Annotated in this window: 215 protein-coding genes, 1 other RNA gene and 1 riboswitch; of the genes, 93 read left to right on the top strand and 123 right to left on the bottom strand. The window is 57.8% G+C overall.

Going from position 1 to position 218,168, the window contains the following annotated elements:
* The 4 genes from tuf to rpsL form a co-directional block, all read right to left on the bottom strand.
* A partial coding sequence (gene tuf / locus ACR0BD_RS13980; RefSeq protein WP_480831285.1) for an elongation factor Tu occupies window positions 1–871 on the bottom strand: 871 nt, incomplete at its 3' end.
* Window positions 872–931: 60 nt separating this feature from the next.
* Entirely contained in the window at window positions 932–3,049 is a 2,118-nt protein-coding gene (gene fusA, locus ACR0BD_RS13975) for an elongation factor G (protein ID WP_171096025.1), read from the bottom strand.
* Window positions 3,050–3,067: 18 nt separating this feature from the next.
* The gene (gene rpsG, locus ACR0BD_RS13970; RefSeq protein ID WP_010441203.1) at window positions 3,068–3,538 is read right to left on the bottom strand and encodes a 30S ribosomal protein S7; all 471 of its coding nucleotides are present in this window, start codon (window positions 3,536–3,538) and stop codon (window positions 3,068–3,070) included.
* A 15-nt stretch (window positions 3,539–3,553) separates the two neighbouring features.
* Complete coding sequence (gene rpsL, locus ACR0BD_RS13965; RefSeq protein ID WP_005621086.1) at window positions 3,554–3,925, bottom strand: 30S ribosomal protein S12; 372 nt, start codon at window positions 3,923–3,925, stop codon at window positions 3,554–3,556.
* A 396-nt stretch (window positions 3,926–4,321) separates the two neighbouring features.
* Between rpsL and ACR0BD_RS13960 the strand changes: the two genes are divergently transcribed.
* The gene (locus tag ACR0BD_RS13960; RefSeq protein ID WP_480831283.1) at window positions 4,322–5,128 is read left to right on the top strand and encodes a putative rhamnosyl transferase; all 807 of its coding nucleotides are present in this window, start codon (window positions 4,322–4,324) and stop codon (window positions 5,126–5,128) included.
* On the opposite strand, the gene ACR0BD_RS13955 is transcribed toward ACR0BD_RS13960, so the two are convergent.
* Window positions 5,113–5,982, bottom strand: coding sequence for a DMT family transporter (locus tag ACR0BD_RS13955; protein ID WP_480831282.1), 870 nt, complete (start codon window positions 5,980–5,982; stop codon window positions 5,113–5,115). The two genes, ACR0BD_RS13960 and ACR0BD_RS13955, sit on opposite strands and share 16 nt — an antisense overlap.
* 324 nt (window positions 5,983–6,306) lie before the next feature.
* Between ACR0BD_RS13955 and ACR0BD_RS13950 the strand changes: the two genes are divergently transcribed.
* Window positions 6,307–6,708, top strand: coding sequence for a hypothetical protein (locus ACR0BD_RS13950; protein WP_480831280.1), 402 nt, complete (start codon window positions 6,307–6,309; stop codon window positions 6,706–6,708).
* 139 nt (window positions 6,709–6,847) lie between these two features.
* Here the strand turns inward: ACR0BD_RS13950 and rpoC are convergent, their stop codons facing one another.
* The 4 genes from rpoC to rplJ form a co-directional block, all read right to left on the bottom strand.
* A complete protein-coding gene (gene rpoC, locus ACR0BD_RS13945; protein ID WP_480831278.1) occupies window positions 6,848–11,089 on the bottom strand; it encodes a DNA-directed RNA polymerase subunit beta' in 4,242 nt (1,413 codons plus the stop codon).
* A gap of 50 nt (window positions 11,090–11,139) precedes the next feature.
* Complete coding sequence (gene rpoB, locus ACR0BD_RS13940) at window positions 11,140–15,276, bottom strand: DNA-directed RNA polymerase subunit beta (protein WP_480831276.1); 4,137 nt, start codon at window positions 15,274–15,276, stop codon at window positions 11,140–11,142.
* Between the two features lie 250 nt (window positions 15,277–15,526).
* Window positions 15,527–15,901 carry a 50S ribosomal protein L7/L12 gene (rplL, locus tag ACR0BD_RS13935; protein ID WP_480831275.1) on the bottom strand — a complete coding sequence of 125 codons (375 nt, stop codon included), beginning with the start codon at window positions 15,899–15,901 and terminating at the stop codon, window positions 15,527–15,529.
* A gap of 79 nt (window positions 15,902–15,980) precedes the next feature.
* Window positions 15,981–16,499: a 50S ribosomal protein L10 gene (gene rplJ, locus ACR0BD_RS13930; RefSeq protein ID WP_170385948.1), complete on the bottom strand. Its 519-nt coding sequence runs from the start codon at window positions 16,497–16,499 to the stop codon at window positions 15,981–15,983.
* Window positions 16,500–16,911: 412 nt separating this feature from the next.
* Here rplJ and ACR0BD_RS13925 point away from each other — a divergent pair, with 412 nt between their 5' ends.
* Both ACR0BD_RS13925 and ACR0BD_RS13920 read left to right on the top strand, forming a co-directional pair.
* A complete protein-coding gene (locus ACR0BD_RS13925; RefSeq protein WP_480831273.1) occupies window positions 16,912–17,886 on the top strand; it encodes an aminoglycoside phosphotransferase family protein in 975 nt (324 codons plus the stop codon).
* A gap of 158 nt (window positions 17,887–18,044) precedes the next feature.
* Window positions 18,045–19,070, top strand: a complete 1,026-nt coding sequence (locus tag ACR0BD_RS13920) for a Hint domain-containing protein (protein WP_480831271.1) — start codon at window positions 18,045–18,047, stop codon at window positions 19,068–19,070.
* Window positions 19,071–19,135: 65 nt separating this feature from the next.
* On the opposite strand, the gene rplA is transcribed toward ACR0BD_RS13920, so the two are convergent.
* Window positions 19,136–19,834 carry a 50S ribosomal protein L1 gene (rplA, locus tag ACR0BD_RS13915; RefSeq protein ID WP_170355304.1) on the bottom strand — a complete coding sequence of 233 codons (699 nt, stop codon included), beginning with the start codon at window positions 19,832–19,834 and terminating at the stop codon, window positions 19,136–19,138.
* A gap of 1 nt (window position 19,835) precedes the next feature.
* The gene (rplK, locus tag ACR0BD_RS13910; RefSeq protein ID WP_010440985.1) at window positions 19,836–20,285 is read right to left on the bottom strand and encodes a 50S ribosomal protein L11; all 450 of its coding nucleotides are present in this window, start codon (window positions 20,283–20,285) and stop codon (window positions 19,836–19,838) included.
* Between the two features lie 379 nt (window positions 20,286–20,664).
* Here rplK and ACR0BD_RS13905 point away from each other — a divergent pair, with 379 nt between their 5' ends.
* Window positions 20,665–21,903 carry a peptidoglycan-binding domain-containing protein gene (locus tag ACR0BD_RS13905; protein ID WP_480831268.1) on the top strand — a complete coding sequence of 413 codons (1,239 nt, stop codon included), beginning with the start codon at window positions 20,665–20,667 and terminating at the stop codon, window positions 21,901–21,903.
* Between the two features lie 98 nt (window positions 21,904–22,001).
* On the opposite strand, the gene nusG is transcribed toward ACR0BD_RS13905, so the two are convergent.
* From nusG to ACR0BD_RS13870, 7 genes are all read right to left on the bottom strand, one after another.
* On the bottom strand, window positions 22,002–22,535 hold the full coding sequence (gene nusG / locus ACR0BD_RS13900) for a transcription termination/antitermination protein NusG (protein ID WP_170355307.1): 534 nt from the start codon (window positions 22,533–22,535) through the stop codon (window positions 22,002–22,004).
* Window positions 22,536–22,726: 191 nt separating this feature from the next.
* Window positions 22,727–22,924 (bottom strand): preprotein translocase subunit SecE, encoded by a 198-nt coding sequence (gene secE / locus ACR0BD_RS13895; protein WP_171124314.1) that lies wholly within the window; start codon window positions 22,922–22,924, stop codon window positions 22,727–22,729.
* A 68-nt stretch (window positions 22,925–22,992) separates the two neighbouring features.
* Window positions 22,993–23,151: a cbb3-type cytochrome oxidase assembly protein CcoS gene (gene ccoS / locus ACR0BD_RS13890; protein ID WP_170355309.1), complete on the bottom strand. Its 159-nt coding sequence runs from the start codon at window positions 23,149–23,151 to the stop codon at window positions 22,993–22,995.
* Between the two features lie 4 nt (window positions 23,152–23,155).
* Window positions 23,156–25,333 carry a heavy metal translocating P-type ATPase gene (locus ACR0BD_RS13885; protein WP_480831265.1) on the bottom strand — a complete coding sequence of 726 codons (2,178 nt, stop codon included), beginning with the start codon at window positions 25,331–25,333 and terminating at the stop codon, window positions 23,156–23,158.
* A gap of 3 nt (window positions 25,334–25,336) precedes the next feature.
* Window positions 25,337–25,795 carry a FixH family protein gene (locus ACR0BD_RS13880; protein ID WP_480831262.1) on the bottom strand — a complete coding sequence of 153 codons (459 nt, stop codon included), beginning with the start codon at window positions 25,793–25,795 and terminating at the stop codon, window positions 25,337–25,339.
* Window position 25,796: 1 nt separating this feature from the next.
* Window positions 25,797–27,224 carry a cytochrome c oxidase accessory protein CcoG gene (ccoG, locus tag ACR0BD_RS13875; protein WP_480697912.1) on the bottom strand — a complete coding sequence of 476 codons (1,428 nt, stop codon included), beginning with the start codon at window positions 27,222–27,224 and terminating at the stop codon, window positions 25,797–25,799.
* Between the two features lie 101 nt (window positions 27,225–27,325).
* A complete protein-coding gene (locus ACR0BD_RS13870) occupies window positions 27,326–28,201 on the bottom strand; it encodes a LysR family transcriptional regulator (protein WP_480831260.1) in 876 nt (291 codons plus the stop codon).
* A gap of 100 nt (window positions 28,202–28,301) precedes the next feature.
* Here ACR0BD_RS13870 and ACR0BD_RS13865 point away from each other — a divergent pair, with 100 nt between their 5' ends.
* Entirely contained in the window at window positions 28,302–28,469 is a 168-nt protein-coding gene (locus tag ACR0BD_RS13865; RefSeq protein WP_480697914.1) for a hypothetical protein, read from the top strand.
* A gap of 103 nt (window positions 28,470–28,572) precedes the next feature.
* On the opposite strand, the gene ccoP is transcribed toward ACR0BD_RS13865, so the two are convergent.
* Genes ccoP through ccoN form a run of 4 tightly spaced genes read right to left on the bottom strand, consistent with a single transcriptional unit; the run spans window position 28,573 to window position 31,980 of the window.
* On the bottom strand, window positions 28,573–29,436 hold the full coding sequence (gene ccoP / locus ACR0BD_RS13860; protein WP_480831257.1) for a cytochrome-c oxidase, cbb3-type subunit III: 864 nt from the start codon (window positions 29,434–29,436) through the stop codon (window positions 28,573–28,575).
* Window positions 29,433–29,618 (bottom strand): cbb3-type cytochrome c oxidase subunit 3, encoded by a 186-nt coding sequence (locus ACR0BD_RS13855; RefSeq protein ID WP_480697916.1) that lies wholly within the window; start codon window positions 29,616–29,618, stop codon window positions 29,433–29,435. The genes ccoP and ACR0BD_RS13855 overlap by 4 nt, the downstream gene beginning before the upstream one ends.
* Window positions 29,619–29,629: 11 nt before the next feature.
* Window positions 29,630–30,358, bottom strand: a complete 729-nt coding sequence (gene ccoO, locus ACR0BD_RS13850) for a cytochrome-c oxidase, cbb3-type subunit II (RefSeq protein WP_480831256.1) — start codon at window positions 30,356–30,358, stop codon at window positions 29,630–29,632.
* A gap of 14 nt (window positions 30,359–30,372) precedes the next feature.
* A complete protein-coding gene (gene ccoN, locus ACR0BD_RS13845; RefSeq protein ID WP_480697918.1) occupies window positions 30,373–31,980 on the bottom strand; it encodes a cytochrome-c oxidase, cbb3-type subunit I in 1,608 nt (535 codons plus the stop codon).
* 195 nt (window positions 31,981–32,175) lie between these two features.
* Here ccoN and ACR0BD_RS13840 point away from each other — a divergent pair, with 195 nt between their 5' ends.
* Entirely contained in the window at window positions 32,176–33,015 is an 840-nt protein-coding gene (locus ACR0BD_RS13840) for a universal stress protein (RefSeq protein ID WP_480831253.1), read from the top strand.
* A 17-nt stretch (window positions 33,016–33,032) separates the two neighbouring features.
* Here the strand turns inward: ACR0BD_RS13840 and ACR0BD_RS13835 are convergent, their stop codons facing one another.
* Window positions 33,033–33,287, bottom strand: coding sequence for a GlsB/YeaQ/YmgE family stress response membrane protein (locus tag ACR0BD_RS13835; protein ID WP_480697920.1), 255 nt, complete (start codon window positions 33,285–33,287; stop codon window positions 33,033–33,035).
* Between the two features lie 73 nt (window positions 33,288–33,360).
* Entirely contained in the window at window positions 33,361–34,104 is a 744-nt protein-coding gene (gene fnrL / locus ACR0BD_RS13830) for a transcriptional regulator FnrL (protein ID WP_480697921.1), read from the bottom strand.
* Window positions 34,105–34,165: 61 nt separating this feature from the next.
* On the opposite strand from fnrL, the gene hemN reads away from it, so the two are divergent.
* Window positions 34,166–35,521, top strand: a complete 1,356-nt coding sequence (hemN, locus tag ACR0BD_RS13825) for an oxygen-independent coproporphyrinogen III oxidase (RefSeq protein ID WP_480831251.1) — start codon at window positions 34,166–34,168, stop codon at window positions 35,519–35,521.
* Between the two features lie 204 nt (window positions 35,522–35,725).
* Window positions 35,726–37,654 (top strand): elongation factor G, encoded by a 1,929-nt coding sequence (locus ACR0BD_RS13820; RefSeq protein WP_480831249.1) that lies wholly within the window; start codon window positions 35,726–35,728, stop codon window positions 37,652–37,654.
* A 20-nt stretch (window positions 37,655–37,674) separates the two neighbouring features.
* On the opposite strand, the gene ACR0BD_RS13815 is transcribed toward ACR0BD_RS13820, so the two are convergent.
* From ACR0BD_RS13815 to ACR0BD_RS13795, 5 genes are all read right to left on the bottom strand, one after another.
* Window positions 37,675–39,252, bottom strand: coding sequence for an ABC transporter ATP-binding protein (locus ACR0BD_RS13815; protein ID WP_480831247.1), 1,578 nt, complete (start codon window positions 39,250–39,252; stop codon window positions 37,675–37,677).
* Complete coding sequence (locus tag ACR0BD_RS13810) at window positions 39,249–40,355, bottom strand: ABC transporter permease (RefSeq protein WP_480831245.1); 1,107 nt, start codon at window positions 40,353–40,355, stop codon at window positions 39,249–39,251. The genes ACR0BD_RS13815 and ACR0BD_RS13810 overlap by 4 nt, the downstream gene beginning before the upstream one ends.
* Complete coding sequence (locus tag ACR0BD_RS13805; protein ID WP_480697926.1) at window positions 40,356–41,441, bottom strand: microcin C ABC transporter permease YejB; 1,086 nt, start codon at window positions 41,439–41,441, stop codon at window positions 40,356–40,358.
* A gap of 9 nt (window positions 41,442–41,450) precedes the next feature.
* Window positions 41,451–43,319 (bottom strand): extracellular solute-binding protein, encoded by a 1,869-nt coding sequence (locus ACR0BD_RS13800; protein WP_480831299.1) that lies wholly within the window; start codon window positions 43,317–43,319, stop codon window positions 41,451–41,453.
* Window positions 43,320–43,529: 210 nt separating this feature from the next.
* Window positions 43,530–44,039, bottom strand: coding sequence for a c-type cytochrome (locus ACR0BD_RS13795; protein WP_480831297.1), 510 nt, complete (start codon window positions 44,037–44,039; stop codon window positions 43,530–43,532).
* Window positions 44,040–44,157: 118 nt separating this feature from the next.
* Between ACR0BD_RS13795 and ACR0BD_RS13790 the strand changes: the two genes are divergently transcribed.
* Window positions 44,158–44,991: a prephenate dehydratase gene (locus ACR0BD_RS13790; RefSeq protein WP_480831243.1), complete on the top strand. Its 834-nt coding sequence runs from the start codon at window positions 44,158–44,160 to the stop codon at window positions 44,989–44,991.
* 54 nt (window positions 44,992–45,045) lie between these two features.
* On the opposite strand, the gene ACR0BD_RS13785 is transcribed toward ACR0BD_RS13790, so the two are convergent.
* Complete coding sequence (locus tag ACR0BD_RS13785; RefSeq protein ID WP_480831242.1) at window positions 45,046–45,513, bottom strand: SRPBCC family protein; 468 nt, start codon at window positions 45,511–45,513, stop codon at window positions 45,046–45,048.
* A gap of 40 nt (window positions 45,514–45,553) precedes the next feature.
* On the bottom strand, window positions 45,554–46,534 hold the full coding sequence (gene nudC / locus ACR0BD_RS13780; protein ID WP_480831240.1) for an NAD(+) diphosphatase: 981 nt from the start codon (window positions 46,532–46,534) through the stop codon (window positions 45,554–45,556).
* 177 nt (window positions 46,535–46,711) lie between these two features.
* Between nudC and ACR0BD_RS13775 the strand changes: the two genes are divergently transcribed.
* The gene (locus ACR0BD_RS13775; protein WP_480831238.1) at window positions 46,712–48,580 is read left to right on the top strand and encodes a bifunctional 2',3'-cyclic-nucleotide 2'-phosphodiesterase/3'-nucleotidase; all 1,869 of its coding nucleotides are present in this window, start codon (window positions 46,712–46,714) and stop codon (window positions 48,578–48,580) included.
* 39 nt (window positions 48,581–48,619) lie between these two features.
* An RNA gene (gene ffs, locus ACR0BD_RS13770) (signal recognition particle sRNA small type) lies at window positions 48,620–48,718 on the top strand.
* Between the two features lie 6 nt (window positions 48,719–48,724).
* Here ffs and ACR0BD_RS13765 read toward each other — a convergent pair.
* Entirely contained in the window at window positions 48,725–49,492 is a 768-nt protein-coding gene (locus tag ACR0BD_RS13765; RefSeq protein WP_480831295.1) for an alpha/beta hydrolase family protein, read from the bottom strand.
* 251 nt (window positions 49,493–49,743) lie between these two features.
* Window positions 49,744–49,962: riboswitch (cobalamin riboswitch) on the top strand.
* An 84-nt stretch (window positions 49,963–50,046) separates the two neighbouring features.
* Here ACR0BD_RS13765 and ACR0BD_RS13760 point away from each other — a divergent pair.
* Window positions 50,047–50,451, top strand: coding sequence for a hypothetical protein (locus tag ACR0BD_RS13760; protein WP_480831236.1), 405 nt, complete (start codon window positions 50,047–50,049; stop codon window positions 50,449–50,451).
* Between the two features lies 1 nt (window position 50,452).
* On the opposite strand, the gene ACR0BD_RS13755 is transcribed toward ACR0BD_RS13760, so the two are convergent.
* Entirely contained in the window at window positions 50,453–50,950 is a 498-nt protein-coding gene (locus ACR0BD_RS13755) for a protein-tyrosine phosphatase family protein (RefSeq protein ID WP_480831235.1), read from the bottom strand.
* 159 nt (window positions 50,951–51,109) lie between these two features.
* Here ACR0BD_RS13755 and ACR0BD_RS13750 point away from each other — a divergent pair, with 159 nt between their 5' ends.
* The 5 genes from ACR0BD_RS13750 (at window position 51,110) to ACR0BD_RS13730 (ending at window position 55,709) form a co-directional block, all read left to right on the top strand.
* Window positions 51,110–52,861, top strand: a complete 1,752-nt coding sequence (locus tag ACR0BD_RS13750) for a DNA polymerase III subunit gamma/tau (RefSeq protein ID WP_480831234.1) — start codon at window positions 51,110–51,112, stop codon at window positions 52,859–52,861.
* Between the two features lie 226 nt (window positions 52,862–53,087).
* Window positions 53,088–53,432: a YbaB/EbfC family nucleoid-associated protein gene (locus ACR0BD_RS13745; protein ID WP_170387688.1), complete on the top strand. Its 345-nt coding sequence runs from the start codon at window positions 53,088–53,090 to the stop codon at window positions 53,430–53,432.
* 61 nt (window positions 53,433–53,493) lie between these two features.
* Window positions 53,494–54,087, top strand: coding sequence for a recombination mediator RecR (recR, locus tag ACR0BD_RS13740; RefSeq protein ID WP_480831233.1), 594 nt, complete (start codon window positions 53,494–53,496; stop codon window positions 54,085–54,087).
* 91 nt (window positions 54,088–54,178) lie between these two features.
* Complete coding sequence (locus ACR0BD_RS13735; RefSeq protein WP_480831232.1) at window positions 54,179–55,030, top strand: hypothetical protein; 852 nt, start codon at window positions 54,179–54,181, stop codon at window positions 55,028–55,030.
* Window positions 55,031–55,220: 190 nt separating this feature from the next.
* Window positions 55,221–55,709: a hypothetical protein gene (locus tag ACR0BD_RS13730; RefSeq protein WP_480697938.1), complete on the top strand. Its 489-nt coding sequence runs from the start codon at window positions 55,221–55,223 to the stop codon at window positions 55,707–55,709.
* On the opposite strand, the gene ACR0BD_RS13725 is transcribed toward ACR0BD_RS13730, so the two are convergent.
* Entirely contained in the window at window positions 55,706–56,335 is a 630-nt protein-coding gene (locus ACR0BD_RS13725) for a ribonuclease T2 family protein (protein ID WP_480831231.1), read from the bottom strand. The two genes, ACR0BD_RS13730 and ACR0BD_RS13725, sit on opposite strands and share 4 nt — an antisense overlap.
* Window positions 56,336–56,466: 131 nt before the next feature.
* Here ACR0BD_RS13725 and ACR0BD_RS13720 point away from each other — a divergent pair, with 131 nt between their 5' ends.
* Window positions 56,467–57,228 (top strand): DUF1013 domain-containing protein, encoded by a 762-nt coding sequence (locus tag ACR0BD_RS13720; protein WP_480831230.1) that lies wholly within the window; start codon window positions 56,467–56,469, stop codon window positions 57,226–57,228.
* Between the two features lie 52 nt (window positions 57,229–57,280).
* A complete protein-coding gene (locus tag ACR0BD_RS13715) occupies window positions 57,281–57,670 on the top strand; it encodes a hypothetical protein (protein ID WP_480831229.1) in 390 nt (129 codons plus the stop codon).
* A gap of 42 nt (window positions 57,671–57,712) precedes the next feature.
* Here ACR0BD_RS13715 and ACR0BD_RS13710 read toward each other — a convergent pair whose 3' ends face one another.
* A complete protein-coding gene (locus ACR0BD_RS13710; RefSeq protein ID WP_480831228.1) occupies window positions 57,713–58,744 on the bottom strand; it encodes a permease in 1,032 nt (343 codons plus the stop codon).
* Window positions 58,737–59,045, bottom strand: a complete 309-nt coding sequence (locus ACR0BD_RS13705) for an ArsR/SmtB family transcription factor (protein ID WP_480697943.1) — start codon at window positions 59,043–59,045, stop codon at window positions 58,737–58,739. The genes ACR0BD_RS13710 and ACR0BD_RS13705 overlap by 8 nt, the downstream gene beginning before the upstream one ends.
* A gap of 135 nt (window positions 59,046–59,180) precedes the next feature.
* Here ACR0BD_RS13705 and pdxR point away from each other — a divergent pair, with 135 nt between their 5' ends.
* From pdxR to ACR0BD_RS13675, 6 genes are all read left to right on the top strand, one after another.
* Window positions 59,181–60,641, top strand: a complete 1,461-nt coding sequence (pdxR, locus tag ACR0BD_RS13700) for a MocR-like pyridoxine biosynthesis transcription factor PdxR (protein ID WP_480831227.1) — start codon at window positions 59,181–59,183, stop codon at window positions 60,639–60,641.
* Between the two features lie 126 nt (window positions 60,642–60,767).
* Window positions 60,768–62,546 carry a sulfoacetaldehyde acetyltransferase gene (xsc, locus tag ACR0BD_RS13695; RefSeq protein WP_480831225.1) on the top strand — a complete coding sequence of 593 codons (1,779 nt, stop codon included), beginning with the start codon at window positions 60,768–60,770 and terminating at the stop codon, window positions 62,544–62,546.
* A gap of 5 nt (window positions 62,547–62,551) precedes the next feature.
* Complete coding sequence (gene pta / locus ACR0BD_RS13690) at window positions 62,552–63,565, top strand: phosphate acetyltransferase (RefSeq protein WP_480831224.1); 1,014 nt, start codon at window positions 62,552–62,554, stop codon at window positions 63,563–63,565.
* 87 nt (window positions 63,566–63,652) lie between these two features.
* Complete coding sequence (locus ACR0BD_RS13685) at window positions 63,653–66,466, top strand: molybdopterin oxidoreductase family protein (RefSeq protein WP_480831222.1); 2,814 nt, start codon at window positions 63,653–63,655, stop codon at window positions 66,464–66,466.
* 108 nt (window positions 66,467–66,574) lie between these two features.
* Window positions 66,575–67,324, top strand: a complete 750-nt coding sequence (locus ACR0BD_RS13680) for a 4Fe-4S dicluster domain-containing protein (protein ID WP_480697948.1) — start codon at window positions 66,575–66,577, stop codon at window positions 67,322–67,324.
* Window positions 67,324–68,196 (top strand): dimethyl sulfoxide reductase anchor subunit family protein, encoded by an 873-nt coding sequence (locus tag ACR0BD_RS13675; protein WP_480831220.1) that lies wholly within the window; start codon window positions 67,324–67,326, stop codon window positions 68,194–68,196. Before ACR0BD_RS13680 ends, ACR0BD_RS13675 begins: the two co-directional genes overlap by 1 nt.
* Window positions 68,197–68,293: 97 nt before the next feature.
* On the opposite strand, the gene dapA is transcribed toward ACR0BD_RS13675, so the two are convergent.
* On the bottom strand, window positions 68,294–69,166 hold the full coding sequence (gene dapA / locus ACR0BD_RS13670) for a 4-hydroxy-tetrahydrodipicolinate synthase (protein ID WP_480831219.1): 873 nt from the start codon (window positions 69,164–69,166) through the stop codon (window positions 68,294–68,296).
* A 134-nt stretch (window positions 69,167–69,300) separates the two neighbouring features.
* Between dapA and ACR0BD_RS13665 the strand changes: the two genes are divergently transcribed.
* Window positions 69,301–71,265: a lytic transglycosylase domain-containing protein gene (locus ACR0BD_RS13665; RefSeq protein WP_480831293.1), complete on the top strand. Its 1,965-nt coding sequence runs from the start codon at window positions 69,301–69,303 to the stop codon at window positions 71,263–71,265.
* Here the strand turns inward: ACR0BD_RS13665 and ACR0BD_RS13660 are convergent.
* Both ACR0BD_RS13660 and mnmC2 read right to left on the bottom strand, forming a co-directional pair.
* Window positions 71,239–72,108, bottom strand: a complete 870-nt coding sequence (locus ACR0BD_RS13660; protein ID WP_480697951.1) for a DMT family transporter — start codon at window positions 72,106–72,108, stop codon at window positions 71,239–71,241. The genes ACR0BD_RS13665 and ACR0BD_RS13660 overlap by 27 nt on opposite strands.
* Window positions 72,105–72,770 carry a tRNA (5-methylaminomethyl-2-thiouridine)(34)-methyltransferase MnmC2 gene (gene mnmC2, locus ACR0BD_RS13655; RefSeq protein WP_480831216.1) on the bottom strand — a complete coding sequence of 222 codons (666 nt, stop codon included), beginning with the start codon at window positions 72,768–72,770 and terminating at the stop codon, window positions 72,105–72,107. The genes ACR0BD_RS13660 and mnmC2 overlap by 4 nt, the downstream gene beginning before the upstream one ends.
* A 55-nt stretch (window positions 72,771–72,825) precedes the next feature.
* Between mnmC2 and ACR0BD_RS13650 the strand changes: the two genes are divergently transcribed.
* Window positions 72,826–73,860, top strand: coding sequence for an NAD(P)/FAD-dependent oxidoreductase (locus ACR0BD_RS13650; protein WP_480831214.1), 1,035 nt, complete (start codon window positions 72,826–72,828; stop codon window positions 73,858–73,860).
* Here ACR0BD_RS13650 and ACR0BD_RS13645 read toward each other — a convergent pair.
* The 4 genes from ACR0BD_RS13645 to ACR0BD_RS13630 form a co-directional block, all read right to left on the bottom strand.
* Window positions 73,852–74,649, bottom strand: coding sequence for an HTD2 family dehydratase (locus ACR0BD_RS13645; RefSeq protein WP_480831212.1), 798 nt, complete (start codon window positions 74,647–74,649; stop codon window positions 73,852–73,854). The genes ACR0BD_RS13650 and ACR0BD_RS13645 overlap by 9 nt on opposite strands.
* A 49-nt stretch (window positions 74,650–74,698) precedes the next feature.
* The gene (locus ACR0BD_RS13640) at window positions 74,699–75,241 is read right to left on the bottom strand and encodes an NADPH-dependent FMN reductase (RefSeq protein ID WP_480697955.1); all 543 of its coding nucleotides are present in this window, start codon (window positions 75,239–75,241) and stop codon (window positions 74,699–74,701) included.
* 114 nt (window positions 75,242–75,355) lie between these two features.
* Window positions 75,356–76,027 carry a YiaD family glycine zipper/OmpA-like lipoprotein gene (locus ACR0BD_RS13635; protein ID WP_480831210.1) on the bottom strand — a complete coding sequence of 224 codons (672 nt, stop codon included), beginning with the start codon at window positions 76,025–76,027 and terminating at the stop codon, window positions 75,356–75,358.
* 117 nt (window positions 76,028–76,144) lie between these two features.
* Window positions 76,145–76,837 carry a helix-turn-helix transcriptional regulator gene (locus tag ACR0BD_RS13630; RefSeq protein WP_480831209.1) on the bottom strand — a complete coding sequence of 231 codons (693 nt, stop codon included), beginning with the start codon at window positions 76,835–76,837 and terminating at the stop codon, window positions 76,145–76,147.
* A gap of 101 nt (window positions 76,838–76,938) precedes the next feature.
* Here ACR0BD_RS13630 and ACR0BD_RS13625 point away from each other — a divergent pair, with 101 nt between their 5' ends.
* A complete protein-coding gene (locus ACR0BD_RS13625; RefSeq protein ID WP_480697958.1) occupies window positions 76,939–77,124 on the top strand; it encodes a hypothetical protein in 186 nt (61 codons plus the stop codon).
* A 2-nt stretch (window positions 77,125–77,126) separates the two neighbouring features.
* On the opposite strand, the gene ACR0BD_RS13620 is transcribed toward ACR0BD_RS13625, so the two are convergent.
* Complete coding sequence (locus ACR0BD_RS13620) at window positions 77,127–77,774, bottom strand: RluA family pseudouridine synthase (protein WP_480831207.1); 648 nt, start codon at window positions 77,772–77,774, stop codon at window positions 77,127–77,129.
* Between the two features lie 99 nt (window positions 77,775–77,873).
* On the opposite strand from ACR0BD_RS13620, the gene ACR0BD_RS13615 reads away from it, so the two are divergent.
* Together ACR0BD_RS13615 and ACR0BD_RS13610 are read left to right on the top strand one after the other, a co-directional pair.
* Window positions 77,874–78,284: a nuclear transport factor 2 family protein gene (locus ACR0BD_RS13615; protein ID WP_480831205.1), complete on the top strand. Its 411-nt coding sequence runs from the start codon at window positions 77,874–77,876 to the stop codon at window positions 78,282–78,284.
* A 2-nt stretch (window positions 78,285–78,286) separates the two neighbouring features.
* Complete coding sequence (locus ACR0BD_RS13610) at window positions 78,287–78,991, top strand: SGNH/GDSL hydrolase family protein (protein ID WP_480831203.1); 705 nt, start codon at window positions 78,287–78,289, stop codon at window positions 78,989–78,991.
* Here ACR0BD_RS13610 and rarD read toward each other — a convergent pair.
* The 9 genes from rarD to ACR0BD_RS13565 form a co-directional block, all read right to left on the bottom strand.
* Window positions 78,982–79,887 (bottom strand): EamA family transporter RarD, encoded by a 906-nt coding sequence (gene rarD, locus ACR0BD_RS13605; protein ID WP_480831202.1) that lies wholly within the window; start codon window positions 79,885–79,887, stop codon window positions 78,982–78,984. The genes ACR0BD_RS13610 and rarD overlap by 10 nt on opposite strands.
* Before the next feature lie 147 nt (window positions 79,888–80,034).
* A complete protein-coding gene (locus ACR0BD_RS13600; RefSeq protein WP_480831200.1) occupies window positions 80,035–82,488 on the bottom strand; it encodes a GcvT family protein in 2,454 nt (817 codons plus the stop codon).
* An 89-nt stretch (window positions 82,489–82,577) separates the two neighbouring features.
* Entirely contained in the window at window positions 82,578–83,525 is a 948-nt protein-coding gene (locus ACR0BD_RS13595) for a GlxA family transcriptional regulator (RefSeq protein WP_480831199.1), read from the bottom strand.
* Window positions 83,526–83,534: 9 nt separating this feature from the next.
* On the bottom strand, window positions 83,535–84,428 hold the full coding sequence (locus ACR0BD_RS13590; protein ID WP_480831197.1) for a homocysteine S-methyltransferase family protein: 894 nt from the start codon (window positions 84,426–84,428) through the stop codon (window positions 83,535–83,537).
* 12 nt (window positions 84,429–84,440) lie between these two features.
* Window positions 84,441–85,493, bottom strand: coding sequence for an alcohol dehydrogenase family protein (locus tag ACR0BD_RS13585; protein WP_480831194.1), 1,053 nt, complete (start codon window positions 85,491–85,493; stop codon window positions 84,441–84,443).
* 3 nt (window positions 85,494–85,496) lie between these two features.
* A complete protein-coding gene (locus ACR0BD_RS13580) occupies window positions 85,497–87,944 on the bottom strand; it encodes a GcvT family protein (protein WP_480831193.1) in 2,448 nt (815 codons plus the stop codon).
* A gap of 15 nt (window positions 87,945–87,959) precedes the next feature.
* On the bottom strand, window positions 87,960–88,340 hold the full coding sequence (locus ACR0BD_RS13575; RefSeq protein ID WP_480831191.1) for a GFA family protein: 381 nt from the start codon (window positions 88,338–88,340) through the stop codon (window positions 87,960–87,962).
* Window positions 88,341–88,344: 4 nt separating this feature from the next.
* Window positions 88,345–88,968: a LysE family translocator gene (locus tag ACR0BD_RS13570; protein ID WP_480831188.1), complete on the bottom strand. Its 624-nt coding sequence runs from the start codon at window positions 88,966–88,968 to the stop codon at window positions 88,345–88,347.
* Window positions 88,969–89,538, bottom strand: a complete 570-nt coding sequence (locus tag ACR0BD_RS13565; RefSeq protein WP_480831187.1) for a helix-turn-helix domain-containing protein — start codon at window positions 89,536–89,538, stop codon at window positions 88,969–88,971.
* 117 nt (window positions 89,539–89,655) lie between these two features.
* Here ACR0BD_RS13565 and ACR0BD_RS13560 point away from each other — a divergent pair, with 117 nt between their 5' ends.
* Window positions 89,656–89,937, top strand: a complete 282-nt coding sequence (locus ACR0BD_RS13560; RefSeq protein WP_480831185.1) for a DUF1294 domain-containing protein — start codon at window positions 89,656–89,658, stop codon at window positions 89,935–89,937.
* Window positions 89,938–90,047: 110 nt separating this feature from the next.
* Complete coding sequence (locus tag ACR0BD_RS13555; RefSeq protein ID WP_480831183.1) at window positions 90,048–90,437, top strand: SHOCT domain-containing protein; 390 nt, start codon at window positions 90,048–90,050, stop codon at window positions 90,435–90,437.
* 38 nt (window positions 90,438–90,475) lie between these two features.
* On the opposite strand, the gene ACR0BD_RS13550 is transcribed toward ACR0BD_RS13555, so the two are convergent.
* Together ACR0BD_RS13550 and ACR0BD_RS13545 are read right to left on the bottom strand one after the other, a co-directional pair.
* Complete coding sequence (locus ACR0BD_RS13550; protein WP_480831181.1) at window positions 90,476–90,931, bottom strand: GAF domain-containing protein; 456 nt, start codon at window positions 90,929–90,931, stop codon at window positions 90,476–90,478.
* A 60-nt stretch (window positions 90,932–90,991) separates the two neighbouring features.
* On the bottom strand, window positions 90,992–92,164 hold the full coding sequence (locus ACR0BD_RS13545; protein ID WP_480831179.1) for a thiolase family protein: 1,173 nt from the start codon (window positions 92,162–92,164) through the stop codon (window positions 90,992–90,994).
* A gap of 102 nt (window positions 92,165–92,266) precedes the next feature.
* Between ACR0BD_RS13545 and ACR0BD_RS13540 the strand changes: the two genes are divergently transcribed.
* Entirely contained in the window at window positions 92,267–92,605 is a 339-nt protein-coding gene (locus ACR0BD_RS13540) for an STAS domain-containing protein (protein ID WP_480831177.1), read from the top strand.
* A gap of 31 nt (window positions 92,606–92,636) precedes the next feature.
* Complete coding sequence (locus ACR0BD_RS13535; protein ID WP_480831175.1) at window positions 92,637–93,077, top strand: ATP-binding protein; 441 nt, start codon at window positions 92,637–92,639, stop codon at window positions 93,075–93,077.
* A 10-nt stretch (window positions 93,078–93,087) separates the two neighbouring features.
* Here the strand turns inward: ACR0BD_RS13535 and ACR0BD_RS13530 are convergent, their stop codons facing one another.
* A complete protein-coding gene (locus ACR0BD_RS13530) occupies window positions 93,088–93,270 on the bottom strand; it encodes a hypothetical protein (RefSeq protein WP_480697977.1) in 183 nt (60 codons plus the stop codon).
* A 16-nt stretch (window positions 93,271–93,286) separates the two neighbouring features.
* On the opposite strand from ACR0BD_RS13530, the gene ACR0BD_RS13525 reads away from it, so the two are divergent.
* Window positions 93,287–94,864 carry a gamma-glutamyltransferase family protein gene (locus ACR0BD_RS13525; RefSeq protein ID WP_480831173.1) on the top strand — a complete coding sequence of 526 codons (1,578 nt, stop codon included), beginning with the start codon at window positions 93,287–93,289 and terminating at the stop codon, window positions 94,862–94,864.
* Between the two features lie 11 nt (window positions 94,865–94,875).
* On the opposite strand, the gene hspQ is transcribed toward ACR0BD_RS13525, so the two are convergent.
* On the bottom strand, window positions 94,876–95,202 hold the full coding sequence (gene hspQ / locus ACR0BD_RS13520; RefSeq protein ID WP_480697979.1) for a heat shock protein HspQ: 327 nt from the start codon (window positions 95,200–95,202) through the stop codon (window positions 94,876–94,878).
* Window positions 95,203–95,282: 80 nt separating this feature from the next.
* Between hspQ and ACR0BD_RS13515 the strand changes: the two genes are divergently transcribed.
* Window positions 95,283–96,164 (top strand): AEC family transporter, encoded by an 882-nt coding sequence (locus ACR0BD_RS13515; protein ID WP_480831170.1) that lies wholly within the window; start codon window positions 95,283–95,285, stop codon window positions 96,162–96,164.
* Between the two features lie 60 nt (window positions 96,165–96,224).
* Window positions 96,225–96,806, top strand: a complete 582-nt coding sequence (locus tag ACR0BD_RS13510) for a transglycosylase SLT domain-containing protein (RefSeq protein ID WP_480697981.1) — start codon at window positions 96,225–96,227, stop codon at window positions 96,804–96,806.
* 12 nt (window positions 96,807–96,818) lie between these two features.
* Here ACR0BD_RS13510 and ACR0BD_RS13505 read toward each other — a convergent pair whose 3' ends face one another.
* The 4 genes from ACR0BD_RS13505 to ACR0BD_RS13490 form a co-directional block, all read right to left on the bottom strand.
* Window positions 96,819–97,415, bottom strand: coding sequence for a LolA family protein (locus ACR0BD_RS13505; RefSeq protein ID WP_480697982.1), 597 nt, complete (start codon window positions 97,413–97,415; stop codon window positions 96,819–96,821).
* 39 nt (window positions 97,416–97,454) lie between these two features.
* Complete coding sequence (locus ACR0BD_RS13500) at window positions 97,455–100,349, bottom strand: DNA translocase FtsK (protein WP_480831168.1); 2,895 nt, start codon at window positions 100,347–100,349, stop codon at window positions 97,455–97,457.
* A gap of 14 nt (window positions 100,350–100,363) precedes the next feature.
* Window positions 100,364–101,545 (bottom strand): aminotransferase class I/II-fold pyridoxal phosphate-dependent enzyme, encoded by a 1,182-nt coding sequence (locus ACR0BD_RS13495; RefSeq protein WP_480831166.1) that lies wholly within the window; start codon window positions 101,543–101,545, stop codon window positions 100,364–100,366.
* Between the two features lie 107 nt (window positions 101,546–101,652).
* A complete protein-coding gene (locus ACR0BD_RS13490) occupies window positions 101,653–102,981 on the bottom strand; it encodes an amidase (RefSeq protein ID WP_480831164.1) in 1,329 nt (442 codons plus the stop codon).
* Window positions 102,982–103,070: 89 nt separating this feature from the next.
* On the opposite strand from ACR0BD_RS13490, the gene ACR0BD_RS13485 reads away from it, so the two are divergent.
* On the top strand, window positions 103,071–104,297 hold the full coding sequence (locus tag ACR0BD_RS13485; protein WP_480831163.1) for an FAD-dependent monooxygenase: 1,227 nt from the start codon (window positions 103,071–103,073) through the stop codon (window positions 104,295–104,297).
* Here the strand turns inward: ACR0BD_RS13485 and ACR0BD_RS13480 are convergent.
* From ACR0BD_RS13480 to ACR0BD_RS13455, 6 genes are all read right to left on the bottom strand, one after another.
* Window positions 104,294–104,446, bottom strand: coding sequence for a Trm112 family protein (locus tag ACR0BD_RS13480; protein WP_480698134.1), 153 nt, complete (start codon window positions 104,444–104,446; stop codon window positions 104,294–104,296). The two genes, ACR0BD_RS13485 and ACR0BD_RS13480, sit on opposite strands and share 4 nt — an antisense overlap.
* 29 nt (window positions 104,447–104,475) lie before the next feature.
* Window positions 104,476–105,117, bottom strand: coding sequence for an LON peptidase substrate-binding domain-containing protein (locus ACR0BD_RS13475; protein WP_480831161.1), 642 nt, complete (start codon window positions 105,115–105,117; stop codon window positions 104,476–104,478).
* A gap of 27 nt (window positions 105,118–105,144) precedes the next feature.
* Window positions 105,145–106,062 (bottom strand): thioredoxin, encoded by a 918-nt coding sequence (trxA, locus tag ACR0BD_RS13470; protein ID WP_480831159.1) that lies wholly within the window; start codon window positions 106,060–106,062, stop codon window positions 105,145–105,147.
* 76 nt (window positions 106,063–106,138) lie between these two features.
* Window positions 106,139–106,927: an exodeoxyribonuclease III gene (locus tag ACR0BD_RS13465; protein ID WP_480831157.1), complete on the bottom strand. Its 789-nt coding sequence runs from the start codon at window positions 106,925–106,927 to the stop codon at window positions 106,139–106,141.
* A gap of 83 nt (window positions 106,928–107,010) precedes the next feature.
* On the bottom strand, window positions 107,011–108,000 hold the full coding sequence (locus tag ACR0BD_RS13460) for an NAD(P)H-dependent flavin oxidoreductase (RefSeq protein ID WP_480831155.1): 990 nt from the start codon (window positions 107,998–108,000) through the stop codon (window positions 107,011–107,013).
* 249 nt (window positions 108,001–108,249) lie between these two features.
* Window positions 108,250–108,936 (bottom strand): response regulator transcription factor, encoded by a 687-nt coding sequence (locus ACR0BD_RS13455; RefSeq protein WP_480697991.1) that lies wholly within the window; start codon window positions 108,934–108,936, stop codon window positions 108,250–108,252.
* Between the two features lie 161 nt (window positions 108,937–109,097).
* Between ACR0BD_RS13455 and ribA the strand changes: the two genes are divergently transcribed.
* A complete protein-coding gene (ribA, locus tag ACR0BD_RS13450) occupies window positions 109,098–110,192 on the top strand; it encodes a GTP cyclohydrolase II (protein WP_480831153.1) in 1,095 nt (364 codons plus the stop codon).
* Complete coding sequence (locus ACR0BD_RS13445) at window positions 110,189–110,689, top strand: L,D-transpeptidase family protein (RefSeq protein WP_480831151.1); 501 nt, start codon at window positions 110,189–110,191, stop codon at window positions 110,687–110,689. Before ribA ends, ACR0BD_RS13445 begins: the two co-directional genes overlap by 4 nt.
* On the opposite strand, the gene ACR0BD_RS13440 is transcribed toward ACR0BD_RS13445, so the two are convergent.
* Entirely contained in the window at window positions 110,673–111,332 is a 660-nt protein-coding gene (locus ACR0BD_RS13440; RefSeq protein WP_480831149.1) for a YggS family pyridoxal phosphate-dependent enzyme, read from the bottom strand. The two genes, ACR0BD_RS13445 and ACR0BD_RS13440, sit on opposite strands and share 17 nt — an antisense overlap.
* Window positions 111,333–111,434: 102 nt before the next feature.
* Window positions 111,435–112,433 (bottom strand): porin, encoded by a 999-nt coding sequence (locus tag ACR0BD_RS13435; RefSeq protein ID WP_480831147.1) that lies wholly within the window; start codon window positions 112,431–112,433, stop codon window positions 111,435–111,437.
* 281 nt (window positions 112,434–112,714) lie between these two features.
* On the opposite strand from ACR0BD_RS13435, the gene ACR0BD_RS13430 reads away from it, so the two are divergent.
* The 4 genes from ACR0BD_RS13430 (at window position 112,715) to holA (ending at window position 117,316) form a co-directional block, all read left to right on the top strand.
* Window positions 112,715–113,206 (top strand): DUF3576 domain-containing protein, encoded by a 492-nt coding sequence (locus ACR0BD_RS13430; RefSeq protein ID WP_480697996.1) that lies wholly within the window; start codon window positions 112,715–112,717, stop codon window positions 113,204–113,206.
* 72 nt (window positions 113,207–113,278) lie between these two features.
* On the top strand, window positions 113,279–115,813 hold the full coding sequence (leuS, locus tag ACR0BD_RS13425; protein ID WP_480831145.1) for a leucine--tRNA ligase: 2,535 nt from the start codon (window positions 113,279–113,281) through the stop codon (window positions 115,811–115,813).
* Window positions 115,800–116,291 (top strand): LPS assembly lipoprotein LptE, encoded by a 492-nt coding sequence (gene lptE / locus ACR0BD_RS13420; RefSeq protein WP_480831144.1) that lies wholly within the window; start codon window positions 115,800–115,802, stop codon window positions 116,289–116,291. Before leuS ends, lptE begins: the two co-directional genes overlap by 14 nt.
* Window positions 116,288–117,316 (top strand): DNA polymerase III subunit delta, encoded by a 1,029-nt coding sequence (gene holA, locus ACR0BD_RS13415; protein WP_480831142.1) that lies wholly within the window; start codon window positions 116,288–116,290, stop codon window positions 117,314–117,316. Before lptE ends, holA begins: the two co-directional genes overlap by 4 nt.
* Here holA and ACR0BD_RS13410 read toward each other — a convergent pair.
* Window positions 117,308–118,492 (bottom strand): TIGR03862 family flavoprotein, encoded by a 1,185-nt coding sequence (locus ACR0BD_RS13410; protein ID WP_480831140.1) that lies wholly within the window; start codon window positions 118,490–118,492, stop codon window positions 117,308–117,310. The two genes, holA and ACR0BD_RS13410, sit on opposite strands and share 9 nt — an antisense overlap.
* Before the next feature lie 48 nt (window positions 118,493–118,540).
* Between ACR0BD_RS13410 and ACR0BD_RS13405 the strand changes: the two genes are divergently transcribed.
* Window positions 118,541–118,837, top strand: coding sequence for an HNH endonuclease (locus tag ACR0BD_RS13405; protein WP_480831138.1), 297 nt, complete (start codon window positions 118,541–118,543; stop codon window positions 118,835–118,837).
* Here the strand turns inward: ACR0BD_RS13405 and ACR0BD_RS13400 are convergent, their stop codons facing one another.
* From ACR0BD_RS13400 to ACR0BD_RS13390, 3 genes are read right to left on the bottom strand one after another with little or no spacing between them, the layout of a single operon-like run.
* A complete protein-coding gene (locus ACR0BD_RS13400; protein WP_480831136.1) occupies window positions 118,838–119,575 on the bottom strand; it encodes a VOC family protein in 738 nt (245 codons plus the stop codon). It lies immediately after the preceding gene.
* Window positions 119,572–120,180, bottom strand: a complete 609-nt coding sequence (locus ACR0BD_RS13395; RefSeq protein ID WP_480831134.1) for an enoyl-CoA hydratase/isomerase family protein — start codon at window positions 120,178–120,180, stop codon at window positions 119,572–119,574. Before ACR0BD_RS13395 ends, ACR0BD_RS13400 begins: the two co-directional genes overlap by 4 nt.
* Window positions 120,177–120,920 (bottom strand): SDR family oxidoreductase, encoded by a 744-nt coding sequence (locus ACR0BD_RS13390; protein ID WP_480698004.1) that lies wholly within the window; start codon window positions 120,918–120,920, stop codon window positions 120,177–120,179. The genes ACR0BD_RS13395 and ACR0BD_RS13390 overlap by 4 nt, the downstream gene beginning before the upstream one ends.
* Window positions 120,921–121,059: 139 nt before the next feature.
* Between ACR0BD_RS13390 and ACR0BD_RS13385 the strand changes: the two genes are divergently transcribed.
* Window positions 121,060–122,583, top strand: coding sequence for a DUF2125 domain-containing protein (locus ACR0BD_RS13385; protein ID WP_480831132.1), 1,524 nt, complete (start codon window positions 121,060–121,062; stop codon window positions 122,581–122,583).
* Between the two features lie 37 nt (window positions 122,584–122,620).
* On the opposite strand, the gene ACR0BD_RS13380 is transcribed toward ACR0BD_RS13385, so the two are convergent.
* A complete protein-coding gene (locus ACR0BD_RS13380; RefSeq protein WP_480831130.1) occupies window positions 122,621–123,301 on the bottom strand; it encodes an FkbM family methyltransferase in 681 nt (226 codons plus the stop codon).
* Window positions 123,302–123,515: 214 nt separating this feature from the next.
* Between ACR0BD_RS13380 and ACR0BD_RS13375 the strand changes: the two genes are divergently transcribed.
* Genes ACR0BD_RS13375 through lpxK form a run of 4 tightly spaced genes read left to right on the top strand, consistent with a single transcriptional unit; the run spans window position 123,516 to window position 127,866 of the window.
* Window positions 123,516–124,862 carry a TldD/PmbA family protein gene (locus ACR0BD_RS13375; RefSeq protein WP_480831128.1) on the top strand — a complete coding sequence of 449 codons (1,347 nt, stop codon included), beginning with the start codon at window positions 123,516–123,518 and terminating at the stop codon, window positions 124,860–124,862.
* Window positions 124,849–125,649, top strand: coding sequence for a 3'(2'),5'-bisphosphate nucleotidase CysQ (locus tag ACR0BD_RS13370; protein ID WP_480831126.1), 801 nt, complete (start codon window positions 124,849–124,851; stop codon window positions 125,647–125,649). The genes ACR0BD_RS13375 and ACR0BD_RS13370 overlap by 14 nt, the downstream gene beginning before the upstream one ends.
* Window positions 125,646–126,881 (top strand): 3-deoxy-D-manno-octulosonic acid transferase, encoded by a 1,236-nt coding sequence (locus ACR0BD_RS13365; protein WP_480831124.1) that lies wholly within the window; start codon window positions 125,646–125,648, stop codon window positions 126,879–126,881. Before ACR0BD_RS13370 ends, ACR0BD_RS13365 begins: the two co-directional genes overlap by 4 nt.
* On the top strand, window positions 126,868–127,866 hold the full coding sequence (gene lpxK, locus ACR0BD_RS13360) for a tetraacyldisaccharide 4'-kinase (RefSeq protein ID WP_480698009.1): 999 nt from the start codon (window positions 126,868–126,870) through the stop codon (window positions 127,864–127,866). The genes ACR0BD_RS13365 and lpxK overlap by 14 nt, the downstream gene beginning before the upstream one ends.
* 35 nt (window positions 127,867–127,901) lie before the next feature.
* On the opposite strand, the gene ACR0BD_RS13355 is transcribed toward lpxK, so the two are convergent.
* Together ACR0BD_RS13355 and ACR0BD_RS13350 are read right to left on the bottom strand one after the other, a co-directional pair.
* The gene (locus tag ACR0BD_RS13355) at window positions 127,902–128,567 is read right to left on the bottom strand and encodes a DsbA family protein (RefSeq protein ID WP_480831122.1); all 666 of its coding nucleotides are present in this window, start codon (window positions 128,565–128,567) and stop codon (window positions 127,902–127,904) included.
* Window positions 128,568–128,581: 14 nt separating this feature from the next.
* Window positions 128,582–129,088, bottom strand: coding sequence for a DUF721 domain-containing protein (locus ACR0BD_RS13350; protein WP_480831120.1), 507 nt, complete (start codon window positions 129,086–129,088; stop codon window positions 128,582–128,584).
* Between the two features lie 81 nt (window positions 129,089–129,169).
* On the opposite strand from ACR0BD_RS13350, the gene mutY reads away from it, so the two are divergent.
* Both mutY and ACR0BD_RS13340 read left to right on the top strand, forming a co-directional pair.
* On the top strand, window positions 129,170–130,225 hold the full coding sequence (mutY, locus tag ACR0BD_RS13345) for an A/G-specific adenine glycosylase (protein ID WP_480831118.1): 1,056 nt from the start codon (window positions 129,170–129,172) through the stop codon (window positions 130,223–130,225).
* A gap of 58 nt (window positions 130,226–130,283) precedes the next feature.
* Window positions 130,284–131,420, top strand: a complete 1,137-nt coding sequence (locus ACR0BD_RS13340) for an alkane 1-monooxygenase (protein ID WP_480831116.1) — start codon at window positions 130,284–130,286, stop codon at window positions 131,418–131,420.
* 77 nt (window positions 131,421–131,497) lie between these two features.
* On the opposite strand, the gene ACR0BD_RS13335 is transcribed toward ACR0BD_RS13340, so the two are convergent.
* The 4 genes from ACR0BD_RS13335 to ACR0BD_RS13320 all read right to left on the bottom strand — a co-directional run bounded on the left by ACR0BD_RS13335 (window position 131,498) and on the right by ACR0BD_RS13320 (window position 135,427).
* On the bottom strand, window positions 131,498–132,886 hold the full coding sequence (locus tag ACR0BD_RS13335; protein ID WP_480831114.1) for an adenylate/guanylate cyclase domain-containing protein: 1,389 nt from the start codon (window positions 132,884–132,886) through the stop codon (window positions 131,498–131,500).
* Between the two features lie 135 nt (window positions 132,887–133,021).
* Window positions 133,022–134,125: a DNA methyltransferase gene (locus ACR0BD_RS13330; protein WP_480831112.1), complete on the bottom strand. Its 1,104-nt coding sequence runs from the start codon at window positions 134,123–134,125 to the stop codon at window positions 133,022–133,024.
* Window positions 134,126–134,217: 92 nt separating this feature from the next.
* Window positions 134,218–134,850: a ribonuclease HII gene (locus ACR0BD_RS13325; protein WP_480698016.1), complete on the bottom strand. Its 633-nt coding sequence runs from the start codon at window positions 134,848–134,850 to the stop codon at window positions 134,218–134,220.
* 109 nt (window positions 134,851–134,959) lie between these two features.
* Window positions 134,960–135,427 (bottom strand): hypothetical protein, encoded by a 468-nt coding sequence (locus tag ACR0BD_RS13320; RefSeq protein WP_480698017.1) that lies wholly within the window; start codon window positions 135,425–135,427, stop codon window positions 134,960–134,962.
* Between the two features lie 175 nt (window positions 135,428–135,602).
* Here ACR0BD_RS13320 and ACR0BD_RS13315 point away from each other — a divergent pair, with 175 nt between their 5' ends.
* From ACR0BD_RS13315 to ACR0BD_RS13305, 3 genes are all read left to right on the top strand, one after another.
* The gene (locus tag ACR0BD_RS13315) at window positions 135,603–135,890 is read left to right on the top strand and encodes a hypothetical protein (RefSeq protein WP_480698018.1); all 288 of its coding nucleotides are present in this window, start codon (window positions 135,603–135,605) and stop codon (window positions 135,888–135,890) included.
* Window positions 135,862–136,563 (top strand): winged helix-turn-helix domain-containing protein, encoded by a 702-nt coding sequence (locus ACR0BD_RS13310; protein ID WP_480831110.1) that lies wholly within the window; start codon window positions 135,862–135,864, stop codon window positions 136,561–136,563. Before ACR0BD_RS13315 ends, ACR0BD_RS13310 begins: the two co-directional genes overlap by 29 nt.
* A 103-nt stretch (window positions 136,564–136,666) precedes the next feature.
* Window positions 136,667–138,238 (top strand): DUF427 domain-containing protein, encoded by a 1,572-nt coding sequence (locus ACR0BD_RS13305; RefSeq protein ID WP_480831108.1) that lies wholly within the window; start codon window positions 136,667–136,669, stop codon window positions 138,236–138,238.
* Window positions 138,239–138,318: 80 nt separating this feature from the next.
* Here ACR0BD_RS13305 and ACR0BD_RS13300 read toward each other — a convergent pair whose 3' ends face one another.
* The 6 genes from ACR0BD_RS13300 to ACR0BD_RS13275 form a co-directional block, all read right to left on the bottom strand.
* On the bottom strand, window positions 138,319–139,110 hold the full coding sequence (locus tag ACR0BD_RS13300) for a DUF1217 domain-containing protein (RefSeq protein WP_480831107.1): 792 nt from the start codon (window positions 139,108–139,110) through the stop codon (window positions 138,319–138,321).
* On the bottom strand, window positions 139,107–139,508 hold the full coding sequence (gene flbT, locus ACR0BD_RS13295; RefSeq protein ID WP_480698022.1) for a flagellar biosynthesis repressor FlbT: 402 nt from the start codon (window positions 139,506–139,508) through the stop codon (window positions 139,107–139,109). The genes ACR0BD_RS13300 and flbT overlap by 4 nt, the downstream gene beginning before the upstream one ends.
* Window positions 139,508–139,882, bottom strand: a complete 375-nt coding sequence (flaF, locus tag ACR0BD_RS13290; RefSeq protein WP_480831105.1) for a flagellar biosynthesis regulator FlaF — start codon at window positions 139,880–139,882, stop codon at window positions 139,508–139,510. The genes flbT and flaF overlap by 1 nt, the downstream gene beginning before the upstream one ends.
* A gap of 77 nt (window positions 139,883–139,959) precedes the next feature.
* Window positions 139,960–141,204, bottom strand: a complete 1,245-nt coding sequence (locus ACR0BD_RS13285; protein ID WP_480831103.1) for a flagellin N-terminal helical domain-containing protein — start codon at window positions 141,202–141,204, stop codon at window positions 139,960–139,962.
* Window positions 141,205–141,415: 211 nt separating this feature from the next.
* Window positions 141,416–141,775, bottom strand: coding sequence for a flagellar biosynthesis protein FlgN (locus tag ACR0BD_RS13280; protein WP_480831101.1), 360 nt, complete (start codon window positions 141,773–141,775; stop codon window positions 141,416–141,418).
* Window positions 141,759–142,040, bottom strand: coding sequence for a rod-binding protein (locus ACR0BD_RS13275; protein ID WP_480831100.1), 282 nt, complete (start codon window positions 142,038–142,040; stop codon window positions 141,759–141,761). The genes ACR0BD_RS13280 and ACR0BD_RS13275 overlap by 17 nt, the downstream gene beginning before the upstream one ends.
* A 111-nt stretch (window positions 142,041–142,151) precedes the next feature.
* Between ACR0BD_RS13275 and ACR0BD_RS13270 the strand changes: the two genes are divergently transcribed.
* The 3 genes from ACR0BD_RS13270 to ACR0BD_RS13260 are packed head-to-tail and all read left to right on the top strand — an operon-like array spanning window position 142,152 to window position 144,914.
* The gene (locus ACR0BD_RS13270) at window positions 142,152–143,324 is read left to right on the top strand and encodes a flagellar hook-length control protein FliK (protein ID WP_480831098.1); all 1,173 of its coding nucleotides are present in this window, start codon (window positions 142,152–142,154) and stop codon (window positions 143,322–143,324) included.
* 2 nt (window positions 143,325–143,326) lie between these two features.
* Window positions 143,327–143,992: a flagellar hook capping FlgD N-terminal domain-containing protein gene (locus ACR0BD_RS13265; protein WP_480831096.1), complete on the top strand. Its 666-nt coding sequence runs from the start codon at window positions 143,327–143,329 to the stop codon at window positions 143,990–143,992.
* A 55-nt stretch (window positions 143,993–144,047) separates the two neighbouring features.
* Entirely contained in the window at window positions 144,048–144,914 is an 867-nt protein-coding gene (locus ACR0BD_RS13260) for a phosphotransferase (protein ID WP_480831095.1), read from the top strand.
* Window positions 144,915–144,919: 5 nt separating this feature from the next.
* Here the strand turns inward: ACR0BD_RS13260 and ACR0BD_RS13255 are convergent, their stop codons facing one another.
* From ACR0BD_RS13255 to ACR0BD_RS13235, 5 genes are all read right to left on the bottom strand, one after another.
* Window positions 144,920–146,221 (bottom strand): NAD(P)/FAD-dependent oxidoreductase, encoded by a 1,302-nt coding sequence (locus ACR0BD_RS13255; protein ID WP_480831094.1) that lies wholly within the window; start codon window positions 146,219–146,221, stop codon window positions 144,920–144,922.
* Window positions 146,218–147,036, bottom strand: coding sequence for an ABC transporter permease (locus ACR0BD_RS13250; RefSeq protein ID WP_480698031.1), 819 nt, complete (start codon window positions 147,034–147,036; stop codon window positions 146,218–146,220). The genes ACR0BD_RS13255 and ACR0BD_RS13250 overlap by 4 nt, the downstream gene beginning before the upstream one ends.
* Entirely contained in the window at window positions 147,033–147,923 is an 891-nt protein-coding gene (locus tag ACR0BD_RS13245; RefSeq protein ID WP_480831091.1) for an ABC transporter permease subunit, read from the bottom strand. Before ACR0BD_RS13245 ends, ACR0BD_RS13250 begins: the two co-directional genes overlap by 4 nt.
* Complete coding sequence (locus ACR0BD_RS13240; RefSeq protein WP_480831090.1) at window positions 147,923–149,050, bottom strand: ABC transporter ATP-binding protein; 1,128 nt, start codon at window positions 149,048–149,050, stop codon at window positions 147,923–147,925. The genes ACR0BD_RS13245 and ACR0BD_RS13240 overlap by 1 nt, the downstream gene beginning before the upstream one ends.
* 69 nt (window positions 149,051–149,119) lie before the next feature.
* Entirely contained in the window at window positions 149,120–150,205 is a 1,086-nt protein-coding gene (locus ACR0BD_RS13235; RefSeq protein WP_480698033.1) for a polyamine ABC transporter substrate-binding protein, read from the bottom strand.
* A 140-nt stretch (window positions 150,206–150,345) separates the two neighbouring features.
* Here ACR0BD_RS13235 and ACR0BD_RS13230 point away from each other — a divergent pair, with 140 nt between their 5' ends.
* Together ACR0BD_RS13230 and ACR0BD_RS13225 are read left to right on the top strand one after the other, a co-directional pair.
* Window positions 150,346–151,029, top strand: a complete 684-nt coding sequence (locus tag ACR0BD_RS13230) for a GntR family transcriptional regulator (RefSeq protein ID WP_480831088.1) — start codon at window positions 150,346–150,348, stop codon at window positions 151,027–151,029.
* A 75-nt stretch (window positions 151,030–151,104) separates the two neighbouring features.
* Window positions 151,105–152,502: an aspartate aminotransferase family protein gene (locus ACR0BD_RS13225; protein WP_480831086.1), complete on the top strand. Its 1,398-nt coding sequence runs from the start codon at window positions 151,105–151,107 to the stop codon at window positions 152,500–152,502.
* Between the two features lie 74 nt (window positions 152,503–152,576).
* Here the strand turns inward: ACR0BD_RS13225 and ACR0BD_RS13220 are convergent, their stop codons facing one another.
* A complete protein-coding gene (locus ACR0BD_RS13220) occupies window positions 152,577–153,851 on the bottom strand; it encodes a lytic murein transglycosylase (RefSeq protein WP_480831291.1) in 1,275 nt (424 codons plus the stop codon).
* Window positions 153,852–153,912: 61 nt separating this feature from the next.
* The gene (locus ACR0BD_RS13215) at window positions 153,913–154,251 is read right to left on the bottom strand and encodes a hypothetical protein (protein WP_480831084.1); all 339 of its coding nucleotides are present in this window, start codon (window positions 154,249–154,251) and stop codon (window positions 153,913–153,915) included.
* Between the two features lie 20 nt (window positions 154,252–154,271).
* Between ACR0BD_RS13215 and ACR0BD_RS13210 the strand changes: the two genes are divergently transcribed.
* Window positions 154,272–154,625, top strand: coding sequence for a DUF1801 domain-containing protein (locus tag ACR0BD_RS13210; RefSeq protein WP_480831082.1), 354 nt, complete (start codon window positions 154,272–154,274; stop codon window positions 154,623–154,625).
* Between the two features lie 55 nt (window positions 154,626–154,680).
* Here ACR0BD_RS13210 and rnr read toward each other — a convergent pair whose 3' ends face one another.
* The 3 genes from rnr to dapE are packed head-to-tail and all read right to left on the bottom strand — an operon-like array spanning window position 154,681 to window position 158,704.
* Entirely contained in the window at window positions 154,681–156,939 is a 2,259-nt protein-coding gene (gene rnr / locus ACR0BD_RS13205) for a ribonuclease R (RefSeq protein WP_480831081.1), read from the bottom strand.
* A gap of 48 nt (window positions 156,940–156,987) precedes the next feature.
* A complete protein-coding gene (locus ACR0BD_RS13200; protein WP_480831079.1) occupies window positions 156,988–157,563 on the bottom strand; it encodes a TIGR04282 family arsenosugar biosynthesis glycosyltransferase in 576 nt (191 codons plus the stop codon).
* A gap of 1 nt (window position 157,564) precedes the next feature.
* Entirely contained in the window at window positions 157,565–158,704 is a 1,140-nt protein-coding gene (dapE, locus tag ACR0BD_RS13195) for a succinyl-diaminopimelate desuccinylase (RefSeq protein ID WP_480831078.1), read from the bottom strand.
* Between the two features lie 206 nt (window positions 158,705–158,910).
* Here dapE and ACR0BD_RS13190 point away from each other — a divergent pair, with 206 nt between their 5' ends.
* Window positions 158,911–159,969, top strand: a complete 1,059-nt coding sequence (locus ACR0BD_RS13190; protein ID WP_480698040.1) for a transporter substrate-binding domain-containing protein — start codon at window positions 158,911–158,913, stop codon at window positions 159,967–159,969.
* Here ACR0BD_RS13190 and ACR0BD_RS13185 read toward each other — a convergent pair.
* Window positions 159,966–160,310 carry a hypothetical protein gene (locus ACR0BD_RS13185; protein WP_480698041.1) on the bottom strand — a complete coding sequence of 115 codons (345 nt, stop codon included), beginning with the start codon at window positions 160,308–160,310 and terminating at the stop codon, window positions 159,966–159,968. The genes ACR0BD_RS13190 and ACR0BD_RS13185 overlap by 4 nt on opposite strands.
* A gap of 117 nt (window positions 160,311–160,427) precedes the next feature.
* Between ACR0BD_RS13185 and ACR0BD_RS13180 the strand changes: the two genes are divergently transcribed.
* Window positions 160,428–160,763 carry a cupin domain-containing protein gene (locus ACR0BD_RS13180; protein ID WP_480698042.1) on the top strand — a complete coding sequence of 112 codons (336 nt, stop codon included), beginning with the start codon at window positions 160,428–160,430 and terminating at the stop codon, window positions 160,761–160,763.
* 61 nt (window positions 160,764–160,824) lie between these two features.
* Here ACR0BD_RS13180 and dapD read toward each other — a convergent pair whose 3' ends face one another.
* Window positions 160,825–161,652 carry a 2,3,4,5-tetrahydropyridine-2,6-dicarboxylate N-succinyltransferase gene (dapD, locus tag ACR0BD_RS13175; protein ID WP_480698043.1) on the bottom strand — a complete coding sequence of 276 codons (828 nt, stop codon included), beginning with the start codon at window positions 161,650–161,652 and terminating at the stop codon, window positions 160,825–160,827.
* A gap of 98 nt (window positions 161,653–161,750) precedes the next feature.
* Complete coding sequence (locus ACR0BD_RS13170) at window positions 161,751–162,668, bottom strand: threonine/serine dehydratase (protein WP_480831075.1); 918 nt, start codon at window positions 162,666–162,668, stop codon at window positions 161,751–161,753.
* A 79-nt stretch (window positions 162,669–162,747) separates the two neighbouring features.
* Here ACR0BD_RS13170 and ACR0BD_RS13165 point away from each other — a divergent pair, with 79 nt between their 5' ends.
* The gene (locus tag ACR0BD_RS13165; RefSeq protein WP_480831073.1) at window positions 162,748–163,590 is read left to right on the top strand and encodes an LOG family protein; all 843 of its coding nucleotides are present in this window, start codon (window positions 162,748–162,750) and stop codon (window positions 163,588–163,590) included.
* 1 nt (window position 163,591) lies between these two features.
* Window positions 163,592–164,689, top strand: coding sequence for a cystathionine gamma-lyase (locus ACR0BD_RS13160; RefSeq protein WP_480831072.1), 1,098 nt, complete (start codon window positions 163,592–163,594; stop codon window positions 164,687–164,689).
* Here ACR0BD_RS13160 and ACR0BD_RS13155 read toward each other — a convergent pair whose 3' ends face one another.
* On the bottom strand, window positions 164,690–165,073 hold the full coding sequence (locus ACR0BD_RS13155) for a hypothetical protein (protein WP_480831070.1): 384 nt from the start codon (window positions 165,071–165,073) through the stop codon (window positions 164,690–164,692).
* Between the two features lie 160 nt (window positions 165,074–165,233).
* On the opposite strand from ACR0BD_RS13155, the gene ACR0BD_RS13150 reads away from it, so the two are divergent.
* Window positions 165,234–166,151 (top strand): DnaJ C-terminal domain-containing protein, encoded by a 918-nt coding sequence (locus tag ACR0BD_RS13150; protein ID WP_480831068.1) that lies wholly within the window; start codon window positions 165,234–165,236, stop codon window positions 166,149–166,151.
* Window positions 166,148–166,492, top strand: a complete 345-nt coding sequence (locus ACR0BD_RS13145) for a hypothetical protein (protein WP_480831066.1) — start codon at window positions 166,148–166,150, stop codon at window positions 166,490–166,492. Before ACR0BD_RS13150 ends, ACR0BD_RS13145 begins: the two co-directional genes overlap by 4 nt.
* A gap of 3 nt (window positions 166,493–166,495) precedes the next feature.
* Here the strand turns inward: ACR0BD_RS13145 and ACR0BD_RS13140 are convergent, their stop codons facing one another.
* The 4 genes from ACR0BD_RS13140 to ACR0BD_RS13125 form a co-directional block, all read right to left on the bottom strand.
* Window positions 166,496–167,122: a cytochrome P460 family protein gene (locus ACR0BD_RS13140; RefSeq protein WP_480831064.1), complete on the bottom strand. Its 627-nt coding sequence runs from the start codon at window positions 167,120–167,122 to the stop codon at window positions 166,496–166,498.
* Window positions 167,123–167,352: 230 nt separating this feature from the next.
* Window positions 167,353–168,543, bottom strand: coding sequence for a dual-specificity RNA methyltransferase RlmN (gene rlmN / locus ACR0BD_RS13135; protein ID WP_480831062.1), 1,191 nt, complete (start codon window positions 168,541–168,543; stop codon window positions 167,353–167,355).
* Window positions 168,544–168,622: 79 nt separating this feature from the next.
* On the bottom strand, window positions 168,623–169,000 hold the full coding sequence (locus tag ACR0BD_RS13130; RefSeq protein ID WP_480831060.1) for a lysozyme inhibitor LprI family protein: 378 nt from the start codon (window positions 168,998–169,000) through the stop codon (window positions 168,623–168,625).
* Window positions 169,001–169,055: 55 nt separating this feature from the next.
* The gene (locus ACR0BD_RS13125) at window positions 169,056–169,589 is read right to left on the bottom strand and encodes an invasion associated locus B family protein (protein ID WP_480831058.1); all 534 of its coding nucleotides are present in this window, start codon (window positions 169,587–169,589) and stop codon (window positions 169,056–169,058) included.
* A gap of 178 nt (window positions 169,590–169,767) precedes the next feature.
* Between ACR0BD_RS13125 and ACR0BD_RS13120 the strand changes: the two genes are divergently transcribed.
* Complete coding sequence (locus tag ACR0BD_RS13120; protein ID WP_480831056.1) at window positions 169,768–170,766, top strand: asparaginase; 999 nt, start codon at window positions 169,768–169,770, stop codon at window positions 170,764–170,766.
* A 3-nt stretch (window positions 170,767–170,769) separates the two neighbouring features.
* On the opposite strand, the gene ACR0BD_RS13115 is transcribed toward ACR0BD_RS13120, so the two are convergent.
* From ACR0BD_RS13115 to hutI, 8 genes are all read right to left on the bottom strand, one after another.
* Window positions 170,770–171,090 carry a YciI family protein gene (locus tag ACR0BD_RS13115; protein WP_480698055.1) on the bottom strand — a complete coding sequence of 107 codons (321 nt, stop codon included), beginning with the start codon at window positions 171,088–171,090 and terminating at the stop codon, window positions 170,770–170,772.
* A gap of 22 nt (window positions 171,091–171,112) precedes the next feature.
* Window positions 171,113–171,541 carry an SRPBCC family protein gene (locus ACR0BD_RS13110; RefSeq protein ID WP_480831054.1) on the bottom strand — a complete coding sequence of 143 codons (429 nt, stop codon included), beginning with the start codon at window positions 171,539–171,541 and terminating at the stop codon, window positions 171,113–171,115.
* Entirely contained in the window at window positions 171,529–171,858 is a 330-nt protein-coding gene (locus tag ACR0BD_RS13105) for an ArsR/SmtB family transcription factor (RefSeq protein WP_480698057.1), read from the bottom strand. Before ACR0BD_RS13105 ends, ACR0BD_RS13110 begins: the two co-directional genes overlap by 13 nt.
* A 46-nt stretch (window positions 171,859–171,904) precedes the next feature.
* Window positions 171,905–172,783: a phosphoserine phosphatase SerB gene (gene serB / locus ACR0BD_RS13100; protein WP_480831052.1), complete on the bottom strand. Its 879-nt coding sequence runs from the start codon at window positions 172,781–172,783 to the stop codon at window positions 171,905–171,907.
* A 70-nt stretch (window positions 172,784–172,853) separates the two neighbouring features.
* On the bottom strand, window positions 172,854–174,536 hold the full coding sequence (gene hutU, locus ACR0BD_RS13095; RefSeq protein ID WP_480831050.1) for a urocanate hydratase: 1,683 nt from the start codon (window positions 174,534–174,536) through the stop codon (window positions 172,854–172,856).
* A complete protein-coding gene (gene hutG, locus ACR0BD_RS13090) occupies window positions 174,533–175,330 on the bottom strand; it encodes an N-formylglutamate deformylase (RefSeq protein WP_480831048.1) in 798 nt (265 codons plus the stop codon). Before hutG ends, hutU begins: the two co-directional genes overlap by 4 nt.
* Window positions 175,330–176,859 (bottom strand): histidine ammonia-lyase, encoded by a 1,530-nt coding sequence (gene hutH / locus ACR0BD_RS13085; protein ID WP_480831047.1) that lies wholly within the window; start codon window positions 176,857–176,859, stop codon window positions 175,330–175,332. Before hutH ends, hutG begins: the two co-directional genes overlap by 1 nt.
* Window positions 176,856–178,064, bottom strand: a complete 1,209-nt coding sequence (gene hutI, locus ACR0BD_RS13080; RefSeq protein WP_480831045.1) for an imidazolonepropionase — start codon at window positions 178,062–178,064, stop codon at window positions 176,856–176,858. The genes hutH and hutI overlap by 4 nt, the downstream gene beginning before the upstream one ends.
* 79 nt (window positions 178,065–178,143) lie before the next feature.
* Between hutI and ACR0BD_RS13075 the strand changes: the two genes are divergently transcribed.
* The 3 genes from ACR0BD_RS13075 to ACR0BD_RS13065 all read left to right on the top strand — a co-directional run bounded on the left by ACR0BD_RS13075 (window position 178,144) and on the right by ACR0BD_RS13065 (window position 181,821).
* The gene (locus ACR0BD_RS13075) at window positions 178,144–179,499 is read left to right on the top strand and encodes a formimidoylglutamate deiminase (RefSeq protein WP_480831290.1); all 1,356 of its coding nucleotides are present in this window, start codon (window positions 178,144–178,146) and stop codon (window positions 179,497–179,499) included.
* Window positions 179,500–179,523: 24 nt separating this feature from the next.
* A complete protein-coding gene (locus ACR0BD_RS13070) occupies window positions 179,524–180,228 on the top strand; it encodes a GntR family transcriptional regulator (protein WP_480831043.1) in 705 nt (234 codons plus the stop codon).
* A gap of 81 nt (window positions 180,229–180,309) precedes the next feature.
* The gene (locus ACR0BD_RS13065) at window positions 180,310–181,821 is read left to right on the top strand and encodes a malonate--CoA ligase (protein ID WP_480831042.1); all 1,512 of its coding nucleotides are present in this window, start codon (window positions 180,310–180,312) and stop codon (window positions 181,819–181,821) included.
* On the opposite strand, the gene ACR0BD_RS13060 is transcribed toward ACR0BD_RS13065, so the two are convergent.
* The 3 genes from ACR0BD_RS13060 to ACR0BD_RS13050 all read right to left on the bottom strand — a co-directional run bounded on the left by ACR0BD_RS13060 (window position 181,818) and on the right by ACR0BD_RS13050 (window position 185,483).
* Window positions 181,818–182,570 (bottom strand): metallophosphoesterase family protein, encoded by a 753-nt coding sequence (locus tag ACR0BD_RS13060; RefSeq protein ID WP_480831040.1) that lies wholly within the window; start codon window positions 182,568–182,570, stop codon window positions 181,818–181,820. The genes ACR0BD_RS13065 and ACR0BD_RS13060 overlap by 4 nt on opposite strands.
* A gap of 90 nt (window positions 182,571–182,660) precedes the next feature.
* Window positions 182,661–184,256 carry a phosphoglycerate dehydrogenase gene (gene serA, locus ACR0BD_RS13055; RefSeq protein WP_480831039.1) on the bottom strand — a complete coding sequence of 532 codons (1,596 nt, stop codon included), beginning with the start codon at window positions 184,254–184,256 and terminating at the stop codon, window positions 182,661–182,663.
* Window positions 184,257–184,328: 72 nt separating this feature from the next.
* A complete protein-coding gene (locus tag ACR0BD_RS13050) occupies window positions 184,329–185,483 on the bottom strand; it encodes a phosphoserine transaminase (RefSeq protein ID WP_480831037.1) in 1,155 nt (384 codons plus the stop codon).
* 285 nt (window positions 185,484–185,768) lie between these two features.
* On the opposite strand from ACR0BD_RS13050, the gene ACR0BD_RS13045 reads away from it, so the two are divergent.
* The 8 genes from ACR0BD_RS13045 to ACR0BD_RS13010 all read left to right on the top strand — a co-directional run bounded on the left by ACR0BD_RS13045 (window position 185,769) and on the right by ACR0BD_RS13010 (window position 197,428).
* Window positions 185,769–186,353: an ANTAR domain-containing response regulator gene (locus tag ACR0BD_RS13045; RefSeq protein ID WP_480698081.1), complete on the top strand. Its 585-nt coding sequence runs from the start codon at window positions 185,769–185,771 to the stop codon at window positions 186,351–186,353.
* Window positions 186,350–187,522 carry a CmpA/NrtA family ABC transporter substrate-binding protein gene (locus ACR0BD_RS13040; RefSeq protein WP_480698083.1) on the top strand — a complete coding sequence of 391 codons (1,173 nt, stop codon included), beginning with the start codon at window positions 186,350–186,352 and terminating at the stop codon, window positions 187,520–187,522. Before ACR0BD_RS13045 ends, ACR0BD_RS13040 begins: the two co-directional genes overlap by 4 nt.
* A 272-nt stretch (window positions 187,523–187,794) precedes the next feature.
* A complete protein-coding gene (locus ACR0BD_RS13035) occupies window positions 187,795–189,162 on the top strand; it encodes a CmpA/NrtA family ABC transporter substrate-binding protein (protein WP_480698085.1) in 1,368 nt (455 codons plus the stop codon).
* A gap of 101 nt (window positions 189,163–189,263) precedes the next feature.
* Window positions 189,264–190,349, top strand: coding sequence for an ABC transporter permease (locus ACR0BD_RS13030; protein WP_480698087.1), 1,086 nt, complete (start codon window positions 189,264–189,266; stop codon window positions 190,347–190,349).
* Between the two features lie 5 nt (window positions 190,350–190,354).
* Complete coding sequence (locus ACR0BD_RS13025) at window positions 190,355–192,040, top strand: ABC transporter ATP-binding protein (protein WP_480831034.1); 1,686 nt, start codon at window positions 190,355–190,357, stop codon at window positions 192,038–192,040.
* Between the two features lie 5 nt (window positions 192,041–192,045).
* Entirely contained in the window at window positions 192,046–194,478 is a 2,433-nt protein-coding gene (nirB, locus tag ACR0BD_RS13020; protein ID WP_480831032.1) for a nitrite reductase large subunit NirB, read from the top strand.
* Window positions 194,475–194,807, top strand: a complete 333-nt coding sequence (gene nirD, locus ACR0BD_RS13015) for a nitrite reductase small subunit NirD (RefSeq protein WP_170355473.1) — start codon at window positions 194,475–194,477, stop codon at window positions 194,805–194,807. Before nirB ends, nirD begins: the two co-directional genes overlap by 4 nt.
* Window positions 194,808–194,812: 5 nt before the next feature.
* Entirely contained in the window at window positions 194,813–197,428 is a 2,616-nt protein-coding gene (locus ACR0BD_RS13010; RefSeq protein ID WP_480831288.1) for a molybdopterin-dependent oxidoreductase, read from the top strand.
* Window positions 197,429–197,436: 8 nt separating this feature from the next.
* On the opposite strand, the gene ACR0BD_RS13005 is transcribed toward ACR0BD_RS13010, so the two are convergent.
* Entirely contained in the window at window positions 197,437–198,528 is a 1,092-nt protein-coding gene (locus tag ACR0BD_RS13005) for a Gfo/Idh/MocA family protein (protein ID WP_480831031.1), read from the bottom strand.
* A 12-nt stretch (window positions 198,529–198,540) separates the two neighbouring features.
* Window positions 198,541–199,251, bottom strand: coding sequence for a GntR family transcriptional regulator (locus ACR0BD_RS13000; RefSeq protein ID WP_480698095.1), 711 nt, complete (start codon window positions 199,249–199,251; stop codon window positions 198,541–198,543).
* Window positions 199,252–199,358: 107 nt separating this feature from the next.
* Here ACR0BD_RS13000 and ACR0BD_RS12995 point away from each other — a divergent pair, with 107 nt between their 5' ends.
* The 6 genes from ACR0BD_RS12995 to ACR0BD_RS12970 are packed head-to-tail and all read left to right on the top strand — an operon-like array spanning window position 199,359 to window position 204,936.
* Window positions 199,359–200,513 carry an LLM class flavin-dependent oxidoreductase gene (locus ACR0BD_RS12995; RefSeq protein WP_480831029.1) on the top strand — a complete coding sequence of 385 codons (1,155 nt, stop codon included), beginning with the start codon at window positions 199,359–199,361 and terminating at the stop codon, window positions 200,511–200,513.
* Window positions 200,513–201,403 (top strand): aldo/keto reductase, encoded by an 891-nt coding sequence (locus ACR0BD_RS12990; RefSeq protein WP_480831028.1) that lies wholly within the window; start codon window positions 200,513–200,515, stop codon window positions 201,401–201,403. Before ACR0BD_RS12995 ends, ACR0BD_RS12990 begins: the two co-directional genes overlap by 1 nt.
* A complete protein-coding gene (locus tag ACR0BD_RS12985; protein WP_480831026.1) occupies window positions 201,403–201,918 on the top strand; it encodes a flavin reductase family protein in 516 nt (171 codons plus the stop codon). Before ACR0BD_RS12990 ends, ACR0BD_RS12985 begins: the two co-directional genes overlap by 1 nt.
* A gap of 53 nt (window positions 201,919–201,971) precedes the next feature.
* Complete coding sequence (locus ACR0BD_RS12980) at window positions 201,972–202,559, top strand: TRAP transporter small permease (protein WP_480831024.1); 588 nt, start codon at window positions 201,972–201,974, stop codon at window positions 202,557–202,559.
* Window positions 202,560–203,849 (top strand): TRAP transporter large permease, encoded by a 1,290-nt coding sequence (locus ACR0BD_RS12975; protein WP_480831022.1) that lies wholly within the window; start codon window positions 202,560–202,562, stop codon window positions 203,847–203,849. It abuts the gene before it with no gap.
* Between the two features lie 25 nt (window positions 203,850–203,874).
* Complete coding sequence (locus tag ACR0BD_RS12970; protein ID WP_480831020.1) at window positions 203,875–204,936, top strand: TRAP transporter substrate-binding protein; 1,062 nt, start codon at window positions 203,875–203,877, stop codon at window positions 204,934–204,936.
* Between the two features lie 30 nt (window positions 204,937–204,966).
* Here ACR0BD_RS12970 and ACR0BD_RS12965 read toward each other — a convergent pair whose 3' ends face one another.
* Entirely contained in the window at window positions 204,967–205,437 is a 471-nt protein-coding gene (locus ACR0BD_RS12965) for a tetratricopeptide repeat protein (protein WP_480831287.1), read from the bottom strand.
* An 84-nt stretch (window positions 205,438–205,521) separates the two neighbouring features.
* Between ACR0BD_RS12965 and ACR0BD_RS12960 the strand changes: the two genes are divergently transcribed.
* Window positions 205,522–206,721 (top strand): cytochrome-c peroxidase, encoded by a 1,200-nt coding sequence (locus ACR0BD_RS12960; RefSeq protein ID WP_480831018.1) that lies wholly within the window; start codon window positions 205,522–205,524, stop codon window positions 206,719–206,721.
* Between the two features lie 29 nt (window positions 206,722–206,750).
* Here the strand turns inward: ACR0BD_RS12960 and gcvP are convergent, their stop codons facing one another.
* From gcvP to gcvT, 3 genes are all read right to left on the bottom strand, one after another.
* On the bottom strand, window positions 206,751–209,606 hold the full coding sequence (gene gcvP, locus ACR0BD_RS12955; RefSeq protein ID WP_480831016.1) for an aminomethyl-transferring glycine dehydrogenase: 2,856 nt from the start codon (window positions 209,604–209,606) through the stop codon (window positions 206,751–206,753).
* Between the two features lie 109 nt (window positions 209,607–209,715).
* Window positions 209,716–210,081, bottom strand: coding sequence for a glycine cleavage system protein GcvH (gene gcvH, locus ACR0BD_RS12950; RefSeq protein WP_480698109.1), 366 nt, complete (start codon window positions 210,079–210,081; stop codon window positions 209,716–209,718).
* A gap of 17 nt (window positions 210,082–210,098) precedes the next feature.
* On the bottom strand, window positions 210,099–211,196 hold the full coding sequence (gene gcvT / locus ACR0BD_RS12945; protein ID WP_480831014.1) for a glycine cleavage system aminomethyltransferase GcvT: 1,098 nt from the start codon (window positions 211,194–211,196) through the stop codon (window positions 210,099–210,101).
* 354 nt (window positions 211,197–211,550) lie between these two features.
* Between gcvT and ACR0BD_RS12940 the strand changes: the two genes are divergently transcribed.
* From ACR0BD_RS12940 to ACR0BD_RS12920, 5 genes are read left to right on the top strand one after another with little or no spacing between them, the layout of a single operon-like run.
* A complete protein-coding gene (locus ACR0BD_RS12940) occupies window positions 211,551–212,201 on the top strand; it encodes a histidine phosphatase family protein (protein WP_480831012.1) in 651 nt (216 codons plus the stop codon).
* Window positions 212,202–212,211: 10 nt separating this feature from the next.
* Window positions 212,212–212,826, top strand: a complete 615-nt coding sequence (locus tag ACR0BD_RS12935; protein WP_480831010.1) for a glutathione S-transferase family protein — start codon at window positions 212,212–212,214, stop codon at window positions 212,824–212,826.
* 14 nt (window positions 212,827–212,840) lie between these two features.
* Window positions 212,841–213,884, top strand: coding sequence for a saccharopine dehydrogenase (locus ACR0BD_RS12930; RefSeq protein WP_480831009.1), 1,044 nt, complete (start codon window positions 212,841–212,843; stop codon window positions 213,882–213,884).
* Between the two features lie 11 nt (window positions 213,885–213,895).
* The gene (locus ACR0BD_RS12925) at window positions 213,896–214,144 is read left to right on the top strand and encodes a SemiSWEET family sugar transporter (protein WP_480698119.1); all 249 of its coding nucleotides are present in this window, start codon (window positions 213,896–213,898) and stop codon (window positions 214,142–214,144) included.
* A 21-nt stretch (window positions 214,145–214,165) separates the two neighbouring features.
* Entirely contained in the window at window positions 214,166–215,308 is a 1,143-nt protein-coding gene (locus ACR0BD_RS12920) for a saccharopine dehydrogenase family protein (protein WP_480831007.1), read from the top strand.
* A 147-nt stretch (window positions 215,309–215,455) separates the two neighbouring features.
* On the opposite strand, the gene ACR0BD_RS12915 is transcribed toward ACR0BD_RS12920, so the two are convergent.
* Together ACR0BD_RS12915 and ACR0BD_RS12910 are read right to left on the bottom strand one after the other, a co-directional pair.
* Window positions 215,456–215,656: a YjiS-like domain-containing protein gene (locus tag ACR0BD_RS12915; RefSeq protein ID WP_480831005.1), complete on the bottom strand. Its 201-nt coding sequence runs from the start codon at window positions 215,654–215,656 to the stop codon at window positions 215,456–215,458.
* A gap of 46 nt (window positions 215,657–215,702) precedes the next feature.
* A complete protein-coding gene (locus ACR0BD_RS12910; protein ID WP_480698124.1) occupies window positions 215,703–215,936 on the bottom strand; it encodes a DUF1127 domain-containing protein in 234 nt (77 codons plus the stop codon).
* A 285-nt stretch (window positions 215,937–216,221) separates the two neighbouring features.
* Between ACR0BD_RS12910 and ACR0BD_RS12905 the strand changes: the two genes are divergently transcribed.
* The gene (locus tag ACR0BD_RS12905) at window positions 216,222–217,943 is read left to right on the top strand and encodes an adenylate/guanylate cyclase domain-containing protein (RefSeq protein WP_480831003.1); all 1,722 of its coding nucleotides are present in this window, start codon (window positions 216,222–216,224) and stop codon (window positions 217,941–217,943) included.
* The last annotated feature ends 225 nt before the right edge of the window (window positions 217,944–218,168 follow it).

The raw sequence follows: 218,168 nt of genomic DNA, 5'->3' as shown, positions 1-218,168 counted from the left end.
ACAGAACCTGGCCACGCTCAACGCCGTCACGGTCAACACCACGCAGCAGCGCGCCGATGTTGTCGCCCGCTTCACCGCGGTCCAGCAGCTTACGGAACATCTCAACGCCGGTGCAGGTGGTTTTCGAAGTGTCGCGGATGCCAACGATTTCAATCTCGTCGCCAACGTTGATCACGCCACGCTCAACACGACCCGTAACAACAGTACCACGACCCGAGATCGAGAACACGTCTTCGATCGGCATCAGGAACGGCTGGTCAACAGCACGCTCAGGCGTGTCGATGTAGTCATCAACAGCCGCCATCAGTTCCTTGATTTTCTCTTCGCCGATTTCCGGATTGTTGCCTTCCATCGCAGCCAGAGCCGAACCTGCAACGATCGGAATATCGTCGCCGGGGTATTCGTAGCTGGACAGCAGTTCGCGAACTTCCATCTCAACCAGTTCCAGCAGCTCTTCGTCGTCGACCTGGTCAACTTTGTTCAGGAACACGACCATCTTCGGGATGCCAACCTGGCGGCCCAGCAGGATGTGCTCGCGCGTCTGCGGCATCGGGCCGTCAGCGGCGTTCACAACCAGGATCGCGCCGTCCATCTGAGCGGCACCGGTGATCATGTTCTTGACGTAGTCGGCGTGGCCGGGGCAGTCAACGTGCGCATAGTGACGCGCGTCTGTCTCGTATTCCACGTGGGCGGTCGAGATGGTGATGCCGCGCGCTTTCTCTTCCGGCGCACCGTCGATTTGGTCATACGCTTTGAAGTCACCGAAATACTTGGTGATCGCTGCGGTCAGCGTCGTTTTACCATGGTCAACGTGGCCAATCGTGCCGATGTTGACGTGCGGTTTTGTACGCTCAAACTTTTCCTTTGCCATGATGGCCTCCTTTTTCGGTAATGAAGGGAGCCCGTAAACCGGACCCCCTCAAATCTTTGGTTATGCGTATTTCGCCTGGATCTCGTCCGAGATATTCTGCGGAACCGGATCGTAGTGGTCGAACTGCATGGTGAACTGGGCACGGCCCGACGACATCGAACGCAGGGTGTTGATGTAGCCGAACATGTTCGCAAGCGGAACGAACGCGTCGATCGCGATCGCGTTGCCGCGCGGTTCCTGACCAGACACCTGGCCACGACGCGAGGTCAGGTCGCCGATGATACCGCCGGTGTATTCTTCCGGGGTGATCACTTCGACCTTCATGATCGGTTCCAGCAGTTTCGCGCCAGCTTTGCGCATGCCTTCACGCATACACATACGGGCCGCGATTTCGAACGCCAGAACGCTCGAGTCAACGTCGTGGAACTTGCCGTCCAGCAGGGCAACCTTGAAGTCGATCACAGGGAAGCCAGCCAGAGGGCCGCTGTCCATAACCGACTGGATGCCTTTTTCAACACCCGGGATGTATTCCTTCGGAACGGCACCACCAACGATGCGGCTTTCGAACGAGTAACCTTCGCCCGGCTCAGTCGGAGTGATCTCGAGTTTAACCTCACCGAACTGACCCGAACCACCCGACTGTTTCTTGTGGGTGTAGGTGTGCTCGACCGGCATCGAGATGGTTTCACGATAGGCCACCTGCGGTGCACCAATGTTCGCTTCAACCTTGAATTCGCGCTTCAGACGGTCAACCAGGATGTCCAGGTGAAGTTCGCCCATGCCTTTCATGATGGTCTGACCGGATTCCAGATCAGTTTCCACACGGAAGGAGGGGTCTTCGGCGGCCAGACGGGCCAGACCCTGAGACATTTTTTCCTGGTCGCCCTTGGTTTTGGGCTCAACCGCAATTTCGATCACCGGATCGGGGAAGGTCATGGTTTCCAGAACCACCGGATCCTTCGCATCACACAGGGTGTCACCGGTGGTGGTGTCTTTCAGACCCGCCAGCGCGATGATGTCGCCTGCAAACGCTTCTTCGATCTCTTCCCGGTTGTTCGAGTGCATCATCATCATACGACCGATGCGCTCTTTCTTACCTTTGGTCGAGTTCAGGATCGAGTCACCCTTGTTCATGGTGCCCGAGTAGATCCGAGTGAAGGTCAGCGAGCCAACAAAGGGGTCATTCATGATTTTGAACGCCAGACCCGAGAAGGCCATTGCGTCGTCTGCACGACGGGCGATGTCACGAACTTCTTCCTCGTCGCCGGGTTTGAAGCCCATGTAATCAACAACGTCCAGCGGGCTGGGCAGATAGTCGATCACAGCGTTGAGCAGCGGCTGAACGCCTTTGTTCTTGAACGCTGAACCACCCAGAACCGGAACAAACGCGATGTCCAGGGTACCTTTGCGCAGCAGGGCGCGCAGGGTCGGAACGTCGGGCTCATTGCCTTCCAGGTATTCCATCATCGCGTCGTCGTCCATTTCGACGGCCGCTTCGATCATCTTGCCGCGCCATTCGTCAGCCATGTCTTTCAGGCTGTCGCGGATGGGGGCTTTGATCCAGCTTGCGCCCAGATCTTCGCCCTGCCACAGCCACTCTTCCATGGTGACCAGGTCAATCAGACCTTCCAGCTCGGACTCGGCGCCGATCGGAATACCAACCGGAACAGCGCGTGCGCCGGTGCGGTCTTCGATCATGCGAACGCAGTTGAAGAAGTCTGCGCCGATCTTGTCCATCTTGTTGACGAAAACCATACGCGGAACCTTGTAGCGGTCAGCCTGACGCCACACGGTTTCGGTCTGGGGCTCAACACCTGCGTTTGCGTCCAGAACGCAGACGGCACCGTCGAGAACCGCCAGCGAACGCTCAACTTCGATGGTGAAGTCAACGTGGCCGGGGGTGTCGATGATGTTCAGGCGGTGCTTAGGGGTATCGGCGGTCTGACCGTCCTCGGTGCGTTCCCAGAAGGTGGTGGTCGCAGCCGAAGTGATGGTGATGCCGCGTTCCTGCTCCTGTTCCATCCAGTCCATGGTGGCTGCACCATCGTGCACCTCACCGATGTTGTGGGATTTACCAGTGTAATACAGGATACGCTCCGAGCAGGTGGTCTTACCTGCGTCGATGTGCGCCATGATACCGAAGTTACGGTACAGTTCGAGCGGATATTCGCGTGCCATTTTTGATAAGCCTCTGAATTACCAACGGTAGTGGCTGAAGGCTTTGTTCGCCTCGGCCATCTTGTGGGTGTCTTCGCGCTTCTTCACGGCGGTCCCGCGGGACTGTACAGCGTCCAGCAGTTCGCCGGCGAGGCGTTCTTCCATGGTGTTTTCGTTACGGCCACGCGCAGCAGTGATCAGCCAGCGGATGGCCAGTGCTTCGCGGCGCTCGGGGCGCACTTCGACCGGAACCTGATAGGTTGCACCACCAACGCGGCGCGAGCGAACCTCGACCGACGGTTTGATGTTGTCGAGTGCTTCGTGGAACACTTCGACAGGAGCGCGCTTTACCTTGTTCTCAACGCGGTCAAACGCGTTGTAAACGATGCGCTCTGCGACCGACTTCTTGCCGTCGATCATCAGGTTGTTCATGAATTTGGTCAGAACCTTGTCGCCAAATTTGGCGTCAGGCAGGACTTCGCGTTTTTCGGCGGCGTGACGACGTGACATATCAGCCTCTCCTTCTTACTTGGGACGCTTCGCGCCGTATTTCGAACGACGTTGCTTACGATCTTTGACGCCCTGAGTATCCAGAACACCGCGCAGGATGTGGTAACGCACACCGGGAAGGTCTTTTACACGGCCGCCACGGATCAGAACAACCGAGTGTTCCTGCAGGTTGTGGCTTTCACCGGGGATGTACGAGATGACCTCGAACCCGTTGGTCAGGCGCACTTTGGCAACCTTACGCATAGCCGAGTTCGGCTTTTTCGGTGTGGTGGTATACACACGGGTGCAGACGCCGCGTTTCTGCGGGCACTGCTCCAGGTGCATGGACTTCGAGCGTTTTACTTTGGGCTGCCGCGGTTTGCGGATCAGCTGTTGAATAGTTGGCATTCCGGTTTCTTCCCCGTTTTGCAACACACATGACATGCACGCGGGTTGCGTGCGGTTAAATTCGCTGCACTCATGCGTCCACAAGCGCAAAACCCGCGAGCGTTCCCATTCCGAGGTGAACGTCGCGGTTGGTTATCAGAGGACGCGAACTGCAAAATTGTCCGGGTCTTGACCAGTCCATTACTGAGATCGGTTTTGGGGCGGCCCCCGGTACCGAGATGGGCGCGTATTAAGGGGAGTCGGACCAAGTGTCAACAGTACACCCGAGCTGCTTCGCCACAGGCCGTGTTACGTCGATTTATCCACTGTTGCCAGCACATGCCAGCCCCATGACCCGTTGCGGGTTTCGGGACGCGCGGGCATAGTCGCGGCGACGGTCTGAACCACGGATGAATCATGCAAATCATCGGCCTGTGCCGCTTTTCCTACCCTGCCCATGGCGGCTTTCAGGTCGAACATGAAACGATCGAGGAACGCCGCGCCTATCTCTACAACCCCGCGCGGCTTGAGGAACGGTTCCGCCTGTTTGAAACCACCACCCTGCCGTGTTTGCAAGAGCAGACGGACGAAGACTACCAGTTAAAGATCGTCATCGGGGAATGCCTGCCCAAACCCGCCCTTGATCGGCTTCATGACCTGACCGCGGGAATGAAACAGGTTGAGATAATCGCTCGCCGTCCGATGCGTCACCGCCGTGTGATGAAAGACGTGCTGAACGCCGCACGCGACAATCTCGACGCGCCGTGCATTCAGTTCCGTCATGACGACGATGACGCCGTATCGGTGGATTTCATCGAACGCCTGCGCATCGCTGCTGATGAAAACAAAAGCTTGCTGCAAAACAACAAGACCGTCGCCATCGACTACAATCAGGGGTTTCTGGCCAGGTTCGGGGCCGATGGCATTCAGGCGGCGCCCGTCTTTCGGTCCCTGCTGGGGATTGGCTTTGCCATGCATGTGCGCGGGGGATGCGAGCTGACGATCATGAACTTCACCCACAACCGGATCGGGAATTTCATGCCGGCGGTCAGCTACCCCGACGCGCCCATGTGGGTGCGGACGTTGAACCAGTTCAATGACTCTCCGCACGCGCGCAACAGCGCAACCGAGCTTTCCCCCCTGACGCCCGAGCTTGAGGGCGAATTCATCGCGCGCTTTGCCATTGATCAGGATGCGGTTCGGCGGGCTCATTCACCCGCATGAGTCCGTCTTTCACGCAATAGTGTGAACAGCCCGGCCCCGACGACCAGGCCCGCGCCCAGCAGAGTGATGGCATCCGGCCAGTCCCCGAACACCAACCAGCCCAGGGCCAGCGCCCAGATCAGGCTTGAATAGCGAAACGGCGCGATGAACCCCACGTCGCCTTCGCGCATGACCATGACGCTGCACAGATACCCCGCCAGCACGAACACCGCCGCGCAGGCAATCATGGCACCGGCCGCAGGGGGCACCGGCTGCCAGCCTGACACAGACGCGGCGATCCCGGCGGACAGCGTGATGGTCAGCGAGGTCGCAAGGGTCACAGCAAGCGAGGGCACATGGACGGACATCCGCCGCGTAATCAGATCGCGGATCGTAACGGATACGACCGCAATCAGCGCATAAATCGCATAGATATCGAACCCCTCGGGGCCCGGACGCACGATCAGCAACATCCCGATGAACCCCAGTACAATAGCCAACACCCGCCGCCATCCGATCCGTTCACGAAAAAACAGCACCGCCCCCAACGTCACGGTCAGCGGCAAGGCCTGCAATACCGCCGTCACATTTGCCAGAGGCATGTGCAAAAGCGCCGTCAGGAAAAAGAATGTAGCCGACAACTCGGCCACACAGCGCGCGGCAATCAGCCATTTGTCATGATGCGGGAAATTCAGATGCAACGCCCCAAGGTACCGTGCCATCAGAAAGACAAGAAACGTCGCCACCACCCCCCGCATGGCCACCATCTGAAACAGAGGTATCTGATCACCCGCCAGCTTGATCAGACTGTCATTGATGGTGAAACCCGCCATGCTGCCCATCATCAACAGCGCGCCTTTTAAGTTTGGGGTCATCTAAAACGTGCTCAAAACCAAAAAATCTATTTATCCCTGCGCATTCGCGATGATGCAGAGCCACAAGTCAATACGCCTTTAACATGGCAGACCCGTTCAGTGCCTAGCTCGAACAAGCACCTGCATCTGCAACCGCAATGGCTATTATTTTTCCTGATCGTTCAAAAGAAAAAGGATGCGCGAAGTTTGCGCGAAAGTGCACTCTCATTGATGAGAATTTTGTGCGACGTAAAATATCAATTCCTTCCTCGAAGAATTAATTTGCAATTCATGCAGACGTGCGGAAACTGCTCAGAGTTTGAATGTTTATTTTATGGAGTGATTATGTTCGAGAAAGGTTCTCAGGCATTCGCAAAACAACCACGCCGCTATCAAACCAGTTCCCAACAGCCCAAGATTCGTACTCAGAAATCTGCAGCTCCTACCATTAGGCTTGATCTCATGTTTTGGGGTGCTCTCAGCTCGTTTATCGTTTTTTTCCTGTTCTACAACCTTCAGGCAATTTCCGATCTTGCACCGGAATCTATAAAAAACAGCGATTCACCGGGCGCTTTTGGCATGCCAGTTGCTCTACTTTCCGTTGGTTGGTTTGTCTCCATTCCCACCTTGTTTATTAGAGGTGTCTATCGGAGCGCATTTAGCGGAAAGCTCGTCCTGAACTGGTTCGCAACCGGCGCGTTCATCGTGATGTCGCTAGGATTTTTGTTCATTAATCTTGGTTCTTAGAACATCTAATCGATTTTTCTGGTCCAAATCGAAGGGGCTGTTTGGACCATTTGCACAATTAAACTGCTATCAAATTTGACGAACAAAAAAGGCCCCTGCAATTTCGCAAGGGCCTTTTCTACATTAGTACTTATGCGATTTACTCGCGGCTTTCAGGCGCGTCGATTACGATGTCCAGCTCGTCACCGACCATGTCGTCGTCGATGACCGGAGCGGCCAGGGCAGCTGCCGCTTCAGCCTCTTCCCGGCGCGCCTCAATGACGACGTTGTCGCGCGACTGCGCAACCTGGCGCACGGCCTGAGTTGCTCCACCAGTACCGGCGGGGATCAGGCGGCCGACGATGACGTTCTCTTTCAGGCCAACCAGCTTGTCCTTTTTGCCCTGTACTGACGCTTCGGTCAGGACACGAGTGGTTTCCTGGAACGACGCCGCCGAGATGAACGAACGCGTCTGCAGCGAGGCTTTGGTGATCCCCAGAAGGATCGGCTCGCCCTGTGCCGGACGACCACCGCGCTGAAGCGTCTTCTCGTTGGCCGCGTCGAACTCTTGCTTGTCGACATGTTCGCCTTTCAGCAGGGTGGTGTCGCCTGAATCCAGGATCTCCCACTTCTGCAGCATCTGGCGCACGATGACCTCGATGTGCTTGTCGTTGATCTTCACGCCCTGCAGGCGGTAGACGTCCTGCACCTCGTCGATCATGTAATCCGCCAGCGCTTCGACACCCATGATGGACAGGATGTCATGCGGAGCCGGGTTACCGTCCATCAGGTATTCACCCTTCTGGATGAAGTCCCCTTCGGCGACCGGGATGTGCTTGCCCTTGGGCACCATGTACTCGATGGTCTCCATGGACTCGTCCGCCGGTTCGATGCTGATGCGGCGCTTGTTCTTGTAGTCGCGGCCAAAGCGCACGTAACCATCGGCTTCGGCGATGATCGCGTGATCTTTCGGACGACGCGCTTCGAACAGTTCGGCCACACGCGGCAGACCACCGGTGATGTCCTTGGTCTTGGCACCTTCACGCGGGATACGCGCGACAACGTCACCGGCCTCGATCTGCTGGCCATCTTCGACCGACAGGATCGCATCCACCGACATCGGATAGTGAACCGGGTTGCCCGCATCGTTGCGGACCGGCTCGCCATCTTCGCCGACCAGAATAATCTCAGGCTTGAGGTCGCTGCCTTTGGGGGCGGCGCGCCAGTCGATCACGATCTTCTGGGTCATACCAGTTGCTTCGTCGGTCTCGTCGCGGACAGCCAGGCCCGACACAAGGTCAACGTATTTCGCAGTACCGGCTTTCTCGGCGATGATCGGCAGGGTGTAGGGATCCCATTCGAACAGCTTGTCGCCACGGGCAACCTTGGTGCCGTCCTTGACGAACAGTTTCGAGCCGTAGCCCAGCTTGAAGCTGGCACGCTCTTCGCCATGCTCGTCGTTGATCACCAGCTTCATGTTCCGACCCATGACCAGGCTTTCGCCTGCCGCATTGACCAGGATCTGCGGGTTCTCGAACGCGACAACACCTTCCTGGTTGGCTTCCTGGAACGACTGCTGACCACCTTGCGCAACACCACCGATGTGGAAGGTCCGCATGGTCAGCTGTGTACCGGGTTCACCGATGGACTGCGCGGCGATGATGCCGACAGCTTCACCTGTGTTCACCATGGTACCGCGTGCAAGGTCACGACCGTAGCAGGTTGCACAAACGCCTTCCTCGGACTCACAGGTCAGAGGCGAGCGGATGCGCATCGAGGCAACACCGGCTTCGTCGATGGTATCTGCCATGCGCTCGTCGATCAGCTGACCTGCAGCCACGATCACCTCATCGGTGCCCGGACGCAGGACATCGTCTGCGGCCACACGGCCCAGCACACGTTCGGCCAGCGAGGCGACAACCTCACCGTCGTTCACCGCGGCTTCGGCAGTGATCGCACGCTCGGTGCCACAGTCGATCTCACGAACGATGCAGTCCTGCGCCACGTCCACCAGACGACGGGTCAGGTAACCCGAGTTCGCCGTCTTAAGCGCGGTATCCGACAGACCCTTACGGGCACCGTGGGTCGAGTTGAAGTACTCGAGAACGGTCAGACCTTCTTTAAAGTTCGAGATGATCGGCGTCTCGATGATGTCACCGTTCGGCTTGGCCATCAGGCCGCGCATACCGCCCAGCTGTTTCATCTGAGTGACCGAGCCACGCGCACCCGAGTGAGCCATCATGTAGACCGAGTTCGGTTCCTGCTCAGAACCATCCTCTGCCCGATCCGACGACGAGATCGTCGACATCATGGCTTCGGTGACGCGGTCGTTACACTTCGACCAGGCATCGACAACTTTGTTGTACTTTTCGCCCTGAGTGATCAGGCCGTCCATGTACTGCTGTTCAAAGTCCTTCACCTGACCGCGGGTGTCATCAACGATGCCCCACTTGTCATCGGGAATGACCATGTCGTCCTTACCGAACGAGATGCCCGCCTTGAACGCTTCTTTGAAGCCCATCGACATGATCTGGTCACAGAAGATAACCGACTCTTTCTGACCGCAATAGCGGTAGACGGTGTCGATCACCTGCTGCACTTCTTTCTTCCGCAGCAGACGGTTGACCAGTTCGAACGGCGCTTTGTTGTTCATCGGCAGCAAGGCACCCAGACGCAGACGGCCCGGAGTGGTCTCGAAACGCTTCTGAACTTCGTTGCCTTCGTCGTCGATCTGTGTGATCCGCGCGGTGATTTTGGAGTGCAGATGCACTTCGCCAGAATCCAGCGCGTGCTGAACTTCGTCGATAGACCCGAACACTTTGCCTTCGCCCGGCATGCCTTCGCGTTCCAGGGTCACATAGTACAGACCCAGGATCATATCCTGCGACGGAACGATGATCGGCGCGCCGTTTGCAGGCGACAGAACGTTGTTCGTCGACATCATCAGAACACGGGCTTCCAGCTGCGCCTCAAGGCTCAGCGGCACGTGAACGGCCATCTGGTCACCGTCGAAGTCGGCGTTAAAGGCCGAACAGACCAGCGGGTGCAGCTGGATGGCTTTACCTTCGATCAGAACCGGCTCGAACGCCTGAATGCCAAGACGGTGCAGCGTCGGCGCACGGTTCAGCATGACAGGGTGTTCGCGGATCACCTCGTCGAGGATATCCCACACTTCGGGACGCTCTTTTTCGACCAGTTTCTTCGCCTGCTTCACGGTCGAAGACAGACCCTTGGCCTCAAGGCGCGAGTAGATGAACGGCTTGAACAGCTCCAACGCCATCTTCTTGGGCAGACCACACTGGTGCAGCTTAAGCTCCGGACCGGTCACAATAACCGAACGGCCCGAGAAGTCGACGCGCTTACCCAGAAGGTTCTGACGGAAGCGACCCTGTTTCCCTTTCAGCATGTCCGACAGCGATTTCAGCGGGCGCTTGTTGGCGCCGGTGATCACGCGGCCACGACGGCCGTTGTCGAACAGAGCGTCAACGGATTCCTGCAGCATCCGCTTTTCGTTGCGGACGATGATGTCAGGTGCGCGCAGTTCGATCAGACGCTTCAGACGGTTGTTCCGGTTGATGACGCGGCGATACAGATCGTTCAGATCCGAGGTCGCGAAACGGCCACCATCCAGCGGAACCAGCGGACGCAGTTCCGGCGGAATGACCGGGATCACGGTCATAACCATCCACTCGGGCCGGTTGCCCGACTCGAGGAAGGATTCAACAACCTTCAGACGCTTGATGATCTTTTTGGGCTTCAACTCGCCGGTTGCTTCGGCCAGATCAGCGCGCAGCTGCTCGGCTTCGGCTTCCAGATCGATCTGGGCCAGCATCTCACGAATGGCTTCCGCACCGATATTGGCGGTGAACGCGTCCATGCCATAGGCATCCTGCGCATCCATGTACTCTTCTTCGGTCAGCATCTGGCCGTAGGTCAGGTCGGTCAGACCGGGCTCGATGACGACGTAGTTTTCAAAGTAGAGAACGCGTTCCAGATCACGCAGCGTCATGTCCAGCATCAGACCGATGCGGGACGGCAGCGATTTCAGGAACCAGATGTGTGCAACAGGCGCGGCCAGTTCGATGTGGCCCATACGCTCACGACGTACTTTCTGCAGGGTGACTTCCACGCCGCATTTTTCGCAGACAACGCCGCGATACTTCATCCGCTTATATTTGCCGCACAGACACTCGTAGTCTTTGATCGGGCCAAAGATACGCGCGCAGAACAGACCGTCACGCTCGGGCTTGAACGTCCGGTAGTTGATGGTTTCGGGTTTCTTGATCTCGCCATAGGACCAAGACAGGATCCGCTCGGGCGACGCCAGCGAGACCTTGATCTCGTCAAAGACCTTCGGGGGCGTCAGCGGGTTGAACGGGTTGTTGGTGATTTCCTGGTTCATTTGTTACCTCAAATCTTGCGGAAGGGGGGACGGGAGAAAGGGCAGCGCCCTTACTCCTCAACCTCCGCATCCAGGAGTTCCATATTTAGGCCGAGGCCACGGACTTCTTTCACCAGAACGTTGAACGATTCCGGTACGCCCGCTTCAAAGTTATCCTCGCCCTTGACGATCGACTCATAGACCTTGGTCCGGCCGGCGACGTCATCCGATTTCACGGTGAGCATCTCCTGCAGGGTGTAGGCGGCGCCGTAAGCTTCCAGAGCCCAGACCTCCATCTCACCAAAGCGCTGACCACCGAACTGCGCCTTACCACCCAGCGGCTGCTGGGTAACCAGGCTGTACGGCCCGGTCGAACGCGCGTGGATCTTGTCGTCCACAAGGTGGTGCAGTTTCAGCAGGTATTTGATGCCCACGGTCACCGGACGTGCAAATTGCTCACCGGTGCGACCGTCGAACAGAACCGACTGACCGCTTTCCGAGAAGCCCGCACGCACCAGCGCGTCGTTGACGTCCGCCTCTTTGGCACCGTCGAAGACAGGGGTTGCGATCGGAACACCGCGGGTCACGTTGCCCGCAGCCTCGATCAGGTCATCCTCGTCCAGACCGGTGATGCCTTCTTCGTAGACATTCTCGCCATAGGCCAGCTTCATCGCTTCGCGCACCGGGGTCAGGTCGCCAGAACGACGGTATTCACCCAGAGCATCATCGATGTTCAGACCCAGACCGCGTGCGGCCCAACCCATGTGGGTTTCAAGGATCTGACCAACGTTCATACGCGAAGGCACGCCCAGCGGGTTCAGACAGAAGTCAACCGGCGTACCATCGGCCAGGAACGGCATGTCTTCCATCGGAACAACCTTGGAGATCACACCTTTGTTCCCGTGACGACCGGCCATCTTGTCGCCCGGCTGCAGCTTGCGCTTCACGGCGATGAAGACTTTGACCATCTTCATCACACCCGGGGGCAGGTCGTCGCCACGGCGGACTTTCTCGACCTTGTCTTCGAAACGGGCGTCCAGAGCACGCTTTTGCACTTCGTACTGCTCGTTCAGAGCCTCAACGATCTGTGCGTCTTGCTCGCCTTCCAGCGCCAGCTGCCACCACTGACCGCGGGTCAGGGTTTCCAGCAGATCCTCGGTGATCACCGACCCTGCCTTGACGCCTTTCGGGCCTTTGACAGCGGTTTTGCCAAGGATCAGGCCCTGCAGACGCGCATAGATGTTGCGGTCCAGGATCGCCAGCTCGTCGTCCCGGTCACGGGCCAGACGTTCGACTTCCTCACGCTCGATCTGCAGCGCACGCTCGTCTTTCTCGACGCCGTGACGGTTGAAGACGCGGACCTCAACGACCGTACCGTAATCGCCCGGCTTCACGCGCAGCGAGGTGTCGCGCACGTCAGATGCTTTCTCACCAAAGATGGCGCGCAGCAGCTTTTCTTCCGGAGTCATCGGGCTTTCGCCCTTCGGAGTGATCTTGCCGACCAGAATATCGCCCGGCTCAACATCCGCACCGATGTAAACGATGCCAGCCTCGTCGAGGTTGCGCAGCGCTTCTTCACCCACGTTCGGGATGTCGCGGGTGATCTCTTCCGGGCCCAGCTTGGTGTCACGGGCGGCGACTTCAAACTCCTCGATATGGACCGAGGTAAAGACGTCGTCCCGCGCGATACGTTCCGAGATCAGGATCGAGTCTTCGTAGTTGTAACCGTTCCACGGCATGAACGCGACGACCACGTTCTTACCAAGGGCCAGTTCACCCATATCGGTCGACGGACCGTCGGCAATGACCTCACCCTTTTGGACGGTGTCACCCACCTTGATCAGCGGACGCTGGTTGATGCAGGTGTTCTGGTTCGAACGCTGGAATTTGCGCAGACGATAGATGTCAACGCCAGCGTCGCCCAGTTCCAGATCCTCGGTCGCGCGGATAACGATACGCTGGGCATCGACCTGGTCGATGATACCGGCGCGTTTCGCCTGAATCGCAGCACCTGAGTCGATCGCAACCTTTTCCTCGATCCCGGTACCGACCAGCGGTGCCTCGGCCCGCAGCAGCGGAACCGCCTGACGTTGCATGTTCGAGCCCATCAGAGCGCGGTTGGCGTCGTCATTTTCAAGGAACGGGATCAGCGATGCAGCAACCGAAACCAGCTGTTTCGGCGACACGTCGATCAGGTCTACATTCTCGCGCGGGGCAAGGGTGTAGTCACCGGCCTGACGGGTCGACACCAGATCGTTGATGAACTTGCCATCCGCATCCAGAGTCGCGTTCGCCTGCGCCACGGTGTGACGCATTTCCTCGGTTGCGGACATGTAGTGAACCTCATCGGTCACCTCGGCGTCTTTGACAACGCGGTAGGGTGTTTCGATGAAGCCATACTTGTTGACGCGGGCAAAGGTGGCCAGCGAGTTGATCAGACCGATGTTCGGACCTTCGGGCGTTTCAATCGGGCACATCCGGCCATAGTGGGTCGGGTGCACGTCGCGCACCTCAAAGCCCGCACGCTCACGTGTCAGACCACCGGGGCCAAGCGCCGAGAGGCGGCGTTTGTGGGTGACTTCCGACAGCGGGTTGGTCTGGTCCATGAACTGCGACAGCTGCGACGAGCCGAAGAATTCGCGAACAGCAGCCGCAGCCGGTTTCGCGTTGATCAGATCCTGCGGCATGACAGTGTCGATCTCGACCGACGACATACGCTCTTTGATCGCGCGCTCCATACGCAGCAGGCCAACGCGGTACTGGTTTTCCATCAGTTCGCCGACCGAACGCACACGACGGTTGCCGAGGTGGTCGATATCGTCCACATCGCCTTTGCCATCACGCAGTTCCACCAGCGCCTTGATGCAGGCCACGATGTCTTCGCGGCGCAGGGTACGCAGGGTGTCCGGCGCGTCCAGAGCCAGACGCATGTTCATTTTCACGCGGCCAACGGCGGACAGGTCATAACGCTCGCTGTCGAAGAACAGGGTGTCGAACAAGGCCGAGGCCGCTTCGACGGTGGGCGGTTCGCCCGGGCGCATGACGCGGTAGATGTCCATCAGCGCGGTTTCGCGGCTCATGTTCTTGTCCTGAGCCATGGTGTTGCGCATGTAGGGGCCGACATTGACGTTGTCGATGTCCAGAACCGGGATATCGGTGATGCCCGCATCCATCAGATCCTTGACAGTGCCGCCGATCAGGTCGCCGTCCTTGTCATATTCCAGCGTCAGCTCATCACCGGCTTCGACATAGATCGCGCCGTTTTCTTCGTTGATGATGTCCTTGGCGACATACTTGCCGACGATGTTATCGAAGGGCACCAGCAGGTCGGTGACAGCACCTTCGTCGATCAGCTTTTTGACCGCGCGCGGGGTGACTTTCTTGCCCGCTTCGGCAATCACTTCACCCGATTTCGCGTCGATCAGATCGTATGTCGGACGGGTGCCGCGCACACGCTCGGGGAAGAACGGCGTGACCCAGCCTTTCTTCTTGTCCAGCTTGTAGGACACGGTGTTGTAATACGCGTCCATGATCGCTTCCTGATCCAGACCCAGCGCATATAGCAGGGTCGTTACAGGCAGCTTGCGGCGACGGTCGATACGGGCGAACACGATGTCCTTGGCGTCGAACTCAAAGTCCAGCCAGCTGCCGCGATACGGGATGATGCGGCAGGCAAACAGCAGCTTGCCCGAGGAATGGGTCTTGCCCTTGTCGTGGTCAAAGAACACACCGGGCGAACGGTGCATCTGGCTGACGATCACACGCTCGGTACCGTTCACGATGAACGTGCCGTTCGGTGTCATCAGGGGCATATCGCCCATGAACACGTCCTGTTCTTTGATGTCTTTGACCGATTTCGCGCCGGTGTCCTCATCCACATCAAACACGATCAGACGCAGAGTAACCTTCAGCGGCGCGCTGTAGGTCATGTCGCGCTGCATGCACTCTTCGACGTCGTATTTGGGTTTTTCCAGATCGTATTTCACGAACTCCAGAACGGAGGTTTCGTTGAAATCCTTGATCGGGAAAACCGACTGGAACACACCTTTGATGCCTTCGCCGTCTGTGGGCTGTTCAGCATCGCCGGAGCGCAGGAAAAGATCATAAGAAGATTTCTGGACCTCAATGAGGTTCGGCATCTCCAGCACTTCGCGGATTTTGCCGTAATATTTACGAAGACGTTTCTGGCCAAGGAACGTTTGAGCCATGTCAGATGTCACCTTTCGATGTTCTCAGCGGGCAAAGACACCGTCGGGCCCCGGCATCTTGCACATTCGAGACGACACGTCCGGATCAATTCGTGGCCACCGTCCCGAAGGTGGCCTCCCGATCCGAAAACCGTGCCTTAGAAAACGCCCCCTTGATTGAGGCCCTTTCTAAGACAGGTTCGGCTGGACCCGGATTTCTCCGGACCCAGCCAAATTGTTCGACACATCAGCGATGTGCCTGTAAGCAGGCTTAGGCCAGCTCGACTTCGGCGCCAGCTGCTTCCAGCTTGGCTTTGACTTCTTCGGCTTCTGCCTTGTCAACGCCTTCTTTGATCTTGCCGCCAGCTTCAACCAGCTCTTTGGCTTCTTTCAGGCCCAGACCGGTGATGCCGCGAACTTCTTTGATCACGTTGATTTTCGAAGCGCCGGCGTTCTTCAGAACGACGTCGAATTCGGTTTTTTCTTCCTCAGCTGCGCCACCGGCGTCGCCACTAGCTGCAACCATTACGGCGCCGCCAGCTGCGGGCTCGATGCCGTATTCGTCTTTGAGGATGGTTTTCAGTTCTTGTGCTTCCAGCAGGGTCAGACCCACGATGCTTTCTGCGAGTGCTTTCAGATCAGCCATTTTATCAGCTCTTTCCGTTTACAGTGTGTGTTCCAACGTCAGGGAGTATTCCCTACGCAGATCATTCAGTGCCAACCGCTTACGCAGCTTCCGCCTTCTCTTCGATGGTGGAAAGGATGCTTGCGATGTTGCTTGCAGGTGCGCCAATGGCACCGGCGATGTTCGAAGCAGGCGCGCCGATGCAGCCCACGATCGAAGCAATAAGCTCTTCACGCGACGGCATTTTCGACACGGCTGTAACACCAGCCCGGTCCAGAGCGTTCTCGCCCATTGCACCGCCAAGAATTTCGAACTTTTGGTTCTCTTTGGCGAAGTCCTCTGCCACCTTGGCTGCTGCCACGGGGTCTTCGGAATAGGTCAGAACGGTCATACCCGTCAGCAGGTCACCAATGCTTTCACATGGCTTTCCGTCGAGGGCGATTTTGGCAAGCCTGTTCTTGGCAACACGCACGGAGCCACCCGCGTCACGAGCACGTGCGCGAAGGTCCTGCATCTCGGCAACTGTCAGACCGGCGTAGTGAGCAACCACTACGACGCCAGAGCTTTCGAAGATTTGGCCGAGTTCCTCGACCACTTTCTCTTTCTGGGCTCTATCCACAGTTCTCTCCAAGTTTGGGATGTTGGACATCCCGGCTCATATTTGCTGCGGTCGAAACCACAGCGTTCAGGTCCGTTGTTACGGGATTGGCCAAAATGCGCCCGAGGAATGCGACCCTCAGAATTCTTTGGTCTTACCCGTCTCAGGCAGGAGATTAAGGGGCCAGATGGCACCACCCACCGTCTTGGACGAAACGAAATAAAGCGCACGACGAATCGCACGCTTTACTCCGCAAGTCTCTTTAGGGCAGATGGCATAGGTTTCCAAGGGGTAAATCGCACAAATGTCGGGCTTTTCAACCATTGTTCCAAGCGTCGTTTCCAAAGGGCAGCCGCTGTATTGACACACCTTGCCGGCTGGGGTCCTGTCAGCGCGGAACGCTTCCTGTTTAGAAATTGCCGCCAGACCGTAAATGCCAACCCTGTCACCAAAAGAAAACCGTCTGGTTTCGCAGTTAATCAAAGAGTTTGCGCAGCATGGGCCAGCAGGAGAGGTTTCCAGGTATGAGTGTGTCTACCGTTCTCATGACTTTGGCGACACCCGTTTTTTACTTCGGCTTGCCACTGCAAACGGCGACTATGCACTGAAGATCGACACCACCTCGCCTCAGACCGGTCGGCTTCAAGGTGAATTTGACTTCCTGAACCAGCTTGCAACCTATTTTCGAAGCTTCAAGGCGTCTGGGGTCGTACAGCCGGTCTACATGTCCACGAACAAGGCGTTTTTCGTGACCGAATATGTCGACCGACCAACGGCTGCCGATGTGATCCACAGCAGCCCCGACGATGATCGTGTCGCACAGATTTACCGACGCGCCGGGGAATGGCTGAATGATCTGCATAACTACCAACCGGTGAAAGAGTATGGTTTTCGACCCAAATGGATGACCGACAGCATTCAGGAATTGACGCAAACAGTACCTTTGCCCATCCAACAAGAAAGCCGTGCAATGCTGGATGAATTGCAGGCCGATATACCACGCCTGAAAGGCATCCCGGAAACCCAAGTCTTTAGCCACGGGGATTTTCACGCTCAGAACCTGATCGTGGGGCAAGGTCAAATGATCGGTCTGGATTTCACCGAAGCGCGCACCAAGCTGGCCGTGTACGATATCGTGGATTTTCTAAAATCAGACGTGTTCCGGGATGGCGCGTCTGACAGCGTTGATCGCAGCGGAATCCTCAAAACCAACAAAGAGATGTTCTTCCGCCGTTACAGGCATCCTGTACATATGGGTATTCTGGACTTTTGCATCAGGGGTCGGTTGTTGAAAGACTGGCTGGCACTTTGGCAAATAGACCATACCTGCAGCCCATACGAGACCGATAAACGCACACGACTGGGCCAAAGATTACGCTCAGCGTTTCAGATTTCCGGCCCGGATTAACCGATGATCGCATCCTGACGAAAATGTGTGGTCCGCCTACTTTAAAATACTGGCGCCAAGGAACTCACATCAGATAACTCTTTCGTTGAAAGAGGGTTTTTGCGGCAGCCGTCGGCACAGACCGCATCCGCTGATTTCTACAAGGTTGTTGAACACACATGGTCATTCGCAGTTTTTTCGCTCAGGACAGTTCCAGCCTTGTCGTCACCTCAAGTCCCAATGGCGCTATAGTGGGCGATCCGATCATCAATAACTCGGACACACCCGACGGCACGATATTTGCCTATTCCGGTGGAACGGGCACCACAGTCACGTTGGACGACACCGGCGGAAGCCCGGATGTGTTCAACGACGACCAAGCGGGCGCTCATATCATAACGGACGGTGGCGGGCTGGTTGCAAACGGAACGCCGGTTGAATCTGAGTCCATTATCGTCGTGCGCGCCCTTGATGACGACGGAAACCCGACCGGGCCTGAAATCGAGGTTTACGTGTTTTCCCAAAACGGGATCACATCTGACGTATGGGGTTATGCTACGTCCGCTCCTTTGGTTTCGGGCACGTCCTACATCAAAGTGTCCGGTTCCAATGCGGGCAGCTCACCTTATGATGACTACATTCCCTGCTTTGGCCCCGGCACGTTTATTCAGACCGACGATGGCGAAGTCGACGTCGCCGATCTGAAACGCGGCCAATCGGTTTGGACCCGGGACGCAGGATATCAACCTATCCTCTGGATTGGCACAACCAAAGTGACAGGCCATGGAGCCTTTGCACCCGTCGTGATCGAAGCGGGCGCAACTGGAAACGCCAGCAGGCTAGTCGTATCGCAGCAACACCGAGTATTGGTTTCGTCACCCGCGACCAGTATGTTGTTCGGCGCGTCCGAAGTGTTCGTTGCCGCCAAGCATCTTTGTGGCTTGCCCGGTATTGCGGTGCAGGAAATGGACGAAGTGACCTATACCCATTTCATGTTTGATCGACACCATATCGTGCGGTCAAATGGTGCACTGACCGAAAGCTATTACTACGGCGGCAGTGCAAAGCACGCGCTGTCAAAGGCTCAGCAATCCGAGATCCTTGCCTTGTTTCCTGAACTCGAATTTGGCGAACATTCTTTCGGAGAAACCGCGGCTGCAACGATCAACGCCCGAGAGGCTAGTGTTTTACGCGCCTATTTCTGATCAGGCATGAAAAAACCCGGGCCGCGCGGGCGACCCGGGTTCTATTCATACGGTAACAACCAGGCTTATTCGCCTGCAGCAGCCGCCACATCCAAAGTCACGCCCGGGCCCATGGTAGAGCTCAGCGCGATTTTCTTCATGTAGGTGCCTTTGGCGCCCGACGGCTTGGCCTTGGCCACAGCCGAGACGAATGCGCGAACGTTTTCAGCCAGCTTGGCTTCGTCAAACGACGCTTTGCCAACGCCTGCGTGCACAACGCCGCCTTTTTCCGCCTTGAACTGAACTTCACCGCCCTTTGCTGCTTCCACGGCTGCTTTAACGTCCATGGTCACGGTGCCAACTTTGGGGTTCGGCATCAGGTTGCGGGGGCCCAGAACCTTACCCAGACGACCGACGATCGGCATCATGTCCGGGGTGGCAATGCAGCGATCGAATTCGATGGTGCCGCCCTGAATGGTTTCCATCAGGTCTTCTGCGCCAACGATGTCTGCGCCTGCTTCTTTCGCTTCGTCAGCCTTGGGGCCACGAGCAAATACTGCAACGCGCATCGCTTTACCGGTGCCGTTGGGCAGGCCAACAACGCCGCGAACCATCTGGTCAGCGTGACGGGTGTCAACGCCCAGGTTCATTGCGATTTCGATGGTCTCGTCGAATTTCGAGGTTGCGTTGGCTTTGACCAGGGCAACAGCGTCTTCGATCGACAGGTTTTCCTTGCCGGCGACAGCTTCGCGCGCAGCGCGGGTGCGTTTTCCAAGTTTTGCCATCTTACTTCACCTCGATGCCCATAGAGCGGGCCGAGCCCAGGATGATCTGCATTGCGCCTTCGACGTCGTTGGCGTTTAGATCTTTCATTTTGGCTTCGGCGATTTCGCGAACCTGCTTCGAGGTCACGGTGGCCACGGTCTCACGACCGGGGTTTTCCGCGCCACGGGGGCGGTTACGCTTACCAACCGGCTTCAGACCTGCGGCTTTTTTCAGGTAATAAGACGCGGGCGGCGTCTTGATGTCCATGGTGAAGGACTTGTCCTGATAATAGGTGATCACGGTCGGGCACGGTGCGCCGGGCTCCATGTCTGCGGTCTTGGCGTTGAACGCCTTGCAGAATTCCATGATGTTGATGCCGCGCTGACCCAGCGCCGGACCAACTGGCGGCGACGGGTTCGCCTGACCTGCAGGAACCTGCAGCTTCATTGTACCAGCAAGCTTCTTGGCCATTTGGTTTTCCTTTCAACGTAGGTGAAACGCGTTCCACCCGGTTTATGTTGCGTGGTCCGATCCGGGATCGCGATCCCTGCAATCTCCCACGAGAGAATCTCGCCCGAAGACGATAGAGGCGGCGTTTACAAGGGAATGTTGGGGTTGGCAAGAGGGTGAAGACCCAACGTGTGCTATCGAATCAGCCCCGGCTGAAGTTTGCCAGGGCAATCTATACTAACACCCGCAATTGCGGGTGGTTTTCCGAGCCAACCCCCTGAACAAAAAACGAAATCGCTTTGTCGACAGGGTGAAGATCACATCTTGCCCATTGCGCCTCCGCAATAGGAACAGCTGTGCTATAGTTCCGGAAATAAGGTATTTTTGGCGGAGGTTTATTATGATTTTTCGATCAATCGCAACGCTGGGTACTGCGTTCTCGCTTGCTGTTACCGCCCCGCAGATCGTTCGGGCGGACGCGGGTGAAATCCTGGGCGGTGCCGTTGTGGGTGGTGTCATCGGCTACGCAATCGGTAAAGAGCAAGGAAAGAAGCAAAGCCGCACGACGACGACAACGCGGACTTACCGACCGGGCATTCCTTCAACCTCACAAGGCGCACAGACCCAGACGGCGCTCAACTATTTTGGGTATAATGCCGGGCGCGTCGATGGTCAGGTTGGACGCGGCACACGGTCGGCCATCGAACGCTATCAGGCTTCGATGGGCTATCCGGTGAATGGATACGACTTTCCGCCCTACCAAAGTGACTTTCTGAATCAGGCGTACTTCTGGGCGACAAGCGGTGGTCAGGCCGCAACGCAATTGTCGGGCCAGCCGCTTTTGTTCGCTTATCGCCAACAGGTCCATAGCGGAGCTGCGCTGGCAGCCGCACCACAGGCACCTGCCCCGGTCACGCCGGTCGCGACGCCTCAGCCAGAGGCCGTTCCAGCGGCTGCACCGGTCGAGACCGCGTCGACTGAAACCGCATCGAGCGGCAGTCTTCCAAGCTTATTTGCTGGTGGCACGGCGCGGCCTTCTCTGGCCAACCGTTGCAGTGCGGTGATGCTCCAGACATCGACCAATGGCGGCTACACGACCTTGGCAAACATGTCTGACCCCGATTTCGCACTGAGCGAGCAGTTCTGCCTTGCTCGCAGCTATGCAATGGCGCGTGGAGAAGACCTGATACAGGATATTCAGGGGCTTACACCCGACCAGATCACTGCGCAATGCAATTCCTATGGTGAGATGATCAAAGCCCAGGTCGATGCCTTGGCCCTGCACTCCAAGACAGATGCCGAGACGCAAATGCGCAAGCTTGCCTTGGATTCTGGCCTGAGCCCCGAGGACCTTGCCGCAACCAGCAAGGTTTGCCTCGCGATTGGTTACCGCCAAGACAACATGGACACAGCAGTTGGATCTGCCCTGATGCTGGTCGCAATGGGCGAGCCTGCCTATGGCGAGTTGATCGGCCATCACCTGCGCGAAGGGTTCGGAGTGCCAGAGCGCCGGGACCTTGCCATGCAGTGGTATGATTCAAGCCTGTCAGCACTGGACGCTGGATCGCAGGCCGTTTTCCTGCCATCTCAAACTGATCGACCCGAGCTCTTGCGTGCCGCGATGGTGCAGGCGCAATAAGGCGGATCACACAAGGCTGGCGACGCCAGCGTTACCAGAATGAAAAACGCCGCGGTTGCTTGTGCATCGCGGCGTTTTATTCATGCAGCAGGGCTTGATCAGCTCTGCTTGGTGACCTGCGTAAAGTCCAGCTCGACTGGGGTTTCGCGACCGAAGATGGAAACCGAAACTTTCAGCTTCTGGTTCTCGTCGTCCACGCCCTCGACCATACCGTCGAAATCCTCGAACGGGCCGTCGTTGACCTTGACCTTTTCGCCGACCTCGAAACTGATCATCAGCTTGGGCGCTTCTTCGCCTTCCTGAACGCGGTTGAGGATCTGGTTCACCTCGGCATCACGCATCGGCATCGGGCGGCCTTGCGGGCCAAGGAACCCGGTGACACGGTTGATCGAGTTCACAAGGTGATAGCCCTGATCCGACATCTCCATATGCACCAGAACATAACCGGGCATGAAACGGCGTTCGGTCGTGACCTTTTTGCCCCGGCGCACTTCGATCACCTCTTCGGTGGGCACCAGAACTTCGTCAATGTCATCCTCAAGGCCGTGCTCTGCCACCGACGTGCGGATCTGCTCTGCGATCTTCTTTTCGAAATTCGAAAGAACGCTGACCGAGTACCACCGTTTCGCCATGAACCTGTCGTCCTTGTTTGCCTTTGGGCCGCGACTGCGCCCGTCGTTGAAATTCTATTGCGTCACCCGGAATAAAAAGCGGCGCGCGGTCCGAATCGCCGCACGCCCATTCCGAATAGTTCCGCGTGACCTACAAGGACATCGCGCGCGGTGCAAGGGGGAAGCAGTGATTACACCCCACCTGAGCAGGTTTAGCCAAATGCCCCAAGGATCAATTGCAGGCCGCCCCGAATACCCAGATCGACCAGCGCAAAGAACACGGCAGTCAGGGCCGCCATGATGAACACCATGACCGTGGTCAGCAGAACTTCGCGCCGCGTCGGCCAGACGACCTTTGCGACTTCGGCACGGACTTGCTGAATGAACTGGATCGGGTTTGTGGTGGCCATTTGGCGTGGTTCTCTCTGCTAGCGGATACGCGGGACATAACCGGGCATTGCGGCAATTTCAAGGGCTGTCAAGGCTTGGGCTTGTCATCCCATTCGTCACTCAGGATGCGCCGCGCGTCACCTTCGGGGTCGTCATACTGGTTCGAGCGGACCGTGTACACAAACGCCACCAACCCAACCCCGCCCAGGAACAGGGAAATCGGTATCAGATAGGCCAGAACTTCCATATGCTTACCTTACACGCAGGGCGTTCAGAGACACGGTGATCGACGAGGTCGACATCGCGAGCGCCGCAATCAGCGGAGTTGCCAAGCCTACCACAGCCAAGGGCACTGCAATGATATTATAAACAGTCGCAATGCGGAAGTTTTCCCGAATCCGTTTCGTGGCCTTCACAGCCGTGTCACAGGCATCTGCTATCGGCGAGAGGTCATTGCCCAAAAGCACGATGTCCGAAGCAACCCGCGCCGCATCCAACGCCGACGCCGGAGAGATCGATACATGCGCCGCAGCCAATGCGGCCGTATCATTCAAACCGTCACCCACCATAAGGACGTGCCGACCCTGATCGCTCAAGCTCTGTACGCGTTTGGCCTTATCTTCCGGCAGCGCCTGTGCGATCCAGTTTTCGATGCCCAACTTGCCAGCCAGCGCCTGAACCGCACCCTGTGTGTCGCCTGAGATCAGGATGACCTCTTTGCCGGCATCGCGGAACGCTTGTACGGCCTCGGTTGCGCCCGGGCGCAGACTGTCTGAAAACAGGAATGCAACGGGCTCCTGCCCAGCGACAGAAAGCCATGCTGCGGTCTGATCACCCTCTTCAGCACCCGTCCATTGCGCGCGCCCCAGGCGAACAATCTGACCGCGCCAATTGCCTTCGGTACCATACCCCGGAACCTCGGTGACGTCCCTAAGGGTTGCCGGTTTAACACCGGCCGCGCGTGCGGACCTGGTCAAAGCAACGGACAGGGGGTGCGATGACGCTTCTGCCAAAGCCAATGCGATCTCAAGGTTGGCGCGGGAATGGTCGCCCAAATTGGTCAGCTCTGGCGTGCCCGTGGTCAAGGTGCCTGTCTTGTCGAAGACCACCGTGTCGACCTCGGCCAGACGTTCCAGTGCGGTGGCATGTTTGATCAGCATCCCCTTCCGGAACAACCGACCCGAGGCCGCCGTGGTCACCGCAGGCACAGCCAGACCAAGCGCACAGGGGCAGGTGATGATCAGCACGGCAGCGGCGATGTTCAGCGCGGTACGGATATCGCCGGAATAGATATACCAGCCCACAAAACTAAGCGCCGACAGGATGTGAACCCCCGGCGCATAGAGCTTGGCCGCCTTGTCGGCCAGCGAGGTGTAACGCGACCGCCCGGATTCAGCGATGGCCACAAGATCAGCCATGCGATGTAGCGAGGTATCTTCGCCCACCGCAGTCGCCCGAATGGTCAGGGGGCCGGTCAGGTTGACCTCACCCGCGCTGACAGGTTGACCCGTTTGCGCAAAGACAGGCAGTGTTTCCCCAGTCAGCAAAGACCGGTCCAGTTCGGACTGACCCGCAACGATTTCACCGTCCACGGGCATGCGCCCGCCGGGGCGCACAAGGATCAGATCGCCCACATTCAGCGTGGCAACGGCGACTTCTTCTTCGACACCTCCCACCACGCGAATGGCACGCGGGACCTCCAGCGCGGTCAACTCTTCGGCCGCAGATCGGGCCGCAGCGCGTGTGCGATAATCAAGGTATCGACCAGCCAGAAGAAAAAAGGTCAATGTAAGGGCCGCGTCGAAATAGGCATGCTCGCCACTCAGCGCGGTTTCCCAAAGGGACGTCATTAGGGCCAGAAGGATCGCCAGCACAATGGGAACGTCCATGTTCAGTCGACGAACCCGCAGCGCGCTCCAGGCATTGACGAAAAAGGGCTGCCCGGCAAATGCGATCGCGGGCAGCGCGATAGCAGCCGAAATCCAATGGAACATGTCTCGGGTGGCATCTGCCGCGCCGGACCAGACCGAAACGGACAACAGCATCACGTTCATTGATGCGAAGCCCGCGACTGCCAACCGCATCAGCAGATCGCGCCCCGCCCTATCAGATTGCGTCGCCGACAATGCGCCGGGATCCAATTCATGCGCTTCGTACCCAGCGCGTTCCAGCACGGGGATCAGATCGGCGGCACGCAGGTCCGCGCTCGCTTTGATCATCGCGCGTTTCAGCGTCAGGTTGACGCGCGCATCTTCGACGCCGGGCTGCGCGTTCAGTTCCCGTTCAACTGTCGCGATACAAGCCGAGCAGTGAATTCCGGGCAGTGACAACGCAATCTGCACATCCTGCGGGATCGGACGTGCCGGTTCCACCGGTGCCGCAATGCACCCCGGACAGGCCGCAGTACCAGAGGTCATCTGCGCCGTCATACGTTACCCTTTCACATACAGCGGCACCCGCTGCGCAAATTCGGCACCATTGCTGTCTTTGGCTAGCATACGGATGTTCCAGTTGCCCTGCCCCAAAGATGCAGGGGTGGTATATGCCCCGCCATCAAAGGTGAAATCAGGCGAAAAATCCTCTTTGACATGCGTGGCGCGTCCTACGACGGCCTGCAGTTCAGCGACCTCGACCGGTGCGCCGGTTTCATCCGTGATGTGCAGGATCAAAAGGCCGCCCGATACTTCGGCGCGGATAAACCACCCCAGAGCCTGCTGTTCCTGCAGACGTTCATTGAACTCCTGACTCGCGACATACGAGTTCTTGACCTCAAGCCCGGGGAAGGTTTTTACCGCGCTGTAGGCCAGCACAAGGTTCACAGCGATAATCACGCCGAAGGCTGCAACAAATACAGCCAGAGCATGCTTGCCGGTAAATTGACGTTCAGCCATCTCAGTTACCTCGACCGTTAAACGTGGTGTCTTTGTAGGCGCGCTCGCCGCTTTGCAGGTCTTCGACCCAGATCCGAACCGGCGTCACATCCGCCGCTGCGGGGCCCGTTTCACCATCGGCCACAATGTAAACACGGGTCAATTGTGCCGTATCCGCGGTGACATTGACAGTGTCTCCTTCTGCCCCTTCGATCTGAACCTCAAGGGCCGGATCGCCTGCGAGTGACAGTTTGAATGCGCGTTCTTCGCCATGTTTGTTCCGCAGCCGCACGTCATAGGTGTTGCGGATTGTGCCGTCTGACAGCGTTACAAAGGTTGGATTGCGGACAGGCGCTACGGTCAGGTCGATATCGGACCGGATGAACAAGGCAAATAACAAGGCAAGACCAACTGCAGACCACATCGCCGTATACATAATCGTCCGGGGCCGCAGAATGTGTTTCCAGATGTTCCGGGGTGGCTTACCTTCGCGCTCACGGGTTTCGTCGCTCAGCGCCATATAGTCGATCAGCCCGCGCGGCTTACCGATCTTGGCCATCATGTCATCGCAGGCATCAATGCACAGCGCGCAGGTGATGCATTCCAGCTGCTGACCATCGCGAATGTCGATGCCAACAGGGCATACGTTCACGCAGGCCATACAGTCGATGCAATCCCCAAGCTCGGAATCCGCCGTCCGTTTACCCTTACCTCGCGGCTCACCCCGCCATTCGCGGTAGCCGACCACAAGCGTGTCTTCGTCCATCATCGCCGCCTGAATACGAGGCCAGGGACAGGCGTAGATACAAATCTGTTCCCGCGCGAACCCGCCGAACAGAAAGGTCGTCCCCGTCAGGATCAGCATCGTGGTATACGCCACAGGATGCGCGTTTCCGGTGACCAGATCGCGCAGCAACGTCGGCGCATCGGCGAAATAGAACACCCACGCACCGCCCGTGGCCAATCCAATCAACAACCAAGCGGTCCATTTCGTGACCCGAAGCCGCGCCTTGCGAAAGTCCATCTTTTCCTGACGGTGCAAGCGCAGTCTGGCGTTCCGGTCACCTTCAATCCAGCGCTCGACCAGGATGTAAAGGTCAGTCCAGACCGTCTGCGGACAAGCATAGCCGCACCACACACGCCCAAGCGCCGAGGTGAACAGAAACAGCCCCAGACCGGCCATGATCAACAGGCCCGCCACAAAGTAAAATTCGTGTGGCCAGATTTCGATCCAGAAAAAGTAAAACCGGCGGTTGGCCAGATCCAGCAACACCGCTTGATCTGGCAGGCTGGGTCCGCGGTCCCACCTGATCCACGGTGTGATGTAGTAGATGCCCAATGTCACCGCCATGATGATCCATTTCAGATTACGAAACGGACCGGACACGCGCCGGGGGAAAATCGGCTCTCGTGCGGCGTAGAGACTGGGGGCGGGGTCGGAATCGCTCACGGAATGGCTCCAGATGTAGCTGTTTTTTCGGCGTCTTGTCCCAGATCACAAAGGTAAGCACTTTGACATGGGTCAAAAGCGCATCGTACAGACACCTTTTGTCACAGTTGGTCAGATTGCTTTTTCAGCCAACGCACAAAGGTTTTCACAGCAGGTCTTTGCGGCGTGTCATTGGTAACAATAAAGTAACCCGTTGTGTCCGGCTCGCGATACAGTTCGACGATGCGGCCTGAGGCTATGTCCGGTTCGACAAAATGCCGCGCCGTCACCGTTACACCCTGCCCCGCGCGCAGCCCGTCCAGCAGCAGATTACCCGGCACCGAGATCCGCCCCGCTCTTGGGCCGTGTTCAACGCCTTTGCGCGCCAGCCAGGTGGTGGCTTCGGTTGTGCCCAACTCCTCCAGCCAGGGCAACTGGCTGAGCTCCTCTGGCGTCCAGGTCTCGCGGTTTCCAAGTAAGCTTTGCGCTGCAACGATGACCATCGGGCTTTGCAGCAATAACTGAGCATTGACGCCTGGCCAGCGACCGTTCCCGTAACGGATCGCAATGTCGACCCCACCTGGCCGTAAGTCGACCAGCTTCGGCGTTGGATCGATGGCCAGTGGAACCTCGGGATGTTCAGCCTGAAACGCAGGCAGGCGCGGCATGAGCCACGACGCCGCAAATGATGGGGTAAGAGACACATGAACCGGACGCTCGCTAGCCGTTTGCACAAGTTCCGAGATCGCGGTCCCGATTGCACCGAAACCCAGATGCAATGCCCGCGCAAGGTGTTCGCCCTCTGGGGTCAGCGTCATTGATTTTCCCGAGCGATCCAACAGGCTGACGCCAAGATGCTTTTCCAACGAACGCAAATGCTGGCTTATGGCAGCGTGGCTAACATTAAGCGTTCCACCTGCCTGCACAACGTTCCCGCATTCAGCAAACGCAGAAAAAGCGCGCAAAGACGCCAAGGGGGGAAATCTCATCCAATTCATCTGTAAGTCCAACTTACATTTCAGAATTGATATTGAGTCGCATTTCTCATGCCAAAACTCAATCCTTTCTTGGAAAGAACCGCATGAAAGGAATGCTCAGATGATTTCGATCCTTGCACGCAGCTTCATGGTCGCCAGTCGGAACGCGCCTGAACCCTGGCATCGTGACAGCCAAGACATCGAGTGGCTGCCGAAAAACCATTGGTGGAAAGAGAAAGACACCGACCGTAAGGGGATGTTTGCAGATCGCCCTAAAACCGACGGATGACTTGAGGAATGAGCACCGGCCGTTCAGGAAACGCGCGAACAGATAGAACAGCCGGTGCTACAGCCTTCGGGCGGTCAAACCGCCCGAAGGTGTTCTTTTGGCCTTATTGGCCGCCACCCAGTTGGTGAACGTATGCCGTGACCGCGCGGATTTGCGCTTCGGTCAGACGGTTTTCCCATGCGGGCATCACACCAAAGCGGCTGTAGGTGACCGTTTCAGTCAGTTCTTCTTCGCTGCCGCCGAACAACCAAATCGCATCGGTCAGGTTCGGAGCGCCCTGAAAGACGTCGCCCTTACCATCTTCGCCGTGGCACGCGGCACAATTGTCTTCATAGACAACCTTGCCTGCCTGCGCGGCTGCGTCATCGGTCTGTGCGTTGGTCAGCGACATCACGTACTGGACCACCTGAGCGATCTCTTCTTTCTCGAGCAGCTCTCCGAATGCAGGCATCTCGGAATAGCGCGCGTCGTCGCTTTCTTCATTCCGAATACCATAGGCAACGGTGTACTCGATATCCTCGAGTGACCCACCCCAGAGCCATGCGTCATCCAGCAGGTTCGGGAACCCCGGTGCGCCTTGTGCGCCGGACCCGTGGCACTGTGCACACCACGTGCGGAAAACGGCACCGCCCGAGTTCACTGCAAATTGCTGCAGTTCAGCATCGGCCGAGATTTCCTCGAGCGGTGTTTCCACCAGCTTGGCGTTCCAGGGTGCGTTTGCCTCTTGGGCGGCCACGATTTCTTCCTGGACTTCTCCGCGAGAAGACCAACCTGTGACCCCGGCTGTTGCCGATTGAACCAAAGGCCATGCTGGATACATGATCGTGTAGATCACACCCCAGAAAATACAGGCGTAAAAGGTCCACAGCCACCAACGGGGCATCGGGTTGTCGAACTCTTCCAGACCGTCCCAGCTGTGTCCGGTTGTTTGCGGATCACCCGGCAGTTTTTCAGGTGTCTTACTCATGGCCGCGCCTCCTTGGATTCGGCGGGTTTATCTTGATGCCGGAAGGGGATGTTGGCGGTGTCTTTGTATTCCTTGCTGGCACCGGGGCGGAAAACCCAGATCACGATGCCAATGAAGAACGTAAAGAGCAGCAGCAACATCCAGCTATCCGCGAACTCTCGAAGAAGTGTGTAAAGTTCCATCTCACCCTCCCTCAGCGGCTTGCGTCCGGGGTGAAGGTCGAGAAGTCGACCAGCGTGCCCAGCATCTGCAGATAAGCGATCAGCGCGTCAGCTTCGGTCAGATCGGACTGACCGTCGAAGTTACGCACGTTGACCTTTTCGCCATAGCGTTCCAGCAATCCGTCAAAATCGCTGTCCGGATCGGCCTGCGCGCGGAAGTCAGCCTCGGCGTTGGCGAGCATTTCCTCGGTATAGGGCGTGCCCACAACCGCATTGGCCTTCATGATGTCACCAATGTATTCGCCGTTCAGCTTACGGGTTTCGAGGAAGCCATATTTTGGCATCACCGATTCCGGCACCACGGATTGCGCGTCGCGCAAGTGGCGAACATGCCAATCATCCGAATAGCGACCACCGACACGCGCCAGGTCAGGCCCGGTCCGCTTTGACCCCCACTGGAACGGATGGTCATACATCGACTCTGCCGCCAGCGAGTAGTGGCCATAGCGCTCAACCTCATCCCGCATTGGACGGATCATCTGGCTGTGGCAGACATAGCAGCCTTCACGCAGATAGATCTCACGTCCCGCCATTTCGAGAGGGGTGTAAGGGCGCATGCCCTCCACCTTCTCGATGGTGTTCTCAAGATAGAACAGCGGGGTGATCTGAACGATGCCACCGATGGTTACGACCAGAAAGCTGAATACCAGCAGGAGGGTCGCGTTGGTCTCGAGGATTTTATGTTTGTCGAGAATTGCCATTGCTCCGGCCCTCCTTATTCAGCCGGGACCGCAACGGTCAGGCTGGCCTCTTTGGCCGGTGCCTTCCGCACAGTCATCCACAGGTTGTAGCACATGATCAGCGAGCCAGCGACGAACATCACGCCACCCAGCGCACGCACCACGTACATCGGGAATTTGGCAGCCACGGTGTCAGCGAACGAGTTCACGAGGAAGCCGTTGGCATCCACTTCACGCCACATCAGGCCTTCCATGATACCGGTGACCCACATCGACGCGGCGTAAAGCACGATGCCGATAGTGGCGAGCCAGAAGTGCCAGCTGACCAGTTGCAGCGAGTACAGACGCTCGCGCTTCCACAGAACAGGCACCAGGAAGTACAGCGCACCGAATGTGATCATACCGTTCCAGCCCAGCGCGCCTGAATGCACGTGACCAATGGTCCAGTCGGTATAGTGGCTCAGCGAGTTTACGGCGCGGATCGACATCATCGGACCTTCAAAGGTGGACATGCCGTAGAAGCCAACCGAGATCACCATCATCCGGATAACCGGGTCGGTGCGCAGCTTGTCCCATGCGCCCGAAAGCGTCATCAGACCGTTGATCATACCGCCCCACGAAGGCATCCACAGCACGACCGAGAACACCATGCCCAGCGTCGAGGCCCAGTCAGGCAGCGCGGTATAGTGCAGGTGGTGCGGACCCGCCCAGATATACAGGAAGATCAGGGCCCAGAAGTGGATGATCGACAGCTTGTATGAAAAGACCGGACGCTCGGCCTGTTTCGGGATGAAGTAGTACATCATGCCCAGGAAGCCCGCAGTCAGGAAGAAGCCCACAGCGTTGTGGCCGTACCACCACTGGATCATGGCGTCTTGTACACCCGACCAGACGATGACCGATTTCGAACCCCAGATACTGACCGGAATGGTGATGTTGTTCACCACGTGCAGCATCGCAACGGTGACGATAAAGGCCAGATAGAACCAGTTCGCAACGTAGATATGCGGCTCTTTCCGCTTGACCACAGTGCCCAGGAAAACGGCCAGATAGGCCACCCAGACAATGGTCAGCCACAGGTCGACATACCATTCGGGTTCTGCATATTCCTTGGACTGCGTTCCGCCCAGGATATAGCCGGTGGCCGCCAGCACGATGAACAGCTGATACCCCCAGAATACGAACCATGCGAGGTTCCCACCCCACAGACGCGCGGCGCTGGTGCGCTGAACGACATAGAACGAGGTCGCCAGCAGCGCGTTACCGCCAAAGGCAAAAATCACGGCCGAGGTGTGCAGCGGGCGCAAACGGCCAAAGTTCATGTATCCCTGCGCCCATTCGAAGTTGAGCACCGGAAAGGCCAATTGAAACGCGATAAAGGTCCCCGCAAGGAACCCGACCACACCCCAAAAAGCAGTAGCGATCACGCCGTAGCGGATCACACCATCCATGTATTCGCCCGAGCGGTCTACGAACGTATCTGGCTCATCCGTGTTTCTAAGCGTCCAGATGAACAAACCGCCGGCGATCAACATCACCAGAATTGCATGCACCTGATACGCCAAATCGCGTGCATAATTGGTCGCGATCGCTGCGAAGACCGCGATCAGACCAAGCACGATCAGCTTGATGTAATTTGACATATTGCGTCCCTTTGCCATGCCCGACACGATTCTTCATTTCGGTCGGGCCCTTTTGACTGGGTGCTGTTTTGTCCGAGGGCAGCCGCAACTGCTTTGATCTGTGTCAAGACAGATCGCGGAATACTATGACAATGCTTAAGAAACGACTGGGCTGGAACGTCGCATGCGCCCTGGCCCTGAAGGCAAGAGGGCACCATGGCTTACAAATCTCTTCTCACTGTCATGACAGATGCAAAGCAGTCAAATTCGGCGCTTGAACAAATGGTTGCGCTGGCTTCGGCGCAGGACTCGCATGCCGAAGCCTTGTGCCTTGGCGTGGATCGCAGCCAGACCGGCTACTATTATGCGGGTGCGAATGCTTTGATCCTTCAGGAAACCCTGAGCCGTGCTAACGCCGAGGCCGACGAAGTACTGGCCTACGCCAAGGATTACCTTGGCAAATCCGGCGTCAGGTGGTCGGCTGAAAGCGGGGTTGCCCAGATTTCCGACCTTGGGCGTCACGTCGCACACAGGGCGCGGTTTTCGGATCTTGTCGTGCTGCCTCAGCCCTATGGCGAAGGCCGCGGCGTGGAAGCAGAGCCTATCGTCGAAGCAGCGATGTTTGATGGCCACGCACCCGTTCTGATCGTGCCTGACAAAGCGACGCCTTTTGGGCAACCCGGCACCGTTTTGATCGGCTGGAACGAAAGCGTCGAGGCCATGCGGGCCATTCGATGTGCGTTACCGTTTCTGATTGCGGCAGAACAGGTGCGGATCGTGGTCATTGACCCACCCCGTCACGGGCCGGATCGCTCCGACCCCGGCGGGATGCTGTCGCAGATGCTGTCCCGTCACGGCGTGAAATGCGAGATTGATGTTCTGAGTAAAACCATGACCCGCGTGTCGGACATACTGAACCGCCATGCCATGGATACTGAGGCCGACATGATCGTCATGGGAGCTTATGGCCATTCGCGGTTCCGCGAAGCCATCCTTGGCGGCGCGACGCGGAACATGCTGGAACAATCGGCTGTTCCCGTGTTTCTGGCGCACTGAGGGACGGCGGGCGGCCGCTATCCCTTTTTCACCAGCCCGATCAGGAACAGTAGAATTATCGCTCCAATCGTGGCTGAGAAGATCGACGAAAACAGGCCACCGCCTACAGCAAAGCCCAGCGCAGGAAAGATCGTGCCCGCCAGAAACGCGCCCACGACGCCAACAATGATGTTTCCAATCAGGCCAAAGCCACGGCCTTCCATGATCTTTCCTGACAGCCATCCGGCGACTGCGCCAATAAACAACATGGCCAGCAAGCTGCTGAACTGCATGGCTTTCTCCTGATTTTGTTAGCGTCCAGGCAATTTAATCACGGCTTGCCCGCTGCGTCACCCTGCAAGCGCGTCAGACAAGGAACCCGCCGTCAGAATCATCACCCGCCTCTTCCATCAAGCGCCCCATGTCAGGGATCGTGACGTGGCGCTTGCCTTCCAACGCAATCACTTCGTCTTTTTTCAACGCCGAAATCTGACGGCTGACCGTTTCCAGTGTCAGTCCCAGATAGTCTGCCATCGCTTCGCGCGTCAGGGGCAGGTCAAACACAATTGGTCCGGTATTGCCTTTCTGGTTAATCGAGGCATCCCGACGGGCGATGATCGACAACAGGCTGGCAATCTTTTCACGCGCGGTCTTGCGGCCCAAGACCAGCATCCATTCCCGCGCCGCATCGAGTTCGTCCAACGTCATCTGCAATAGGCGATGGGCGATATGGGGCGTTTCGCTCATCAGGACTTCAAAAGGCTTCTTGCGGAAACAGCACATCACCAGATCGGTGGTCGCCTGAACATCATATGGAGCCGAATCGCGACCGGGCCGACCAACAAAGTCGCTGGGCAGCAAGAGACCCACCATTTGGGTCCGTCCGTCTTCCATCGTCTGCGTCAAGGACGCGATACCAGACACAACCGAGCCCACAAAGTTCATCTGATCCCCTGACCAGATGATCGTCTGCCCTGCCTCGAAACTGCGATAATACTTAATTTCTTCAAGTGCTTGCAGCTCATCGGCTTCGCAGTGCGCACAAACAGCCCGGTGGCGAATCGGGCAATCAGCACAGTTGGTGTGGTCGATCTTGAATATCGGTGTCATGCGCGTTCCCACTTGATCTCTGTCAAGGCAGCTTGGTTGGCCGTGCTCTAACGGTATCGCTATGATAGTGAAACCACAACTGGCACGGCTTGGACTATTTGACGCTAAAGTTCCGCGTTACACAAGCTATCCCACCGCACCCCACTTCAGCAATGATGTGGGGTCAAGTCATTTTGAAGATTGGATTTCCGGGATCAAACCCGGCAGTGCCGTCTCGCTTTATGTCCATGTTCCATTCTGCCGTCGCCTGTGCTGGTTTTGCGCTTGCCGGACGCAGGGAACCCAAACCGACAACCCGGTTATCGCCTATGTCGACGTTCTGAAGGCCGAGCTGGACTTGCTAGCAGCCCGGTTGCCCGAAGGCGTAACCCTATCGCGCCTGCACTGGGGTGGCGGTACACCGACACTGCTGAACGCCGATCTGATGCGCGATCTGGCCTCTCGGATCCTAAGCATTGTTCCGTTTGGTCCGGGCGCTGAATTCTCGGTCGAGATTGATCCGAACGAGATCGACGAAGTGCGTCTGGATGCGCTGGCCGAGGCAGGCATGAATCGCGCCTCGATCGGAATTCAGGATTTCGATGACGAGATTCAGAAAACAATAGGTCGCATTCAAAGTTACGATACGACGCGCCGCGCAGCCGAGATGATCCGAGCCCGCGGGATTAACAGCCTGAACGCCGATATTCTTTACGGCCTGCCCCATCAGACCAAGTCACGGATGACCGAAAGTGTGCAAAAGCTTCTTTCGCTCAGCCCTGATCGCGTCGCGCTGTATGGATATGCGCATGTTCCCTGGATGGCCAAACGGCAGCAGATGATCCCGTCTGACGCCCTGCCCACCCCCGAAAAGCGGTTGGACCTGTTCGATACAGCACGTCGCCTTTTCATGTGGGACAACTATGCCGAGATCGGTATCGACCATTTCGCCACGCAGTATGACGGCCTGACCCACGCCCTGAAGGCTGGACGGCTCAAGCGGAACTTCCAGGGATACACAGATGACCAGGCTGAGGTTTTGATCGGCGTTGGTGCCAGCTCGATCTCGCGTTTCCCGCAGGGTTATGCCCAGAATGCTCCTGCGACGTCTGCCCATACCAAGGCAATCCGCGAAGGGCGTTTCTCGACATCGCGCGGACATGTGTTCAAAGGGCAGGACGTGTTGCGAGGGCGCCTGATCGAGGCACTCATGTGCGATTTCCAGATCAAATCGGCAGAGATTCTAAAAGACCACGACATCACGGCATCCCAATTGCAAGAGATGTACCGAGCGGCAAATGCAGCGTTCGACAACCTTCTGACGGTCACCGAGGATGGGTTGTTCATTCCGCCCGAAGCCCGTGCCTTGACGCGCATGATCGCCCGCAGCTTTGACGCCTATGACCTTAGCAAAGCTGGTCACAGTTCTGCGATCTAAGCCGGTTTACGCGGGCCCGGTCTGAGCCTTCACGTTGAAAAACGGCACAGGGGCTTGACGCGGGCCTCTGGTTTTCTCCACACTCGAACGGTGCGATCCGCACCCTGAGGCAGGTGAATTCGCAGACAGTTCATGCCAACGCATCTGCGTGGGACAACCCTTTTCGTGCAGGTATTTCTGCAACCTGAAAGAGGGACAGCACCTATGCGCGTTTTTACCGTCCTCGGCCCCAGCCAATCGGGCAAAACCACTCTGGTCGAGGCCATCAGCCGCCTCGACGGGCGACCCACGACATTCGATGTTTCAGGAACCGTGCATTTGCACGGTTTTTCTTACTTGGACGAACCCTGGTGTGCGATCGACGTTGATGGCGGCGGGGATAATCTGGGCTATGTCGGCCCGGCGATGGCAATCTCGGACGCGGCCGTGGTGGTGGTTCCACCCGACCCGGACGCCGCCGTGTTATGCGCGCCTTACCTGCGACTGGTCGAAGAGGCCGGGATCCCGTGTTTCCTGTTCATCAACCGAATGGACAGCCCCAATGGCCGAATTCGCGACATCATCGCCACCCTGCAGACCTATTGCACGCATCACATTGCCCTGCGTCAGGTTCCGATCCGCGAGGGCGACACGATCATCGGTGCGGTTGATCTGATCTCGGAACGCGCGTGGAAGTACCAAGAGGGCCAACCGTCAGCCCTGATCGAACTGCCGCAATCCGTCGAAGATCGCGAACAGGAAGCGCGGGTCGAGCTGCTGGAAACGCTGTCTGACTTTGATGATCATCTGCTCGAGCAACTGATCGAGGACAAACAACCAGCCAGTGCAGAAGTCTATGACCTGGCCGCACAGGTGCTGAAGAACCATCAACTGATCCCGGCCTGTCTGGGGGCCGCAAGTCACGGCAATGGCCTGACCCGTCTGATGAAGGCGCTTCGTCACGAAGCACCGGAATTTGACATTGCCGCCGGTCGCGACGAAGCCGCCGAGAACGCACGCGCCATTGCCGGGTTCGCGGACGTCAAAAAGCACATCGGCAAGATTATCGTACTCCGCGGTCTCGGGGACGGTGTACGCGCGCATGAGGCTCTGGGGGGCGAGACGGTCGGCAACCTGACTACGCTGGACGCGAAAACACAAATATCACAACTGGAGGCCGGGCAAATCGGTCTGGCTGTGAAATCCGACCACCTCAATCCCGGCAATATCTATGACAGCAAGGGGGCCGCGTCCCTGCCGGAATGGGCCTCGTCGCACCCAGCCGCGCACCGTCAGGTCGTATCGCCCGCGCATGAACGTGATGATGTTCGCCTGTCAAACGCGCTGACCCGCCTGGTCGAGATCGATCCCGGCCTACATCTGGGACAAGACGAATTGAGCGGCCACGCCGTTCTGGGATCTCAGGGCCCACAGCATCTGCGGCGCGTTACGGCCAAACTGGCCGAAGACTTTGGGATCGAGATTGTTACCGATCCGGTTGAAACCGCGTACCGCGAAACCATTCGTGCGCCAATCGAGCATCGACACCGTCACCGCAAGCAATCCGGCGGGGCTGGTCAATTTGCCGATGTGGTGATCTCGGTGACTCCGATGCCGCGTGGCTCGGGCTTCCAGTTCGAAGAGATCGTCAAGGGCGGCGCGGTTCCCCGCAACTATATCCCGTCTGTCGAGCATGGGGCGAAAGACGCTTTGGAACAGGGGCCCGAAGGGTTCCCCGTGGTCGATGTCAAAGTCACGCTAAGCGACGGCAAGCACCACAATGTGGACAGTTCGGATTTCGCGTTCCGAACGGCTGGCAAGAACGCGGTACGTGAGGCACTGCCTCAGGCCAAGCCCGTCGTGCTTCAGCCAATCCTCAACGCCGAGATTCACCTGCCGTCGAACTTCGTCGGTGATCTGGTTCCCACGATCAGTTCCTTGCAGGGGCAAGTGCTGGGGTTCGAAGGCAACCCGAACGCCTCAGGCTGGGAGATATTCAATGCCCAACTGCCCGCTGTTGCCGAAGATGAACTGCACAGAAGTCTCGCCAGCGCTACGCGTGGTACCGGTTGGGTCAAACTGAGCTTTGATCACTATGAGGAATTGCGCGGCCCGGTTCCCAAACCTGCTGTTCGGGAACCGGCAAACGCCTGAAAAGAACGGGCGGGCTGAAATCAGCCCGCCGCCGAAATCAGTTCGCGTGTGTAGTCGGTTTGCGCGTTTTCAAACAGGTCTTCGGCCGCGCCCATTTCGATCACGTCACCGTTTCGCATCACGATAACGTTGTGCGACATGGCGCGGACAACTTTCAGGTCGTGGCTGATGAACAGATAGGCGAGCCCATATTTGCGCTGCAAATCGCGCAACAGATCCACGATCTGCACTTGCACGGTCATATCCAGGGCACTGGTCGGTTCGTCCAGCACCAGCAATTTGGGGCGCAAAATCATCGCGCGCGCGATTGCGATGCGCTGACGTTGTCCGCCCGAGAATTCATGCGGGTAACGATCCATCGCAGCCGGATCCAACCCGACTTCGGTCATGACCTCAGCCACCAGCTCGCGCGGGGCGCGGTGCGGATCAACCTTATGAATCGCAAGCCCCTCGGCGATGATCTGCATACAGGTCATCCGAGGGCTCAGGCTGCCAAACGGGTCCTGAAAAACAATCTGCATGTCCTTGCGCAAACGCCGCAACTCTTTGGTGGACCAGCTGCGAACGTCTTGATCGCGGAAAGTAATCCCACCCTCAGACGCAATTAGACGCATGATCGCCAGAGCCAGCGTCGTCTTGCCTGATCCACTCTCGCCCACAATGCCCAATGTTTCGCCGGCCCGTACACTCAGGGTCGCGTCGTTGACCGCCTTCACATGGCCAACAGTGCGCTTCAGGAAGCCACGTTGGATCGGAAACCAAACCTTCAGATGATCTGTCCGGGCAACCTCTTCAGCATCGGATGCCACGGGATCGGGATGCCCGGATGGCTCGGCCGCCAATAGCTTGCGCGTATAGGGATGCTGGGGGTTGTCAAAAATCTCGGTCGTGATGCCCGTTTCGACAATTTCGCCGTCCTTCATCACACAGACGCGATCGGCAATTCGGCGCACGATGCCAAGGTCATGGGTGATAAACAACATCCCCATGTTTTCCGACTTTTGCAGATCGGCCAACAGCTCGAGAATCTGGGCTTGGATTGTGACGTCCAGCGCGGTGGTCGGCTCATCCGCGATCAGAATGTCAGGCTTGTTGGCCAAGGCCATAGCAATCATAACACGCTGCCTTTGCCCGCCCGACAATTGATGCGGATAGCTATCCAGCCGCTCTTGAGGGTCGCGTATGCCGACTTTGTCCAACAACTCGATAATGCGGTCACGCGCATCGTTGCCGGTCAGACCCTGGTGCAAAGCCAGAGACTCGGCCATCTGCTTCTGAATTGTGTGCAACGGGTTGAGCGAAGTCATCGGCTCTTGGAAGATAAAGCTGATGTCGTTGCCGCGCACGTCCATTAGCTTGTCCTGAGACGCGCCGATCATCTCATCTCCGTCGTAGGTGACCGACCCTTCGACAAGTGCACTGTCTCCCAGCAACGACACCGTGCTTAGGGCCGTTACGGACTTGCCCGAACCCGACTCACCCACCAATGCAACGGTTTCGCCGCGATCAACGGTGAACGAGACGCCCTTGACCGCCGCGCTGATCTGCCCATCCTGCTTGAACGAGACCTTGAGGTTGTTCACATCCAAAAGGCTCATGAGAAGGTCTTTCTGGGATCAAACGCATCGCGCACGCCTTCAAATATGAAGACCAGCAGCGACAGCATGATGGCAAAGGTGAAAAACGCGGTAAAGGCCAGCCACGGCGCCTGCAGGTTCTGTTTGGCCTGTAAGGTCAGCTCACCCAAAGACGGGGCCGAGGACGGCAGACCGAACCCAAGAAAGTCCAGCGAAGCCAGCCCGCCAATCGTGCCTGTCACGATAAAGGGCATGAACGTCAATGTGGCGACCATGGCGTTTGGCAGCATATGGCGGAACATGATGGTCATGTTGCCGACGCCCAGCGCACGCGCGGCGCGCACGTATTCCAGATTACGCGCCCGTAGGAATTCGGCCCTGACCACGCCAACCAAGCCAGTCCAACTGAACAAGATCATAAGGATCACCAGCAACCAGAAACTTCGGCCCAGAATGGCGAACATTATGATGATCACGTAAAGCGAAGGCGTGGATGACCAAATCTCGATTATACGTTGGAAGATCAGGTCCAGCCAGCCACCGAAAAACCCCTGGATGGCGCCCGCAAAAATCCCGATCAGGCTGGCGGCACCAGTCACGATCAGAGTGAACAGGATTGATAACCTGAAACCATAGATGACACGCGCCAGTACATCGCGTTTGGTATCGTCGGTGCCCAACAGGTTCTGGCCATTTGGCGGCAACGGGGCAGCGCCGGGGCGATCAACGCTGGTGTTGAAGGAATAGGGAATCAACGGCCAAATGGCCCAGCCACGCTCAAAACCGTCGGCCTGGAAGGTCCCGGCCTTGATCTCATCAATGATCCCTTCCGGGTCATCAAAGCACTGATCCAAACCACCACTGTCGATCAGGCACATAACCTCGGGGTCGCGATAGATCGCTTCGGTCTGGAAATCACCGCCAAATTCAGTCTCGGCATAGAAATTGAAGATCGGCGTATAGAACTCGCCCCGGTAGTGCACCAGAATTGGTTTGTCATTGGCGATGAACTCGGCAAACAGTGACAGACCGAACAGCACCGAAAAGATGATCAGCGACCAGAACGCGCGGCCATTACGCCGGAAATTGCGCCAGCGGCGCTGATTGAGTGGGGAAAGCGCCATTTACCCCTCCCGCTTTTCAAAGTCGATGCGCGGATCGACCAGCACATACATGATGTCGCTGATGATCCCGACAACCAGACCCATAAGGCCAAAGATAAACAGCGTGCCAAAAATCACCGGGTAATCGCGCGCGACAGCGGCCTCAAAGCCCAGACGCCCAAGCCCATCCAGCGAGAAGATGGTTTCGATAATGATCGAACCTCCGAAAAATACGCCGATGAATACCGCGGGAAATCCTGCGATGACGATCAGCATCGCATTTCGGAACACATGACCGTAGAGAACGCGCCCTTCGCTCAGGCCCTTTGCACGTGCCGTCATGACGTACTGCTTTTTGATCTCGTCCAGAAACGAGTTTTTGGTCAACAGGGTCAGCGTCGCAAAAGCTGAAATTGTCAGCGCGGTGATCGGCAGGGCGATATGCCAGAAATAATCTGCGATCTTTCCAAACAGGCTGAGGCTGTCCCAATTGTCTGAGGTCAGTCCCCGCAGCGGGAAGATTTGCCAATAAGATCCACCGGCAAACAGCACCAGCAACAGAATCGCGAACAGAAAGCCGGGAATGGCATAGGCCACGATAATGGCGCCACTGGTCCATGTGTCGAAATTGGACCCGTCCTTGATCGCTTTGCGAATGCCCAGCGGGATCGAGACCAGATACGCAATCAAAGTGGACCACAGGCCCAGTGAAATCGAGACCGGCATCTTTTCCAGCACAAGGTCGATCACGCTGATTGATCTGAAATAACTCTCGCCAAAGTCCAGCGTCAGGTAGTTGCCCATCATGTCGAGGAACCGCTGCACCGGAGGTTTGTCGAACCCAAACTCCTTTTCCAGCTCTTCGATAAATTCGGGTGGCAAACCGCGTGCGCCAATGTACCGGTCGTTTACACCCCCGGTTTGTTGGTCAATGTCGCTGCCGCCACCGGCAATACCTTCGAATACGTCACCGCCGCCTTCCATCTGGGCGATGATCTGTTCAATCGGCCCGCCCGGAACGAACTGAACCAGCGTAAAGTTGACGATCATGATCCCAAGCAAGGTTGGAATGACCAGCAACAAGCGTCTTAGAATATATGCTCCCATGTGAGCGAATTACCTCAACGCACCCGAGGATTTCAACTCGGCTTCTTTGTCGGCGTTGATCCACCAAAGGTCTTCCACGCCCAGAGCATAAGGTGGAAGGTTTTCGGGGTATTCGTACATGTCCCAATAGGCAACCCAGTGTTTGCCCAGGTACCACGTGGGAACCATGATCCGCTTGGCTCGCAGTACACGGTCCAGGGCACGGACATTGGCGTTCAGCTCTTCGCTTTCCGTCGCCGCGACAATGTTGTCGATCAACGGCTCAATGTCGGGGCCGTGCGCGCCCGATGGGTTGAACACCGAATACGATGCCGCCTCAGTTCCGTATTGCTGATACAAACCGGTAGATGGTTGCAGTGATTTTCCATACCCACCGTTGATCATGTCAAAATCGCGATCACGGCGGCGCAGCGTGAATTGCGCGTTGTCCACCCGGTTGTATGTGGCATCAATTCCCATGACGCGCAGATTATCGACGAACGGCTGAATGATCCGGTCCAGTGTCGGTTGATCCGACAGGAATTCAATCGACAGGACCTCACCGTTCGCATTCCGGCGGATACCATCGTCGCCCACCAGCCATCCGGCCTCATCCAACAGGCTCATGGCTGCGCGCAGGTTGCGACGATCATTCTGCCGGGCCGGACGGGATTCATGCGCGCTGACGGGTTCTTCGGTGAGGACCGATGGGTCTAGTGCATCGCCCAGCGCCTCAAGCACCTCAAGCTCACGGCCCTCAGGCAGACCGGTTGCTTCTAGATGTGTGCCTTCCCAGAATGAACTGCGTTGCTGAAACAAGCCATACTGCAGGCTTTCATTCGTCCACTCGAAATTATAGCCGAGTTGAACAGCCTCGCGGACACGCGGATCCTGAAACTGTGGACGGTCGAGGTTCATGATGAACCCGCTTGCAGAGGGAACGGTACCATCCTCCAACTCAACGCGGAGTACATTGCCGTTCGAAATGGCTGGAAAGTCGTAAGCCGTAGCCCAGCTTTTCGAGTTGTTCTCTTGCCGGAGGGTAAAAGTTCCCGCCTTGAAGCCTTCCATCGCGGCAATTGAATCGCTGAAATACTCAATCCGGATGGTGTCATAGTTATTGCGGCCGACATTGACGTTGACGTGATCCCCCCAATAGTCAGGGTTCCGCTTGTAAACGATCCGCCGGTTGATGTCGTAGTTGTCCAGCACATAAGGGGCCGAGCCGATCCCCGGCTCCAGGCGTGATTTGTCCAGGCGTCGGTTTTCAGGATCAGCCTCAAACCAAGCCTTTGAATACACAGGCGTTCCGCCGACCTGCGAGATGAGTGCCCGACGCGGAATATCCGGAGCAAAGTAAAATTTGACCCGATGATCATCCAGCGCCTCGGCGCGCGGTATCCGTTTGCGCACGGCATCCGCATAGGATTTCAGCCCCTGATCCAACAGAAGATTGTGCGAAAAGACGACGTCATGCGCCGTCACCGGCGTTCCGTCAGAAAAGCGTGCTTCGGGGCGCATGTTGAAAATGACCCAGTCCTGGCTTTCTGGGTATTCAAGGCTTTCGGCCAGCAAACCGTAATAAGATGCGGGCTCATCATAGGAAGGCACAAGCAAAGATTCGTATTGATCAGCCGAGCGTGCGCCTGCACGACCTTGCCGCGTAAACGGATTGAAACTGTCAAACGTGCCTTGCGCGGCATAAGACAGCTCGCCACCGCGCGGCGCATCCGGGTTCACATAGTCGAAATGTGCAAAGCCTTCGGGGTATTTCAGATCACCAAATTCTGAAAAGCCGTAGCTTTTGATAATCTTCTCTTCAGCAAACAGTTGAGTCGCTGCCAGCAATAGCACGAACAATCCGACCACCGTCGCATTCAGCCACATCCTGAAATCCATTTCGCGCGCTTTTGCGGTTACTTTATTGGATCCCATATTGCTCATCCCCTGCTTCGACTGTGACTTTATCTTGTATCCGCCAGCTAAAAGGCCAGCACTGTCAGATTCAAGTTTAGAATGCGTGAACGCTTTGTGAAGTTCTTCTTAGACAAAAAATAAAGCCGCTGCACAGGGCAGCGGCTTTAAAATTCGGGCAATCCAAGATCAGGATCAGTTGCCGATGGTCTGCAGATAAGCAATCAGGTCTGCACGTTCCTGAGGTTTCTTCAGACCAGCAAAGCTCATCGATGTTCCGGAAATATAGGCGCTTGGGCGCTCAAGGAATGCGTCAAGTGCTTCTGGCGTCCAGTTGCCGCCATGCGCCTGCATCGAGGCCGAGTATCCGGTGAAACCCTTCGCCGAAGCGACTGGGCGGTCAACGATTGCATAAAGGTAAGGTCCGGTTCCGTTCGCGCCGTCTTCCAGTTTGTGGCAAGCGGTACACTTACGGAAGACGCGTGCGCCTTTCTCAGGGTCGGCGGCGGCCAGCAGATCTTCGAACACCACTTCTTCACCGTCAGCGCTTTCGCCTGCGCTTTCGGTTTCGATGATGTACGAGGCCGTCTCGCCGTGACCATCGGCGTGGTACAGGCCTTCGGCGGCCCATTTGGCCAGAAGCAGCACCAGGAAGGTGCCAAACAGGCCTGCGGCGGCCTTGGTAACTGTCATCGTGTCGAACATTGATCGCGAGTCCATTTAGCTGTCTTGGGGGTGTCTAAGGCTTCCCCTGACAAGAGGCAAGGTATAGACACCGCGACTAAACGCCCAATCTTGGAACTTGTTGCACGGAATCGACCAAATGACCAAACGTATCGCATTTCAGGGAGAACCCGGCGCCTATAGCCACGAGGCCTGCCGCAACGCGCGCCCGGACATGGAGGCCCTGCCCTGCCGTACATTCGAGGATGTGATCGAATCAGTTCGCGTTGGCGAGGCTGACCTTGCGATGTTGCCGGTCGAGAACACGACGTACGGTCGCGTTGCCGATATTCACCGTCTGCTGCCGCATAGCGGCTTGCATATCATTGATGAGGCCTTTGTCCGGGTTCACATCAACTTGCTGGGCGTTCCGGGTGCAACACTTGCCGATATAACCGAGGCGCATTCCCACCTGGTCTTGCTTCCCCAATGCGCGGGGTTTCTCAAGGAGCACGGCATTCGGGGGCGTGTCAGCCCCGACAATGCCCGCGCCGCGCGTGAGGTTTCCGAACAGGGCGATGCGCATTCCGCCGCCTTGGCCAGCGAACTGGCCGGGGAAATCTACGGCCTGAACGTCTTGGCCCGGCATATCGAAGACAGTGACGACAACACGACGCGCTTTTTGGTTATGTCGCGCGAGGCCGATACGTCGCGACGCGGGGATCACGGAATGATCACCAGCTTCGTCTTCCAGGTGCGCAACATCCCAGCGGCCCTTTACAAAGCCATGGGCGGGTTTGCGACCAACGGCATCAACATGACCAAGCTGGAAAGCTACATGGTCGATGGATCGTTCACGGCGACGCAGTTTTACGCTGATATCGTGGGCCATCCAGACGACCGCAACGTGCAGCTTGCCATGGATGAGCTTGAGCATTTCACAACCAACGTGGAACTGCTGGGGGTATATCCGGCAGCGCAACCGCGCGGATAGATTCTACAGGGAACAGGGCGCGCCCAAACCCTCTGGTCTGGTCCGCATGCCAATTTAAGCCCCGTGCTGATACCGCTCTTCGATCTCTCTGGCGAATTCGTTCAGCCGGGATTGAAGACGGCGTCGGAAACGGGACTTACCCAATCTGAGCGATTGCAGGAAAAGCCGCGCGGGCAACGACTTTGCTGACAGGCTCAGCTCTAGGCTCAACCGTGTTCGCCGCTGCGATAGCGCCAGAAATTCAACCGAGGTCGTGCCGCTCATTCCCTTGCCCGTGGCCTCAAACCGCATTTGCGAGGCTGGATCACACTCGACCATTTCAATATCGACCCGCCGCGTTTTCCCACGCAGTTGAAATTCGGCCTGCCAAGTGGTGCCCGGTACGACGGCCATGTGGCCGGACAGACGATGCACCTCGATCCCACGACGCATTGCCATACGCTCAAAACGTTCAAAATCGGCAACCATCTCAAACACCGTGTTGATTGGCGCCTCGATATCTTCGTGAGCTTTAAACTGCATGTTCGTCCGTAAAGCTGGTTCTGCAAGCGCAGTTATTTGGTCAGTCCAAAGTATCCGCAAGCCAGTGCTGTAATATGAAATGTGCAATAGCACCTTTACGGGCCGGCTTCAGCGTCGGATGTTCCCCCGCAAAAGCCTGCATCATTTCGGATTTACTGACCCACATCGCATCCTCAATCTCGACGGGATCTATCGTGATTTCGCGCGAAAGGGCTTGGCCCGCGCATCCAAACATCAACGAGGCTGGAAACGGCCAAGGTTGACTGGACAGATACGTCACGGCACCGACCGGGACCCCGGCTTCCTCCATCACCTCGCGACGAACCGCGGCTTCCAGCGTTTCGCCGGGCTCAACAAATCCGGCAAGCAACGAATACATCCCATCGGGCCATCCCGGTGAACGCCCCATCAGCACCGCATCCCCATGTGTGATCAACATGATCACAACCGGATCGGTACGTGGAAAGTGCTGCCCACCGCAGGTCGGGCAACTACGCTGCCAGCCGCCCTGCGCGATGTCACTTGCCGCGCCGCAACGTGCGCAGAATTTATGGGTCTCGTGCCATCCGATTACCGCTTTGGCGGTCGCAGCCAATTCGGCATCCCGCGTGCTGAGTCGCGTCATGATCCGGCGCAGTTCGGCAAACACATAGCCCGGCGGCAAGTCAGGGTGCTGCTGTTCGGATGAATCAAAAAACGCGCCGACCTCAGAAACATCCAGATCTTCCGCCGCCCAATTCGAAATATCCGTCGCAAACAATGGCCCCTCATCCGAAATCCCAAGAAACACAGGCGATCGCACGATGCCACCCGGTCCGTTTGCCAACACATCGTGGTTCAGGGAAATCCAGGCCAACCGGTCAAGTGCCTCACCCTGAACCAAAAGCTTTCCACGCCACAGCACCAAACATTTTGCCTTGGGGTCGCCTCGAACCTCGGCCAGCTTATCGGGATCGGTACGAAGATGCGCCGCGCGGTTCAGGCCTGAACCACCGAACGTCACGTTTTCCGCGTATTTCATTGCAAGCCTTTCAGAGTGTTGGCACAGGGCTGCCACGGTGACCAAAATGTTGCAACGACAATTCAGGTCTTGTTGAAAAAAGATCGGGGAATGCCGGATGTCCCAAAGTTCACCTTGAAACTCGGGGCGAATACTCTTTTTGTTGAAATTGACTGTTATTAAACTGCTAAAAGTAGAGTGTTGATTACCTCCTCATCTTCTAAATCGGTGCATGTTCGGATTCTGGGAACGTCAGATTTGCACATGAACGCAACCGGTTTTGACTATTACCGCGACGCTCCTGAACCCACGATCGGCCTTTCCCGAACGGCCACTCTGATCAGGCAAGCCCGGGCCGAGGCAGAGCGCCAAGGCGCGTTGGTTCTGCTTTTTGACAACGGAGATTCCCTGCAGGGCACACCTATCGGCGAGTGGGCCGCCCGTCGGAGCGGTACTCAGCACCCTCTGATGCAGGCTTTCGACGCACTGCGCTACGACGCCATCGGATTGGGGAATCATGACTTTGGGTTCGGGCTTGAGGTTCTGGACCGCGTCATCTCTCAGTCTTCTTGCCCTGTGATTTGCAGCAACGCAGACAGGCTTGATCGCAAAAGCAGCTGGGGCAAACACACGATCCTGACGCGAACAGTGCGTTTGAATGGCCGGGATATCCCAATCAAAGTCGGCGTGCTGTCGGTTCTACCCCCCCAAACCGCGCAATGGGAGGCACACCATATTGGCGGCCTTGTCCAAATTGATGACATACTGATCAGCGCCCGAAATACGGCGCGGGCCTTAAAGTCAGCCGGATGTGACATAGTCATAGCCCTTGCGCATACTGGACTGGGAGAGGTCGAGGCGGATACCAACCTTGAAAACGCAATCATCCCTCTTGCCGCCATCGAAGCGATTGACGCGATCATCGCGGGTCATACGCATCTGACGCTGCCCGGCTCGGCGCATGACGGGCTGGCGTTCGTGGACAACATTCAAGGGCGGGTTCATGGGAAACCAGTTGTCATGGCAGGCAGCGCAGGGTCACATCTTGGCGTGATTGATCTGACATTGCGCCATGAAGCAAATGACCGATGGACGGTCATAGACCACAGCTCCTGTCTGCGCGAAGTTAACCCGGCCACATCGCAAGAACCGATCACGGAAGACCCTGAAATAGTGAAGATTTTTTCAGAAGGCCATGCGCGAACACGCGAACACGCCAATGAAACCGTAGGGCATACCACCACGCATTTGCACAGCTACTTTAGCTTTTGCGCGCAAGATCGCGGGTTGGCGCTGGTTGCGGCAGCGCAGGTCGCAGCACTAAGGGCGCACCTAGGGGGAACGGAATTTGCAATGCTGCCCGTTCTGTCGGCAGTATCTCCTTCGAAGTTTGGTGGTCGGGCTGGACCACGCTGTTTCACGGACATTGCCGCAGGAAAGTTATGCCTGCGCCATGTCGCCGATTTGAACGTCTTTCCAAACCAGATGCAGGCCACAGTAGTAACCGGCCTGCAGATCAGAGATTGGCTGGAGATGTCAGCCGGCGTTTTAAACCAGATGTTGCCAGGGCATCAGACGGAGCTCGTGAATTCGCTACGCGCAGGGTACAATTTCGATGTTCTGCACGGCTTGACCTATGAGATCGACCTGTCGAAACCGGCAAGATTCGATGCGCGGGGTAGATTGATGACCTCCGATGCCAACCGTATCAAAGATCTTCGGTTCAACGGCCGACCAGTCGAGGACAAAGAACGATTCGTTGTTGCCCTGAACAATTACCGGGCCAACGGTGGCGGCCACTTTCCGTTTGTTGGCCGCGCAACGCATGTTCCACTGCCGGTACTGCCTATCCAACATATTGTGAGGGATTACCTGAGCGGTGTTTTGCCGCCCGATCCATTGGAAAAAACGCCCCCTGCCTTCAGGTTACACCCTGTGCCCGGTGCATATGCGGTATTGAAAACAGGATTGCAGGCGCAACAGCACTTTGATGAGCTAAGCGTTTATGAGCCGGTAATCCTGGATCATGACAGTGAAGGGTTCCTGATCGTCCGCTTGACGCTCTGACGGGTTGCCAATTGCGCATTGCGCGCCTATATCGGCTGTCGAGAGGTTGGCGCGGGCGAGCGCCTCGCCAACCTGGTCAGGTCCGGAAGGAAGCAGCCACAACGAGCCCCGCTTGGGTCGATGTCCAACCTCTCACTTAATTCCTTACAAGTCGTTTGTTGTGGACTGCGCTGCAATAAGCCGCGGCCAGACGGCTGCATTTCGACGCGCAAAAGCGCCGATATGCCCTACTTTCTCCAAATCGAACTCCCGCGGCGTCAAAAGATGCCGACGCGCGGTCGGACCGTATAGGTCGGCAAGTCGCCAAACGGCCTTGGGTGGGACAGTCTGGTCATCTGCAAAGCTGAACAGATCGACCGGCTTTTGCCATTCGACCCAGCGCGCCTTTGGTAACGAAGTGCCTATATCAGGCAAATAGCTACGAGGATCCGTACACCATTTGCGCCATTGCCAGTAGACCGGCGCAGGAAGGTCAGTTCCAAAACCCAATGCTTTGCCGGGCAGGTAGCCAAGGGCCTTTACAGTCAATGGCGCATGACCGTACCAGAACAGCGATGCCAACGCCCGATATGGCCAAGGATGATCGTTAACCGTCACAAGTCCCGAGCAGACACAAATCATACGGTCAATAAATTCGATATCGGGTTGAACAGGGCCCAGCATCCCGCCCAGGGAATGACCGATGCTCCAGTGTTTGGCTCGCGGATATCTTTTACGCATTTCCGCTCGGGCGGCTGGCATATCTGTCAGGGCCCAATCAGCCATCGTCACCTTAGCGTTGCGCATGCGGCCCGTCATTGAATGGCCAAACGCGCGGTAATCATAGGTCAGACAGGCAATCCCCTGCTCTTCAGCCAGCCAACGCGCAAAATGCTGGTAATAATCACGCGGCACACCAGTCGCACCATGTATGACTACTGCGATCTACGGGTCGGCAACTGGCAGGTACAAACGCGCAGACAAATGCGCATCGCCGATCGGGATGCGAAAATCTTCGGTCATTACCGGTGGCTTGACGTCTAACATGGTGCTGCGTTGGCTATTCTAAACTGCTTAGTTCACCTAAATCGCCACGTTCTATCCTTCGGAGTCAAGACCCACTCTGCTTGACCAAACGTCCACTTGTTTTGGCCACAGTTCGCTTGACTCGGGGGCCATGCACCCGCTAGCGATTGGGTGATGGTTCTTGCCCCGATGCCGGGGCCGGATGAAAAGGGAACACGGTGCGGTTCACCCGGCGATGCCGGATCAGACCAAATCCGAGACTGCCCCCGCAACTGTAAGCGGTGAGCGATGCTGAAACACCACTGGCCAGACGGCTGGGAAGGTCAGCAAAGCAACGACCCGCAAGTCAGGAGACCTGCCATCGCACGAAAACCGAAACTCGGGCGGGGTGTCCGGGCAGGTCTGCAGCATGGCTGAGCTACCTGATCCACACCCTTCGTCCCGCGCGCGGAGGGCGCAATATGATCTGGAAGACCAAAACACACGAATACACCGCAACTGTGTGCCAAAAAACCGGCAAACCTTGCCCTGCTCTGGCACGCATGGCGCGCGCGTTAGCAGAAGCAACGGCAAGCGCTAAACCAGTTACAACAGATGCATTCGAAATCGAAGGCAGCAGCGACCTGTCCCATTGCGCTGCCGGATGCACGGCCCGTTTTCGGGCGCATCCCGCGCAAATCCGGGTGTTCTGCGATACAGACCCGGATGTTTCTACGGACCAACTTGACGGCTACGCAGACATGATGTTCGGAACAGTGTTCACAACCAGACCCGCAGGATTTTTGGTGAACCCGCCATGCGCCATGCTGGAGGTTTCAGCACTTGCGCCTCGGGCTGCATCCAACGAACACCGCGCCGGCGCTTGAATCAACGAGGCGTTTGGGCTGGTTTGCTGGCCCATTTCAACTGTGCATCCGTTTCCGCGGCACAGGGGCGAACCGCTCGCAGTCGCGCCAACGCCTGATCTGGTCGCTCTCCGTGTTCAACCATCAGGCGCATGGCGATCATCCCAGACCGGCCGCATCCGCCCTTACAGTGAACAAGGATGCGTCCTGCGTTTTTCAAGGCTGTGGCAACCTCTGAACACACGTCCCGCCATAGGGCCTCAGTCGCAGGTGATGGTGCGCCGAAATCAACAATGGGCAGGTGTACCCATTTGATTTTGCCAAGCGCCAAATCTGAACCCAGCGAACCGGCACCGCCGCTCTGCAGCTCAGCCTCGGTTGTCATCGACAACACCATATCGGGGCGCCAGGACAGGATCGACTGAAGATCCCGCGCGTAATTCCCGTCACGACCGGGCAACGGGCTGAGCGCAACCATGCCTTCACCCACGTTGACGGGATATATAGCGAACCGCTCCATGTTTTCTCCCTTCGCCTGCGCATAACGCTGAACCACCGCGCAGGGCCGGTGTATCCGCCAATAGACCGGCTGCCAAAGCGAATTTCCTGTCCTGCTGTGGTGGACGCGGGCGGCAGGGCTCTCTACGCTGCAATTTGATACGAATCCGACAGAGCAGACATGACCGACAGCCCCAGCCCCGCCTATCAGGTGCTTGCCCGCAAATACCGCCCGGAAACCTTTGCCGACCTTGTGGGTCAGGACGCGATGGTGCGCACCCTGAAAAACGCGTTCGAAGCGGACCGCATCGCGCAAGCTTTTATCATGACGGGTATTCGTGGCACCGGCAAAACCACTACGGCGCGGATCATTGCCAAGGGCATGAACTGCATTGGACCTGACGGACAAGGCAAGCCAACCACCGAACCCTGCGGGCAATGTGAGCATTGCGTGGCGATCATGGAGGGCCGCCACGTCGATGTGATGGAGATGGACGCCGCCAGTCGCACCGGTGTGAATGACATCCGTGAGATCATAGACAGTGTGCGGTACCGCGCTGCGTCCGCCCGTTACAAGATCTATATCATCGATGAGGTTCACATGCTGTCGACCAGTGCGTTCAACGCGCTGCTCAAGACGCTTGAGGAACCGCCCGAGCATGTAAAGTTCATCTTTGCCACAACCGAGATTCGCAAAGTGCCCGTGACGGTATTGTCCCGCTGTCAGCGCTTTGACCTGCGGCGGATCGAACCCGAAGACATGATCGGCCTTCTAAACAAGATCGCAGCCGCAGAGAATGCGCAGATCGCCGAAGACGCGCTGGCCCTGATCACGCGTGCCGCCGAAGGCTCGGCACGGGATGCAACCTCGCTGCTGGATCAGGCGATCTCACATGGTGCAGGAGAAACCAGCGCTGAACAGGTCCGCGCGATGCTGGGTCTGGCGGATCGTGGCCGGGTACTGGACCTAATGGACATGATCCTGCGTGGTGATGCCTCAGGCGCGCTGGCGGAACTCAGCAGCCAATACGCCGAAGGCGCAGACCCGCTGGCCGTGCTGCGCGACCTGGCCGAGATCACCCACTGGGTCTCGGTCGTCAAAATCACCCCTGATGCCGCAGAAGACCCCACGGTGTCCCCCGATGAACGCGCCCGCGGGCAGCAAATGTCTGAGGCCCTGCCAATGCGTGTTCTGACCCGCATGTGGCAGATGCTTCTGAAAGCGCTCGAGGAGGTCTCGGCCGCCCCCAACGCCATGATGGCCGCCGAAATGGCCGTGATCCGCCTGACTCATGTGGCCGACCTGCCCAGCCCGGAAGAGCTGATCAAACGGTTGCAGGACGCGCCGCCCCCGCCGCCAAATGGCGGACCCGGCGGCGGAATGCCCGCCCCAACGCACGCCGCACAGGCCCCGGTGGCCACCGCCTATGCAGCGCCCGCGCGCGGCGGGGCCGGTGCCCCGACAGCAGCACTGGCGCAGGATGTGCAGACGGCTCTGGCGCGGTATCCCAGTTTTGAACACGTGGTCGAACTCATCCGTACGAACCGGGATGTGAAACTGCTGGTCGAGGTAGAAAACGGAGTCCGCCTGGTGTCCTACCAACCGGGACGGATTGAGTTTACACCCACGGATTCTGCACCCACCGATCTTGCTGCGCGGATCGGCACGGCGCTGCAACGCTGGACCGGAAACCGTTGGGCGGTCACGATCGTGGCCAACGGAGAAGCCGCAACCATCGCCGAACTGCGCGATGCTGCCGATCTGGCGGTCAAGGCCGAAGCCGAGCAGCACCCTTTGGTTCAGGCGGTTCTGATGCATTTCCCGAAAGCCCGGATCAAAAGCGTGGAAACCCCCGAACAACGCGCCGCCAAAGTCGAAACCGAAGCTCTGCCCGAGGTCGAGGACGAATGGGATCCGTTCGAGGAAGACTGACATCGGCCTGCCAAAATCCACAAACGCTCCCGCGCCCGCCACGGGCCATCGGCTGACGCCGATACCCCTGAGCGGCCTTGGGCCCGGCAGCGCGGGCAAAGCTCGCGCTGCCGGGCCCAACGGGAGGAAAGGTCTTGCCAAAGACCTTGACGACGGGCGGGAGCCCTTGTGCCGCATGCACAGCGCCCGTATTTAGACTGCAAACCGAACCACAGGAGAATACACGATGCTCAAAGGATTAGGCGGTCTGGGCGACATGGCCAAGATGATGAAATCCGCGCAGGACCTGCAAACCAAGATGACCGACATGCAGGAAGAGCTGAACAACCTGATGGTTGTGGGCGAATCCGGTGCAGGTCTGGTCAAAGCCACCGCCACCGCCAAGGGCGAGCTCAAAGGTCTGGACATCGACCCCTCGATCTTTAACGGCGATGACAAGGAAGTGGTCGAAGACCTGATCCTCGCAGCCATCAAGGACGCCCAAACCAAGGCGGCCGAGCGTTCTCAGGCAGAAATGGCCAAGCTGACCGAAAGCATGGGTCTGCCCGCGGACATCAAGCTGCCGTTCTGACCTTCATATTTTCCCAAATACTCCCGCCGGAGACACCATCCGGCCCCAAACAGGACAGGCCGTGAGCTCGAACAGCGACATCGACAATCTGATCGACCTGATGGCCAAACTGCCCGGCCTCGGCCCCCGCTCGGCCCGCCGCGCGGTGCTGCACCTGATCCGCAAACGCGCCCTGCTGCTGACGCCCCTGTCGGACGCCATGCAGCAGGTCGCCATCACCGCCCGCGAATGCCTGAACTGCGGCAACGTGGGCACCACCGACATCTGCGACATCTGCAACGCCGAAGCCCGCGCGACCGGAGAGCTCTGCGTGGTCGAAGATGTGGCCGACCTCTGGGCGATGGAGCGCGCAGGCGTGTTCAAAGGCCGCTATCACGTGCTGGGCGGGACTTTGTCTGCGCTGGACGGCATCGGCCCGGACGAGCTGCGCATCCCGCGCCTCAAGGACAGGGTCATGGCCGAAGGCATCACCGAGGTCATCCTTGCCCTGAACGCCACGGTCGATGGCCAGACCACCGCCCATTACATCGCGGATCAGCTAGAGGGTCAGGTTCGCCTGACCTCACTGGCGCAGGGAGTGCCGATTGGCGGGGAACTGGATTATCTGGATGACGGGACGATTACGGCGGCGTTGCGGGCGCGGAAGGACATCTGATTATGTCGACGACGGCTTTATCTCAGACAGCAATCCATACTGCGCACTTGGTCGCGCGTAATTCAGTAAGCTAGTTTAAGCGTCGAAAACGATGGATCACCAGCGCTTCGGACCAATGACCCCGGCAAACCGCCTGCAAAGGCGGATTGTTAACTTGTCTGCTCCCAAAGCAAATACGCAGCCCAAAGTCCTGATCAACACAACCCCCAAAGCTGGCACCTACCTTGCAGCGCTTGCACTTGAAAAAGTGGGTTACACCCCTGTTAGGTTGCATCTTGCTGACAGATTCTATCATGACAATCGTGATGTTCCGGATCACGAAATTCATCACGATCCGCGCACAAGACAAATCGATTGCAGAGCGGACCACATCGCAGCTGCGATGGTTCCTGGTGAGTTTTGCGTGGGACACATTGGGGACATCAACATTTTACGCAAGATTTCAGAATACAATGTTCATGTAATCAATATTGTTCGTGACCCCGTCACGCAGTTGGAATCACTATACCGTTTTGAACTGGCGAAAACGAAACCTTCTCCATACACCGAGCTCTGGAGGAGTATGCCCGAAGTTGCGCGGTTCAAGGGTTTTCTGATGAGCTTCAATGTTACATCATTAATGAAACATAGCAGGGCTTTAATAAACTTTGGTCCTTTTTTCTGTTTCGAGGATATGCAGAACGGTCAAATGATCGAACGGTCAGATGGACCACGAACGGCTCCGTTTGCACCAGTCAAACTATCTGAACAAAGACGGCGCGTGATTGCAGATATTCAAACGGGATTGGCCGGCGCAATTGGAGAAAAGACTTCAACCTACATACCGGAAAATCAAGCCAAAAGAGAAAACGTGCACGTTGATGGCGCTGCTAGCGGATTTCTAGAGGCCGCAGGGTTTTATCGGTTTTCGAAACACTATCGGGACTCTGTGCTAAATGATTAAATAGTCGCTGGCGCGGCGCAAAAGGAACCCAATTTCGCCCCGACAGGGGCACTTAGTGAATTCGTACTTTAAGCTTTCTCAAATGCCCAACTGGTTATCTATGACTAGCCGGGATATGGATACCAAACACTGTCGCCTCAACCGACTATCGGCTACTTTCTTGATTGAGGTGTACAATTAGGAGTGTTGAATGCTTAGTCGGATCGCTGCAATCCTCGCAACCTTCACCGCAACCATCGCCCTCGCCCAAGACCTCGTCGATAAGGGCTATGTCGAAGGTTGGAACATCATGATGGACCCCGCGCTCGGGAACGGGTGCCTGATCCAGACGGTGTATCAGGACCTCTCGGTGGTGCGCATCGGATATGATGCGTTGGAAAATCGTGGCTATTTTGCAGTCTACAACAAGGCGTGGGGCGATATCGAACAAGGCCAGAGCTATCCGATCCGGTTCGAATTGGATGGTAAGAGTTACGACGCCACTGCCATTGGGTTCAACCAACGCGATGTACCCGGTGCGACAGTGTTTTTCACTGACCGGAACTTTGTAAACGCGATTGCGCAGAACAGAACTATGACCGTCTACAATCCAGCAGGAGAGGTTGTCATGGCGATTGACCTCAAGGGAACGGCCAAGGCATTGGACTACGCCCGGGATTGTCAGAACAAAAAACTCTAACGAATCGGGTCAAAGAGCGCGTCTTTTGACCTGCAGTCCTGAACCACATCCCGACCACATGGCACCGGGTCAAGATCGCGGGACAGACAAAGACGGACCTCTTCGATGTATCCCTGCTTGCAGGTCACCGTAATCATATCGCGTTCCAAACTGGGATTGGCTTCCACAAAGGCGTCTTCGACAACCGAGGCAGGCAGTTTGACTGGCGCATCCAGCTTGCGGAACACGTCGGGGCGCTGAACGCTTTCATAAGCCTGTCGTGACAGGTCGAAATAATCCGATGCGCTCAAGCCGGAACAGGTGCCGTGTTTCTTCCATTGATGCCACGCAAGGCCAGAGCTTCCCTGAATATCTTCCATCTCGCGCGTCATTCGCCGCGTTGGTGGTGGCTCGACGGTGCGACAATAGGCTGGCCAGCCTTGATGGTATTGCGGCCAAAGCCCATGCAGGATCCATCCATGGTCATGACGTGCATCGCATTGATCCGATCCTCGGGCGTCGCCCTCGCGCGCGCACCAATTCGGTGACCAGCTGAGCGATAGAACGTAGTAGTCAAACTCGCCCGGCTTTTCGCCGTCTGCAGCCACGGCCATCGCACTAAACACCCATAAAACGACCCAGCGCATTCACCTCTTTCCTTCTTGCCTTGTCACGACTATATAAGCCCGAAGTTCCCCGACAACGGAAACCTGCCCCAAGACCTCGGGGCCGCCGAATTCCGGCGACGGGACAGATGTATTCATAAGGAGGCAGGCTGATGGCAAAACCCCTGATGGCCAAGGCAACCGCCGTATGGCTGGTGGACAACACCACGATCAGCTTCAAGCAGATCGCGGATTTCGTAGGTATGCACGAGTTGGAAGTGCAGGGTATCGCGGATGGCGATGTGGCGGCGGGCGTCAAAGGCTTTGACCCGATTGCCAACAACCAGCTGACCCAGGACGAGATCAACGCGGCCCAGAACAACCCGCTACACAAGCTCAAGCTCAAGTTCAACGCGGCCGCCGCAGGCGAGGAAAAGCGCCGCGGACCGCGCTATACCCCGCTGTCCAAACGTCAGGACCGTCCGAACTCGATCCTGTGGCTGGTCAAGTTCCACCCCGAGCTCAGCGATGGTCAGATCGCCAAACTGGTGGGCACCACCAAGCCTACGATCCAGTCGATCCGCGAACGGACCCACTGGAACATCTCAAACATGCAGCCAATCGACCCTGTCGCTCTGGGCTTGTGTAAACAGTCCGAGTTGGACGCCATCGTGCAAAAGGCCGCCGCGAAGAAGGCGGCCGAAGGTGGCGTGATGTCCGATGACGAACGCCGCAAGCTGGTTTCGACCGAGCAATCGCTGGAAATGGATGCAGCACCCAAGATTCCAACCGCAATTGAGGGCCTCGAAACCTTCTCGCTGTCGGAAGAGCCGGCTGATGAGAAAGAGGAAGAACCGGTCATCGACGCCGACAGCTTCTTCAACCTGCCCAAAGGTGGTGGCGAAGACGAGGACGAAAGCGATCCACGCTTCTGATATCCAATCAGCCCCGGCCTGACTCGGCTGGGGCTTTTTCGACGAGGCATCAATGCTGAACCTACTGTCTTCGATATTTGGCCCACACCGTGCCGTGTCGATTTATGCCTTCGTGAAAACATGGGGGCTTGCGGTTGTGGGTGTTGTCGGATTGATCGGTGTTGCTTCGGCGCTTTTGCTGCTGAACGACGACGGCGGTCACGAGCATGAGGCGTTCATGACCGTTCCGGTGTTGTCAGCGACCCCGATCAATGGGGACTTGCGGAATGGGGTCATCGCCTCGGTGCGTCTGCCTGATGGGTCGGCGGCTTCGGTTACCTCGACAGAAGCCCCGATTTCCCGGACCGTTGGCGAAACGGCCTGTATCGAAAAGCGGGTGTTTGTGGATAGCGGGGAGCCAAGGTATCGCTTCAAACTACCGCGCTATTGCGAAGCAAGTTGATAAAGCAAAACCGCCCGGTGACCACACCGGGCGGTTTTTCATTCAGATCATCTGAAAGATGATCCCGGCAATGATGGCCCCGCCAACGCCCAAACCCAAATAAGTTGCAAACACGTTTGGCTTGACCAGAGACCAAACGGCTGCCATCGCCGGGATTGAACTGACTGCGCCAGCGATCATAAAGGACATTGCCGCACCTGCGCTCATTCCCTGTTCCGTGAGGCCCGCCAAAAGCGGTGGCGCGACGTAAGAGTTCAGGTATGCAGGCATCCCGACCAATGCGGCGATCACGATGGGAACGACCCCATCACCTCCGACAACGCGCGCGATCATGTCGGCTGGAACATAACTGACCAGAAGTGCTTCCAACACATAGGCAAGCGCCAGCCATTTCAACAAGAATAGCCCGTTTTGAACAAATTCAGACCGAAACCGCGCCCGGCGTTCGGGTTCTTTCCAGAACTTCCACACCGGTTTGGCATCTTGTTTTGGCCCACAGCCACAGCACCCGGCGGGCTTGTAGACCCGCAATGGCTCGGCAAATGCACCGCGCCGCAACAAGCCACGAACAACGAACCCGCCGAAAAGGCCCAGTGCCACGGCAGCAATCGCCTTGCCAATTGCAAAGGGCCACCCCAAAGCCGCCGCCGTGATCAGCAAGGTGGGCGGATCGATCAAAGGGGAACTGAGCCAAAACGCCATAACCGCAGACAGGGGCGCCCCAAGTGCCAGCAAACCGGCGATGAACGGAATAACCTCACACGAACAGAATGGCGCAAGACCGCCAAACAGGGCTGCAAGAAAGATCATGCGTGTTTCGCGCCCTTCAAATGCCCGCGCGACCATAACCTCTGCGCCGGTGGCTTTGAGGTAGGACAACAGAAGAACGGCAAACAGAATGTACTGTCCGGTATGGGCCAGCGCCTTAAACGCAAAGGTGACAACCTCGCTCCAATTGCCGGGATCCAGTACAGCGACCGCTGCAAGGATGGCCAGGATCACGGCCCAAGGCGTTTTCAGCAGGTCAAGCGCGGCCTTGACCGGCAGCTTTGGGTTTTGAGTTAAGTCAGCCATCGTTAGCCGCCTTTCCAACTTCGTCGGCACAACATTCGGACAAGATGAATTGCGCAAGGTTTCTCAGCTCGGCATAGCAAGCGCGGTTGATCGTTGTGCGCCCGATCTTTTCCTGCTCGACAACCCCACCGGCGGACAGAAACCGCAGGTGATGCGCCAAGGTTGAAGGTGCAATACCGGTTCGTTCCTGAATCTCTCCGACCGTCAATCCGGATTCACCGGCACGGACCAGAGTCTTCAATACTTTCAGTCGGGCCTCGGAGCCCATGGCCGAAAAACCTGCTGCTGCGGCTTCCCACATAGCATTACCTCTATTAAACTAGATTTATAGTTATTTAGAGGTCTAATCTTTCTACGTCAACCTTTGGTGGGAAATTCTTTGTGTTCGAGCGTAAGTCCAGATTGCCGGTAGAATAAGTCCAATCTATAAGGGTCTATGGCAATTTCAGTAGACACTTTCTTTTTGGAACTGAACGGGCAGGGTACGCTGCAGGCCCAGATTCAACAGATGATCGCCGAAGGGATTCTGTCAGGCCGGTTCCACGTTGGGGAAAAGCTGCCATCGTCCCGCAAACTTGCCGCGCATCTGGGTGTCAGCCGGATCACCGTCACGTTGGCCTATACCGAACTATTGGCCAATGACTATCTGACGGCAAAGGGGCGATCTGGCTACTACGTTTCGCAAAATGCTCCGGTTCCGCCGAAGTACACACCCGTTCAGCGCAGTGCTGAGACCGTGGATTGGGACACCGCACTGGCGCGACGGTTTTCGGACGGGGATGTTCTGTCGAAACCCAGCGATTGGCGAGATTACCGGTACCCCTTCATCTATGGTCAGGCCGATCGGTCCCTTTTTGACCACGCCAATTGGCGGCTTTGCGCGGTTCGGGCGCTGGGGCACAAAGACTTTGCATCATTGACCGGCGACTACGTGGATCAGGACGATCCGTTGTTGGTTGAGTTTATCGCGCGCCATACCTTGCCCCGCCGGGGCATCGCCGCCCGGCCCGAAGAGATACTGATCACAATGGGGGCGCAGAACGCGCTGTGGCTGGCATCGCGTATATTGCTGACCCACAATCGAACGGCAGTGATTGAGGACCCATGCTATTACGCTTTGCGCAGCCTGTTGCAGCACTGGGATTGCGATGTCACCCCCATTCCCGTGGACAGGGATGGGTTGCCCCCGGATGCGTTGCCCGAGAATACGGATGTCATCTTCACGACGCCCAGCCACCAAAGCCCGACAACTGCCACCATGCCGGTTAACCGCCGTCATCACCTGCTGGAGCGCGCGCGAGAGCTGGATGCCATGGTCGTTGAGGATGACTATGAATTTGAGATGGCCTTTCTGGGTGCGCCTTCGCCTGCGTTGAAGTCAATGGATCGGGACGGGCGCGTAATCTATATGGGCAGCTTTTCAAAATCGCTGTTTCCGGGGCTGCGGCTGGGATACATGGTCGGGTCCGAGCCTTTTATCCGCGAGGCGCGAGCCTTGCGATCGCTGGTCCTGCGCCACCCGCCGGGGCATATTCAACGCACGGCGGCCTATTTCCTGTCCTTGGGCCATTACGACGCGCAAATCCGGCGCATGTCGAAGGTTCTGGCACAACGGCGCGAGACCTTGGATGCCGCCGTTGAAGAACACGGCCTATCAGTGGCCGGGCGCGGGATCATGGGCGGGTCTTCGCTATGGATGTCGGCGCCCGAACATGTCGACACCACCCAATTGGCGCACAAGCTTCAAAGTCAGAGCGTTCACATAGAACCGGGTGCACCGTTCTTTTCAGGGCCGGATCGACCGCGGAATTTCTATCGCCTCGGCTACTCCTCAATCCCGCAGGAGCGGATCGCGCCGGGCGTTAAAAGGGTCGCTGACGCCATTCGGAACAGCTGAATCCAGTCTGGACCTATCCCGCTGCAGATTCTGGCCCTAACGTGGCCCTGCACCTTGCGCCACAACCATATTCAAAGGCGGGGCCAATGGCCCGGCTTCACCTATCCATGCGCGGAGATCACCCAGATGAAAATGACCACGGAAGAGGCCTTTGTTAAGGTTCTGCAAATGCACGGGATCGAACATGCGTTCGGGATCATCGGCTCGGCCATGATGCCGATCTCGGACCTGTTCCCAAAGGCGGGGATCATGTTCTGGGACTGCGCGCATGAGGGCAGCGCTGGCATGATGGCCGACGGCTATACCCGCGCCACCGGCAAGATGTCGATGATGATCGCGCAAAACGGCCCCGGTATCACCAACTTTGTCACCGCCGTAAAGACGGCCTACTGGAACCACACCCCACTGCTGCTGGTGACGCCACAGGCGGCGAACAAAACCATTGGTCAGGGCGGTTTCCAGGAAGTCGAGCAGATGAAACTGTTCGAAGACATGGTCGCCTATCAGGAAGAGGTCCGGGACCCGTCCCGCGTTTGCGAAGTTCTGAACCGCGTGATCATGCAAGCCAAACGCGCAAGCGCACCGGCTCAACTTAACATCCCTCGCGACATGTGGACTCAGGTCATCGACATTGACCTGCCAGCAGTCGTCGAGTTCGAGCGCCCCTCGGGCGGCGAAAGCGCTGTGGCGCAGGCGGCCGAGCTGCTGTCCAATGCCAAAAACCCTGTAATCCTGAACGGCGCCGGCGTGGTCCTGTCCGAGGGCGGCATCGAGGCGTCGAAGGATCTGGCCGAACGTCTGGATGCGCCGGTCTGCGTCGGCTACCAGCATAATGACGCTTTCCCGGGTTCGCACCCCCTGTTCGCGGGACCGCTGGGCTATAACGGCTCAAAAGCCGGGATGGAGCTGATCAGCGAGGCCGATGTGGTGCTGTGCCTGGGGACCCGTCTGAACCCGTTCTCGACCCTGCCGGGCTATGGCATGGAATACTGGCCAGCCGATGCCAGGATCATTCAGGTCGACATCAACCCCGACCGGATTGGCCTGACCAAGAAGGTCACCGTTGGCGTGATCGGCGATGCGGCCAAGGTAGCCAAAGGTATTCTGGCGCAGCTGAGCGATACGGCAGGCGACACAGGCCGTGCGGAACGCAAAGCCAACATCGCGCAGAAGAAATCCGCTTGGGCGCAACAGCTGTCCAGCATGGACCACGAGGATGACGATCCGGGCACCACATGGAACCAGCGCGCACGCGCGGCCAAGCCCGACTGGATGAGCCCGCGTATGGCTTGGCGCGCGATCCAGTCCGCCCTTCCGAAAGAGGCGATCATCTCGTCCGATATCGGCAATAACTGCGCTATCGGCAACGCGTATCCGTCCTTTGAGGATGGGCGCAAGTATCTGGCCCCGGGCCTGTTTGGTCCCTGCGGTTATGGTCTGCCGTCGGTCGTCGGCGCCAAGATCGGTAACCCGGATGTACCCGTCGTCGGATTCTCGGGTGACGGTGCCTTTGGCATTGCGGTGAACGAACTGACGGCCATCGGGCGCGAGGAATGGCCAGCGATCACCCAGATCGTCTTCCGCAACTATCAGTGGGGCGCTGAAAAGCGGAACTCGACCCTTTGGTTTGATGACAACTTTGTTGGCACTGAGCTTGACACCAAAGTGTCCTATGCCGGGATCGCGCAAGCCTGCGGCCTGAAGGGTGTCGTGGCGCGCACAATGGATGAGCTGACTGCAGCACTGAACCAAGCCATCGAAGATCAAAAGAATGGTGTCACCACCCTGATCGAAGCCATGATCAACCAGGAACTGGGTGAGCCCTTCCGCCGCGACGCGATGAAGAAACCAGTTGCGGTTGCCGGGATCAGCGCGGACGACATGACCCCGCAGGTCGGGGCGTAACCCGGGTGAAGCCTCTGCGCGCCATTCTCGGGACGGCAAGCGCGTCGGACAAAATCATCGCCCTGTCCGAGGGCGATGATCCCCGCGTTGTCGAAGGGGCCGTCAAGGCCGTCAAAGAGAAGGTCGCGCGGATTATCCTGATCGGAGACAGGGCCGAGGTTTCGGCCCTTCTCAGCTCGCACAAGGGGTTCGACCCTGATTGGATCGAAATCCACGATCCTTCAGCCTCGGACCTGACGCCCAACTTGGCGCAGGCGTTGTATGAACGTCGCAAGCACAAAGGCATGACCCATGAGGATGCGAACCGGCAGATCAGCAACCGTCTGACCTATGCCGCCATGCTTGTGCAGCAGGGCATCGCCGATGGCACCGTTGGTGGCGCGGTCGAAACCACATCCGACACTGTGCGCACCGCTTTGCAGATCATCGGCACTGCACCCGAAGCCGCCATGGTCTCCAGCTTTTTCCTGATGCTGTTCTGTCAGGACCATCACGAGGTCAAAGGCGCCCGCATCTTTGCCGATTGCGGTCTGGTCGTAGACCCGGATGCGCAGGAGATGGCTGAAATCGCCCGCGCTTCGGCAGACTCATACACTACACTGACCGGCGACACGGCGAGGGTGGCGATGCTGTCCTTTTCGACGTCAGGCAGCGCGGAACACCCGAAGGTGTCAAAGGTGGTCGAGGCAACGCAGATCGCACGCGAAAAGGACCCCGCGCTTTTGATTGACGGTGAGCTTCAGTTTGACGCCGCTTTCGTACCGGAAGTCGCAGCAACAAAGGCAACAGATTCCCCGCTTAGGGGCGAAGCGAACGTCTTTGTCTTTCCCAGTTTGAATGCGGGAAACCTTGGCTACAAAATCGCTCAGCGCATCGGAGGGGTCGAGGCGATCGGTCCGGTGCTGCAGGGGCTGGCGAAGCCGGCCAATGACTTGTCGCGTGGCTGCTCGTCCGAGGACATTCTGCACATGATCGCCGTCACCGCCGTTCAGGCGCAACACAATGATGCTGGAACATAAATCACCCCAGCACGCAAAAACGAAAAATTTATTCCGCTTTCATGCCATTTATGGGAATGATCGGATCACAAGCTACAGGGGGCGCTTTTGAACCAGCCAGTCATAGATACCTCGCCCAAGGTCTCGGACGAGGTCCGAAAGACCACCTGCTATATGTGCGCTTGCCGGTGCGGCATTAACGTTCACATCAAGGATGGCAAGGTCGCGTATATCGAGGGCAACCGTGACCACCCCGTCAACAAAGGTGTTCTTTGCGCCAAAGGGTCGGCTGGGATCATGCAGGTCAACGCCCCTTCACGCCTGCGTAAACCGCTGCGACGGGTCGGGCCGCGCGGCTCGGGCGAGTTCCGCGAGATTGAGTGGGACGAAGCGATCAGCACAGCCGTGGGCTGGCTGAACGAATTACACGAGACGGCCCCGCACAAACTGGCCTTCTTCACCGGGCGCGACCAAAGCCAGAGTTTCACCAGCTTTTGGGCGCAGAATTTTGGAACGCCGAACTATGCCGCACATGGCGGGTTCTGCTCGGTCAACATGGCGGCGGGTGGCATCTACACCATGGGCGGGGCGTTTTGGGAATTTGGCCAGCCTGATTGGGACCACACCAAGCTGTTCATGCTGTTCGGCGTGGCCGAGGATCACGACAGCAACCCGATCAAGATGGGCATCGGCAAGATCAAGGCGCGCGGCGCGCGGGTGATCGGGGTGAACCCGATCCGCTCGGGCTATAACGCGGTGGCTGACGATTGGGTCGGCATCACGCCGGGCACCGACGGGCTGTTCATCCTGTCGCTGATCCATGTGCTGATGAAGGCGGGTAAGATCGACCTCGACTATCTCAGCCGTTACACCAACGCGCCAGTCTTGGTAAATGCCGCCGAGGGTCCGGAAAAAGGTCTGTTCCTGCGCGACGCGGACGGCAAGCCTCTGGTCATCGACCGCGTGACGGGCGAACCCACCGCCTTTGACAAACCCGGCGTTCGCCCTGACCTGTCGGCCACCTATGGCAAAGACGGCGTCACTCACCGCCCTGTCTTCCACCTGATGGCCGAGAAATACCTGTCCGACGAGCACGCGCCGGAAAACGTCGCCGACCGCTGCGGCATCCCCGCCCAACGCATCCGCGCCATCGCGGCGGAGATCGCTCGTGTCGCCTTTGACGAGGCTATCGAGCTGGACCACGAATGGACCGACTTCCGGGGCGAAAAACACAGCAAAATGACCGGCCGCCCCGTCAGCTTCCACGCGATGCGCGGCATCTCGGCCCATGCGAACGGCTTCCAGACCTGCCGCGCGCTGCATGTTCTACAAATCCTGCTGGGCACCGTCGAGGTCCCCGGCGGCTTTCGCTTCAAACCGCCCTACCCCAAACCGGTCGAGGCGCATCCCACCCCGCACGGCGACCGCCGCCCGGGCCGCCCGCTGGAGGGCCCTCACCTCGGCTTCCCCCGCGGCCCCGAGGACTTGCTGCTGAACGAAGACGGCACCGCCCAGCGCATCGACAAAGCGTTCACATGGGAAAACCCGATGTCGGCCCACGGGTTGATGCATATGGTGATCTCGAACGCGGCCGCCGGTGATCCCTACAAGATCGACACGCTGTTCATGTACATGGCGAACATGTCTTGGAACTCTTCCATGAACACCAAAGGCGTGATGGAGATGCTGTCGGCCAAGACCGAAGACGGCAAATACGTCATCCCAAAGATCATCTACTCGGATGCCTATTCTTCGGAAATGGTCGCCTATGCCGACCTGATCCTGCCCGATACCACCTACCTGGAACGCCACGACTGTATCTCGCTGCTGGATCGCCCAATCTGCGAGGCCGACGCTGCCGCCGACGCCATCCGATGGCCAGTAGTGGAACCCGACCGCGACGTGCGTGGGTTCCAGTCGGTTCTGATTCAATTGGCTAACCGCATGAGCCTGCCCGGCTTCACCAACCAAGACGGTACGCCCAAGTGGAAGGATTATGCCGACTATATCGTCAACCACGAACGCAAACCCGGCATCGGCCCGCTGGCCGGATTCCGGGGCGAGGATGGCGACAAAGAAGGACGCGGCGCGGTCAACCCGGACCAGCTGAACCGCTATATCGAAAACGGGGGCTTCTACGTCGCACATATCCCCGAAGGCGCGGATTACTACAAACCCTGGAACACGGCCTATCAGGACTGGGCCGTGGGCATTGGCCTTTATGACAGCCCGCAACCCTACCTGTTCCAGCTCTATTCCGAGCCAATGCGCAAATTCCAGCTGGCCGCCGAAGGACACGGAGATCACCAGCCCCCCGAGCACCTGCGCCAGCGTATCAAAGACGCAATGGACCCGCTTCCGATGTGGTATGAAACCGATCAGCAGGGCAACGAGGGCTTCACCATCAACGCCCTGACCCAGCGCCCGATGGCGATGTATCATTCGTGGGGCACCCAGAACGCATGGCTGCGGCAGCTGCACGGGCGCAACCCGCTTTACGTACCCACCAAACTGATGCGCGAACACAACCTGAAAGACGGCGACTGGGCCAAAGTCACCTCACCCCATGGTGAAATCACCGTCCCGGTCATGGAAATGGCCGCGTTAAATGAAAACACCGTCTGGACGTGGAACGCCATCGGCAAACGCAAAGGCGCATGGGCCTTGCAGGAAAACGCGCCAGAGGCCACCAAGGGGTTTTTGCTGAACCACCTGATCCACGAACTGCTGCCGCCTAAAGGCGACGGCATGCGCTGGGCCAATTCCGACCCGATCACAGGTCAGGCCGCGTGGTTCGACCTCAAGGTCAAACTCGAAAAAGCCGACCCACCGACGGACGCACAAAGCCAGCCCGAATTTGCCCCGATCCAATCCCCCGTTGGCACCGGCCCCAAGGACCTGGCATGGAAGGTGGGAAAATGAAAAACATCCGCACTTCATCTGGCCAAAAATATCCCGGGGGTGAATTGAGCCGCAGGCTCAAGAGGGGGCTGGCCCCCTGCCCAACCGCCAAAGCGGAGCTTCGTTGACATGACCCAGCTACCCGAATCCACTGAACGCAAAATGGGTCTGGTCATCGACCTGGATACTTGTGTTGGATGCCATGCCTGCGTGATCTCCTGCAAAGGCTGGAACACTGAAAACTACGGTGCACCTCTTTCCGATCAGGATGCCTATGGCGGCAACCCGTCAGGCACTTTCCTGAACCGTGTGCATTCCTACGAAGTGCAGCCCGAACAAGGGCCCGCACAGCTGATCCACTTCCCAAAATCCTGCCTGCATTGCGAGGATGCCCCCTGCGTGACGGTTTGCCCAACCGGAGCAAGCTACAAACGTGTCGAAGATGGCATTGTCCTCGTAAACGAAAGCGATTGCATCGGGTGCGGGTTATGCGCCTGGTCCTGTCCCTATGGCGCGCGCGAAATGGACTTGGCCGAAGGCGTGATGAAGAAATGTACGCTCTGCGTCGACCGTATCTACAACGAAAACCTGCCCGAAGTAGATCGCGTCCCGTCCTGTGTACGCACCTGCCCGGCGGGCGCACGTCATTTCGGTGATCTCGGCGACCCTGACAGCGATGTCAGCAAACTGGTAGCCGAACGCGAGGGCATGGACCTGATGCCTGAAATGGGCACCAAACCCGTCAACAAATACCTGCCACCGCGGCCCAAGGATCAGATCGAAGACCAAATCGACATTCTGGCCCCCCTGCTGGCCCCCGTCGCCGAGGAGCCGAAAGGGTTCCTGGGCTGGCTGGACAAAGCACTGGAGAAGCTCTGATGCATCCAGCCCCTTCTGTTATTATCTTTACGACACTGTCTGGTCTGGGCTTTGGTCTGCTGTTTTTTCTGGGTCTGGGGTTACCGGACGTTACGGGTTGGGTAGCGTTTGTCTTTTACTTGATCGCATTTGGCTTGTCAGTTGGTGGGTTGATGGCCTCGACCTTCCACCTTGGGCACCCCGAACGCGCCCTTAAGGCATTCACCCAATGGCGGTCCAGCTGGCTAAGTCGCGAAGGCTGGTGTGCGGTCATCGCGCTGATTGTCATGGGGCTCTATGCGCTCGGTCCGATTTTTCTGGGGCAGCGGTGGGCGTTTCTGGGGTTAATTGGCGCTGTGTTTTCGGTCGCGACAGTCTTTACGACATCTATGATCTACACACAGCTCAAGACTATCCCACGCTGGAATTCTCAGTTCACGCCTGCAATGTTCCTTGGCTACAGTATCGCCGGTGGGTCATTGCTTGCAGGACAAGTGACGCTTGCGATCCCATTGCTTGTTATTGCGGCGACCATTCAGGCGTTGACATGGTGGGCAGGCGACAAAGCTTTCGGGAATTCGGGAACGAATTTACAGACAGCAACCGGTTTGGGTAGTATTGGAACGGTGCGTGCCTTTGAACCGCCGCATACGGGAACAAACTATCTCTTGAATGAATTCGTCCATATTGTGGGCCGAAAGCATGCGGAAAAGCTGCGTGTTGTCTCGTTTGTACTTGCCTTCATGATCCCGGTTGTCTTGTTGCTTTTGCCGTTCGGGCATTTTTTTGCTGCACTGGCCGTGCTGTCGCACATCGCCGGGGTTGCGGTTTCCAGATGGCTGTTTTTCGCACAGGCTGAACATGTCGTAGGGTTGTACTACGGCAAACGCTAAAGAAGGGGGCCAGCCCCCTTCTTGGTCTTTCAGACCAATTCATCCCCCGGGATATTTTTGGCCAGATGAAGTTCGGATCGCGCCTGCAAAGACGGCGTTACAGCAACCCGGCGTGGCGCAGCGCGGCATCGATAGCTGCTTTGGTGCTGTCATCCAGCTCTGTCAGTGGCGAACGGACCTCGGAGCTGCACAGTCCAAGCTTGTTCAGCGCATATTTCGCGCCGACCAAACCGGGCTCGATAAAGATGGCCTCATGCAGCGGCATCAGACGATCTTGGTACTCCAGCGCTTTGACATAGTCGCCGTCCAGTGTAGCCTGTTGAAACTCGGCGCATAGTTTGGGCGCGACGTTTGCCGTGACCGATATGCAGCCGACGCCACCGTGTGCGTTGAAGCCGAGCGCAGTCGCGTCTTCGCCTGACAACTGGCAAAAGTCCGGACCACAGGACGCGCGTTGTTGGCTGACGCGGGCCAGATCGCCGGTCGCGTCTTTGACCCCTATGATGCGTGGCAATTCAGACAGCTCGCCCATCGTTTCGGGTGTCATATCGATGACAGAGCGGCCAGGAATATTGTAGATGATAATTGGAATATCCGCACAGTCGTGCAGTGCCCGGAAATGCGCGATCAGGCCCTTTTGTGTGGGCTTGTTATAATAGGGCGTCACCACCAGCGCGGCGTCTGCTCCAACTTTCTGCGCAAATTGTACAAAGCGGATCGCCTCAACGGTGTTATTCGATCCGGCCCCGGCAATCACCGGCACGCGACCAGCAGAGGCCTGAACGACCTGCTCGACGACGGTTTCGTGCTCATCATGGCTCAGCGTTGGACTTTCACCTGTGGTGCCAACGGGCACCAGCCCCGTCGAGCCTTCCTGAATGTGCCATTCCACCAAATGTTTGAGCGTCTTCAGGTCCAACTCGCCGTTGCTGAACGGGGTGACGAGGGCTGGCATTGAGCCTTTGAACATGACACGCTCCTTCTGTGCGCGGTTGGCAAATTTTGCGTCACAGGTCATCACAATCTTTGCGATGTGAGTTGATCCCCGCGGCACAAGGTTTATCCTGAATGGCTCTATCCTTGGTTGGTTGGGAAATGCAAGGCATGACACGCGTTCTGACGCTTTTGGTAGTAGTGATTCTGGCAACAACCGGCGCTGCCCGGGCAGACGCAGTCGATGATCTGCGGGCTGGATTGTCCGAAATGCGCAAAGGTGACTGGAATGCCGCGCTTCGCGAGTCGGGCGAACGCGGGTCGGTCTCGCGTGACATCATAGTCTGGCATTGGCTGCGCGAGGGATTCGGCAGCTCTGGCGATGTGCTGGTTTTCCTTGAGCGCAGACCGGATTGGCCCGGGTTGGCCTGGTTGCGCCGCAAAAGCGAACCCGCTTTTACCGGGGCTGATCCCGACCGGGCCATAAAGTTCTATGCGGACGTGCCCCCGCAGACTGCAGAAGGTGCGTTGAACTATGCCGTCGCCCTCAAGGCAAAAGGGCGTCAGGGGGATGCCGAGGCTGATCTTGTGACCGCGTGGCGCACGATGGCGATGGGGGCCGGTCAGCAAAAGAACTATCTGGAAAACTTTGCAACTTTGTTGAAACCCCACCATTCAGCTCGTTTGGACAGAATGTTATGGGATGGAAACCTTGTCAGCGCCGGGCAGATGTTGCCACTGGTCAGTTCGGATGAACGCAAACTGGCCGAGGCGCGCATCGCCCTGCAAAAACGCCAACCTGGTGTAGACGCCAAGGTTGCGGCTGTTCCAAAGTCTTTGGCCAATGCGCCCGGCCTTGCGTTTGATCGGTTCGTCTGGCGGGACCAGAAAGAACTGGATGACAGCGCAATCGACCTGATGTTGGAACGTTCAACCGGGCCAGACGCGTTGGGTGAGCCCGACAAATGGGCCGAGGGCCGCCGTCGCCTTGCCCGGCTAGAGATGCGCAACGGCAGCGCGACACGGGCCTATCAGATCGCCGCCAATCACCACATGACCCCTGAAATGGGATATGGCTACGCCGATCTGGAATGGCTGGCCGGGTTTCTGGCCCTGCGTAAGCTGAACGACCCGGCAACTGCCGTTCGTCATTTTCAGAATTTCTCGGATGCGGTGCAGTCGCCGATTTCCAAAGGGCGTGGCGGGTATTGGCTGGGTCGCGCCTACGCGGCGCAAGGAGACGCAGACAAAGCGTATGAAGCATATGCAATGGGCGCAGATTACCAGACCTCATTCTATGGGCTGCTGGCGGCTGAACGGATCGGGCGTCCCTTTGACAGCGAACTGGCCAACCCCCGGCGGGCGCCACATTGGAAACAAGCCGATTTTGCGGCCTCCAGCGTCTTGGAAGCTGGGCTTCTGCTGCTGCGTGCGGGGGAAGACAACCTGTCGGAGCGGTTTCTGACCCACTTGGTCGAGGATCTGGACACCACGCAAGCCAATCAGCTGGGTGATCTTGTCATTGAACTGAAAGAGCCTCACCTGGCCGTCATGATCGCAAAACGCGCGGCGAAGACAGGGGTCGTGCTGCCAGCGGCCTATTACCCCGTTCATCCCGTGGCTGATCTGGGATTGCCGATGGCGAAAGAGATGACATTGGCGATTGCACGGCGCGAAAGTGAGTTTGACCCAGTGGTGATCAGCGGGGCCGGTGCACGTGGCTTGATGCAAGTGATGCCTGCAACAGCGCAGTTGGTGGCCAAAAATATGGGGATTCTCAGCGGGCATAAAACCGGCAAGCTTACGTCCGATTGGCAATACAACGCCAAGCTGGGCGCGAATTACCTGTCCACCCTATCTGCGAACTTCAATGGGAACGTCGTCATGATGGCTGCGGGCTACAATGCTGGCCCGCGCCGTCCGATCTCGTGGATGGAACGGTACGGTGACCCGCGCGCGGGCGAGATCGACATGGTGGACTGGATCGAAACCATTCCCTTTAGCGAAACGCGAAATTACGTCATGCGCGTGGCCGAAAGCCTGCCGGTTTACCGTGCCCGTTTGGGGCAGCCGCCATTGCCGATTCCGTTTTCGCAAGAGCTGATCGGCTCAACTCTGGCGTCGTTCGCGCCATAGGGTGAACAGACCTGCAGCAATCACAAGTGTGGCCCCGATCACCACTGCGGGGCGCAGTGCCTCTCCAAAGATCGAAATGCCAAGGATCGCGCTCCACATCAGGTGGAAATAGGCGAAAGGCTGCACTGCGCTGGCCTCGGCCATCTCGTAGCACTTGATCAATAACCAATGGCCCAACGCACCGCTGAGGCACAAGAGACCCATCCAGACCCAGTCACCGCTTTCCATCGGCTCCCAAAACCACAATCCAATGCATGTCATCGCGGCCGCCCCTGCGACACCGGTCCAAAAAAAGCTGGTTGCCGTGCTGTCACGCCGGGCGGCATAGCGGGTCAGAAGGCCGTAAATGGCAAACATGAAGGCCGAGATCAGCGGAATCACAGCCCACGGGTTAAACACGCCCATACCTGGCTGCAGAATGACCAGCACTCCGACACAGCCGACACCGATTGCAGCCCATCGCCGCCATCCGACCTTTTCCCCCAAGACCGGGCCACTGAGGGCGGCAATCAACAGTGGGTAGCAGATGAAAACCGCCTGGCTTTCGATCAGTCCCAGAATGGTAAAGGCGTAGACGGCGACGCAGACCTCGCCGGCCAACAGAACGCCGCGCAGTATTTGCAGGCCCAACTGGCTGGTGCGGGCTGTCGACTGAAGCCCGCCGGGCGCTCGCAGTGCCAATACGACGACGAACGCCCCAAAGAACCAGTAGCGGATCATTACGACCATGTAGGTGTTATACGTCCCCGCGAGATGGCGCGAGATTCCGTCCTGTAACGCAAACACCACCGTAGCTGCGATCATCAGCGCAATTCCGGCACGGGTATTGTTCTGCTGCGTCATGCCTTGGTGGCCCGCGTCATATGGCGTTTGCGACCGAATCCTGACGTGCGCGTAACCGAAAATCCAGCATCTGAAAGCCCCCGCCTGACGAAACCAGCCGCTGTGTACGTGGCCGCTGTACCACCACTCACCGTATGGTCGGCGACATGCTGCATCAGATCTGCGCCCCACAGTTCAGGGTTTTTAGCGGGGGAAAACCCGTCCAAAAACCATGCGTCGGCCTGACCGGACCAATCCGGTAGGGTCTGACGGGCGTCGCCCGTAATGACCTCCAGACGCAGGGTTTCCAATTCGTAGCGACCGCCCTGCCAAACTGCAAGAAAGCGTTCAGCCCAGTCAGACAGTTCCGGAAAAGCGCTGAGCGCGCGCGCCATATCGGCCTGTTGCATCGGAAACGCTTCGAAACTGGTAAATGTCAAAGGCGAGGTCTGCCCCGACTTTTCCCATTCAGACCAAGCTGTCAGCATATTCAAGCCAGTTCCAAACCCAAGCTCGGCTATGCGAAATCCCGGCGCGAACCGCGCTGGCAGGTCATTGCCCGCCAAAAACACATGGCGCGTTTCCTCAAGCCCATTCTGTAACGAGAAATAGGGATCGTCAAAGCGATCCGAGACTGGGACCTGGCCCTCTCTCCACGTCAGTTCGGCATGCTGGTCTGCCATCCGGGAATCCTGTAGCTAAGCGGCGCGACACTGAAGAATGAAAAGGGGATTGGCAATGGTCGATGTGACGGTCCGCGGTGCGGGCATCTTTGGCCTATCCATTGCCTGGGTCTGCGCAAAGCGCGGTGCAAAGGTTCAGGTCATCGACCCGTACGGCCCCGGAGCCGGGTCCAGCGGCGGGCTTGTTGGTGCATTGGCCCCGCATGTACCCGAGAATTGGAATGCCAAGAAAGCGTTTCAGTTCGACAGCCTGATCATGGCTGAGCCATTCTGGAAACATGTTGAGGCGACTGGTGGAGTTTCGTCCGGATATGCGCGCTTGGGTCGGTTGCAGCCCATTGCGGATGACCGCACGCTTGAACTGGCGCATGCGCGTGCGATAACCTCCGCCACCTTGTGGCAGGGCAAGGCGGAATGGACCGTCCTCAGCACTGACGACATCGGTGCGTGGTGTCCGCCCAGCCCGGCCGGGTATGTAATTCATGACAGCCTGAGTGCACGAATGCACCCGCGCAAAGCCTGTGCCGCCCTTACGGCGGCGCTGGCGGTCTTAGGCGTGCAGGTGGTGCAAGAGGCACCCGATGGCGGGCGCGTCGTCCATGCCACTGGCCTCGCCGGGTTGCAGGAACTGAGCGACGCTTTTGGTAAGACAGTAGGCAATGGCGTGAAAGGTCAGGCGGCGCTTTTGCGGTTCGATGCTGGTGAGGTTCCGCAGCTATTTGCAGACGCTGTGCATATCGTACCCCACGCGGATGGAACCTTGGCGATCGGATCAACATCGGAACGCGAGTATGACAGCCCCACCAGCACTGACGCTGCCTTGGACGACGTCATTGATCGCGCCACCCGCGCCTTGCCACTGCTGCACGGGGCCGAGGTGATTGAACGCTGGGCCGGTGTGCGTCCGCGCAGCAAAAGCCGCGCGCCAATGCTGGGCGCACACCCACTATACCCCGGTCACTTCATCGCCAATGGTGGCTTCAAAATCGGGTTCGGCATGGCACCCAAGGTGGCCGAAGTTATGGCCGATCTAGTTCTGGAAGGAGTTGACGGTATTCCCGCCGATTTCCGCCCCGAGGCATCACTCTGAGCTGGGAACTGCTTTGGCGCTCATGCATTGTCGCCCGTCCGGGCCGCGCACCCAAAGATCACTTCCCGAACGGCATAGTGTGGCCGATTCAAAATGCATCAAAGGAGAAGATGCGCGGAACGAAAACTGCGCCAATGGCCCCATCTGGTCTTGTGCAAACAGCATCAGATGCTGCGCCAACAGCGGGCCATGCACGACCAATCCCGCATATCCCTCAACATCTCTGGCGTAGTCGAGGTCGTAGTGAATGCGATGGCCGTTGAAGGTAAGAGCCGAATACCGAAACAAGAGCGTCGTGTCGAAAGATACAACCCTTTCATCCGAGGCATCCGTGCGCGCCGTCGGCGCAATCGGTTTAACTTCATCTGGTGCGGGGTCATTGCGGTACACCAAATCCTGCCATTCGGTCAGACACAGCACGCCTTCCTGCAAGATTTCATGGCGCAGAGTGACAAAGCCTAACGGCCCGCTGCGCCCGGATTTCGTTGCCGAGCTTTCGCAAGAAGAACGCCGTTCAGCCGGAGTGCCCGCAACCAAGGGGGCGGAGAATTGCAACCGACCCCCGGCCCACATTCTGCGCGGCAAACCCATGTCAGGGATCAGGCCCCCGACCTTGGGATGCCCGTCGCGCCCTAACCCCTCGGGTGGTTGCGGCGACCAGAAATAAAGGTGGTGAAAAAACGGAGGTAAAGCCACACCCGCACCGACCGAAACCGGAAGCCCAAGCGCCACCTGCAAAGCCGCGGCCCGGGCTGGATCTATCAGGTCTGATTGGGTTTCTTGTGACATGGCCTCAAGCTAGATTGCCGCCCCCAAAGGGGCAAGCTATTGAGAGTGTTCAGAAACCGGCTTCTGAACGCAGTTTCAGCATCAAAGTCTCAAGTGCTTTTTCATAGCGCTCGCTGACCAGCCGACCTTGCTCGTCAAACTCGTTGGAACTGTCGGCCAGGTGGATTTCCGGGCCCTGCAGGATACGCGTCTGAAACGGGACCATAAAGCTGCGCAAGATCATCTGCGCGCGCTCACCGCCTGCACGGCCTGCGGCGGCGGACATAACCGCCACGGGTTTGTTCGCCCAAGGGTTGCCCTGTGTCCGGCTCACCCAATCCAATGCGTTTTTCAGCACACCTGACGGCCCCTTGTTGTATTCCGGGGTCGAAATGATCACAGCGTCGGCCTGCGCAATCTGATCGGAAAGGGTTTGAACCGCGGCGGGGATACCTTCGCCATTCTCAATATCTCCGTCATACAACGGCAGGTTCAGATCCGCTTCGATATGAGTGCCCGGAGAAAACAACCGCGCCGCCTCGCGCAGCAGTTTGCGGTTGGTTGCGGTTTGACGCAAGGAACCCGACAGGCTCAGAAGGATCGGTTCGGACATGGGGAAACTCCGTTAGGGTGTTTCCCCTTAGTTAGCCCGATAAACGCGCGGGCCAAAGCCCTTGTGACGCGCAGTCAATGTGCAAAAAAGGGGCGCCCCTGACGCCCCTTCACATTACGTGCGACCGTTCGGGATGATTTCGATATCGACCCGACGGTTCCGAGCCTTGCCTTCAGGCGTAAGGTTCGATGCCGCCGGACGGCTTTCACCCAGACCGATCGTCGTAATCCTTGAACTGTTCACACCATTGGCCTGCAGAATATCGGCAACCGAACGCGCACGACGCTCGGACAGTCCCTGGTTGTAGGACGCCGCGCCATCACTGTCGGTATGGCCTATGACCTGGACATTCGAGTTGGGATAGTTGACGAGGTTCTGACCAACACGCACAAGATCCGCCCGCAGCGCCGGACGAACGGTAGAGCTGTCGGTGTCAAAAGTGATATCGTTCGGAACCGTTACGATCAGACGATCACCGGCATTGGTGATGATAATCCCGTCATTGGCCAGTTGCTGACGCAGCTCGGCGGCTTGCCGGTCTAACTGATTGCCAATCACGCCGCCGCCCGCGGCACCGATGGCACCACCGGCCAAAGCACCCAGCAAAGGATCTGAGTCGTTCGCAATCGCACCGACGCCAGCACCGATCAACCCGCCCAGAATGGCGCCTTGTTTGGCGTTTTGGTTGGGATCAGCCGGAAGGTTCAAAGTACCAGGGTCCGTGCAGGCCCCCAGAAACATGGCCGAGCACAGCCCGGCAGATACAAAAAACTTGGAAATCGTCATGAATTCACCTTCTGCTCTGGCTCCGTTTGACGGAGCCACGTTGTTTGGGCCAGTATATCGCGCTCTACCACGGTAGGCTCAAGCAACAATACGGTGATATAGGCAGTTACCCGCCGTTCAATGCGCCTTTGCAGGCGTGTCCCATTGGTTTTGCTCTTGCCAGATGGCGCGCAGCGGCTCTCCCTGACCGCAGAAATGGGCGTCAATCAATTCACAGGCCCAAATTCGATCTGTGCGGAAGTGCCTAAACCCATTCCTGAGCTCGCACCACGCAACCAGCATCGTGCATTCAATATGATAGATCAGAGCAACCGGGCGTACGATACGTTCTGTGCGCAGCTCATCGGCATTGACGTAGGTGATGCGGATCTTGCGTTCCGTTCGGATCGCTTCACGGTAGTTCACGACGGGAACACAGCCTTTGTTCGGATCATCCAAAGGCGCGCCCCAAGGGGCAACCTGTAGCCAGTCTGCCGGGTCACGCAGGGCGTCTATCTTGCGGCACACCCGATTTGCAGCCTGTTGCAGCGTACTGTCGCCCGTGCGCGCCAGCATAGATAGTCCAACCCACAAGGCTTCGACCTCTTCCGCGTCGAAATTGAGCGGCGGCAGATCATAGCCACGACGCATCAGGTATCCTACACCGGCCTCACCTTCGATCGGGGTTCGCTGTGCCTGCAAGGCGGCGATGTCGCGGTAAACCGTACGCACCGAGACTTCGAGCTTTTCAGCAAGGGTTTCAGCCGTCACAGGCGCATCTGCAGCGCGCAAGATCTGAATGATTTCAAACAGGCGGGTCGAACGGCGCATGGCAGTCTCCGGTTGATCTGCTGACACCTTAGCACAGCCCACTGACAAGGTGGTGTCAGCAGTGATGCACCAGATTTGGATCATTCAACAGGAGTTTAGCCATGCCAAATCTGGATAATCACGTCATGATGACCCTTCAGCTAGGGCGCTGGTCTCAGGACCATCGTCTGCGTGCTTTCGAGATTGAGCGAGAGATCATGGCGGCCCGCCAACCTTGTGAGCCTCGTAACCGCGCCAGACGGTTTTCTCTGGGAAACCTCAAGGTTTTCTGGACCCGAACTGCATAGGATCAGAAATCAGCCTTTGCGCGAAATTTCATGGATGCGCCGCCATCAGGGTGTTTCAACCGCAGCTCTTCGGAATGCAACATCAGACGCGGGTAATCGCGCGCATCACCTTCGGCATAAAAAGGGTCACCCAAAATTGGGTGGCCCAACGCCAACATATGCACACGCAGCTGATGAGACCGCCCGGTTTGTGGGAATAACCGCACACGGGTCGTTGCGCCCTCGTGTTTGACCACGCGCCAGTCCGTCACGGCTGGCTTGCCTGTTTCGTGGCAAACCATCTGGCGCGGTCTGTTGGGCCAGTCCACAATGAGGGGCAGATCAACCGTCCCTGTTTTGGCCGCGATGTGCCCCCAGACGCGCGCGACATAGGTCTTGCGGGTCTGTCGCTTTTCGAACTGCATACTCAGATGTCGCTGCGCATGAGGCGTTTGGGCAAAGATCATAACGCCCGAGGTATCCCGATCCAGCCGGTGCACCAGCAAGGCCTGAGGAAAAGCGACCTGAACCCGCGATAGCAGGCAATCCGCCAGATGCTCCCCACGCCCAGGCACAGACAACAACCCCGAGGGCTTGTTGACCACGATCAGCTGCGCATCTTCATGCAACACGTCCAGCGGCGTGGTCGGAGGGGCGTAAGTCTCAGTCATGCGGCACTGCCTAACGCAAGGGGCAACCTCCCGCAACGTCGGCCTTGCCTGATCGGATTGGTTCCGCAACTCTGACGAAACAGGTCGGAGGAGGAAAAAGTGCATCCCACAATCGAACGCATGCAAGAGGTCGTCGCTAAGGGCGATGAAAGCCTGATCCACGCGTTACTGGCAGATGACGTGCGGTTTTCTCCGCCAACCTATTACAGCACATGGACCGGCCGCGCGCCCGTGGCCGCAGTTCTGGGCCATGTGGGGCAAGTGTTTTCAGAGTTTCGATATCGCCGGATCATGGGCGAGGGAAAAGATTGGGCGTTGGAATTTCAGTGCAAGGTCGGCGATCTGGACGCGGTTGGCGTTGACCTGATCACCCTGAACGATGACGGGTTGATTCAGGATTTCGAGGTCGTCATGCGCCCCTACAAAACCATCGGAGCCTTGCGTGAGGCGATGATGGCCCGTGTGATGACCGACCCCAGGTTTCTTGAATACAAAAACGCATTGAGCTGACTATGCCGCTGGCCCCCGATCAGCTGCTGCGCGTGCCCTTGTTACCCGTCTTGGCGATTCAGGGGCTGACGGTACGACGCAGCGCGCAATTGCTGCCGGAACCCTCTGGCCCTCGTACAGGTCGGGCCGGTCGCGGGCCGCGGCTGCGTTTGTTGATCGCGGGCGACAGTTCGGCAGCGGGTGTCGGGGCCGGAACACAGGCTCAGGCCTTATCCGGGTGTTTGGTAAGAGAGCTGTCACGACATTACACCGTCGAATGGCAGCTAAAAGCGACGACCGGGCATACGACCCATGACACGATTGAGCGTTTGAAGCTGGCAGACGAAGAGTTTGACGTGGCCGTCACCGCGCTGGGGGTGAACGACGTCACGCGAGGCGTCACATGCAAACAGTTCATCGAACGGCAAACAAGGCTGCTGCAGCTGTTGGTTGACAGGATGAAAGTGCGCAGGGCGGTCGTAACGGCCGTTCCCCAGATGGATCGCTTTCCAGCTTTACCCCAACCGCTCGCGTGGGTACTTGGGCGACAGGCTGCACGGCTGGACATGGGCCTGAAACAGGTTGTCGAACAGTATCCTCAGGCTCGTCACTTGACCCTGAACCTACCCGACGACCCGGCGTTAGCTGCGCCAGACGGATACCATCCCAGCCCCAGAACATATGCGATATGGGCGAAAGAAGCCGCCCGAGTGTTGCGTCAGGACTGAGTTCGAAGCTGGCGGATCATTGGGATCGAGTACACCACCAAAGCCGACCAGATCAGAGGAAAGGCGATCATGCGCCCTTGGTCAATCTGTTCGCCAAAAACGGCAATCGCGGTAATGAAGATCATCGTTGGTGCGATGTATTGCAGAATGCCCATGGTCGACAGTCGCACAAGCTTGGCCCCGTTGGCATAAACCAGCAGCGGAATTGCCGTCACCAACCCCGCACCAGCCAGCAGCGCCGTGTCCTCGACCGCCCAACCGAAATGCCCGGTCCCTGTAGCCCCCTGCCATGTCACATAGGCCAGCGCCGGGATCAAAAGTATCAAAACCTCCAGCAGGAAGCCCTGATTGGGGCCGATCGGCAGCGACCTTTTGAAAAAGGCGTAGAAGCCCCAACTGATCGTCAAACCAAGCGCCGCCCAAGGCAGGCTACCGGCCTGTATTATCAGAACCAGCACGCCGACGGCCGCCAGACCGACGGCAATCATCTGTGTTCTGTTCAATGGCTCGCGCAGTAACAGCGCACCCAAAGCAATGCTGAACAGCGGGTTAATGTAATACCCAAGCGCTGCGTCCAGCGTGTTACCACTGGCGATGGCCCAGACGTATATCGCCCAATTGACCGAGATCAGCCCCGCCGTCAGGCACGCCATAGCCAGCATCTTTGGGTTTTTCAAAGCGGCCTTCAGATCTTGCGTTCGGCCCAATGCGATCAGCAGCAAACCTGCAACAGGAACAGACCAAATGATCCGGTGGGCCACAACCTCAACAGGGCCGATATGCGCCATCGCTTTCATGTAAAGCGGCAGGAACCCCCACATGACATAGGCGGCCAGAGCCAATGCCAGACCCTTTGGCGTATCCACGTTTTGCGAAAGGATAGATGCGTTCGCCATACCAGGTCCCCGGGGTTATGCCGGCCGTGTTTACGGCAAATCGGGTTCGCTTGGGAACTGCGGAAACTGTGATGCGACACATCAGGTTTATTGATACGTCGCCTTCCAAAAATCGAGCCGGGGCGCATTCGCGCCCCGACCTTTTGATTAAACTTTAACGCGCTCGGATTTCGGGTCGTACATTGGTTTTAGCGACGCTTCGGCTTTTACCTTCACCCCGCAAACGTCGATCTCATAGCTGGAGGCAACGACATCCGCAGCCTTCTCGCCCTCGCAAGGGACATAGCCCATACCGATTGCACCCCCCAGCGTGTGACCGTAGTTCCCCGAACTCAGGTAACCGATATATTCACCGTCGCGTACGATCGGCTCGTTGTGGAACAAAAGCGGCTCGGGCTCGGACAGTCGGAACTGCACCAGGCGGCTCTTGGGCCCACTTTCCTTGCGTGCTATGACCGCTTCGCGCCCGATAAAGTCGCAGCCCTTGTCGACTTTGACCGCAAAACCAAGCCCGGCATCAACCACGTGATCCTCGCAGGTGATGTCGTGGCCGAAATGGCGGAACCCCTTTTCGATCCGGCAGCTGTCCATCATGTGCATCCCGCACAGTTTCAAACCCATGTCCTGTCCGGCCTCATGCAGCGTCTCAAACACGTGACCTGCCATGTCTGAGGAGACATAGATCTCCCACCCAAGTTCACCCACGTAAGTCACGCGATGCGCACGGGCGAGACCCATGCCAATCTCGATCTCCTGTGCGGTGCCAAACGGATTTACCGCATTCGAAAAATCAGCGGGTGAGACCTTTTCCAACAACGCGCGCGCGTTTGGCCCCATGACAGCCAAAACGCCTTCGCCCGCGGTCACATCTGTGATGACAACGCGATGCTCGCCGACATGGCGCTGCATCCAGGTTTGATCGGCCAGACGCGTGGCCGCTGGGGTTACAACCAGATATGCGGTTTCTGACAGTCGGGTTACGGTCACATCCGCTTCGATGCCACCCGTCCGGTTCAGAAATTGCGTATAGACGATCTTTCCTGTCGGAACCGCATAGTCACCACCGCCGATATAATTCATGAACGCTTCGGCATCCGGGCCTTCCACACGGATTTTGCCGAAAGAGGACATGTCATACATGCCCACATTCTCGCGCACGGCGCGGTGTTCGGCGGCCGAATTTTCGAACCAGTTCTGGCGCTTCCAGCTATATTGGTATTCCCGCTCCTGACCTTCGTTTGCAAACCAGTTGGCGCGCTCCCATCCGGCCAGCTCACCGAAGACTGCACCCTGTTCCTTCAGATGGTGATGGAACGGTGTTCGCCGCACTCCGCGTGCAGTGGCCTTTTGCCGATACGGGTAGTGATCAGCATAAAGCAGGCCCAGCGTCTCTTTCGAACGTTTAAAGAGATATTGCTTGTTTCCTTGAAAGGGCTGCATCCGGCTGATGTCGACGTCGCCCAGGTCAAAGGGTTTCTCGCCAGAATCCATCCACTCAGCCAGGGCCATACCGGCCCCACCCGCGGATTGGATGCCAATCGAATTGAACCCGGCGGCCACCCAGACGTTATCCATCTCAGGCGCCAGGCCCAGGTGATAGGCGTCATCCGGCGTAAAGCTTTCGGGACCATTGAAGAATGTATGAATGCCCGCTTCGGCCAACATCGGCATGCGGTTTACCGCAGCCTCGAGGATAGGCTCAAAGTGGTCGAAGTCTTCGGGCAACTGGTCGAACTCGAAACTGTCGGGGATGCCGTTCATGGCCCAGGGTTTAGCATTGGGTTCGAACGCGCCCAGCAGAATTTTACCTGCGTCTTCTTTGTAATATGCGCATTCATCCGGAACACGCAGCACTGGTAGCTGGGTCAGGCCGTCGATCCCCTCGGTCACGATGTAGAAATGCTCGCAGGCGTGAAGCGGAACGTTCACACCGGCCATCCGGCCCACCTCGTGCCCCCACATACCGGCACAGTTTACGACCATGTCGCATTCAATATGACCCGAAGCACTGCCGTCATCTGCAACCCAGTCCACACCCGTTACAGTGCGGCCCTGCCTGACGATATCTGTGACCTTGACGCGTTCCTTGACGATACCGCCACGCTGCCTTGCGCCCTTGGCCAAGGCCAACGCGATATTCGCCGGGTCGCCCTGCCCGTCCAGTGGCAGATAAACGGCGCCTTTGACGTCGTCGACATTCAGATGCGGATACATCTCTTTGACGCGCTCGTTCGAGATTTCTTCAACTTCGACGCCAAAGGCACGGGCCATTGCCGCCTGACGATAGATCTCTTCCTTACGCTCTTCCGTAAGGGCAACCGTGATCGAGCCGCAACGCTTGAAACCTGTGGCGACACCCGTTTCCTCTTCGAGAGAGCCGTAGAGCTCTTGGCTGTACTTGGCCAGTTTCGTCATGTTCGCGGTGGCCCGAAGCTGCGCGATCAGCCCTGCCGCGTGCCATGTGGTGCCGCTGGTCAATTGCTTGCGTTCCAGCAGCACAACGTCATTCCAACCCTTCTTGGTCAGATGATACGCGACCGAACATCCAATGACGCCACCACCGATGATGACCACTCGGGCCTTGCTGGGAAGATCAACCATCCTGAAATCTCCGCTGTGTCAGGTTTGGGTCAAATTGCCACGAAAGATCGACAAAAAATGCATCAAAAGCGTCACGAATCTGACGAAAATCACCGATGTGACGCAGCGCGTTTTTCGCGCCGCAAAACAAAGGGCGTGATCCCGAAAAAGCTTTTGTAGACCGATGAAAATCCATTGGGAAAACCGCAGGCCATCCCGATTTCTCGAACACTCATTGTGGTGTTCAGCAGCAGGTTGTTGGCTTTTGCCAAGCGCATTTCCCGATAAAATCCGTTGGGCGTGGTCCCAAAGAATGTCCGGAACTTACGCTCGAGCGACCGGTTGGAAATATCCAGCGCCTCGACGATTTCGTGGATCGGCAAAGGATCTTCGATATTCGCTTGCATCAACTTGATGCACTGATCCAGCTTGGCATCCCCCGTGGCCGTTGTACGGGTTCCGGAAAACGGCTGCATGGACGCAAAGTCGCGAATGTTTTCGTGCAGCATGATATCCGCAACTGTCATCTTTGCGGGCCCGGAAATGTGCCGCCCGATCACCGCCAGAGCGACGTCAGTCGTGGCCTCCATACCTGCGCAGGTCACGACCGATCCCGCTTCGGTGGCAATCGACAGTTTTGCTTCGAACCTGGCCCCTCGCTCGCGCAAGAAAGACGCGTTTTCCCAATGCGTCGCCATGTCCGCGGTGCCGTTTTCGTCGATATAGCGACTGGCAGCTTCCGCCAGCAAAAACACCTGAGCACCGCGATAGGTGTAGTCGGTTACAACACGACCCAGCGACAGGTCAGGCTGATCGGGGTCAGAGTTGCCAATGACAAAAAGATAATCCGCCTTGGGTTGCGCAGGAACGCGTTCGGTCTGGATCATCGCATCGCTGCTGCTGAGAACCGGACCTCCTTTGAGGGAACGATAAGTATAGGTGAACGGAGGATGCGGACACACCCGATTGGCCAACCGCAACACTTCGACCAGTGATGCCAGTTCCAGCAGGACATAGCCGGGGGCGACCAGTATATCGAAGTGTTGCTGCGCCCCCATCACGGCACCTCAGACTATTTTGTGCCCAGCCGCGCGCAGGGCATTCGCAAGCGTTTCGATGTGGTCCGGGCCAACTTCGCAACACCCGCCTACAATCGTGGCCCCCTGCTCGACCCAGGTCATGGCAAATCTGGCGTATTCCTCGGGGCCCAGATCCTGGCGCTGCTGCAAGGCATCAACAGTTGGCGCGTCTTCGAGAAACCCTTTGGTAATCCCTGTGAAACCGTTCGCATAGGCCCCGAAAGGCCGCCCCATATCTTTGAGGATATTCAAAGCGAGCTCAACGGATTCGGGGCGGGTGCAGTTGATCAGCACGGCCTCAGGATCATAGCGTGCGACGACCGGCGCGATATCCGCCAAAGGTTCACCCGAACGCAGGCGCGTTCCGTCATCATCCATAACCGACAACGCCAGCCAAACTGGCTTACTGGTTTTCTGTGTGCCGCGCAGCGCGCCTTCGGCCTCTTGCAGGGATGAGACGGTTTCGATCACGAACAAATCTACCCGATCCGTCATCAAACCGACCAGCTCTCCAAACTTCTGGGCCGCGTCTTCTATGTCGGGCTTGAGATCCGGGCGATAGGTGGCCAACAAAGGCCCCAAAGCACCGGCGATACGGCCGCCAAACGTGTCGCGGGCACGCTCGGCTTGCGACAGGGCTTGGTCGACAAGATCACTCAATTGGTTTTCAAGGCCCACACGCTCCAACCGAGATCGGTGGATTGCGTAGGTATTGGTCGTCGCGATGGTGGCACCACGCCGGAAATACTCGACGTGCACATCACCAACCAAATCCGGATGATCCATCATCACCCGCGTTGACCAAAGCGGCGTAGGCTTGTCCTGACTGCGTTTGACCAGTTCCTGCCCGATCGAGCCGTCCAAAAGAGTGATATCTGTCATTGTGTCGCCTCCTCAGGGTATGAGAACCAGTTTTCCCGGGAACGCTTTGGACTGAAAGTCTTCCTGCGCTTTGGCGATGTCTTTTAAAGGGTAAGTTTTTGAAATCAAAGGTTTGATGCGACCAGCATTCATCAGACCAACCAGTCTGCCAAAAACCTCAAAGGTCTGATGTGTGCAGCCGTGAATAGTAATGTCCCGCAAATAGATATCGCGAAGATCAGCCTCTACAATGGGCCCCGCGATGGCACCTGAAACCGCATAGTGCCCGCCCGGTTTGAGTGCGAGGATCAGGTTCGCCCAAGCTGGACCACCGACAACATCAATCAACACATCGAATGTGTCAGGCGGCAGGGCGGCATCTCGGTCAAAGGTTGCAACCGCGCCCTGTCCTTTCACAACATCCGCTTTGGCGGCACTGGTGACGCCCCAAACAGTCGCACCGCGCAGCGCAGCCAGTTGTACCGCTGCCAGACCAACGCCACCGGACGCACCGGTGATCAGAACTTTGTGCCCGGCTGTCACCTCTGCCCGTGTCAGCAGGTTTTCCGCCGTTCCAAAGGCGCAGGGGATCGCTGCAATCTCGACATCTGACAGGGGCGAATCCGTGACGTCATAAAGATCCGATGCATCGACCACGCAATATTGCGAAAAAGCCCCGTCTATTTCTGATCCCAAGGCAATAAACCCCGTCGGGTTACCCGGCAGAGGACGCGGCAGATTGATCGGGCAGGTTACCCGCTGGCCGGGTTTAAACCCGGTCTCTGGGCCAGCCCGCTCGACAATGCCGCACAAATCGCCGCCCTGAATCCGTGGAAATTGTAGCGCGCCGCCCCAGCCGCCAGCATCGACATCCTGATCCACCGCGTCCGTCGCGCCGGTGACGTCAGACGAGTACCAGCCGACGCGCGTGTTGATATCGGTGTTGTTTACCCCCGCCGCCGCAACCCGAACCAGAACTTGCCCGGGACCGGGTTGCGGCACTGGAATATCCGTGCGCCATTCCAGTGCATCTGGCCCGCCGTGGCGGGTCAGATAAACACCTTGCATGATGCTTGGTTCAGCCATGGATCAGGCCCGCAGTCTTTCGTTTTCCGGATCCCAGAGCGGTTGGTTTTCCTGCACTACGGCCGGGTATTTCTGACCGTAGATTTCAACCTCTAGCGCGGTGCCGGGGTTTGCCAGTTCGGCCTTGATCATGCCCAGCGCAATGGATTTTCCGACACGGTATCCCCATGCCCCTGACGTCGTTTCGCCGACGATCTGGTCGCCTTGCCAGATGCAGGACATATAGGGCGCATCGCAGTCGCCCGCCTCAACCGTCAGTGTGACGAAGGACTTCTTCACACCCTGCTGCTTTTCGCTGAGGATCGCGGCCTTGCCGGTGAAGTCCTGCGGTTTGTCCAGTTTGACAAAGCGTTCCAATCCGCCTTCCAGCAGCGAGTAGTCAGTGGACAGATCGCCCTTCCAAGCACGATAGCCTTTTTCGATACGCAGCGAATTCAGGGCATACATGCCGAACGGCTTGGCCCCTGCGCCCAGCACCGCATCATAGATCGCGGGCATGACCTCGTTTTCAGCGTGAATTTCCCAGCCCAATTCACCGGCAAAGGACACGCGGATCAGGAAGGCATCCTGTCCGGCAACCTTGGCAAATTGATGCGTCAGCCAGCCTTGCTGAAGGTCCGCATCGGTGATCCCCGACAGGATTTCACGCGATTTGGGGCCGGTGACGATCAGCGTATCGCGCTCGGTCGTGGTTTCGCGAACCGTAACGGTCGACGGCACCGAATTGCGGATCAACTCGCCATCGTGCCACTGCGCAGTGGCGGCAGTGATGAGGACAAAGTTGTTCTCTGCCAGACGGATACAGGACATTTCCGTAAGGATACGGCCCCGCTCATCCGATACATAGATAAGGTTCATACGCCCCGCCTTAGGAATACCGCCCGCGCAGAAACCACGCAGCCAGTCGTCTGCGCCTTCGCCCTGAATCCAGAACCGCGAAAAGCCCGGCAGGTCCAGAACGCCGCAATGGTCGCGCACCGCCTCGCATTCTTCCTTGATCCGCTGCTCCCACGGGCCAGACCGGCCCCAGGTATGCGTGGCTTCAAGCGAAGTATCGTCGCCCGGCTTGGCGAACCAGTTGGCGCGTTCCCAGCCGTTATAAGCGCCCATGACGCCGCCCAACTCCTTGACCTTGGCGTGAACGGGCGAGACTTTCTTGTCGCGCGCCGCAGGCCATTCATGATGAGGAAAGTGCATGGCGTATTCGTTGCCATAAACTTCCATGCCCTTCTGGTTGCAATAGTCCTGATCGGTGTAATCGGTATAACGACGCGGATCGACGGCCCACATATCCCACTCGGTATGACCATCGACGATCCATTCGGCCAGCACTTTGCCTGCGCCACCGCCTTGCGCGATGCCAAAGGTGAAGCTGTGCGCCTCAAACGCGTTTTTCACGCCGGGCATCGGGCCGATCAGCGGCAGGCCGTCCGGCGCATAGGGGATCGGGCCGTTGATCACCCGACCCACGCCCGAGGTTGCCATCAGCGGCACCCGCTCCATCGCGTCGGTGACGATGTCTTCGATCCGGTCGAGATCATCGTTCCAAAGCTGGAAGCTGAAATCCTCGGGCATCGGATCATCTTCGGTCATCCAATGGCCCTTGCAGTTGGGCTCGTAGGGACCGAGGTTGAAACCGTTCTTTTCCTGACGCAGGTAGTACGAGATATCCACGTCACGCAGTAGGGGCAGCTTGCCACCGTTTTCCTTTGACCAAGCCTCAACCTCGGGTACTTCGTCGGTCAGCAGGTACTGGTGGCTCATAACCATTGCGGGCACGGTACGTCCGCCGAAGGGTTTGAACATCTCACCCACGCGCTGCGCGTAGTATCCGGCGGCGTTGACCACGTAGTCACAGGCAATGTCGCCCTGATCGGTGTGCACGGTCCATGTGCCGTCCTCATGCTGGGTTACATTGGTCGCCGGGCAGAAACGGATGATCTTCTGGCCCATGTCTCGCGCGCCCTTGGCGAAGGCTTGCGTCAGCTGCGCCGGGTCGATGTCACCATCGGTCGGGTCGTACAGCACACCCTCAAGGTCGTGGGTTTCAAGGAAGGGATACCGCTCCTTCGCCTGTTCGGGCGTCCACATCTCCATCGGGATGCCCTGATAGCGGCCCATCGACATGGCGTGTTCGAATTCCTGCATCCGCTCTTTGCTATGCGCCAGACGGATCGAACCCGAAACGTGGTAGTTCATCGGGTAATCGACCTCATCCGCCAGACGCGAATACAGCTCGGTCGAATAGCGCTGCATGTTCATGATCGCCCAGGAATTGGAAAAGGTCGGCACGTTGCCCGCCGCATGCCACGTAGAGCCTGCTGTCAGTTCGTTCTTTTCCAGCAGAACGCAATCGGTCCAGCCCTTCTTGGCCAGATGATAAAGCGACGAACAGCCGACAACGCCGCCGCCGATGATGACCACACGGGCCTTGGTTGGAAAATCACTCATGGTCTTGCTTCCCTGTTAGTATGCCCGCTGGGGCAGGTCGTCTGAGATGTCGTAGTAGTCGCCCTTGTCCGCCACAAAGATGTGCTGGGCGAGTTTCAGTCCGGTGGGCTCAGTCAAAGACCCCACCGAGATTGCAATCGTGTCCTCGTCATTGTGCTGCCAGAACAGGAACGAGCCGCAGGCGCTGCAAAATCCGCGTTTGGCGATGTCCGAGGCGTGGTACCAGCCCAGCGTCTCGTCCGAGGTAAAGCTGAGGTTGTCCTGATGCGTGACGGTCGAGGCCCAAAGGTGCCCCGACTGCTTGCGGCATTGGCCGCAATGGCAGGCGTTGGGCGGTGTGAGGTCTCCGTCAATGGTGAAGGCAACCTTGCCACAGAGGCAGGAACCGGTGTGCATGTCTTTACCCCTTTGCTGTGGGCAATGTGCTGGTGCCCAGCAACACGCCGTAGATGATGAAACAGGTCGCCATCACGCGGCGGACCCAGATGTTGAATACGGCCCCAAGCGCGGCTTTGCCCATCAGCGCGCCCAGCAGGGTGAACCCGGTATAGCTGAGCGTTGTGATGACCAGCGCGGTGGGCATGATCACGCCCATTTGCTGCCAGACGGGTATGTCGGGCTGCACGAATTGCGAGAACGCCGCCAGATACCCGGCCACGCTTTTGGGGTTGATCGTGGCAACAGCCAGCGCGTGCAGATAGACGTGGCGCGCGGGCCGCTCGGACGCAGGCGCCGGTTTGCTGGCGTTGATCCAGCCGCGGACACCCATCCAGATCAGGAACCCCGCGCCGATCAGTTTGGCGATGAAAAACCCGGTGGGTGAGGCCGCGATCAACGCTGTCACTCCCAGCGCCGACAGGACAAGAAACGCGCTGGCTTGCGTCAGGATCGCCAGCACGCCCAGCATTGCTTTGGGAAACGGCAGGCTCATCCCGTTCGAGATGCAATTGACCGCATTCGGCCCCGGCGTGGTGACGAACACCACCCAGAACAGCGCGAATATGGTCCACGCCTCAAAGCTCATTCAATACACCGGCGGGGCGATGACCCAGATGGCCACGGCGGGCTCATCGTAGGGGTTCGCCCATTGGTAGGGCTCATGCTTAATACGGAAGCTGTCGCCCGGCCCGACCGAAAATTGGCGATCACCGATTGTCAGGTCCAGTCGCCCCGATACGATATACCCAACCTCTTGCGTCGGGCGATCCGCTGGCGTTTGCATTTGCGAGCGAGGCTCAAAGGTGGAGTGCACCATCTCGAAGTCATCGGTCAGGTCAGGGGAAAGCAGTTCTTCGATCAACCCTTCGTCACCCGACCCCATCGGACGGCGCGAGCCTGCGCGCACCACATATCCCTGTTCATCGGCTGGCGCGGCAGAATGCGCAAACAGCATCGACATTGGAACACCCAGACATTTCGCAATGAGCCGCAGGTCCGAAATCGAGGGGTCAGACATATCGCGTTCAACCTGGCTGAGCCAGCCGACAGAACGCTCCAACCGGGCTGCAATCTCGGTCAGCGTCAACCCGCGCGCTTTGCGCAGGGCCCGGATATCAGCACCGATGGTCGCTCGGTTCGGGGCTTGGGTGTTCACTGGCCTCTCCGAATTCTCGTGAAATTCTCAACGTAAATTTCACGATGACCCGAGTCGGTGAAAATTCCAAGCATTTTTTCACTTGGGTGATGTGGCAGCTTTGGCTATCCGTCAGATATGTGGATCGCAGTTCTTTATCTTTGGGCCATCAACGGCCTGACCTTATTGGTGTTTGGCTGGGACAAATTGCGGGCCAAGCGCCGAAAACGCCGTGTTCCGGAAAATCGTCTGCTTTGGCTGGCTGCGCTTGGCGGTAGCCCGGGCGCGATACTTGGACGTTGGATATTTGGGCACAAAACCCGAAAACGTTCGTTCTCGGGCTTTCTATTTTGTATTTTCGCGGCGCAAGCTGGGTTGCTGTACCTGTTTTTCACGCAAATTCTGCCCGCCATGCCCTAGGTGCCTATGTCACCCAGATAATTCAGAAGCCAAAGCGACCACATATTGTTACAATAATAAGATCTATGAATGTCAGAAATGATCTTAATTTAGCAAAGGGTTAAGTGCATATGGAAAACGGCATCGGTTTCTTCGACATCGTCTGGTCAATTTTCTGGTTGTTCCTGATGGTCGCCTGGTTCTGGGTGATGATTTCAGTGGTTGCTGATGTCTTTCGCTCAAAAGACCTGAGCGGCGGCGGTAAGGCTGTCTGGATCGCCTTCGTGATCCTTATCCCGTGGTTAGGCGTTCTGTCCTATTTGCTCGTGCGTGGGGACAAGATGCACCAGCACAATGCCGAAGCCATGGAACAGATCGAACAAGCGCAAAAAGACTATATCCGTTCTGTTGCGACCGTCTCAGCCGCAGATGAGTTGGAACGTCTTGCCGCGCTGAAAGAAAAAGGTCTGTTGACTGATGAAGAATTCGCGACGCAAAAAGCCAAGGTTCTTGCGACCTGACACGCGGCGCTGCTGATGGCCGGTAAACCGCCCGGCCATCACGTCTTGCTGAAAACGTTTCGCAATATTGCATCCAACTGATCTGCATCCGTCTGCGTGAACGCATCTGGCTGATCGCTGTCTATATCAAAAACCGCGATGATTTCACCGGATGCGTTTCTCACAGGCAAGACCAGTTCAGAGCGCGTTGAAGACGCACAAGCAATATGCCCGGGGAAAGCATCCACATCCGCGACCCGCTGAATCTCGCCGCTCCGCGCCGCCGCGCCACAGACGCCACGGTCGAATGGGATCACAAGGCAGCCGTGACCACCTTGATAGGGGCCAATCTTCAACACTCCCGGTTGCGTCACCCGGTAAAAGCCTGTCCAGTCAAAGCGCTCATCACTGTGATGAACCTCGCACGTGACAGTCGCCATCAAGGCGACATCATCTGTTTCGCCTTCGGTCAAGGCAGAGATCGCTTTGCCAAGCTGTTGATAGTCGACAGTCATCACCACCGCTCCGAAAGTTGGTCGTTTCTCAGGGCGAATTATGCCGAAACAAACAGGGCGTCAAACACGTTCGATTGCAATGGCCGTACCTTCGCCTCCGCCAATACAAATAGCGGCGACACCGCGTTTCAGGCCCCGTTTTTCCAGTGCATTGAGCAATGTCACCATAATCCGAGCACCCGAAGCGCCAATCGGATGACCCAAAGCACAGGCCCCACCGTTCACGTTGACGATATCGCGGGATAATCCCATTTCACGCATAAAGGCCATGGGCACAACTGCAAAAGCCTCGTTGACCTCCCACAAGTCCACCTCATCTTTTGACCACCCAATCTGCTCCAGCAATTTCTGCGCCGCCGGAACCGGTGCCGTCGTAAACAAACCCGGAGCCTGCGCGTGGCTGGCATGGCCCAGAATGCGTGCTCTAACGGTCAAACCCTGCGCTTCGGCGGCCTCAGTTGATGCCAGCACCAGCGCAGCGGCCCCGTCCGAGATCGACGAAGAATTGGCTGCCGTCACCGTACCACCGTCGCGAAAAGCAGGTTTTAGCGTAGGGATCTTTTCCGGGCGCGCCGATTGCGGTTGTTCATCATCGGCATGAGTGACTTCGCCTTTGCGCGACCGGGTCAGAACCGGCGCGATCTCGTCGGTGAAAGCTCCGGTCTCTTGCGCCGTCAAAGCGTTCGACAGGGATTTCAACGCATATTCATCCTGATCTTCGCGCGTGAACTGGTACGCCTCGGCGCAGTCTTCGGCGAAGGTTCCCATAAGACGGCCTTTGTCATAGGCATCCTCAAGCCCATCGAGGAACATGTGATCCACGACCTGACCATGCCCGATCCGCGCGCCACCGCGCATCTTTGGCAAAAGATAGGGGGCGTTCGTCATACTCTCCATCCCGCCCGCAATCATAGTCTGGGCGTGACCCAGCGCGATCTGGTCGAAAGCCATCATTGCCGCCTTCATCCCCGAGCCGCACATTTTGTTCAGGGTCGTGGCCGGCACTTCTTCGCCCAGTCCTGCCGCAAAGCCTGCCTGCCGTGCCGGTGCCTGCCCCTGACCTGCCGGTAAGACGCACCCCATCAAAACCTCATCCACGGTTTGCGCACCGGCCCCATCCAGCGCGGCGCGGATTGCTGTCCCGCCCAGATCGGCGGCCGCCACACCGTCAAACATCCCTTGGAACCCGCCCATCGGGGTACGTGCAGCCCCTGCAATTACGACTTGTTTCATTCAGATGCTCCTGTTTCCTAGCTCATTGATGGATACCGAATGGTAAGAATTGTCGTCTAGCGTATTTCTACCAGTGATTTTCAGTTTAAAGGATCGGAACGTATGAGCCTGAGCAGCAAGACGACGGACGAGACGCAGGTGATAACGGTGCATTCCGATCGGATCGACGCGGCGATGGCCATCCAATTCAAGGAAGACATGCGCAATGAGGCAGACGGCGGTGCCGCGCGGGTCGTCCTGGACCTCACAGGCGTAGAATTCATTGATTCCAGCGGCTTAGGCGCAATCGTAGCTTCCATGAAGCAACTCGGGGGCGAACGGCGACTTGACCTTGCTGGTCTGCATCCCTTTGTCGAAAAGGTTTTTCGGCTGACGCGAATGGATACCGTTTTCAAGCTGTATCCCACGCTGGATGACGCCTTATCGGCCTCGGCCCGCTGATCAGACCGGATCGTGAATAGGCACCTTGCCCATGTGTGACGCAAATTGTCTGGATTTGAGTTTCGCGGCGACAGAGACTGAGGCCAGCGCGGGGATCCACAAGCTCAGCACCTGCCTAAAACGTCAGGGACTACCGCAAAATAAGGCCGCCGACGTAAAGATCGCGCTTGCCGAGGCGATCAACAACGTTGTCGAACATGCCTACGCTGGCATTACCCCCGCCAAGGTCAAAGTCAGATGCCGATTGCATGAGAACTGGCTTGAGATTTTGATATCCGATACCGGCAACCCGCTGCCCGGCTTCCGTGTCCCCGACGAAGAGCCAGCCCCCTTGGGATCATCCATAGAAGAACTTCCCGAAGGTGGGTTTGGATGGTTCCTCATCCACGAATTGACCAGCGCAATCCGGTATGAGCGCACGGCCGGATGCAACCGATTGTCCCTGCGCTTTGAGTTTTCGGGGGCCGCTTGACCGAAAATGGTCACAATAAGGCCCAGATCAGACCATTGTCGCGCCGCAAACCGCCGGCATTAATGTCCTTGTAGCTCAGATAGCTTCCCTCGGCGCCATGTGTCACAGCCCCCACCCAGTGAACGGCGCCGAGGAACTTCTCCTTGAATTGACTGGACAATACCTGACCGCGCGATACGTTCTGCGCGTTCAATCAAGGAAGCATCGCTATGAGAGATTTTCACGCACCGGGCAGGTCCGAGGTTTTGGCGACCGAAGGGATGTGTGCCACCTCTCACCCGTTGGCCGCGCAAGTTGCATTGGATGTCCTCAAGCAGGGCGGCAACGCGATGGATGCTGCCATTGCAGGGGCGGTGCTGCTTGGTATTTGCGAACCTCAAATGACCGGAATTGGGGGCGATTGCTTTGTTCTGTTCAATCGGGCGGGTGAAAATACAGTAAGGGCGCTGAACGGATCGGGCCGGGCACCTGCAGCAGCCAATGCTGCAGAACTGCGGGCCAAAGGTTTGACGGCAGTTCCGCTGAACACACCAGACGCAATAACAATTCCCGGCGCGATAGATGCGTTCAGCCACTTGGCCGAAACCGAAGGCAAATTGGGGCTCGATGCTATCTTACAGCCAGCAATCCACTATGCCGAAACCGGCGTTCCAGTCGCACCCCGTGTTGCCATGGACTGGCAAATCGGTGCACCCACCCTGCAAGGGGCTGCGCGAGATCATTATTTGCTGAACGGAAATGCACCGAAAACAGGGCAAGTATTCCGTGCACCGGGGCAAGCCAAAGTCTTGCGCAAAATCGCAAAGTCGGGCCGCGACGCCTTTTACTCCGGTGAAATCGCCGAGGACATGCTAAACGCCCTGACGCAGTTGGGCGGGGCGCACTCCGGTTCGGATTTTCTAAACACCAAATGCACAGAAACGCAGCCTGTCACCGGGCATTACAAGGGCACCGACCTTTTCGAGCACCCGCCGAACGGGCAAGGGGCGACGGCAATATTGTTGCTTAACATGCTGAAGAATTTTGACCTCGGCAACATGGACCCACTAGGCCCAGAGCGTATTCATATCGAGGCAGAAGCTGCGAAACTGGCCTATGACGCCCGCAACCGTTTTATTGCCGACCCCGACCACACGACTCAGGCCGCAAAATTCACGGATCAAGCTCTGGCGGATAAGTTGTCGACCCTGATCGACCCTAAACGCGTCATCCCCGCCGCCGCACCGCTTACCGAAGCTATTCACAAAGACACGGTTTATATCACGGTCGTTGACCGCGATCGCATGGCTGTTTCCCTGATCTATTCGATCTTTCATAGCTTTGGATCGGGGATAGCCTCGGAAAAATACGGAATCCTTTTGCAAAACCGGGGTGCTGGCTTCACCTTGCAAGATGGGCACCCCAATGAACTGGGCGGGGGCAAGCGCCCGATGCATACGATCATTCCCGGTATGCTGGTTCAGGACGGCCGCATAACGATGCCGTTCGGCGTGATGGGAGGTTCCTTTCAGCCCATCGGTCATGCATGCCTGCTGTCCAACCTGACAGATTATGGGCTGAGCCTTCAGGCAAGTATCGACGCCCCGCGCGCCTTCGCCGATGGTGATGTCCTGAAACTTGAACGCGGAATCCCGCCCAAGACTGCTCAACAATTGTCAGACTTGGGGCACAGAGTTGAGATTCCGGAAACACCGCTTGGCGGTGCTCAGGCAATCCGAATCCGTGAAGACGGCGTTCTTGAAGGCGGAAGTGACCCCAGAAAAGACGGCTGCGCCCTTGGATACTAGCGCGGGTCCGATCAGTTCAGGTGAAAATGCAGCGGATAGGCACCGTTTTCGAACGGGCCGAACATGTCAGGGATATCAGGATGTTCCACAGGTTCACCCGATTGGTCTGCAACCAGATTTTGTTCAGAAACATAAGCAACATAGAAGGATTGATCGTTCTCAGCCAACAAATGGTAGAACGGCTGATCCTTAATTGGTCGACTGTCTTCCGGGATGGCCTGATACCATTCTTCGGTGTTCGCAAACTCTGGATCCACGTCAAAAATCACCCCTCGGAAGGGATGTTTCTTGTGGCGGACCACCTGACCCAGTCGATACTTGGCGTTTGTTTTCAGCATTTCTTCAGCCCCCGGAAGTCTTACTACTCTTTTCCTGCCAAAAATGCCAATCAATGATCTGAATTTAAGGGAAACAGTCTGTGAACCTCCTGCTAACAGTGTTTGAAATCGTGGCCCCGGTGTTCCTTTTGTCGGGGATCGGGTTCGTTTGGGTTAAACTGGGGTTTGAATACCGGCTGCAGTTTGTGACGCGCCTTGCTGTCACGCTGGCTGTTCCCAGCCTGATTTTCGTAGCGCTTATGCAAACCGAAATCCCAGCAGGAGAGCTGACGCGGTTTACTTTGGCAGCCATAGCCGGACACTTGGTCCTGGCGGTGGCGTTCGGGCTGTTCGTACACATCGGCAAGCTTGATCGCAGGACATATCTGGCACCTTTGATCTTTGGGAACACTGGAAATCTTGGTTTGCCTTTGTGCATTTTCGCCTTTGGACAAGCCGGCTTGGGATTTGCTGTTATCTTTCTGGCAGTGACCGCATTGTTGTCCTTTACGTACGGCATCTATCTGGTCGCGGGAAAAGGCGCGTTTGGAAAAGTGGCGCGCGAGCCGATGGTGTGGGCCACTTTGCTGGGCGCGCTGTTCCTGTGGCGTGGCTGGCAAACGCCTGTTTTTCTGACCAATACGCTGGACTTATTGGGCCAGATGGCCATTCCCATGATGCTGATTACGGTCGGGGTCGCGATTGCAAGGCTGACGACCCGGAAACTGGGTCAGGCTATCTGGTTGTCAGCGCTCAAATTGGCCGTTTGCTTTGGACTCGGGTGGATTATCGGCGGGTGGCTTGATCTGGAGCCCATCGCATTTGGCGTTCTTGTCATCCAGATGTGCGCACCCGTCGCTGTAACGTCGTATCTACTGGCCGAGCGGTTCGAGGCGGACGCAGACGCCGTTGCCGGCATGGTCATGGTCTCAACCGTGCTATCCGTGGGCGCAATGCCTATAATTCTAGCTATTGTCCTGTAACGATTGTGATTTCCTCAAAGCTCAATTTGCGTTAGAATAAAGAAAAAAGGCACGAGGCACATGAGCAGAATTCTTTTCGTACTCTTCGGGGTGCTGCTTCTGGCATCCTGTAGTGGTGGCTCCAAGCAACCACCCAGCAAACTAAATGACGCGTGCAGCATTGCGCGCGAACGGCCCGATTTTATCAAGGCCTTCCAAAGCACCGAACGGAAATGGGGCGTCCCTGTTCACGTTCAGATGGCGACGATCTATCAGGAAAGCCGCTATAAGCATGACGCACGGACACCGCATCAATATGTTCTGGGCGTTATTCCAATGGGACGCCAAAGCAGCGCATATGGGTTTTCTCAGGCGTTGGACGGCACGTGGAAGGAATACCAGCGCGAAACCGGGAAACGCCGCGCCAAGCGGGATCGTATTCGCGATGCGTCCGATTTTATCGGCTGGTACATGAACAAAAGTTACGAACGTAACGGTATTCATCCCACCGACACGCGCAACCAATATCTGGCCTATCACGAAGGTCACACCGGCTTTGCACGTGGCAGCCACAACAACAAAGCGTGGTTGCTGAATGTCGCCAGTAACGTAGATGCGCGCGCCAAGCTTTATCAGGCGCAACTGGCGAGCTGTCGCTACTAACAGTTCAGCGGGTCAGCGATTGCCTGACCCGCTTCTGTTCCGGCTTGAGAACAAGTCGTTATCCAAATTTCCACCGGTTTGAAGCTGGCCCAGCAACACCGTTGTCTGGCTGCCTGCGTTGTCATGGATCACCCATTTACGCAGCTCAACCGGGTCGTCGGTGAACATCAGCTCAATTCGGCCAGAGTCAGGGTTCTTGGGATCTTGCGCCGTTACAACGGTGGCCGTCCCGTCAAAATCGTGCCCCACAACCATATTTGCCTGATCCAGATTCACGTTTCGCGCCAACACCAGAGAAAGCGGCGTGCGCCGTAACGGGTATTGTTCAGGCGGTTGGTTGGATTTGGGATCAAAAATCTGAACGGTTCCCGCACGCGCCAGAACCACGGCACTGTTGGGTGGATCATATTCAAACCGTATCTTTCCCGGTCGCTCCATCCACAACTGGCCTGTGCTGAGCGTGCCATCATCGTTGACTTGGGTGAAGGTTGTCTGAACTGTCTTTAGGTCGTTCAGATAGTTCGAGATCTGCGACAGTGGCAGTTTTTCAGCCGCCCACGCGGCGGGGGCGGCCAAAGTCAGAGCAAGGGCAAAAGCAATCTGTTTCATGATTACCAGATATGCGTTCTGTCCTTGTTATTAAATATCCTATTGCTCGGGGACCAGAATTTCGCGCTTCCCGACATGATTTGCCGAGGAAACAACGCCTTCGTCTTCCATTTGCTCAACAAGCCGGGCGGCCTTGTTGTACCCAATGGCAAGTTTCCGCTGGATATACGAGGTCGAGCATTTGCGATCCTTGATCACAATCGCCACCGCCTGATCGTACAGAGCATCCTCTCCGTTGGTGTTACCACCGGTATTCAGGCCCAGAACGGCGTCGATATTGTCCGCCTTTTCCTCGGCCGGGCCATCGACAACGCCGCTCATGTAATCGGGCGGGCCGAACTGTTTCAGGTGGTTGACGATTTCTTCGACCTCTTCGTCCGACACGAACGGGCCGTGGCAACGGGTAATCTTGGCTCCGCCCGCCATATACAGCATGTCGCCCTGCCCCAGCAGTTGCTCGGCGCCCATCTCGCCCAGAATAGTGCGGCTGTCGACTTTCGAGGTCACCTGGAACGAGATCCGGGTCGGGAAGTTCGCCTTGATCGTACCAGTGATCACATCGACCGAGGGGCGCTGTGTTGCCATGATCAGGTGGATACCCGAGGCACGCGCCATCTGTGCCAAACGCTGAATGCAGGCCTCAATCTCTTTCCCTGCGACCATCATCAGGTCGGCCATCTCGTCGACGATAACGACGATATAGGGCATTGCTTCGGGCGCGAATTCTTCGGTCTCGAACGTCGGTTCACCTGTTTCGTCGTCAAAGCCCGTCTGGACTGTGCGGCTGAACATCTCACCTTTGGCCAGCGCATCTTTCACCCGGCCATTATAGCCCGCGATATTACGCACGCCCATTTTGGACATCTTGCGATATCGGTCCTCCATCTCACCCACGACCCACTTCAGGGCGACGACCGCCTTCTTCGGGTCGGTCACAACGGGCGAGAGCAAATGCGGGATGCCGTCGTAAACGGAAAGTTCCAGCATCTTGGGGTCGATCATGATCAGGCGGCACTCTTCCGGTGTCAGCTTGTAAAGCAGCGACAGGATCATGGTATTGATCGCCACCGACTTACCCGAACCGGTCGTACCCGCGATCAGCAGGTGAGGCATCTTGGCAAGGTTCGCCACGACGGACTCACCGCCGATATCTTTACCCAGCGCCAGTGGCAGCGCGTGATTGCCATCGCCAAAGTCGCGGCTGGCCAAAATTTCGCGCAGCACCACCATCTCGCGGTTTTCGTTGGGCAGTTCGATCCCGATCACCGAGCGGCCCGGCAGGGTCGATACCCGCGCGGACAATGCAGACATGGATCGCGCGATATCGTCCGCCAAACCAATCACACGGCTGGCTTTCAGGCCCGGTGCAGGCTCCAGCTCGTACATGGTGACAACCGGACCGGGTCGGACACTGACGATTTCGCCTTTGACGCCATAGTCGTCCAGCACGTTTTCAAGCATACGTGCGTTTTCTTCCAACGCCTCATCACTCAAATGGTGACGCTGGATGGTGGCCGGGTTCGACAGCAGTCCCAGCGGAGGCAATTCGAAATCGGAATGCTTATCCTCGAATGAGAGCGCAGGTTGCGCCTCGGCCTGAGCGCGACGAGAGGGTTGCGGTGTGCGCCGCACGGGTTGGGCGACGACCGGCTTGCGCGGCTCGGCCACTGGGATTTTCATCGCAGGACGGGCCTGTGGCACAGGCTCGACCGTTTCCTCAAAGACTGCATCGTCTTCAGACTCAAGTGCGGGGGCAAAGTCCTGATGCAAGGGTTCCTGCCACGCTGGCTCAGCTTGTGCCGATAGAACTGGTTCGGGTGGCAATCCGACAGAAGTCATCGGAGGCTCGGGTGGCAGGCCACCAGCACCCGCAGGGTTCAAGATCAACGGATCGGGCCCACGGCCCCGCCCTTTCGTAAGCGGCAGATTTGGATCATGTTCAGGTGCCATCTCACCTGCAGCAACCTTGCGGTTACGAACAGCGGCAGAGATTTTCGAGCGGATGCGATCTTCGCCAGGCATGTCTTCAAAATCGGCCACCGGTTCTGGGTCGATCAACTCTGGCTCGGGCATTGGTTCGGGCCTGCGGATCAGATCCGGCAGACGAGACAGCAGCCCGGCTTTTACCGGTTCGGGCGACTCCAGCGGAGGCTCATCATAGATCGGATCGTCGTAAACATATTCATCGTCAAAAACGGCCTCGGCCGCCTCGGCGCGCGCAGCTTTGCGTTCGTCCCAAGCTGACCTGCGGTCACGAGCGGCTTGCGCCGTCGCTGCAGCCCCGCGTCCCAGCAGGTTCATCAAACCGTCGTAAGACACAACAAGACCCAACAGGAAGGCACGGATCCCTTGGCGGACATCCTGTTTGGTGAAGCCCAACACAAATACACCCAGCGCCAACATCCCCATCGCCATGACGAACGACATCATTTTGACCATGAAATGCGATGCTATCGGCAGCAAAGTCAGCAAAGCGCCCATAACGGTATCGCCGAACAGTCCGCCCAGACCAAAGCTGTGCGTGGAACGCCAAGCCTCACCCGGAACCAGAGTAGCAGCATAAACCGCCACGATCGCGATCCAGATCGGCGCGAAAATCAGCCTGCCGATGGCGCGGTCTTCGCCAAAATGGCCAGCAAAGCGTACGCCCCAGCCGATCAGGACCAGCGCGATGCTCCAACTGCCCCAGCCAACAATCATGAACAAAGGCGCGGCAATCGAGGCCCCGATCCGCCCCATCCAGTTCTGCACCGGTGCGTCGGTGGACACCATCCAGTTCGGATCATCCGGCGTATAGGACCAGATCATCGCAGCCGCAGCCAAGCCCAGCAGGATCAGGACAAGCCCGATCAGCTCTTTACTGCGCCGCTCGATGGCTGCCTGTGTCGTGCTGTCCAGCAATGGATCGCGATTGCGCGCGTTCAATGATGCCATTTTGCCCTCGTACCTCACGAATAGATGCAGTCACGGAGCGTGATCAGCCCCTGCTGCAATTCTTCTTTTGGGGCCACCAATGCAGCCCGAATAAAATGTTCGCCCGGGTTTTGCCCCGGATCACCCTGAGAAAGATATGCACCCGGAAGGACCCTAACCCCGGTTTCCTTCCAAAGCCTCAATGTGGTTTCTTCGCCATTATCGACCGGCAGCCACAGGAAAAATCCCGCTTCGGGTGGCATATATCCCTGCACACCCGCAAAGACTTCGTCCGCGATGACGTATTTTTCCTGGTAAAGCGCGCGGTTCTCTACGACATGATCTTCGTCCGCCCACAGCTTGGCAGCCGCCGCTTGCAGCGGCAGCGGCAATGGTGAGCCTGCGTAGTTGCGCAACTGTTTGACCCGTTTGATCGTTTCCGGACCCCCGGCGATCAGGCCCGACCGTAATCCGGCCAGATTGGATCGCTTGGAAAGCGAGTTGAACAAGGTAATCCGCTCTGGGTCAGCGCCCACGTCCTGCGCGACCGTCAGAACACCCGTGGGCGGGGCGTCACGGTAGATTTCGGAATAGCATTCGTCGGCAAAAATGCGGAAATCGTATTTTTCTGCCAGACGGATCAACTCGGCCCAATAATCGCGCGATGCCACAGCGCCCTGCGGGTTAGCGGGCGAACAGATGTAGGCTGCAGCGGTTCGGTTCAGGATATCCTCTGGCAAACCGGCGTAGTCGGGCAAGTGGCCTGTGGCTGCGGTCGCAGGCACGAACACCGGTTCAGCCGCAACCGAAAGTGAGGCGACCATGTAAACCTGGTAAAACGGGTTCGGGCACAGAATGACCGGTTTCTGACCGTTTTTCTGTTCGGGGCACAGCGCCATCGCGGCGTTGTACAGCCCCTCTCGCGTGCCGTTCAAAGCCATCACATCAGTGTCTGGATCCATCTGGACGCCATAGCGCCGCTTGATCCAGCCCGAGATCGCACCGCGCAGTTCTGGCGAGCCTTCATTCGGCGGATAACCTTGAAAACCAGCGGCATTTTCCGTGATAACATCTGTCACCCAAGCCGGAAAGTCATGCATGGGGGCACCGATGGTCATGTGAACGACATCGCCGCCCGGTTGATGGTGGTCCAACAGGGTGCGCAGACGCGGGAACGCGTATTCCGGAAGGTTCGAAAACCGCTCGGGGAAATTCATAACTACTGCCTCAATATCGGGATCATTTCGCCCCGTTTGCTGGCAGGTTACAGGCCACGCTCGGCTACGTCCAGACAAAGTGGCCGCGAATCAGGGGATTGTGGCATTCAGGCCAACGCGGCTTCGACCGCTGATCCATGCCGCAACAGCACCTCTTCCGAGCCGGGATAGCCCATCATCATTAGCCCACAGCCCGGTGTTCCGGTCGGCACCGTCAGGGCAGCAAGCCCCATCAGGTTGCCGATACGCGTGTTGCGCAGGGCCAGCAGGTTCTCGGTGACATAATAGTCATGGTCATTCAACAACCGGTCCAGATTGGGGGGCAGGATCGGAGCGGTAGGCGCCAAGACGGCATCAAAGCCCGCAGTGGCCGAATCCCATGCGGCCCGACACGCTTTCAAACGCGACCACGCCGCGATGTAATCCGGCCCCGAGACATTCTTACCCGCTCGGAACCGTTCCAATATCTCGGGATACATCGCATCTGGGTTCGCCTCGATCACGTCGCTCCACAGGCCATAGGCTTCGGTTGTATACAAAACCCCCGATAGCGACATCGCATCGTTCAGTTCGGGTACTTCAAGCGGCACCACTTCTGCGCCGGCATCCCGCAGCCTTGCCAATGCGGCCTCGTGCGCGCTGCGTGGTGCGTCGCGCAGATCGTCCTGCGCGACGTTTTGAAGATTGGCAAACCGCCTGCCCTGCAGGCTGGCCCCCCTAAGATCCGCAGGTGTGCCACCCTCAAGCAGGGCCAGCATATGGGCCGCATCCTCGACTGATCGGGCCAATGGGCCGATCGTGTCGAAACGAAGACACAGTGGAACGGTACCTTCCAGGCTAATACGGCCAGCCGTGGTTTTGAGACCGACCAGGTTGTTCCAAGCCGACGGAATTCGAACCGAACCGCCTGTGTCCGACCCAATACCGCAAGCAGCCAGCCCCCATGCAACAGACGCCGCCGCCCCTGACGAGGATCCACCCGGAACGGCATCTTCATCGTCGATACAGGGCGGCGTTCCGGTGATCGGGTTCAGGCCGAGCCCCGAAAAGGCGAGCTCGCTCATGTGTGTTTTGCCCAAACACACCGTACCCATCGCAGTGGCGTTGCGAACAACAACACCATCCATGTCAGGCACACGGCCCTTCAACAGGGCCGATCCAGCCTCTGTCGCTGTTCCGGCTGTATCGAACAAGTCTTTCCAGCTGATCGGAACACCATCCAACAGCGATCTGCGTAATCCCAACTTGGCGCGTTGCTGCGCGGCAGAGGCCTCAGCCCGGGCACGATCATGGGTGACCCGGGCATAGATGCGGTCGCGGTGCGGGTGCGCGTCGATTGCGGACAGGTAAACTTCGGTCAACTCAACCGGGTCGATCTGACCCATGCCAATCCCTCGACCCAGATCACATGCCGTCATGGTCAACCAGTCCTGCATCGCCACCCCCTTGAAAATTTTGCCGTGAATGGACGGTAGCGACAGGACCGCACATGGACAATCCCGAAAGGGCACGCATATTGCGACCTATGGAAAAGACCTCGGATATCCTGATCGTAGGCGGCGGCCTGAACGGCCCGGCCCTGGCCCTTGCCCTTGCACAAACCGGGCATTCCGTCACGGTGATCGACGCGTTGGCCGAGGCTGCGCGCAAGGATGCCGCATTTGACGGGCGGGGGTATGCGCTGGCCCTTGCGTCTCAGCGGCTGTTAGAGGCGATTGGCGTTTGGGGCAAAGTTGCTGACAACGCCCAACCCATGCTTGAGATCAAGGTCACCGATGGCCACGCGGGTGCAGGACCTTCCCCTTTCTTTCTGCATTTCGATCATGCGGAAATCGAAGAAGGCCCGATGGGTTTCATGGTCGAAGATCGCCATCTTCGCCGCGCGTTTCTGGACGCGATGGACGAACATCCGCACATTACCCAAATCAATGGACGCACAGTTGTCGCGCAAGAAACGCACGCAGCAAACGTGTCGCTGACATTGGATGACGGCTCTGTCCTGACAGGTGGACTGCTTGTCGGGTGCGATGGCCGACGCAGCGGGACCGCTGCGCGTGCCGGCATCAAGCGCAGCGGGTGGGACTATGGGCAAACGGCGCTTGTCTGCGCCATCGAACATGATTTGCCCCATAACGGCATTGCGCATCAGTTTTTCATGCCACCAGGGCCGTTGGCGATTTTGCCCCTAACCGGCAACCGTAGCTCGATCGTGTGGAGCGAGCGGACGGAAATGGCGCACCGTATTAACGCGATGCCAGAAGCCGACTACCTGCAGGTCTTACGCCCCCGTTTCGGAGATTTTCTGGGCGACATCCGTCTGGCAGGGGATCGCTTCACCTATCCATTGAACCTGACCATCGCCAATTCCTTTATCAGCGACCGAATGGCCTTGGTTGGGGATGCCGCGCACGGGATGCACCCCATTGCGGGTCAGGGGCTGAACGCCGGATTGCGCGATGTCGGCGCTTTGGCCGAGGTTCTGACACTTGCGGAAAGACGCGGTGAAGACATCGGCTCGACCCTTGTTCTTGAGCGGTATCAGGAATGGCGCAGGTTCGATACCGCGTCACTGGCAATGGCGACCGACATGTTCAACAAACTGTTTTCGAACGACAATCCGCTGTTGCGCATGGGGCGTGATATCGGCATGGGGATCGTTGGCTCGTTGCCGGGCCTGCGACGCGGCTTTGTGCGCGAGGCCGCTGGCCTGACCGGAGACTTGCCCAAGCTGTTGCAGGGACGCGCGATTTAATCCAGCTCGCGTGCCTCATCGACCAGCATGACGGGAATACCGTTGCGAATGGGAAAGGCCAAACCCGCCGCTTTCGACACCAATTCCTGCTTTTCGGCATCGTAGTGCAGCGTTGTCTGCGTCTGCGGGCAGATCAGGGCCTCAAGCATATGGCGATCAAAGGTGTGTTCCGGTGCGCTCACTGCAATTTTTCCTCATTCGATCCGCCACGCATGGCGAATTCAATCAGTGTTACAAGTGTTTCCCGGCGAGTGCGCAGGCAGGGCGCTTCGAGAAGGGCTTGCTTTTCTTCCGGGTCGAAATCCAGAAGCATCGACAATGAGTTCACCAAAAGCTCATCATCTGCATCCTTCAAGGTATCCCAATCTGTCGAAAGTTGCCGGGACGAAAAGAACCTTTCAAGCAGGTTTAGAAAACGCGGGCGGTCGAAACCGTCATCCTGTTCGGTCTTGCCCAGATCCCGGTCAAACCCGTCCCAAGACACAGCGCACCGGCGGTATGGCGTAAACGCATCCAGCTCGGATTTGACGCGAAAACGGGAAATCCCGGTCAATGTGATCAGGTAACGCCCATCCTCGGTTTCCGAGAACTGCGTAACACGACCAGCGCATCCGATCTGGTGCAGCTTGCTTTCGTTACTCTTGCACGGGTTTGGCTGCACCATGCCAATCAAACGCTCGGGCGTTTTCAGGGCATCGTCCAGCATCTGCAGGTACCGCGGCTCGAAGATATGCAGCGGCAGGCGCGACCGGGGCAACAACAGCGCCCCCGGCAAAGGGAAAACGGAAACCGTTTCCGGCAGATCAGCGGGATGCATCATGTATTCGAGTGTAGCTCTGATCGAGAATTAGGCAAATATCATCGAGCTGAGCTTGCGACGGCCATTCAAAACAATCGGGTCGTTTGGCTTGAGCGCGTCAAAGATCGTAAACAGCTGCGCCTTGGCTGCGCCATCGTTCCATTCCCGGTCGCGGCGAAACAGCTCAAGCAACTGAGCAACGGCTTCTTCAACGTCACCGTTTGCGTGCAGGGCCTGTGCAAGATCAAAACGCGCCTGGTGGTTTTCCGCGTCCGCCTCGACAGCCGCTGTCAGTTCTGCCACGGGGCCGGCATCTGCGGCCTGTTTGGCCAGCTCCAACTGCGCGTGCGCCGCCTCAACCTCGGGCGAGGTTGAGATGTCTGCGGGTGCGCCGTTCAGGATTGCTTCGGCCTGATCCAGATCACCGGTCGCGATATGCGCGCGGACCAATCCCCCGTAGGCAGCGGCATGGTTTGGATCCTCACCCAAAATGGCCGAGAATGTCTGTGCCGCGTCTACTGCCGCACCTTCGGCCAGCATTTCCTCGGCAGCCTGAACCGCTTCGTCCAGTTGACCACCCGGGCTTTCACCACCGGCGGCTTCGATGACGCGATCCACAAACGCTTTGATCTCGGATCCCGGCAACGCACCCTGGAACCCGTCGACCGGTTGCCCCTTGTAAAAGGCATAGACCGTCGGGATCGACTGAATACGCATCTGGGATGCGATCATCTGTGCTTCGTCCACGTTGATCTTGACCATCTTCACCGCACCCTTGGCGGCAGTCACAGCCTCTTCCAGCATCGGACCAAGCGTCTTGCACGGACCACACCAAGGCGCCCAGAAATCCACGATGATCGGGGTCTCCTGAGAAGCCTCGACCACATCAGCCATAAAAGTGGCTTCGGACCCGTCAATGATCAGGTCTGCTGCATCAGCTCCGGCGGTGGCGTTCAGAAGGTCCATGGCAATCACTCTTTCGTTCGAACTTTGGCCCTATATGCAACCGCTATCGGCAGAAACCAAGGGCAGAGTTGCGCAATTACAGATCGAATGTCGCAAAGACCGGCGCGTGATCGCTGGGTTTTTCCCACCCGCGCGCGTCACGCAGAACCCGGCTAGAGTGGCCCGCGTTTGCGATATCCCCCGTGGCCCAGACATGATCCAAGCGTCGCCCCTTGTCTGCTGCATCCCAATCGCGCGCCCGGTAGGACCACCAACTGTACAATTGTCCTTCGGGAATATCCTGCCGTGTCACATCAACCCAGCCGCCCGCATCCTGTGTTTCGGCAAGCGTTTCCACTTCGATCGGGGTGTGTGACACGACCTTGAGCAGCTGTTTGTGCGACCACACATCATCTTCGCGCGGCGCGATGTTCAGATCGCCCACAAGAATGGATTTTTCCGGTTTTTCGGCATTAAACCAATCACGCATGTCCGTCAGGTAGTCCAGCTTTTGGCCGAACTTTTCGTTGACTTCACGGTCTGGCACATCCCCCCCGGCTGGCACGTAGAAATTGTGTATTGTCACACCGTTTTCTAAACGCCCAGCAATATGGCGGGCATGGCCCAGCCCTGCGAAATCCTTGTCGCCCACCTCTTCCATCGGCAAACGGGACAGGATCGCAACGCCGTTATATCCCTTTTGCCCACGGGCAATCATATGGGTATAGCCCAGCGCCGCGAACCCTTCGGTGGGTATCTTTTCGACCGGAGATTTGCATTCCTGCAAACACAGAACATCCGGCGCTTCTTCCTGCAACAATTTCAACACGATAGGTTCGCGAAGGCGAACTGAATTGATGTTCCAGGTAGCAAGCGTAAATGGCATGAACGGGGATTCCTTTTTGGCAGTTGCCGCAGGTTAACTTGGTGCCTCACAGGGTACCATCGGAAAATCAGAGTTTTGACTGGTCAGAGCCGCGAAACACCCGCATTCAGCAACGTCTTGGCGTCGTTGAAAATCTCGTCAACGATCTCGGCCGCGGGCTGGACGTTTCGTACCAATGAAACACCTTGCCCGGACCAAAGCGACATAGCTTCGATATTGCCGTCAGTACCCCGTAAAGGCGTATAGCTTTGATAGCGAACAACGGCCTCTCCATTCGGGCGGTGGCCAATGATTTCTTGTTCGTTTGGCCGGTCACCCGGACCGGCAGAACCCGCTTCTTTCCATCGCTCGGCAGTAGAATTCTTAAGCGCTCGATGCGGCGCTTGGGGCCATTTCACATCATACAAGTCGTAGTACCATTCAGTATGTGCCTCAGTCGCGTTCAGAACACGCGTGCGGTAGTCATCGTGTATTGCCGCTTCGGTGCTGGCCAGAAACCGCGTTCCGATCCAAACGGCCGAGGCACCCAACATCAAGGCCGCAGCCATTCCGCGCCCGTCAGCAATACCACCCGCCGCAACGACAGGAATGGTCACGGCATCAACGACAGCCGGAATCAGCGCCATGGTCGACACCTGCCCCCAAACATGGCCGCCAGCCTCCCAGCCTTGGGCAACGATGATATCTGCGCCCGCGTCTTGCGCAGCGCGGGCCTCACTTGCATCACCGACACTGGCCATGACGACCAAGCCCGCGTCTTTTGCCGTTGCAATTGCAGACGGCTCCATACCCCAAAACAGCGAAACCGCATGAACCTGTTTGTCGATACAAACCTGCAGCTGATCTTTGTATGGGAAGGCAAGGTTCAAATTGACCGCAAAATTTCGATCGGTCAGGGCGCGCACCTTATTGATACCGTCCTCGACCTGATCTGCTGGACTGCCCCAAAGCGGGATAACGCCGTAGCCACCTGCGTTACAGACCGCAGCCACAAGATCGGGCCCCGCTGCCCCACCCATTGGCGCTGAGAGGATTGGTTTTTCAATACTCAACAGGTCCCGGATATCGCGCATCAAACTTCCCCCTCCTCATTCGATGGGCCGAATTGGCACGTGTTCCGTTGGCTAAGTCAACCCGTGCCGGTTCACGAAAGGCAAACCCATATCCGGCTGTAAACGCGCCCAAAACAAAAAAAAAGGCCGGGCCATACGGCCCGGCAGTCCAACAGGGAGGTACATGTCATAACCCGGACATGCACGGGTTGGGAGTAACCTAAATATGCTTCCAGAGTATCACTTTGATCTGAGTCAATCCACCGACTGTTAAGAGACCAAGCGATATCCACCCGATTCTGTGACCAAAAGGCGCGCATTTGAGGGATCGGGTTCGATTTTCTGGCGCAAACGATAGATGTGGGTTTCCAGCGTATGTGTCGTGACGCCGGCGTTGTAGCCCCAGACCTCGTGCAGCAGCACATCGCGCGCAACGACACCATCTGCCGAACGGTACAGGAACTTAAGGATATTCGTTTCCTTCTCGGTCAGACGAATTTTGCGATCCTCTTCGGTGATCAGCATTTTCATCGCCGGTTTGAACGTATACGGCCCCAAAACGAATACGGCGTCTTCCGACTGCTCATGTTGCCGCAGCTGGGCGCGGATGCGCGCCAGAAGCACAGGGAACTTGAACGGCTTAGGAACATAGTCGTTAGCACCGGCATCCAGGCCCAGGATCGTATCGGCGTCGCTGTCATGACCAGTCAGCATCAGGATCGGGCTTTTGACGCCTTGCTTGCGCATCAGCCGGCACAGCTCGCGACCGTCCGTGTCGGGCAGGCCCACGTCCAGAATAACCAGATCGTAAATCGCTTCACGGGCACGTTCCATGGCGGATGTGCCATCTGACGCTTCGAACACGTCAAAGTCTTCAGTCATCACGAGCTGCTCACTCAGCGCCTCGCGCAAATCCTCGTCATCATCCACCAGCAGGATTTTCTTAAGCTGTGCCATCTCCGGTCCTCCTAAGCCTTTTCCACCACTTGCGCGTCTCAGACGCAATCAACAAGGTTTGCTGCAAGGGTCTCACGTCCTCGTGTCTGATGAGTAGGAATTGTTTCACATTTCCCTCGGATCAGGCTACACGAGGGTCTGTTCGTTACAGGGTAACAGAGATGAGTTTGATCCCCGATACTACGGAATTGCTGGCCAGGGCCCGCGCGGACCTGCGCATGGGAGTGCCCGTCGTTCTGACCGATGACAGCGGATTCAGCGTTCTGGCCATCGCGTCAGAAACGCTGAGCGCGCAGCGGTTGGCCGATTTGCGCAGTCTGGGGGGCGAACCTGTGGTGGCGATCACCGTGCGGCGGGCCGAAACGCTCAAAGCGCGGGCTTATGACGGCGATCTGGCCCGAGTCGTCATCCCCGCAGACGCGGATATCGGATGGGTTCAGGCTGTCGCCGACCCCTCGGATGATCTGAGCGCGCCGATGAAGGGACCGTTGATGACGGAAAGGCAGGGCAACGCCAATCTGCACCGGATTGCCATTGCCCTGACTAAGTCCGCACGGCTATTGCCGGCGGCGGTCGTTGTTCCGGTCGAGGATGGCCGTGGCTTTGCGGCGGCTCATGGGTTGACCAGTATAGATCATACACGCGCCGCGCCCCATATGGCGGATCGCAGCGCCCTGAGCCCTATCGTGGCAGCGCGCCTTCCAATGGAAGTCTCCGAAGCCGGTCGTCTGCATGTTTTCCGGCCCGAGGATGGCGGCGAAGAACACTATGCAATCGAAATCGGTCGTCCAGATCGCAGCAAGCCTGTTCTGGCCCGACTGCATTCAGCCTGTTTCACCGGCGACCTCATGGGCAGCTTGAAATGTGACTGTGGTCCGCAACTGCGGGGGGCTCTTGCCCAAATGGGATCTGAGGGAGCAGGCGTTCTGCTGTACCTCAACCAAGAGGGCCGCGGGATCGGACTGGCCAACAAGATGCGCGCGTATTTCCTGCAAGATCAGGGATTTGACACAGTCGAAGCCAACCATCGCCTTGGCTTTGAAGATGACGAGCGCGATTTCCGGCTGGGCTCTGATATCCTGAAATCGTTGGGTTTCAATTCGGTCCGGCTGCTGACCAACAATCCGGCCAAGATTGCGATGATGGAAAAAACGGGCATCGCAGTGACCGAGCGGGTTCCACTAAAAGTCGGAGAAACCGCTCATAACCGGGGTTATCTGGCGACCAAGGCGGCCAAATCGGGCCATTTGCTGTGAGCCCTGACGACCTTGTCCTGACCCCCCAAGGCGTTCGGTTTGCAGGACGAGTTTTCCCATGTTCGATCGGCAAAAACGGGTTGAGCGACACAAAGCACGAAGGGGACGGCGCGACCCCCACGGGAATACACCACATCGCCGGGATACTGTATCGCCCTGACCGGATTGCACGTCCGGCGGAATGGGCTATTCCGATTGGACCACGGGATTTGTGGTCAGATGACAGCCGCGATGGCGCATACAACCAAATGGTTCGCGCCCCTTACGCATTCAGCCATGAAAAGCTGCGTCGGGCAGATCCGCTCTATGATCTTGTCTTGCTGACTGACTGGAACTGGCCCAACGCTGTCCCGGGACAGGGTTCGGCGATATTTCTGCATCAATGGAGACGCCCTGGCTATCCGACCGAAGGATGCATCGCGTTCAGCCGTGCTCATTTGCATTGGATCGCTGGGCGCGTTGATATTGGAACGCGCCTGATTATCCCTGGGGCTTGACCCGATCTCCAAAAATAGCTGACCCGACGCGTACATGCGTTGCACCCAACGCAATGGCTTGCTCGAAATCCCCGCTCATGCCCATGGATAATCCGGTAAGACCATTACGCTCGGCAATTTTGGCAAGCAGCGCGAAGTGCAGCGAGGGTTCCTCGTCCACCGGTGGGATGCACATCAGGCCGACGACCGGCAAGTCAAGATTCCGACAATCAGAGATGAATGCATCCGCATCAGCCGGCAAAATTCCGGCCTTCTGATCTTCTTCACCTGTGTTGACCTGAATGAACAAATCCGGACAGGATCCCGTTTCTTGGGCCAGCCGCGCCAGGGTGTTCGCCAGCTTCGGTCGATCCACAGAATGTATGGCGGTGAAAAGCTCGATGGCTTGTCGCGCTTTGTTTGTCTGCAGTGGGCCGATCAAATGCAGGTCGATATCTGAAAACTGCTTTGCGAATTCAGGCCACTTTCCAGCGGCTTCCTGAACCCGGTTTTCACCAAAACACCGATGTCCCAGCTCCAACACTGCCTGTACACGTTCATTCGGTTGGACTTTGGACACCGCGATCAACTGCACGGACCCTTCGGCCCGACCCGCAGCACCTTCGGCTTTCCTGACACGGGCGGTGATATCTTGCAGTGACATGGGCTTCCTCATTCTGATCTGAGCGCAGGAAAACACCATGTCAGCGCAAAAGAAAAGGGCAGGTCCGAGGACCTGCCCTTAAACCTTACGGTTCAGATCAACTTAGAAGTTGAATACCGCACCGAAGTCTGCACGGACTTGGCTGTCTGCATCACCGGTTTCGGTGTTGCCGATACCACCTTGCAGCGAAGTACCGCCACCCAGGTCGTAGATCGCGCCGATACCGTACTGCTGGGTGTCGCCGTCTGCCGAACCGTCACCATAAGCGGCGGTCAGGGTCAGAGCCGAACCAACGTTGTAGGCTGCCGAAACACCCCATGCTGTGCCGTCGGTTTCTTCACCAGCGCTGTTCACAGGTGTGTCTTCTTCGTCCGCCAGGAACAGAGTACCCGAGAAGTCACCGAATTCGGCGCCCAGGGTGAAGACCAGCAGGCTTGGGTCGTCGCCACCGGTTTGCGAACCGGTTTGACCATATGCCAGAGCAGCAGTGATGTTGCTGAAGGTGTAGGTAACGCTTACGTCCCAGATGTCCTCACCGGACAGCGAGGCCAGACCACTGTTGCCGTTCAGCGTGGTGTTTTGGTCGTAAGATGCGCCAAACGCGAAGTCGCCAACTGCATACTGGAAGAATACAGCGTTGTCGCCTGCGCCGGTCGACTGGAAGGTCACGAAGTCATAGTCAACACCCGAGTACTGACCAATGAAGTTTTCCAGGCCAGGCTCGAAACCGTAGTAGTTTGCGAGGTTGTCGAAGGCACCCGATACGTTGCCCGCGTCAACACGCAGACCACCGAAGATTACCGAGAAGCGCGCACCGCTCAGAGCAGCTGCATTTGCTTCACCAGTAGACGCGTCTTCGTTTGCTTCCAAACGAACACGAGCGGAGAATTCAACACCACCGTCAGTTTCTGCAGTACCGTCGATGTTCAGACGGAAGCGCGAGATCAGGATGGTATCGCTGGCTTCTGGGTCACCGGAAGTTACGTCGCGGTCTTCCAGGTATCCGATACCAAAGCGGCCCAAGCCGCTGAAATTAATGTCGGCCGACGCCATGCTTGCAGTTGCCAGCAAAGCGGTCGATGCGAAGAGAACTTTTTTCATCTTGTTTCCCTCGGTTTCAAAGTTTTCTACTCGACACATGTCATTGCACGTGTCTCAGCACGGGAACCGTTTCGCTTGTTTTGCCCCCTTCACGCAAGCATGGCTTAAATGTGACCATCGCTTTGGCCACAGATTGGTGCAAGGATGCCACAGTCATTTTGAGGGCGTAGTTCGCCCCTGATCCCACTGGCATGTGACAAGAATAGGGTTGTTGCCAAACATAACGTTGTTTAGGAGTATCACTCAGCAAGTGAGACCCAGTAAAACAGGACACCTCGACAATGCGCCTGCAGACGATTTTCGGTTTGATCATAGTGACCGTCGCAGTGTCGGCTTGCGGGGAGAATCGCAACGCGCCACCGAATCCAAACCTGCAATTGACGTCTGATGGCAGCAATTCGGAAGAGCGCGCGTTGAACGATCCCAATCGCACCACAATCTGGGATGTATTTAACACCGGAAACGCAGAACAGGTTGCCAGTGTGAACAGGTACTTGTGGACAGCGTCGCTGGATATTCTCAACTTTTTACCTGTCGAAGAAGTAGACCCGTTTACTGGTGTAATTGTAACAGGTTACGGCACTCCTCCGGGCGGCGGACGTCAGTACCGCGCTACAGTCCACATCAGTGATCCTGCACTGGCGGCACGTTCCTTATCCGTCTCGCTGCAGACCAGCGGCGGCTCACCTGTCAGCGCAGCAACCACGCGCGCGGTTGAGGATGCGATTCTATCCCGTGCGCGACAGCTACGCATTGCGGACAACAAGTTCTAGCAACCCGCGGAAAATCGCACTAATACCACGCCGGGTTCTTACCCGGCGTTTTCATTCACGAAGGACCGCACCATGTCGCGCTACTTGGCCAACGAAATCGAAGCAAAATGGCAAGAGGCCTGGGACAAGGCCGGTATCTTTGCCGCCAATCACAAGGCGGACAAGCCGAAATACTATGTGCTTGAGATGTTCCCCTACCCGTCTGGCCGAATCCATATGGGGCATGTGCGCAACTATACGATGGGCGACGTGATTGCCCGTCACAAGCTGGCGACGGGACATAACGTGCTGCATCCGATGGGTTGGGATGCCTTTGGGATGCCAGCGGAAAACGCCGCGATGGCTATCGGTGGCCACCCGAAAGACTGGACCTATGGGAATATCGCCGACATGCGCGGGCAGATGAAGCCTCTGGGCCTGTCCATCGACTGGTCGCGTGAATTCGCCACCTGTGACCCGGAATATTACGGCCAACAGCAGGCGCTGTTCCTCGATATGCTTGAGGCCGGGCTGGTCAATCGCAAGAACGCCGTGGTGAACTGGGATCCGGTCGATATGACCGTTCTGGCCAACGAACAAGTAGAGAACGGGCGCGGTTGGCGCTCAGGGGCCTTGGTGGAACGCCGCGAGTTGACCCAGTGGTTCTTTAAGATCTCGGACTATTCCGAGGAATTGCTCGATGCTTTGGACACTCTGGAGAACTGGCCTGCAAAGGTGCGCCTGATGCAGGAAAACTGGATCGGCAAATCGCGCGGGTTGCAGTTTTCATTCGACCGCACCGATGGCGGAGAGCCGATTACTGTCTATACAACTCGGCCCGACACGCTGCTGGGCGCGTCTTTCGTAGGCATTTCGCCCGATCACCCCATTGCCAAAGCGCTGGAAGCTGAGAACCCTGAAGTCGCTGAATTCGTTGCCGAATGCCGCAAGGGTGGCACCACGGAAGAGGCCATCGAAACCGCGGAAAAGCTGGGATATGACACCGGCATCACCGTCAAACACCCGCTGGACCCAAACTGGGAGTTACCGGTCTGGATCGCTAATTTCATTTTGATGGACTACGGCACCGGCGCGATCTTTGCTTGCCCGGCGCACGACCAGCGCGATTTGGATTTCTGCCGCAAATACGGCTTGCCCGTGGTCGATACGTTCTTTGCGCTGGATGACGACACTCCGGTCGACAAGATCGCCTTCGTCCCGCCGAAGACCGAGAAAGTCCGCTGGGTGAACCATTTCGCCGGCCTGACCGAAGCCCCAGGTGAAGAAGCGATCAACGCCACCGTCGATTTCGCCGAAAAGGCCGGATGGGGCGAAGGTGTAACCAAATACCGCCTGCGCGATTGGGGCCTGAGCCGCCAGCGCTACTGGGGCTGCCCGATTCCCGTCGTGCATTGCGATGCCTGCGGTGTGGTGCCCGAGAAGAAAGAAAACCTGCCGGTTCGCCTGCCCGACGATGTGACCTTTGACAAACCCGGCAACCCGCTGGATCGTCACCCAACCTGGCGCGACTGCGAATGCCCGTCTTGCGGGGCGGCCGCAAAGCGTGAAACCGATACGATGGACACGTTCGTCGATTCGTCGTGGTACTTTGCCCGTTTCACCGCGCCCCGTGCCGAAACGCCCACCGATCTGGCCGAGGCCGAATACTGGATGAATGTCGACCAGTATATCGGCGGCATCGAACATGCGATTCTACACCTGCTTTATTCGCGCTTCTTTGCGCGGGCGATGCAGATCACCGGCCATCTGCCAGAAAAAGCGATCGAACCGTTCAATGCGCTTTTCACCCAAGGCATGGTGACTCACGAAATCTATCAGACCCGCGACGCCAATGGCCGCCCGGTCTATCACCTGCCCGAGGACGTGACCGACGGAAAACTGGCTGACGGCACCGAGGTCGAGATCATCCCCTCGGCCAAAATGTCGAAATCTAAGAAAAACGTGGTCGACCCGGTCAGCATCATCTCGGCCTTTGGTGCCGATACCGCACGTTGGTTCGTGCTGTCCGATTCGCCGCCTGAACGCGATGTGGAATGGACCGCATCCGGGGCCGAGGCCGCGTTCAAGCATCTAAGCCGCGTGCATCGCATCGCCTCTGAAATCGCCGAGGCGGATGTCCCGGCCAACGCCGAAGACGAAACCCTGCTGCGCGAGATGCACAAAGCCATCCACGATGTGTCGGGCGGGGTTGAGTCCTTTGGCTTCAACGCCTCGATCGCCAAGCTCTATGCTTTCACCAATACGCTTGCGAAATCCAAAGCCGGGACCGAAGCCAAGCGCGCGGCGGCTAAAACGCTGGCGCAACTGATGTCGCCGATGACCCCTCACCTGTCCGAAGAACTCTGGCAGCTGCTGGGCGGTGAAGGGCTTGTCGCCACAACCGCGTGGCCTGTCGCGGACGAGGCGATGTTGATCGACGACACCGTCACGCTGCCGATCCAAGTCAACGGCAAGCGCCGCGCAGAAATCAGTGTCCCCAAGGATATGGACAAAGCAGAGGTTGAAAATATCGCGCTCAGCACCGAAGCTGTGCAAAGGGCGCTGGATGGCGCTACGCCAAAGAAAGTGATCGTTGTTCCCGGCCGGATCGTGAATGTTGTTGTTTGACCGCAGAACTCTTTTGATGTTGCCACTGGCTTTGGCCGCTTGTGGCTTTGAGCCGGTTTACGCCCCCGGTGGTTCGGGCGCTGCCTTGAACGGCAGGGTGGAAGTTTCCGCGCCGAACACCGTGGAAAGCTTTCTTCTGGTTGAAAATCTGGAACAACGTCTGGGTCGCAGTGCAAGTTCCGGCAAGGATTATGGGCTGAACGTCAACGTTTCGACAGTTCGTCGCCGCGCTGCCATCACGCAGACAAACGAAACAGACCGATACACGATCGAAGGTCGCGCAGATTTCGCCCTAAGGTCAAATGCCACTGGTCAGGTTTTGACGTCCGGAACGGTAGCGGATTTTGTAGGCTATTCAGCCGCTGGTTCTACAGTTTCAGAGCTGGCAGACGAACGGGACGCGGTAGAAAGGCTCATGGTAATCCTTTCGGACCAGATCGTTACTCGCCTTTACGCGACCCCGGACCTAACCAAATGAAGCTTAGCCCGCGCGAGGCTGAAGGATATTTCGCCAAACCCGACGCGGATAAGGTGGGATTACTGATCTACGGGTCTGACGCGATGCGTGTTGCGCTGAAACGTCAACAGGTTCTGGCGGCACTGCTTGGCGACGCCGCCGAAGAAGAGATGCGGCTCACCCGGATGCCCGGCGCGGATTTGCGCAGCGATCCAGCTTTGTTGCTGGATGCAGTCAAAGCCGTTGGCTTCTTTCCCGGACCTCGCGCTGTGTTTGTCGAGGACACAACCGATGTGGCCGCCCCGGCAATCATCGCCGCATTCGAAGACTGGGCCCTCGGCGATGCCCAGATCATCGTAACGGCCGGACAGCTCAAACCAAGTTCGAAAATCCGCAAAGCGTTTGAGGCTCATCCTGCAGCCTATGCCGTGGGCATCTACGATGATCCTCCATCCCGGGCCGAGATCGAGCGGGTGCTCGCCACGGCCGGGTTACAGAACATCCCGCGTGATTCAATGTCGGCCTTGACCGAACTGGCAGCAGCAATCAGCCCCGGAGACTTTGCACAAACCGTTGAAAAGCTGTCTCTTTACAAGCGTCAGGATACGGCGGAACTGTCAATCGAAGATATCGAAGCCTGCGCGCCACGCTCGACAGAAGCGGCGTTGGACGACGTCCTTAATGTCGTGGCCGAAGGTCGCGCCGGAGAAATTGGCCCTCTGATCCGCCGTTTGCAATCGCAAGGCACAAACGCGGTTTCGTTGTGCATTGGTGCGACCAGACATTTTCGGACGTTGTATGCTTGTGCCTCTGACCCCGGAGGGGCAGCTCAGGGGATCGGAAAACTACGCCCACCTGTTTACGGTAAACGCCGCGACCGCATTTTGCGACAAGCGCAGGGTTGGGGTGCACCGAAATTGGAAACAGCCCTGACTGTTTTGACAGATACCGACCTATCACTACGATCAGCGGGGCAGACCGCACCCGCAATGGCCTTGGTCGAGCGTGCCTTGATCCGCCTCGCTATGTTGGCGCGGTCACGCTGATCCTTGCACCCAATGGGCTGCGGACTGCCCGGCCCATTTCCCGGTCGCAAGGCAAGCCGTCAGCAAATACCCTCCGGTAAGGGCTTCCCAGTCCAGCATTTCCCCTGCGCAGAAAACACCGGGCCGTGCCTTAAGCATAAGCCCTTTGTCCAGTGCAGCTTGCTTAACGCCACCCGCGGTTGAGATTGCTTCGCCCATCGGGCGCAACCCTTCGAATAGAACGGGTAGCTTTTTGAGCGCGGCGACCTCATGCGATTTGGGAAGAGAGCATCGCTTTGCCATCTCATGAAACAAGGCGATCTTTTGCGGAGGCAGATGAAGCGACCTTTTCATCCACTGGGAAAACGTCACTTTTGGTTTCTTGGCGGCCCAACGTTTTTGCAAACTGACCTCGTCCAGATCAGGTAACAAATCGACGAACAGGTCCGCCCCGTCGCGCAATGCTGGCGTCAGGGAATACAGGCCGCCGCCCTCCAACCCGGTGGCTGAAATCGCGGCCTCACCCCGGCTTTCCAATTCCCCGGCGATCCATCGAACAGTCTTTAGCGCTGCACCAAAATGTGGCTGCATATGAGTGCTCCACCCCACGGACAGCGCGGAATTTGCAGGCGCGAAAGGGGCAAGATCAACGCCCTTGTCAATTAGGGTTTGCGCCCAGGCCCCATCTGATCCCAACCGCGCCCAACTTGCCCCGCCCAGTGCAAATACAACGACATCGGGAACAACCGTTTGCCTGCCCTCTATGGTTTCAAAAACCAGGGCCTGACCATCCCAGCCCGTCCAACGCCAGCGCGTCTTGATCTGAACACCCCCGCTGTCCAGCCTGCTTAACCACGCGCGCAATAGAGGAGAGGCTTTCATCGCCGTGGGAAACACCCGCCCGGTCGAGCCGATAAAAATGTCCTGTCCCAGACCCCGCGCCCAGTCCTGAACGGCAGCGGCATCAAATTCGGTCAAAATGGGGCGCAGCCAGTCTGAAGCCTTACAGTAGGAATCCAAAAATACCTCGAACGGTTCATCTTTTGTAAGGTTAAGGCCCGACTTACCTGCCATCAGGAACTTGCGTGCAACCGAAGGTTTGGCCTCGGCCACAAGCACGTCGTGGCCAGCGTCAGACAACTGCTCCGCGGCCATCAGGCCAGCGGGTCCAGCCCCGATTACCACTGCCTGCGCCATCGACGTCCCCTTGCTTTTCACGCCGTCTGGCGCATCTTTACCCAAGCCATGACGAACAGTGATCCGACATGTCCGCTTTGCGACCGCCCAATCCCTGACGGGGGCGGCAGCCTGCACCATCTGATCCCAAAACTCAAAGGGGGCAAGGGTGGACCCACCGTATTACTGCATATCATCTGCCACAAAGAGGTCCACGCAACCCTGACCGAAGCCGAACTTGCCCGGGAATTCTACACGGTCGAGGCCCTTCGCGGGCACCCCCGGCTGGAAAAGTTCCTGGCGTGGGTCCGCAAACGCCCGCCGGGGTTTCGATCCAAAGTACCCGGCAAACGGCGCAGGCGTTGATCATCCAGGACGGACCGTATCGCCAAACGCATCCTTCAGCGGTTCTGTCAGGCCCTCGAACTCAAGTCCGCGATAGTCTGGAACCGGCGCAAACTGTCCGCCTGACAAGTGCTGAAACTCCAACGTCGTATAGGGGCGTTGCCATAACCATTCCCGGTTTTCGACAGCCCACAAATCCGGTTCTGGCGGCGTCTCGTCTGTAAAGGCGTAAAAGTGGAGGTCAAAGCCGTATTGAGCCACGTCCTGCATCGACAACAAACGCATGCCTTGCCCCCGACAAAATGCATCTTCAGCCGCAATGTCGCCTGTCCTCAGGGTGATTTGACCAATACAGGCATTTGAAAAAGGAGCGTTTGGGTCTGCGGCGTTATCAGGGCGGTTGCCCTCGAAACGGTGCTGCAACAGCTCGATGACAAAACCTTCGGGGTCCTGAAGATGGCACATGTACCCGATGTCCAGAAACTGCTGCGGGTCCGATACCGCGACCCCGTTGGCCCTTAGGTACGAGGCCACAAGATCCACGTCAGGAACGGTCAAGCCGATTTTCCAGTACCGCTGCCCGCGATCGTGGACATAGCCCCCGCCGCCCGGCATGAGCAGTATGTCGGCGTCTTGCCCTGCGTATCCCACACGAAGACTTGCGCCCTGCGGTCGAACCGACATGCCAAGTATGTTCTGATAAAATGCAGCAAGCCTGTCGGGATCAGCCACCCGCAGGCGTATTCCGGATAACCTCATGAGCAGACCTTCGCGATTCCGGCAGCAATCTTTGGGTCTGCCGCCACGCTGTCGGCCACCAACTGCTGGGCTGTGGGCATCAGATCCTCGGGATCGACCACACGGTCTACAAGGCCAAAAGTATAAGCCTCCTCCGCTGTGATCTTTTGTCCTGCCATCAAAATCATCTTGGTCCGTGCCGGTCCGATCAGGGCTGCCATCCGGACCGGGTCAGAGGGCTGAGGCAGAAACCCTAGCTTCATGACCGGATAAAAGAACTTGGCAGATGGCACCGCAATACGGATATCGCAGGCCAGCACCATTCCGTTTGCCCCACCCGCCAATGTTCCGTTCAGCGCGGCAACTGTCAGACATGGCAAGGTCGCGATTGCACCTGACAATCGTTCCCACAAATCCGAAGTTGCCAGCCCCGCGCGAGCCTCATCCAGATCGGCACCGGCGCTAAATACTTTTCCCGCTCCGGTCAGGATAAGCGCGCGCGCCGCTGTCGCGGCTTCGGCAATCTCGCACAGCTCGGTCAACATGGATCCGGTCAGCGCATTTGCCTTGCCTGGGTTGTTGAGCGTGACCGTCCACAAACCGTCGGCCTTGTTCAAATCGATCACGTAAGCCCTACCCTTTTCCGTATATCTTCCCGACGCAATGAAATCTCTGCCCCCAGAAATTCATCCGCATCTTGCGAACACATCCACAACAGCGCGCGGGCAGGCCAGTCAGCGGGGATGTGATCACTCCAGTCCAGCTGGCTGACGGCGTTTATTCCACTGGCCTTGATCACGCGCTGCATATCCGTTGCGACGGTCCCCGGTGAAAGGCCCATAGCGCGAATACCATGGATGGATTCTTCAAGATGCAAACACTCGGTCAACATCTTGGCCCCGGCTTTCGAGGCGCAATAATGGCTCCAGGCTTCTATCGCGTTCGAGGCCGCGCCAGATGAAACCGTGATGACAGTACCGCCCCCCGCAGCGCGCATCACCGGCAGCACCGCGCGCATACCGTGAAAGACCCCCTTGAGGTTAATGTCGATGGCTTTGCCCCATGCGCCAACATCGGCATTCGAGAGGTGAAAGATCGGGTCGATCACACCTGCATTGCCGATCAAGACGTCCAGACCACCAAAACGATCAACGCAATCGGCAACAGATTGTTCGACCTGCGCGAAATCGCTGACGTCACATTGCAACGCAATCGCGTTATCGCCCAATGCATCAGCAAGTGCCGCGATCTGATCCTTGTTGCGTGCAACCAGTGCAACATTCGCCCCCGCTGCGGCAAAAACGCGCCCCGCCTCGGCACCGATACCGCGGCTTGCTCCTGTTATCAGTACGGTTTTTCCTTGCATTTGGACCCTGTACCTCCGTTGTTTTTAGATTGTGTGAACGTCTACCGCGCGAATGGGGAAAGGGTCTAGTCCTTGCCCCTTGACGCCCGACGCAACAGGCACGACGATGCCCGCAAAATTGATCAAGAAGGGTTCTATTATGTCCGTTTTCCTACGCCGCAGTTGCGGTGCAGCTTTGGCCTATGCCGCAATCTCTCAGGGGGCGCTGGCCGATGTCACCGCACAGGATGTCTGGAATGACTGGCAGACCTACCTGACCCAGATGGGGTACACCGTTGAGGGTGAACAATCCGCCGACGGCAATGTCCTGAACATCACCGATATGAACCTGACCATGTCGTTGCCCGAAGAAGACGGCAGCTTTCAGATGACAGTCCCGCAGATGTCGTTGACGGAAAACGGTGACGGTACGGTCAGCATTGGCTTCCCGGAAAGCTTTCCGATGACCGTATCTGGCGAAGGTGATGGCGAGACGTTCTCGACCGATATCCTCTACACGCATAGCGGTTTGACGATGGTTGTATCCGGCTCGCCTGACGATATGACCTATGACTACTCGGCAGATGCGCTGGGGATCAAACTGGATGGTGTATCTGTCAATGGTGAACCCATGCCAGCAGATGCGCTTGCGGCCAACATGGAGATGACCGACCTGACCGGTAGTTCCCGGATGAAGATCGGCGAAAACCGCGATGTTGATCAGACATTCACTGCCGCAGGCCTCAGCTATGGTCTGGTGTTTGACGATCCCGAGGGCGAAGGCAACGCGAAGGTCGACGGATCGCTCAGGGATCTCACATTTGAAGGCACCAGCGTGATTCCATCCGAATTCGATTTCTCGGACACGCAGGCGTTCTATGATGCAGGGTTCGAGTTCGCAGGTACGTTCACCTACGGCGCGGGCAATTCCGCCCTAGAAGGCACCAGCGAAGGTGAAGCGTTCTCACTCGGCAGCGAATCCGAGGGCGGCCGTTTTGCAGCAAGCTTTGACGCCCAGCGCCTGGCCTATGACATCGAGCAGAACAGCGCGAAAGTGGCCGTGACGACGGCGGACCTGCCATTTCCGATCGAACTTGCGATGGCCAATGCGGGGCTGAGCTTTGAGTTTCCCGTTCAGCAATCTGAAGAGATTCAGCCTTTCGGTTTTGCGATGAACCTGACCGACTTCACAATGTCGGATGTGCTTTGGGGTATTTTTGACCCGGCGGGCGCATTGCCGCGCGACCCGGCGACAATCGCGCTGGATGCAACGGGTACCGCCAAAGTGCTGACCAATTTCTTTGACCCCGAAGCGATCGAGTCGCTGGAATTCTCCGAGAGCGCCCCGGGCGAGTTGCATTCGCTCAAGATCAACGAATTGCTGGTGTCACTGGTCGGGGCCAAACTGACAGGCGACGCGGATTTCGACTTTGACAACTCGAACACCGAAGAGCTGGGTGGCCTACCCTCACCAAAAGGAACCGCAAACCTGCAACTGATCGGAGCGAACGGTTTGATCGACAAGCTGATCGGTATGGGCCTGATGTCGGACAGCGACGCCCTTGGCGCGCGAATGATGATGGGCCTGATGGCAGTACCAGGGGAAGAGCCGGACACGCTGAATTCGCAGATCGAATTCAAGGAAGACGGTCAGATTCTGGCTAACGGACAGCGGATCAAGTAACCGCTTTGGGGAAGGTAGCAGCGCTGCCTTCCCCGTTTTACCTGCGACCAATACGCCGGAACAGAACAGACCCACCGCTGCTGACACGCTGATCGTAGGCAAAACCAAGCGCCGACAGGTGATCAAAACAAGCTTTGATGCCTCGCAAGCCAATCTTTCGCGTGTGCACTTCAAGATATACCTTTTGAACGTTCGCCAGATTGGCCCCGTCAAACAGGTACTTTTCACCACCTTCGATATCAACGATGAGAACGTTCGCATCAAAACCCGTCAGAATTTCCGAAAGGTGTCTTTCAGGCACCTGAACTTCTTCGACATAGTCTGGTTTCGGGTCCAGTGACGACGACCAGAACGGGTCACGGATGTAGAACGTGGATGTTCCCAAGCTTTGAGAATCGGCAAGCGCGACCGTGTTCAGCACATCGACGCCTTCAATGCCGTTCGCTGCATGAACGCGGCCGATGAACTCACATAACGTTGGGTTTGCTTCGACGCACATAACCGATTGAACATTCAATTGGCTGGCAAGATAGCTAGAAATGAACCCTATTCCTGCACCAAGCTCAACCACGCGATCCGCCGGGTCGATAAATTTCGGCAGACCCGTCACTTCGTCCTTTTCATACCGCTCAGCCCGGATGGACCGCGCAACCTGTGGCGTGATGATTTTGGGGTCATTTGGTATCTGAACACCGCGTAGCGAAAGATAGTCCTGCATATATTTTCCTGACCGTGCCCCTGTTCGAGGGCCACCAGTGAACATCCTTTTCGTATTGAGGTTTAGCCCAAGGGCTCAACCATAGCAGCCGGTTTTTTGCGGTAACGTAAAGTTTTTGCCGTCTTTTGACTGTTGCATTGGACTTGGCGCACGCGCGGCCCTTGCGGGACATGTCATCCAAGGCTAGGTCCAGTACAATCAGACCGGAGGCTTCATGACCCGTACACTTGAAGAAATCAGCCAGAACCTGCTGGACGCAGCCCGAAAGGCCGGGGCTGAAGCGGCTGACGCTATTGTCTTGGACGGGTCCTCGGTTTCGGTCGAAGTCCGCGCTGGTGCGCTGGAACATGCCGAGCGGTCTGAAGGTGCCGATTTGGGGCTGCGGGTTTTTCTTGGAAAAAAGCAGGCGATCGTCTCAAGCTCGGACAGCAACCCTGACACCATCACGGCCATGGCCGAGCGCGCCGTCGCAATGGCTAAAGAAGCGCCCGAAGATCCTTTCACCGGACTGGCCGACAGTGATCAGTTGGCGACGAGCTGGGATATGGAAGCGCTGGAGCTATTTGACCCCACGCCCGAGCCCAGCGCCGAAGCCCTGCTGCAAGATGCCTTGGCCGCCGAGGCTGCGGCACTCGCAGTAAAAGGGGTCACACAGGTTTCTGACGCGGCAGCATCCTATGGTGTTCACCGGGTCCATTTGGCCGCGACCAACGGGTTTTCCGGCGGGTACGAACGCAGCAGTCGGTCGACCTCATGCGTTGCGATCTCGGGCGAAGGTACGGGGATGGAGCGCGACTATGACGGTGACAGCCGAACCTTTCAGGCCGATCTGCGCAGCCCCAAGGAAATCGGCCAAACCGCCGGGGAACGGGCCGTGCAACAGGTGGGCGCACGCCAGCCTGCAACGGGGACGTTTCCGGTTCTGTTCGACGAACGCATCTCATCCTCGCTGATTGGTCATCTGTTGGGCGCCAGCAACGGAGCATCTGTCGCCCGTGGTGCATCGTGGCTTTCGGATTGCTTGGGGCAGCAGGTTCTGCCGGAACACTTGTCTTTGATCGAGGACCCGCATCGACCGCGCATTGGTGGATCACGCCCGTTCGACGCCGAAGGCTTGCCGACGCAGCGCCGCGCGATTGTAGAAAACGGTATCCTGACCGGTTGGACGCTGGATCTGGCCAGCGCGCGTAAGCTTGAGATGACATCGACCGCAAACGCGGTGCGCGGTGTTTCGGGCCCGCCATCGCCCAGCAACTGGAACCTTGCGCTGACGCAGGGCGCGCAAAGCCGCGACGACTTGCTGCGCGACATGGGGACTGGCCTTTTGGTGACTTCGATGATCGGATCGACGATCAACCCGAATACAGGCGATTATTCTCGTGGTGCATCAGGGTTCTGGGTCGAAAACGGAGAGATCACGTATCCGGTCAATGAATGCACGATCGCCGGAAATCTGCGGGATATGCTGAAACGGATCATCCCTGCCAATGACGCGCGCAGTTATCTGTCGCGTGTCGTCCCGTCTTTGCTGGTCGAAGGGATGACACTTGCCGGCAACTGACCTGCCTTTGCTGATCGACGCCGCGTTAGAGGCCGGAAAGATCGCCACGCGCTTTTCAGGTTCAACGGCCCAGCGCTGGGACAAACCAGACGGTGCCGGCCCGGTCACCGAGGCCGACCTTGCCGTGAACGCAATGCTGGAACAAAGGTTACCATCGGCGCGGCCGAAATACGGTTGGCTTAGCGAAGAGACCGAGGACTCCGCACATCGGCTGTCCAAGGACAAGGTCTTCATCATCGATCCGATCGACGGCACCCGCAGTTTCGCCGAAGGGTCGCGGACATGGGCACACTCATTGGCGGTGGCCGAGCATGGCATCGTAACAGCGGCAGTGATCTATCTGCCGATGCGTGACCTCATGTACGCCGCAGCCGTTGGGCAGGGTGCAACTTTGAACGACGCTCCGATCAAAGTGTCTGATATCAATGACCTGAAATTGGCCGAGGTACTGGCCGCGAAACCCAATCTCGCGCCCCACCACTGGCGAGATCACGATGTTCCGGTCTTTGGGCGAAACTACCGTCCTTCGCTGGCCTATCGGTTGGCTTTGGTCGGACAGGGGCGGTTCGACGCCATGCTGACGCTACGCCCAAGTTGGGAATGGGACATTGCTGCCGGGGATCTGATCATACGCGAGGCAGGTGGAGTGTGCTCGGACCGAATGGGGGAACCGTTGCGTTTCAACAACGCACATCCGCGTCTGAATGGGGTCATTGCAGGTGGTCGTGATATACACAATCAACTGTCGCGAAAACTGGCACCGAAAGGCCCCGGAATACAACCATGAGCAAACCGCGCTCATTAAGCCTAGCAGCTTACCGTGTCCTGTCATGGGGCGTACCCAATGGGGCCGATCAGCTATACGCTCAACGTCCCAAGGGCGAGTTGATCTGGCTGCACATTGCATCGGACAGCCGGCAGCGCGCGGTCGTGGATTTCTGCCAACGTTTGCTACAGGCCCGCCCGAACCTGTCGATCGTTTTGACAGCACCGCCCGAGGCCGATTTAAACAGGTGGGACAAATGTGAATACCCAATGGTCAACCTGCCATCGGAACAGACCGGTGCAGCGCGGGCGTTTCTGGATCACTGGGAGCCCGATCTCGCAATCTGGGTCGGTGGTGGGCTGATGCCCAACATCATCACCCGCGCCGAAGAGCGTCGGATCCCTTTGATCCTGATCGAAGCCGAGGTTGACATCAACGTCGCTCGGGGCGGCCGATGGTTACCGGACATCACACGGTATACGCTTGATTGCTTTCACAAGATTCTGGCAGCCTCGCCGGACACTGTGCGCCATATCCGACGGTTGGGAATTTCCTCATCGAAAGTGGATACGGCACCGCCGCTGCATGTCAGTCCCAACCCTCGCCCTTGGCCCGAAGATGAACTGATCGAAATGAACCATGCCCTGTCGGGTCGTCCCATCTGGCTGGCAGCTTATGTGCAGGACAAAGAGTTCATCTCAGTGCTCAGCGCCCACCGTCAGGCAATGCGCATGTTGCCGCGTCTGGCCCTTGTTCTGCATGTCGCCGACACCGCCGAAGCCGGTCCGCTGCACCGCAGGCTCGAGTCGATGGATTTACGCTGTTCCAACTGGGATGAGAGTGGAACGATCGAAGATACGACACAGGTCATTCTCTCAGCCACCACCGAAGATCTGGGCCTTTGGTATCGTATCTCACCAGTAACCTTCATGGGCAGTTCGCTGGAACGCGGTGCGGGGGGCCACGACCCACTTGTGGCAACAGCGCTTGGGTCGGCGATCATACATGGCCCGTTTGTGCATCGCCATCAGCAGCTATACGATCAGCTGAACCGGGCCAACGCAGCACGTGCAGTTAGAACAGCGACCGAGCTTGGCGACACCGTGGTCGAACTGCTGGCACCGGATCAGGCTGCAAACATGGCATTGGCCGGGTGGGAAATCGTGTCAGAGGGTGCCCCGCAAACGGATCACCTGATCGACATTGTGCAGGATTACCTGGATCAGCGGGGTGAAGATCATGCAAGCACCTGACTTCTGGAGCACCACCCCGGACAAACCTGCACTCAGGGCTCGGCTATTGTCGCCTTTGGGACGGCTATATGCGGCTGCTACGGCAAGGCGTATCGCCGAAGGCCCAGGGTTTGCACCGGATGTCCCCGTCATTTGTGTCGGCAACCTGAACGCGGGCGGGACCGGGAAAACCCCAACCGTGATTTGGATGATCGAACAGTTGCGCGACGCCTGGCATCAGGCACATGTCGTAACACGTGGTCACGGCGGCTCACTCGAGGGGCCGGTCCGCGTCGATCCTGGTAAGCATTCTGCTGATGAGGTGGGGGACGAGCCTCTGCTGATTGCTGCATTTGCAGACGTCTGGGTCGCCAAAGACCGCGCTGAGGGGGCACGTGCTGCAGCCGCCGCAGGGGCAACCGTGATCATTCTGGATGATGGATTTCAGAACCCGTCGGTTGCCAAGGATTTGTCGGTCATCGTTGTCGATGCCGCACGAGGGTTTGGTAATGGTCTTTGCCTACCAGCCGGTCCACTGCGAGAACCGGTTGAAGTGGGATTGCAACGCGCAGACCTTGTTCTGTCTTTGGGCGATGCGGAATCCCAGTCCAAGTTTTCTGAGATATGGGGTGATGCGGTGGACATCCTTCATGCGACCGGTGCTGTTCAACCCCTGCAAACAGGCATGGACTGGCACGACACACCGGTTCTGGCTTTTGCCGGGATTGGCCACCCGGAAAAGTTCTTTGCAACGATACGTCAGCAAGGGGCGAAACTACTCAGAGCCGAAGCGCTGGATGACCACCAACCACTCACTCCCGCCTTGATGACGCGATTGGAGAACGAGGCTCGTCTGCTCGGTGCCCAGATGGTCACCACGGAAAAAGACGCCGTAAGATTACCTGCCGCGTTTCGCAGCAAGGTGATCACTCTTCCGGTTCGACTTCATGTCAACGAGGCAGAGATGGTGCGCCAGATGTTGCTGAATGTCGCACCTTCTCCTTAAGTCGTGGCCGGTCAAAAGACCGGCCTTACCGTGGATCAGCTGCCCAATTCGGCTTCGATCAGCTTTTTGAATTCCTCATAGGGCTGGTTGTCCACCGCTTTACCGTTCACGATAAAGGACGGAGTCGCCTGGATGCCATCACGCTCGGCGTTTTCCTGATACCAGGCAACCAGCGTCTGCGCGCGTGTGCCGTCCTGCAGGCAGGCTTCGAGTTGATCACTTTCAATCCCGGCCAAACGTCCGATCTTGCGCAGCTCGTCCACGATCTCGGCAGGGCCACCGGCGCGGGTCCATTCGGACTGGCCCTCATATATCAGGTCAGAGATGCCAAAGAACTTTTCGGGACCACCGCAGCGCGCGACCATTGACGCCCAAAGCCCGTAGCGATCAAAGTACACCTCGCGGTAGATGAACTTGACCTTGCCGGTGTCGATGAAATCCTTCTTGAGCTGTTTATACGGGCCCTTGTGGAAGTTCGCGCAGTGCGGGCAGGTATAGGATGCGTATTCGATGATTTCGACCGGAGCATCCTCGGCACCCAGTGTCATTTCGACAATGGTCGACGTATCCAAATCGGCTTCTTGCGCCTCAGCGCTGCTGATCAGCGGGAACGAGGGGGAAGAAGAGTTCGACAGCGACATCCAATAGCCGCCTGCGGCTATTGCGACAGCCGCGCATATTCCGGTTGCAATACGGCTCATGTATCAGCCCTTTCTCAGCGTTTTTGTTTGGATAGAACGTTACGGCCCAGACGTTCAAGGGCTGCGCGCAAATCGCCATCATGGACGTCCTGCGCGGCCCGGCCTGCCTCGGCCACGATTTCAGGTTCAATTGTAGGTTTTGGCTGTTTCGGTTTGTGATCGAAACTGGCTTGCCCCTCGGCAAATCCCATTGGCGCAGTCTGCGTGATGCGAACCCGACTGATCGCATTATAGCCATAAACGGCGTTCACCTTGCCCCGCAGCTGTTCTTTCTGCATTTCCAGCATCGGAGCCTTTGGGCCAGTTGTCAGCACAGTCAACGTAGCCCCCATGCCACCCTTGCCATAGCCCACATTCACCGGACGCGCGATTGCGGCCATATCCTGCCCAACAATCTCAGCCCAATGGGTCAACAGGCGTGACACGGCGAAACCCCGGCTTTCGCCGGCGCGCCTGATCTGGTCGTTCAGCAATGTCGCGGTACGTTTGAAACCGCGTGTCGAAGAACGTCTGCGCTGCATCTGGATTCCAACTCCTGCTCTCCTATTGTAGAGGGCAGGACACCGGGTACCAGCGAAACCCGACATGGAGATACATAAAACTTGCGTGACACCAGTGAATTTGACGTGAGCGGTGGATTGTTGGCCTGGTATGACCGCCATGCACGCGAAATGCCCTGGCGTGTAAGCCCGGCAGATCGCGCGGCAGGCGTCGCTCCTGACCCGTACCGGGTATGGCTGTCCGAGGTGATGCTGCAACAGACGACAGTGGCCGCAGTGCGTGACTATTTCCTGCGGTTTACCTCTCGCTGGCCCACAGTTCAGGCACTGGCCTCTGCGCCGGATGATCAGGTGATGGGGGAATGGGCCGGGCTGGGTTACTATGCGCGTGCGCGAAACCTTTTGAAATGTGCCAGGGTCGTAGCGGACGAGCATGGCGGAGTATTCCCCAACACATATGATGCCTTGCTGACCCTGCCCGGCATTGGGCCCTATACGGCCGCCGCCATTTCCGCCATCGCCTTTGATCGCCCCGAAACCGTTCTGGACGGCAATGTCGAACGTGTGATGGCGCGGCTTTATGACATCCACGACCCGCTTCCCGGATCAAAGCCTCTGCTCAAGGAAAAGGCCAGCATCCTGACACCTTCCAAACGGCCCGGCGATTACGCACAGGCGGTTATGGATCTTGGGGCCACAATCTGCACGCCCAAGTCGCCTGCCTGCGGGATATGCCCCCTGCGCAACCCTTGCGCGGCGCGACAGGTGGGAACGCAAGCGGATTTGCCGCGCAAAACCCCCAAGCAACCCAAACCCACCCGGCATGGGCACATCTATATCGCCCAGCGTGCCGATGGTGCGCTTCTTCTGGAACGCCGCCCGGACAAGGGCCTATTGGGCGGGATGCTGGGCTGGCCGGGCTCGGACTGGTCCGACGCACCACAAGAAGCCCCACCCTTCGTGGCCGAGTGGCAGTTATTGCCGGGCGAAGTGCGCCATACCTTTACCCATTTTCACCTGATTCTTCGTATCTGGTCGGCCCCGCTCCCGGATGACATGCACCCGGGCGAGCTTGTCATCATGGACAAACACGCGTTTCGACCCAACGTTCTTCCAACTGTGATGCGCAAGGCGCTTGACCTCTGGCTTGGTCGATAACACGTTTTTCCGAACACCGTCTGAGGTCGACCTCGGAACACAAATTCGGAGCGCTCACATGCTTTCACCAGACACCCTTTCCCGCTGGCAATCGGCCATGCCGTTCTGGGTCTCAATTCTACTGATACCGCTGATCTGGGTTTCCGCATCCCTGGGCGGCTGGTGGGTCCTGCTGGTTCCGATCTTCACATGGTGGGCTTTCGCCGTGCTGGACAAGCTGACCGGGCTCGAGTTGAACAATGCCGACCCCGATACGCCAGATAATGGGTTGCAGTGGTACATCCTGCTGACCAACATTTGGGCGCCAATTCAGTTTCTGACACTGTTCGGCCTGATCTGGTACGCAACGCACACGGATCACCTGTCGACGGCTGCCACAATAGGGCTGTTTTTTGGAATGGGTGTGATCTCGGGGACCGTCGGGATCAATTACAGTCATGAATTGATGCACCAGAAAGGCAAAACCGAGCGTCTGTTGGGTGATATCCTTCTTGCCATGGTGCTTTACTCTCACTTCCGGTCCGAGCATCTGCTGGTGCATCACCGTTATGTCGGCACACCGCGTGACCCTGTGACCGCACGTTACAACGAAGGGTTCCACCGCTTTTACCCCCGTGTTCTGAAAGAGTGCCTGATTTCTGCCTTCGAGGCTGAAAAGAACATGCTGTCACGCAAAGGCCGCCCTTGGACCGACCGTTCCAACCCGTTCTGGCGGTATTGGGGTTTGCAGGCCGGGATGCTGATGTTGGCCTTTGTTTTGGGCGGCCTGCCCGGCCTTGGCTTGTTTCTGTTGCAGGCAGGTGTCGCGATCTGGCAACTGGAACTTGTGAACTATGTCGAGCATTACGGCCTGACGCGCAAACATCTAGGCGACGGCAAATACGAACACGTCCAGCCGCGCCATTCGTGGAATGCGTCACAAAAGGCATCCAACTGGTTGTTGATCAACCTGCAACGCCACTCGGACCACCATTACAAACCAAACCGACGCTTCCCGCTTCTGCAGCACCACCCGGAAGACGCCGCCCCGCAGCTTCCGTATGGGTACCCGGTGATGACCGTTGCCGCGATGATTCCACCCCTTTGGCGACACGTCATGAACCCGCGGGTCCGGGCGTGGCGGCAGCAATACTACCCGGATATTACGGATTGGAAGCCCTACAACACATCGCAAAATCCGCTGCCAAGGGCGTGACCGCAGCGCGCGATCGCGCGCTGCTGGGCCCAACGAGGTGAATTGCATCTTTGATGCTATTCAGATCGGCGGGAGCACTACGGCTTCATTACCCAGATATCCAGTGGGTCCTTCACACCCCTCACGTTTTGATTTTCGGCTTTCTCAAACCCTGCCATCTGGTCGGCCGGATTGGTGCCTTCCTCGACCAACCGGTTGCGCACTGCGTCGCTTAGAACCACTCGCGCCCCAAAATCACGCGTCATCGCCTCCAGCTTCGCCGAGACATTCACAGCGTCCCCAATCACGGCGAACTCCAACCGGTTGGCCCCGATATCACCCAGAACAACCGATCCAAAATGCACGCCTATCCCAACGTGGATTTCGGGCTCTCCCGAACGCCGTCTTTCGACATTCCAACGGTCCATCACGTCAACCATTGCCCGGGCACAGGCCACCGCATTGCTCGCGTCCAGTGGGGTCGTTACCGGCGTACCAAAGGTGGCCATCAAACCATCCCCAAGGTATTTGTCCAACGTGCCGTGATGGCGAAATACTTCAGTCTCCATGCGGGCGTGAAAACCACGCAAGACCTCGATCACTTCGTAAGGATCCCGGCCAGCCGCGTATTTGGTAAAGCCGACTATGTCGATGAACAACACGGCTATGTTTTCTTTTCGAACCTGTTTCAACGGCTCGTCATTCTGGCTTAGCTCTTCGACGACGTTCGGTGAAAAGTAACGCGACAGGTTTGCGCGTTCGCGTTCCAGACCTGCGTTGCTCATCAAAAGACGGTTAAGCCTCCGCATTGAGATACCCAAAGTCACCGCAACCATCATGAACACGACCACCTGCTGGATGCGCTGCGATGGCATAAAGCTGTTGGGGTCCAGCAACTCAGCCACATCCGGGTAGCCTGCCAACGCCTCAGCCACGCGCTCGCTGATCCCGGGAATGGGTGTGGCCACCCACCAGGCGATGATCCAGCCCGCTGTCCACATCATCGCAGTCCACGACCCGATTGCCACGACCGTGCGCCATGAGTATGCCAATGTCCCCGCAGCCAGAATGATGAAGAAATACTGGAAGTTGTCGAACCGGTACTGCATGGCCAAAGGGCGCACGTCGTCGCTGAACGGGTTGGGAACAATCATTCCCAAAGTCATAAGAAAAAGATCAACGAAGATCAGAAGAAGCTCGACACGCGATTGCCCCACACGACCCGCGCGCCGGATCAGCCAGCCATTCGCGCAGATCAGCAACAGGATGAAGTGATACCACAGCACTTCCCAATGCGGGTTCAGGAAAATGAGCAATACTCCGGTCAGCGCCATCGCGATCCATCGGGCGCGAACCGCCAGCTCTAACCCCTCGCGCTTGTGTTTTTCCAGCGCAGCCTCGGTGTATTTGTTGTCGAGATCATAGGAATCGGGGCGCGTTAGGAAAAGTCGGTTGAACCGGGACTCACTGACTGTGGTTTCGGACATTGCAGAGCCTCCCTCGGTGCACCGCAGACGTTATCGAATTGAGCATGTAACGAAAACAAAAGACCCCGCCGAAATCGGCGGGGCAAGGCTTAAGTGCCATGTGTCAGGCCACAGGCACCGGCGGTATTCAAGAAATCAGTTGTGCATCTCGGCGCGGATTTGCTGGCGCAGCACGTCAATCGGTACTGTCTTGCCATCGCGCTTAAAGCACCAATAGGTCCAGCCATTGCAAGAAGGGGCATTCTCAAGATGCGCACCAACCTGATGGATCGAGCCTTTGACATTGTCGCCCACCAGCGTTCCATCGGCACGGACCTTGGCTTTGTGGCGCTGGTTCATCGAGTACAGCTCTTCGCCCGGACGCAGCATGCCGCGTTCAACCAGTTGACCAAATGGCACGCGCGGTTCCGCGCGTTTGCTGGCGCTGACCTCCAGCGCCTCGCGGTCAAACTTGCGGACCTTGGCGATGCGCTTTTCGGCTACTTTGCGATAGCTTTCCTCGCGCTCAATCCCGATAAATTCACGCCCCAGCATCTTGGCGACAGCGCCGGTGGTGCCCGTGCCAAAGAACGGGTCCAGCACCACATCGCCGGGATTGGTCGAGCCGACCAGAACGCGGTGCAACAGCGATTCCGGCTTTTGTGTCGGATGGGCCTTGTCACCGTTTTCATCCTTGAGCCGCTCATGCCCCGTACAGATCGGCAAAACCCAGTCGCTGCGCATCTGCACGCCTTCGTTCAGGGCCTTCAGCGCTTCGTAATTGAAGGTGTATTTCGCACCTTCGCGTTTCGAGGCCCAGATCATCGTTTCATGCGCGTTGGTAAAGCGTTTTCCGCGGAAGTTCGGCATCGGGTTCGACTTGCGCCATACGACGTCGTTCAGAATCCAATATCCTGCATCCTGCAGGGCCGATCCCACCCGGAAAATGTTGTGATACGAGCCGATCACCCAAATCGCGCCATTGGGCTTGAGCAGACGATGCGCCGCCTTCAGCCACTCTCGCGTGAAATGATCATAGGCACCAAAGCTAGAGAACTGATCCCAGTGATCATCAACCGCATCCACCTGAGAGTTGTCCGGGCGGTGCAACTGACCTTTCAGCTGCAGATTATAAGGCGGATCTGCGAAAATCAGATCAACCGACGCCTCCGGCAGACTGTTCATCACGTCGATGCAGTCCCCGGATATAATCGTGTTTAAAGGGAGCGCTTTTGCGCCCTTTTTGGTGGTCGTAGTCATATCACTGCCTCAAGTGTCCACGGCGCTTTTGCGCTCATTTGGTTGAGACAAGGATGAGTCAAAGACGATTCGCCGTCAATTTCTTTTTTGAATCAGCGACTTACGTTTTTCTCTTGATACAAGATATTGTGGACCGGTTTGAACGAACGTCTATGGTGTGGGGTGACACCAAGATTTCGCAAGGCTTCCCTGTGTTGTTTTGACGGATAACCCGCGTTTGTCTCCCATCCATATCCGGGATGCTGTTGCGCCAAATCCACCATCAGCTGATCCCGCCAGTTTTTGGCGATGATCGAAGCAGCCGCAATCGACACCGAATGTGCATCGCCCTTGATGACAGCCCGCGATGGAATTTCCAGCCCGCGCGGAATCATGTTTCCATCGATCAGAACAAAATCCGGTGGCGGGTCCAGCGCCGCCACTGCCCGCTCCATCGCCAAATGCGAGGCACGCAAGATATTGTGTTCGTCAATCTCAGCAACCGAGGCTTCGGCAAGTGTAATCTCGGCGCATTCACGCAGAACACTGTCCAAAGCGGCGCGGCGCTTGGCTGTCAGTTTTTTGGAATCATTCAGACCTTGGGGGATGTCTTGCGGGTTCAGGATAACGGCCGCGGCAACTACAGGTCCGGCAAGCGGACCCCTGCCAACTTCGTCCACACCGGCGATCCGCAGATAACCGTCTTCGGCCAATGATGTTTCAATGTCGTAACTCGGTATCGTCATAGATCCGGGAAATCCTGTTTCCGGGCCCTTAGCAAGAAAAAAAGAGGGCAGCTTTCGCCACCCTCTTCTTCCGCAGCGCTTCTTTGGCGCCGCTCCTGCTCGGATACGGTTACTTGTAAACCGTGCGGTATCCGTGATGGCGCAGGCATGCGGGTTCGTATGCCCGCTTGACCTTTTTGCCATTCCAGAAACCGACAAGGCACTCTCGCGGCAGGCTATTTGCGTATTTGTAATGATCGTGCAGGCAACCCGGGCCATAGAGCGGGCGCTTGTGCGAGTAGTTTTTGAATGTCCGCAGGCACCGTCTGGGCAGATCATATCTGGCGACCCGATGGGGCAAGGGCCGTACCGGATGATGCGGCTTTACGGGTTTTGGTTTGTAGACATGTTGCTTGTGGCGGCTGGCACGCTCTTTGTCCTTTTCTTTGTTGTAGTAGTGCACGCCCGCACCAATGATCGCGATTGCAGCGAGACCACCGAGAATGTCTTTGGCGTCTGCGGCCCGCGCCTGTGACACTGAAACGCCTGTGATTGTGATTGCCGTTGCAACGATCAGAGCGATGAATTTGCGGTGCATGTTGTTTGTCCTTTTTCGTGCTGATGCGATCCCAAGCGGACCGCGAATTTCTTGCACCAACACTGGTCGCTTGCCCCTCAGACAAGCAATAACGGGTAAATGTTATCGGATATCAGGACCCCGAAACCCCTTAGGATATTGAATATCAGGCGAAGGCGTGCGCAGGATGCAGCCTATGAAACAGATCCTATCTTCTCTGGCTATCATTGCCCTGATATCGGTCGGCACTGGCGCTTCGGCCGCGGATTGTTATGCCGATTACAAGGCCAAGCAAGACAACCCGCTGCGGCTGCATTACGGCGTCATGAAAGTGTCTGCCTGTGACAAGGGAAAGGCGAAAAAAGAGGTCTCGCAACGTCTGCGTGGATCGGGCTGGACCCTGCTGAATGTCATGTCAGTTTTCGGGCCGGAAGGGTTGGGCAAAAGGAAGGGCAATGCCGGAAAATTCTATCTCCGTTACTGAGGCGCGACGATCAGGTGTAAGGCTGGTCGGCGCGGGTATCGCGGCGATTGTTCTGATTCTGGTGACCGCAGCCGTTTTCCTGTTCTGGACCTTGCCGGACGCCAATGCCTTTAACGCTCGTGTCGAACGGTTATTCGTCGAAAGTGACCTGACAACGCAGGCCGAAATCCGTCTGCTGGAAATCCTGGCACAATCCGGAACGGCTTTTGCCGACACGCTGTCCAGCTATCGCATGGTCATTTTCGTTCTGCTGGTTTTCGCAAGCGCAATGCTGGTCACGGCGTTAGTCTTTCTGGTGATGCTGGTGCTGTTGAATCGCCGCATGGCACAGATCGAACGCAAGGGTATTCAGGTTACATCCCTGCTGATCAGCCGCGAGGAAAACACCGTTTACCTCAACAACATGGATTTCAAGCTGACGCCTGCCGCGATGGAGACCCTTTCGGTTTTGGCTGAGTCCCGGTTGGACGACGAGGTTCTGTCTGGCGCCCAAATCGAGGCGATGATCTCGGGCAGAAATGCTGCCGATTGCGACGAAGCTGCTGGTGCCACCCGGATCAAACGGCTGCGGGACGCTTTGGGCAACCAGATGGTCAGTGAACTGCTGGTCAAGAACATCGCCAAAAAGGGCTACATGCTTTCAATCGAAAAAGACGTCATCCAAATGGTCTGACCTGCCCGCCTAACAAACCGTTAAAGCGGAAAAAAGTGGCACACCCCTTGGAATGCCTTCGTAAAGCGCCCATCCTAGTAGGACCCGCGCTAGGAGGTTAACCGTGAACGTCCACGTCGCACCAAAAGCCACAGGCTATGACATCACCGTAGAAGAGCTTGAGGGGCCGGTTTCGATCTACCGGGGCGAAACCTTGTTGGCCCAAAGCACCAATGCAAAGGTGATGTACGAGACACGGCTGCCGCCCATGATCTACATTCCACGTGCGGATGTCCGCGTTGATCTGAGCGATGAGACCGATCTTCAGACGTTTTGCCCATTCAAAGGCACCGCAACGTATCATGACGTCATCCTTCCGGATCAAAGGCTGGCCAACTCTGTTTGGGCGTACGAAGACGCCTTGCCTGAAAGCAAGATCATTCAAGGGCATATTGGATTCGCGTCGGCAGCCTATGATCGGATCGATTTGGGCGAGAATGCGCTCCGCGACCCAAATGACGGCAATATCAGCGGTCCGCTGATTGACTGGTTAATGCGAGGGGCGTCCGAAATCTCATCGTCGGAAGACTTTACCAAGGCGCTTTCTGAAAAAATGCTGGAACATGGCATTGCCATTCAACGTCTCAGCATTCTGGTGTGGTCCCTACATCCGCTCATCGCGGGGAAGCACTACATCTGGGAAAAGGGCGTCGACAAAATATCGACCAACGTACCGACCTACGAGATCCACGATCACCCGGCCTATATCAACAGCCCCTTGCGACATGTGTCCAACGGGCTGGGCGGTGTACGTCAACGCCTGAACGACGAAAACCCGCATAACAGCTTTCCGATCATGGAAGACTTACGGGCCAAAGGGGCGACTGACTACGTCGCCATGCCCCTGCCCTTTTCCGATGGACGCACGAATGTTCTAACGCTGACCTGCGATCATCCCGACGGATTCACCACGGAAAACCTCGGTTTGGTTTTTGAATGCTCAACCGTGATCGCGCGGTTTTACGAAGTCTTCATGCAACGCGAAAACGCGCAGGTTCTGCTGGAAACCTATGTTGGCAAGCGATCCGGCGCCCGTGTGCTGGGCGGCGAAATTCGGCGGGGCGATGGGGATGAGATCGACGCCGCAATCATGTTCTGCGATCTGCGCAATTCTACCCTTCTAGAAGAACAACTGGGCCGGGAAGCCTACATAAGCCACCTGAACGATTTCTTCGAAACCGTGTCAGGCGTCGTGCATGAAAACAGCGGCGAGGTGCTCAAATTCATCGGCGACGCGGTCCTGGCTGTATTCCCGGCCGGAGATGACTCGATCACCGCACGTGGCAATGCACAGCGCACTGCGATTGAAATCGTCGAAAAACTGGGAGAGCTACGCACACTGGGCTCAGAAATCCACTGTGACTGCTCGATCGGCGTGGCCTATGGGCGCGTGACCTATGGCAATGTCGGATCGCGCGAACGGCTGGATTTTACGGTCATCGGCCAAGCTGCAAACATTGCCGCTCGGTTGGGGGAATTTGGCAAAACAGTCAATCACCGGATCGTCGTTTCCGCTGACATCCTGCCTGCCTGTTCGAACGCGGTGCCGCTTGGTGATGTCAAACTTCACAATGTCTCAAAACCGGTGGCATCCTTCGCCCTCAAGACCGAAGCAGATGCAATATTGGATGGGTAAAACGCGTATCCCTTTCCCGCCCGACGCAAATTTCCGCTTGAGAGCAAGCTAAATGTCCAGACAGGCAACCGATCCTGTGCTTAACCCCCCAGCAGGATCAGAGCCGTCTGCGCCGGTGAAATTGTGTTTTGTAACTGCGCAATCTGACTTCGCGCCAGATACCTGTCTGTAAGCTGCTCGATGGCAGCCTCTTCTGTGAATTGGCTAAGGTCGTCAGATCCGGTTGCGCGGGACAACCGATCTTTGAACACCTCGAGTTGCCTGTCGATATCAAGCTGCGCGAAACTGGATGGCAGGCCGAGTGCTGTTTCCATCATATTCCGTAGCGGAGGTAAGCTCATCAAGTCGAACCATTTTGTATCGCCGCTGCCCTCCTGCCCGGCAAGATCGGCCAGCGCATGTCGCGCATACAGAGAAATGCGCATTGTTTCATCCCGCTCTCCTACAGCGACCTCAAAACGTGAGACGACATTGTCGCGCGCAATATCCTCCATGAACGTGATCAGGCCAGTCCTTCGAATTTCACCGGGGCCAAGCCCGAAAGCCTCGGAAAACTCGCGGTATCTTTTGTCGGACAACCGATTGGAAAGCGCATCATCTGCGCTGGTTCCATCCGACAGCACCTTTTGAATAAAGTAACGATTATTGATATCGCCCTCTAAGCCAAAGGCACCCAAGGCGACCTGAAGCAATCGACGATCCGAAACCAAATCTTCTGCGGTTTCCACCTTACTGATATTCTCAAGGAAATAGCGGGTTTCACGTTCATTGACGGCAGATGATGCGAAACTATCGATCTGCGTATCATATGTCCGCTGCAGGAAACGCCATCCGACAAGACCACCAGAAGGGACGACCGGCTGAAACGTCATTGTCGGTATGCCATCAGGCGCTCTTCGCGCGGCAGCAATGCGCGCAAGGATTTCAGACACTTGTAATATTGCTTTGCCAATAGCGCCTCTGTCGCTTCGGCCAACACCTTGCGGCTGTCCGCATCTGTGAAGACCTGGCTCAACTCTTCTACCCGGCGCAAAAGTTGTTGGCGGCCATGATCCGCCTCCATGTCTCCGGACAGAACGAGTTGCGCGGCATAGCAGACACGCCGAACCGGCGTGTTGACTTCATCGGGGTGAATAGCATCCCGCAAACGCAGTACATTGGCATCTGGGGTCATGATGGAAAAACGGCTGCGTCTGTCGCCGTTTTCCAAAACAACTCCGTTGATCAGCACCCGTTCTTTCGGGGCCAGTTTCAAGACAAGCCCCCCCATCAGGCAGCACTCATCTGCCGTAGCCCACGCAAGACGGCCATATTGATTTCCAAAAGAGGTTCAACTGATGCTTTCTGACCTAAGACGTGACTGCTGTGCTGTTCGGTGAACTCAGCCAGATAGAAAATCCGCGCCCGCAAGTCGTTGGGCAATCCATTGTCGGAATCGGTGACGCCACTGGCCAAAACGCTCCAAAGGCGGCGATTTTCGTGCAGGGCCTGAACGAATCCGCCAAAATCCGTCTTTTGCCGGGCGGCAGCGGCCTTGAGCCGATGCGTGATCTTTGAGATTGCCTCGTATTCGGTGTCGCGCGGGGTGCGGGTGGGGGCGGCGGTCTGTGCGTAGGCTCGCTGAGCAAGAGAGTGCGGTGTCACTTGAAATCCTTCCAATAAGCCGTCTTTTGCCGGTCAGTGTCGGGGCGCGTTTCCACGCCCCGACCAGGTTCCAAAGATTAGCGGAACAGAGACAGGATCGACTGCGGTGCCTGGTTGGCAATCGACAGCGACTGTGTGGCCAGCTGCTGCTGCACCTGCAGGGCCTGCAGTCGGGCCGAGGTCTCTTCCATGTCGGCATCCACCAACGAGCCGATACCGGATTTGAACGAGTCCGACAGGTTCGAGATAAACTCTTTCTGCGTCTCGATCCGACCCTGCGCCGAGCCGAAGGCGGCTGAGGCGTCGATGGCCGTATCGATCAGACCTTCGATGGTACCCAGAGCGGCCAGTGCTCCCGCATCCGTGGAAACGTCGATCGAATCCAGAGCGCCAAGACCGCCTGCACCAGCGTTGGTGAACTGGGCCGCAACGGTCACGTCACGATCCGCGTCCGCACCAGCCGTTGCAGTACCAGTCACAAAGCTCAACGTTCCAGGGTTGCCCGAGTCGTAGTCAATCGCGACGCCCGTGACACCCAACGCATCGATCTTGTTTTTCAGACCCACAGCAACAATGGCATCGGTATAAGCCGCGTCATAGGTGCCCGACGGATCCAGGTCAGAGTCCTGGATGGTGTAGGTCGCAACCTGATCACCCACGGCAATCGAGACCTTGTCGCCCGCTTCGAAGTTGTCGGTCGAGCTGTCGATCACGATGTCACCACTGCCACCGGTCTTATCCATGGTAAAACCAGCCGTGTCGTTGTCGGTGGTCACGTTATCTGACCCCGCTAGAACGCCCTTGGCCGTGTAGCCGCCCACCGAAAGATCTTGCGCAGCAACGCTGATGGACGACGCAGTCACATCACCCCCCGCATCACGGTCCAGAGAGGACAGGATTGACGCTCCTGCGCCACCGTTGACCAGATTCAGGCCGTTGAACTGCGCGGCACCCACAACAGATTCGATCTGATCCTTCAGGGCGCTCACGTCCGTGTTGATCTTGTCGCGGTCCACGTTGTCTTCCTGCGCCGCGACGATCTTGCCTTTCATCTGGTTCAGCAGATCGGTCACGGTTTCCGATGCGTTCCGCGCCACCGCGACAGTCGACTCGCCCAGCGCCAGGCTGTCTTTGATCGCGTTGAATCCCTTGACGTCGGATTCCATCACTTTCGAGATCGCCCAGACCGCCGAGTTGTCCTTGGCGGTTGCAACGTCCTTACCAGTCGAGATCGCGTTCTGGGTCATCGCCAGGTTCTTGTTGACCGATTTCAGGGTCTGCAGCGCAACCATTGCGCCATTGTTGGTCAGAATGCTGGACATAGCTTCTTCCTTTTTTACGTATGGGCCCTTTGCGCCCGTGCTAACCCCGCACCATCTGCGGGCTTTAACGTCTTTCTGATCACTGCGATCCGCCGTCCGGCTGTTCGCGCCACCTGTTGTTTCCAAGTGCCCGACTACCTTTGCCTCTGATCCCCTAACGGAGTGCTAAAGCCCGGTGGTTTGAAAATTCAGATTTGAATCAAACCTGCGATTAGGCGCGTTTCTCAAGCTTGGCGTGGCTGCGCACAGCAAAACCGCTACGCTGTCCACCCGCATCATATGTAGTGAATTCCTGCCGAACCCGGCGCAGTTCAGCCATCCGTTCAGCGACAGCGCTAATGCCGTCCGCCGCACTGTTCAGAAGCGCCTGATTTCTTTCGACCTTCTTGTGCAGACGGGTCAGCGCATCGGTGTCAAAGACTTCGAGGTCATTTATCGCACCGATCAGTTTTTCCTTTTCAGGCGCCATGTGATTGAGCTGGTCCAGATCCCCCTGAACCAAAGCTGCACGCTCTGAATCCAGTAGCTCTTCCAGAGATTTGACCAGATTGATTTCAGGCTTTGTCGGCATGAGCACCCTCCATCAAAGACCGGAACAAGATTTCAGAAAGTCCGACCCCTCCGGCTTCGGCCATTTGGCGCGCTTGTTGTTGCACCAGAAAGGACGTGAACTGGTCTTCGCCGGTGCCGCCCCCGAAGGATTCGCGCGATTGACCAAGCCCGGCGGATTTTAGCATCTCGGTCAGAAAGGCTGCTTCCAACTCAATGGCCGCAGATCGCAACTTGTCATGCACCGCTGGTGGTTGAGAGGTCGGCGTCGTCGTGGAAATCTTCATCGTATTCTCCGAAATTTGCTTAGAACTTTCTCGAACAAAGACGATAGCGGTTAAAATAAACGTAACTTCCTGCGGGCAGGTTTCCGATCACACAATCGGAGCCGGAGCAAAATGCCCAACCCTCTTTCAGTGACGACATCGGCACCTGCAGCCAGCGCCAGGACCGGCGCGAACGCCAAAGACACCGACGAGCCCAAAATGGATGGCTCTTTTCAATCCGTTCTGGAGGAACAGGCGCAGCCAGCGACGGATGAGGTCGAAACTCCCACTTTGGCAACTCCAGATACTGACGTGCACCAAGCCGCAGTGCAATTGGATCACGTTGCGGAGAACGATCAGGATGCACCGGCCAATGACGACCCCATAGCGGAGGTCACTGGCCCGCAGTCAGTGGAGACAGACCTTGCTGATACTGCCAGCCCCATTGATCCACCGTCGCTATTCACTGTAGCGGCCCCTGCGTTGGATCAGAGAGCTATACCAGACGAGGCGTTCCGTCGTTCCGTAGACATGACAACCCAAACCGCAGCATTACCAAACGCCGGGGAACTTCCACTAGCTGCTAAAGTAGTTCCTGTGACACACAAGCTCGATAAGTCTCACGATCATGCTCGACCTGCTCAAGAATTTACTGGTGGTTTTTCGAACCCGGGGCGTGATCCGGTTTCCGTTATTTCGGCATCTGTTCCCGCAAAAAAACCTTCTTCGCCAGACAAAGCGCCTTCTGTCGTTCAAATGCAACTTATGATGCCAAACCCCCAAGATGGCACCGGCGGCTTACTCGTTACGGAATCGGATGAAGCGCTTCCGTTAAAGGACATTTCCACTCTGTCACAGACACGCGAAACGGCAGGCTCAGCGCATGCTTTGACCACCGCTCCGCGCACGGAAACAACCCGTGCGATCGCAGGTCAGATGGCCGCCGTAATAAACGCGAGACCACAGGGTGGCATCATCGAAATCGCCTTGAACCCAGAAGAACTGGGCCGCGTTTCCATCGTACTAAACAACCGCGACGATGGCATGCACCTGACAATTGCGACCGAACGTCCAGAGACATTGGACATGATGCGACGCCACATTTCTGTGCTGGAAACAGAATTCAAAAACCTCGGGTTCGGGGATTTGTCTTTTGACCTGGGCTCGTCCGCTCACGCGCAGCAAGACGCCGCCAATACCGAAACTGGATCAGAGGTTGAGGACGACCAAAACGATCCAACACCATTAAACGCGCTGCCTGCACAACGTTTGGGTGCTACCGGCCGCATCGACCTGAGGTTATGACAATGATCACTTCCACCCAACCTGCCACACAAAGCCCAAGCCAGACACAATCATCTGCGCAATCAGGCAGTTCAGGGCTTACGTCTGATTTTGAAACCTTTCTGTTGATGCTGACGGCGCAGGCTAAAAACCAGGATCCGCTGGAGCCGTTGGACTCGTCCGAATACGCGTCGCAGTTGGCCCAATTCTCAATGGTAGAGCAGCAAGTCCATACCAACGAGCTTTTGTCGTCATTGTCCGTGAACATGGGTAACGTCGATATGGGAGAACTTGCTGCCTGGGTTGGAATGGAAGTGCGCTCAGCCTCTTCGTTTTATTTCGACGGTGAGCCCCTAACGTTACAGGTCGAGGTCGATCCGGCGGCCACTGCGGCCAAGATGGCGATCCGCGACGAGAGTGGAACCGTCATCGAACGGATAAGCGTCCCCTCAGACCAGGCCGAATTCGTCTGGGCAGGCACAGATGGCGCTGGCAATCCTCTTCCCCCCGGCAGTTATTCGGCAACACTCGAAAGCTATGACGGAGACGAACTTCTGTCGGAACAGCTCGCCTCGGCCTACAACAAAGTCGTTGAAGCCCAGGTGCTAGATGGTTCTGTCTTTCTAACACTGAAAAGCGGGCAAGTTGTCCCGGCAGGAATTGTGACAGGCGTCAGAGCTGGCGCTTGATCTGAGGGGCAAGACGGGCGAAAGGTTTGCAACCTGCGACTCGCGTACTCAATTGGTGAACCCGCTGCCTGACCTAACTGCCCCACCTGAAGACCTTGTCCAAGACTTGCGGAACGCCTGTCTCATAGAAAGCAATGCGCGGTTTCAGAACCTTTATGGTGGTCGCACAAATCAGGTTTGGAAAGTATTGGGTGGTGACGGCGATAAGGTGCTGAAACTGTATCGGGCCAACCTCAGAAATCCGCTTTTCAGGAATGATGCAGAACTGGAGGCCCAGTGCCTGCGCGCCCTTCAAGACACAGGTTTCGTTCCGCGTCTGCGCGCGACAGGAACGCACGAAAACGGTCACTGGGTTTTTTATGATCATGCACCGGGATCGCCTTGGCAGTCGCAACCTCAGAATGTCGCCGACCTTTTGTACAGATTGCATACCCATAACGCATCGGTTCTGGCCCCGGCAGGTTGTAACGGCAGTTCAGCGTTGGACGCTCATACCGCGCAAATTCTGGACGGGTGCGTTTCGAAAACCAAGGCGCAGCTAGAGCAGTTGCGCCCAAATCTGCAGGTCGCGCCCAACGCCCGATCCTGTCTGATCCACGGGGATCCAGTAGCGGGAAACATCCTGGTCGCTCCTTCCGGCCTTACTTTGATTGACTGGCAATGTCCTGCGTATGGCGATCCGTGCGAGGATATCGCCATGTTCCTGTCGCCCGCCATGCAATACCTATACCGCGGTCAACCTTTGTCGTCTGAGGAAGAGCACCAGTTTTTAACGGCCTACGGCGATGTCGAAACAGTCGAGCGCTTTAAAACACTGCGCCCGTGGTACGCATGGAGAATGGCTGCCTATTGCCTTTGGCGCGTTGAGAATGGTGCCGAAGACTATGCTGTAGGACTTCGGCTTGAGGCGAGCTTGCTCTAGCCCCGTTATAAATCAGCAATGGCCATCATGGCATAGGCGGGTGGCATCAAAGCTCGACGCCATGACCCCAAAGGGAATCGGCGTGGCGGTTGCGAAATAGGCGCCGGAAGCCCGGTCTGCTGGCCCAACACAAGTCGCGCCAAAGCCCGCCCACAATACGTCCCCATCGCCACTCCATTTCCGTGAAAGGCGAAACCGGCGAACAGGCCGGGCTGATCGGGAACGGGTCCCGCGAATGGAACCAAGTCACGCGACATACATACCATCCCGGACCACATATGGGTCACATCCACCGCCTTCCATGCAGGGAACATGCGCACGAAATCTCGCTGAACCTTTTGACGAATAGCAGCCTCAACCCCCGGCGATGACCTGAGGCCGCCGCGCATACCGAACAGGAACCTTTGGTCCGGCATCAGGCGAAAGTAGTGCAGCAGATGACGTGTGTCATACGACATCTGATCGGTTGTCCATCCTTGCGATTCCAACTCAGCCTTTGACATGGGGCGCGTTACCAAAACCGTGGATTGGGCGGGCATGTAGCGACCCGACAGCCACATCGGAACATCTTCGCTGGAGTATCCGTTGGTGCAAATCAGAACATTTTCGGCGCGGACATGGCCCGAAACCGTTCGTAAAGTGAAGCCATTCACCGATTTCTCTAAACTCAAAACAGCACTGTTTTGAAACAGCTTGGCACCACGTTGCTGTGCTGCTTTGGCCAGTCCAAACAGGTATTTCCTGGGATTTAACCCAAAGCCCAAAGGAATTGTGTAACCCCCGTGAAAACTATCGCCAAAACCCAGATCCGGCAGATCCTGCGCCTCATGCAAAGTGCCGGTTTCACTTGCACCTCGCCTTAGCTTTTCCATCGCACGGGCGTTATGGGCCAACTGGGTTTCCCCGTTCGAATGGGTATCCGCCTCGATGTTATGGGTGCGTAATAGGTCGGCGACCAATTGAACGGCCTCTTCCTCAGCCCGTTCATAATCAAGGGCCGCTTGCGTTCCGTAAGTTCGCTCCATCGCCTTCAGGCCTAGTTTCGCGCCGCCAAGACAACAAAAACCGCCATTGCGACCGGAGGCCCCCCACCCCGGCGTTTCAGCTTCGAAAACGGCGACGGATACACCAGATTCCGCGAGGTGCAGCGCCGCGGAAAGACCTGTGAACCCGCCACCTACGATGGCAATATCTACCGCATCATCGCCTTGGTGCGTTGGCCAATCCGGACTGGGTGTTGTTTCGTCCCACCAACAGCCCTCTCTTGGGCCCGGGCCGTAGGTGTAAGAGGGAAATACGCGTTTCATTCGGCGCGCGCCGCAGCCATTTCATCCTGCTTTTGCCGCACCATGGCACGTTTTGTCACCAGCGACGCCGTTATGACCCCCAGCGTGACAACGGCGATCATGATTGTGGACAAGGCGTTGATCTCGGGACTAACCCCGAGCCTGACAGCTGAGAATATCTTGATCGGCAAGGTTGTGGCAGAGGGACCCGAGGTAAAGGACGCAATAACCAGATCATCCAGCGACAAGGTGAAGGCCAGCAACCAGCCCGAGATCACCGCGGGCGCAATAATCGGCAGGGTCACAAGACGGAAAGCTTGGGCGGCCGAACATCCCAGATCCAACGCGGCCTCTTCCAGAGACTGGTCAAAGGTCACAAGACGCGAGGATACAACGACAGATACGAAACACATCGAAAAGGTCGTATGCGCCAGAACGATTGTCAGGATACCCCGATCCAGCCCAATGCCGATGAACAACAACAGCAGCGACAAGCCAGTGATCACTTCGGGCATTACCAACGGCGCGTAGATCATCCCGGAAAACAGCGTGCGCCCAAAGAAACGCCCCCCGCGCACCAGAACATATGCCGCCGCTGTTCCCAGAATAGTAGCGAGTGTTGATGAAAACACGGCCACCCGGATCGTAACCCACGCAGCGTCCAAGAACGCCTCGTTCTGGGCCAGCTCACCGTACCATTTGGTTGAGAACCCGGCCCAGACTGTAACCAGCTTACTTTCGTTGAACGAATAGACGATCAGGATGATCATCGGGATATAGAGGAACGCAAATCCCAGCGTCAGCGAAACAGTGTTAAACCAACTCAGCCTGCTCATTGCTCGGCCTCCGTCTGTTTTTGCTGGTTGCGCTGGAACAACACGATCGGGATCACGAGGATCACCAACAACACCACGGCGACCGCGCTGGCCACGGGCCAATCGCGGTTCGAGAAGAACTCCTCCCAAAGCACTTTGCCGATCATCAAAGTTCCCGAGCCACCGAGGAGCGAGGGGATCACAAACTCTCCGATCACCGGGATCATGACAAGGAAACAGCCCGCGATGATGCCGGGGCGGGACAAGGGGATTGTCACCAGCCAAAACGCCTGAATCCGGGAACAGCCAAGGTCTTCGGCGGCTTCGATCAGGGATTCGTCCATCCGTTCCAAGGCTGAATAAATCGGTAGGATCATGAAGGGCAGATAGGTATAGACAATACCGATATAGACCGCCGTTTGCGTGTTCAGAATGGTGAGCGGAGTTGAAATAATACCAGTCCATAACAAAAGCTGGTTGAGGTAGCCTTCGGTCCCAAGAATACCAATCCACGCGTAAACGCGGATCAGGAACGACGTCCAAAAGGGCAGGATCACCAACATCATCAGCGTCGGCCGCCACTCGACCGGCGCGCGCGCCATACCATAGGCGATGGGATAGCCCACCAGCAGAGTCAGAAACGTGGAAATAAGCGCGATTTTGACACTGGACAGATAGGCCTTCCAGTAGAGGTCATCCTCGGTCAGCCAAACATAGTTCTCGAGATCGAGCTGGCCGAAGAAGTCCTTGATCCCGGCCCAGCCCGCAGAAAAATCCAGCGTCGGAGTGTATGGCGGAATTGCCAGGGCCGTATCTGACAGTGAAATCTTCAGAACGATAAAGAACGGCACCAGAAACAGCGCCAGCAGCCAGACATAAGGAACAGCGATCAGAAACGCGCGACGCATCAGTTGGCCAGCAAAACCGCGGCGGTGGCTGTCCAGGACAGCCAGACCGGGTCTTCCCATGTAAACGACCGGCGCGATATGCGACGAGTGTTGGCCGTCTGCGCCTTGATAATCGTGCCGTTAGGCAGCTCGACATGATAAGTGGACAAGTTGCCCAGATAAGCAATGTCGTGCACTTTGCCCTGCACCGCGTTGATCGCATCAGTAGGGCGGTCTGCCGAGATCGTCACCTTTTCGGGTCGAATGGCGATGTGGCAGGCTTGCCCTTGTGAAAAACCGTTGCTCGACGTTGCTGTAAGTGGCGCTTGCCCCTCGGCCCAGTCGATCTGATAGGTATCGTCTCCGTTTTTGGTTGCACGACCTTCGATAATGTTCACGTCGCCAATGAAATCAGCCACGTAGACTGAATTCGGGCTTTCATAAATCCGGTCCGGCGTCGCAACCTGCATCAGTTTGCCCTGATCCATCACAGCGACACGGCTGGCGACGGTCATCGCCTCTTCCTGATCGTGTGTTACGATTACAAAAGTGGTGCCTGTCTTTTCCTGAATATCCATCAGTTCAAACTGCGTGTCCTGCCGCAGTTTCTTGTCCAACGCGCCCAACGGCTCATCCAGCAACAACAGTTTGGGGGCCTTTGCCAAAGATCGGGCAAGCGCCACGCGCTGGCGCTGACCGCCCGAAATCTGATGTGGCTTGCGACGTGCGAATTGTTCCAGCCGCGTGAGGCGCAACATCTCTTCGACACGGTCCTGCAGATCATGTTTGGGCATGTTGTCCCGGCGCAAACCGAACGCGATATTGTCCCAGATGCTGAGATGCGGGAACAACGCGTAGGACTGGAACATCATGTTCACCGCCCGTTTGTTTGGCGGGATCGGGGCGATATCCTGGCCGCCCAGCATGATATGGCCTTCGGTCGGGGTTTCGAACCCGGCCAACATCCGCATCATGGTTGTCTTACCGCAACCCGACGGCCCCAGAAGGGCAAAGAACTCGCGCTCAAAAATATCCAGAGAAAGGGTGTCGATGGCCGTAAAGTCGCCAAACCGCTTGGTGACATTCCGGAATTGGATCAAGGGTTTCGCCTGCGGGTCATCCCACGGCGCAAAGACGTCTGAGTTCACTACGGCCCCCGTTCGACATTCTGGAAAAAAGGGCAAGGCGGGAACCCCGCCCTGCCGAGATAAACCGGATCAGGTGCCCGATTTGATCTTGGTCCACAGACGGGTCACAACCCGCTGAGTCTTCGCCGGGTAAGGCGTTGTGATGTAGAGGTTCTGCATCGTTGCTTCATCCGGGTAAATCGCCGGATCGCCGATCACGTCTTCCTCAAGGAACTCTTGCGAGGCCTTGTTGCCGTTTGCGTAGTAAACATAGTTTGACGCGGCTGCCATGTTGTTGGCGTCCAGAATGAAGTTCAGGAACTTATGCGCGCCTTCCGGGTTCGGAGCGTCCGCCGGAATGGCCATCTGGTCAAACCACATCAGCGAGCCTTCGGCGAACGGGTGGTATTCGATCTCAATGCCGTTATCCGCCTCTGACGCGCGGTCGCGAGCCTGCAGGATGTCGCCCGACCAACCCACAGCCACGCAGATATCGCCGTTTGCCAACGCGTTGATGTATTCCGAGCTGTGGAATTTCTGGATATGCGGACGAACGCTCGTCAGAACTTCTTCGACCTTCTTGATGACGTCCGGGTCATGGCTGTCCGGGTCTTCGCCCAGGTACTGCAATGTCATCGGGATCATTTCAGCTGGCGCATCCAGGAAATGCACACCGCACCCGGCCAGCTTTTCCATGTTTTCAGGATTCAGCACCAGCTCCATGCTGTTGAGCGCCACATCATCGCCCAGCGCTTCTTTGACCTTACCGACATTCACGCCAATCCCGGTGGTGCCCCACATGTAATTGATGGAATAGGCATTGTCAGGATCGTAACCGGCGGTGCGTTCCTGAATGACTTCCCAAAGGTTGCCCGTGTTGGACAGCTGAGAGGTATCCAGCGGTTGAAATGCCCCGGCTTGAATCTGGCGTTGAAGGAACGTGCCGGACGGCACCACCACATCATAGCCTGAACCGCCAGCCAGCATCTTGGTCTCAAGCAACTCGTTGCTGTCGAACACGTCATAGATGAGCGTCAGGCCCGTTTCTTCTTCGAATTTGGTCAAAAGGTCCTCATCGATGTAATCGGACCAGTTGTAGACGCGCACTTCTTCGGCAAAGGCTGCCGAAGTCCCCAGTGCGACGACCGCTGTTAGTGTCAGCGTTTTGAGTGTCATTTTAGTCTCCCTGCAAGTGTGCGGGTATTTTCCCGTTTTTTTGGATTTGATCAAGTTTTGCGTTTTCCCCCGATCCGGCGTATGGTTCCACGAGGCTGGGAACCTGGCAAGTAAACACAGTGGGAAACAGGGCAAACCAATTGGATTTGATCAAAAATAAGGCATCTCGGACGGACTCGACAGATCAGAAACAACCCGCGCATGAGCAGGTCTATAGAACTCTCAGGTCACAGATCATGTACGGGGACTTGGTGCCTGGGCAGCCCGTGACCATCCAGGGTTTGACCGATTCGCTCGGCGTCGGAATGACCCCTGTCCGTGAAGCAATTCGGCGCCTGATCTCGGATGGCGCACTGGTGTTTCAAGGTAATCGGCGGGTCAGCGTTCCTCTACTGAGCAATACTGATGTTCAACAGATGATCTTCGCGCGAAAGTCAATAGAATCAGAGCTTTCCCGCCGTGCGACTGCGAATATTACCCCGGCGGACATCGACAAGCTTGAGCATATAGACCAGCGGCTGGACCGTACCATCGTTGATGGAGACGTCGGCGGGTATCTGCGCCTTAACCATCAGTTCCACGAAACTCTTTATGCGCATGCAAACGCCCCGATTCTCAACGATCTGACCGAACGGCTGTGGCTGCGGTTCGGGCCGTCATTACGTGTGGTATGCGGCCGCTTTGGTACCCAAAGCCTTCCGGATCGCCACAAAGACATTCTGTCCGCGCTTCGTCGGAAAGACGCAGAACAAGCCGCGAAAGCGACAGCGCAAGACATTGAGCAGGGCATGGAGCTAATGGCTGAGGCTTTGGTCAACGCCTAGATCACGGCGATTCGATTGACAGAAAAAAATTTGATCATATTGTAACTCACAACCGCTCTTGCAGGAGATTCTCCGATGTCCATCATCACAAATCACATGCCCACCGCCGAATTGCAGGCGTTGGACGCCGCCCACCATATGCACCCGTTTTCCGCCAATGGGTCGTTGGGGAAAGAAGGCGCACGCGTGATCACCCGCGCAAGTGGCGTGTATCTGACCGACAGCGAAGGTGAGCAAATCCTGGACGCGATGGCTGGTCTGTGGTGCGTCAACATCGGTTACGGACGCGACGAACTGGCCGACGCAGCGGCGCGCCAGATGAGAGAGCTGCCATACTACAACACGTTTTTCAAAACGACCCATGTGCCAGCCATTGCGCTGGCCAAGAAACTGGCGGAATTGGCCCCCGGCGATCTTAACCATGTTTTCTTTGCCGCAGGCGGATCCGAAGCGAACGATACCAACATCCGCCTGGTGCGCACCTACTGGGCCGAGAAGGGCCAGCCAGACAAAAACATCATCATCTCTCGCAAGAACGCCTATCACGGGTCATCTGTCGGTTCGGCTTCCCTCGGCGGTATGGCCGGAATGCATGCGCAGGGCGGCATTCCAATCCCGAACATTCACCACATCAACCAACCGAACTGGTGGGCCGAAGGCGGTGATATGACCCCCGAAGAATTCGGACTGACCCGCGCACGCGAGTTGGAAGAGGCAATCCAGGAACTGGGCGAAGACCGCGTCGCTGCGTTCATCGCAGAGCCTGTACAAGGGGCCGGTGGTGTCATCGTCGCCCCCGATACGTACTGGCCGGAAATTCAGCGTATCTGCGACAAATACGATATCCTGCTCATCGCGGATGAGGTGATCTGCGGATTTGGCCGTACTGGCAACTGGTTCGGATCGCAGACGGTCGGTATCAAACCTCACATCATGACAATCGCAAAGGGTCTCAGCTCAGGCTACGCCCCGATTGGTGGCTCAATCGTCAACGATGAGATTGCTGAGGTGATTGGGGGAACCGAATTCAATCACGGCTACACCTATTCCGGCCACCCGGTTGCAGCAGCCGTTGCCTTGGAAAACCTGCGCATCCTGGAAGAAGAAAACATCGTCGACCACGTGCGCAATGTTGCGGCGCCCTACCTGAAGGAAAAATGGGAGGCTCTGGCAGATCACCCATTGGTCGGCGAAGCAAAAATCGTCGGGATGATGGCCTCAATCGCGTTGACACCCGACAAGGCGAGCCGGGCCAAATTTGCCTCTGCCCCCGGAACCGTCGGCTACGTATGCCGTGACCGCTGCTTTGGAAATAACCTGATCATGCGCCATGTTGGCGACCGAATGATCATCTCGCCGCCTCTGATCCTGACGCCGGACGATATTGACGAAATGTTCGTGCGCATTCACAAGTCGCTGGATGAGGCACAGACAGACATAATCGAAAAGGGCCTGATGAAAGCTGCAAGCTGATCCGCGCAGCTTCATCTGGCTAAAAATATCCCGGGGGAGTCGCCATCAGGCGACGGGGGCAGAGCCCCCTTCCCCTACCGCAGCCGTTCTAACAATCGCAGGGATGCATAACCATCCGGAAGCAATCCCTGCGCCATCTGGTAGGCCCGCACTGCTTTGGTCGTATTCGGGCCCGTCCGCCCATCAATGCCTTGCGTATCAAACCCGGCTTCAGTCAGCAGGCTTTGCAGTTCTTTTTTCTCGGTAAAGCTCAGCACGCGATCCGCGCGTGGCCATTCGGCCTCAAATGAACCACGACCGCGCAAACGATCAGATAAGTGACCTATTCCGATCACATAGGCGTCGGCTCCATTATACTTTTCGATCACACGGAAATTGTCGAAGATCATCAACGCAACGCCCTGCCCACCAGCGGGCAACAGGATCGCGGCCTGACCATGGTCCGGCACCGACTTTCCATCTTGAGATAGAACGCCACGCGCCGCCCACTCCGACGGCAGCAACGTATAACCCCGCTGCGCTGAGGCGTAATCGAAACCTTCCGGCAACCGGACTTCAACACCCCAGGGCTGACCCTTGGTCCAACCGTGCCGCGCCAAATAGGACGCGGCAGATGCCAGCGCGTCCGTTGGGTCCTCGGACCAGATATCGCGCCGTCCATCGCCGTCGAAATCAACCGCGTGTTCCAGGTACGAGGTTGGCATGAACTGCGTATGCCCCATAGCACCCGCCCAACTGCCCACCATTTCATTGGGGTCAACGTCCCCAGCCTGAATGATACGCAATGCTGCAATTAACTGGGCTTCGAAAAACTGTGCTCGTCTCGCGTCAAAGGCGAGCGTCGCAAGAGATCGCAGCGTCTGGTCGCTGCCGCGAAATGAGCCAAACGAGGTTTCCAGCCCCCAGATCGCAGTCACAACCTCTTTCTCGACGCCGTACTGAGCCTCGATCCGGGTCAGTGTGGTTTTGTACTGCTCCAGCCCTTCGCGCCCGTTGGCAATACGTCGGTCGGAAACTGCGGCATCCAGATATTCCCATATCGGTTTAGAAAACTCTGCCTGGTTTCGATCGCGTTTGATAACGTCTTTATCGTAGGTCAAACCGGCAAGTGACCGGTCCAGTGTCGTAGCCGAAATACCCTGCTCCAGCGCCCGATTTCGAAACGCCCCTAACCACGCCTGAAACCGCGCGTTACCTTCGGTTGACACTCGGTACTCCTTGACCGTTGGTCGGACGACTGGCCGAATGGACACCGAAACATCGGCAGAGGCGAGTTGTATCGTCTCCGCCCCATTGGGTGAATTGATGGATTCCGCCTGCACTATGGATGCCCATAATGCAGCGGTCATGACGCCGCTTAAGCATTTACGCATTCCGAATTTCCTGATTACTGCTCAACCTCAGGATAACTCAAAAACGGAATTTCACAAAGCGCTCAGGTTGTGGACTCGCGGTCTTTTGCTTCCCATTGATCATCAGTGCCGTCAGAATGCGATATGGGCGCGTCCCGGCTTCACCGTCGGTTTCCGCACCAAGGCCATGCATCGTTTCAATGTCGCAGTGAAATGATTCAGACCATTTGCCGGGGTCCTGCGCCAGTCGCGCCGATGCCGTCACTGAACTCGACTGTATAAGCGTGCGGTTAACGTGACCTGCAACGCTATTGCCAGCGGAATGCTGTGACCGGACAAACCCCGATTTTTCTGCGGGCGAAAACCAGATAGGCTGAGTCCAAATCTCAAGGAACAATGGCAGCAAGCGACCCCAAGATGACACCCTTCAAAGATCCCAAAGTCGCCGCAGCCTATGACGCACTACCTGATGAGACACGTGCCGGTGCATTGGCCCTGCGTGAGCTGATTTTTGAAACAGCTGCGACCTTACCTCAGGCAAACCCACTGGACGAGGCATTGCGCTGGGGGCAACCCGCTTATCTGGCACCGAAAGGATCCACAATCCGGTTGGGTGCTCACAAAGCGGCGCCCTTTGCGCTGTTCGTACATTGTCAAAGCCGGTTGATAGGGGATTTCACCTCGACCTTTCTCGGTGAAGACCGGCTCGACGGGAACCGTGCGGTCCTGTTTGATAACCCATCTCAGATTTATGCGGCCCGCCACGGCTAGTTGATCGCTCGGGCCCTGACTTATCACGTTTCGAAAAAGCTTTAAGAAGAGCGGATCATTTCTGACGACGCTTACGCTCGACCTTGCGCTTGATCTTGTCCTTTTTGCGTTTGGTACTGACCGCTTTGCGACGCGTGCTTCGCTTGGACGGCCCACGCCCGCGTGGCAAAGCCTGATCGTCGATGGACAGCAGCTCCAACTCAAGCCCGCCGGTCACGGGCGTCGCTTCGGTTAGCCGAACCGTAACACGCTGACCAATGGCAATGATCAGCCCGGTGTCTGATCCCATCAGTGTCCCCGCCTCACGATCAAAATGGAAGAATTCGCGGCCCAACGAACGCACAGGCACCAGCCCGTCCGCGCCGGTTTCATCCATCTTCACAAACGCACCGAAACGCGCAATTCCACTAATACGACCCGTGAATTCGTTGCCCACACGTTCGCTGAGATAGGCTGCAAGGTAGCGATCGGTTGTGTCGCGCTCGGCCATCATCGAGCGTCGCTCGGTATCCGAGATATGGGTTGCCGTCTCTTCAAGCCGCGCAATTTCATCCTCGGTCAGCCCGTCCTTACCCCAGCCATGCGCCGAGATCAGCGACCTGTGTACGATCAGGTCCGCATAGCGGCGGATGGGCGAGGTGAAATGCGCATAGTTGCGCAGCGCCAGACCGAAATGGCCGAAGTTCTCGGGGTTGTAATAGGCCTGCGCCATCGACCGCAGGGTGGTAAGGTTGATCAGTTCCGCATCTTCCGTCCCGGCGGCGGCGTTCAGCAGCGCGTTCAGGTGGCGGGTTTGTAGCACCTGCCCTTTGGCAAGATTCAAGCCCGCCGCCTGAGCCGTCTCGCGCAGGCTTTCCAACTTTTCAGGGGCCGGTTCCTCGTGGACGCGGAACAGCAGCGGGCGGCGTTTGGCGATCAGCGTTTCGGCGGCAGCTACATTAGCGAGGATCATGAACTCTTCGATCAGCTTGTGCGCGTCCAAACGGTCGCGAAAGGCCACGCTGGTCACTTCGCCAGTATCGCTGAGCACGATTTTGCGTTCCGGCAGGTCCAGTTCAAGCGGTTGCCGTTCCGACCGCGCCTTTTTCAGAGCGGCATAGGCGGCGTAGAGCGGTTTCAGCACCGTTTCCAGCAGGGGTCCGGTGCGGTCGTTGGGGGCACCGTCGATGGCCTCCTGCACCTCGGCATAATGCAGTGATGCGGCCGAGCGCATCAGGCCGCGCACAAAGCGATGGCCGATCTTGTTGCCGTCCGCGTCGATCTGCATCCGCACTGCGATACAGGCACGTGGGACGCCTTCGTGCAGCGAACACAAATCGCCCGACAGACGGTCAGGCAACATCGGCACAACGCGGTCCGGGAAATAGCTGGAGTTGCCGCGCTTGCGCGCCTCGCGGTCCAGCGCTGTTCCGGGCTGCACATAGGCGGCCACATCGGCAATCGCGACCCAGATCACATGCCCGCCGGGGTTCTTGGGATCGTCATCGGCATGCGCATAGCACGCGTCGTCATGGTCGCGCGCGTCCGAAGGGTCGATGGTCAGCAGCGGCATGTCCCGCAGATCTTCGCGACCTTTCAGGCCGACCGGTTTGGCCTTGTCGGCCTCAGAAATCACTTTGTCGGGGAAGTCGTCCGGGATGCCGTGCTGGTGGATCGCGATCAGCGACACCGCCTTGGGCGCGGTGGGGTCACCCAACCGTTCTACAATCCGCGCGCGCGGCAATCCCATGCGGTTTTTCGGCCCCGCTTGTTCGGCCTCGACCAACTCCCCATCCTTGGCACCCAGCAGCGCGCCCTCGGGCACCAGCCATTCGTTTTGGCCGGTCTTGTCGATGGGCACAATCCGCCCGCCCTCGGCCCCTTTGCGGAAGATGCCGACGATCTTGCGGGGGTTGGTGCCGATCCGGCGGATCAGGCGGGCCTCATAGTTGTGGTCCTCTTCCTGCACCACGGTCAGACGGGCCAAAATCCGGTCGCCTTCGCCCAGCGCCGGATCGCTGGCGCGGGTGATCACCAACACGATGGGTTCGACCCCTTCCCCATGCCATTCCAATGGGCGGGCAAATAAATCGCCATCGGAATTCGGAGCCTTCACCTGCAACACGCTAACTGGCGGCAGCCGATCCGGGTCACGATAGCTGCGCTTGCGCTTTTCCAGATGGCCCTCGGCCTCAAGCTCACGCAGGATACGTTTCAGGTCGATCCGCGCCGCGCCTTTGATCCCAAAGGCTTTGGCAATATCGCGTTTCGAGGTCAGGGTGGGGTTCGCCGAGATCCAGTCGAGGACCTCCTGCTTGGTGGGAATGCGACTCATAAGTTCGGCCTATCACGGGTGTGCGACCGCGTCATGACCAAAAAAGGATCAGGGTTTCAGATCGGCAACCGTATCCACATCGCGCAACTGCTCCAACATCGCAACGCGCATACCGGGGACCGAGGCCAAAGTGTCAGCCAGCGCATGCTCGGTCGACCAGCGGACACTTCGAAAAAGACTTAGTGGCAAAGAACCGTATCGTTGCGCGCCGACCAGCCAATACCCGCCGTCAGGCGCAGGACCAAACGTCATCTGCGCATGACCCAACGCCTTGAACGCGTGGGCGATATGGCCCCGGGATATACCCGGAATATCTGCACCAATAAGGCAAACCGGGCCCGTAGGCATGCCCCGCAACATACGCCCCATCCGATCACCAAGATCGCCGCGCCCTTGCGGCGCGCGGGCCAGATCGGCGGGCCAGATACGACTGGTCAGCCCTTCGCGGTCGGGCGAGACTGCCAGCACGATCTGCCACCGAGGATCGCGTAACCGCCGGATCAGGTTGCGGGTCTGATGGCGAAACCACCACGCCGCGCCCACCATGCCGATATCCCGGCCCAGTCGGGTTTTCACCCGACCCGGTCGCGGTTCTTTCACCATGATAACCAGTGTTCGTTGCATCTCAGGCGAAATAGTCCCGCAAGATGCGCGTATAGATCGCCTTGAGCTGTTCGATCTGCGCCACCTCAACACATTCGTCCACCTGATGCATCGTGCGGCCCACCAACCCGAATTCGACTACGGGGCAGTGGTCTTTCACGAAACGCGCGTCCGATGTACCGCCCGTTGTCGACATCTCGGGTACCACACCGGTTTCCGCCTCAACCGCCTTGGCAACCAGCGCGGACAGGGGTCCCGGCGGGGTCAGAAAGCTTTCGCCAGAGATTTTGATGCGAACGTCGATCTCAACCCCGAACTCATCTGCCACGGCAGCCGCCTCGGCCCGCAGCCAATCACTTAGGCTGGCGCCGGAATGCAGGTCGTTGAATCGGATATTCACCGCCCCAGTGCATTGCGCCGGGATAACATTCGTTGCGGGATTGCCGGTGTCGATCGTCACCACGGCCAATGTCGAGGCGTCAAAATGGTCTGTGCCCTGATCCAGGTCGTGGCTGGCCAAGCGATCCATTAGCCGCGCCATCGCGGGCATAGGGTTCTTGGCCCGGTGGGGATAGGCCGCATGCCCCTGCACGCCTGTCACAGTGAACCAGATATTCATCGAACCGCGGCGCCCGATCTTCATCATCTCGCCCATGGTGTTGGGGCAGGTCGGCTCGCCCACCAAACAGACAGACATCCGCTCTCCGGATATATCCATAAAATCCAGCAGGGCTGTGGTGCCATCCAGCGCGTCGCCCTCTTCATCACCAGTTATAGTCAGGATCACCGCGCCGTCCGGTGGTGTGTCGCGTACGAAATCGACAGCCGCCGCGGCAAAGGCCGCTACGCCGGATTTCATATCGGTCGTGCCACGGCCGTACATCACGCCATCGCGGATTTCCGCCCCGAAGGGCGCTGTTGTCCATGCGTCCTCATCCCCGACGGGGACAACATCCGTGTGCCCGTTGAAACCAAAACTACGCGGATGGCCTTTGGCACCCCATCGCGCAAACAGATTACTGATCCCACCGCGATCGACACGGGTGCATTCAAACCCGGCAGCGGACAAAACCTGCGCGAGCAAAACCAAAGCGCCCCCCTCTTCGGGTGTGACCGAAGGGCAACGGATCAGGTCTGCCGTTAACTGTACCGGATCTGTCATCTTTGGCCCCTTTTCCATTACGCGCGGGATGTTCGCGCACAGATTCAACGAATTGGCCGGATTGCCAACCCCTGCAGACCGAATTCAATCGGCTTTTTTAGCAAACTCTCGAACTGATACGGCAATAAAACATGAAGGTTTACCCTTGGGCCACCTTGCCGCCACGTTCATTTCTGCGTTACAGGGCCGCGAAACAGGTAACGCCGATGATACGCGCTCTAATCGTATGGATCTGCCTGACTTTCGCCGTTCTTGCACAGCAAAGCCAGGCGCAAACGCTGACGGTCACCACGGTGACGCGACCTCCGTTCTCTTATGTCGAGGACGGGGCAGATGTCGGCTTTTCGATGGACTTGCTGGCGGCATTGGCCGAGTCTCTGAGCTGGGACTACCGCATCAACCGCGTCGAAGGCTTCGGCGACATGCTGGTTGCGGTTCAGGACGGAACCGCCGATCTGGCCATTGCCAATATCTCAATCACGGCATCGCGCGAAACCCAGATGGATTTTAGCCAGCCGATTTTCGAAGCAGGCCTGCAGATCATGGTTCCGTCGGACGCCGTGCGTCGCCCGTCTTTGCTGCAGGCGCTGCTGTCGGTTGAGCTATTCATCGCAATCGGGCTTGCCTTTGCCATCCTTTTGGGTGGCGGAATGTTGATGTGGATATTCGAGCGCCGCTCCCAACCCTATTTCGATCGCAAGCTGGACGAGGCCTGGTTTCCATCCTTCTGGTGGGCGCTCAACCTGGTTGTGAATGGCGGCTTCGAGGAACGTATGCCCCGTACCCCGTTCGGACGGATACTGGGTGTTGTGCTGGTCGTGTCGTCGCTATTCATCGTTTCCGTGTTCACCGCCCGGATAACCTCGGTCATGACGGTGGATGCCATCAGCGGCAACGTGAATTCAGTTAATGACCTCTATGGCAAGCAGGTCGGCACGATCTCTAACTCGACCGCGGCGAATTTTCTGAACCGGCGTGAAATCGAGTTTACCGGGTTTGACGGGTTGGAGCCGATGCTGGCAGCCTTCGAAGCCGAAGACCTGGATGCTGTCGTATTCGATGCTCCGATCCTGTCCTATTATGCCGCCCATGACGGGCGCCGTTTTGCATCGATGACGGGCGGGATTTTCCTGCGCGAGAATTACGGCATCGCATTTCCGACCGGTTCACCACTGGTTGAAGATGTCAATCAGGCCCTGCTGTCACTGCGTGAAGACGGCACCTATGAAGAAATTTACCGCAAGTGGTTCGGGGTTCGGAACTAACCCTGCCCCTCGTCCCCGAAAAACGGTGTCATCTGCGCGACAATAACCGCGTTTTCGTCCAGCGCGCGCTGCATCAGGGCGCGTTCATCGGGATCAATGTCATGGCCTTGGGCCTCGCGCTCGGCCAGTGTTCCGTATCCCGTCACGTCCAGTGGCGCAGTGTCCGCCTGTTTCAGGATCGCCACGGTTTCGCGCACGGCCTCAGCTTCGTCCACACCGCTGGCAAAGCACATCAAAGCAGCGCCTGTCGCGCCTTCGGGCAAGCCGTCGCCCTCTTTCCGGCCGATTTGCACAAGCAGGGTATAAACCTGCTGACGAGAGGGTTTCTTTTGCTTTTCCATGCGGGGGCCATATCCGCGCACCCGGTTCCGGTCAAGCCGCACCGGCGATTGCCAGCTTAACCGACGCGCGCCATATTGGCCCCAGATTTTCTGCCAACAGCAAGCAAAGGCGGCGCTATGACCTATCCCGATTTCATTACCGATTTTCCCAGCCTGGACGTCCCCTTCCCCGAGGATGTGGTTCAAAGCGCGGTGGTTCGATCAGACGCAGGGCTTGTCGCGTTTTTTACTTTCCTAAAGGATTTCGAGCTGCCCCCACATTCACACAAAGCGCAATGGGGCACCGTGATTGAAGGCGAGATTGAACTGACGATTGGGGATGAGACCAAGACTTATCGTCCTGGCGACAGTTATACCATTCCGTCCGGTGTCATTCATGGTGGCAAGATCAAGGCAGGCAGCCGGGTGATTGACGTGTTCGAAGAACCCGATCGCTATCCGGTCAAAAGCTGACGTAACAACAAAAAAGGGCTGCAACGTCCTGCTGCAGCCCTTTTGTTCATTCAGGATTCTCTTAGTCGCGCAGCAGCTCGTTGATCCCGGTTTTCGAGCGGGTTTTTTCGTCAACGCGTTTCACGATTACCGCGCAATACAGGCTGACATTGTTCTTGGACGGCATCGAGCCCGCCACAACGACCGAGTAAGGTGGTACCTCGCCATACATGACTTCGCCGGTTTCCCGATCGACGATCTTGGTGGATTTGCCGATGAACACACCCATTCCAAGAACTGACCCTTCGCGAACGATGCAGCCTTCGACCACTTCGGACCGGGCACCGATAAAGCAGTTGTCTTCGATGATGGTCGGGCCGGCCTGCATCGGCTCAAGCACACCCCCGATACCAACGCCACCGGACAAGTGAACGTTCTTGCCAATCTGCGCGCACGAGCCGACGGTCGCCCAGGTATCGACCATGGTGCCTTCGTCGACATAGGCACCGAGGTTTACAAACGACGGCATCAGAACCACTCCGGGCGCGACATAGGCAGACTTTCGGACAACACAGTTCGGCACCGCACGGAAGCCCGCAGCGCGCCATTGGTTTTCACCCCAACCGGCGAATTTGCTGTCGACCTTGTCCCACCAGCCACCAGCCTGCGGGCCGCCGTCCTGAATCTCCATATCCTTGATACGGAATCCCAGCAGAACCGCCTTTTTAGCCCATTGGTTTACATGCCAGTCACCGCTCTCCAGCTTTTCCGCAACACGCAGGGAACCGCTGTCCAGCGCATTCAGCGTGTCTTCGATAGCCTCACGCGTCTCGCCGGTGGTGGCGGGTGTGATGGTATCGCGTGCCTCCCATGCGGCTTCGATGGCGGCTTCCAGTTGCGCGTTAGACATTTCGGGGCTCCCTGACGAATCTGTTCACGTTGGTGTTGCCTATACGCAAGCACCATCCATGGCGCAATGCGACGCAGAACGCGCGGCTTGCGGCTGTTTCACCCACCCAGCGGATCCGGAGAAATATTGCCGCCGCAAATCAGCACTGCCACCCGTTCGCCAGGCTTGGGCTGATACGCGTTGCACATCAGCGCCGCCAGCGCTGCCGCGCCCGCTGGCTCCACAAGAATTCTGTGGGCGCGCCACAACAGCTTTTGCGCCTCTTCAATCGCAGAGTCCGGGACCACGACCGACGTCATCCCTTGTGCAAGTTCGAAACAGATCGACCCGATCCGGCGTGCGCCCAGCGCATTGGCTGCAATCCCCGAGACTGAAACGTCGACCAATTCCCCGGCCTCTAGCGCGGCGTGCAAGGCGCATGATGTTTCGGGTTCGACCGCAACGACCTTGCGCGTGCCTTGCAACCAAGCCAACGCTCCGGCGATCAAGCCGCCACCGCCGACGGCCACCAACACGGTGTCCGCTTGCAGCCCCTGCCTTTCCCATTCGGCAAAACATGTGCCCTGACCAGCAACTGTAGCAGGTGCATCATAGGCATGGATCTGCATCGCCCCTGTTTGCGCCTCGTGGGCCTGTGCCGCTGTCAGGGCGTTGGCGTATTCACCGGAGACCACGGTCAGGTCTGCGCCGGTTTGTTCGATCAATTTGATCTTGGAAGGCCCGGCCAGTTCCGGAACAAAAATCTTGGCAGGGTAGCCCAGCGTCTGAGCCGCATAAGCTGCCGCAGCCCCGTGGTTACCGCCTGAGGCGGCCACGACTCCGGCCTCAGGCACATCCATGCTGAGCAAAGTGTTAAACGCGCCGCGCGCCTTGAAGCTGCCGGTGTGCTGCATATGCTCAAGCTTCAATTCGACGGGATAGCCCAGCCCCAAAGCGTGGCTTTCCATGACTGGCGTGACTTGGGCGTATCCGGCAATTCGATCAGCGGCGGCTGATATTTCACTCTTCCAATTCATTCTTGTTCTTCCGTGACTGGCACTCTGCCCGCGAACCCTATAGCTGTTTGTCAAACACGCAAGCAGGGATCGATCACCTATGAGAGAAGACCGCCACAGCCCGTTTCGCGACGCACAGACCGACCGCTCGACCGCGAGCGAGGTGCCTGACACGCCGCAAACACGCTCGCCTGCCTATCGCCTTGCCTTTGCGGATGACGAATTTCTGTGCCGGGATGAACTGCGCCCGGTTCGCCTGCAGCTAGAGTTGCTCAAGCCCGAAATGGTCATGAGCGAACGTGGCATCACCTCGACGATCGTGATGTTCGGCGGCGCGCGTATCCCGGAACCTTCGCAAAAACACACTGCGCGCACGGAAACTCTGGCAGGTCTGTCCGAGTATTACGATGAGGCGCGCGAATTCGCACGCCTAATGACCGAGAAGTCGAACGAAACCGGCGGCAAGGAAAACGTGATTGTCACCGGTGGCGGCCCCGGCGTGATGGAGGCTGGCAACCGTGGCGCACAGGATGCGGGCGGCTCTTCGATTGGCCTGAATATCGTGTTGCCCCACGAGCAAGCCCCGAACCTGTATGTAACGCCCGAGCTCAGCTTTAACTTTCACTACTTTGCCATCCGCAAGATGCATTTCCTGATGCGCGCCCGCGCCATCACGATCTTTCCCGGCGGTTTTGGCACGATGGACGAGCTGTTCGAGTCCCTGACCCTGATCCAGACGGGCCGGATGGAACGTGTACCGTTCCTGCTTTTCGGGCGCGAATTCTGGGAAAAAGTCATCAATTGGGAAGCTCTGGCAGACGCGGGCACGATCTCGGACGAAGATTTGGACCTGTTCCGTTTTGTCGATACCGCGCAAGAAGCGGTCGACCTCATTGAGAATTGGGAGCCAGCCCCACCCCGTGAAGATATTCCGGGTCGCTGATATGGCCCCAAAGACCGGTCAGATGTTGCACTTGCGTGGGAATGCTTTGGAAAAAGGCGACCCCGTTGCGCTGCCCTTAACACAAAGCAGTATGTTTCACTTACCCGGCCTGCCGGACGGGCACGATTTCTATGGTCGCGTGAACAACCCAACCTGGGCGCATCTGGAACATGTGTTATCCCATCTCGAGGACGCGCCCTGCCTTGCGTTTCCGTCTGGTATGGCTGCGATCTCTGCGGCGCTGTTCGCCCTGGTAAAGTCGGGGTCGCGTATTCTGATCCCATCAGATGGGTATTATGTAACCCGTGTGTTGGCGGACCGGTTTCTTGCCGGTCTTGGGGTCTCTGTCACAGAACGCCCAACAACGGCTTTTGCGGATGGCGGGTTTGAAGACTTCGACGTTGTCTTTGTTGAAAGCCCATCGAACCCGGGCCTTGATATGATGGACCTGCCCGCCATCGCCGCCGCGGTTCGCGCGAGCGGAGGTGTGACGATAGCGGACAACACAACATTGACCCCACTTGGCCAACGGCCACTAGAACTGGGTATCGACGTTGTCGTTGCCTCGGACACCAAAGCGATGGGCGGTCATTCTGACCTTTTGATGGGCCATGTCGCCAGCCGAAACCCCCAGATCATGGAAAGGGTCGAAGAATGGCGGCGCGTCTCGGGGTCGATCCCCGGACCGCATGAGGCCTGGCTGTTACATCGCGGGCTGGAAACGCTGGATGTACGCTTTGACCGGATGTGTTCTTCTGCTCAGGTGCTGGCCGAAAAGCTGGCAAAACACCCCGCAGTTCAGGCGATCCGCTATCCGGGCCTGCCGGATGACCCCTCTCATGCGTTGGCCAAGGCGCAAACGGCACGGTTCGGTTTCCTGTTGTCGGTAACTTTAAAGACCGAGGAGCAGGCCGAGGCGTTTATCAACACCTGTCCGATGCTGCGCCCGGCAACCTCGTTTGGCGGCGTCCACAGTTCTGCTGAACGCCGCGCGCGATGGGGCGACGATGTCGACCCCGCCTTTGTCCGGCTGTCGGTTGGGTGCGAACCGGTTGAGGAGCTTTGGCAGGCAATCGACGCCAGCCTGAATGCGCTGTGATTACTTCTTGGCTTCGCGCAGCTCGGTAAAGACATAAATCGGCAGCACAATGCTGGCGATCAAAGCGCCCAGCCAAACCAGCAGTGTCGCCGCCAACAGGTTCGAAATACCGCCAACGGTCAGACCGTTTGTGATGAGATCGGTCAGCAACAGACCCACGAACGTCACAATCAACGCAATACCGCCCTTGATCGCTGGCGCGCGCTTAGCACCCAGCTTTAAGATCAACGGCTCGGCGATCCACTGGATCAGGGTAAAGACAATCACGACAACAATGAATGAGATCGGTCTGATCGCAAATTCGGGCAACAACAGTGCTGCCAGCATCAATCCGATGGCATTGCCGGCCAGCAGGGCCAGAATGGACTTGAGTCTGCGCGTCATTTCGATCTCCGTCAGCAATTCACTTAAAACATTTAGATATTAGCAGAACTAGGCGATTTAGCGAGGCGTTTCAAAAGCCCCTTCCTTTTGGGCCATTGAAATCGCATGATAAAACCCATTCATCAAGTTCAGACCCCCGCCCCATTTGACGAGAGGTGAGATGAGCGACGATCCCTATTCCACCCTTGGTGTCGCCAAAGATGCCACCGAAGCTGAAATCAAAAAGGCTTATCGACGCATCGCAAAGGAATGCCATCCGGATCTGAAACCCGGTGATGCCAAGGCCGAGGCAAAGTTCAAAGCCGCTGCCGCCGCCTATGACCTGCTGAAAGACCCCGAAAAGCGGGCCCGTTATGACGCAGGCGAGATTGACGCGTCAGGTCAAGAACGACCGCAACAGCAGTATTATCGTGACTATGCCGAAGCTGCGGGAAATCCGTATCGCGGGCGCGCCGCTGACCCCGAAGATATGTCCGACATCTTTGCCGAATTCATGCGCGGGCGCGGCGGGTATGGCCAGCGTTCTCAGGAATTTCACGCCCCTGGGCATAACCGCAGCTATAGCCTGCAGATCAGCTTTCTTGATGCGGTTTTTGGTGCCAGCCAGAAACTGACCCTGCCCGATGGTGACCGGATTGAGGTGAAAATCCCCGCCGGGATCACAGATGGCCAAACCATCCGCCTGCGTGGCAAGGGTGATCCGGGCTTTGGGAGTGGGCCGCCCGGCGACGCGCTGGTCACTGTTTCAGTGGCGGCGCATCCGGTGTTTGACCGGCAGGGTGACGACATCCACATCACCCTGCCCATCACGCTGGACGAGGCCGTTCTGGGCGGAAAGGTTCCCGCGCCTACGATCGACGGTGGCGTAAACGTAAATGTGCCCGCCGGAACCAGCAGCGGCAAGACGCTGCGCCTGCGTGGCAAGGGCGTCAAGAAACGGGGAACTTCTGAACGGGGTGATCAACTGATCGAACTCACCGTCACGGTCCCTGATCAGATCGACGATGACCTGAAAAGCTTCATGGAGACATGGCGAGAAAACCATCGCTATGATCCCCGCAAAGGAATGCCGTCATGAGCCGAACATTGACCGAAGAGGAACTGATTGCAGCCGTTGCACGTCTGACTTCAACACGCCTGACCGAGTATCTGGCCGCAGAAATCGTTATCCCCGAACAGACTGAGGCAGGGCTGGTCTATCACCGGATCGACGTAGCCCGGCTTGAACTGGCCTGCGAACTGCATGACCAATACGATATGGAAGCCGACGCCTTGTCGATGATGATGTCGCTGATCGACCAAATGCACGGGTTGCGCGCTGAACTGCGCGAGGTGCTGTCCGCCGTCGAAGCGCAACCCGAATCTGTGCGCCAGAGCCTGATTAATGTGATCGGCACCGCGCGGTTCGGACAGCGTTAGGTTTCAGTTTTTCACCAGATACTCTTCGGGGACAAAAAAAGTATAATCCCGATCAGCGACTGCCGCGTGGCAATCGTGGCAATACGCCACAACATTAGCACGGTCGCCCATCGTATCACCGAACAAAGACCCATCCGGCATCACCATAATGTAACGCCAATCGGCAGTGTCCGGGCTGGCACCTTGGGCCAGTTTCTCCATCACAAATAGCGCGCCCGGATGGATATTGCCTTCGTCTGTCACGGTTATGCTGTCCTTGGCCAGCACCGAGCCCATCGGCAATTGCTCACCCTCCTGCAAGGTGCCGTAGTTATGGGCCATTCTGTTCGCATAGCTGTTTACAAACCTCTGACCATGCGTCGCCGAGATATAGGGCGCGTCGTTGAAAAGCGGCCAATTCTGGTAATTCCTCAGAAGGTCCATCTGCGCCGCGGCATACCCACGGGCCATCCGGCGCTTTAGCGAGGTGTAAATGCTCAGCGCTTTTTCCTTGGAAAGCTCAGCGGGGTTTTCAATCGCCAGATGCGCGCTTTCACTTTCAGATTGCGCTGCCGCGCCAAAGGCTACCGCGCAAGTCAGCCCAAATCCCGACAGAACGCCGAGGTTACGTCGTATCAAGTCCAAATACATTCTTATGGCCCAACCGGTAAATTCGTTTCACAGGAGCGCCGCACGTCATGTGAGTGGCTATTGGATAGCGGCCACGCGTATTCTTGCCAAAAAACAGGTGAAACTGCGCTGTGTTTGCGCTGGTGTACGAGTGCTTCACCCGTTCAGGCCCCACAAATATACCAAATTCCGCATGCAATAGACAGCGGCATCGCCACTGAATCTGTTCACATCTCGATCAAATTTTGCGCTTACTGCCCGCTAAGGCCCGCTTCTGCCGCAATTTGCTTGCGAGATTTACGTGCGCGCTCGGTCGCTGACTTTAACTGGCCGCAGGCTGCCATGATGTCTTCGCCTCGCGTTTTACGGATCGGCGATGCATATCCTGCCTGATAGATAATGTTCGCAAAGGCCCGGATGCGGTTGTTCGAACTGCGTTTGTAAGGCGCGCCCGGCCATTCATTGAACGGGATCAGGTTGATCTTTGCAGGAATGTTGTGGCGCTTGATGTGATCTATCAGGCGATGGGCATCTTCATCCGTATCGTTCACGCCGTCCAGCATGACATATTCAAACGTAATCCGCTCGGAATTCGAGGCTTTCGGGTAGCTGGCCAGCGCCTGCAGAAGCTCTTCGATATTCCATCGTTTGTTGATCGGCACCAACACATCGCGCGTCTCATCGGTGGTGGCGTGGAAAGAGATCGCCAGAAGGCACCCAATTTCCTCGGCCGTGCGCGCGATTTCCGGCACCACGCCGCTCGTCGACAGAGTGATCCGCCGACGCGACAGGGAAATCCCTTCGGGGTCCATTGCGATCTTCATCGCGTCACGGACGTTATCGAAATTATAAAGCGGCTCACCCATGCCCATCAGAACAATGTTGGACAGCAGACGGGTTTCATCCTTGGGGGCGCCGGGGGTAGGCCATTCCTCAAGATCGTCGCGCGCCATCATCACCTGACCGACAATTTCCGCTGCCGTCAGGTTACGCACAAGTTTCTGTGTGCCCGTGTGACAGAACGAACATGTCAACGTACAGCCCACCTGGGATGAGATACACAGCGTGCCGCGATCCTCTTCGGGGATATAGACAACCTCGACCTCGTGCCCACCGGCGATGCGGCACAGGTATTTGCGAGTGCCGTCCTCGGACACTTGACGGGTCACGACTTCGGGGATTTCGATCACGAAGTTTTCGGCTAGCTGAGCGCGGTACGCCTTGGCCAGATTCGTCATCTCGGCAAAGTCACGCACGCCCCACTGGTAGATCCACTGCCAGATCTGTCCGGTCCGCATCTTGGCCTGCTTTTCCGGCGTGCCGTGCTCGATCAGCGCCTCGCGCAGTTGATCACGGGTCAAACCCACAAGGTTTACCTTCCCCTCCGGTAATTTGCGGGGGATGGTCATGACGTCTTGAGTGATCGGCGCTTTGGACGACATTGGCTTGTCTCAACGGATTCTGGCTTGGGATGCGCCTCTATATAGGACCCAGCGCAAAGATCAAAAGAATTCGACAGACCTAATTCGAATAGCGCAGCAATTCGTCCACACGCGCGCGGCCCAGTTGAACCCGGCAGGCGGTGATACCTATGCCTGTGCCAGATCCGCCACCAAATGATGCGCCGACGGCCTCGCATTGCGCGTCTCGATACGCTGCCCAGGCGGTTTGAGATGCCTCCAATGCTGGAAGGGCGGCGGCGCGGTCGGTTATTTCATCCAGTTCTTTGGCTGCACCTGACGCAAAACCAAACGCCGCGTTCACGGCAGCGTTTACCTGTTCTTCCATCTTGGAGACGCAGGCGCCGATTTCGATCTGCGAAGCGGCATCGGCGCATTCCAGCGTCGGATCAGCAAGCGCAGTGAACGGCACAAGACAAATAAGGGCGGTATAACGCATGGCGGGGCTCCCGATTATGGTTGCCCCAGCCTAACATATCATGACCGTTTCCGGATCAGTTCGTGCAGCGGGTTTCTGCGTCTTCAATCGCTGCGGTAAAGCCCAACAGCGAGAACGTATCTTTGGTCTGCGTTCCACGTTCTGATCTTGCGGTCAGCACAGCCTCGGTTCCACGTTTCATGGCGGCCACGACTTTCAGGTCTTCGCCTTCCGTTGCAGGCCACGCCCATTCACCTTCGGTGATCAGCTCGAACTTTGTCCCGTCGATATCAAGATTGACGGTTGAACCAGCTGCGAAAGGATAGCCGCCGGTAAAGGTTACCTGTCCTTTGACCTCGGCGTTCGGGCGGTAGAACACGAACAGCAGAATGTCGCTGCGCCGTACCGAAACAACCCGTCCACCGCGAGTATTCACGGTTTCCTTGGGCGCAGACACGCTCCAGCATTCTGTTGGGTCATCTTCGACGAACACGCTCCAGTCCGTCTTGGCGGCAACCCTGTTGGTGCTTGTCGCCTGTTGGGCAGTTGCAGTTGTGGCCAGCCCCGCCACGCAAAGGCCCGCGATCACGCGGACAAGCTTTGATCCCATCGTCCAGCCTCCTAGCTCGACCTAATACCTCATACCCACCGAAACTGCGTGCGAACCCTGCCTGGCTCGTCTGTAAGTTGCGTCTTTCGGTGATTGCCGACATACACACACTAACGCAGGTTTCGCCACAGGCGAAAGGGCAATTGGCAGATTTTTGCGCATGTTACGGAGGGCCCGGATGACACAGCCAATACCAATGACAGAACTATGGCGAGGCCCGTTGCTGGAAAGCCTGCATCTGGGACATGCGGTGATCTGCGATGATACAGGCCAGATCGTGCGCAGTTGGGGTGACCCCGACGTCGTGATCTATCCCAGGTCGTCAGCAAAAATGATTCAGGGCTTGCCGCTGATCACGTCCGGGGCCGCGGCCAAGTTCGGGTTGACCTCGGAACATCTTGCACTGGCCTGCGCGTCACATAGTGGCGCACATATTCACACCGGCCGCGTATCTGCCTGGTTGGATCATCTGGGCCTGACTGAACCCGACCTTCGATGTGGCGCGCAGGAACCACAGGATATGGTGGCGCGGGACGTGCTGATCCTGGCAGATGACACGCCTTGCCAAATACACAACAACTGTTCGGGCAAACACTGCGGGTTCCTTACGGTGGCACAGCATATGGGTGCAGGCCCCGAATATCTTGAGATTGACCACCCGGTTCAGCAGGCCTGTCTGTCCGCGATCGAAGAAACGACAGGTGAGACCAGCCCGGCCTACGGCATCGACGGCTGTTCAGCCCCAAATTTCGCGACCTCTTTGGCTGGACTGGCGCGGTCGATGGCATGGTTCGCCTCGGCCGCGGACCGATCAAACAGGGCCAGTGATGCCGCGCAGCAGCTCACCGCTGCAATGATCAAGCACCCTGAACTGGTAGCAGGTGAAACCCGTGCCTGTACCGAGCTGATGCGAGCCATGAATGGCCGTGCGGCAATCAAAACCGGGGCCGAGGCCGTGTTTGTTGCGATCATCCCTGAAAAGCGGATGGGTGTCGCGCTCAAGATCACCGATGGCACCACGCGTGCCAGTGAGTGCGCGATTGCGGCAATTCTGGTGAGCCTTGGTGTGCTGGAGGCCGATCACCCGGCCACGCGCAAATTCATGAATGCTACACAATACAGCCGCAGAGGGTTGGAATGCGGTGTGATCAAACCTGCGCCGGGATTTCCAGGCTAGGCCTCACATCTCGATCTCGTGTATCTCGGCCACCTCGACCGAGCCTGAGCCGTTCACGACCATCGGGCAGCCCTTGGCCATCTGGGTCGCTGCATCAATGCTGTCGGCCTTGATCACCGTAAAGCCCGATGCCGGATTCGCGCCGCCATTGTCGACGACGCCACTGCTGCTGACGGTATAGGACTGCCCAACAGGATTGCCGGGTATCTCCAGCGCGGGTCCCATACCCTGAAACCATGCACCCCAAGCGGCCATCGTAGCCTCGACCTCGGCAGGATCGGTTGGGGTGTGTCCCCCGTGATAAACAAACAAAAACTGGGGCATGATGCTCCTCCCTTCTGAAAAACTATTTCGCCTGCGCCTCGAGCTTGCGCAGCGAGGACGTCCAGCCTTGATTATGATTTGCGGCAACTTCGGCATCCGCCAGCTCGCGATGATCCAGCACCAGACGGGAACCGGATTGGGTTGCGGTGACCGTAAATGTCACGTGGCTTTCGGCACCTCTTTGGTCCTGATCGTCATGCCAGGCCCAGGTAAAACCAACAGAATGCGGTGCATCGACATGCGTCACATGCCCCGAAACCTTGTATTGCTGGCCCTCGCTGTTTTGCATCACCGAGTACCACGGGCCGGTACGCGAGAAATCCAGATCGTGTTCGGGTACGTGCATCCCCTCAGGCCCCCACCATTGCATCAGTCGGGCACCGTCGCTGACCCATGCGAACAAATCTTCGGGGCTTATGGGAAATTCCCGTTCCAGTTTCAGGTCGGCCATGAGTTTTCCCTTTCGATAATATCGCCAAGACGGTCGAGGCTGCTTTCCCAGAACTCACGCTTAGAGATCGTCCAGTCGGCAATGGCGCGCAAACCTTCGGGACGGATCGAATACAGACGTTTTGATCCCTCGATGCGTTGCCGCACCAACCCGGCCTCACGCAGCAGTTTCAAATGGCGCGAGATTGCGGCACCGGACATGCCCCGCCCTTGGATCAGGTCACCGGCAGGCAATTCGCCATCCTGCATCAGTTGCTCGACAATCGAGAAACGCGTTGCGTCGGACAACGCAGAAAAAGTGATCAGAAGCGTGTTCATGATCATTGTTTAACATTTTTGTTAAATAGAAGAAAGCCCCGAGGTTTTAGGCCTCGGCAAATTCGCTCCGTGCATACCCCTGTAGGAACAGCAAAGCCGTGAGGTTCCCGTGGTTTACGCGAACCTCGCACTGTTCCGCGACCGAAGGTTTGGCGTGCAGCGCCACACCGGTTCCAGCCCGCCCCAGCATCCCAAGATCATTCGCACCATCACCCACGGCGATGACATCCGATTCGGACAAACCCAGCCGGTTGGTGATCTGTTCCAGCGCATCGACCTTGGCCTGACGGCCCAGAATAGGCCGCTGCACATCCCCGGTCAGCTTGCCCCCTTCGGCCAACAGAGTATTGGCACGGTTTTCGTCAAACCCCAGTTCGGCCCCCACCTTGGCCGTAAATGCGGTGAACCCGCCCGAAACCAAAGCCGCATAACCGCCATTGGCGCGCATCGTGCCGACCAGCTCTTTGCCGCCGGGCATCAGGGTGATGCGCTCGCTCAGCACCTTTTCAATCACGGCCTCGTCCAATCCCCTGAGCAATCCGACACGCTCGGTCAGGGCGCCCTCGAAATCCAGCTCTCCGTTCATGGCGCGCGCAGTGATGTCCTTGACCCTGTCGCCAACGCCGGCCTCGTCCGCCAATTCGTCAATACATTCCTGTTGGATCATGGTGCTGTCCATGTCAGCCAGCAGCATCTTTTTGCGGCGCCCTTCTGCAGGCTGAATGATCAGATCGGTGTGCATTTTCTGCAGATCGGCCCAGACGTCCCACTGATTGCCCGGCAAATCCGCCAATGGAAACTCGGCCGCTTCGTCGGGGCTGAGCCACCGGGCATCCCCGCCACCCCACGCATTCCGTAACGACTCGATCAGGGTCTGATCCAACGCGTTTCGTTCGGGGTTCGTCAAAAGGGTGGCTACGTACATCTTCGGTCTCCGGCAAGCTCACCTGCGGGATATCGCAGGTGCAGCATATGCGCCAGAGGACAGTTGTGCCCTAGCCTAGAATACCCGGCAGACGCAGACCGTGTTCGCGGGCGCAGTCTTTGGCGGCCTCATATCCAGCATCCGCATGACGCCAGACGCCCGAGGCCGGGTCATTCCACAAAACGCGCTCGAGCCGTTTGGCCGCGTCTTCGGTGCCGTCCGCGCAAATCACCACACCCGCGTGCTGGCTGAACCCCATGCCGACGCCGCCGCCATGATGCAGTGATACCCATGTGGCACCGCTGGCCGTATTGATAAGCGCGTTCAACAAAGGCCAATCGCTGACCGCGTCCGAGCCATCCAGCATCGCCTCGGTTTCCCGGTTCGGACTGGCGACAGAGCCCGAATCCAGATGATCCCGTCCAATCACGATAGGGGCTTTGAGCTCGCCATTGGCGACCATCTCGTTAAAGGCCAACCCTGCGCGGTGACGATCGCCAAGACCAATCCAGCAGATACGGGCCGGCAAGCCCTGAAACGCAATCCGGTCCTGCGCCATGTCCAGCCAGCGGTGCAGATGCTCATACTCGGGGAACAGCTCTTTCATCTTGGCGTCGGTTTTGTAGATGTCCTCGGGGTCGCCAGACAAAGCACACCAGCGGAACGGGCCGATCCCCTTGCAGAACAACGGACGGATATAGGCGGGAACAAAGCCGGGAAAGGCAAAGGCGTTCTCTAGCCCCTCATCCAGCGCGACCTGGCGGATGTTATTGCCGTAATCCAGCGTCGGCACACCGGCGTTCCAGAAATCGACCATCGCCGCCACATGCTGTTTCATCGACGCGCGCGCTGCTTTTTCCACCGTTTTAGGGTCTGATTCCCGCTGGTCACGCCACTCAGCCATGGACCACCCCAGCGGGAGATAGCCGTTGATCGGGTCATGGGCGCTGGTCTGGTCAGTGACGATGTCTGGGCGCATTCCACCCTCGGTCATGCGGCGGTAAATCTCAGGGAACACCTCGGCAGCGTTGCCCAACAACCCAACAGACTTCGCCTCGCCCGCCTTGGTCCAGCGATCGATCATGGCCAGAGCTTCATCCAGCGTTTCGGCCTTTTCATCGAGGTATTTGGTGCGTAGACGGAAATCGATACTGTCCGGGTTGCATTCAACCGCCAGACAGCAAGCCCCGGCGAACACGGCCGCCAAGGGCTGCGCGCCGCCCATGCCACCCAAGCCGCCGGTCAGAATCCATTTGCCGGTCAGATCACCGCCGTAGTGCTGACGTCCAGCTTCGGCAAAAGTCTCATACGTGCCTTGAACGATGCCCTGCGTGCCGATGTAAATCCACGACCCGGCGGTCATCTGGCCGTACATCATCAGGCCTTTCTTATCGAGCTCATTAAAGTGATCCCAAGTCGCCCAGTGCGGCACAAGGTTCGAATTCGCAATTAAAACGCGGGGCGCATCCTTGTGGGTGCGAATGATTGCCACCGGCCTGCCCGATTGAACAATCAGGGTTTCGTCCTGTTCCAGATCCTTCAGACCCGCAACAATCCTGTCGAAATCTTCCCATGTACGCGCGGCGCGCCCAATACCGCCATAAACCACAAGTTCATGGGGGTTTTCCGCTACATCCGGGTGCAGATTGTTCATCAACATGCGAAGTGGTGCCTCGGTCACCCAGCTTTTGGCATTCAATTCGGGCCCTGTGGGTGGAAAGACGTCTCGGGTGTTCTTGCGTGAATCGGTCATGGGGCAAGCTCCAATGCAGTGTCCTGGACGGCATCCAATATGTCGCGCAGCCAGCGGCGCAGACGCGTGGCTTTGGTCGTGTCATAGCGCCACGGCGCGTATTCGGCGGCCAGGTATGTAGATTGCGCCAGCTCCATCTGGATGGCGTGCACATCTGCGTCGGGTCGACCGTAGTGCCGGGTTGTCCACCCACCTTTGAAGCGGCCGTTCAACACCGTGTTGTATGGGGACGATGCCGAAAACTCATGCGCGATCGCTTCAAGCACGGGCGCACAGCTTGTGCCGTTGTGTGTACCAATGTTCAGATCAGGAAGCGTCCCTTGGAACAGAAATGGAATCCGGCTGCGGATCGAGTGGCAATCAAACAAGACAGCCACGCCATGTTTCGCACGAACACGCTCCAGTTCAGCACCAAGCGCCGCATGGTACGGCGCATGGTACATCTCGCGCCGATCCGCGACCTCATCGTCAGTAGGCTGCTGCCCTTCTTTCCATATGGGTCTGCCGTCAAAATCGGTCAGGGGGACAAGGCTGGTGGTGTTCTGACCCGGATACAGCGAAACACCTTCAGGATCCCGATTGGCGTCGATCACATAGCGATTGACATGGGCCTGCACCACCGTCGCTGCTGGGCTCAATTCATCATAGAGCCTGTTTATGTGCCAATCCGTATCCGCCAATGCCCGTCCAACATTATTCAGACGATCCGCGATCGCGTCGGGCACGAATGTACCGCCGTGCGGTTGCCCCAGAACAAGAGGGCCATCACCCTTTTGCACGCTGACCATCTGCATCAAGCCAACTCCGGCATGGGGGTCCCGACAGAAGCCAAAATGTCGCCCTCTGCGACCAATGCCTTGGCCTTTTCCAGGTCGGGCGCGAGGTACCGGTCATCTGACAGCGCTGCGACATCAGCTCTTAACCGGTCGATGACACGCCCCAACGGTGTACTGGTTTTCAAAGGAGCTCGGAATTCTACGCCCTGCGCAGCGCATAAAAGCTCGACACCCAGGATGTAGTTCAGATTTTCGACCATTCGCCCCAGACGCCGAGCCCCATGCGCGGCCATTGAAACGTGATCTTCCTGATTGGCCGAAGTGGGCGTGCTGTCGGTCACGCAAGGGTTCGCGAGATGCTTATTTTCACTCATCAACGCGGCTGTCGTCACCTCGGCAATCATCAGACCAGAGTTCAGGCCCGGTTCCGGGGTCAGAAACGGGGGCAAATCAAAACTGAGCGCAGGGTCGACCATAAGCGCGATCCGCCGTTGCGCGATGGCACCTGTTTCCGAAATCGCCAAAGCAATCATGTCGGCGGCAAACCCGACAGGTTCAGCATGGAAATTTCCGCCTGAGACAATGGCGTCGACGCCGTTCAACACCAGCGGGTTATCCGTTGCTGCGTTTGCCTCGACCTCAAGGGTCGCTGCGGCCTGCCGCATCACGTCCATGGCCGCACCCGTGACCTGTGGCTGACATCGGATGCAATACGGATCCTGCACGCGCGTATCCCCGTCGCGGTGACTTTCCCGTATCGCGGAACCCGTCAGCGCCGCGCGCATCGCGTTCGCGGCCTCGGTCTGGCCCCGATGTCCGCGCAAGGTGTGGATTTCCGGCTGCAGCGGAGCGGTTGATCCCATGATCGCATCCGTGGACAGCGCCGAGATCACCAATGCGCTTTGCGCAGCCCGCCAAGCCTGAAACAAACCGGCCAAGGCATAAGCGGTTGAGAACTGGGTGCCATTGATCAGCGCCAAACCCTCTTTCGGGCCAAGCTCAACAGGCTCTAACCCGCAGGACTGCAGGGCTGCACGCCCCGACAGGACCGAGCCATTTACCTCAGCTTGCCCTTCTCCGATCAAAACAGCAGCCATATGCGCCAATGGGGCCAGATCACCGGACGCACCAACCGAACCTTGCGCTGGGACCACGGGCGTGACACCGCGATCCAGCATGTCCTGCAACAAAGCGATCAGTTCCCAACGAATACCGGACGCACCACGCCCGAAAGACAAAAGCTTTAACACCATCATCAGACGAACCACCCGTCGCGGCGTCGCGGGGCCCACACCGCAGCAATGGCTCAGGATCAGGTTTCGTTGCAAAAGAGCCGTATCTTTGGGCGCGATCTTGTGGCTGGCCAGTTTCCCAAAGCCTGTATTGACGCCGTAGACGGCAGCGTCTCCGGCAGCGGCGGTTTGGATCCGTTCGGCGGCCGCCTCGACAAGATGTTTGCAAATCGGGTCGAGCGTCGCCGATCGCTGCCGCCAATAGATTTCAGCCAATTCGGCGATGGAAACCTGCCCGGGTACAAGGCGCATCATTCCGCCCCCTCAAAGTACCGCGCGTGCAATGGGTTGTATCCCATGCGGTACGACAGCTCGGCCGGGTGCGCGACATCCCAAACCGCAAGATCCGCGCGCATACCCACTGCGATTTGGCCGGTATCCTGCAAACCAAGCGCTTGCGCTGCATGCCGTGTCACCCCGGCCAATGCCTCTTGGGGGGTTAGGCGAAACAAGGTGCAGGCCATATTCATGGTCAACAGCAGCGACGTCAGCGGCGACGAGCCCGGGTTGCAATCCGTCGCCAACGCCATCGCAACAGCATTTTTGCGCAGCAGCGCAACAGGCGGCACCTGTGTTTCGCGCAGGGTATAAAAGGCACCGGGCAACAGAACCGCGACCGTACCCGCCGCGGCCATCGCTTCTACGCCGTCCTGATCAAGGTATTCTATGTGATCTGCAGATAACGCACCGTATCCCGCTGCCAGTTTGGCACCACCCAAATTCGATAGCTGTTCTGCGTGCAGCTTGATGGGCAACCCGAGATTTTGGGCTTCGTCGAAAACAAGGGCGATCTGTTGTGGTGAAAAGGCAATGCCTTCGCAAAACCCGTCTACTGCGTCCACCAAACCTTCTGCAAAGGCCGCCCGCAAAGCGGGAATACAGACCTCTTTCAAATAGGCATCAGGGTCCGAGGCATAGTCAGGCGGTACGGCGTGTGCGCCCAAGAAGCTGGTCCTGACCCGTACCGGTCGGGCTTCGCCAACCTTTCGGGCGACGCGCAGCATCTTTAGCTCGGTCTCGATATCCAGCCCGTATCCCGATTTGATTTCCAGGCAACTAACGCCCTCTGCCAACAACGCGTCGGCGCGGGTTAGGGCGTCAGACAGCAACGCGGCCTCAGTCGCTGCGCGCGTTGCTTGAACGGTGGACAAAATCCCACCCCCGGCCCGCGCGATGTCCTCGTAAGATGCCCCGTTCAGGCGCATTTCGAATTCGGCTGCTCTGTTGCCTCCGAAAACCAGATGCGTATGCGCATCAATCAAAGCCGGCGTGATCAGCCGGTCGCCGAAATCACGTATCGGCCAGTCGGAAAACGCCTCCGGCAAGTCACGCCGCGGCCCCACCCAGGCTATCTTTCCATCTTCAATAGCGACAGCGCCGTCCCGGCATATCCCGTACGGCATCGGGCCATCTGTCATCGTAGCCACGCATGCGCTGAAGAGGACTGAATTTGCCGTCATGCCGATTCTTCTGGTTCAGGATATGGATTATTTTTTCGTATACTTATAAAAATTTAAAGTCTACACAAAATAAATGACAATGATGCTCCACGCGAAAACAGCTTTGTTAGGCTCTGACTGGGTTCAGAATCTGAGGGTCGAAATTCGAAACGACAGAATTTCCCAGTTGGAAACCGACGCGCCTGCCAAAGGCGAAGAAATACGAGTGGACGTTCTTCTTCCGGCACTGGGGAATTTGCACAGCCACAGCTTTCAGCGCGCAATGGCCGGGATGACCGAGACCCGCATGGCCGGGCGTGAAAGTTTCTGGACTTGGCGCAGCCTGATGTACCGGTTTCTGGACAGGCTTACGCCGGACCAGATCCAAGCCATTGCCGCGCTGGTATTCATGGAGATGCAAGAGGCCGGTTACGCCGCGGTGGGCGAGTTTCATTACGTCCACCACCAGCCCGGCGGCCTTCACTACGACAACAAGATCGAATTGAGTCAGCGCATATTCGCCGCTGCCGCAGAAACAGGCATTGGTCTGACACATCTGCCGGTCCTCTACACCTATGGCGGGGTCGGGCAAGAGGCGCTGACGGGCGGACAACTTCGCTTTGGGAACAGCCTGGATGCGTATCTGCAATTGGTCTCGGATTGTCGCGCCGCTCTGCCCCATCCTGACAGCAGAATTGGTGTTGCACCGCATTCGCTCAGGGCGACATCGCCGGACGACCTTGTCTCGTTGCTTGAGGCGACGCCAAGTGGCCCGGTCCATATCCACATCGCCGAACAACTACGCGAGGTCGCCGATGTTCAGGCCGCTATGGGCCGCAGGCCCGTCGAGTGGTTGCTTGATAAAGTCGAAGTGAACGATCGCTGGAGCCTGATCCACGCAACACACATGACCGACGCGGAAACCCGTGCATTGGCCAAGTCTGGTGCAGTGGCCGGGTTATGCCCCATTACCGAAGCCAATCTTGGCGATGGTATCTTCAACGGCTCAGTTTTTCTCAATGAAGGTGGTCGATTTGGCGTTGGATCAGACTCTAATATTAGGATTTCTCTGCCAGAGGAGCTTCGCCTGCTGGAATATTCTCAACGTCTGAGAGACCGTGAAAGGGCTGTACTGGTCAGTGGCGAAGGGTCTGTCGGACACTCGCTTTACACCGGCGCGGCTCAAGGGGCGGCAAAGGCCTTGGGGCGTGATGCGGGGACGATCGCACTAGGTAAACTGGCTGACCTGGTTGCGATTGACCGGGCTCATCCCGCGTTGTGCGGCCTTGCAGACGAACAACTGTTGGACGGTCTGTGTTTCGCAGCCCCTGACGGGCTCGTGACAGATCTTTGGTCCGCAGGTCGGCACATGGTTCGCAGTGGACGGCACGTCGCGCACGACCAGATCGTATCGAACTATCGCCACGCGATTGCCGATTTGCTGAACGACGTCTAAAACCCGTAGTCAAGACGAGGTTCCATGCCACAGACCACCGAAAATACCAGCTACAAAGACATCAAGAAAACCGTTCTTTCGCGTATTCGTACCGGGCATTGGGGGCCAGAGTCGCTGTTACCCAATGAACAGGACCTCGCGGCCGAGTTTTCGTGCACCCGAACAACCGTAAATCGCGCCCTACGTGAACTTGCCGAGGAAGGGTATCTGGAGCGGCGGCGTAAAGCAGGTACCCGGGTCCTTAGCGCACCGCAGCGTCAGGCCCGATTTACGATTCCCATGGTCCGGGATGAAGTCGAAGCGTCTGGTGGAACCTATCGCTATGCGTTGGTGTCTTCCGGGCTTGAGGATGCTCCGGACTGGCTGAGCGCGCGGCTTGCATTGGCGGCGGGGCGGCAGGTCATGCATGTGCGTTGCATGCATTTTTCAGGCAATACACCGTTTCAATACGAAGACCGCTGGATCGTTGTCGACAGCGTTCCACAGGTCGTAAACGCGGATTTCTCGACGATCGGGCCAAATGAATGGCTAATACAGACTGTACCTTTTACCAATGTCGAGCTGACCTTTCTGGCCAGCCGCGCTGATCGCACCATTGCAGGATTTCTGGACGTGTCTGAGGGCGAGCCCGTCTTCACCGGCGAACGCATCACCTGGCTAGAGGGTCAGCCCGTCACCTTTGCAAAGATGTTCTTTGCAGCCGGTTACCGCATGACCACGCAGTTTTGATCTCATCAAGAATAGGCTTTACCGCCCCATCAATCCAAGCCAAGTTTCCGGACAACTGATCGGGCAAAAGGAACAGATGCCATGGGCAACCCGCTTTATGATCGCTTATTTGGCATTCACGCGGGCAAGGACACTCCATTCCTGCATCTTTCAGACGGACAAACCTTAAGCTATGCCGCGTTTCTGGATATGGCGGCGCAGCTGTCCAACGCGCTGGTGGGGTTCGAGCTGGAACCGGGTGACCGGGTCGCCGTGCAGGTTGAAAAATCCCCCGAAGCACTGGCGCTGTATGCTGCATGCGCTCAGGCTGGCCTGATCTTCCTGCCTCTCAACACCGCGTACACGGTCAGCGAGCTGAGCTATTTTGTTGAAAACAGCGGGGCCTCTCTGGTCGTGTGCGACGCCGCAAACGAAAACGGGTTGGCACCGATTGCAGAGGCACAAAATGCCCGGCTTGAAACCCTAAACGCTGATGGATCCGGTAGTCTGATGCGGCGGGCATTGGGCATGCTACCGGCGTTTGAGCCTGTCCGACGGGACGAAGACGATCTTGCCGCATTTTTGTATACGTCCGGAACAACAGGGCGATCAAAGGGTGCCATGCTCACTCAGGCCAATCTATTGTCGAACGCGGAAACGCTGGTGCGGGAATGGCAGTTCACTCAGGATGACGTGCTTTTGCATGCCCTTCCGATCTTTCACACGCATGGTCTGTTTGTCGCAACAAACGTTGCGTTGGCCTCGGGCGGGTCGATGATCTTTCTGCCTAAATTTGATCTGAACGATATCTTGCGCCTCATGCCTCAGGCGACGTCGATGATGGGCGTTCCAACGTTTTACACCCGCCTGCTGGGGGATGAGCGCTTTACCGAGGACATGGCGTCTCACATGAGACTTTTCATCTCGGGATCAGCCCCACTGCTGGCAGAGACACATGAGCGGTTTGAAGCGCGTACCGGTCACCGCATTCTTGAACGCTATGGCATGACCGAAACCAACATGAACACCTCGAACCCTTATGACGGAGAACGTCGCCCGGGTACGGTTGGGTTCCCCTTGCCGGATGTCGAATTGAAAGTGACCGATCCCGAAACCGGCGCAGATCTGGCACAAGGCGAGATCGGCATGATCGAAGTGCGCGGCCCGAACGTGTTCGAAGGCTATTGGCAGATGCCTGAAAAGACCGCAGCCGAACTGCGCGCGGACGGGTTCTTTATCACCGGAGATCTGGGGCGCGTGGACAAGGACGGCTATGTCCATATCGTCGGGCGCGGCAAGGACCTGATTATCTCAGGTGGCTACAATATCTACCCAAAGGAAATCGAGGTGATGTTGGATGACCAAAGCGGCGTTCTGGAAAGCGCCGTAATTGGCGTGCCGCATCCCGATTTCGGCGAAACGGTTCTGGGTCTTCTGGTGGCCCAGCCGGGGCAAACGCCTGATCTGGAAGCCATAATGCAAACCGTGCAAAACGACCTGGCGCGGTTCAAACATCCCAGAGAACTGATTTTACTGGATGAACTGCCCCGCAACACAATGGGCAAGGTTCAGAAAAACGTTTTACGCGAACGCTATAAGAACCAGTTTACCTAGCTGCGCAGTGGAACCCGGCCACGCTGGGTCAGGGACCAGCAGTTGCGCCCTTCGAAAACAGCGGCCGTCAGAGGACGCCCATAACCTGCCCCCGTATCCAGATTGACTCGGTTTCCGCAGTGTTCGGCTTGATCAACCGGCGTGTGCCCGTGAACGACCAGCCACGGGTACGGGCGTTTTTCTGCGAGAAACTCGTGCCTGATCCATACCAGATCGTCTTCGGCCTGATGCTCGATCGGAATACCGGGCCTGACACCCGCGTGCACGAACAGCAACTCACCTTCGCGATGATATGTCGGCAGCGCGTTTACAAAATCCAAGTGCCGTGGCGGGATAGCGCCGCAAGCGCGTTCATGTACCTGATAGATACGGTCCGCATCCGTCACATCAACTCCGTAAGAGGCCAGAGTTTCGCGCCCTCCCAGGCGCGGATGCAACCAACTGAGCGTGATTGGCAGATGTTTGTCGGCAACTTCACCTTCCTGCACGAACCGCGTCATCATTCGGTCGTGGTTTCCAAGGACCATGACCCAATTCCGCCCGTCCTGTCGGCCTTGGATCAGCAGGTCCAAAACACCCCGACTATCGGGACCACGGTCCACATAGTCGCCCAGGAACACGACGCGCGCATCCGGACCTCCGTCCTCCTCGATCCGCGCTAATGCGTCTTGGAGCATGCCGAGCTGCCCGTGAATGTCACCGATTGCGTAAATGGGGGTCGTCACATCAATGCTTTCTGCGTGGGTCATTGGCCTTTTGGCCCATGAGAATGACCAATGAAAGACAATGCCCGCACTTTTTCAGTGCGGGCATCAAAATCGTCACCGTTCTAAAGTGACTTAGGCCACGTCAAATTCCAGCGGCTTGATCTGGGTGAACAAACCCGTCTCGGCCAGCTTGGCGCGTGCCTCGGCCGGAACCGGCTCGTCAACGTAAAGCAACGCGATCGCCTCGCCACCGGCCTCGGACCGGCCAAGGGTAAAGTTCGCGATGTTCACATCGTTCTCGCCCATCGTCTGACCCAGCGCACCGATGATGCCCGGTACATCTTCGTTGGTGGTATAGAGCATATGCGCGCCCACCTCGGCATCGATTGTGATGCCTTTGATCTGGATAAAGCGCGGCTTGCCGTCGCTGAACACGGTGCCCGCGATTGACCGCTCACGCTTGGTGGTGACAACTGTGACTTTGATATAGCCGTCAAAGACGCCGGTCTTGTCCTGATTGGTGGTCGATATCTGGATGCCGCGCTCTTTCGCGACAACCGGGGCCGAGACCATGTTCACCTCGGGGTTGAACTTTTTCATGATCCCCGCAACGACCGAACAATTCAGCGCCGCCAGATTCATCTCGGCCGCGACACCATCATAAAGGATGTTGATCGCCTTGATCGGCTCATCCGTCATCTGGCCAATAAAGCTGCCCAGATGGCTGGCCAATTTGATCCAGGGGCCCATGATCTTGGCTTCTTCGGCAGTCACGCTGGGCATGTTCAGCGCGTTTTCCACGGCACCGGTCAGCAGATAGTTCGAGATCTGCTCGGCCACCTGCAGCGCCACGTTTTCCTGCGCCTCAGTCGTGGCCGCGCCAAGGTGAGGGGTACAGACCACGTTGGGCAGGTTGAACAGGGCGTTTTCCTTGGCTGGTTCCTCGCTGAACACGTCAAAGGCCGCACCGGCAACGTGACCCGATTGCAGCATCTCGGCCAGCGCCTCTTCATCGACCAGACCACCACGGGCACAGTTGACGATGCGCACACCGGGTTTGGTCTTGGCCAGATTCTCGCGGCTCAGGATGTTCCGCGTCTGATCGGTCAGCGGCACATGCAGTGTGATGAAATCGGCGCGGGCCAGCAACTGGTCCAGCTCGACCTTTTCGACACCCATCTTGTCGGCTTTCTCTTCGCTCAGATAAGGGTCATACGCGACAACCTTCATCTTCAGCCCCAGCGCGCGTTCGCAAACGATGCCGCCGATATTGCCCGCACCGATCACACCAAGCGTCTTGTTGGTCAGCTCAATCCCCATGAACTTGGACTTTTCCCACTTGCCCGCATGGGTCGAGGTGCTGGCCTCGGGGATTTGCCGCGCCACGGCGAACATCATCGCGATGGCGTGTTCGGCAGTTGTGATCATGTTGCCAAAGGGCGTGTTCATCACGATCACACCTTTTTTCGAAGCCGCTTCCTTGTCGACATTGTCAGTGCCAATCCCGGCGCGCCCGATGACTTTCAGGTTGCCCGCTTTTTCCAGCAGGGTCGGCGTGACCTTGGTGGCCGACCGGATGGCGAGGCCATCGTACTGGCCGATCACCTCGGCCAGTTTGTCTTTGTCCTTGCCCAGATCGGGCATGAAATCCACGTCAATGCCGCGATCCCGGAAGATTTGCACGGCGGTTTCGCTGAGCTTGTCAGATACGAGTACTTTGGGGGCCATATCTCTGGTCCTTGAACTATAGGGAGATGTCCGGGCCACAAGCGGGCCCAGATTTTTCGTCGAAAAATCTTGTCAGGCGGCTGCCGTTTGCGCAGCGATCTCGGCCTCGAAGGCCCAGGCCAACCACGGCAGCATCGCTTCGATGTCCGAGGTCTCAACCGTGCCGCCACACCAGATGCGCAGACCCGCGGGGGCGTCGCGATAGGCACCAATGTCCAGCGCGATATTCTCAGCCTCCAGCCGTTTGGCCACGGCTTTGGCGAATGTCGCACCGTCCTGAATGCGTGGATCGGTGAACTTCAGACAGACCGAAGTGTTCGACCGCGTCGCCGCATCGTCGGCCAGATTTGCGATCCAGTCGTTCTGATCGCAGAAGGCGTGCACTGCCCCGGCATTGGCATCGGCACGGGCGATCAAGCCCTGCAACCCGCCGACCGAGCGTGCCCAGTCCAGTGCGAACAAGTAATCCTCGACCGCCAGCATCGAAGGCGTGTTGATCGTGGCCCCGGTAAAGATACCGTCAATCAGTTTGCCGCCCTTGGTCAGGCGGAAGATCTTGGGCAGCGGCCATGCGGGGGTATAGCTTTCCAGTCTCTCAACCGCACGGGGGCTTAGGATCAGCATCCCGTGTGCGGCCTCACCACCCAGCACTTTCTGCCAGCTGAACGTGGTCACATCCAGCCTGTCCCACGGCAGGTCCATCGCAAAGGCCGCCGAGGTCGCATCGCAGATCGTCAGACCCTGACGGTCATCCGCGATCCAGTCGCCATTGGGAACCCGAACACCCGAGGTCGTGCCGTTCCATGTGAATACAACGTCATTGGCGAAATCGACCGAGGCGAGATCGACGATCTGACCGTACTCGGCGGTCTTGACCTCGGCATCGATCTTCAGCTGCTTGACCACATCGGTCACCCAGCCGGCACCAAAGCTTTCCCAAGCCAGCATCTCGACCTTACGTTCGCCCAAAAGCGACCACATCGCCATCTCAACTGCGCCGGTATCCGAAGCCGGAACAATGCCGATCTTGTAGTCCGCCGGAATGCCCAGAACCTCACGCGTGCCTTCGATGGCCGCTTTCAGCTTGTCCTTGCCGACAGCGGCACGGTGCGACCGGCCCAGCGCGGCATCGGCCAATTTGGTCAAATCAAATGTGGGGGGTTTGGCGCAGGGGCCAGAGGAAAAACGCGGATTCGCCGGCCGCGTTGCCGGTTGTTGAATACTCATCTGTATTACCCTTCCAGATACACGCCCCTCGTTGGGGAGGGGTGTCCCGCCGCAACACCTAGAAACCCATCCCCTGCCCAGCAAGTGAAAAAGGCGTGTTAATTTAGAAAAACGACTGGGGTTCGTGCCGCTTTTCCGCACATGAGTTTCCGATAGGCGGAAGAAATCCGCCGCGTCAGCCGGACTTCCGGCAGGATTGACTGTTTTTTAGGCAGGCTTGCTGCAAGGCAGAAAGAATCCCCATCAATCTCTTGTCGTGGATCACCTGACTGGTGAAAAGGTGCCATGCCTGACACCTTGACCATCGTCGTTGTTGAAGAAGATCGCGAACGCGCAATTGCCATTGTCGACGCGCTGAAGGCATCCGGTGCCTACGATGTTCACGTCATCGGTAACGTTTCCAGCCTAGCGCGCAAGATTGCAGCGCTGGTGCCGGACGTGGTGCTGATCGACATTAACAATCCCACCCGCGATATGCTTGAAGAGCTTACATTGGCTTCGGGGCCATTGGAACGTCCGGTTGCAATGTTTGTATCAGGGGCCGCGGGGGATTTGGCCTCGACTGCAATCGAAGCCGGGCTTTCAGCCTATGTGGTTGACGGGATGCAGCCCGATCGCCTGAAACCTGTTCTGGATGCGGCCATTGCGCGGTTCCAGATCGTTCGCCAAATGCGCCGCGAGCTGGCTGAAACCAAGCGGGCCTTGGAAGAACGCAAGGTCATCGACCGTGCCAAAGGGTTGTTGATGAAAGCGCGCGGGGTCGAAGAAGAAGAGGCTTATGCCCTGTTGCGCAAAGCTGCGATGGACCAAGGCCGCCGCGTCGCGGATGTGGCCGAAGCGCTGGTGACCGCCTCGGGGTTGTTGTCATGAACGCCGTGAAGTTACCCGTTGCCTATGTCCCTTTGGTGGATGCCGCACCCTTGATCGTTGCGCATGAGATGGGCCTTGCACGTGCGGAAGGCATCGAACTGGACCTGATCGCCGCACCATCCTGGTCATCGGTTCGCGATATGCTGGCCTTTGGACGTGTGGATGCGGCGCATCTGCTGTCGCCTGTGCCTGTTGCCATGGCTTTGGGCCTGGGTGGCGTAACCCAACCCTTGTCCGCCGTTTCGGTCCTGTCGGTGAATGGCGATGTAATCGGTGTCAGCCGCGCGCTTGAGATGCGATTGCGCGACAAAGGATATGATTTCGATTTCGATGATCCATACAAGGCGGCGGCGGCTTTGGCCTCAGTCACTGAGCGCCCTTTGGTTTTCGGCGTTCCGTTCCCCTTTTCCATGCATGTCGAGCTATTGCATTGCTGGATCGAAGCCACCGCACTGTCTCAGATCGGGATTGAGGTGCGTACGATTCCACCGCCCCTGATGGCGCAGGCGTTAGCTGACGGAGATGTAGATGCGTTCTGCGTTGGAGAGCCGTGGGGATCCGTTGCGGTCGAATCGCAGGCCGGCGCGCTTTTGTTACCGGGTCAGGCGATCTGGGCCTTTGCGCCGGAAAAAGTTCTGGCGGTGCGGACAGAATGGGCGGATACGGAACCGCATCTTTTAGGAAAGTTGATGCGCGCTGTATGGCGCGCGGGGCGCTGGCTCAGCAAACCTGGCAGCCAAACGGCAGCTGCCGAAATTCTGGCGCGCGATGCTTATCTGAATCTGCCCTCGGAATTGATCGACCGCGCCCTGTCGGGCAGATTTGTCATCTCTGGCCAAGCCGAGCAGCGCGAAGTGCCCGGCTTTTTGGAATTTCATGACGGCGCTGCCAGCTTTCCGTGGCGCAGTCAGGCCAAATGGATCGCCCAGCGCCTGGCCCAACGGTTTGATCTGGATCCGCACTTAGCACTGGCGCAGGCGGGTTCTGTGTTCCGCAGCGATATCTATCGCGACCAAATGGACGGCATTGGGGCCGATTTGCCCGGAGCCTCGGAAAAACTTGAGGGTGCGATTCGCGAAACCACGCCGGTGGCATCGCATAACGGGCAGCTGTCACTGAAGCGCGACGCGTTTCTGGATGGACGCATTTTTGATCCTCAGGATATCTGACGCCCAAAAATTAGGCGTCAGCCAGCAGCGCGCAGCGCAAACGCAGAAAAATCACGCTGCATCGCAGCAATAACCTTGATTTGGGCCTCATCTTTCCGCACGCTGATCTCATCGGTACGCAAAGGCGTGTACCTTTAGAATTCCTCCCAAAGTTTGGGAATGACTGAGCAAAGCCGCTCACTCTCTGACCACTCCTCCCGGTCAGAGCGTGCAGCGGCTTTTTGTTTTTCACCCCTCCCGGATCGCCGGGACCAAGAAAGGGACAGACCCACATGAAGAAATTCCTTGCAGGCCTTGTCGCCACCACAGCGCTGATCAGCCCGGCCCTGGCTGAGACACTGGAGCTGGAAAAAGACGAGCTGACCTTTGGCTTTATCAAACTGACCGACATGGCCCCGCTGGCTGTGGCCTATGAGAACGGCTATTTCCTGGATGAGGGTCTGTTTGTGACGCTGGAAGCACAGGCAAACTGGAAAGTGCTGCTGGACGGTGTGATCGACGGGCAGCTGGACGGTGCGCATATGCTGGCCGGGCAACCGTTGGCCGCGACGATCGGTTATGGCACCGAGGCGCATATCATCACCCCCTTCTCGATGGACCTGAACGGCAACGGTATCACCGTTTCGAACGAAGTCTGGGAAGAGATGAAGCCCAACATCCCGAAAATGGATGACGGCCGCCCGCAGCACCCGATTTCGGCCGAGGCGCTGGCCCCGGTGGTCGAAAAGTACAAATCCGAAGGCAAGCCCTTCAACATGGGCATGGTCTTCCCCGTTTCTACGCACAACTACGAATTGCGTTACTGGCTGGCCGCTGGTGGCCTGCACCCCGGCTACTACAGCCCCGAGAACGTGACCGGTCAGATCGGCGCGGATGTGTTCCTGTCAGTCACACCTCCGCCGCAGATGCCGGCCACTTTGGAAGCCGGCACCATCTACGGCTACTGCGTGGGTGAACCTTGGAACCAACAAGCTGTGTTCAAAGGTATCGGTGTTCCAGTCATCACCGATTACGAACTGTGGAAGAACAACCCCGAAAAGGTCTTTGGCATCAATGCCGAGTTCGCCGAGCAGTACCCCAACACCACCCGCGCCGTAACCAAAGCCCTGATCCGCGCCGCGATGTGGCTGGATGAAAACGACAACGCCAACCGCCCTGCTGCGGTCGAGATGCTGAGCCAGCCGGAATATGTGGGTGCCGACTACGACGTGATCGCGAACTCGATGACGGGCACGTTCGAATATGAAAAGGGTGACAAGCGTGAAGTGCCCGATTTCAACGTATTCTTTCGCTATAACGCGACCTACCCGTTCTATTCGGACGCCATCTGGTACCTGACCCAGATGCGCCGCTGGGGCCAGATCGCCGAGCCGCAGACCGATGCGTGGTATGATGAGGTCGCCAAGTCCGTCTATCGCCCTGACATCTATTTGGACGCCGCAAAAATGCTGGTGGACGAAGGTCTGGCAAACGAGGCTGATTTCCCTTGGGACAGCGATGGCTACAAGGCCCCGACACCTGCCGAAGATATCATCGACGGCATCCCTTACGACGCCCGTCAGCCTAATGCCTATTTGCAAAGCCTGCCGATTGGCCTGAAAGGCGAGCAGGTCGTCGTTGGAACCGAAGTCCAGGGTTAACTCCCCTGCCTCCCGACCCTGCGCGGTCGGGGGGCTTTTCCCATCTCACACAGAAATTCACCCCCGCCCGGCACTGATCGACCGGGCCAGGAGACCGCAAGATGACAGCCATCGACCACGATACGCTATCCGCTGATGCTGAACGCGAGGCCCGCAAGGCTCGCCTGTTCACCCGGATCAACGCCGCCGACAAATGGTTTCAGGTTTTGGGCCTGGCCTGGATCACACCCATTCTGAAAGCCGGCGCAGGCGACAACCCGCGCGCGCAGATGGGTGAGATTTGGCGCCTGTTGGTCGTACCGTTGCTGGCCATCTGTGCCTTTTTGGTTCTCTGGGGCACGTTGGCACCCAAAGTGCAAACCTCTCTGGGCGCTGTCCCCGGTCCGGCGCAGGTCTGGTCCGAGGCCATTAGCCTGCATCAAGACGCACAGGCCAAGGCCGCCAAGAAGGCCAAGTTCGAGGCCATGGTCGAAAAGCGCAATCAAAAGTTCATCGACGCAGGCCAACCCGAAAAGGTCAAAGAGGTCGCCTATACCGGCGCGCCGAGTTACTACAACCAGATCTGGACCTCGATCAAAACCGTGTTCTTCGGGTTCCTGATCGCCACTATTGTCGCTGTGCCGCTCGGCATCGCTGCGGGCCTGTCGCCCACCGCAAATGCCGCGCTGAACCCGCTGATCCAGATTTTCAAACCGGTCTCGCCGCTGGCATGGCTGCCTATTGTGACCATGATCGTCTCGGCCGTGTACGTCACCAATGACGGCTGGTTCGCGAAATCCTTCCTGATCTCAGCCATCACCGTGACGCTGTGTTCGCTGTGGCCTACGCTGATCAACACTTCGCTGGGTGTCGCGTCGATCGACAAAGACTTGGTAAACGTCTCAAAAGTTCTGAAAATGAACACCTACACCAAGATCACCAAGCTGGTGCTGCCCTCGGCCCTGCCGCTGATCTTCACCGGCCTGCGTCTGTCGCTTGGCGTTGGCTGGATGGTCCTGATCGCGGCTGAGATGCTGGCGCAGAACCCCGGTCTGGGCAAGTTCGTATGGGATGAGTTCCAGAACGGTTCCTCCAGCTCGCTCGCCAAGATCATGGTGGCTGTATTTACCATCGGCATCATCGGCTTCCTGTTGGATCGCGTGATGTATGCGCTGCAGTCGCTGTTTACCTTCTCGAACAACCGGTGACCCAAATGGCTGTGATCGACTTCAAGAATGTCAGCAAATCCTTCGGCACCGGCACTGCTGCGACGGATGTGCTGAAAGACATCAACCTCTCGGTTCAGGAAGGTGAGTTCGTGGTGCTGCTGGGCTTTTCCGGCACCGGCAAGACCACGCTGATCAACCTGATGGCGGGCATCGAGTTCCCCACCAAGGGCAGCGTGACCTTCCGCGACAAGGCCATCACCGGCCCCGCGCCGGAACGGGGGGTGATCTTTCAGAACTACTCGCTGATGCCGTGGCTCACGGTGACGGGCAATGTGCGGCTGGCCGTGGACGCGGTTTTCCCCAAGATGCCCAAGGCTGAAAAAGAGGAAAAGGTTGCCCATTTCATCAAGATGGTTGGCCTCAGCCACGCCGCTGGTCGCCGCCCCGCTGAATTGTCGGGCGGGATGCGTCAACGGGTGAACGTGGCCCGCGCACTGGCGATGGACCCCGAGGTTCTGCTGCTGGACGAACCGCTGTCGGCGCTGGATGCCCTGACCCGTGGCAATCTGGCGGAAGAGATCGAAAAGATCTGGGAGGCCGACCGTAAAACCTGTGTCCTGATCACCAATGACGTGGACGAGGCGATCCTGCTGGCCGACCGCATCATCCCGCTGAACCCTGATGGCACATTGGGGAGCGAGTTCAAGGTCTCGATCCCTCGCCCCCGCGACCGGTCTGCCATGAACCATGACGAGACGTTCAAGTCTCTGCGTGGCGAGGTCACGAAATACCTGATGGATGTGGGGATTGAGGCCAAGGTCGAAGGTACCAAGACCCTGCCCGACGTAACACCGATCCACGGCGTCCCCGCTGCGGTGAAGGAAGCGCAGGAGGGTCTGATCGAAGAGCGCTATCTGGATTTCAGCCAGTTGCACAAGGTCTACCCGACACCCAAAGGTCCGCTGACCGTGGTTGAGGATTTCAACCTCAAGCTTAACCGGGGTGAGTTCATCTCGCTGATCGGCCACTCGGGCTGTGGCAAGTCCACGGTGCTGACCATGGCCGCCGGTCTGAACGAAATCTCGAAAGGCGCGATCAAGCTGGATGGCCGCCACGTTGAAGGCGCCGACCCTGAACGCGCCGTGGTGTTCCAGTCGCCTTCGTTGTTCCCGTGGCTGACCGCCAAGGAAAACGTATCGGTCGGGGTGGACCGCGTGTATCCGCGCGCCAGCCAGGCCGAGCGGCAAGATGTGGTGGAGTATTACCTCGAACGGGTCGGTCTGGCCGATGCGATGGACAAATCCGCCGCCGACATGTCGAACGGGATGCGCCAGCGTGTGGGCATCGCCCGCGCCTTTGCCCTGTCGCCGAAACTGTTGCTGCTGGATGAACCCTTCGGGATGCTCGACAGCCTCACCCGGTGGGAGCTGCAGGAGGTTCTGATGGAGGTCTGGTCGCGGACCAAAGTTACCACGATCTGTGTGACTCACGACGTGGACGAGGCGATCCTGCTCGCCGATCGCGTGGTGATGATGACGAACGGCCCACAGGCCACGATCGGCAAGATCACCAATGTCGACCTGCCGCGCCCGCGTACCCGCAAGGCGCTGCTGGCCCATCCCGATTACTACGAATACCGGCAAGAGGTGTTGGATTTCCTCGAAGAATACGAGCACGGGGCGAAACCCAAGCCCAAATCCCCTGCCCCCAAAGCCATCGCTGCGGAGTGAAAGCCATGAAACAGAAACTGGTTGTCATCGGAGCCGGCATGGCCTCGGGTCGGGTGTTGGAACACCTGACCGACGCCGCCCCCGATGCATTCGACATCACCTTGTTCAACGCCGAGCCGCGCGGAAACTACAACCGCATCATGCTGAGCCCGGTTCTGGCAGGTGAACAAACCTATGAAGACATCGTCACCCATGATGACGCCTGGTATGCGGAACGCGGGATCACCTGCCGGTTCGGCGAGAAAGTTGTCAAAATCGACCGCGAGCTGAAAGTGGTCGAAGGCGAAAACGGTCATGTTCCTTATGACAAGCTGATCTTCGGCACCGGCTCCAACCCCTTCATGATCCCGATGCCCGGGCATGATCTGGACGGTGTGATCGCCTACCGCGATCTGGAAGACACCGAACAGATGATGGGCATGGGCGCGGGCAACAAGGTCGTCGTGATCGGCGGCGGCTTGCTGGGGCTTGAGGCCGCCGCAGGCATGGCCGCGCGTGGGGCTGACGTGACCGTAGTACATATCATGGGCCACTTGATGGAACGTCAGTTGGACCCTGCCGCAGGGTACCTGCTTAAGAAATCGCTGGAAGAAAAAGGCATCACCGTTCTGTTGAATGCCAAATCGACCGAAATCGCGGGCAAGAATGGCAAGGCCCGGGCGCTGCTGTTGGAGGACGGCACCGAACTTCCCTGTGACCTGTTGGTGATGGCTGTGGGCATCCGCCCCAACACCGCACTGGCGCAGGAGACGGGTCTTGCCGTAGGTCGGGGCATCCATGTGGACGATCAGATGATCACCTCGGACGCCGACATTTACGCCGTCGGGGAATGTGTCGAGCATCAGGGCGAGCTATTTGGCCTTGTCGCACCGCTATACGATCAGGCGAAAGTGTTGGCCCAGACCTTGTTGGGTGAAGATGCGGCGTTCAAACAACGCTCGCTCTCGACCAAGCTGAAGGTGACGGGCTGCGATCTGTTCAGCGCCGGGGACTTTGCCGAGGGCGAAACCCGTGAGGACATCGTCTTTCGCGACCCCGCGCGTGGTGTCTACAAGCGGCTGGTGCTGGAAGATGACAAGCTGGTCGGTGCGGTCATGTATGGCGATACCGCCGACAGCAACTGGTTCTTTGGCCTCATCCGAGACGGCGAGGACATCTCGGAGATGCGCGAGACGCTGATTTTTGGCCCTGCTTATCAGGGAGGGGCCACTGTGGACCCTCTCTCAGCCGTTGCAGCATTGCCGCCTGAGGCGGAAATCTGTGGCTGCAACGGCGTATGCAAATCCCAAATCACATCAGCCATTGAAGGTGGCGCAACTGATCTGGGCGCGATCCGGGCAACCACCAAGGCCAGCGCCTCTTGCGGGACATGTACCGGATTGGTGGAGCAGTTGCTGCAGGTTACGCTGGGCGATGACTTCCAGATGCCAGCCGCACAACCCATCTGCGGCTGCTGCGATCTGACCCACGAAGACGTCCGCCGCCTGATCAAATCACAAGAGCTGAAAAGCCAGGAGGCCGTTTGGCAAGAGCTGGGCTGGAAAACACTCAACGGCTGCCATATCTGCCGCCCGGCGGTGAACTACTATCTGCTGGCTGACTGGCCGGTGGAATATCAGGACGACCCGCAAAGCCGTTTCGTCAACGAACGCAAACACGCCAACATTCAAAAGGACGGCACGTTCAGCGTGGTGCCCCGCATGTGGGGTGGCATCACCAACCCTGCGGAACTGCGCGCCATCGCTGACGCGGCCGAGAAATACGATGTGCCGACCGTCAAAGTCACCGGCGGGCAGCGCATCGACCTGTTGGGCGTGAAGGGCGCAGACCTGCCCTATATCTGGTCCGATCTGAACAAGGCTGGTCTGGTCTCGGGCCATGCCTATTCCAAAGGCTTGCGCACGGTGAAAACCTGTGTCGGCACCGATCATTGCCGGTTCGGCACGCAAGATAGCACCGGTCTGGGCATCAAGCTTGAGAAAATCCTGTGGGGCTCGTGGACGCCGCACAAGCTGAAGCTGGCAGTCTCGGGCTGCCCGCGCAACTGTGCCGAAGCGACCTGCAAGGATATCGGTGTTGTCTGTGTCGACAGCGGCTATCAGATCAGCATCGGCGGCGCCGCTGGCATGGACGTTAAGGAAACCGAACTGCTGGTACAGGTCCCGACCGAGGATGAGGCGATTGAGGTCGTGATGGCCGTCACCCAAGCCTATCGCGAGGGCGGCAAGTATCTGGACCGCTTGTACAAATGGATGGCGAAGGTTGGCCTCGACTGGATCAAGGAAACCGTTGTCGACGACCTGGACAACCGCCGCGCGCTGGTTGAACGGTTCGAACTCAGCCAATCCATCTACCGCAAAGACCCATGGGCCGAGCAGGCCAAAGAGGCCCCGCGCTTTGCGCCCATGGCCGATCTGACATTGGAGGCCGCAGAATGAGCTGGATCGACATCGGACATATCGACGACATCCCCCTGCGCGGCGCGCGCGTGGTGAAAACGCCGGTCGGTTGTATCGCCCTGTTCCGCACAGCAAAGGATGAGGTCTTTGCCGCCTCGGACACCTGCCCCCACAAGGGCGGCCCGCTATCTGAGGGCATCGTGCACGGCCAGTCTGTCACCTGCCCGCTGCATAATTGGGTGTTCGACCTGAACTCGGGTCAGGCGCAAGGCGCAGACGAAGGGCAGATTGCCACCTATCCGGTGCAGCTGGACGGGGATCGCATCCTGCTGGACAGCACCTCGCTGGGGCAAAGGAGCGCCGCGTGAAAGACATGAGTGCCTGCGCCAAACGCTCGACCTGCCCCTATTGCGGGGTCGGGTGTGGCGTTCTGCTACAACCGGATGGCGCGGGTGGCCTTACCGTTACAGGCGATCCGGATCACCCGGCCAACTACGGGCGTTTGTGTTCCAAGGGATCGGCCCTGGCGGAAACCGTAGGTCTGTCGCAACGCCTGTTGTCGCCCGTGGTTGCGGGCGAAGAGGCTGGCTGGGACGACGCGCTACAACTGGTCGCCGATCGGTTTCGGGACACGATCGCAGAGCACGGACCGGATTCCGTTGCATTCTACGTGTCGGGTCAATTGCTGACCGAAGACTATTATGTGGCCAACAAGCTGATGAAGGGCTTTATCGGTTCGGCCAATATCGACACCAACTCGCGCCTTTGTATGGCCTCGACTGTAGCGGGGCATAAACGCGCCTTTGGTACTGACACCGTCCCCGGGACTTACGAAGATCTGGAAGAGGCTGATCTGGTCGTCCTCGTCGGATCGAACCTCGCGTGGTGCCATCCGGTTCTGTATCAGCGCCTGATGGCCGCCCGACAGGCGCGCGGAACCAAGATCGTTGTCATCGATCCTCGTCGCACGGCATCCTGTGACAACGCTGATTTGCATCTGCCGCTGGCCGCAGGCAGTGACGTGGCGCTGTTCAACCACCTATTGACCCAGATTGACGCCCGTGGGTTGGTCGATACTGATTTTCTGACGAACACCAGCGGATTTGATCAGGCCATACAGGCTGCAAAAGTCGACGATGTCTCGGTCACCGGATTGGACGCAGAGGACATAGAGACCTTCTGCAAGATGTGGACAAGCACCGATAAGGTCGTGACCATCTTTAGCCAAGGGGTAAATCAATCGACGTCGGGCAGTGACAAGGTCAACGCGATCCTGAACTGCCATCTGGCGACCGGGCGTATTGGCAAACCCGGCTGCGGGCCTCTGTCTGTCACAGGGCAACCCAACGCGATGGGTGGGCGCGAAGTGGGCGGGCTGGCCAACATGCTTGCCTGCCATCTGGACATCGAAAACGCCGACCACCGCGCCGCCGTGCGGGGATTCTGGTCAGCCCCCACCATGCCCGAAGCCCCCGGTCTGAAGGCCGTGGACCTGTTCCGCGCAGTGGGTGACGGACGCATTAAGGCATTGTGGGTGATCCATACAAACCCTGCCGTTTCGATGCCCGAAGCGGATTCCGTTCGCGACGCCATCGCAGCCTGTCCATTCACCGTAGTCTCGGACATTACGGCACGCACAGATACCGCTCGGCTGGCTGATGTCTTGTTGCCCGCCGCAGCATGGGCCGAAAAGGACGGCACGGTCACCAATTCGGACCGCACGATCAGCCGCCAGCGCGCGATCTTGCCTCAACCCGGACAAGCGCGCGCAGATTGGGACATTCTGGCCGAGGTCGGGCGTCGCATGGGCTGGCAATCGGCTTTCGACTATCAGTCCCCCAGTGAGATATTTCGGGAATATGCCACGCTGTCTGGTATCGCGGCGCGTTTTGGCCGTGACTTCGATATCTCTGGTTTTGCCGATCTGGATACAGCCGGATACGAGGCGCTTGAACCCACCCGTTGGCCCGTAACGGCAAATCGACAGGGCGGTCGTTTTTTTGCCGATGGTCAGTTCTTTCACGCTGACGGAAAGGCGCGGCTGTTGCCGGTGTCCTGGCGGCCACCGGCTGCAAAGGCTGAACCGCGCTATCCTTTCTGGCTGAACACCGGTCGCTTGCGCGATCAGTGGCATACCATGACGCGCACCGGGTTATCCGCCCGTTTGTCGGCGCACCTGCCTGAACCCTTTGTCGAGGTTCACCCCGAAGACGCGCATAAGACCGAATTAAAACCTGCCGATCTTGTTGAAATCAGCAGCCCGCATGGTCAGGCGATATTCCGCGCTCGGATCAACGAAAACGTCACGCGCGGACAGGTTTTTGCGCCAATCCACTGGACTGCAGAAACCGCCCCTTCGGCCCGGATAGATGCAGTCATCGCCGCGGCCACCGATCCGGTTTCGGGCCAACCCGAGAGCAAGGCTTCGGTCGTTCGCCTCACCCGTTTCGACGCAAAATGGTACGGGTTCGCGGTATCCCGGCACGAAATGTCCCCCACCTGTGAATACTGGGCGCAGGTTCCGACAAAAGCGGGCTATCGCGCTGAGCTGGCCGGATTGAACGCCGTGGACGATTGGATCGAAACAGCGCGCAAAATGCTTAACCTCCCTGATGCAGAGGTTGCAATGGTCGAGGACCCGGCACGCGGAATGGCGCGTCTGGCGTTTCATGAGGACGGGCGTATCGCTGCTGCCTTGTTCGTCTCACCCGAACCAGTCGCCGTGATGCGTGATTATCTGGCGACATTGCCGGAAGTGCCCGATCTGTTGTCAGGCCGGGCACCGGCAGACAGGCCCGATCCCGGCCCTGTCCTGTGTTCCTGTTTCGATGTCGGTGTGAATACGATCCTCACCGCGATCGAAACCAAGGGCCTCTTGACCGTTGACGCCATAGGCGAGGCCCTGCGGGCTGGAACGAACTGCGGATCGTGCCGTCCGGAACTGGCCGCACTGCTGGCGACCGCGCAACAAAAGGAGGCCGCGCAATAAGCGCGGCATCAAATCCAGACAGTTTCGCCGGTTTCCAGCGCCTTTTGCGCAGCCAACCCCATACGCACGGCCCACAAGCCGTCCTGCAGGCTCACTTCAGGCGCAGTCTTCTCACCCCGAATGACCGCCAGAAACCCCTGATGCTGGTAGAAGGTAGACCCGTTATGGTCACCTGCCGCCAATAGTTCCGGGTCGACGGGGATGTCCTTACAAACCGGCCCCTTCGGGGCACGCGGGCTGATGATCAATTGCGGCACCGGTGCCTCGCCCAGATGATTGGGCCAGAACCGGCCCGGTCCGGGCACCAGAGCTTCGATCTTGGCGTTCGGACCAATGGCCGAAATCTCTTCCTGGTAGCGCGCACCTTCGGCAAACATGCAAAGCTCCAGCATCGCACGCGCGCCCGAGGCAAAGTCGACCATGACATAGCCGTGGTCCAGAATGTCGGGTGTTTCGCCGTTGTAAACCTCATCCAGGTGGTTGACGGCTTGCCCGCCGCTTGCGGTGACACGCACCGGATCGGATTTCAGGATCAAACGCATCAGGTCGAAGAAATGACAGCACTTTTCGACAAATGTGCCGCCCGTATTGCGATTGAACCGATTCCAGTTGCCGACCTTTTCCAGAAAGGGAAAGCGGTGCTCTCGGATCGTCAGCATTTTGACACCGCCCGTCGCTGACACCTCGTCAATCAAAGCGGCGATGGGCGGCATATAGCGATACTCCATCGCAACCCAGATCGGATGTGGGTAATCGCGCTGGATCGCTTCAAGCCGCGTTTCATCTTCGGGATTGGTGAATAATGGCTTTTCGACCAGCAATGGCAAAGGGCGAACCCGGGCGATGTGTTCGATTTGCGCGACATGCAGATGGTTCGGGCTGGCAATGACGACGCAATCCAATTCCGAAACGGTCAGTAGATCATCGACAGAGACCACCATCTTTGCCTCTGGCGCAATCTTCTGCGCGGCCTGCGCCATGTCCGGGTCGGGTTCGAAAATTGCAGCGACACGTGCGCCGTCCAACAAAGCGATGTTGTGCAGATGTTCCTGCCCCATCATGCCGCATCCGATCAGCCCGTAATTGATGGTCCGGGTCATGCGTTCTTCCTTTTACTTCAGACGTTGGACATAGGTCGCTCGGTCCGGGTCAAACCACGTTTTAGAAAACTCGACCGGTTCGGGTTTCTCCGACCAGCTGAACCGCTCGATATAGCCAGCGGTTTGGCCTGCTGGCTTTGTGAACCCCGCTGGCGTCCAGTCGGGCAAAGCGCGTATACTCACCCGGTCCTCGGCGCGGGTGATCCAGAAACCCAATTGCTGCTGGTAATAGCGATACAGCGAATCTGACAGCAACGCGCGATCAATCAAACCGGCGGATTCGTCCAGCCAAATTTCCTCGACCGCGATAATTGTGTCATTCAGATAGCGCATCCGCCGCACCCGCGAACCGCGATCAGATGCCCCAAAGCGCGGCAGGTCGGCAGGTTTCGCAAGGTGGTCAACGGACAGGATGTCGGCGCGCGGTAGCCCTCCGCCTTCCGGCAATTCCAGCCGGAACATCGCATAGACACTGTTCTGCGTTCCCGTCTCGCGGATGTAGTTCCCAGAACCCTGCACGCGCTCTAGCATGCCCTTCTTTTCAAGCTCTGCCAGCGATTTTCGCAATGTCCCGACCGAGACATTGAGGTTGGCTGCCATGTCCCGCTCCGGGGGCAGACGTTCGCCATCCATCAGGCGTCCGGCCGCGATATCGCGGATCAAAAGCTCGGCGATCTGAACGTAGATCGGCAGGGCGTTAGGGTTGCGGTGCGTGGTTGCCATCGGAAAAGCGCTTCATTGAGTCGCGGGAAAAATTGATACACTATTGATCTACATCAAAGTGATTGCTACGCAAGAGGAAAGTCAAAGCTGCACGGAGAACGAATCAAATGACCATCGTCCCCATCACATCCCCCGATCTGGATGCGGCCGAGGTTTCGTGGTTCGCAGCTTTGTGTTCAGACGATTATCAGTTTCTGGGTGTCCCCGACGGCGACCTGCGGTCGAGTTGGGAGCATTGTTCCGGCATCGTACGAGAAGCCGAAGCGCAAGGGTTTCGCAACATCTTGTGCCCGTCCTCCTATCAGGTCGGTCAGGACACGCTGAGTTTCGTGGCGGGCTGCGCGCCGATCACAAACCGGATCAACCTGCTGGCCGCTGTGCGCTGTGGCGAGATGCAGCCGATCATGTTGGCCCGCACCATCGCAACGCTGGATCACATGCTGCAAGGGCGGTTGACTGTGAACATCATCTCGTCCGACTTCCCCGGTGAAAAGGCCGACAGTGCGTACCGCTATCAGCGGTCCCGCGAGGTGGTCGAGATCCTCAAACAAGCGTGGACACAGGATGAGATCAACCATGCGGGCGAGGTTTACAATTTTTCGGGCCTGACCACTGACCCGGCGAAGCCCTATCAGACCGGGGGTCCGCTGCTGTATTTCGGAGGGTATTCTCCGTCCGCGTTGGACCTGTGTGGCGAGCATTGCAATGTCTACCTGATGTGGCCCGAAACCAAGGATCAACTGGCCGAGCGGATGAAGGCCGTTCACGCAGTGGCTGCAAACTACAACCGCACGCTGGATTACGGTCTGCGCGTTCACATGATCGTCCGCGATACCGAGGCCGAAGCGCAGGAATATGCGGATTACATCGTCTCGAAACTGGATGACGAATACGGTCGTGCGATCCGGGAACGGGCTCTGGACGCGACCTCTTTGGGCGTGGCGCATCAGGCCAAGAACCGCGATCTTGCGGATGAGTATGGCTATGTTGAACCGGGCCTGTGGACAGGTGTGGGCCGCGCGCGCTCGGGCTGCGGCGCGGCTTTGGTCGGATCGACCGACCAAGTGATGACCAAGATCGAAGAATACCAGAAGATGGGTATCCGCGCTTTCATCTTCTCAGGCTATCCGCACATGGATGAGGCTCGCCATTTCGGGGCCCGCGTCCTGCCCAATCTGAAAACCTGCTCGCTGCCCGAAGAATACGGGCGCGTGCCTGCAAATACCCCGGCGACCCCGCTGGGCAACGGAGTTCGTCGCTGATGCAACGTGTGAAACTATCCGACACGCTGGAACTGAGCCGCATTGTCTACGGCATGTGGCGCATCGGAGATGACGATGACACCTCGGCCGCACATGTCGAGGCCAAGATACAAGCCTGTCTGGATCAGGGGATCACCAGTTTCGATCAGGCGGATATCTACGGCGACTACACGGCCGAGGGCATTCTGGGTGCCGCCCTGCGCGCCAACCCGTCCCTGCGGTCAAAGATGGAGATCGTCACCAAATGCGATATCGTCGCGCCCTGCGGACGGTATTCAGACGCGAAGGTCAAATACTATGACACTTCGCGCGCGCATATTCTGAAGTCGGTCGAAACCTCTTTGGCCGAGATGGCCATCGACCATATCGACCTGTTGCTGATCCACCGTCCTGATCCGTTCATGGACCACGTTGAGACCGGTGCCGCACTGGATGAGGTGGTCGCCAGCGGCAAGGTGCGCGCTGTCGGCGTGTCGAACTTCCGTCCCTGGGACTGGAGTTTGCTGCAATCGGCGATGAAGACGCCACTGGTCACCAACCAGATCGAGTTGTCTCTGGGTCAGATAAGCCCTTTCACCAATGGCGATCTTGCCTTTCATCAGCAGCACGGCCAACACGTTATGGCGTGGTCTCCGCTGGGGGGTGGGTTGCTGATGGCCGGAAACCCTCCGGTCGGCATAGTTGCAGATGAGATAGCTGCCGAATTCAGCGTGGATCGCGCGGCAGTCGCCATCGCTTTCCTATTGGCGCACCCAGCAGGAATTCTGCCGGTTATGGGCACGAACAATCTGGACCGGATCAAAAGCATCTCGGACGCGCTGAAAGTCAAACTGGATCGTGAAAGCTGGTTCCGTCTTTACGAGGCGGCACTGGGGCATGAGGTACCATGATGAACGCAATCTCAAAGGACATCACTCACACATTCGTCCCGCACAAAGACGACACCCGCACCCTGCGGGACGCTTTTGGCAAGTTTGCCACCGGCGTCACCATTGTCACCTGTGACAGCGACGATGGCCCGGTCTGCATCACGGCCAACAGTTTTTCATCGCTGTCGCTGGACCCCCCGCTGGTGATGTGGGCCGGCGATCGCAACTCGCGCCGGTTCCCCTATTTCCACAAGGCGCGCCATTTCAGCGTGCACGTGCTATCGTCGGAACAGGCCGATCTGTGTTTTGGCTGCTCGAAAGACGCGTTTGCCCTGCGGGATATCGACCACGACCGCTGCGGGAACGGAACACCTTTGCTGCCGGATTGTCTGGTGCGGTTTGAGTGTGAACAGCACGCCTATCACGATGCAGGCGATCACGTGATCGTGGTGGGCAAAGTCCTGAAAGTCAGCATGGCGGACGGAGACGCGCTGACCTTTTACGCCGGGAAACTCGGCCAATTCGCGCAACACTAAGCGCGCTTTGACGACCGCGGGACAAACCTGCGGCTGAACAAGGGAGGATCCGCATGGGCGGACTAGCAACGGCGCTTGCGCCGATTGCATTCGTGAACGAAACCGTGCTGCGTTTGGGCCGCGCGGTTGGTGTCGTTGCGATTGCATTGATGGTGATCGCAATCCTGATTCAGGTGTTCTTCCGATACGTTTTAGGCAACGCCCTGCCCTGGCCGGATGAGGCCGCCCGCTTCTGCATGCTCTGGATGACCGGGCTGATGGCCCCCACTGCGTTCCGACGCGGAGGGTTCGTGGCGATCGATATGGTTCCCATGATGCTGCCGCGCGTGCTGGGGCAGGTATTGATGCTGTTTCTGCTGTTCGTCTCTCTGGTGGTGCTGGCCGTCGCGGTGAATATCGGCTGGTTCGAGGTCACGGGTTTCGGAGGCCGCTTTGCGACGGCGGCGCTCTATGTTCCGACTTCGCTGGGCTTTGACGAATGGTACCGCGTCCCGCGCAGCTGGATGATGGCCTCGTTGCTGGTGGGGGTCATTCTTCTGTTGGTTGTGAATATCGAGCTTATCTTGCGCGCCATCGTAACGATGCTGGGCGGCGGGGACATGCTCCCTGAAATCGCAGATGCGCCGGTGGGGGCTGAATAGATGCTGATCTGGTTCCTGCCCACCTTCCTCGTGTTCCTAATGATCGGCCTGCCGGTCTTTTTCGCCCTGTTGGCCGCGCCCGGTATTCTGTTGTGGCTGAACGGTCAAACTGCCGACATCACGCTCCTGTACCGCAATGTCTACAATGGTATGGACAGCTTCCCGTTGATGGCCATTCCCTTCTTCATGCTGGCCGGAGAGCTGATGAACCGCGGCGGCATCACCATCCGTCTGGTCGAGTTCTCTCAGGCACTGATGGGCCACTTCCGCGGCGGTCTGGCCCATGTCAACGTTCTGAGTTCAATCCTGTTCGCCGGGCTGTCTGGATCGGCGGTGGCCGATACCTCGGCACTGGGCTCGATGCTGATCCCGGCGATGGAGAAACAGGGCTATACCCGCCGTTTCGCCGCTGCGATCACGGCGGCCAGCTCGGTGATCGGGCCTATCATTCCACCTTCGGGCATCATGATCATCTATGCCTATGTGATGGGTGAAAGCGTTGCGGCTCTGTTCCTTGCGGGCATCGTGCCGGGTGTAATGGTTGGCGTTGGCTTGATGCTGATGATCAAAGTCATGGCCGACAAATACGACTTCCCCGTTGCCAGCCGCAAATACACATGGCCCGAGCGTCGTCAGGCCAGCCTAAAGGCTTTCTTTCCTTTGCTCACGCCGGTCATCATTCTGGGCGGTATCCTTGGCGGCATCTTCACCCCGACCGAGGCGGCCGCCGTGGCCGTGGGCTATGCGTTCATCATCGGGTTCTTCGTCTTGCGCACCCTGACGATCAAAGAGGTGCCCGAGATTCTTAGCAACGCAGGCCTGACCTCAGCCGTGGTTTTGCTGCTGGTCGGCGCGGCGATGGCATTCAAGACCGTGGTCAGTCTCAGCCACGCGCCCGAACAACTGGCGCAACTGATCCTCAGCCTGTCGGAAAATCCGCTGATCCTGCTGTTCCTCATCAACTTGCTGCTGTTCATCGTCGGCATGTTTCTGGACGCAGGCCCCGCGATCATCATCCTTGGCCCCATCCTTGCGCCCATCTTCACAAGCCTCGGCGTGGACCCGATCCATTTCGCCATTATCATGAGCGTCAACCTGACCGTCGGTCTGGCCACTCCGCCCATGGGGCTGGTGCTGTTCGTGGCTGCCGCCGTATCGCGCGAAAAGGTCGAGACCATTGCCAAGGCGATCCTGCCGTTTCTGGCTGTCGAAATCATAGTGATCTTTTTGATCACCTATGTCCCCGCACTATCCATGACAATCCCGAGGATAACGGGATTTGCAAACTGAACTGAGTATCACAGGGAGGAAACGCATGCTCAGAAGACTTTTCCAAACCGCAGCGGTGGCCACATCGCTGGTGGCCGCGTCCGCCATATCTGCCGTTGCCGCCGACTATACCCTGCGCGCGACAGCGAACTCGAACGAGAATGACGAGGATTATGACGGCCTGATCGTCTTTAAGAACTATGTCGAGGCTGCCTCGAACGGCGCCATCGAGGTCGAATTGTTCATCGGCACGCAGCTGTGCTCGAACGGGGCCGAGTGCCTGCAAGGCGTGGCTGACGGTACGATCGACATCTATATTTCGACCTCGGGCGGCGCGTCGGGCATCTTCCCCTACGTGCAGGTCCTGGACCTGCCCTATCTGATGGCCGATGACCGCGTGGCCGAGCATGTCTTGTCCGGCGATTTCACCCGCAAGGTTCGCGACATGGCGCTTGAGGATTCCGGTGGGACAATTCGTCTGATGACCATCGGCAACACCGGCGGCTGGCGCAACTTTGCCAACACCCAGCGCCGCATCGCCGAGCCTGCGGATATGGAAGGTCTGAAAATCCGCACCGTGGTCGCTGACCTGCCGCAAGAGCTGGTCAAGGCACTGGGTGCATCGCCCACCCCGATCCCGTGGCCTGAACTGTTCACCAGCTTCCAGACCGGTGTGGTTGAAGGGTCCAAGAACGGGATCACCGACATCATGGGGATGAAATTCCCCGATGCCGGTCTGCAATACGTCACACTGGACGGCCACGCCTATATGGGCGCGCTGTGGTGGATGAATAACGCCAAGTTCCAGGAGATGCCCGAGGACATGCGCCGCGTGGTTGTCGACGGGTTCTATGCGCTGCAGCAGGCCACCTTTGCCTCGCCCAAGCGCAAGTCGATCCAGGCCTATGAGGATTTCGTCGCTGGTGGCGGCGACCTGTACGTGCCGACACCCGACCAGAAAGCTGCGTTCAAAGAGGCCGCAACCCCGGTCTATGACTGGTTCCAGTCCAACGTGGCCCGCGGGGACGAGGTGTTCAACGCCCTGACCGAAGCGGTTGCAGCGGCCGAGGCTGATATCAACGCCTCACGCGACGCGGATCTGAACTAAGCGAAAGGGGCCGGGCGCTGCGTCCGGCCCTTACCGAAACGGGTACATCCACCCTTTGTAGTCATTCACCAGAACATGCGCTCTTTCAATCTGCTCCGGCGTCATTTTCTTGACCACTTCCTCAAGGCTGATCGCCGCATCGGGGTCGCCGCCAATCGCGCTAAGCGTGTACCACATATACGCCCGAACCAGATCGGGCGCAGGCATGCCCAGACCCAGCTCATAGTACCAGCCGACACCCGACTGCGCCCCCGGGTGCCCCTTCATCGAAGCACGCAGATACCAGTCAAACGCCCGCTCGTAATCCTGCTCGACCCCCAGCCCAAGGCCGTACATGACGCCGATCAACTCTTCGGCCTCGGCATTGCCGGACCGCGCGGCGGGCAGCAGTTCCTCGCGTGCGGCTTCAAACTCACCGGCCTCCATCATGTCGCGCGCTTGTTCCAGCTCGGCCAGCGTCGGGGTCGCAAAAAGGCAAAGGGCAAATACAAGCTGGCGCATGGGGTTTTCTTCCTTTTCGTCGGTGCAGCGGCAGCGCAGGAACTGCCGCGCCCGCTGACCGATGATGACTTTATCCTCTTTGATATGAAACAGGCCGCCATCGGTCATCAACTGTTTTACGACCCCATCTTGTCAGGCAACCAGAACATATCCTGCGCCCATTGCCACCACCCGGATTTCGGCACTTCGGACGGGTTGTCTTTGGGCATAGGCGAAGGCGGGCAAGGGCTGGGGCCGGACCGCACGCCTGGCATTGGCGCGGATAAAATCCGAAAACGCATCCCGCGTAACTCGCCCGGGCTCTGGAACCTTGGCGCGAAAGAGATTCACACCGTATTCCACGATGGCCGCCTGAGTATCTCGGATGTCTACGGCAACGAGTTCAACTCTCCGGCGCAGGAATGGTTGCCTGAGGGTCTGAACTCGCTGCTCGCCGCACAGGCGCTGTTCCCGCTGACCTCGCAATTCGAAATGGCGGGGAATGTCGGCGAAAATCAAGTGACCGGAGCGGTTGCAGACAGGATTGATCTGGGCTGGCCAATCCTTGCCAAACGTGTGCGTACCGATCCGGGCTATGGCAAGGCCATGGTCGCCGCTTTTGATGAGGTTGAAACGACCGAAGACATCACCATCACCCAGATCGCCAACGCCCTGGCCGCGTTCATGGCGGTTGAGTGGCGCAGTGCCGACAGCCCCTTCGATCAGTATTTGACGGGCGACGCATCAGCCCTGACGACAGATCAGAAAGAGGGAATGGACCTGTTCTATGGCAAGGCAAATTGCGCCTCGTGCCATTCCGGCCCGCTAATGTCGGATCAGGAATTCCATGCGCTGGCGCTACCGCCCTTTGGGCCGGGTCGCACGCGGCAATGGGATCCTTATGTGCGTGACGTTGGCCGCATGGGCGAAAGCGACCGGCTTGAGGACGCCTATCGCTTTCGCACCCCGATGCTACGCAATGTCGCCCTGACCGCACCTTACGGGCATAACGGAGCGTTTCCTGATCTTGAAAGCATGATCCGGCATCATCTGAACCCCGAACACAGCCTGTCACACTGGACAAAAGATATGGCGGCGTTGCCCCGCATCCCGTGGCTGCAAAAAGCCGATTTTATAGTGTGGGATGATCGGCTGGAAATGGAGCGGCAGCGCAAAAAGATCGACATAACCCCGGTGCAGTTGTCGGACGCCGAAATCAGTAGCCTTGTGGCGTTTATGCACGCACTGACTGGAACAAGTGTGGATACACCGCCTTTCGGTGTGCCAGCAGATTTCGAGCCGTAAAAAAGCCCCGCAAATGCAGGGCTTTTTTGTTATTCTGCTGCTTCCTCGTATTCCGACATCGGCGGGCAAGTGCATACGAGGTTTCGGTCGCCGTAGGCGTTATCGACGCGGTTGACCGGCGACCAGTATTTGTCGACGCCCATGGAACCCGGAGGGAAACAGGCCTGTTCGCGGGTGTAGGGGCGGTCCCAGTCTCCGACCAGATCGCGCACCGTGTGGGGGGCGTTTTTCAGCGGGTTGTTCTCTGCGTCGATCTTGCCGTCGATGATGTCCTGCGCCTCGGCCCGGATGGACAGCATGGCGTCGCAGAAACGGTCTAGTTCGTCCTTCGGCTCGGATTCCGTCGGCTCCACCATCAGCGTACCCGCCACCGGCCAGGACATGGTCGGGGCGTGGAAGCCGGAATCGACCAGACGCTTGGCGACATCGTCCACGGTCACATGCGCCTCGGCGTCCAGCGGGCGCGTGTCGAGGATGCATTCATGTGCCACACGTCCGGTCTCGGACGTATATAGGATCGGATAGGCATCCTGCAGACGTGCGGCGATGTAGTTGGCATTCAGGATCGCCACTTTCGTGGCCTGCGTCAGACCCGCGCCGCCCATCAGCAGCACATAGGCCCAACTGACCGGCAGGATTGAGGGCGAGCCGAAGGGCGCCGCCGAGACCGGGCCCACGGCGGTGCCGTATTCCGGGTGGCCCGGCAGGTGTTCCTCCAGATGCGCCTTGACGCCGATCGGACCCATGCCCGGGCCACCACCGCCATGGGGGATGCAGAAGGTCTTGTGCAGGTTCAGGTGGCTGACATCTCCGCCAATGTCACCGGGACGTGACAGTCCCACCATGGCGTTCATGTTGGCCCCGTCGATATAGACCTGACCGCCGTGGTCATGGGTGATCTGGCAGACCTCCTGCACGGTGGTCTCGAACACGCCATGGGTCGAGGGGTAGGTGATCATGCAACCGGCCAGATGATCGGAATGCTTCTCGGCCTTGGCGCGGAAGTCCGCAAGGTCGATATTGCCGTTCTCATCCGATTGCACGGGCACCACCTGCCAGCCCACCATCTGGGCCGAGGCCGGGTTGGTCCCATGCGCCGAGGTCGGGATAAGGCAGACATTGCGGTGCCCTTCGCCGCGGGCGAAGTGATAGTTGCGGATGGTCAGGAGGCCTGCGTATTCGCCCTGCGCACCCGAGTTGGGCTGCTGGCTGATCGCGTCGTAGCCGGTGATCTGGCACAGCTTGTCGTTCAGATCAGTAATCATCTCGTGATATCCCTGGGCCTGATCTTCCGGGCAGAACGGGTGCAGATTGCCGAACTCAGGCCAGGTGACCGGGATCATCTCGATCGTGGCGTTCAGCTTCATGGTGCAAGAGCCCAGCGGGATCATCGCCCGGTCCAGCGCCAGATCACGGTCGGCCAGACGGCGCATATAGCGGGTCATCTCGGCCTCGGCCCGGTTCTTGTGAAAGATCGGGTGGGTCAGATACGGCGTCTCGCGCAGCGCGTAATCCGGCAAGCGGTACGCCACGTTCGAGCTGTCATCGGTTCGGTCGATGCCAAAGGCACCCCAGACGGCCTCAATGGTTTCAGCGCGGGTTTGTTCATCGAGGCTGATGCCCACTTTCGTGTCACCGACCTTGCGCAGGTTGACGCCACGGGCCACGGCGGCCTCCATGACGGTCTTTTGCAGGTGGCCGACTTCCACGGTGATGGTGTCAAAGAATACCTCAGGTTCGACCGTGAAGCCCGCCTCTTCCAGACCAACAGCCAGACGCGAGGTCTTGCGGTGCACCGATTGCGCGATGGCCTTGATGCCGTCGGGGCCGTGGTACACGGCATACATCGAGGCGATGACGGCCAGCAGCGCCTGCGCGGTGCAGACGTTCGAGTTCGCCTTTTCGCGGCGAATGTGCTGTTCACGGGTCTGCAGCGACAGGCGGTACGCCTTGTTGCCCCGGCTGTCGATGCTGACACCGATGATCCGGCCGGGCATGGCGCGTTTCAGCTTGTCGGTGGTCGCCATATAGGCCGCGTGCGGGCCGCCATAGCCCATCGGCACGCCAAAGCGCTGGGTCGAGCCGATGGCGATATCCGCGCCCATCTCACCCGGTGACTTCAGCAGCGCCAGCGACAGGATGTCGGCAGCGACGATGGCGATAGCCTTGTGTTCATGCAGCGCCGCGATCTCGGCGGTGAAGTCGCGTACATGACCATGGGTGCCAGGGTATTGGAAGATCGCGCCAAAGACGGCGTCTGCTTCCAGTTGGTCAGGATCGCCTACCTGTACGTCGATGCCCAAGGGCTCGGCGCGGGTTTTGATCACAGCGATGGTCTGCGGGTGGCAGTTACGGTCGACAAAGAAGGCTGCGTTGTTGGCCTTGGACCGCCCGCCACGTTTGGCCATGGCCATCGCCTCAGCCGCTGCGGTGGCTTCGTCCAGCAGGGAGGCATTGGCGACGTCCAGCCCGGTCAGGTCACTAACCATGGTCTGGAAGTTCAACAGCGCCTCAAGACGGCCCTGGCTGATCTCGGGCTGATAGGGAGTGTATGCCGTGTACCAGGCCGGGTTTTCCAGAATGTTGCGCAGGATCGGTGCAGGCGTGGTGGTGCCGTAATACCCCTGCCCGATCAGCGAGGTCAGGACCTTGTTCTTGCTCGCCACCTCTTTCATGTGGAACAGCGCATCGCGTTCGGTCATCGCGGGACCCCAGTCCAGCGGGTCCTTCTGCCGGATCGCAGGTGGGACAGTGGCGTCGATCAGCTGGTCCAGCGTCTTGAAGCCGATCACCTTGAGCATATCGCGCATCTCGGTTGGGCTGGGCCCGATATGGCGGCGGTTGGCGAAGTCATAGGCTTCGTAATCGGTCAGTTTGAAAGCCATTGGTAGCGCTCCTCAAGGAAGGTCCCGCCCGGCCGCTGTGGCAGGTGCCTCCGGCGGGGATATTTTTAGCCAGATGAAGGACGGATCCGCGCGGGGACCCGCCTTGGGTTCAGCCGATGAAAGCTTTGTAGCCCGCTTCGTCCATCAGATCTTCGAGCTGCGATGCGTCAGCGATCTTGATTTTGTAGATCCATGCGTTGCCTTCTGGATCTTCGTTCAGCGCGCCGGGGTTATCTGCAAGGGTTTCGTTGACCTCGATGATCTCACCATCGACCGGCGCGTAGAGTTCCGAAGCGGCTTTGACAGACTCGATCACGCCAATCTCGCCATCCTTGGCAAATTCGTCACCAACTTCCTGTTGTTCAACGAACACCACATCCCCAAGCTGCTCGGCAGCGTGCTGGGTAATGCCCAGAGTGGCCGTGTCACCATCGACATCGATCCATTCATGCTCTTCGGAATAATAGGTTGCCATGCTTCTCTCTCCTGACTTCAACGCTTGTAATTCTGGGTGACGAAGGGCAGCGCTGCGATCTGCGCCGGTTGCGGCTTGCCCCGGATGATCAGGTTGACGGCTTCGCCCGGAGCGGCGTGTCCTGCTGAGACATAACCCATTGCTACCGGACCACCGACCGTGGGGCCGAAACCACCCGATGTGATCTGACCAATTGTGTTGCCCTCGGAGCATTGGATCTCAACGCCCTGACGCGCCGGGGCGCGGCCCTCGGGCTTGATGCCAACCAGCTTGCGCGAAGGCCCCTCTGCCAGTTCCATCTGGATGCGTTCTGCACCGGGAAAGCCGCCTTCTTCTTTGCGGCGTTTCTGGATTGCCCAGCCCAGAGAGGCCTCGATCGGAGAGGTCGTCTGGTCGATATCATTGCCGTAGAGGCACAAACCAGCTTCGAGTCGCAAGCTATCGCGTGCGCCTAAACCAGCGGGCTCGCAATCTTCATGGGCCAGAAACGCGCGGGTTATTCCTATCGCTTCAGCCTCTGGGATCGAAATCTCGTACCCGTCCTCACCGGTGTAACCCAAACGCGAAATACGGCATTCGACACCGTTGATTTCCGCCACTGTGGTTTCCATGAACTTGAGATCGCGCGCCGCGGGACAAAGGCCCCCAACAACATCCTCGGCCTTCGGACCTTGCACGGCCACCAGTGCGCGGTCGAAGATTTCGGTCACCTTAACGCCGTCTAAATGCGCCTGTATATGCGGGATGTCCTGATGGCGCAGCGCGGCATTCACCACTACAAAATAGTGGTCCCCCGCTTTCGACACGATCAGGTCATCCATGATCCCGCCATCGGCATTGGTGAAAAACCCGTACCGCGCCTTACCCTCTTTCAAGGTTGCGTAGGCTTGGGGGCATAGTGCCTCGAGCTTTTCACCTACGTTTTCACCCCTAAGGATCACCTGACCCATATGGCTGACGTCGAACACAGCCGCTTTTTCCCGGCAGTGCTTGTGCTCACCCATAATCCCCAAAGGATATTGGACCGGCATCTCCCACCCTGCAAAGTCGACCATCTTACCGCCAAGCTCGACATGAAGATCGTAGAGCGGTGTGCGTTTTGGTGCGTCAGTCATGTCGAAGACCCCTCCAAGCCCGTTGTCCAAAACTGCTGCCCATATCGGTTGGGCAACAAGGTGCGACATACGTTCCTTTCCAACTTTTTCCGGGACCATTCCCCAAGTCAACCAGCAGATGCCAGCGTGTTTGGTTATGTGCAGAATCGTCGGTATACTCGTGTATGCCTGATTTTGTGTCGTATAGGAAACTTTTTTCCGTTACGCAACACGGGAATTTTACCATGGGCCGAAACAAGCCGCGCGCTTTCGGGTAAGCAGGTTCAATCCCCAAGTTTTTTGCCATCCAGCGAACGAACGTCTCTGGTCCCGACCGGGAACCTGCCCTAAGACTTTGCGGCAAGAGAGGCGCACATGTCACATATTACCCTGATACGTCACGGCCAGGCCAACACCGCTGCACGAGATGAACGGAACTATGACAAGCTCAGTGAACTGGGCCATCAACAGGCACATTGGCTTGGCGCGCATCTGCAAGCCACACGGGCACATTATCCACGCGTGTATTGTGGGACCCTGACCAGGCACGTCGAGACAGCGGCCAGCATGGGCCTTCCTGAACCGATTCAGGACGCAAGGCTGAACGAGATTGAGTATTTCACCCTCGCCAAGTTGCTTGAAGATCAAAAGGGCATAGCCGTTCCCACCGACCGCGAAGAGTTCGTCGAACACCTGCCGCGAACTTTCGCAGCCTGGGCCAATGGCGAGATTCAGGATACACCTGAAACCTTTGTCGAATTCGAAACCCGCGTATCAGACGCGCTGCGCGACATCGGCACCGAAGGTGGGCCCGCCATTGTGGTGACCTCTGGCGGGTTGATCTCGATGGTGGTGCGACAGGCCATGGGGCTGGATATTCCGGCAATGGCGCGGGTGGCGCTTGCGATCATGAATACGTCGATGCACCGCCTTCACCCGATTGGAACACAGCTGAGCCCCGTGTTGTTCAACGCTGTTCCGCATCTGGAAGCACCAGACCGGCAATACGCACAAACTCACCTGTAAGGAGGCTACGATGCAGCTCTATTATGCCCCGCGCACGATCTCGGTCGCTGTCGCCATTGTGCTCGAAGAAAGCGGGCTCGACTATGAAGCAATCAAGCTGGACTTCGCTGGTGGCGAACAGACAAAGCCCGCCTACAGGCAGATCAACCCCAAGGGTCGCGTTCCGGCACTGGCGGTTGAAGGCGGCATTCTGACCGAGACCGGCGCGCTGCTGGACTATATTGCGACGATTGCTCCGCAGGCGGGGCTGGTCCCTGAGGATCCGGTGATGGCGGCACGGATGCGTGAGGTGATGTACTACCTTGCCTCGACCATGCATGTGAACCACGCCCACAAGATGCGCGGGCACCGTTGGGCAGACAAAAAGCCCAGTTTGAAAGACATGAAGGACAAGGTTACCCAGACGATGACTGCGTCCTGCGAGTATATCTCGTCCAACGGGTTGCGTGGGCCATTCGTGCTGGGTGACACGTTCTCGCTGGCCGATGCCTACCTTTATGTCGTGTGCAGCTGGCTGGAAGGGGACGGGGTTGATGTCTCGGCCTTTCCCAAGATTATCGCCTTCCGCGAGGCGATGGAGACGAGACCTTCGGTTAAGGCGGTGCGTGCCGCCGGGATGCTCTGACAAAAGGAATACGAATGACACATCTCTGGGTCCGGGCGGAACAGCGCCCGAACGAGGAACGGGTCGGACTGACCCCCGAAGGCGCTGCGGCGTTGATCGCGGCAGGCATCCGCGTGACGGTCGAGGAAAGTTCGGTCCGCGCGATCCCGCTGGACGGTTACAAAGAGGCCGGGTGTGAGATCGCAGCCGAGAACTCATGGCCCAAAGCCCCGCTGGATGCGATCATCTTCGGCCTCAAAGAGCTGCCGGAAGACGGGACGCCTCTGCCCCATCGCCACATCATGTTTGGCCATGCCTATAAGGGCCAACACTCAGGCCGCGCGCTGCTAGAGCGGTTCAAGGCCGGCGGCGGCACGCTTTATGATTTGGAATATCTGGTGGACGAAGACGGCCGCCGTGTTGCTGCCTTTGGCTATTGGGCCGGGTATGCGGGCGGTGCGGTCACTCTGAAAACCTGGGTCGCCCAGCAACAGGGGCAGGAGTGCCCTCCGGTCGGTGTATATCCCGGTAAGGACGCCTTGAACGCCGAACTGCTGGCACAGTTGGACGCCACCGGCACCCGTCCCACCGCCATCGTCATCGGCGCCTTGGGCCGCGTGGGCACCGGCGCTGCGGATCTGTGCGAGGCTATGGGCGTCGCCGTGACCAAATGGGATATGGCCGAGACCGCAAGCGGCGGACCCTTCCCTGAAATCCTTGATCACGACCTGTTCCTGAACTGCATCTTCGCACGTCCCGGAACGCCCGTCTTTGTTCCGCGCGAGGCACTGACCGCGCCGCGCAAACTGACTGCGATCGGTGACGTGGCCTGCGACCCGGACAGCGATTACAACCCGGTCCCGGTCTATGACCGCGCCACCACGTGGGACGCCCCCGCCCTGCGCGTGGCCGATGATCCGGTGATGGATGTGATGGCCATCGACAACCTGCCCTCAATGCTGCCTGTCGAAAGCTCGCAGGACTATGCCACACAACTGCTTCCCTCGCTGCTGACACTGACCGATCTGGACAGCGGCGTCTGGGGTCGGGCACGGGCCGAATTCGTCAAACACTGTTAGGCAAGGCAACCATGGAACACCTGATCGGGGCAGCAGCGGCAATTTTGGGAACAGTGTGCTGGTTGCCTCAGACTCTCAAAACGTGGCGCACCCGCGAAACAAAAGACCTGTCCCTTCCTGCCAACTTGCTGATCCTGACCACGCTGACACTGTGGCTGATCTATGGGCTGATGATCGCTGCATGGCCGTTGATCCTTGGCAATGTGATATCAATTCTGCTGGTCGGTGCGATTGTAACCGCGAAACTTAAATTCGGCTGAAAGCCGAAAAGGAGCATACGAATGACGATTCACTGGTGTGGCACCGGCCTGTCGGCCATCCCCGGCCTGCGCCGCCTGATCGACGGCGGGCACAAGGTTACCGTCTGGAACCGGACCATCGAAAAAGCCAAGGCCGAAGTTGGCGATCTGACCGACGACATCCGCGCCTTTGACCTCGACGCGCTTGGTGCCGCGCTGGAAAAGGGCGACGTGATCGTGTCCATGCTGCCCGGCGACTGGCATGTGCCGCTGGCAGAACTGGCGATCTCAAAACAAGCCAACTTTGTTTCGTCGTCGTATATAGCGCCCGAAATGCGCGCACTGGACGACAAGGCGCGCGAAGCCGGTGTGGCGCTGGTCAATGAGGTTGGGCTGGACCCGGGTATCGACCACCTGATGGCCCATGCGCTGGTCGCCGATTATCGCGCGTCGGGTGCATTCGATCCGCAAAACCACCTGAGCTTTATTTCATATTGCGGTGGTATTCCCAAAAACCCGAACCCGTTCCGCTATAAATTCAGCTGGTCGCCTCTGGGTGTGCTCAAGGCGCTGCGGTCCCCGTCCAAGTCGATCCGCGACTACGCCCCGCTGGATGTTGCGCGGCCATGGGACGCGATCAGCAGCTATATCGCGCCGCTGCCCACACCCGAAAGCTTTGAGGTCTATCCCAACCGCGACTCACTGCCCTTCATGGCCGAGTACCAGTTCGAGGATCACTGGACCGTCAAAGAATTCGTCCGCGGCACCTTGCGGTTAAACGGTTGGGCCGATGCGTGGTCGGACGTGTTTACCGAGATCGAAAGCCTCTCGGGCCCCGAAGGCGACGCGCGCCTGAAAGAGATGTCCGATCAGTTCTGGGCCGAGAATGCCTATGACGAAGGCGAGCCCGATCGCGTTGTTTTGTGCGTCGGCCTGAAGGCTCAAAAAGACGGAATAGATGTCTGGAACAAGACTTACGTGATGGATGCTTGGGGCGATGCCAGAGGCACAGCAATGGCCCGCCTCGTTTCAATCCCTGTGTCTTTGGCGGTAGAGGCCGTATTAGAGCGCGCCATCCCGGCAGGTGTCAGCGCGGCGCCCAGTGACCCAAAACTGGTACAGAATTGGATGGCCGAAATCGACAGGCTGGCACAGCATTTGCAGATTGTGGATCACACCATGTGACCCCGTTTCTTATTAGACGCAAAAACAAAAGCCGTTCCGAGTTTTGGAACGGCTTTATGTTTTGGCGGGGTTTTGACTTGCCCTGTTCCTGAGGTGTGCAGCAACACAGGCTATGATCCCGCGACTTCGGTCTTTAGTCATGATCGCTCAGATATACCTTTCGATCGTATCTTCGATGTCACTGCGATTTATTCCCAGCTCTGATAGCTGGTGATCGCTCAGGCGGTTCAGTTCTTGCGCGGCGCGCACAATATCCGCCCGGATCGCCTTTATTTTCATGGCTCGGTCAAACAGGACCAATGCACTGGCGTTCGGTGTCACCGCAATGCTTGAAATCGTATCCAGCATAACACTCCTCCCTGTTACGTTTCAGCTTGGTTGGCGTTCGCCGGTGTTACGCGGCTTGCTGATAGGGCTGATGGGCATAGACACTTTGATAAGCACGCTCTTTGATCTTGTCGCGCGGAACGCCAATATCGTCCAATTGCTTGTCGCTCAGGGCTTCCAGCTCACGTACGGTTTTGGCAAAAATCCGACGGCGGAACTGTTCGACTCTTGCCTCGGCGTAGTTCGAGAACAATCCAAAAAACAGGCTCTTCTGCGGGGTAACAGTTTGTGCGGTTCCCATATTATCCTCCATTGAGTTTGTGTTGCTTTACCAGTCACACATCAAATAAAGGCTGGCCAAATTAACGATGTCGGTCCGCCAGATTAAGCTTCGTTAATCTTGTCCCGTGCACCTGCGGCGGCGCTTTTTGAGCGACCTCGACCCGCCTTGGGGCACTGAACTGCACACGAAAACCACACCTGAAAGTGAACCGCTAAAGGCCGATTCAATGGGATTCCCTACTATCCGTGACCCGTTCATTCGCTAGTTGAATAGGGGTGTACTGACGGATGAATAGGCGCTGACATGGCTATCAATCACCGGGATATCAAAGCCAACGGGCAAGGCACCCTGACGCAACAAGCGCGGCTCTGGTCGGGTCTTGTTCTATTGATCTATGCAACGGGGCATTTCATCAACCACGCGCTCGGCCTTGTATCGCTCGACTGGATGGATCGCACGTTGTCGGTGATGTCCCTTGTCTGGAGCTCGGTTCCCGGCACCGTTCTTCTTTACGGCTCTTTCGGTGTGCACATCCTTTTGGGTGCCGTCAGTATTCTAAGTATCCGCAGCCTGAAAATGCCATTCTGGCGCTGGTTCCAAATCATACTGGGTCTTGCCATCCCCTATTGGCTGGTCAGCCATGTCATCGTGACCCGGGGTTCAGAATTGGTCACAGGCGTTCCTGTGACATACGTGCAAGAGCTTTCGCTGCTCTGGCCTGTGTCAGCCATCAAGCAGAACGCGCTGCTGCTGCTGGTCTGGTTACATGGAATGATCGGCGTGCATTTCTGGTTGCGCCCAAAACAATGGTACAAGAACGGGTTGTTGGTTTTACTGCCGTTGGCCGTCGCCGTACCTATCGTCGCGATGGCCGGATGGATGACGGCCGCACAGCGCGAACTGCTTCGTATCAACCTCGATCCTAGCTCGACCGAAGCCGTGGAATTGGCCGAACGCGTTTCTGTCGTGCGTCAGGCCGTTTCGGAATACCAGGCTATCGCCCAAGGTTGGGTGGTCATCATATTGTGCGGACTTCTGACGCTATTCCTATTGTTCTTCATAGCAACCAGTTTGCGGCGCCGCGTACGCGTAACATATGGGGAAGGTCTGACTGTCGACGCAGCGCCTGGCAAAACGATTTTGGACATCAGCCGAGACAACGGCCTTTCGCATGTATCGGTTTGCGGCGGTCGGGCCCGCTGCTCGACCTGTAGGGTTGTGGTGGTCGCGGGAGAGGATGGCCTCAGCCCCATTGGCCCGGCAGAGCGTAAGCTGCTCGACAAAATCAACGCCGAGCCCAACATGCGCCTTGCTTGCCAAACACGCGTAACCGGCGACACCAGTATCCGTCCACTGATCCAACCAAAACGCCTGGCGTCTACTCCTTTGAAATCAGACCCTTATGGATGGGGCGTAGAACGTGAAGTCAGTGTGCTGAATTTGAAGATCAAAGAGTTCAGACCCTTCGTCGACAAAACACTGCCCTATGACGTCATCTTCGTTCTAAACCAGCTTTTGGATCAAATGGTCGAGCAGATCGAGGAGCAAAACGGCCATATCGATAAGTTCACCAACGATGGTTTGACTGCAGTTTTCGGTTTGGAAACGCACAAAACGCAGGCCGCAAGATCGGCATTGTCAGCCGCTGCAAACTGTCAATTGATTTTGCAACAGCATCAAGGAAGCCTGGAACAGCATCTGGAGGAACCACTGCAAGTTGGCATCGGGGTTCATTCAGGACGAGCGGTCATCGGGCGTGTGGGGAAATCTGCAGGTCAAACAGGGCTGACACCTGTCACCGCAATCGGTACAGTTTCGGTCATCGCAGAGGCCTTTGAAACCGTTACCCATAAGATTGAGGCTGGTATTATCTACTCGAAATACATGCACGACCTTTGCGGCTTGGGCGTGGCGGACATGTTGGGTAAAACGGGTGGAATTACCATTCAGGGCCTTTCGGAACCGGTTCCCGCCGTCATCATCAAAAACAGCGGACCGCTGAAGAAAAAGCTTGAGATCACTTAAGCTAGAAGTGCTTGATCAAAACGTCATGCATTAAGCCGAGGCACATTGAGCTGTGTGGCTTAAAGAACCAAAAACTAGTCGCAATCTGAGCAGTTACAGAAGCTGGTCGCTGAATGACCGTTCGTTTTCTGGAATTTCATCGTGTTAGAGAGGATTGGGCTTTTACTAGGTTTGGCGGTGACCTACTCTCCCGGGGCTTAAGCCCAAGTACCATTGGCGCGGCAG

Source organism: Ruegeria sp. G5, assembly GCF_056533365.1.
This window is presented reverse-complemented; position numbering and strand designations above follow the sequence as displayed.

Bases quoted from the DNA above. Each gene is read 5' to 3' on its own strand.
- ACR0BD_RS13500 (WP_480831168.1), bottom strand. From the start codon at position 100,349: ATGGCATCATTGAACGCGCGCAATCGCGATCCATTGCTGGACAGCACG.
- ACR0BD_RS13285 (WP_480831103.1), bottom strand. From the start codon at position 141,204: ATGTCCAGCATTCTGACCAACAATGGCGCAATGGTTGCGCTGCAGACC.
- ACR0BD_RS13235 (WP_480698033.1), bottom strand. From the start codon at position 150,205: ATGACACTCAAAACGCTGACACTAACAGCGGTCGTCGCACTGGGGACT.
- ACR0BD_RS13710 (WP_480831228.1), bottom strand. From the start codon at position 58,744: ATGGCTGACTTAACTCAAAACCCAAAGCTGCCGGTCAAGGCCGCGCTT.
- ACR0BD_RS13365 (WP_480831124.1), top strand. From the start codon at position 125,646: ATGAGCAAACCGCGCTCATTAAGCCTAGCAGCTTACCGTGTCCTGTCA.
- ACR0BD_RS13120 (WP_480831056.1), top strand. From the start codon at position 169,768: ATGACACAGCCAATACCAATGACAGAACTATGGCGAGGCCCGTTGCTG.
- rpsL (WP_005621086.1), bottom strand. From the start codon at position 3,925: ATGCCAACTATTCAACAGCTGATCCGCAAACCGCGGCAGCCCAAAGTA.
- ACR0BD_RS13405 (WP_480831138.1), top strand. From the start codon at position 118,541: ATGACGAACAGTGATCCGACATGTCCGCTTTGCGACCGCCCAATCCCT.
- ACR0BD_RS12920 (WP_480831007.1), top strand. From the start codon at position 214,166: ATGACGATTCACTGGTGTGGCACCGGCCTGTCGGCCATCCCCGGCCTG.
- ACR0BD_RS13440 (WP_480831149.1), bottom strand. From the start codon at position 111,332: ATGTCACTGCAAGATATCACCGCCCGTGTCAGGAAAGCCGAAGGTGCT.
- ACR0BD_RS13170 (WP_480831075.1), bottom strand. From the start codon at position 162,668: ATGAATTGGAAGAGTGAAATATCAGCCGCCGCTGATCGAATTGCCGGA.
- ACR0BD_RS13275 (WP_480831100.1), bottom strand. From the start codon at position 142,040: ATGAAGATTTCCACGACGACGCCGACCTCTCAACCACCAGCGGTGCAT.
- ACR0BD_RS13000 (WP_480698095.1), bottom strand. From the start codon at position 199,251: ATGGCAACCACGCACCGCAACCCTAACGCCCTGCCGATCTACGTTCAG.
- ACR0BD_RS13870 (WP_480831260.1), bottom strand. From the start codon at position 28,201: ATGAATTGGATGAGATTTCCCCCCTTGGCGTCTTTGCGCGCTTTTTCT.
- fnrL (WP_480697921.1), bottom strand. From the start codon at position 34,104: ATGACACCGATATTCAAGATCGACCACACCAACTGTGCTGATTGCCCG.
- ACR0BD_RS13680 (WP_480697948.1), top strand. From the start codon at position 66,575: ATGACCCAGCTACCCGAATCCACTGAACGCAAAATGGGTCTGGTCATC.
- ACR0BD_RS12985 (WP_480831026.1), top strand. From the start codon at position 201,403: ATGAACGCAATCTCAAAGGACATCACTCACACATTCGTCCCGCACAAA.
- ACR0BD_RS13380 (WP_480831130.1), bottom strand. From the start codon at position 123,301: ATGCAGGACTATCTTTCGCTACGCGGTGTTCAGATACCAAATGACCCC.
- nirB (WP_480831032.1), top strand. From the start codon at position 192,046: ATGAAACAGAAACTGGTTGTCATCGGAGCCGGCATGGCCTCGGGTCGG.
- ACR0BD_RS13180 (WP_480698042.1), top strand. From the start codon at position 160,428: ATGACCTATCCCGATTTCATTACCGATTTTCCCAGCCTGGACGTCCCC.
- mnmC2 (WP_480831216.1), bottom strand. From the start codon at position 72,770: ATGGCAGACCAGCATGCCGAACTGACGTGGAGAGAGGGCCAGGTCCCA.
- ACR0BD_RS13325 (WP_480698016.1), bottom strand. From the start codon at position 134,850: ATGACGATACCGAGTTACGACATTGAAACATCATTGGCCGAAGACGGT.
- hspQ (WP_480697979.1), bottom strand. From the start codon at position 95,202: ATGCTGAAAACAAACGCCAAGTATCGACTGGGTCAGGTGGTCCGCCAC.
- ACR0BD_RS13130 (WP_480831060.1), bottom strand. From the start codon at position 169,000: ATGCGTTATACCGCCCTTATTTGTCTTGTGCCGTTCACTGCGCTTGCT.
- ACR0BD_RS13645 (WP_480831212.1), bottom strand. From the start codon at position 74,649: ATGTCACAAGAAACCCAATCAGACCTGATAGATCCAGCCCGGGCCGCG.
- ACR0BD_RS13005 (WP_480831031.1), bottom strand. From the start codon at position 198,528: ATGACCCGGACCATCAATTACGGGCTGATCGGATGCGGCATGATGGGG.
- ACR0BD_RS13350 (WP_480831120.1), bottom strand. From the start codon at position 129,088: ATGCAGCGCAGACGTTCTTCGACACGCGGTTTCAAACGTACCGCGACA.
- ACR0BD_RS13665 (WP_480831293.1), top strand. From the start codon at position 69,301: ATGACACGCGTTCTGACGCTTTTGGTAGTAGTGATTCTGGCAACAACC.
- ACR0BD_RS13925 (WP_480831273.1), top strand. From the start codon at position 16,912: ATGCCAACCCTGTCACCAAAAGAAAACCGTCTGGTTTCGCAGTTAATC.
- ACR0BD_RS13115 (WP_480698055.1), bottom strand. From the start codon at position 171,090: ATGCCCCAGTTTTTGTTTGTTTATCACGGGGGACACACCCCAACCGAT.
- ACR0BD_RS12960 (WP_480831018.1), top strand. From the start codon at position 205,522: ATGAAACAGGCCGCCATCGGTCATCAACTGTTTTACGACCCCATCTTG.
- ACR0BD_RS13375 (WP_480831128.1), top strand. From the start codon at position 123,516: ATGACCCGTACACTTGAAGAAATCAGCCAGAACCTGCTGGACGCAGCC.
- ACR0BD_RS12995 (WP_480831029.1), top strand. From the start codon at position 199,359: ATGACCATCGTCCCCATCACATCCCCCGATCTGGATGCGGCCGAGGTT.
- ACR0BD_RS13455 (WP_480697991.1), bottom strand. From the start codon at position 108,936: ATGGCACAGCTTAAGAAAATCCTGCTGGTGGATGATGACGAGGATTTG.
- ACR0BD_RS13805 (WP_480697926.1), bottom strand. From the start codon at position 41,441: ATGGGAGCATATATTCTAAGACGCTTGTTGCTGGTCATTCCAACCTTG.
- ACR0BD_RS13300 (WP_480831107.1), bottom strand. From the start codon at position 139,110: ATGACGTTTCAGCCGGTCGTCCCTTCTGGTGGTCTTGTCGGATGGCGT.
- ACR0BD_RS12965 (WP_480831287.1), bottom strand. From the start codon at position 205,437: ATGCGCCAGCTTGTATTTGCCCTTTGCCTTTTTGCGACCCCGACGCTG.
- serB (WP_480831052.1), bottom strand. From the start codon at position 172,783: ATGTACGTAGCCACCCTTTTGACGAACCCCGAACGAAACGCGTTGGAT.
- ACR0BD_RS13755 (WP_480831235.1), bottom strand. From the start codon at position 50,950: ATGGAGCGGTTCGCTATATATCCCGTCAACGTGGGTGAAGGCATGGTT.
- ACR0BD_RS13410 (WP_480831140.1), bottom strand. From the start codon at position 118,492: ATGGCGCAGGCAGTGGTAATCGGGGCTGGACCCGCTGGCCTGATGGCC.
- ACR0BD_RS13955 (WP_480831282.1), bottom strand. From the start codon at position 5,982: ATGACCCCAAACTTAAAAGGCGCGCTGTTGATGATGGGCAGCATGGCG.
- hutU (WP_480831050.1), bottom strand. From the start codon at position 174,536: ATGACCGATTCACGCAAGAACACCCGAGACGTCTTTCCACCCACAGGG.
- ACR0BD_RS13525 (WP_480831173.1), top strand. From the start codon at position 93,287: ATGAGAGATTTTCACGCACCGGGCAGGTCCGAGGTTTTGGCGACCGAA.
- ACR0BD_RS12905 (WP_480831003.1), top strand. From the start codon at position 216,222: ATGGCTATCAATCACCGGGATATCAAAGCCAACGGGCAAGGCACCCTG.
- ACR0BD_RS13610 (WP_480831203.1), top strand. From the start codon at position 78,287: ATGCCGCTGGCCCCCGATCAGCTGCTGCGCGTGCCCTTGTTACCCGTC.
- ACR0BD_RS13795 (WP_480831297.1), bottom strand. From the start codon at position 44,039: ATGTTCGACACGATGACAGTTACCAAGGCCGCCGCAGGCCTGTTTGGC.
- ACR0BD_RS13785 (WP_480831242.1), bottom strand. From the start codon at position 45,513: ATGCAGTTTAAAGCTCACGAAGATATCGAGGCGCCAATCAACACGGTG.
- gcvP (WP_480831016.1), bottom strand. From the start codon at position 209,606: ATGGCTTTCAAACTGACCGATTACGAAGCCTATGACTTCGCCAACCGC.
- ribA (WP_480831153.1), top strand. From the start codon at position 109,098: ATGAGTTTGATCCCCGATACTACGGAATTGCTGGCCAGGGCCCGCGCG.
- serA (WP_480831039.1), bottom strand. From the start codon at position 184,256: ATGGCCCCCAAAGTACTCGTATCTGACAAGCTCAGCGAAACCGCCGTG.
- ACR0BD_RS13905 (WP_480831268.1), top strand. From the start codon at position 20,665: ATGATTTTTCGATCAATCGCAACGCTGGGTACTGCGTTCTCGCTTGCT.
- ACR0BD_RS13255 (WP_480831094.1), bottom strand. From the start codon at position 146,221: ATGAAACGCGTATTTCCCTCTTACACCTACGGCCCGGGCCCAAGAGAG.
- secE (WP_171124314.1), bottom strand. From the start codon at position 22,924: ATGGCCACCACAAACCCGATCCAGTTCATTCAGCAAGTCCGTGCCGAA.
- ACR0BD_RS12925 (WP_480698119.1), top strand. From the start codon at position 213,896: ATGGAACACCTGATCGGGGCAGCAGCGGCAATTTTGGGAACAGTGTGC.
- ACR0BD_RS12970 (WP_480831020.1), top strand. From the start codon at position 203,875: ATGCTCAGAAGACTTTTCCAAACCGCAGCGGTGGCCACATCGCTGGTG.
- ACR0BD_RS13480 (WP_480698134.1), bottom strand. From the start codon at position 104,446: ATGCTTGAGGCCCTGATCTGCCCGCAGACGCAGACAACGCTGCACTAC.
- ACR0BD_RS13045 (WP_480698081.1), top strand. From the start codon at position 185,769: ATGCCTGACACCTTGACCATCGTCGTTGTTGAAGAAGATCGCGAACGC.
- rplK (WP_010440985.1), bottom strand. From the start codon at position 20,285: ATGGCCAAGAAGCTTGCTGGTACAATGAAGCTGCAGGTTCCTGCAGGT.
- leuS (WP_480831145.1), top strand. From the start codon at position 113,279: ATGTCGCGCTACTTGGCCAACGAAATCGAAGCAAAATGGCAAGAGGCC.
- ACR0BD_RS13675 (WP_480831220.1), top strand. From the start codon at position 67,324: ATGCATCCAGCCCCTTCTGTTATTATCTTTACGACACTGTCTGGTCTG.
- ACR0BD_RS13715 (WP_480831229.1), top strand. From the start codon at position 57,281: ATGCTGAACCTACTGTCTTCGATATTTGGCCCACACCGTGCCGTGTCG.
- ACR0BD_RS13155 (WP_480831070.1), bottom strand. From the start codon at position 165,073: ATGACGCGCAGACTCAAGTCCATTCTGGCCCTGCTGGCCGGCAATGCC.
- ACR0BD_RS13840 (WP_480831253.1), top strand. From the start codon at position 32,176: ATGGCTTACAAATCTCTTCTCACTGTCATGACAGATGCAAAGCAGTCA.
- ACR0BD_RS13065 (WP_480831042.1), top strand. From the start codon at position 180,310: ATGGGCAACCCGCTTTATGATCGCTTATTTGGCATTCACGCGGGCAAG.
- ACR0BD_RS13750 (WP_480831234.1), top strand. From the start codon at position 51,110: ATGACCGACAGCCCCAGCCCCGCCTATCAGGTGCTTGCCCGCAAATAC.
- ACR0BD_RS13650 (WP_480831214.1), top strand. From the start codon at position 72,826: ATGGTCGATGTGACGGTCCGCGGTGCGGGCATCTTTGGCCTATCCATT.
- trxA (WP_480831159.1), bottom strand. From the start codon at position 106,062: ATGGACCTTCTGAACGCCACCGCCGGAGCTGATGCAGCAGACCTGATC.
- ACR0BD_RS13810 (WP_480831245.1), bottom strand. From the start codon at position 40,355: ATGGCGCTTTCCCCACTCAATCAGCGCCGCTGGCGCAATTTCCGGCGT.
- xsc (WP_480831225.1), top strand. From the start codon at position 60,768: ATGAAAATGACCACGGAAGAGGCCTTTGTTAAGGTTCTGCAAATGCAC.
- ACR0BD_RS13035 (WP_480698085.1), top strand. From the start codon at position 187,795: ATGAAGAAATTCCTTGCAGGCCTTGTCGCCACCACAGCGCTGATCAGC.
- ACR0BD_RS13025 (WP_480831034.1), top strand. From the start codon at position 190,355: ATGGCTGTGATCGACTTCAAGAATGTCAGCAAATCCTTCGGCACCGGC.
- ACR0BD_RS13800 (WP_480831299.1), bottom strand. From the start codon at position 43,319: ATGGATTTCAGGATGTGGCTGAATGCGACGGTGGTCGGATTGTTCGTG.
- ACR0BD_RS13730 (WP_480697938.1), top strand. From the start codon at position 55,221: ATGCTTAGTCGGATCGCTGCAATCCTCGCAACCTTCACCGCAACCATC.
- ACR0BD_RS12940 (WP_480831012.1), top strand. From the start codon at position 211,551: ATGTCACATATTACCCTGATACGTCACGGCCAGGCCAACACCGCTGCA.
- ACR0BD_RS13320 (WP_480698017.1), bottom strand. From the start codon at position 135,427: ATGCACCGCAAATTCATCGCTCTGATCGTTGCAACGGCAATCACAATC.
- hemN (WP_480831251.1), top strand. From the start codon at position 34,166: ATGATAGTGAAACCACAACTGGCACGGCTTGGACTATTTGACGCTAAA.
- ACR0BD_RS13245 (WP_480831091.1), bottom strand. From the start codon at position 147,923: ATGCGTCGCGCGTTTCTGATCGCTGTTCCTTATGTCTGGCTGCTGGCG.
- ACR0BD_RS13540 (WP_480831177.1), top strand. From the start codon at position 92,267: ATGAGCCTGAGCAGCAAGACGACGGACGAGACGCAGGTGATAACGGTG.
- ACR0BD_RS13465 (WP_480831157.1), bottom strand. From the start codon at position 106,927: ATGCCATTTACGCTTGCTACCTGGAACATCAATTCAGTTCGCCTTCGC.
- rplA (WP_170355304.1), bottom strand. From the start codon at position 19,834: ATGGCAAAACTTGGAAAACGCACCCGCGCTGCGCGCGAAGCTGTCGCC.
- ACR0BD_RS13270 (WP_480831098.1), top strand. From the start codon at position 142,152: ATGCCCAACCCTCTTTCAGTGACGACATCGGCACCTGCAGCCAGCGCC.
- ACR0BD_RS13620 (WP_480831207.1), bottom strand. From the start codon at position 77,774: ATGACTGAGACTTACGCCCCTCCGACCACGCCGCTGGACGTGTTGCAT.
- ACR0BD_RS13590 (WP_480831197.1), bottom strand. From the start codon at position 84,428: ATGACAGATATCACTCTTTTGGACGGCTCGATCGGGCAGGAACTGGTC.
- ACR0BD_RS13760 (WP_480831236.1), top strand. From the start codon at position 50,047: ATGATCTGGAAGACCAAAACACACGAATACACCGCAACTGTGTGCCAA.
- ACR0BD_RS13745 (WP_170387688.1), top strand. From the start codon at position 53,088: ATGCTCAAAGGATTAGGCGGTCTGGGCGACATGGCCAAGATGATGAAA.
- pdxR (WP_480831227.1), top strand. From the start codon at position 59,181: ATGGCAATTTCAGTAGACACTTTCTTTTTGGAACTGAACGGGCAGGGT.
- gcvH (WP_480698109.1), bottom strand. From the start codon at position 210,081: ATGGCAACCTATTATTCCGAAGAGCATGAATGGATCGATGTCGATGGT.
- ACR0BD_RS13330 (WP_480831112.1), bottom strand. From the start codon at position 134,125: ATGACTACGACCACCAAAAAGGGCGCAAAAGCGCTCCCTTTAAACACG.
- fusA (WP_171096025.1), bottom strand. From the start codon at position 3,049: ATGGCACGCGAATATCCGCTCGAACTGTACCGTAACTTCGGTATCATG.
- ACR0BD_RS13545 (WP_480831179.1), bottom strand. From the start codon at position 92,164: ATGAAACAAGTCGTAATTGCAGGGGCTGCACGTACCCCGATGGGCGGG.
- ACR0BD_RS13030 (WP_480698087.1), top strand. From the start codon at position 189,264: ATGACAGCCATCGACCACGATACGCTATCCGCTGATGCTGAACGCGAG.
- ACR0BD_RS13475 (WP_480831161.1), bottom strand. From the start codon at position 105,117: ATGATGCATCCCGCTGATCTGCCGGAAACGGTTTCCGTTTTCCCTTTG.
- ACR0BD_RS13660 (WP_480697951.1), bottom strand. From the start codon at position 72,108: ATGACGCAGCAGAACAATACCCGTGCCGGAATTGCGCTGATGATCGCA.
- ACR0BD_RS13550 (WP_480831181.1), bottom strand. From the start codon at position 90,931: ATGACTGTCGACTATCAACAGCTTGGCAAAGCGATCTCTGCCTTGACC.
- ACR0BD_RS13390 (WP_480698004.1), bottom strand. From the start codon at position 120,920: ATGCAAGGAAAAACCGTACTGATAACAGGAGCAAGCCGCGGTATCGGT.
- ACR0BD_RS13560 (WP_480831185.1), top strand. From the start codon at position 89,656: ATGTGGATCGCAGTTCTTTATCTTTGGGCCATCAACGGCCTGACCTTA.
- ACR0BD_RS13110 (WP_480831054.1), bottom strand. From the start codon at position 171,541: ATGGCCGACCTGAAACTGGAACGGGAATTTCCCATAAGCCCCGAAGAT.
- ACR0BD_RS13150 (WP_480831068.1), top strand. From the start codon at position 165,234: ATGAGCGACGATCCCTATTCCACCCTTGGTGTCGCCAAAGATGCCACC.
- holA (WP_480831142.1), top strand. From the start codon at position 116,288: ATGAAGCTTAGCCCGCGCGAGGCTGAAGGATATTTCGCCAAACCCGAC.
- ACR0BD_RS13510 (WP_480697981.1), top strand. From the start codon at position 96,225: ATGAGCAGAATTCTTTTCGTACTCTTCGGGGTGCTGCTTCTGGCATCC.
- ACR0BD_RS13490 (WP_480831164.1), bottom strand. From the start codon at position 102,981: ATGCAGGACTGGTTGACCATGACGGCATGTGATCTGGGTCGAGGGATT.
- rnr (WP_480831081.1), bottom strand. From the start codon at position 156,939: ATGAGTCGCATTCCCACCAAGCAGGAGGTCCTCGACTGGATCTCGGCG.
- rplL (WP_480831275.1), bottom strand. From the start codon at position 15,901: ATGGCTGATCTGAAAGCACTCGCAGAAAGCATCGTGGGTCTGACCCTG.
- nudC (WP_480831240.1), bottom strand. From the start codon at position 46,534: ATGAAATACGCGGAAAACGTGACGTTCGGTGGTTCAGGCCTGAACCGC.
- ACR0BD_RS12915 (WP_480831005.1), bottom strand. From the start codon at position 215,656: ATGCTGGATACGATTTCAAGCATTGCGGTGACACCGAACGCCAGTGCA.
- ACR0BD_RS13400 (WP_480831136.1), bottom strand. From the start codon at position 119,575: ATGAGGTTATCCGGAATACGCCTGCGGGTGGCTGATCCCGACAGGCTT.
- ACR0BD_RS13815 (WP_480831247.1), bottom strand. From the start codon at position 39,252: ATGAGCCTTTTGGATGTGAACAACCTCAAGGTCTCGTTCAAGCAGGAT.
- ACR0BD_RS13950 (WP_480831280.1), top strand. From the start codon at position 6,307: ATGTTCGAGAAAGGTTCTCAGGCATTCGCAAAACAACCACGCCGCTAT.
- ACR0BD_RS13485 (WP_480831163.1), top strand. From the start codon at position 103,071: ATGGAAAAGACCTCGGATATCCTGATCGTAGGCGGCGGCCTGAACGGC.
- ACR0BD_RS13200 (WP_480831079.1), bottom strand. From the start codon at position 157,563: ATGCAACGAACACTGGTTATCATGGTGAAAGAACCGCGACCGGGTCGG.
- rpoB (WP_480831276.1), bottom strand. From the start codon at position 15,276: ATGGCTCAAACGTTCCTTGGCCAGAAACGTCTTCGTAAATATTACGGC.
- ACR0BD_RS13335 (WP_480831114.1), bottom strand. From the start codon at position 132,886: ATGTCCGAAACCACAGTCAGTGAGTCCCGGTTCAACCGACTTTTCCTA.
- ACR0BD_RS12975 (WP_480831022.1), top strand. From the start codon at position 202,560: ATGCTGATCTGGTTCCTGCCCACCTTCCTCGTGTTCCTAATGATCGGC.
- ACR0BD_RS13630 (WP_480831209.1), bottom strand. From the start codon at position 76,837: ATGCGCCGTTCGACCCGCCTGTTTGAAATCATTCAGATCTTGCGCGCT.
- ACR0BD_RS13720 (WP_480831230.1), top strand. From the start codon at position 56,467: ATGGCAAAACCCCTGATGGCCAAGGCAACCGCCGTATGGCTGGTGGAC.
- ACR0BD_RS13165 (WP_480831073.1), top strand. From the start codon at position 162,748: ATGAGAGAAGACCGCCACAGCCCGTTTCGCGACGCACAGACCGACCGC.
- ACR0BD_RS13310 (WP_480831110.1), top strand. From the start codon at position 135,862: ATGCCGGAAAATTCTATCTCCGTTACTGAGGCGCGACGATCAGGTGTA.
- ACR0BD_RS13865 (WP_480697914.1), top strand. From the start codon at position 28,302: ATGATTTCGATCCTTGCACGCAGCTTCATGGTCGCCAGTCGGAACGCG.
- ACR0BD_RS13220 (WP_480831291.1), bottom strand. From the start codon at position 153,851: ATGACCGCTGCATTATGGGCATCCATAGTGCAGGCGGAATCCATCAAT.
- ACR0BD_RS13725 (WP_480831231.1), bottom strand. From the start codon at position 56,335: ATGCGCTGGGTCGTTTTATGGGTGTTTAGTGCGATGGCCGTGGCTGCA.
- rpoC (WP_480831278.1), bottom strand. From the start codon at position 11,089: ATGAACCAGGAAATCACCAACAACCCGTTCAACCCGCTGACGCCCCCG.
- ACR0BD_RS13585 (WP_480831194.1), bottom strand. From the start codon at position 85,493: ATGGCTGAACCAAGCATCATGCAAGGTGTTTATCTGACCCGCCACGGC.
- ACR0BD_RS13835 (WP_480697920.1), bottom strand. From the start codon at position 33,287: ATGCAGTTCAGCAGCTTGCTGGCCATGTTGTTTATTGGCGCAGTCGCC.
- ACR0BD_RS13705 (WP_480697943.1), bottom strand. From the start codon at position 59,045: ATGTGGGAAGCCGCAGCAGCAGGTTTTTCGGCCATGGGCTCCGAGGCC.
- ccoN (WP_480697918.1), bottom strand. From the start codon at position 31,980: ATGTCAAATTACATCAAGCTGATCGTGCTTGGTCTGATCGCGGTCTTC.
- ACR0BD_RS13070 (WP_480831043.1), top strand. From the start codon at position 179,524: ATGCCACAGACCACCGAAAATACCAGCTACAAAGACATCAAGAAAACC.
- ACR0BD_RS13355 (WP_480831122.1), bottom strand. From the start codon at position 128,567: ATGAGCCGTATTGCAACCGGAATATGCGCGGCTGTCGCAATAGCCGCA.
- dapD (WP_480698043.1), bottom strand. From the start codon at position 161,652: ATGTCTAACGCGCAACTGGAAGCCGCCATCGAAGCCGCATGGGAGGCA.
- hutI (WP_480831045.1), bottom strand. From the start codon at position 178,064: ATGACGGCAAATTCAGTCCTCTTCAGCGCATGCGTGGCTACGATGACA.
- ACR0BD_RS13210 (WP_480831082.1), top strand. From the start codon at position 154,272: ATGACACCCTTCAAAGATCCCAAAGTCGCCGCAGCCTATGACGCACTA.
- ACR0BD_RS13225 (WP_480831086.1), top strand. From the start codon at position 151,105: ATGTCCATCATCACAAATCACATGCCCACCGCCGAATTGCAGGCGTTG.
- ACR0BD_RS13385 (WP_480831132.1), top strand. From the start codon at position 121,060: ATGTCCGTTTTCCTACGCCGCAGTTGCGGTGCAGCTTTGGCCTATGCC.
- ACR0BD_RS13060 (WP_480831040.1), bottom strand. From the start codon at position 182,570: ATGACCCACGCAGAAAGCATTGATGTGACGACCCCCATTTACGCAATC.
- ACR0BD_RS13635 (WP_480831210.1), bottom strand. From the start codon at position 76,027: ATGACGATTTCCAAGTTTTTTGTATCTGCCGGGCTGTGCTCGGCCATG.
- ACR0BD_RS13880 (WP_480831262.1), bottom strand. From the start codon at position 25,795: ATGGCTGAACGTCAATTTACCGGCAAGCATGCTCTGGCTGTATTTGTT.
- lptE (WP_480831144.1), top strand. From the start codon at position 115,800: ATGTTGTTGTTTGACCGCAGAACTCTTTTGATGTTGCCACTGGCTTTG.
- ccoS (WP_170355309.1), bottom strand. From the start codon at position 23,151: ATGGAAGTTCTGGCCTATCTGATACCGATTTCCCTGTTCCTGGGCGGG.
- ACR0BD_RS13160 (WP_480831072.1), top strand. From the start codon at position 163,592: ATGGCCCCAAAGACCGGTCAGATGTTGCACTTGCGTGGGAATGCTTTG.
- ACR0BD_RS13505 (WP_480697982.1), bottom strand. From the start codon at position 97,415: ATGAAACAGATTGCTTTTGCCCTTGCTCTGACTTTGGCCGCCCCCGCC.
- ACR0BD_RS13570 (WP_480831188.1), bottom strand. From the start codon at position 88,968: ATGAGCTTTGAGGCGTGGACCATATTCGCGCTGTTCTGGGTGGTGTTC.
- ACR0BD_RS13040 (WP_480698083.1), top strand. From the start codon at position 186,350: ATGAACGCCGTGAAGTTACCCGTTGCCTATGTCCCTTTGGTGGATGCC.
- ACR0BD_RS13855 (WP_480697916.1), bottom strand. From the start codon at position 29,618: ATGGAACTTTACACACTTCTTCGAGAGTTCGCGGATAGCTGGATGTTG.
- rlmN (WP_480831062.1), bottom strand. From the start codon at position 168,543: ATGTCGTCCAAAGCGCCGATCACTCAAGACGTCATGACCATCCCCCGC.
- ACR0BD_RS13250 (WP_480698031.1), bottom strand. From the start codon at position 147,036: ATGAGCAGGCTGAGTTGGTTTAACACTGTTTCGCTGACGCTGGGATTT.
- ACR0BD_RS13140 (WP_480831064.1), bottom strand. From the start codon at position 167,122: ATGTATTTGGACTTGATACGACGTAACCTCGGCGTTCTGTCGGGATTT.
- rarD (WP_480831202.1), bottom strand. From the start codon at position 79,887: ATGGCGAACGCATCTATCCTTTCGCAAAACGTGGATACGCCAAAGGGT.
- ccoO (WP_480831256.1), bottom strand. From the start codon at position 30,358: ATGGCAATTCTCGACAAACATAAAATCCTCGAGACCAACGCGACCCTC.
- ACR0BD_RS13010 (WP_480831288.1), top strand. From the start codon at position 194,813: ATGAGTGCCTGCGCCAAACGCTCGACCTGCCCCTATTGCGGGGTCGGG.
- ACR0BD_RS13435 (WP_480831147.1), bottom strand. From the start codon at position 112,433: ATGAAAAAAGTTCTCTTCGCATCGACCGCTTTGCTGGCAACTGCAAGC.
- rpsG (WP_010441203.1), bottom strand. From the start codon at position 3,538: ATGTCACGTCGTCACGCCGCCGAAAAACGCGAAGTCCTGCCTGACGCC.
- ACR0BD_RS12990 (WP_480831028.1), top strand. From the start codon at position 200,513: ATGCAACGTGTGAAACTATCCGACACGCTGGAACTGAGCCGCATTGTC.
- ACR0BD_RS13920 (WP_480831271.1), top strand. From the start codon at position 18,045: ATGGTCATTCGCAGTTTTTTCGCTCAGGACAGTTCCAGCCTTGTCGTC.
- nusG (WP_170355307.1), bottom strand. From the start codon at position 22,535: ATGGCGAAACGGTGGTACTCGGTCAGCGTTCTTTCGAATTTCGAAAAG.
- ACR0BD_RS12935 (WP_480831010.1), top strand. From the start codon at position 212,212: ATGCAGCTCTATTATGCCCCGCGCACGATCTCGGTCGCTGTCGCCATT.
- ACR0BD_RS13340 (WP_480831116.1), top strand. From the start codon at position 130,284: ATGCTTTCACCAGACACCCTTTCCCGCTGGCAATCGGCCATGCCGTTC.
- hutG (WP_480831048.1), bottom strand. From the start codon at position 175,330: ATGCAGATGGTCAGCGTGCAAAAGGGTGATGGCCCTCTTGTTCTGGGG.
- ACR0BD_RS13185 (WP_480698041.1), bottom strand. From the start codon at position 160,310: ATGGAAAAGCAAAAGAAACCCTCTCGTCAGCAGGTTTATACCCTGCTT.
- ACR0BD_RS13145 (WP_480831066.1), top strand. From the start codon at position 166,148: ATGAGCCGAACATTGACCGAAGAGGAACTGATTGCAGCCGTTGCACGT.
- ACR0BD_RS13535 (WP_480831175.1), top strand. From the start codon at position 92,637: ATGTGTGACGCAAATTGTCTGGATTTGAGTTTCGCGGCGACAGAGACT.
- flbT (WP_480698022.1), bottom strand. From the start codon at position 139,508: ATGGGGGGGCTTGTCTTGAAACTGGCCCCGAAAGAACGGGTGCTGATC.
- ACR0BD_RS13050 (WP_480831037.1), bottom strand. From the start codon at position 185,483: ATGAGTATTCAACAACCGGCAACGCGGCCGGCGAATCCGCGTTTTTCC.
- lpxK (WP_480698009.1), top strand. From the start codon at position 126,868: ATGCAAGCACCTGACTTCTGGAGCACCACCCCGGACAAACCTGCACTC.
- ACR0BD_RS13735 (WP_480831232.1), top strand. From the start codon at position 54,179: ATGGATCACCAGCGCTTCGGACCAATGACCCCGGCAAACCGCCTGCAA.
- dapE (WP_480831078.1), bottom strand. From the start codon at position 158,704: ATGACAGATCCGGTACAGTTAACGGCAGACCTGATCCGTTGCCCTTCG.
- ACR0BD_RS13625 (WP_480697958.1), top strand. From the start codon at position 76,939: ATGCCAAATCTGGATAATCACGTCATGATGACCCTTCAGCTAGGGCGC.
- ACR0BD_RS13280 (WP_480831101.1), bottom strand. From the start codon at position 141,775: ATGCCGACAAAGCCTGAAATCAATCTGGTCAAATCTCTGGAAGAGCTA.
- ACR0BD_RS13820 (WP_480831249.1), top strand. From the start codon at position 35,726: ATGCGCGTTTTTACCGTCCTCGGCCCCAGCCAATCGGGCAAAACCACT.
- ACR0BD_RS13105 (WP_480698057.1), bottom strand. From the start codon at position 171,858: ATGAACACGCTTCTGATCACTTTTTCTGCGTTGTCCGACGCAACGCGT.
- ACR0BD_RS13315 (WP_480698018.1), top strand. From the start codon at position 135,603: ATGAAACAGATCCTATCTTCTCTGGCTATCATTGCCCTGATATCGGTC.
- ACR0BD_RS13265 (WP_480831096.1), top strand. From the start codon at position 143,327: ATGATCACTTCCACCCAACCTGCCACACAAAGCCCAAGCCAGACACAA.
- ACR0BD_RS12910 (WP_480698124.1), bottom strand. From the start codon at position 215,936: ATGGGAACCGCACAAACTGTTACCCCGCAGAAGAGCCTGTTTTTTGGA.
- ACR0BD_RS13580 (WP_480831193.1), bottom strand. From the start codon at position 87,944: ATGAGTGATTTTCCAACCAAGGCCCGTGTGGTCATCATCGGCGGCGGC.
- ACR0BD_RS13495 (WP_480831166.1), bottom strand. From the start codon at position 101,545: ATGAATTTCCCCGAGCGGTTTTCGAACCTTCCGGAATACGCGTTCCCG.
- ACR0BD_RS13790 (WP_480831243.1), top strand. From the start codon at position 44,158: ATGACCAAACGTATCGCATTTCAGGGAGAACCCGGCGCCTATAGCCAC.
- ACR0BD_RS12930 (WP_480831009.1), top strand. From the start codon at position 212,841: ATGACACATCTCTGGGTCCGGGCGGAACAGCGCCCGAACGAGGAACGG.
- ACR0BD_RS13575 (WP_480831191.1), bottom strand. From the start codon at position 88,340: ATGCACACCGGTTCCTGCCTCTGTGGCAAGGTTGCCTTCACCATTGAC.
- ACR0BD_RS13190 (WP_480698040.1), top strand. From the start codon at position 158,911: ATGATACGCGCTCTAATCGTATGGATCTGCCTGACTTTCGCCGTTCTT.
- ACR0BD_RS13125 (WP_480831058.1), bottom strand. From the start codon at position 169,589: ATGGGATCAAAGCTTGTCCGCGTGATCGCGGGCCTTTGCGTGGCGGGG.
- ACR0BD_RS13960 (WP_480831283.1), top strand. From the start codon at position 4,322: ATGCAAATCATCGGCCTGTGCCGCTTTTCCTACCCTGCCCATGGCGGC.
- ACR0BD_RS13460 (WP_480831155.1), bottom strand. From the start codon at position 108,000: ATGCGCGATATCCGGGACCTGTTGAGTATTGAAAAACCAATCCTCTCA.
- ACR0BD_RS13600 (WP_480831200.1), bottom strand. From the start codon at position 82,488: ATGGTTGATCTTCCCAGCAAGGCCCGAGTGGTCATCATCGGTGGTGGC.
- ACR0BD_RS13075 (WP_480831290.1), top strand. From the start codon at position 178,144: ATGATGCTCCACGCGAAAACAGCTTTGTTAGGCTCTGACTGGGTTCAG.
- dapA (WP_480831219.1), bottom strand. From the start codon at position 69,166: ATGTTCAAAGGCTCAATGCCAGCCCTCGTCACCCCGTTCAGCAACGGC.
- ACR0BD_RS13885 (WP_480831265.1), bottom strand. From the start codon at position 25,333: ATGACGGCGCAGATGACCTCTGGTACTGCGGCCTGTCCGGGGTGCATT.
- nirD (WP_170355473.1), top strand. From the start codon at position 194,475: ATGAGCTGGATCGACATCGGACATATCGACGACATCCCCCTGCGCGGC.
- ACR0BD_RS13430 (WP_480697996.1), top strand. From the start codon at position 112,715: ATGCGCCTGCAGACGATTTTCGGTTTGATCATAGTGACCGTCGCAGTG.
- hutH (WP_480831047.1), bottom strand. From the start codon at position 176,859: ATGATGCGCCTTGTACCCGGGCAGGTTTCCATCGCCGAATTGGCTGAA.
- ACR0BD_RS13595 (WP_480831199.1), bottom strand. From the start codon at position 83,525: ATGGGGGCGCAGCAACACTTCGATATACTGGTCGCCCCCGGCTATGTC.
- gcvT (WP_480831014.1), bottom strand. From the start codon at position 211,196: ATGACTGACGCACCAAAACGCACACCGCTCTACGATCTTCATGTCGAG.
- ACR0BD_RS13640 (WP_480697955.1), bottom strand. From the start codon at position 75,241: ATGTCCGAACCGATCCTTCTGAGCCTGTCGGGTTCCTTGCGTCAAACC.
- ccoP (WP_480831257.1), bottom strand. From the start codon at position 29,436: ATGAGTAAGACACCTGAAAAACTGCCGGGTGATCCGCAAACAACCGGA.
- ACR0BD_RS13555 (WP_480831183.1), top strand. From the start codon at position 90,048: ATGGAAAACGGCATCGGTTTCTTCGACATCGTCTGGTCAATTTTCTGG.
- ACR0BD_RS12980 (WP_480831024.1), top strand. From the start codon at position 201,972: ATGGGCGGACTAGCAACGGCGCTTGCGCCGATTGCATTCGTGAACGAA.